Raw genomic sequence first — 230686 nt, 5'->3', positions numbered from 1 at the left:
CCTCCGCCATCGACCTGGCCCGCGCGCTGGGCCAGGGCAAGGGCGTCGGCGGCATGGCCGAGTTCGAGATCCCGGCCTCGATCACCCTCTACTCGGCGGTCGTCGACAAGACCAACGTCGACCAGTACATGTCCACCGGCTTCAAGTGATCCGTTCCGCCCGCACCCCCCACGTGCGCCACCCCGACCAGGACGAGGAGGACACCCACATGGGACAGCCGCAGCAGCAGTCAGAAGGGACCGAGGCAGGCAAGCCACCCCTGCGCGTGGGGATGGTCGGCTACGCCTTCATGGGCGCCGCCCACTCCCAGGGCTGGCGCACCGCGGGCCGCGTCTTCGACCTGCCGCTGAACCCGGTGCAGGCCGTCATCTGCGGCCGCGACGCCGCTGCCGCGCGGGCGGCGGCCGACCGGCACGGCTGGGCGTCCGTCGAGACCGACTGGCGTGCCCTCGTCGAACGGGACGACATCGACCTCGTCGACATCTGCACCCCCGGCGACAGCCACGCCGAGATCGCCCTCGCGGCGCTGGCCGCCGGCAAGCACGTCCTGTGCGAGAAGCCCCTCGCCAACACCGTCGAGGAGGCCACGTCGATGGCGCGGGCGGCCGAAGAGGCGTACGCGCGCGGCCAGGTGGCGATGGTCGGTTTCAACTACCGCCGGGTGCCGGCCACCGCCCTGGCCCGCCGGATGGTCGCCGAGGGCCGCCTCGGCGCGGTGCGGCACGTGCGCGTGACGTACCTCCAGGACTGGCTGGTCGACCCCGACTTCCCGCTGACCTGGCGGCTGCGCAAGGAGCTGGCCGGCTCGGGCGCGCTCGGCGACCTCGGCGCGCACATCATCGACCTCGCTCAGTACCTGGCGGGGGAGCGGCTGACCGGGGTGTCCGCCCTGACGGAGACCTTCGTGAAGGAACGCCCGCTGCCCGGCGGGGCCGTGAAGGGGCTCTCCGCCGTCTCGGCCGAGGGTGCCACCGGCCAGGTCACCGTCGACGACGCCGCCCTGTTCACCGGCCGCTTCCCGTCCGGCGCCCTCGCCTCCTTCGAGGCCACCCGCTACGCCACCGGCCGCAAGAACGCCCTGCGCATCGAACTCAACGGTGAGCGCGGCTCGTTGGCCTTCGACCTGGAGCGCCTCAACGAACTCGCCTACCACGACGGCACGGAACCGGGAGCCCACGCCGGCTTCCGCCGCATCCTCGTCACCGAACCCGACCACCCCTACCTGGACGCATGGTGGCCCCCGGGCCACGGCCTCGGCTACGAGCACACCTTCGTCCACCAGGCCCGCGACCTGGTCCACGCCATCGCGGAGGGCCGCCGACCCGAACCCTCCTTCGCCGACGGGCTGCAGGTGCAGCGCGTACTGGCGGCGGTGGAGGAGAGCGCCGAGAAGAACTCCGTCTACACGCCCATAGCGGTCTGAGGAGGCCGACGAGAATGCCGCGCACCTTCACGCTCTTCACCGGCCAGTGGGCCGACCTTCCGCTGGAGGAGGTCTGCCGGCTCGCCCGCGACTTCGGCTACGACGGACTCGAACTCGCCTGCTGGGGCGACCACTTCGAGGTCGACAAGGCCCTCGCGGACCCGTCCTACATCGATTCCCGCAAGGCGCTGCTCGACAAGTACGGCCTCAAGTGCTGGGCCATCTCCAACCATCTCGTCGGCCAGGCCGTCTGCGACGCCATCATCGACGAACGCCACCAGGCCATTCTGCCGGGCGAGGTGTGGGCCGACGGAGATCCGGAGGGCGTGCGCAGGCGGGCCGCCGACCGCATGAAGGACACCGCGCGCGCCGCGGCTGCCTTCGGCGTGAACACCGTCGTCGGCTTCACCGGCTCCGCGATCTGGCATCTCGTCGCCATGTTCCCGCCCGCACCCGAGTCGATGATCGAGCGCGGCTACGAGGACTTCGCGACCCGCTGGAACCCCATCCTGGACGTCTTCGACGAGGAGGGCGTGCGGTTCGCGCACGAGGTCCACCCCAGCGAGATCGCCTACGACTACTGGACGACCTGGCGGGCCCTGGAGGCCGTCGGCGGTCGCCCCGCCTTCGGCCTGAACTTCGACCCGTCGCACTTCGTGTGGCAGGACCTCGACCCGGTCGGCTTCCTCTGGGACTTCCGCGACCGCATCTACCACGTCGACTGCAAGGAGGCCCGCAAACGCCTCGACGGTCGCAACGGCCGCCTCGGCTCGCACCTTCCGTGGGGCGATCCCCGCCGTGGCTGGGACTTCGTGTCGGCCGGACACGGCGACGTCCCGTGGGAGGACGTCTTCCGCATGCTGCGCTCCATCGACTACCAGGGCCCCATCTCCGTGGAGTGGGAGGACGCCGGTATGGACCGGCTCCAGGGCGCCCCCGAGGCGCTGACCCGTCTCAAGGCGTACGACTTCGAGCCACCGTCGGCCTCCTTCGACGCGGCGTTCGGCAACTGACCTTTTCTCACCTGCTTCTGGCTTTTCTGACCTGTTCAGGGGCTCGTCGAGCCCTGCTTCGACTCTCCGGGATGACGGCGCATCCCGGCGTACGCACCCGCCCGGTACAACCGGCCCCTTTTTGGAGGCACTCGTGCACGGGAACGACCGCACCACCAGCACCGGCAGAAACGAGACCCACAGACGACGCCCGTCCTTGCGCAAGGCGGTGGCGCTGCTCAGCGGCGCACTGCTGGCGGGCGCCACGCTCACCTTCACCGCACCCCAGGCCGGCGCAGCCGTCGCCGACGAGGGGGCTGCCGCGGCTGCTGCCGAGGCCGCCGCGGCGGAGGACTTCCAGCAGGTCACCCTCGCCAAGGGCGAGCCGGAGGTCGGCGAGCCCATGTCGCTCGCCGTCCTGCCGGACCGCTCGGTCCTGCACACCTCCCGCGACGGCGAACTGCGCCTCACCGACGCGGCGGGCAACACCAAGCTCGCGGGCAAGCTCGATGTGTACACGCACGACGAGGAGGGCCTGCAAGGCATCGGCGTCGACCCCTCATTCGCCGAGAACCGCTTCATCTACCTCTACTACGCACCCCCGCTCGACACCCCGGCCGGTGACGCCCCCGAGACGGGAACGGCGGCCGACTTCGCTCCCTTCGACGGCGTCAACCGTCTCTCCCGCTTCGTCCTGAAGACCGACGGCACGCTGGATGCAGCCAGCGAGACGAAGATCCTCGACATTCCCGCCTCCCGCGGCCTGTGCTGCCATGTCGGCGGCGACATCGACTTCGACGCGGCGGGCAATCTGTATCTCTCAACGGGCGACGACACCAATCCGTTCCAGTCGGACGGCTTCACCCCGATCGACGAGCGCGCCAACCGCAACCCGGCCTTCGACGCCCAGCGTTCCTCCGGCAACACCAACGACCTGCGCGGCAAGATCCTGCGCATCAAGGTCAACGCCGACGGCTCGTACTCCATCCCCGACGGCAACCTCTTCGCGCCCGGCACCGACAAGACGCGGCCCGAGATCTACGCGATGGGCTTCCGCAACCCGTTCCGCTTCAGCGTCGACAAGGAGACCGGGATCGTCTACGTCGGCGACTACGGCCCCGACGCCGGCGCCGCCGACCCGGCCCGCGGCCCGGCCGGCCAGGTCGAGTTCGCCCGCGTCACCGGCCCCGGCAACTACGGGTGGCCGTACTGCACCGGCGACAACGACGCCTATGTCGACTACGACTTCGCGACCGGCCAGTCCGGCGCGTCCTTCGACTGCGCCGCGCCGAAGAACACCTCGCCGCACAACACCGGCCTGACCGACCTGCCCCCGGCCCAGGCCGCCTGGATCCCGTACGACGGCGCATCGGTGCCCGAGTTCGGCACCGGCTCCGAGTCCCCGATGGGCGGCCCGGTCTACCACTACGACGCCTCGCTCGACTCGCCGGTGAAGTTCCCCGAGGCCTACGACGGGAACTTCTTCGCCGGGGAGTTCGGCCGCCGCTGGATCAAGCGGATCGTGAGCGACGACGCCGGGACCGTGCAGTCGATCAACGAGGTCCCCTGGACCGGCACCCAGATCATGGACATGGCCTTCGGTCCGGACGGCGCGCTGTACGTCCTCGACTACGGCGTCTCGTGGTTCGGCGGCGACGAGCACTCCGCTCTGTACCGCATCGAGAACGCCACAGACGGCCACTCGCCCGTGGCGCAGGCCGCGGCGAGCAGGACCTCGGGGCAGGCGCCGCTGAGGGTGCAGTTCTCGTCCGAGGGCACGAGCGACCAGGACGGCGACGCCCTGACCTACAGCTGGGACTTCGGCGACGGCGGCAAGTCGACGGCGGCCAACCCGGCGTACCGCTACAAGAAGAACGGCACCTACACCGCGACCCTCACCGCCAAGGACCCCTCGGGCCGCACCGGCAGCGCGAGCGTGCAGATCGTGGTCGGCAACACCGCGCCCAAGGTGACACTGGAACTCCCGCAGGACGGGCAGCTGTTCAGCTTCGGTGACGCGATCCCGTTCAAGGTGCGGGTCAGTGACCCCGAGGACCGGACGATCGACTGCGCCAAGGTCAAGGTCACCTTCATCCTCGGCCACGACAGCCACGGCCACCCGGTGACCTCGGCGAACGGCTGCACCGGCACCATCCAGACCAGCGCCGACGGCGGGCACGACGAGGACGCCAACATCTTCGGCGTCATGGACGCCGAGTACACCGACGGCGGAGGCGGCGGTCAGGCCCCGCTCACCACGCACGACCAGAACGTCACCCAGCCGAGGCACCGGCAGGCCGAGCACTTCGGCAATGGCTCCGGCGTCTCCGTCATCACCAAGGCCACCGCGCACGGCGGCCGGACCGTCGGCAACATCAACAACGGCGACTGGATCTCCTTCACGCCGTACGCCCTGAGCAACGCCAAGAAGATCTCCGCCCGGATCTCCTCCGGCGGCGCGGGCGGCACGCTCGAGGTCCGTGCGGGGTCCTCGACGGGCACCCTGCTCGGCAAGACGACCGTGCCGGTGACCGGCGGCTGGGAGACCTTCCAGGACGTCACGGCCGACCTGTCCCGCGCACCGAGGGGCACGACCACGCTCTACCTCGTCTTCAAGGGGAGCGGCTCGGGCGCCCTGTACGACGTGGACGACTTCACCTTCACCACGGGTTGAGAGGAGGTACGGAGGATGCGCATACACCCAACTGGGCGCCTGGCAACGGCAGTCGTCGGAGCCGCCGTACTTCTCGGCTGTGTCTCGGGGCCGGCCGCATCACAGTCCTCGCGGGACTCGCGGCCCGGAGCTGAGGCCAAGAGGGTGCTGGTCTTCTCCAAGACAGCCGGCTTCCGCCACGACTCGATCCCCGACGGCATCGCCGCGGTGAAACAGCTCGGCGAGACGGGCGACTTCACGGTCGACGCGACGGAGGACGCCGCGGCCTTCACCGCCGGCAACCTGCGCCGCTACGACGCGGTCGTGTTCCTGTCGACGACCGGGGACGTCCTGAACGCCGCCCAGCAGACGGCCTTCGAGGGCTACATCCGACGCGGCGGCGGCTACGTCGGTATCCACGCGGCCGCCGACACCGAGTACGACTGGGCGTTCTACGGCGGCCTCGCCGGCGCCTACTTCCAGTCGCACCCGGCGATCCAGCCCGCGACCGTGGACGTCGAGGACCACGCCCACCCGGCGACCTCGGGTCTGGCGCAGACGTGGAACCGCACGGACGAGTGGTACAACTACCGCTCGAATCCGCGGGAGAGGGCCCATGTCCTCGCGTCCCTCGACGAGTCCTCGTACAGCGGCGGCACCATGAACGGCGACCATCCGATCGCCTGGTGCCAGAACTACCAGGGCGGCCGCGCCTTCTACACCGGGGGCGGCCATACGAAGGAGTCCTACGCCGAGCCTCAGTTCCGCGAGCACCTGCTCGGCGGAATCCGCTGGGCCGTCGGCGACGCCGAGGCCGACTGCCGCCCGGAGAACGGCTACCGCCCGCTCTTCGACGGCACACAGGCTTCGCTGGACAGCTGGCGCCAGGCCGGCCCGGGCTCCTTCACCCTGTCCGACGACGGCACGCTCACGTCGACCGGCGGCATGGGCATGCTCTGGTATGCCGCTTCGGGCTTCGGGTCGTACTCCCTGAAGCTCGACTGGAGGATGGCCGGCGACGACAACTCCGGTGTGTTCGTGGGCTTCCCGCCCTCGGACGACCCGTGGTCGGCCGTCAACAACGGCTACGAGATCCAGATCGACGCGACCGACGCCCCTGACCGCACCACCGGGGCCGTGTACGGCTTCCAGTCCGCCGACCTCGACAAGCGCGACCGTGCGCTGAACCCGCCGGGGGAGTGGAACACGTACGAGATCCGTGTGGAGGGCGAGCGCCTCCGCGTCCATCTCAACGGCGTGAAGATCAACGACTTCACCAACACCGACCCGGCCCGGAGCCTCACCGACGGACACATCGGCATCCAGAACCACGGAGCCGACGACGAGGTGTCCATCCGTGACGTCCGGATCAAGGAACTGCCCACGAAGTCCTCCGCATCCTCGGCTTCGCACGGAGCCTTGGCTTCGCAGGGCGACTGAGCGACGGCGGGCGGGGGACGCCGGACTCCCGCCCGCCGTCTTTTCCCCACCCGCCGGACCTCGCCAGGGCCGGTGGGGTCGGGTCCACATACGACGCGTTCGACAAGGAGGCCGCCATGTCCGCGTCCGTTTCCCCCTCCGACTCGCGCGTCGGCGTCTGGCTGATCGGGGCGCGCGGCTCCGTCGCCACGAGCGTCGTCGCCGGGTGCGCCGCCGTCACCGCGGGCCTGCACCCGCCGACGGGCCTGGTCACCGAGACGCCCATGTTCGCGGACAGTGGCCTGCCTCCGCTGTCGTCCCTCGTCTTCGGCGGCCACGACACGGTGGACTGCCCCCTGCCCAAACGCGCCGAGGCCCTGGCGGCAGGCGGCGTCCTGCCTCCCGGCCTCCCCACGGCCGTACGGGCCGAACTCGCCGCCACCGACCGCGAGATCAGGCCCGGCGGCCCTCTCCCCGGAGACACCCGAGGCGAGGAGCAGCTCATCGCCGCCTTCGCCTCGGACATACGGGACTTCACACGGCGATGCGAGCTCGCCCGCGCCGTCGTCGTGAACGTGGCCTCCACCGAACCCCTCCCCACCGGCACCGCCCTGCCCCCGAGTTCGCTGTACGCGGCGGCGGCCCTGCGCGCGGGCTGCCCGTACGTGAACTTCACCCCGTCGACGGGCCTGAACCACCCGGCGCTGGCCTCCCTGGCCTCGTCGACCGGCCTGCCGTACGCGGGCCGCGACGGCAAGACGGGACAGACACTGCTCCGCTCGGTCCTGGGCCCGATGTTCACCCAACGGGCACTGGCGGTCCGCGCCTGGTCCGGCACGAACCTGCTCGGCGGCGGTGACGGCGCCTCCCTGGCCGACCCGGCCGCCGCGGCGGCGAAGAACGCCGGCAAGGAGAGGGTGCTGGCGGACGTCCTGGACGAGGTGCCCGAAGGGGAGGTCCACATCGACGACGTCCCCGCGCTCGGCGACTGGAAGACCGCCTGGGACCACATCGCCTTCGACGGCTTCCTCGGCACCCGCATGATCCTCCAAACCATCTGGCAGGGCTGCGACTCCGCCCTCGCGGCACCCCTGATCCTCGACCTCGCCCGCCTGACCGCCCGCGCCCACGAGGCGGGCCTGTCCGGACCGCTCGGCGAACTGGGCTTCTACTTCAAGGATCCGGTGGGGGAGGGGCCGGGGGCACTGGGCGAGCAGTACGCGGCACTGGGGCGGTTCGCGGAGCGTCTACGGGGGGCCGGAGGTGAGCGGTTGGGTGAGTGGGGGGCCGGGGGTGAGCGGTTGGGTGTGCGGGGAGTCGGTACTGAGCCCTTGGATGTGCCGGGAGCCGGCGCTGAGCCGCTGGGCGTGCCGGGAAACGGGGCTGAGCCGCGTGGCGACGGTCCCGGCCGTCTCGGCGCGTGCGGTGGTGCCGGCCACTCCGAGGAGCAACGGTGAAGGGGCGCGGGGCCCTCCGCCTCGGCTACGGCACCAATGGCCTCGCCGACCTCCGCCTCGACGACGCCCTGGTCCTGCTCGCCGACCTCGGCTACGACGGCGTCGGCCTGACCCTCGACCACATGCACCTGGACCCACTCGCCCCGGACCTCACCGCCCGCACCCGCCGCCTCGCGCACCGCCTGGACGCACTCGGTCTGCAAGTCACCGTGGAGACAGGCGCCCGCTATGTGCTTGATCCTCGTCGCAAACACGGTCCCTCCCTCCTGGACGCCGACCCGGACGACCGTGCCCGCCGCGTCGACCTGCTGATCCGGGCCGTCCGGGTAGCGGCCGACCTCGGCGCCCACGCCGTCCACTGCTTCAGCGGCATCACACCGCCGGGAACCGACCCGGAGACCGCCTGGCACCGCCTGGCCGACACACTCACTCCCGTCCTGGACGCCGCCACCACCGCCGGCATCCCCCTCGCCGTCGAGCCCGAACCGGGCCACCTCCTCGCCACCCTCTCCGACTTCCACCGCCTCCGCCGCGCACTCGGCGACCCGGAACACCTCGGCCTGACCCTCGACATCGGCCACTGCCAGTGCCTCGAACCCCTCTCTCCCGCCGACTGCGTACGCGCCGCCGCCCCCTGGCTGCGTCACGTCCAGATCGAGGACATGTGCCGCGGCATCCATGAACACCTCCCCTTCGGCGACGGCGAGATCGACTTCCCGCCCGTGCTCGCCGCCCTCGCCGCCAGCGGCTACCAGGGCCTGACGGTCGTCGAACTGCCCCGCCACTCCCACGCGGGCCCCCACTTCGCCGAACTCTCCCTCCCGTTCCTCCGCCGCGCCGAAGCCACCGCCACCGGATCACCCGTATTCGCCCCACGCCCTGGCGATCCCTCCGCCACCCCAGAAGGGAGCACCTCATGACCCCCTCCCGCAGCACCCCGGCAACCCCGGACGCGGACACCAAGGGCAGCCCACTCCCCGAACCCGATGCGGGCACCGACTCCCGCCCGGGCGCCCACAGCCCCGCGGGTGCCGAGAGCCCCGCGGGTGCCGAGAGAAGAACGGAGGCTCGGCCCGGTGCCGGGAGCGGGGCAGGGACGGAGGCTCGGCTCGGTGCCGGGGGCCGACCGGGCACGGAGGCTCGGCCAAGCGCCGGTGACCGGGCAGGTGCCGAGAGCCGGCCGGACACCCCGGGCACCACCCTCGCCCTCACCCCGCCCGCCGAACTGCGCGGCCACCTCACCGGCTGCCTCGGTACCGCCGCCCGCGCGTGGCTCCACCGGGCCCTCGGCGAGGCCGCCGCCCATCCCGGCACTCACGGTCCCATCTCCGCCTGGGAGTTGCGCATCGCCGAGGCCGGGCGCCGCTGTGGCGCCGAGTACGCCGACGCCGCCCGCGTCCTCATCCTGCACGCGGCCCGCGCCGACGTGGACGCCGTCACCCGGGTCTACTTCCAGGGCACCGCCGCCGAACGCCGCGCCGTCCTGCACGCACTACCCCACCTCGTGCCCGGTCCGCAGGCCCTCCCGCTCGTCGAGGACGCCCTGCGCACCAACGACACCCGCCTCCTGGCCGCCGCCGTCGGCCCCTACGCCGCCCGGCACCTCGATCCCCATCAGTGGCGCCACGCCGTCCTGAAGTGCCTGTTCACCGGTGTGCCCGTCGTCGCGGTGGCCGACCTGAACCGGCGCGCCCACTCCGACGCCGAACTCGCCCGCATGCTCGGCGACTACGCCGCCGAACGCACCGCCGCGGGCCGGGCCGTGCCCGAAGACCTGTACCGCGTCCTGACCCTCACCGACCCCACGGCCACCTCACCCGCGCCGACCGCTGGGTGCGGCACCCACGGCAGCCACGGAACCGACGGCACCGACGGCAAGGAGTCCTGATGCGCCTCTTCGACCCCCACATCCACATGACGTCACGCACCACCGACGACTACGAGGCCATGCACGCCGCCGGTGTCCGCGCCGTCGTCGAGCCCTCTTTCTGGCTCGGCCAGCCCCGCACGTCTCCCGCCTCCTTCCTCGACTACTTCGACTCCCTTCTCGGCTGGGAGCCCTTCCGTGCCGCCCAGTACGGCATCGCCCACCACTGCACCCTCGCCCTCAACCCCAAGGAGGCGAACGACCCGCGCTGTGTCCCCGTCCTCGACGAACTGCCCCGGTATCTCGTGAAGGACCAGGTCGTCGCCGTCGGCGAGATCGGCTACGACTCGATGACCCCCGCCGAGGACACCGCGCTTGCCGCTCAGCTGCAGCTCGCCGCCGTACACGAACTGCCCGCGCTCGTCCACACCCCGCACCGCGACAAGCTGGCCGGCCTGCGCCGCACCCTCGACGTCGTCCGGGAGTCCGCGCTGCCCCCGGACCGCGTCCTCGTCGACCACCTCAACGAGACGACGGTCAAGGAGGCCAAGGACAGCGGCTGCTGGCTCGGCTTCTCCGTCTATCCCGACACCAAGATGGACGAGGAGCGGATGGTCGCGATCCTGCGCGCGTACGGGACCGAGCAGGTGCTGGTGAACTCCGCAGCCGACTGGGGCAGGAGCGATCCCCTGAAGACGCGCAAGGTCGCCGACCTGATGCTGGCCGAAGGCTTCGGGGAGGATGACGTCGATCTCGTGCTGTGGCGCAATCCCATCGCCTTCTACGGGCTCAGCGGTCGGCTCACCCTCGACATCGCGACCGCGACCCCGGAGGCGACCCATGAGGGCAACTCCATCCTCCGCGGCGCTCCGAAAGACCCCGAAGGACCGGCCGGCGCCCTGAGACAGTCGGACGACCTGGTGGGCGCCCCGCGGGTGTCGGACGACCTGGTGGGCGCCCCGAGGGCGTCGGACAACCCGGTCGGCGAACCAAGAAGGTGGGACGACCCGACCGCCGCCCCGGCCCCGGAGGCGTGAAGCATGCGCTTCCGACACCCCGACGGCTCCACCGTCCACCTCGCGTACTGCACCAACGTCCACCCGGCCGAAACCCTCGACGGCGTACTCGCCCAACTCCGCGACCACTGCGAACCCGTCCGCCGAGGGCTCGGCCGTGACCGCCTCGGCATCGGCCTGTGGCTCGCCAAGGACGCCGCCCACGCCCTCGTCTCGGACCCGTCCGCCCTGCGCGGCCTGCGCACCGAACTCGACCGGCGCGGCCTCGAGGTCGTCACCCTCAACGGCTTCCCGTATGAGGGATTCGGTGACGAAGAAGTCAAGTACCGCGTGTACAAGCCGGACTGGGCCGATCCCGAACGCCTCGAACACACCACCTCCCTGGCCCGCGTCCTCGCCGGTCTCCTCCCCGACGACGTCAGCCAAGGCAGCATCTCGACCCTGCCCCTCGCCTGGCGCACCCACTACGACGACCGACGCGCCGAGGCCGCCCGCACCGCCCTGGTCACGCTCGCCGAACGCCTCGACGCTCTGCGGGAGTTGACCGGCCGCGACATCCGCGTCGGACTCGAACCCGAGCCCGGCTGCATCATCGAGACCACCGCCGACGCCATCGCCCCGCTCACCGCTGTCGGGCACGACCGCATCGGCATCTGCGTCGACACCTGTCACCTCGCCACCTCCTTCGAAGATCCGCACACCGCCCTGGACGCGCTCACCGAAGCCCGCGTCCCCGTCGTCAAATCCCAGCTCTCAGCCGCCCTGCACGCCGAACACCCCCATCTCCCCGACGTCCGCGACGCCCTCGCCACCTTCGACGAACCCCGCTTCCTGCACCAGACCCGCACGCCCACCGCCGCCGGCCTGCGCGGCACCGACGACCTGGGCGAGGCCCTCAAGGGCGACGCCCTGCCCGACGCCTCCCCATGGCGCGCCCACTTCCACGTCCCGCTCCACGCGGCCCCCGCCGCGCCCCTCACCTCCACACTCTCCGTCCTCAGGGCGGCACTGACGCGGCTCGTCGGTGGCCCGCACCCGCTCACCCGGCACCTCGAGGTCGAGACGTACACCTGGCAGGCCCTCCCGACCGAACTGCGACCTCGCGCCCGCAGCCAGCTCGCCGACGGCATCGCCGCCGAACTCACCCTCGCCCGCGATCTGTTGACGGACCTCGGCCTGAAGGAGCTGCCGTGACCGAGCGACCGGACCCGGCTGCCCCGGCCTCCTCACCGCGTGGCCGCCCAGCACCCCGACCGGAGGCCACCACCCTGGGATGTCCCACCCCTCTCCTCGTCCTCGACGTCGTCGGCCTCACCCCGCGTCTCCTCGACCACATGCCCCACCTCAAGACGCTCGCCCAGTCCGGCTCCCGCGCGCCGCTCGGCACCGTCCTGCCCGCGGTCACCTGCGCCGCCCAGTCCACCTTCCTGACCGGCACCCACCCGTCGGAGCACGGCATCGTCGGCAACGGCTGGTACTTCCGCGACCTCGGCGACGTACTCCTGTGGCGCCAGCACAACGGACTGGTCGCCGGCGACAAGCTCTGGGACGCCGCCCGCCGCGCGCATCCCGGCTACACCGTCGCGAATATCTGCTGGTGGTACGCCATGGGCGCCGACACCGACATCACCGTCACCCCCCGTCCGATCTACTACTCCGACGGCCGCAAGGAACCCGACTGCTACACCCGGCCGCCCGCCCTGCACGACGAACTCACCGAGAAGCTGGGCGCCTTCCCGCTCTTCCACTTCTGGGGCCCCGGCGCGGACCTGGTCTCCAGCCGCTGGATCATCGACGCGACCCGCCACATCATCCGCACCCGGCACCCCGATCTGACGCTCTGCTACCTCCCTCATCTCGACTACGACCTGCAGCGCTTCGGCCCGGACGATCCACGCTCGCTGAAGGCGGCCGCCGACCTGGACGCTGCCATGGCCCCGCTGCTGGACGACGCTCGCGCCGAGGGCCGTACCGTCGTCGCGCTGTCCGAGTACGGGATCACTCGCGTGAACCGGCCCGTCGACATCAACCGCGCCCTGAGACGGGCAGGCCTGCTGGAGGTGCACACCCAGGACGGCATGGAGTACCTCGACCCGATGACGTCACGTGCCTTCGCGGTCGCCGACCACCAGATCGCCCATGTCTACGTGCGCCGGCCGGAAGACCTCGACGCGACCCGGACCGCCCTGGACGGACTACCCGGCATCGAGCAACTCCTCGACGACGAGGGCAAGAAGGCTCACCATCTCGACCATCCACGCTCCGGCGAGCTCGTCGCCGTCGCGGAGCCCGATGCCTGGTTCACGTACTACTACTGGCTCGACGACGCCCGCGCGCCCGACTTCGCGCGACTGGTCGAGATCCATCGCAAACCCGGCTACGACCCGGTCGAACTCTTCATGGATCCCCTCGACCCCTACATCAAGGTCAAGGCCGCGACCGCACTCGCCCGCAAGAAACTGGGCATGCGCTACCGCATGGCGGTCGTGCCCCTGGATCCGTCACCTATTCGCGGCAGCCATGGCCGCATACCTGCGAGCGACGACGACGGTCCGCTCCTCATCTGCTCCACCCCCCGCGCTCTCGGCGACCGTGTCGCGGCCACCGATGTGAAGTCACTCCTGCTCCAATTCGCCGGTCTCGGCTGACCGGTTAAGACCGGCACGCACCAGCTCGCCGGTCCCACCGACCCGTCTCTTCCGACTGGTCACCAGTGAAGCACTCACCACTGACAACGGCCTTCGATCACAGGGAGTTCCAGGCATGAGCCGCTTTTCCCAGACGGATCCCGAACTCACCCACCGCCTCACCAGACGAGGCATGCTCGGCGTGGCTGCGGGCACCACAGCTGCCGCCCTGCTGGGAGCCGCCGCAGCCCCGGCGACTGCCGCCCCCGGCACCGCGTCCACCACCGGCACGGCCCCCCGCGGCGCCGGCCGCGGCCGTCCCGTCCTGCCCCCCGGCCGGCTCGGCATCCAGCTCTACAGCCTGCGCGACAAGGTCTCCACGCTCGGCTTCGCCCCGGTCTTCGCCGAGTTGGAGAAGTACGGCTACGACGAGGTCGAGTTCGCCGGATACACCCAGGGCTCGGCCGGCCCGATCACCCTCGCCCAGCTCAAGCGGCTGGCCCGGAACCACGGCCTGAACCCGATCGGCAGCCACGTCGGCTACTACTCCAACGACCCGGGCGCCTATACCTTCGCCCAGAACCTCACCAAGGTCCTCGACGACGCCCAGGCGCTCGGCCTGAAGCACATAGGCACCGCCTCCGGCCCGTTCCGCTACGGCTCCACCGTCGACGCTTGGAAGCGCGCCGCCGAGGAGTTCAACACCTACGGCGCAGCGGCGAAGGCACGCGGCATGAAGTTCTACCAGCACAACCACTCCGAGGAGTTCTCCTTCGCCACCGACAACCCCAAGGTCCGCCTCTACGACGTGCTGCTCGCCGAGACCGACCCCGACCTGGTGTTCCTGGAGATGGACATCTTCTGGGCGTACTCGGGCCAGTTCCGCTTCTCGCAGCGCCCCGACGGCTCACCCGCGCCGTTCGAGCCCCTCGACTACGTCCTCGACCAGCCCCACCGCTACCCGCTCTTCCACGTGAAGGACGGCGTCAGCGACCCCGCGAACACCTACGGCTACCGCATGACCGACGTCGGCGACGGCGACATCGACTACCAGCGGTTCATCTCTGCCGTGACCCGGCTGCGTGGTGAGCGGTTCGCCCACCACTGGCAGGCCGAGCACGACCAGCCGACCGAGTCCTTCACCTTCGCGCGCCGCTCCAGCGAGCACCTCCACTCGCTGCGCGAGAAGTGCTGACCGATCCCACGCGTGAGGAGGCCCTCCCGGAATCCCGGGAGGGCCTCCTCACGCGTGCGTGCCGTCACCCGGCAGGTTGCGACACCGGCGTCCGCCCCGGCTGCCGCAACAGCAGGGCGATCGCCGCCGCCACCATGGAGACGGCGCCGGCCAGGGCGTACGCGCCGTTGTACCCCCAGGCCGCGACCACCATGGAGCCGAGGCCGCCGCCGAACAGACCGCTGATCAGCTTGCCGCTGTACACCAGGCCGTAGTTGGAGGCGTTGTAGTTCTCCCCGAAGTAGTCCGGAGTGAGCGCCGCGAAAAGCGGGTAGAACGCGCCGCCGCCGAAGCCGGAGAGAAACGCGAAGAACAGGAACAGCGCCTCGCTCTTGACGTCACCCGCCCAGATCACGCCGAACTGGGCCAGGCCCAGCACGACGATGACGAACACCAGGGTGGGCTTGCGCCCCCACTTGTCGGACAGCCAGCCCACGACACCGCGGCCGATGCCGTTGATGACCGCCATGACACCCATCGACGAGGCCGCCACCAGCGGGCCGAAGCCCACCTCCTTGGCGAAGTCGACCTGGAAGGAGATTCCGAAGATCGACACCCCCGCGGTCATCACGATGGAGAGCCACATCAGGGGCAGCATGCCGGTCCTGATGGCCTCCTTGGGCGTGTACTGCTTCGCCGCCGGAGGGTTCTTGGCGAGGCTCGTCGCGTTCTTCTCGGCACCGGAGTACGTCAGCGGATCGATGTCCGAGGGCCACCAGTTCTTCGGCGGATCCTTGAAGAAGAACGCGCACCCGAGGACCACGATCATGATGTAGCAGCCGATCAGGTCCAGGACACGGTGGTAGTTCGCCGTGTCGAAGCCGTAGTTGAAGATGAAGATGAACGGCAGTGATCCGTACGCGAACCCGCCGTTGACGAACCCCGTCTTCGCTCCCCGGCGTTCGGGGAACCACTTGCCGACCATGTTGATGCAGGTCGCGTAGACCAGTCCGGCGCCGATGCCCCCGACGACGCCGAAGCCCAGGATCGCGAGCCAGACATTGCTCAGGTGCGACAGGGCGAGGAAACCCAGGAAGCTGACATGAGTGAAAAGCCGCTCGCCGGAATCAAGGTGATCGACTTCACCGGGGTCCAGGCCGGTCCCGCCTGCACGCAGATGCTCGCCTGGTTCGGCGCCGACGTCCTGAAGGTGGAGCGCCCCAACGGCGGCGACGTCACCCGCAAGCAGCTGCGGGACATCGAGGACCTCGACGCGCTGTACTTCACGATGCTCAACAGCAACAAGCGCTCCCTCGCCATCAACACCAAGACCGCCGAGGGCAAGGAGGTCCTGGAGAAGCTCATCACGGAGGCCGACGTCCTGGTGGAGAACTTCGCCCCGGGCGCCCTGGACCGCATGGGCTTCTCCTGGGAGCGCCTCCAGGAGCTCAACCCGCGCCTGATCTTCGGCTCGGTCAAGGGCTTCAACGACCAGTCGTCCTGGAACGACCTCAAGGTCTACGAGAACGTCGCCCAGTGCGCGGGCGGCGCCGCCTCCACCACCGGCTTCTGGGACGGCCCGCCGACCATCTCCGGCGCGGCCATCGGTGACACCAACACCGGTATGCACCTGGCGATCGGCATCCTCACCGCGATCATCGACCGGGGCAAGACCGGCAAGGGCCAGAAGGTGTCCGTCTCCATGCAGGACGCCGTGCTCAACCTCTGCCGCGTCAAGCTGCGCGACCAGCAGCGCCTGGAGCGGGTCGGCCACCTGGAGGAGTACCCGCAGTACCCGAACGGCGAGTTCACCGACGTGGTGCCGCGCGGCGGCAACGCGGGCGGCGGCGGCCAGCCCGGCTGGGTGCTCAAGTGCAAGGGCTGGGAGACCGACCCGAACGCCTACATCTACTTCACCATCCAGGAGCAGAACTGGAAGCGCACCGCCGAGGCGATCGGACACCCCGAGTGGGCCGAGGACCCGGAGTACGCGACCGCGCGCGCCCGCCAGAACCACATCTTCGAGATCTTCGAGGAGATCGAGAAGTGGCTCGCGGACAAGACCAATTACGAGGCGGTCGACATCCTGCGTGAGTGGGAGGTGCCCTGCGCCCCGGTGATGAGCATGAAGGAGATCGCCTACGACGAGGACCTGCGCAAGAGCGGCACCGTCGTCGAGGTCGAGCAGAAGGGCCGGGGCACGTACCTGACCGTCGGCAGCCCGGTGAAGTTCTCCTCCTTCAAGCCGGAGGTCGTCGGCGCCCCGCTGTTGGGCGAGCACAGCTCCGAGGTCCTGGTCGAACTGGGCTACGACGAGGAGACCATCGGCCGGCTGAAGGAGAGCGGCGTCATCGTCTGACGAGCCGGCAACACGGAAGCGGTCGTGGCCTTCGGGCCACGACCGCTTCCGTGTGTCCGGGGACTGTCCGGCGAGTCTCAGACCGTCGCTTCGGCCCGCCGCCGCATCAGCTCCCGCTCCCGATCGCGCCGCGCGGTGACGTCCCGGATGACCGCCCCGACATACGTGCTGCCGTCGGGGGACGGCAGCAGCACCACGCTGAACTCGATGGACAGCTTGCGGCCGTCCGCCGCCAGCGCGGGAACGTTCAGCAGGTCCGCCTCGCCGTACTTGGTGGACCCCCGGTCCATGGCCTCCTGGAAACCGTCCCAGTGCCGCTTCCTGTGCCTCTCGGGGATGATGACGTCCAGACTGCGACCGTCTACCTCGCCCGCCGAGAACCCGAAGATGCGCTCCGCACCCTGGTTCCAATAGCGGATCAGTCCTTCGCTGTCGATGATCACTATGCCGTCGGGCGCCTGGGCGGCCATTCCCAGCACCACCTGGGGATTCAGATCTTCCATGTCGCCTCCGAGACGGGGCCATTGGACGCTGAACGTATACAGACTGACAGTATACAGAGAGATGGTCGATGGTATACAGGATCCAGTCAGGGGCTCTGGGTGGATTCATGTGTACTCCGGCACGACTGAGGCGGGGCCTCCGCGGCGCAGGGGGCGCTCCCCGCCGCTGGAGGCCCCGCCGTCGTGTCGCGGGGAACCCGGTCAGCCCTGGGTGGCCGCGGCCCGTAGGGCTATGCGGTCCTGTCCCGCGTACACGTTCATCATCATGCGGCGGTCCGGAGTGCGAGGAGGTCGCTGATGGCGTGGACGGTGCGGAGGGTGGGGACGTCGATGCCGGTGATGTCGGCGAGTTCGACGACGGCGGCGAGGAGGACGTCGAGTTCGAGGGGTTTGCCGCGCTCGAGGTCCTGGAGGGTGGAGGTGCGGTGGTCGCCGACGCGTTCGGCGCCGGCAAGGCGGCGTTCGATCGAGATGCCGATCTGGCAGCCCAATGCTTCGGCGACGGTGAGGGTCTCGCCCATCATGGTTTCGATGACTTTGCGGGTGCCGCCGTGGTGACACATCTGGCGCATGGTGGCGCGGGCGAGGGCGCTGATGGGGTTGAAGCTGATGTTGCCCAGGAGTTTGAGCCAGATGTCGTTGCGCAGGTCCGGCTCGACCGGGCATTTCAGGCCGCCGGCCTGCATGGCCTGGCTGAAGGCCTGACAGCGCGGTGAGATCGACCGGTCGGGTTCGCCGATGGAGAACCGGGTGCCTTCCAGGTGCCGCACCACACCCGGACCGTCCAACTCCGTCGCGGCGTAGACCACGCACCCGATGGCGCGCTGCGGGGCGAGTACCGCGCTGACCGCGCCGGCGGGGTCGACGCTCTCGACGCGGTGGCCGTCGTGTGGTCCGCCGTGCTGGTGGAAGTACCACCAGGGGATGCCGTTCTGCGCGGCGATCACTGCCGTGGTGTCGTGGAGCAGGGGTTCGATGAGCGGTCCGCACGCCGCGTACGAGTTTGCTTTGAGTCCGAGGAGGACGTAGTCGACGGGGCCGATGTCGGCCGGGTTGTCGGTGGCGTGGGCGTGGGCGGTGAAGTCGCCGCGGGGGCTGATGACTTGCACGCCGTGGCGCCTCATGGCCGCCAAATGGGGTCCACGGGCGATGAGGTGGACGTCGGCGCCTGCGCGGTGCAGGGCGGCGCCGACGTAGGCGCCGATGGCTCCGGCGCCGAGGACTGCGACTTTCACTGTGTGGCGCTCCGTTCGGTCGAGGGTGTACCGCGGAACTGTTGAAACTCTGTCGAACTCTGTCGACGAAATATTGTCTACAGGATGGAAGTGGTGGCAGCAAGGGTTGGGGGGCCGCAGCCGGGCGGCCACTCGTGCCGCGCGCGGCTCTGGGGCCTTCGCCCTTCGCGCCTGTGAGCTGCTGGTACGTACCTCCCCGCGCCCACCGCGACGAGCCCGACTCTCCTGTCCAGGGGGTGTGCGCCGTAGACTGTAGGCGAAAGCCAATTCATACTTGGCTCTCGTGTACAGCGACGGCGCTGGCGAGGAGGGGGCGTGATGTTGTCGACGACAGGACTGCCGCAGGGTGCGGTGCCCAAGCTCGAACGCCCCGGCCCACTGCGCGACCGTGTCTTTGAGGCGCTGCTCGAACTCATCATCACGCGCGCCCTGCAGCCCGGTCAGCACATGGTCGAGAGCGAACTCGCCGGCCATCTCGGCGTCTCGCGGCAGCCGGTGCGCGAGGCGCTGCAGCGGCTGAACACCGAGGGGTGGGTCGATCTGCGGCCCGCCCAGGGGGCGTTCGTGCACGAGCCCACCGAGGAGGAGGCCGACCAACTCCTCACCGTGCGCACGTTGTTGGAAGCCGAGGCCGCCCGACTCGCCGCGGCCAACGCGGGTGCCGCCGCCGTCTCCGTGCTCGAGGAGATGTGCGCGGAGGGCGAGCGCGCGGTGGCCGCCGATGACGTGGACGCCGCGGTCGCGATGAACGCCCGGCTCCACGCGAAGATCATGGAACTCGCGGGCAACGCGGTTCTCGCGGAGCTGGCCGCGCAGGTCGACCGCCGTGTCCGCTGGTACTACACACCGGTCGCCCGGCAGCGGGGCACCCAGTCCTGGATCGAGCACCGTGAGCTGATCGCGGCCATCGCGGACCGCGACGAGCAGCGCGCCACGGCGGTCATGCGGGCCCACACGGAACACACGCGGAAGATGTACCACGAGCGGGAGAAGTAGCGGCCCGGCTACTGTGCCCACGCGGCCCCCTCCCGCCCCGCAGTCGCGCTGCGACCGGGGCCGTGTGTAACCGTTCGGTTGCTCGAGGTGAGACCTCGGGACCACCCCTGCCGCCGTGCTGGGACCGCTGTCCAGGGCACGGATATGCAGGTGAAGGGCACTCCGAAATCTTGGTATTGTTGTCCATGCCGCCGCGGGGAAGACCTCCGGCAAGGCGGCAGACACCTAGTCCGGGTGGCGGAATGGCAGACGCGCTAGCTTGAGGTGCTAGTGCCCTTTATCGGGCGTGGGGGTTCAAGTCCCCCCTCGGACACAGATTACTTCCAGCAGTGCGGGCCGAGGGTTTCCTCGGCCCGCACTGCTGTTTTGTGTGCCTCTGCTTCATGGGCGACAGTGGCGTGCGGGCGGGGCGGTTCCGGGCAATTGGGTGGACAGGCGGAGATACTTCGTAAGGCGTCGTCGGAGTGTCCTGGGCGCGCTGCGTCATGGAGGCCGGGTTCGGCCGGGTAGGAGCGATGTTGATCCGTGTGCTTCTCGTCGAGGAGGCTGACCTGGTGCGCGGGGCACTCGCCGCCCTGCTCACCCGTGAGAAGGACATCGAGGTGGTCCCGGCGTCGCCGGAGCACAGCCAGACGGTCGTTCAGGCGTTGTCGTACCGGCCCGACGTGGTCGTCATCGACATCGACGGCGAGGAGGACCACGCCCTCGGTACCTCCCTGGAGCTGGCCACGCGGCTGCCGGAGTGCCGCACCCTGCTGGTGGTCGGGTCGGCGACCCCCGAGTACCTGCGGCGGGCGCTGGCGCGCCGCGTCGCGGGCCTCATCGGCCGGAACAGCCCCTGCGACACCCTGCCCCAAGGGGTCCGCAAGGTGGCGGCGGGCGAACGGTTCATCGACCCCGCACTCGCGCTGCTGGCGCTCTCCTCGGCGGAGAACCCGCTGACCGGGAGGGAGCTCGAGGTGCTGCGGCTGGCGGCGGACGGCACGCCCACGCGGGAGATCGCCGACCGGCTGTCCCTGTCGGTGGGAACGGTCCGCAATCACCTGAACGCGGTCTCCAGGAAGGCCGGCGCACGCAACCGCATCGACGCGATCCGGATCGCCCGGGAGTCGGGCTGGCTGTAGTCGGGCCGGCGGCAGGGGCGTGCCGCCTGCGGCGTTGCACCTCGGCCGTCAGCGTCGGACGTCTGTCGCCATCTGGTCCCAGTGGCCGATCAGGTCGCGGTACAGGGCACAGTCGGCCAGCAGTTGGTCGTGGGTGCCCAGGCGGCAACGCGGCCCGTCCATGACGAGGACGAGGTCGGCGCGCAGGGCGGAGCTGATCCGGTGGGCGCAGACGATCAGGGTGGACCGGCGGCAGGCGAAGGCCCTTTCGGCGACTGCCTCGGCGGCGGGGTCGAGGTGGCAGGTGGCCTCGTCCAGCAGGACCAGCGGGGCGGGCGGAAGCAGGGCGCGGACAAGGGCGATCAGCTGGCGCTCCCCGGCGGACAGCAGGGTCGGATTCACCGGAGCGTCGTAGCCGCCGAGGCGTTCGACGAGCGCGGTGGCGCCGATTGCGTGGACCGCCGCGTCGAGGTCGGGCGGGGTGGCCGCCGGGTGCAGGTAGGCGAGGTTCTCGCGCAGGGTGTCGGCGACGACGTACGCCTCCTGCGGGATCAGCACGCGGGACCGGGAGAGTCGGCCGACGTCCAGGGAGCGGACCGGGACGCCGCCCAGGTGTACCTGGCCGGCCTGCGGGTCGAGCATCCCGGCGATGAGCGCGGCGAGCGTGGACTTGCCCGCGCCACTGGGGCCGACGACCGCCAGGTGGGTGCCCGAGGGGAGGGACAGATCGAGATCCCGGACGACCGGTTCGGCGGAGGGGGCATAGCCGAAGGTGACGCCGTGCAGTTCGACACGGCCGTCTCCGGGGGCGGGGAAGGGGACGAGAGTGGGGGCGGGGCCGAGTGAGGCGTGAGCGAGTGAGGCGCTGCCTGTTCTGCCGTCGGTGGCTCGGGGCCGGGACGCAGCCGGGGTACCGGTCGCGGCTGACTCCCCGGTCGCGGCTGACCCCTCGGTCCCCGGAGCTGCCCCCGACGACGACCCCGCAGGCCCCGCCATCCCTGCCGTCCCCCCGCTCCCCCCACCTCCGGCCCCGCCGCCTCCAGGATGCGGCCGAGTGTGACCAGCAGCCACAACCCACTGCCCCCGAGTCCCTGGACGAAGCCGCGCAGAGCGGGCTGCAGGCTCTGCGCGACGTAGGTCAGCGCGCCCAGGATCGCGCCGGCCGTCACCCCGCCCCGTACCAGCCAGGGCGCGCCGGCCAGGATGAGCACGATCGGCAGCCAGCCGCCGACACCCAGCGCGGCCGTGCGCAACGCGGTGAGCCGGGCCAGGGCGCGGCCGGCGCGCGCCGCCTCGTCGATACGGGCGCCGGCTCGACGTCGTACGGTCGCCTCGGCGCCGCACGCCGTCACGTCCCGCAGTCCACCGGCCACCGTGCTCACCTGCTCGGCGATGGCCTCGTCGGCGAGGACGACCGCCCGCTGCCGGGCCGCCATCGCCCGCAGGGCCAGCAGGAAGAGAGCGAGCCCGGCCACGAGGGGCGGCACGACGAACAGCAGCAGGGCGGGATCCAGCGCGGCGAGCCCGAGCAGCACGCTCACCGTGGTGACCGCGAAGCTCTGCACGAACATCACGACCGCCCCGTACGACTCACGGGCGATCTCCACCTGTTCGGTCAGCCGTGCCACGCCCGCCGTGTCGGCGCTCTGCCCCACGTGGGCGGAGCGGCGCAGTGTGCCGGTGGTGACGAGCGTGACCAGGTCGTCGCGGAGCGGCTCGACGACCGCGGCCAGTTGGAGTGTGGACTGCCGGGTGCCCCAGGCACCGACGAGGACGGCGCAGGCCAGCAGGCCGAGCCAGCCGAAGCCCACCGCGGTGCGGTCGGCGAGGAAGCCGTCGTCGACGGCATGGGCGACCAGCCAGCCCGACAGCAGCGCGGGGACGGCCTCGACCAGCGACCAGCCGGTGAGTCGTACGTACTCCCGGCGCCGCGTGCGCAGCGTGGAGCGCAGCAGGGCCCCGGGCGCCGGGCTCACCACACGCCTCCGTCCCACACGCCTGCGTCGCGATCCGGTGCCGGTGCCGGTTTCGGATGTACGTCCCGGTGCCGAGCCGGCTCCGGGCCCGCCTCCCCGTCACCCCCCGGCTCCGGCCGGAACACCGCCCGGTACCCCTCCTCCATCCACAGTTCCCGATGCGTGCCCACCCCCCGCACCCGCCCCGCGTCGAGCCAGACCACGACCTCCGCGTCGGCCGCGGTGGAGGCGCGGTGGGTCACGACGAGTCGGGACCGGCCGGCGAGCGGCCCGGTGCCGGTCAGGGCCTGGCTGATGTGGTGCTCGGTGACGGTGTCGAGGCTGGCCGTCACGTCGTCCAGCACCAGCAGGCGGCCGGAGGGTGCGGACTGGACGAAGGCGCGTGCCAGGCCGATGCGCTGGTACTCGCCGCCGGACAGCGGCGCACCGGTGAGCCGGGTGCCGTAGCCCTCGGGCATGGTCCGGATGAAGGCGTCGGCGCGTGCCGCGGTGGCCCCGGCGCGGACCTCACCGCCCCGGGGCGTGCGGGGCCCGAATCCGATCGCGTCGGCGAAGGTCTCGCCCAGCAGCACCGGGCGTTCGAAGCCGTAGGCGACGGCGTGCCGCAGCTCCGTGCGGTCCACGTCGCGCAGCGGCACTCCGTCGAGCCGTATCTCGCCCTCGTCGGGGTCGGCCAGCCGTCCGGCCAGCGCGGCCAGCAGGGACTTGCCGGCTCCCGAGCGTCCTACGACGGCGCTCAGCGCGCCCGCCGGCAGGTCCAGGTCGATGCCGTCCAGCGCGGAGTTGCCCTCGGCGGTGCGTACCGTGACCCCGCGGAACTCCAGCCGCCCGCCGCCCCCGCGGGGCAGGCGTGCGCCGCCGTACGCGACCGTGGGCTCGCCCAGCACCTCGGCGATCCGGCCGGCGGTGGCGCGTGCGAAGGCCAGTCGGTTCACGGAGGCCACCAGCGAACTCACGCCGGTGGCCAGGACCACGTACCCGCTGGCGGCGAGCATCTGACCGGGTGTGATGCGGCCTTGGGCGAGCCCCAGGCCGGCGACGGCCAGTACGGCGATCTCCAGCAGGGGCACGATCGCCGCGTCCCGTGCGGAGACCCGGGCGACCGCGCGCCACATGCCCAGGCCGTGGCGGTGCAGTTCGGGCAGCGGCTGCAGTACCCGTTCGGTCTCGCGGGTCAAGGTCCCGGCGGCCGTGATGGTGCGGATTCCGGTGAGGGCGTCGACGAGGCGGGTGGCGATGCGGCCCTGGGTGGCGAAGTAGCGGTCGTTGAGGTCGGAGACGTCGCGGACGAAGGCGCGCACCATGAGGGCGATCAGCGGCAGTCCGGCCACGAAGGTGAGGCACAGCCAGGGGTCGATGAGGGCCAGGGCCACCACGGCCCCGACCGGGGGGACCAGGTCGGTCACTGCCCACACCATGCCTGACGGGGCACTGCCGGCCCGGGCGGTGTTGCCCACCAGACGGGCCACCAGGTCGCCGGAGGTGTGACGGCGGCCGGCCGAAGCGCCCAGGTCAAGGACATGGCCGAGCAGGGTGTGCCGCAGCCAGGCCGTGCAGCGGGCGTTGGCCACGGCTCCCGCGTAGTCGTCCGCGGCGTCGCACACCACCAGCAGGGCGACGGCGGCGGCGGACAGGGTCAGCCACAGCGTGGTGTCGCCGCGGCCGAGCACGGCGTCGACCGTGCGGCCCATGACGGCGGGCAGAACAACGTAGACGCCTGCCAGCAGCAGGGACACGGCGGCCTGGGCCCCGCCCCACACACCGCCTCGCCGGACCGTCGTCAGCAGCAGACGGTCCGCCGCGCGTCGGTCCACGGGTTGCTCCCGCCGGTCCACGGGTTGCTCCCGCCGGTCCACGGGTTGCTCCCGTCGGTCCACGGGTTGCTCCCGTCGTCGTGCGGTTGCGGCGAAAGCCGTGCGGTTCCAGCGAAAAGGGCGCGGGGACACCCGGAGTGCCCCCGCGCGTCGGTTGGACTAGCAGAGCAGCAGGCTGAGGCGGCTGCCTCCGCCGCCGCAGTACTTGCTTGCCCGGCTGCCCGGCGGACGGTGACCGGCCTCGGACTCGATGGTCAGGCCCTGCAGTTCGAGGAGCGACATGTGCGCTCACCTCCTCTCTCGCACTCGCGTGGGGACGGGTGGGTCATGAGCGGACCGCGGACCGGGTGTCAGGAACGGCAGCCCGACGGGCCGGGAGTGGAAGGCCGAGCCCAGCGCCAGCAGTACGCCCGCGGTGCCGGTGGCCAGGTCCATGGACAGCCGCAGCAACTGCTCGCCGGGAAAGGCGAGCCGGCCGTCGAGCAGACAGGCGTGACGCTCCAGATGGTGTACGTGGTCCGCGATCACGGGGTCGCGGGCGGCGGCGGTGCCGGGCGGGTGCGCGCGGCTGAGGTGGAGGATCATTCCGGCCAGGCCGTCGAAGAGACCGGGTTCGATGTAGAACGACGCGCTCGCGGCCCGGCGGATCGCGTGGGCGGCGGCCGAGAACCGCTCGTCCGCGCGGTGGGCCAGGTACTCGTCGAGGACCATGCCGATGCCCACGCTGCCGTCGGCGAGATAGGGCATGGTGCGCCACCCCTCGTTCACCTCCAACGACCCGTCCGGGCGCTCCAGGCAGCGGTTCAGGTCCTGGCGCAGCGCGGTGGCGGCCAGATCGAGCAGCACCGGGTCGCCGCTGTGCTCGTACAGACGCAGGAACAGCAGCGCGGGCCCGGACGAGCCGTACATCAGCCCCGCTCGCGGATGGGCTCCGCCGCTGGTCCCGGGCACGCTGTCGGCCGGGCCGAGGCGGTCGGCGACGGTCTGTGCCACGCGCAGGGCGGCGTCACCGCAGGCGGCGTCGCCGAGGGCGGTGGCGAAGTGCAGCAGGTTGAGCCCGATGCCGGACAGGCCGCCCTTGAGGTCCGAGGCGAGGGCCTCCCAGTGCTCGCCCAGGCACATGTCGAGGACCTTGGCGGCCTCCTCGTGGTGCCCGAGGTGTTCAAGGACGTACGCGACGCCGTGCAGGCCGTCGTAGAGGCCGAGGCGCGTTCCGGGTTCCGGGTTCAGCGCGTGCCGGATCAGCCAGTCCTCGTGGTCGGGCCGGCGTCCGGCGCCGGTCACGTCCAGCGCGTACAGCACGCCCGCCGCGCCCTGGGCCACGTCGAGGCCGCCGCCCGGGAGCAGGAACTGCTCGATGTCGCCCGGGAAGAGCCGGTCGTGGCGCTCGGGGGTGGCGGCGGCCAGGATGGCGTCGGCCATCGACGTGCGGGCGCGCAGCCAGCCGGCGTGATCGGCCTCCAGCCGGGGGCCGTCGTCCGCCCCCGCGGCCATGGCACCGTCGCCGGTGAGTGTGCGGACGGCGTCGTCGAGGAACTGCCGGGGAACAGGGAAAAGCCGGGCGGCCTCCCTGGCGAGCTGCCCGGCCTTCCCGCCGTCCAGCTCGAGGAGCCCTGTCAGTGGCAGGAAGAGGAAGATCCGCAGACAGGCCAGCGCATACCGGTCGATGTCGAAGCCGGTGGCCCCGCCGGGGGCGATGAAACCCGGGGCCGCGAGGACCTGGCGCCCCGCCTGCGCCACGTCCGACGCTCCCTCGAAGTCGATCAGCACCACCCTGCCGTCGGGGCGGACCAGCACGTTGAACGTGTGCACGTCGCCGATCACGATGCCCCGCCCATGGACCGCGGCGACCGCTTCCTCCACCTGCCGGTGGATGTCGAGGGCCCAGGACGCGTAGTCCGCGAAGGCCGCCGCGTCGGCGTCCAGGTCCGTCAGCGGATAACGTTCGACGAACACGTCGTGCAGGGCCCTTCCCTCGATGAACTCCTCGACGAGGAACCGGTGACCGCCCAGCTCGAAGTGATCGCGGACCTCGGGGACGCAGGGCAGGCCACGCAGCCGCTCCAGGGCCGTCCGCTCGCGCTCCAGCCGGGTGACGGCGTCCGCGCCGTCGGCGGTGAGCCCCGCGTGGGGCCGGGCCTCCTTGAGGACGACGCGTTCCTCGGTACGGGTGTCGACCCCGGCGTACAGCCCGCCGCCGTTGGAGAAGTGCAGCGCCTTCTCGATCCGGTAGGGCAGGTCGGCGACGGTGGTCCGTCGGCTCTCGGCGAGGTGGGGTTCGAGGAACGCGGGCAGCGGCACCCACTCCGGCACCTGGAAGGTGGGGCCACGCAGATCGGGGACCAGCCGTCCGGAGGCGTCCTCCACGGCCTGCTCCAGCACACCGTCGGCCGAGACGCAGTACCGGTCGGCGAAGGCGCCGTACCTGACGTACAGCGGACCGGCGCCCCAGCGCAGATCGCTCAGAATGTACGGCCCCTGCAGGCCGTCGAGGGCGGTGCCGAGCTCGGTGAGCACACGCTCGCACTCGGCCTCGTCCGCCGGGTAGATGGTCACGAACTTGCCGCTGGACCCGCGATGCGCGTACTTGGCGTTGGCGAGGAACAGGGTGTCCAGGCCGGGCAGGAACTTGAAGGCGATACGACGCTGGACGCAGTAGTCCCACACCGCGTCCAGGATCGTCTGCGCGTTGTCCGGACACGCCGAGGCGTGGATCTTCCAGCCCTGTGCGGGGAGTTGCGTGTCGGCGGGACGGCAGACCACCCAGTCGCCGAGTTCCTCGCGCAACCACGAGGGAGGGGGCGGGCGGAGCGTCTGGTGGAAGCGGCGGCGCGTCCGGCCGTGGGACGGCGTGTCGTAGAAGTGCGGGTGAGTGAGGCAGTACACCTCGTACCGCTTGTCCACGGTATGCCTCCCGCGGGACGGGCGAACGGCGGGGTCGGGCCCCCTCACCTGCGCCTCTGACCTCCCACGATCGCAGAACAGGGACTGGGGGACATCGATCGTCTGTCACCGGGAGCCCATGAGATTCGCACCCGGCGCCTGTACGAATCGCATGGGCGGTACGAATCGCCGGCCTGCGGAGGTGCCGATGGGCGCCGGTCTGGGGGGCGGCGGCTCTGGGGAGCCGGTGCGGTCGGTGCGACGTCGGCCGCCGCCAGATGCCAGGCCATGCTGGAGATGACCACGCCTGGGCTTCGACGCCAACCTTGGCTTCGGCCTCGGGAGTTATGTCACCGGTCACCCGCGAGTCCTGCTCAGCAAGCCGCAGCCCCTTCAACCGGCCGTGCTGGTCGCCGAGTTGCTGCGGCGCCGACAGGAAAATCGCGTGCTCAGACCTGGCCCGGCTCCCTAGACTCACCACGCAATCACGCGCCGCCCACCACCCGGCGGCGCGTCGTCGTGACGAGTCGAGGGGAGCCGGGCCGTGCGTGACCGCACCGCTGTCGTCCTCTCCCCCTGCCGGTACGTGGTGATCCTCGTGTCCTCGTCCGCCCGGTGCCCGCTGCGCGGCCGGTACCGGATGCCCGCGACGAACGCCTGAGAGCACCTGAGAGCACCTAGAGCTCCGAGAGCTCCGAGAGCGCCTGAGTTACGTCAACTCCCTTGGCGCACCTTGCCGTTCCCCGCTGTCCCGCAGTCTGACGGGGCAGCAGGTCATGCTCACGTGCGCCTGCATGTCGTCCGGGAATCGCGCTGACCCGCTTCTGTTCCGATTCCGGATCATCCGAAAGGCCAAGTGCCGTGCGCACCGATCTCACCACCCTCACCACCCTCACTGCCATCCGCAACCTCGGCATCCTCGCCCACGTCGACGCGGGGAAGACCACCGTCACCGAGCGGATCCTGTACGCCACCGGGACCACTCACAAGCGCGGCGAGGTCCACGACGGCACCACCGTCACCGACTTCGACCCCCAGGAACGTGATCGCGGGATCACCATCTTCGCGGCGGCGGTCAGCTGTGCCTGGGACGGTCACCGCATCAACCTCATCGACACCCCGGGGCACGTCGACTTCGCCGACGAGGTGGAGCGTTCGCTGCGCGTCCTCGACGGGGCGGTCGCGGTGTTCGACGCCGTGGCCGGGGTCGAACCGCAGAGCGAGTCGGTATGGCGGCAGGCCGACCGGCACGGCGTACCGAGAATCGCCTTCGTCAACAAGCTGGACCGGGCAGGGGCAGACCTCGACACGGCCGTGGCGTCGATCCGGGAACGGCTGCATCCGGCGCCGCTGGTCGTGCAGTTGCCCATCGGGGCGGAGGACGGCTTCCGCGGTGTCGTGGACCTCGTACGGATGCGCGCGCTGGTGTGGGCCGACGGCGCCGAGACGGCCGTGGAAGAGCAGGTGCCGGACGAACTGCGGGAGGAGGCGCACCGGCGTCGACGGCTCCTGGAGGAGGCGGTGGCCGAACTGCATGCCGGCGCACTGGACGAGTTCTGCGCGCGGTCGGCGCTCTCGCCGGAGACCCTCGTCACCGCCCTGCGCGACCTGACCGGCAGCGGCGACGGCGTGGTCGTGCTGTGCGGCTCGGCCTACCGCAACCGCGGGATCGAGCCGTTGCTCGACGCGGTCGTGGCGTATCTGCCGTCGCCCCTCGACGTACCGGCCGTACGCGGCCTGCGCGACGGGGTGGAGGAGGACCGGCCCGCGGACCCGTCGGCGCCGTTCGCGGCGCTGGCGTTCAAGGTGAGTGCCACCTCGACCGGCAGGCTCACCTACCTGCGCGTGTACTCGGGAACGATCGAGAAGGGAGACACGGTGTTCGACGCGGGCGCGCGGCGCGGTGAGCGGATCGGGCGGATCCTACGGGTCCAGGCCGACCGCCACGCCCAGGTGGACCGGGCGGTCGCCGGGGACATCGTGGCCGTGGTCGGCCTGAAGTCGGCTCGCCCGGGTTCCACTCTCTGCGCACCGGACGCCCCACTCGTCCTCGAACCGCCGAGCGTGGCCGACCCGGTGGTGTCCGTGGCGGTCGAAACCCGCAGGTCCACCGACACCGACCGGCTGGCCTCCGCGCTGGCCCGGCTGGCCGAGGAGGACCCGTCGCTGGTCGTGCGGACCGACGCCGAGACCGGGCAGACGGTGCTGTCCGGCATGGGCGAACTGCACCTGGAGGTCGCGGTGGAGAAGATCCGGCGGGAGGCCGGGCTGGACGTCAACGTCGGCCGCCCCCGAGTCTCCTACCGCGAGACGGTCGGCCGCGGGGTGTCCGGCTTCGTCTTCCGACACGTCAAACAGGACGGCGGGGCGGGGCAGTTCGCGCACGTGATCCTCGACGTGGAGCCGCTGGAAACGGAGGCGGGCTTCGAGTTCCGCTCGACCGTCGTCGGCGGTCGCGTGCCGCAGGAGTACGTACGCGCCGTGGAGGCCGGCTGCCGGGACGCCCTCGCCGAGGGCCCGCTCGGCGGCCACCCGGTGACCGGGCTGCGCGTCACCCTCACCGACGGCTCGACCCACGTGAAGGACTCCTCCGACACGGCCTTCCGCACGGCCGGCCGACTCGGTCTCCGGGACGCCCTGCGCACCTGCGCGATGGTCCTGCTGGAGCCGGTCGTCGAGGTCACGGTGACCGTGCCCGAGGACGCCGTCGGCACCGTCCTCGGCGACCTGGCGGCGCGCCGCGGCCGCGTGTCGGGCTCGGCCACGCGCGCGGGGTCGGTGATCGTGACGGCGACGGTGCCGCTGGCCGAACTGTTCGGCTATGCGACGCGGTTGCGGAGCCGGACGCAAGGGCGGGGGACGTTCACGGCCCGGCCGGTGGGGTATGCGACGGCGCCGGTGGCTGCCGCACCGCGGTAGCGCAGCAGGGCCCGTCCCTTCCGGGGGAAAGTGCCCTCCGCCGTCCACAAACGGCCCCTCCCCGCACGCGGGAGGGGCCGTCCCCGGCGGCAGCGTCACGGTGCCTTCGCACGGAAACCACAGCACCGCCGTCCCTCAGGACGGCCAGTCGCCCGCCTTCTGGCTGCTACTCGGCCGACGTGTCCAGTGGGCCTACGACCACCACCAGTACGCCAGCCTCAACCTCCCCCTGGGCGACCAGAGTTCTCTGCCGGTCGCTGTGAACGACCCTCTCGGCGCCCCTGATCGCCAGAGGTGAGACGGGTGTCACCACTGGTGGATATGGTGTTTCGCAGAGGACTCGCAAGTTGGGGGCAACATGGGGCTGGCAAACGAGAAGATCATCTCCCAGGTGGAGGACCTGCTGCTCGGCAGGGTGGTCATTCCCTCGATCCAGCGTGACTTCGTCTGGATGCGGCCCGACGTACGCGATCTCTTCGACTCCCTCTACCGCGGCTACCCCGTCGGTGCTCTGCTGCTGTGGAAGACCAATCTGACGGTGCCCTTCAAGACGGCTGCCGTCGTCCAGACCGCCAAGTCGGCGCATCAGCCTCTCTATCTGTTGGATGGTCAGCAACGGTTGACGTCCCTCGCGTGGGTGTACAAGCCGGAGTCCAAGGCCGACGGCCGTCACATCGACCTTCGTTTCGACGTCCGTGCGGAGGAGTTCGTCAACCCGAGCGCGGTCCAGGGCAAGGACCCGCTCCTCATCCCCGTGTCGACACTCCTTCAGGAGAACGTCCAGTTCTACCAAGTCCTTCACAAGGCCGGTGTGCCGTTCGACGATCCGGACTTCGACGCGTGGACGCAGCGACTGCAGAAGGTGAACAACATCCGGCATCACCAGATCGCCGTCATCACCTACGAGTCCGACGACTACGAGGAGGTCGCCGAACTCTTCGCAAGGCTGAACAAGGGCGGCCGGCGGCTGTCCAAGGGTGATCTCGTGTACAGCGCCATCGCCGCCCGGTGGTCGGACGGCCTTGACACCATGGATGCCTTCCACCGGGAGCTGCAGGACAGCAACTTCGCCCTGAACAGGGAAGCCGTCCTGCGTCTCATGAGCCTACTGGCGGGAACCGGTGCCCATCACATCAAGCTCATCGGGGCGGATGTGGACGAAGCGGCGCTGAAGGAAGCCTGGCAGGCCACCGAGAGGGCTCTCCGCTTCGCTGTCGACTTCCTGAAGGGTGAGTGCTCGATCCCGCGGTCGGAGGTCCTGTCGTCGCCGAACGTCACCATCGTGCCCGCCCTGCTGCTCCATCACCGGGACGGCAAACTGCGCCCGGGGGAGCACCAGTTGCTGCGCCGCTGGGTGTACACGGCCATGGCGTTCAGCCACTACTCGCTGCAGGTCGAGGGCAAACTCGACGCGGAGGCCAGGCTGATCAAGGCACGGCAGGGAGAGGACCTGTTCACGGAGCTGATCCGCCGGGCCTCCGGTACCCGGTCGGTGGACAGCGCCCTGCATCCCAGGGACCTGGAGCAGAAGTACTCCACGCATGCCTTCTTCAAGTTGCTCTACATCGCCGCGTTGCGGGGGACGGCGCGGGACTGGGCGACCAACATCGCCATCAGCGACCAGCCGATGAACAGCAGTGCCAAGATCGAGTACCACCACGTGTTCCCGCGAGCCCGAGTCCAGGGGGCGTACGCGAAGGAGGAGTGGAACAGCCTTGCCAACCTGGCCTTCGTCACCGGTCAGACCAACAAGATGATCTCCTCCAGGCTGCCCGTCGACTACATGGCGGGCATCGCGCCGGAGCGCCTCGCCGAGCAGTGGATCCCCGGTGATCCGGAGCTGCGGTCCCTGGAACGGTTCCCCGACTTCCTGGCGGCACGCAGGCGCATGCTGGCCAACGTCCTCAACGAGCTGCTGGGACTTCCCGCCTACACAGGGCAGCCCACCCACCAGGACGCCGACGAGCTCCCTGCCGACGAGGAGGTGATCGCGGAGGATCCGGCCGCACCTCAGCTCGTCGGAGCGGAACTCCAAGACCTCCGCACGGAGCAGGGCGTCGAGATCCACACGCTCTACGAAGGCCGGCGTATCAACGCCTACTACGACCCTTCGTCCCGTACCGTGACGATCCCCTCCGGCCCCGGCCGCGGCGAATACGACACTCCCAGCGGGGCGGCAGTCGCCGTAGTGCATGCCCTCAACCCGCACGTCAACCCGAATCGCAACGGCTGGTCGTTCTGGACCGTCACCACTACAGGGCAGCTCCTGCAGAGCATCCGGTAGCGGACGGAGCGCTGCCTTACACGCCTGCTTCCACCAGGAAGGAGCTTGGGGTCACCGGACCAGGAGACGTACACGCTGTCCGCGGTGCGAGCGTCCCGGAGGCACGCTGTTGGGGGCCTGGCCGACACCGTCGCCGCAATCCTCGGCTGTAGCCGCGAGGATCTGGTTCGTCTACTCGACGCGACCGGCGTCGAGTAGACCGTGCATACCTGCGGGTGCGTCAGTTCAGCAGTCCCTGAACTCCGGCGACTGATTCAACACCTGCGACCGCATCGAAGTGAACCGCGCATACGTCTCCCCACCCCGCGCCTCCGTCCGGAACGCCGCCACCCGGTGGCAGTTCTGGAAGGCCAGGGTCACGCCGAAGTGGCGCTCCAGGCTGGTGCGGATCGCGTCGCTGGCGAGGGCGCGCAGGAGTTGGCCGCGTTCCTGCTCCGACGGGGGAGGGGTCTGGTTGTCGGTGAACTCGGCTGTGCCGTCGCGCAGTTCGGTGGCGAGGGAGGCGATCAGGTCGTAGGCGTACGGCAGCGAGGTGCGGACCGTGTCCACGAAGTCCTGCTCGCGGATGTCGCCGCTTTCGGCTTCGGCGAGGAGCTTCGGGGAGACGTCGAGAGACATGAAGGTGTTGGTCCTGTCTGTGCGTTGAGGGGGCTGGGGTAAGGAGGGCGGGTGGTCAGGCCGGCGCGGCCGGCCCCGGTACGAACTCCGGGTCCACCTGCGAAGCCACGTCATGGCCCGTCCGGTCGTCCGCCCACGCCCGCGCGTTGCGCAGGTGGAACTCGACGGCGTGGCGGTGGATCGTGGGCCAGTCCTTGGGGTGGGCGTCGACCGCCTCGCGCAGGATGTTGAGGGCGTGGACGTTGTGGGACTCCAACTCGCCCTGTTCCCTGCCCTGTTCGGCCGCGCGTACCCAGGAGGAGTGGACCAGGTGGGTGAGGAGGTCGTCGCCGACCTCTTCCTTGAGAAAGAGGAGGTCGTCCTCGCCTGTCACCTTGTTGCCGATGACCGCGATGCGGATGCCGAACTCCCTGGCGTGGTCCCGGTACTGGCGGTACACCGAGACGCCCTTGCGCGTGGGCTCCGCGACCAGGAACGTCATGTCGAAGCGGGTGAACAGGCCCGACGCGAAGGCGTCCGCGCCCGCCGTCATGTCGACCACCACGTACTCGCCGGGGCCGTCGACCAGGTGGCCCAGGTAGAGCTCGACCGCGCCGAGCTTGGAGTGGTAGCAGGCCACGCCCAGGTCGCTCTCGTCGAACTCGCCCGTCACCATCACCGGCACGTCCCCCACGCGCCGGACGTGCCGCGCGTGCAGTTCGTCGTCGCCGAGCAGGGTCAGGAGGCGGGAGCCTCTGCCGGGCGGGGTGGTCTTGATCATGGCGTCGGCGGACGGGATGCGCGGGTTGGTGCCGCGCAGGAACTCCTTGATGTCCCTCAGGTGGGCGCCGAGGGGCGGGGCGTCCAGGGGGGCCTTCCCGTCGTGGCCCAGTGCCTCGGCGAGGTGCTGGTTGATGTCGCCGTCGATGGCCAGCACGGGTGCGCCGGCGCGGGCGAGGTGGCGGGAGAACAGTGCCGACAGAGTCGTCTTGCCGCTGCCGCCCTTGCCGACGAATGCGATACGCATCAGCAGCAGCCCGCTTTCACGGCCGGGGCAGCCGGGGCGGTCAGGGCAGCCTTCGTGGCCAGGGCAGCCTTCAGGGTACCCTTGTTGAAAATGGATGTCATGTGGCTAGGTTGTCGGCGGCTCGCGATCAGTGTCAAATCGCCAGACCTGTAAGGGGGTTGGGTGTGCGGCAGGGGTTGCCGTGATCAGCTCCCGTCCTTAATGCATATGATGTGCAAGTGCACGACTACAGCATCAGGGCGGCGGGCCCGGACGACCTCGACGGTGCGCGAGCCCTGATGCTCGACACCGTCTACCGCGACTTCGGCACCGGCTATGTGCCCCGCTGGCACACGGACATCATCGACCCGGCCGCCGCCTACGTCGCCCCGGCCCGCCACACCCTCCTCGTCGCGCTCGACCCGCGCGACAACGGTGTCGTGGCCACCGCCGCCCTCGACTCCCGCGGCCCGGCCCACCCGCCGAACCCGCGCCACCTCGCCGAGCGCTACCCCTGCGGCGAGACCGCCCAGCTGCGCCGCGTCTACGTCCGCCCCGAGCACCGCAGGCGCGGACTGGCCCGGCGGCTGGTCGACGAGTTGCTCGCCTTCGCGGCGGCGGACGGCGGGTACCGGTCCGTCTATCTGCACACCGACCCGAACGTGCCCGGTGCCGAGGCCTTCTGGCGCTCGCGCGGCAAGGTCGTGCACGACGAACGCGTGGATTCCGACGGCGCCTTCGGCGTCGTCCACTTCGAGATACCGATGGAGCGATAGAACGTGGGACAGAATGTGCGACAGAACGTGCGGCGCCCACTCCGCCCGCTCCTCGCCCTCGTGCTGGCCCCGGTCCTCGCGGGCTGCTTCGCCTCCGGCGGCGGCACCGACGCCGCGGGCGACGCCCAGGACGGCTCCCGCCTCCGCGTCGCCCTCGCCTTCCCGCCCGCCGAGAACCTCTCGCCGTACGGCGCCGACTCCACCATCCTCAGCCGCCTCGGCGTCACCGAGGGCCTGACCGCCCTGGACGCCAACGGTGCCGCGGCTCCCGCCCTCGCCGCCTCCTGGCAGCAGGAGAACGACCGCACCTGGCTGTTCACCCTGCGTGAGGCCACCTTCCAGGACGGTTCCGCCGTCACCCCGGCCGCGGTCGCCACCGCCCTCACCCACGCCGCGTCGGCCAAGCCCGTCCCGGCCGCCCTCTCCGGCGTCACCCTCACCGCGAAGGCCGAGGGCAGCACCGGCGTACGGATCACCACCGAGGACCCCGACCCCGTCCTGCCGCTGCGCCTGTCCAGTCCGGCCCTCGCCGTCTTCTCCGGCAAGGCGTACGGCACGGGGGACAAGGTCGACCCGGTCGGCACCGCCACCGGGCCCTTCGAACTCACCAAGGTCATGGGCGCCACCGCCGCCACCCTCGACCGCTACGACGACTACTGGGGCGGCCGCGCCCAGGCCACCGGCATCGACGTCAAGTTCGTCGCCGACGGCACCGCCCGCGCCGGCGCCCTCCGTACGAACCAGGTCGACCTCGCCGAGGCGATCCCCGTCGCCCAGGCCGCAACCCTCGACAAGGCCACCCGCGAGGCGACCGCCACGACCCGCACCACGAGCCTGCTCCTCAACACCGAGAAGGGCGCCTTCAAGGACGCCGCGCTCCGGGCCGCCGCCCGGCAGGCCGTCGACACCTCCGCGTTCGCCAAGGGTGTCTATGAGGGGTACGCCGACGCCGGCGTCGGCGTCTACGGGCCCGCCGTGACCTGGGCCGCCGGCAAGCGCACCGAGCCGGTCGGGCGTACGGCACCCGAGAAGCCCGAAAGGACTCGTATCACGCTCGCCACCTACGACAACCGGCCCGAACTCCCGGAAGTCGCCCAGGTGCTGAAGCAGCAGCTGGAGAAGGCCGGGTTCGAGGTCGCGCTGGAGGTGCGCGAGTACTCACGGCTGGAGAGCGACGCGCTGGACGGCAGGTTCGACGCCTTCGTCCTCGCCCGCAACACCCTCGTCGACACCGGCGACCCCGTCTCCGTCCTGGCCAGCGACTACACCTGCGACGGCGGCTACAACATCGCCCAGCTGTGCGACAAGGACGTCGACCGGGCCGTGGCCAAGGCCGAGGACACCGCCGACACCGCCGAGCGGCAGGACGCGGCGATGGCCGCCGAGGCCCGGATCCTCGGCACGGACGCCGTCGTACCGCTGGTCCACCAGCGCATCATCACCGGCGTCGGGACCGACGTCCGTGGCGCGCTCCTCGACCCGTACGAGCGCACCCTCGTCGACACCGGCACCCGGCGCTGACCCATGCGGCAGCGCACGGCCACGTTCCTGTGGCGGGTCGGGATCGCGGTCGCACTCGTCACCGCCATCGGCGTACTGCCCTGGCTCTCGCACACGGACCCGGCCCTCACCGTGCTCAAGGTCCGCTCGGCGGACCGCGACCCCACCCCCGAGGTGCTCGCGGACATCCGAGCCCAACTCGGCCTGGACAACGGCCCCTTCCACCTCCTCGGTGACTGGCTGGGCGGGCTGTGGCACGGGGACTCCGGCCGTTCGTGGATCTCCGGCAGCGAGGTCACGCCCGCCGTGCTCCAGGCCCTGGGTGTGTCCCTGCTGCTGATGGCGGTGGCCCTCGCGGTCGCCGCCGTCACCGCCGCGCTGATCTGCGCCCGCACCCTGTGGCTCGGCGCACACCGGCGGCTCGACGGGCGGCGCAATCAGAAGGTGTGGCGCGAAGCGCCTCGTTGGAAGGGCGGTGGCGGGCGACGGGCGGGCGGCAGCGGCTCCGCCGTCCTCGCCGCACTGCCCGAGTTCCTCACTGCCTCCGTACTCGCCACCGTCGTAGGCGTCCAACTCGGCTGGCTCCCGGCCCTCGGCTGGTACGGCCCCCAGTGGACGATCCTCCCCGCCCTCGCCCTCGGCCTCCCCGCCGGGGCCGTCCTCGGCCGCCTCCTCGACGACCTGCTGCCCGGCGCCTTCGCCGAGCCCTGGGCCCTGGCCGCCACCGCACGCGGACTTCCCGGCCGCACCGTCGCCCGCCAGGCCCTGCGCCGCTGCCTGCCCGGACTGCTGCCCAACACCGGCCTGTTCGTCGTAGGACTGACCGGCGGATCGGTCACCGTCGAGCAGATCTTCGATATCCCCGGCCTGGGCCGCACCACCCTCCAGGCCGCCCTCGCCCAGGACCTGCCCGTCCTCCAGGCCGGCACGCTCGCCCTCATCCTGCTCGCCGCGGTGGCCGCCGGACTGGCCCGCCTCCTCGCCCGCCTGCTGATCGGCCCGGCCCTGCGCGACGGCGCACTGCCGTCCCTGCACCGGCCGTCGCCGCCCGCCGGCAGGATCCTGCCGTTCGCCTACGGCGGCCTGCTGGTCGCCGTCATCGCCCTCGGCCTGCCCCGAGACCCGCTGGCCCTCGACACCGCCGAGCGACTCGCCGCCCCCTCCCCGGCGCACCCGTTCGGCACCGACGCCCTCGGCCGGGACGTGCTCGCCCGCGTCGCCCACGGCGCCCTCGACACCCTGCTGCTCGCCCTCGCGATCACCGCCGCCACCCTGCTCACCGGAGTGCTGCTCGGCCTGCTGCCCCGGCTGTCCGGCCCGCTCGTCGACACCGTCACCGCGCTGCCGCCGGTCCTCGTCGCCCTGCTCGTCACCGCGGTCGTCGGCAGCGGAACCGCCACGCCCGCGCTCGCCGTGGCCGCCGTCGCCTGGGCGCCGCTCGCCGCCCACACCTCCGCGCTGCTCCGGCAGGAACGCGCCGCCCTCCACCTGACCGCCACCCGCGCGCTGGGCGCCGGCCCCTGGTACCTCCTGCGTCACGAACTCCTCCCCGCCGTCGTACCCCCCGTCACCCGCCACGCCCTGCTCCGCCTGCCGGGCATCGCCCTCGCGCTCGCCTCCCTGGCTTTCCTCGGCCTGGGTGCCCAGCCACCCTCCCCGGAATGGGGCCTGCTCCTGGCCGAGAACCAGCCGTACGCCGAGCGCGCCCCCTGGGCGGTCCTCGCCCCCGCCGTCGTACTCGCCCTGCTGGGCGCGCTGGCGGTGACGGCGGCCGGTGGCGTGCGGTGGGGGCGGCGACGACGCCGTGAGGCCGAACCCATCCTGCCCATGCCCGAACAGCCGTCAGCCTCCAGGGAGTTGGTGAAGACCGGATGACCTCGCTACTGTCGCGCGACCTCCGCAAGACACCGGACCGCCCCCGCCTCTCCCCCCTCCTCCGCCTGCTCATCCTCACCCAACTCGCCTTCAACATCGGCTTCTTCGCCGTGCTGCCCTTCCTCTCCGAGCACCTGGGACAGGCCGTCGGCATGGCGGGCTGGCTGGTCGGGTTCGTGCTGGGGCTGCGGACCTTCAGCCAGCAGGGGCTGTTCGTGGTGGGCGGGGCGTTGGCCGACCGGTACGGCATCCGGCCGGTCGTGCTCACGGGCTGCGTGCTGCGGATCGCCGGGTTCGCGTGGCTCGGGTACGCGCGGGAGACCTGGGCGGTCATCGGTGCCGTGCTGCTGATCGGGTTCGCCGCCGCGCTGTTCTCACCCGCCGTGGAGTCCGAGGTCGCCCGGCAGGCCGTGGTGTGGGAGGAGTCGGGCGGCGGCTCCCGTACCCGCGTCCTCGCGCTGCTGACGGTGGCCGGACAGGCGGGCGCCTTCGTCGGACCATTGCTGGGCGCGCTGCTGCTGTCGGTGGACTTCCGTACGGTCTGCCTCGCCGGCGCCGGAATCTTCGTACTCGTCCTCGCCGGGCACGCGTGGCTGCTGCCGCAGCACATACCCGGGCGAGGGGGCGTCCGGTTCCGCGGCGGCATGGGGAAGCTGCTGCGCAACCGGCGCTTCCTCGCCCTGTGCTGCGCGTACGGCGCCTACCTGCTCGCCTACAACCAGCTCTACCTCGCCCTCCCCGACGAGGTGGAGCGCGTCACGGGCTCCCAGGCCGCGCTGGCCTGGCTGTTCGCCCTGTCCTCGCTGCTGGTGGTGGTCGCCCAGCTGCCGGTCACCCGCTGGGTGGGGGAGCGGCTCACCCTGCGCCGGTCCATGGTGGTCGGACTGCTGCTGATCTCAACGGGGTTCGCGGTCGTGGCCGCGGCCCGGCCCGCCGACTGGACGGGCACGGCAGGGCTATTGCCCGCGGCCGGCTTCGTCGTCCTGCTCACCCTAGGCCAGATGCTCGTCGCGCCGGTCGCCCGCGCCTGGGTCCCCGACCTCGCCGAGGAGGGCCGACTCGGCCTCTACACCGGGGCGTTGTCGTCGGTCTCGGGCCTGATCGTCCTGGTCGGCAGCTCGGCGACGGGCACGCTGCTCGACACGGGTCTGCCGGCCGCTGTGCCCTGGCTGGTACTGGCGGCCGTACCGGTCGCGGCGATCGGGTTGTTGCCGCGCCGGTAGGGTCCACGGCATGGACGTTCAGGTGGAGATCGCCAGGGAGACGAGCGCGGAACTCGTGGCCGACTTCGGTCGGCTGCTGCCACAGCTGTCCCGGACCGCCAAGCCTCTCGATCTCGCGGCGGTCGACCGGATCGTGCGGTGCGACGCGAACACCGTGCTCGTCGCACGGGCGGACGGTGAGATCGTCGGCACCCTGACCCTCGTACTGCTTCCCGTGCCCTCGGGGCTGCGCGCCCGGATCGAGGACGTGGTCGTCGACAGTGCCGCGCGCGGTCACGGAGTCGCCGGGCTGCTGCTGGACGAGGCGGTCCGACTGGCCCGGGAGGCGGGGGCGCGGACCGTCGACCTCACGTCGCGGCCGGACCGTGCCGCGGCCAACCGGCTGTACGAACGCGTGGGGTTCGAGGCGAGGGAGTCGACGGTGTACCGGATGCGGCTCGACGGCTGACTGGTCGGTGGGCCCGGGGCCTCAGGCCATGACGGGCACCGCGACAGCGCAGCGGAGCAGCCGGGTTGGCCCGCAGTCCCGTACGACGGTGAGGGGACGCGTCGGGGGGTGTCCGCCCGCAGAGTCCGGTGTCAAGAAACAGCACCTCCTGGCAGTACGCCAGCCACCGGACCGAGGACGGACACCCCCCCGACGGTCCCCGCCCCACAACGAACCCGGGCGCTACGCGCACCCCCACCACTCCCGTACAGGCCGCCGCAGGCATAGACGCGCACCCCCAACCACCCCTCGACGACTGACCGCTCAGGACGCCACCAGCTCCCGTACCTCCGCCACGGGAACCTGCTCCACCCGCGACGTCCGCCACAGCCACAGGATGTCCCGGCCGAACGACCAGACGAGCGCCGCCAGAGCTGTCGCGGCGACCGCGAACGTCGCCATGTAGGGGAGGAGCCCGGACGCGGCCAGCAGCAGGAACACGCCCTGCATGGCGGCGACCGTCTTGCGGGCCGTGCTCGGCGGGAGCGGGGCGTTCAGCCAGGGCCAGACGCGGGCGGCGGCGACGAAGCCGTAGCGCATGGCGCCGATGAAAAGGACCCACGGCCCCAGCGACATCGAGACGTACACGCTCAACACCAGGATCAGGAACGCGTCCACCTCCATGTCGAAGCGCGCGCCCAGCGCCGTCGACGTCCCGGTGCGGCGGGCCACCTTGCCGTCCACGCCGTCGAGGATCAGGGCGACCGCCGTCAGGCCCACGAACAACGTCACCGGCGGTGAACTCTCGAAGGAGTCCGCCACCAGCGCCGTGACGCCGCCCACCAGCGTCGCGCGGCCGAGGGTGACCCGGTTCGCCGGGCCGAAGGAGCGCAGCCTGGACCGGTGCAGGGCCAGCGAGAGCAGCGCCCAGGAGGCGATGGCGAAGACGAGGCCGGTCAGCCAGCCCGCCGGCCCCAGGCCGATCGCCGAACCGAGCAGGGCCAGCAACAGGATCTGCACGCCCGCTCCCACCGCGGTCTCCTGCTGGACCAGCCTTGCTTCGTACGTGTTGTTCAGGGCCACCGCACATTCCTCCGGCCGGATGACAGAGTCGATCAAGGCCGCGTACTGTGCGCGACCTGTGCACACCTCGGTACGTGAACAGCTTCCCGATCGTTCAGGAGGATCCCGATGAACCGCACCGCACGTGCGTTCTGGCTCAGCTCTCCGGGTGAAGGAGAGATCCGGGAGGTCACCCTGCCGGAACCGGGCGAGGGCGACGTCCTGGTGCGGTCGCTGTACTCCGGAGTCAGCCGGGGCACGGAGACACTCGTGTTCCGGGGCGGGGTCCCCGAGAGCCAGTACGCGGCCATGCGGGCCCCGTTCCAGGAGGGCGAGTTCCCCGCCCCCGTGAAGTACGGCTACCTGAGTGTCGGGGTGGTGGAGGAGGGACCCGACGAACTCCTCGGCCGCACCGTCTTCTGTCTGCATCCGCATCAGACCCGGTACGTCGTCCCCGCGAGCGCGGTGACCGTCGTACCGGACACCGTGCCCGCCGAACGGGCCGTCCTCGCCGGCACCGTCGAGACGGCCGTCAACGCGCTCTGGGACGCGGCGCCCCTGATCGGCGACCGGATCGCCGTGGTCGGCGGCGGCATGGTCGGCTGCTCGGTGGCCGCCCTGCTGGCCCGCTTCCCGGGCGTACGGCTCCAGTTGGTCGACGCCGACCCCGGCCGGGCGAAGGTCGCCGAGGCTCTCGGCATCGACTTCGCCACGCCCGACGACGCGCTCGGCGAGTGCGACCTGGTCGTCCACGCCAGCGCCACCGAGCAGGGCCTCGCCCGGTCCCTCGAACTGCTCACCGCCGAGGGCACGGTCCTCGAACTCAGCTGGTACGGCGACCGGCAGATCAGCCTCCCGCTCGGCGAGGCCTTCCACTCCCGGCGGCTCGTCATCCGCAGCAGCCAGGTCGGCACCGTCTCCCCGGCCCGCCGCGCCAGCCGCACCTACGCCGACCGGCTCGCCCTCGCCCTCGACCTGCTCGCCGACCCCGCCCTCGACGCGCTCGTCACCGGGGAGAGCGGGTTCGAGGAACTGCCCGAGGTCATGCCGAGGCTCACCTCCGGGGAGATCCCGGCGCTCTGTCATCGCGTCAGGTACACGGACACGCCCTGACGGACTCGTTCAATTGGGGACGACAAGAGCGCCTGACCTGAGAAAAGAGTGAGAGACGGCTGAACAACGGGAAGCGAAGAGCCGTACTACACGGCATCCCCGGCAGCGACGAGCCGGGGACTAGGCGTACCGCACCTGGAGGGTCGTCCGTTGTTCAGCATCACCGTCCGCGATCACATCATGATCGCCCACAGCTTCCGCGGCGACGTCTTCGGGCCCGCGCAGCGCCTGCACGGAGCGACGTTCCTGGTGGACGCCACGTTCCGGCGCGAGCAGCTGGACGACGACAACATCGTCGTCGACATCGGACTGGCCACGCGGGAACTGGGCGCCGTCGTCGGCGAGCTCAACTACAGGAACCTGGACCACGAACCCGACTTCGCCGGGATCAACACCTCCACCGAGTTCCTGGCCAAGGTCATCGCAGACCGGCTCGCCGAGCGGATCGAGAAGGGCGCGCTGGGCGAGGGCGCGAAGGGTCTCGCAGGGCTCACCGTCACCCTGCACGAGTCGCATGTCGCGTGGGCGAGTTACGAGCGTGCGCTGTGACCGACATGACCGTGGACCGCACCGACGTGGTGGTGGACCGCACCGATGCGGTGGTGAGCCGCACCGATGCGGTGGTGAGCCGCACCGACGCGGTGGTGAGCCGCACCGATGCGGTGGTGAGCCGCACCGACGCGGTGGTGAGCCGGACCGACGTGACCGTGAACGGTGCGCGACTCGGCTACGTGCCCATGCAGCACTCCGTTCTGAAGAATGCCGACATCATCCGCATGTCCCTGCGCTCCGTGCACTTCGTCATGCCGGGCGGTGTCGACAACCCGGCCGCGCCGAGCGGCGGCAACGCCTACGACCGGCGGGTGAGTCTGGATCTGCCCGGCTTCGGCTGGCAGGTCCACAAGCACGCGGTGGACGGGAGCTGGCCCAGCCCCGGGGCCGCGGCCCGTGCGGAACTCGCCCGCACGCTGCGGGAGTTCCCGGACGGCACGGTCGTCCTCCTCGACGGGCTGGTCGCCTGCGGCGTGCCCGAGATCATCGTCCCGGAGGCGGAGCGGCTGCGCCTCGCGGTCCTCGTCCACCTGCCGCTCGGTGACGAGACGGGGCTCGCCCCCGCCGTCGCCACGGAGCTGGACGCCCTCGAACGGACCGTGCTGCGGGCCGTCCCCGCGGTCATCGCCACCAGCGACTGGGCGGTCCGCCGCCTCGTCGCCCACCACGGCCTCGCCCCCGAGCGGGTCCATGTCGCCGCCCCCGGCGCCGACATCGCGCCCCTCGCCTCCGGCACGGACGGCATGTCCCGGCTGCTGTGCGTGGCCGCCGTGACGCCGCGCAAGGGACAGCACCGGCTGGTGGAGGCGCTGGCGGCGGTGACCGACCTGCCGTGGAGCTGTGTGTGCGTGGGCGGGCTGAACCAGGATTCCGAGTACGTGGCCGGGCTGCGGTCCCTGATAGCGCGGCACGGCCTGGAGGACCGACTGATCCTGGCGGGCCCGCAGGCCGGCGCCGAACTCGACGCCAGCTACAACGCCGCCGACCTCATGGTGCTCACCTCCTACGCCGAGACGTACGGCATGGCGGTGACCGAAGCGCTCGCACGCGGTATCCCCGTGCTCGCCACGGACGTCGGCGGACTGCCGGAGGCGGTCGGCCGGGCGCCCGACGGAGGCGTCCCCGGCATCCTCGTCCCGCCGGAGAACCCCGCCGCGATCGCCGCCGAGCTGCGCGGCTGGTTCGGCGAGGCGGACGTACGACGCCGACTGAAGGCGGCGGCCCGGGGACGCCGGGCCGCCCTGAACGGCTGGGCCGGCACGGCCCGCAGCCTGGCCGCGGTTCTGGGCCGACTGCCGAACGAACCCCGGAGGGTGGCATGAGGAAGACGGCAACGACACCGAGCGGGGGGACGATTCCGGCACAGCCGGGACCCAGGGACGCGACGGAATCCTCGTCGTCGACGGCTGCCGCCCGGGAGCCCGGTATGCAGCGCGGGATCGTTTCGGCGGAGGGTGACATGGGCGGAATGTCCGTATCGGAGGCCGCTGACGCGGACGCCGTGATTCTCGGGGCCGGGCCGAGCTTCCGGCCCGGGGAGCGCGCCACCGTACGCCTGCGGGACGCCGGTCCCGACGACCCGCCCCGCTACGCCCCCGAGTGGCTGGAGCTGCGCGAAGGCGCCGACGCCGCCGCGCGGGCGCACGACCTGCTCGATCCGCTGCGGATCCGGCTGGCCAACCTGCCGGGACGGGCCGGACTGGTCATCCACGACGTGGGCTGCGGCACCGGCTCCATGGGCCGTTGGCTCGCGCCCCACCTCGACGGTTCCCAGCACTGGGTCCTGCACGACCGCGACCCCTACCTCCTGCACTTCGCCGCCGCGGCCTCCCCGCGCTCCTCCGCCGACGGCAGCCGGGTCACGGTCGAGACGCGCCGCGGCGACGTCGGCCGTCTCACCCCGGACGCCCTCGCCGGCGCCTCGCTGGTGACCGCCTCCGCACTGCTCGACGTCCTCACCCGTGAGGAGGTCGACACCCTTGCCGCCGCGTGTGCGGGCGCGGGCTGCCCGGCGCTGCTGACGCTCTCCGTCGCCGGCCGCGTCGAACTCACCCCGTCCGACCCGCTGGACAGCGAGATCGCCGAGGCGTTCAACGCCCACCAGCGGCGCTCGGGGATGCTGGGCCCGGACGCGATCACGGCAGCGGCCGAGGCCTTCTCCGAGTACGGCGCGACCGTCCAGGTGCACCCGAGCCCCTGGCGTCTCGGCCCCGGCGAGTCGGCGCTCACCGCCCAGTGGCTGCGCGGCTGGGTCGGCGCGGCGGTCGAGCAACGCCCCGAACTCCGCGAGCGCGCCGAACGCTACCTGCGCGACCGTCTCGCCGCCTGCGAGGCGGGTGAGCTGCACGTGGTGGTCCACCACAGCGACCTTCTGGCGCTGTGCAGGCCGACGGGCGGAGCGTCATGAGCGTGGAGACGGTGGCGCAGGCGAGCGCCACCCGGCGGGGCGCCGACCCGCGAGAGCGGCGAGTGCGGACATGGGCCGTGAGCACGGTCGCCGCCCGCCGCGAGGCGCCCTCCGCCGCCCGGCTCACCGCCCAGCCCTCCGCACCCCTGGCCCCCGACCCCGTAGCCGTCTCCCCCTGCCGCATCGGCGTCATCGTCGCCGAGCCCCACTCGGAAACACCGGCCCTCGGCGCAGCGCGCCCCCGTACGACCCTGCGCACTGTCCTTTCCCGCCTCAACACCCCTGCCTTCCGTACCCACTTGGGCACGGCCGTCGGCGTCGTCATCCTCGCGGTGCTGTTCTGGCGGCTCGGTACCGGTGTCTTCCTCGACGGGCTGCGGCGGATCGACGGGCCGGCACTGGGCGCGGCGCTCGGCATCGGGCTCGTCACCACCGCGTTCAGCGCGTGGCGTTGGCAGTTGGTGGCCCGAGGCCTGCGGATCCGGCTGCCTCTCGGGCCGGCCGTCGCCGACTACTACCGCGCCCTGTTCCTCAACGCGGCCCTCCCCGGCGGCGTCCTCGGCGATGTGCACCGCGCGGTGCGGCACGGGCAGAGCGCCGGTGACATGGGGCGCGGCGTCCGCACGGTCGTCCTCGAACGGACGGCCGGTCAGGTCGTCCTCGCGGTCGCCGGCGCCGCCGTACTGCTGACCATGCCGTCGCCGGTGCTGAACGAGGCCCGGGACCTCACGCCCGTCCTGCTGTTCGCCGCGGTGGGCGCGCTCGCCGTGGTGGCCGCCGTGCGCATGAACCGTGCGCCCTCCCGCCGTGACCGGACGAACCCGACCGCGCTGCGCACGACGCTCGGCGAGGCCCGCGAGGCCCTGCTGTCCCGCCGTAACGGTCCCGGGGTCGCCGTCTCCTCCGTCGTCGTCCTCGCCGGCCACCTCGCGATGTTCGTGCTCGCCGCGAGGATCGCCGGCTCCGCCGCCTCCGTGGCCGTCCTGGTGCCGCTCGCCGTCCTCGCCCTGCTCGCCATGGGCCTGCCCCTGAACGTCGGCGGCTTCGGCCCTCGGGAGGGCGTCACCGCCTGGGCGTTCGGCGCCGCGGGGCTGGGCGCCGACACCGGGCTGGCCGTCGCCGTCGTGTACGGCGTGCTCAGCTTCGTGGCCGCACTGCCCGGCGTCCTCGTCCTTGTCGCCCGCTGGTACGCCGGCCTGCGCACGGGCTCCGGGACCGCCGCGACCGAGGCGGCCCCGGAACCCGGCCGCTATGCCCTTGCGTCTCCCGTGTCCCGTACGGAATCGTCCGCGGAGGTCAGCAGTGACACATACGCGCCGAAGGAATCCGCGAGGCTCGCCAGCAGCTGCTTCCCCTTTTCCGCGGAAGCAAGCGAAGGACGGCCTATGACACCCGAATCGGTATAGGCGGACATACCGAGGGTGAGCAGATGACGACGGTCGTCGGCCACGAAATCGGAAGTCTCATAACCGGGTCGGATCAATTCGGGATGAGTGTGCAGAAGGATGGAGGTCTCAATTTCCCCCGCGTGCATGTCGGTGAGCAGCGAGGTCTCCACTCCCGCCCGCTCCCGCGCCGCCTCCCAGTCCTCCGCGGCCGGGAACAGCGCCATCCGTTCGCCGCGCGCGGAGGACTCCTGAACGACATTGCCCAGTACGTAGTTTCCGCCGTGCCCGTTGACCAGCACCAGGGCGTCCACGCCCGACCGGCGGAGCGAAGCCGCTATGTCCCGTATCACCGCATGAAGGGTCACTGAGGAGATGCTGACGGTCCCCGGCCAGGCCGCGTGCTCGTGCGAGCAGGAGATCGTCACCGGTGGAAGGAGGTGCACGGGATACGTGGCGGCCATCCCGCGCGCGACGGCGCACGCCACGAGCGTGTCGGTCGCCAGCGGAAGGAACGGACCGTGCTGCTCGAAGCTTCCGACGGGCAGGACCGCGACCTGTCGTGAAACGCCCGCGCATCGCGTCCGTACGTCTTCGGTGGTGTCCGCCGGCACCAGCGAGTGTGCCGTCGGCCGCGTCTCCGAACCACTCATCTTTTCCCGGCCTTTCGTCTCTGCTTAGGAACTGAAGAATCATGACAGAAAAAATTGGTGTGCTCGGCAAGAAGTCCGCACAGCGGACGCAGCGTTCCGGCGTGGAACGCGTGGTGAATGCCCCCCTGCCCACCGTGTACGGGGAATTCCGGGCGATCGGTTACCTCGACCACGATCGCGGTGACGAGCAAGTGGCCCTCGTCTACGGTGAGATAGGCACGGACGACGTGCTCACCCGGCTGCACTCCGAGTGCCTGACCGGTGACGCGTTCGGCTCGCAGCACTGCGAGTGCGGCGACCAACTGGCCTCCGCGCTGCGCGCGGTCGTCGCCGAAGGGAGCGGCATCGTCGTCTACTTGCGGGGCCACGAGGGCCGGGGCATCGGTCTGCTCGCCAAGCTGCGGGCGATGGCGCTGCAGGCGGAGGGCCTGGACACCGTCGAGGCCAACCTCGCGCTCGGCCTGCCGGTGGACGCCCGCGACTACGGGGTCGCCGCCGAGATCCTGCACGACCTGGGCGTGGACAGCGTCCGCCTGATGTCGAACAACCCGCGCAAGCGCGAGGCGTTGCTGCGGCACGGCATCCAGGTGGCCGAGACGGTCCCGCTGCTGATCCCGCCGTGCGAGAACAACATCACCTACCTGCGCACCAAGCGGGAGCGCCTCGACCACCACCTGCCCCATCTGGACGCGGTCGCGCACCTGTCCTGACGAGGCGCTCCGCTGGGTTGTGCCGCGATGAGAAACTGCCGCGATGTGCCGCGGTCGTCTGCGGCTCCGTCGTGGCTGGTCGCGCCCACGCGGCGGAGCCGCATATCGATACAGCCCCGCGCCCCTTCGGGGCGCGGTAGAACCGACGCCGACCAGGAAGGTGGGCCTCTGAACACGCATGCGGGTGTCGTCGTCATCGGAGGCGGCGTGATGGGCACCAGCATCGCCTACCATCTCGCCCGCGCCGGAGTCAGAGACGTCGTTCTCGTCGGGCGGGACGAGCTGGCCTCCGGCTCCACCTCGAAGGCGGCCGGCGGGGTGCGGGCGCAGTTCTCCGACGAGGTGAACATCCAGCTGGGGGCGCGGAGTCTGGAGGCGTTCGGCCGGTTCGAGGAGGAGACCGGGTACGACATCGGGCTGCACCGGGTCGGCTATCTGTTCCTGCTCTCCACTGCGGAGGAGGTCGCCGGGTTCGAGGCGAGCGTCCGGCTGCAGAACTCCCTCGGGGTGCCGAGCCGGATGATCGACCCCGCCGAGGGGCTGCTGGCCTCCGGGTCTTGCCGGACGACGGCCACTGCACCGTTCCTTGGGGACTGAACAGGAGCGCCCGATCAGCCGCACGCCCCGAACGGTGTTGGGCGCACTGGTCGTCCGCTTTCGCATCCCGGGCGGCGACACGGATCCTGTCCGTGGTCCGAGCCAGGCGGGCGGAGTCCCTCACGACCTGGCCTGTGGAGGCGGCCAGAGGCGACGGGGAGGCCCTGAACCATCTCGCTGGTGGAGCAGGGGCCCCGCACGCTGGCGCCGCACCCGGCGTCCCAGATCGCACGGAGACGCTACCCCGAATTGGCCCTGAGGCTCGCAAGCTCAGAAGCCGACCATCACACGATCGGGTTACGCCGCCCCCGTGTGTGCCCCCGACGAACGCCCCGGCTTCGCCACCGACACCCACGACCGCTGGATCCCCCGCCTGGCCGAGGCCATGGAGCACCGTGCCCCCGCCCTGCTCGACCTGCGCCGCACGGGCGGCTGGGCGGGCCTGTACGAGGTCACCCCGGACCACAACGCGCTGATCGGCGAGGCGACTTCCGTATCCCGTTTCCTGTACGCGACCGGCTTCTCCGGCCATGGCTTTCTGCAGGGACCGGCCGTCGGCGAGGTCGTCCGCGACCTGTACCTCGGCCGCGTACCCTTCGTGGACGTCAGCCCCTTGAGCGTCGACCGGTTCGCGGCCGACGCCCCGCGCCCGGAGGCCAACCGCGTATGACCGATCTCCATCTGTGGCTGCGCCACGAGGTCCGTTCCACCGAGCGACGCACCCCGATCGTGCCGTCCGACGCCCGGCGGCTCGTCGAGAGCGGAGTGACGCTGACCGTCGAGGAGTCCCCGCAGCGGATCTTCCCCGTCGAGGAGTACGAGGCGGCCGGCTGCCGTATCGCGCCCACAGGTTCCTGGGTGTCGGCCCCGGCGGACGCCGTCGTCATCGGCCTGAAGGAACTCCCTGACGGTCCGGCCGAACTGACGCACCGGCACATCTTCTTCGGCCACGCCTACAAGCAGCAGCCGGGCGCCGAGGAGCTGCTCCGCCGGTTCGCCGCCGGCGGCGGGGTCCTGCTCGACCTGGAGTACCTGGTGGACGACGAGGGCCGCCGCCTCGCCGCCTTCGGTTTCTGGGCCGGCTATCTCGGCGCCGCCCTGGCCGTCCTCCAGCACCGGGGCAGGCTCGTCGCACCACTGACCCCCACGTCGAAGGACGAACTGGACGAGATGCTCCAACCGGCCCCCGACGACGAGGAGTTCACGGCGCTCGTGATCGGCGCACTGGGCCGCAGCGGCTGCGGAGCGTGCCTCGCGTTCCGGACCGCCGGCGTCGAGGCGACGCCCTGGGACCTCGCCGAGACCCGCGACCTGGACCGCGAGGCCCTGCTGGCGCACGACGTGATGGTGAACGCCGTCCTCGCCACCACCCCCGTCCCGCCCTTCCTCCGCGAACAGGACCTCGACGACCCCGCCCGCCGGCTGCGCACCCTGTGCGACGTCACCGTCGACGTCGGCTCACCCTTGAACGTCCTGCCCGTCTACGACCGCACCACCGAGTGGACCGAGCCCGTACGTCGCCTGCGCAAGGAGCCTCCGCTCGACCTCATCGCCATCGACAACCTGCCCTCCCTGCTGCCCCGGGAGTCCAGCTCCGACTTCTCCTCGGCGCTGCTGCTCCAGCTGCTGGAGTTCGAGGCGGGCGGGCCGTGGGGGCGCTGTCTGGACCCGTTCCACCAGGCCTGCCGTGAACTCGGCATCGCAGAAGGGGAGTCCCGCCATGTCTGACACCTCTGCCCGCGTTCCCGCGAGCGGCACCGTCCACTGGGTCGGCGCCGGACTGTCCACGGGCAGCGGTCTGGCCCGGCTCTGCGACACCGCCGACCGCGTACGGCTGTGGCATCGCACCGAGGGCCGTGCGGCGGACGCCCTGGCCCGGCTGGGACTCGCCGGACGCGCCGAGCCCCGCGCCTACACGCTCCCCGCGCTCACGGCCGAACTGGCGCCCGGCGACGTCGTCGTATCAATGCTGCCCGCGCCCGAACACGCCGGGATCCTCGCGGCCTGCATCCGGCAGCGGGCGCACTTCGCCTGCTCCAGCTATGTGTCGGACGCGGTGCTGGACCAGGCGCCCGCGGCCGCCGCGGCCGGGCTCGTCGTGCTCACCGAGGCCGGCCTCGACCCGGGCATCGACCACCTCTTCGCCCACTGCCTCGTCGGCCGCGCCCGGCAGGCCGTCGGCGACGACACGGCCGCCTCCTACAGCCTGACGTCGTACTGCGGCGGTGTCCCCGCGGTCCCGAACGACTTCAAGTACCGCTTCAGCTGGGCGCCCGCCGGTGTGCTCAACGCCCTGCGCTCACCGGCGCGTTATGTCCGCGACGGTGCCGAGACGGTCGCCGAGCGGCCGTGGGAGGCGACGCGGCGGCATGTGGTGGACGGGGAGGCGTTCGAGGTCTACCCCAACCGCGACAGCGTTCCGTTCGTCGAGCAGTACGGGCTGCCGCACACCTGGAAGCCGCGGACCTTCGTGCGCGGAACCCTGCGCCTGGAGGGCTGGCTGCGTGCCTGGGACGCCGTCTTCGAGGAGCTGAAGGCCGGCGACGACGCCCGAATCGCCGCCCTGGCGGGGGAGTTGGCGGCCAAGTACCCCACCACGGACGCCGACCGCGACCGCGTCGTCCTCGCCGTGTCGCTGGACGTGCGCGGCGGGGACGGGCGGACGTGGTCCGGCAGTTACCTCCTCGACCTGGTGGGGGAGGCGCAGGAGAGCGCGATGGCCCGCTGTGTCTCCCGGCCCCTCGCCCTCGGCGTGCGCCACATCCTGGACGGCTCCCTGTCGGCGGGCCTGAACCGCGCCGCCGGGACGGCGGCCCGCTCGGAGGAGTGGCTGCGTGAACTCGCGCTGGAAGGAGTCGAGTTCACCCTGCGCGTGGACCAGGAGGAGCTCAGCCGCCCGTGACGGCCTCGTGCACGAGCCGCTTGAGGTCCTGGAACATCGTGTGCGAGGTCTTCGGCCGCACCTGCGTCATGAACTGCACCGTCAGGTCGTGGTGCGGGTCGACCCAGAACGTGGTGGTCGCCACCCCGCTCCAGCCGTAGGCGCCGAGGACGGTCGGGGCCTTCGTCCGCGTCGGGTCGATCACCACGGAGACGCCCAGGCCGAAGCCGAGGCCGTCGTTGCCGGGCTCGTCATGGGCGGGGCGGCTGCCGAAGGCGCGCAGGTCGGCGCCGCCCGGCAGGTGGTTGGACGTCATCAGGTCCACCGTCTCGGGGGACAGCAGACGGGTGCCGTCGAGTTCGCCGCGGCGGCGCAGCAGCTCCATGAAGCGGTGGATGTCGTGCGCGGAGGCCGCCATGCCGCCGCTGCCGGACAGGAAGCGGGGGCGGCCGCGCAGCGGGAGCCCGGGGATCGGCTCGATGCCGCCGTCGTCGGTTTCGCCGTACAACTCGGAGAGCCTGTCCGCCTGTTGGTCGCTCACGCAGAACCCCGCGTCGATCATTCCGAGCGGCCCGAAGATCCGCTCGGCGAAGAACTCGTCGAGCGGCCGGCCGGACACGACCTCGATGACGCGGCCCAGGACGTTGGTGGCGACCGAGTAGTTCCACTGCGTGCCCGGCTCGAACTGCAGCGGCAGGCTCGCGTACACGTCGACCGTCCGGGCCAGGTCGGAGCCCGGCAGCACCGCCGAGTCCAGGTGGGCGTCGCGGTAGAGGGCGTCGACGGGATGCGTGTGGTAGAAGGCGAAGGTCAGGCCGGCGGTGTGGGTCATCAGGTGCCGGATGCGTATCGGCCCGTCCGCCGGGCGGGTCACGGTGTCGGCGCCGGATCCGCTGACGTACACCCGGGGCTCGGCGAAGGCGGGCAGATGGCGGTCGACCGGGTCGTCGAGCGACAGCTTGCCCTCCTCCACCAGCAGCAGCGCGGCGACCGAGGTGACCGGCTTGGTCATGGAGTAGATCCGCCACAGCGTGTCGGCCTCGACGGGCAGCCCGGCCGCCAGGTCCCGGTGGCCGTGCGTGGTGAGGTGGGCGACGCGTCCACCGCGGGCGACGGACACCAGGTAGCCGGGCAGACGCCCCTCGTCGACGTAGTGGGCGAAGTGCTGGTCGAGGCGGTCCAGCGCCTTCCCGTCCAGTCCGACCTCGCCCGGGTCGACCTCTTGTGTCAGCAGTGCCATGGCTACTCCTCCGAATGCGTACGACGAGGTGCGCTCCGGCATACCCCGCCGGACCGGCCTCGGATCTCATCGTCGCGCAGGAACACGTGTACGGTCCTTCGATTGGCCATGATCGTCGATTGCCGTCCCCGGCCGTCCCGGCAGCTTTCGGCCCAGCGCCGCACCGGCCAGGGCGACGGCGGCGAGGACGCTCAGCGGCAGCTCGGAGCCGCCGCCCGACCCCATGAGGGCGGTCGCGGCGGCCACGCCCAGCACCGGCCCGAGGTTCATCGCGGTCTGCTGCAGCCCGCCCGCCACCCCGGCCGACTCGACGGCGGCGCCTCGCGTACGACGACGTGGGTCGCCGCCACCATCACCGTGCCGAACCCGGCCCCCACCAGGGCGAACGCGGCGCACAGGGCAGGCGTGGCCGACGCGCGGGACAGGGCGAGGATGCCGAGGGCCAGGACCGCCATGGCCGCCCCGGTCGTACGGCGGGCCCCGGCCCGGCGCAGCAGCACCGCGCACGAGGGCGCCGCGAGCACCATCAGCAGGGCCAGCGGCAGGCTGACCAGGGCGCTGCGCAACGGGTCCAGGCCGAGCGTGCCCTGCAACAGGAACGTGCCGACGAACAGCGCGCCCGACAGCGCCGCCGACGCGGCCACCAGCATGCCGAGCGCCGCACCGACCGCCGCCGAGCCGATCACGTCGGGCGGCAGGAGCGGGCTCGCGGTCCGCCGCTCGTGCCGGACGAAGGCGGCGCCGGTGACCATGGCGGTCGCGGCGGTCCAGGGCCACCCCGGCAGTGCGACGAGGGCGTGCACCAGGCAGGCCAGGGTCACCGCGAGCAGGAGGGCGCCGGGTACGTCGAGCCGGGCGGGGGACATGCCGCGCGCGGGCCGTACGGCGAGGGCGAGCCCACCGAAGACGACGGCGGGTACGACATTCAGCAGGAACACGGCCCGCCAGCCCGGCCCGGCCACCAGCGCCCCGCCCAGGACCGGCCCGACAGCCGCCGCCACCCCGATCGCGGCGGTCCGTACGGCGATCGGCGCCCGCAGCCGGCCGGGCGGGAACGCGGCCCGCAGCATGCCGAGCGTGGCGGGCTGCGACAGCGCCCCGAACACGCCCTGCACGACCCGCAGTGCGACGACCCAGCCGACACCGGGCGCCAACGCGATACCGGCCGACGCGGCGCCGAAGCCGAGCATGCCGATGCCGAAGACGCGATGGTGCCCGTACCGGTCGCCGAGCCGTCCGGCGAACACCAACAGGCTCGCCACCGCGATGAGATACGCGGTGCTGGTCCACTGGACCTGAGCGAAGGAGGCGCCCAGGTCGTGCTGCAGGGCGGGCTGGGCGAGGGTCAGGACGGTGCCGTCGAGCGCGACGATCACGGCGCCGACGACGCTGCTCGCGAGGGTGAGGCGGGGGTTCACTCGCTCACCGGCCCGAGGTGTGCGTCCAGGGCCGAGCGCAGCAGGGGGGCGAAGTCATCGGCGCCCGTGGCGAGTTGGAGGCTGCCCCAGCCCCACAGCTGGGCGATGCCGTGCAGGTTGGCCCACAGCGCGCCCGCCACGAGCCGCGCGTCGACGTCGGGACGCGCCCGGCCGACCAGCTCCACCAGGCGGCCGAAGAGGGGGAGGCTGGTGTCCCGCAGGCCCAAGTGGCCGCTGGCCAGCAAGTCGTGACGGAACATCAGCTCGTACATGCCGGGGTTGCCCAGCGCGAACTCCAGGTAGACGCGCCCCAGTGCGGCCAGCTCCGCACGAGGGCTCGCCGTACCGTCACCGACGGCAGCCGCCGCCGCCGTCGCCGTCGCCCGTCGCGCCAGCTCGTCGAAGCCGCGGCGCGCGATGGCGGAGAGCAGCTCCAGGTGGGTGGGGAAGTAGCGGCGTGGGGCGCCGTGCGAGACACCGGCCCGGCGGGCGATCTCCCGCAGGGTGAGCGCCTGGGCGCCTTCCCGGGTGACGAGATCAACGCCCACGTCGACCAGTCGGGCCCGCAGACCCGTATCGGATTCCTGCACAGACACTGTCTACCATGATCGAGTAGACAGTGTCTACGAAGGGAATGCGCGGACCTCACGGCGGGTTGACCCAGGCATGACCGAGGACGCCACCCAGAACGCACTGCTCGCACTGCTCTCCGAGGGCCACGGCGGGGTGCTGGCCACCCTCAGGCGCGACGGCCGGCCGCAGCTGTCGAACGTCGGCCACGCCTACTACCCCGACGAGCGGATCATCCGCGTCTCGATCACCGACGACCGCGCCAAGACGCGCAATCTGCGCCGGGACCCCAGGGCGTCGTACCACGTCACGTCCCCCGACCGGCGGGCGTACGTCGTCGCCGAGGGCACGGCGGAGCTCTCGCCGGTCGCGAAGGACCCGTACGACGCCACGGTCGAGGAGCTCGTCCGGCTCTACCGGGACGTCCTGGGCGAGCACCCCGACTGGGAGGACTTCCGGGCGGCGATGGTCCGGGACGGGCGGCTGGTGCTGCGGTTGAAAGTGGAACGGGCGTACGGGATCCCGAAGGGGGGCAACCGGGGGTGAGCGGCTGATTGACGCACCGTCATCTTCACCTCCCGCCGTGTCCGCTGCCCGCGAGTGATCGAGTTGCCTCGCCGGGGGAATCCCGAAGAATTGCTGGGAGAGGCATCTCCCGGCGGAGCCCGAATTCGGGCGAGGAACTCCTGCGTGAGGCGAGGGAGTACCGCGATGGCAGACGGACAGCAGGCGGACCGGGCCGATGGGTTGGGTCTCGCGGACATGATCGCCGCGCTGCGCACCGAACTGGAGGATGCTCAGCGGCGCGCAGCGGCGGAGAGCCTGCGTTTCGGGATCACCGATGTCGAGGTCGAGGCCATGGTCCAGATCACCCGGAACACCGCGGGCAGGGCGGGGGTGCAGTTCTGGGTGCTCCAGGCGGGCGGCGAGCACGCGCGCGGCAATGCCACGACGCACCGGATCAAGCTGAATCTCAAGGTGCCCGGCACCACTTTCATCGCCGACAAGGCGGAAGACGCACAATGACCGGGCTGGACGCCGAGCGTTTGGTGTCGCTTTCCGCGGAGGGAAAACGGGGCTCGGGATACCTGCTGACGCCGGATCTCGTCCTCACGGCCGGTCACTGCGTCGGCTCCAAGGGGGCCGCGGTCACGGTCCGCAAATACTGTCGCCGTGAGGGCAGTTATGAACTCCCGGACGATCGGCAGACCTTTCTGGTCGCGGTCAAGGGAGACGCGGAACTCGACTGCGCGCTCCTGGAGTCCACCGTGGACGACCCGTTCCGCACGGGACAGGGCGGCCGGCGCGACGAGGTGCGGTTGGGGCGTCTCGTCGGTGAAGACGCCGTTCCGGCGCAGGCGCTGGGCTTTCCGCGGTCCGGCGTGACCGAGGCCGGAGCGAGGCGGTGGGTGAACGTGGAGGACGTCCGGGGAGCCGTCCTGCCGCTCACGGGGTCGAGACGCGAGGTGCGGCGGCTGAACTTCCAGATCCGGACGGGAGGTTCACCGGCCGTCCAGGGCTCGTCGCTGTGGAGTGGTATGTCGGGTGCGGCTCTGTTCAGCGGGGATCACCTGGTGGGCGTGATCACCGAGGACCGCGCCACGATCGAGGGACGGCTGACGGCACTGCCGGTCGACGCGATCATCGGTGACGACGGCCTCGACGAGGCGAACGCGTGTCTGCTGACGGCGAGGGGGGAGGCGGCCCCCGCGCGGGTCGCGCTCGATCCCGTCTGGGCGGGCGGCGAGAGTCTGACGCCCGCGTACAGCCCGCTGCCCCTGCGCGATCAGTGGTCCGAGGCCGACCTCCTGGAGTCCCGCCATGGCGTCGTGCCCTTCCGGGGCCGCACCGAGCAGCTGGACGCGCTGGTCGACTGGTGCGAACGCGGTGACGGACAGCGCATTCGCCTGCTCACCGGGGGCGGCACCGTCGGCAAGTCCCGACTCGCCCGTGAACTGTGCCGCACGATGGCCGGGAGGGGCTGGGTCGCCGGGGTCGTCGACCCGCTGCACGTGGCGTTCTCCAGCGTCTGCGCCCTGAAGGAGAGGCGGCTCCTCGTCGTCGACGACGCCGATGCCCACGCCGGCCAGCTGGACGCTCTCCTCGCCGAAGCGGCCGAGCACCACGGCCAGGACGCGTTGCGCGTCCTGGCCGTCGCCCAGCGGGGCGGACTGTGGTGGCAGGCGGTCAGACGCCGGTACGAATCACTGGTCGACGCGGAGGATCCCCCGCCGCTTGTGCCGCTGCGTCAAGCCGACCGCGAGGACGTCTACCGTGCGGCGGTCACCGCCTTCAGGGGCTGGTACGCGCAGAGCGACCCCACCGACGCCCCGGCACAGACCGCCTCCGGGCCCGGCGACGAGGCCGTGGCCGACGAGGAACCGCAGGACGAACCGGGCGTGCCCGGGCTCGAAGGGCCCGACTTCGGCAGCTACTTGCTCATCCTGATCCAGGCGCTGGTGGACGCACGGATCAGCATCGGCAAAGTGCCCTCGCGGGCCACCGGACCACCCTCGCGCTCACGCGCCAACGCGTTGCTGGACTACGCCATCGACGTGGAGCGACAGAGATGGCGGACGTCCGCCGAGCGACACGAACTCCCGCACGACCCCGTCCTGCTCGAACGGATCGTGGCCGTCTGCAGCCTGGCGGTGGCCGACGGCGAGACGGACGGGGAACGGGAGACCGAAGCCGCGCGCCGGCTCCGGCTCGTCCCCGACCTCGCCGACGAACCGGAATGGCTCACCCGCGCGTTCGCCCGCTGGCAGCACGCCGAGTTCACCGGCGACGGCTACCTGCGTTCGCTGCAGCCGCTTCGGCTCGCGGAGCGGCTCGGCGCCCAAGTGATCGCTACCTTCCCGGAGTTGGCCACCCAGCTGCTCGATGTCGGTGGCGGAGGACCGGGAATACCGGACGACCCGACCGACCAGGCACGCCAGATCCTGAACGTGCTCCACGTCCTGCAACTCACCGCCGGCTCCGACGCCGCCCGGCCCGACGACACCATGGCGGCCGAGAACAGCATGGCGGAACCGGCCGGGGACACCGGATGCGGCCCGTCGGCCCAACAGCGGGCCCGTGGGACGCTGGAGCGGGCGCTGCGCGACCACGCCGTCCCTGTCGTCAGGCTGGTCAAGCAGGTCGCCGTCACCGATCAGGACCGGTTCGCGAGCGCCATCGGCACATCGCTGGCCGCCGCACTGAACTCCACCCTGCACAAGGAGTCGGCGCAGGAGGTCGCCGCCGAGGTCCTGCGGGAGTTCGACGCCACCTGCGCGGACGTGCTGCTGGAACTCGCCACGGCCGTCGCGGAACACGCGGTGCAGTTCCACCGGCGCGCCGACGCACCGCCCACGCAGGACAACCGCAGGGAACTGGCCCAGGCCCTGCAACGGTGGTCCCTGTACCTGGCCAGTTCGGGCCTGCGCATCCGGGCGCACGAGGTCGCGGGGCAGGCGGTCGACACCTTCCACGCCCTGCAACAGCTCAGCCCGTCCGAGGAGCACGAGTTCTACCTCGCCGAAGCCCTCAAGGACCTGGCGGACCGGCTCGTGGACGTCGGACGGTTCGAGCACGCCGACAACTGCGCCGGGGACGCCATACGACGCCTGGAGGCGCTGTATCAGCGCGACCCCACGCGCAGGCACGCCTTCGGCCTGGTGAAGGCCCTGTGCACCCGGGCCACGGCGGCGCACCGGGTCGGCCGCCAGCGCGAGGCGCTGCAGGCGGCGAACGAGGCGTGCGACCTGATCGAGCAGTTGCCGCAGCCGGGCGAGGGCGAGGGCGAGGACGCGCACGAACCGGACGAGATCCAGAGCATGAGGGCGTTCGCGCTGCGCGGCCTCGCCTGGCAACTCGGCGCGAGCGGACACGTCGACCGGGCGGTGGCGAAGGGGATCGAGAGCGTCGAGGCGTACGAGGCTCTGCGCCAGGGGGCTCCGGGCCTGTGGAAGCGGGACATCGCCGAAGCCCTGTCCGTCCTGGGCGTCCAGCACGGCGCCAGGGGAGAGTGGGACGCCTGCGTCGCCCGGCACAGCGAAGCCGTGGACGGGCATTACAAGGCACTGGAGCGGGAGTACCGCGAGGCCGTACGGCCGCAACACGCTCTCGCGCTGGGCCGGTTGGCGCAGGCATACCTGGGCCGGGCGCGGACCCGGTCGGGCGAGAGCCGGCACGAGGACCTGCAGCGGGCGCTGGATCACGTCGAGGAGGCGTTGGACCAGTACGAGAGGATGCGCAAGGAGGACCGATGGGCCAACCGCGTCCATGAGGCATGGACGAGCTCGCTGGAAGCGGAGGTTCTGCTCGCGCTCGGCGGCACGGACCGGCAGCACCGCGGTGCGGCCGTCACGCGGCAGAGCTTCGGACGGGCCGAGGCCGCTGCCCGGCGGGCACTGTCGCTGTACGACGAGATCGACGTACGTGCCTGGAAGCTGAGGTTCGCCCGAGCGCACGCACAGGCGCTCCTCGCCAAGTCGTACGGGGGCAGGGGCCGCCCGCGGGGCAAGGTCCTGCGCGCACACGAGCAGGCCAAGCACGCGTTCGCCCGCCTCGACGCCGAGGAACCCGGGCGGGCCGAGGACGAGTTGCTCAGGATCGAGAACGCGATCGAGGGCCTCAAATCGACCGGCCCGCCGGTGCAGCCCCGCGCGCAGCCCGCCGTGAACCGGTCGGGCAATCGGCGTAGGCGGCATCAGCCCAAGCCCCGTCTCAAGGGCCGTCAAGGTGCCCATGTGCGGCGCAGACACCGGTGACACGGACGCCCCCACGCACCCGGGACCCTACTGAGGACCCGGACGGGTACCGGCTGGTGCTGTGCCGACGGGCTTGGTCCGACGACCAGCGGGCGTCGGGTTCGCGGACGCCTCCTTCGCCCAGGACTCCAGGCACATCGCGAACTCGGTCGCACGGTCGGCCCAGTTGAGGTCGGAGAGCGCCGCTTCCCAGCCCCGTACGGCCGCGCGGCGGCGCATCTGACGGTCGGCACGCAGGTGTCGTACGGCCATGGCCGCCGTGGCCGGGTCCTCGTAGGGGACGACGAGGCCACAGCCGTAGCGCTCGACCAGTTCGGCCGCCAGCGGGGTGGGTGTGGTGACGACGGGGACGCCGTGGGCCATGTACTCCACGGCCTTGGTGGGCCGTGAGTGGCGGTAGTTGGGCTGGTCCCGCAGGAGGGAGAGGCCGGCGAGGGCACCGGAGAGCAGACCGAGGGCGCGGTCGTTGGGCAGGTACCCGTGCCAGCGCAGCACGCCGTCCCGGTCGGCCTCGGTGAGCGCGCCCCGGATGTCGGGATCCGCCGCGCCGATCACCTCGACCCGGATGTCGGGCGCCAGCAGCCGTGCCGTCTCGATGAGTTCCAGCGCGCCCCGCTCCCGCGACAGGTGCCCGAGGTAGACGGCCCGGTCGTCGCCCGGCGGCTCGGGCGGCTCGGACGGCACTGTCGCGAGGTTCGCCACGACGGGATGGGTGCGGCGGAAGCGGTGCTGGTAGGCGTCCTCGGCGAGCAGCAGCCGCAGATGCCGCTCCGCCAGACGCTCGGCCGCCCATACGGCCAGCCGCAGCGGCGGCCGCAGCGGCCGGGGCAGCCAGCGCTTCATCACCAGCGCCGCCGCCGTGTCCTCGTGCACGTCCCACACGGTGACCGGAGCGCGCCCCGCGCGCCGCCAACCGCGCAGCGTGCCGGGCAGGGCCAGCAGCAGCTCGGGGTCGTGCAGCAGCACCACGTCCACCGTCGGTCCACGCTCGGCCAGCAGCGCGCGGGCCGCGCGCAGCGCCGCCCGGCGGTCCCGGCCGGCGGCCCGGGGCAGGTCCACACCCTCGACGTACGGCCGCGGTGTCACCTCCCGGGCCGCGAACGGCGCGGCGTACACGATCCGGTGGCCGCGCTGTCGCAGGGCGGCGATCTCCCGGTGCAGGATCCGCGCGTCCTCGGGGTGATGGACGACGGTGACGACGAGTATCCGCATCAGCGCACCTTTCGAAGTGGCCCCGAGATCCAGGCCGGTCACAGCACCTCGACCCCGGGCCGGAAGATCCGCCCCCGGGTGTCGAACAGCAGCCTGGCCGCGTCGCCGAGGGCCGGCAGGTCGTAGGCCGAGTGGTCCTGGAGCAGGATCGTCAGGTCGTGCTCGCGCACCGCCGCCATGACGTCGTCGACGCGCGGGACGCTCACCCCGTCCACGGACCACAGCCGCACGTTCGGGTCGTGGAAGGAGACCTCGGCCTGCCGCTCCCGCAGCAGCCGCGCCACGGGTACCGCCGGCGACTCCCGCTGGTCGGCCACGTCCGGCTTGTAGGTGACCCCGAGCAGCAGTACCCGGGAGCCGTGCAGCGGCCGGCCGGCGGTGTTGAGGAGGTCCTGGGCGCGGCGTACGACGTACTCCGGCATCCGCCGGTTGATCTCCTGGGCGAGTTCGACGAACCGGAACTCGTAGCCGAGCGAGGAACGCACCTTGTACGACAGGTAGTTGGGGTCGATGGGAATGCAGTGGCCGCCGACGCCGGGACTGGGCCGGAACGCCTGGAAGCCGAAGGGCTTGGTGCCGGCGCAGCGGATCGCGTCCCACAGGTCGACGTGCAACTCGTGGCTGATGACGGCCAGTTCGTTGACCAGGGCGATGTTGACGTGCCGGTAGGTGTTCTCCAGCAGCTTGGCCATCTCGGCCTCGCGCGTGCCCTTCGCCTGGACGACGGTGTCGACGAGCTTGCCGTAGAAGGCGACGGCGCGTGCCGCGCAGGTCGGGGTGCAGCCGCCGACCACCTTCGGCGTGGTGCGCAGCCCGTGCGCGGTGTTGCCGGGGTCGATGCGCTCCGGTGAGAAGGCGAGCGCGAAGTCGACGCCCACCCGAAGCCCCGACTCCTCCAGGAGCGGCCGTACGACCTCCTCGGTGGTCCCCGGATAGGTGGTCGACTCCAGCACCACCAGCTGTCCGGGCCGCAGCCGGCCCGCCACCGTCCGCGTGGCCGAGACGACCGCGCCGAGGTCGGGCCCGCCGTCCTTGCCGAGCGGGGTCGGCACACAGATGACGACGGTCTGGGCGCGGGCCAGACAGGCGGCGTCCGTGGACGCGCCGAAGCCGGCCGCCCGCATCCGCAGGACGTCCTCGTCGGAGACGTCGTCGACATGGGAGTGCCCGGTGTTGAGCGCCTCCACGACCCGGGTATCGCGGTCGAGGCCGACGACCCTCAGGCCGACCGACGCCGCCTCACGCGCGAGCGGCAGTCCGACGTAGCCGAGTCCGATCACGGCCAGATCGACGTGATCGGGCCGTTCTGCTTCCCCGAGCGGTTCGCTCTCTTCCCCGAGCGGTCCGGTCTGGTCCACCTGCATAGGGATTCACCCCGCATCAAGGCATCCGAGGGTGCGGTACGCGTCACGGGTTGTGGCGGCGACCCGCTTCCAGGTGCGGTCACGCGCGACCATCGCGCGGGCGGCTGCTCCCCACTCAGAACGCCGATTTCGACTGTAAAGGAGTATTTCCAGCTCATCAGCCCAGGAATGTCGTGATTCGGGCTTGATTAGCCTTCCGTTCACCTCGTGTTCGACCAGTTCTCTCAGTGCGGTGACGTCACTGGCGGCTACGGGAACACCGCTCGCCATCGCCTCGACCGGCTTGAGAGGGGTCACCAGATGGCAGACGCGCTCGTCGGTGCGGGGCACCGCGAACACGTCCAACACGGCGTGGAAATAGCGCACTTGGGCGTGCGGCACCCGGCCGGTGAACAGGGCGACCCCGTCGTCCAGGCCCAGCCGGGCGGCCAGCCGCTCCAGCCCGGCGCGCTCCGGACCGTCGCCGACGATCAGCAGCCGCAGCGGGACGCCACGCCGGATCAGCTCTTCACCCGCATGGAGCAATGTGTCGATGCCCTCGTGCGGGGTGAGACTGCCGACCGTGCCCACGACGAACTCGTCCGGCGCGATACCGAGCCGGGCCCGCACCGGCGCCCCGTCCGGCAGCGGAGTCAGGAAGTCGTCGTCCACGGCGTTGGGCGCGATCAGGACCCGCTCCTCGGGCACTCCACGGCCCACGATCTCGGCCTTCATCGCCTCGCCCAGCGTCAGCACCAGATCGGCCTCACGCATGCAGAACGTCTCCAGGGCGCGCCGCGCCCGGTACGTCTCGTCGCCCCGGCCGCGGCCCGGCGCCTGCGTCAGCCAGGTCTCCTCCAAGAAGCCCCGCACCTCGTAGACCACCGGCAGCCCGAAGGTCTCCCGCAGGGCGAGCGCCACACGCCCGTTGCCGTGGTCGGACGCGGCGTGCAGCACGGCCGGTCGCAGCCGCTCCACCAGCAGGGCGGCCAGTTCGGCGTTACGCGCCAGCGCCGCGGCCTGCCCGTACGGCAGCCGCAGCGGAAGCAGCCGGTGCTGCGGCACCCCGCCCACGCGCTGCGACGGGCGGGCGTCCAGCACCCCCTGCGTCACGGGGAAACCGATCCGCGTCACGACATGCGGGTCCAGCCCGGCCGCCGACTGGGCCTCGGCGAGCTTCTGCGTGCGCACGGTGTAGCCGGCGTGCCGGAACGGCAGCCCGTTGGTGACCAGGTGGAGCACCCGGCCCGGTACGGGGCGAAACCGACGGCCGGGGGGTGCGGGCACCCGCGCGGCGGACGGCGCCGCGACCGGCCCCGCGGTGCGGGCGCGCGCGGCGAGCCGCCGTTCGAGCGGCTGTAGTCCGCGCCGGGCGCGGCCGGGCAGCAGGCGCATCGCGAGCAGTGCGGCCCGCAGCGGATCCTGGCGCAGTTCGCCAACAGCCACCGAGGCAGCCAGACTGAGGGCGCGTGGAACATTACGTGACATATCGCCAAGGTAGGCCGCCGGGGCGGCCACGGCCCGGTAGGGGCGCCCGCAGCGCACCGCGGAGTCGGAGGTAACGGTTATGAACGGCTGCGTACTCCATGTGGTCGGTACCCGGCCCAACTTCGTCAAGGCCGCGCCGGTCGTCGCCGCCCTCGGTGCGGCGGGCTGCGACCAGGTGCTCGTGCACACCGGGCAGCACTACGACGAACGGATGTCGGACATCTTCTTCCGGCAGCTCGGCCTGCCCGAACCCGACACCGACCTCGGCGTCGGCTCCGGCAGCCACGCCCGGCAGATCGCCGACCTGCTGGTGGCCCTGGAGGCCGAACTGACCGCCCGCGCACCCGCGCTGGTCACGGTGTACGGCGACGTGAACTCGACGCTGGCCGCCGCGCTCGTCGCCGCCAGGGCGGGCGTCCCGGTGGCGCACGTCGAGGCCGGGCTGCGCAGCTTCGACATGTCGATGCCGGAGGAGGCCAACCGGCGTCTGGTCGACCAACTGGCGGCGCTGTTGTTCGTCACGAGCCCCGAGGCCGTCGGCCACCTCGCCCGCGAGGGGATCGCCGCCGAGCGGGTGCACTTCGTCGGCAACCCGATGATCGACACCCTGCTCACCCATCTGGAGCACTTCGACCCGGTGACCGCCCGTGCCGCACACCGACTGCCCGAGCGCTACGGCGTCGTCACGCTGCACCGGCCCGCCAACGTCGACGACCCGCAGGCCGCCGCGGCCGCCGCCCGCGTCCTGGCCGAGGCCGCCCGCCATCTCGACCTGGCCGTACCGCTGCACCCACGCGGCCGGGCGGCGCTGAGCGCGGCGGGCCTCGCGGACGCGCCGGGCGTGCACCTCCTCGACCCGCTCGGCTACGTCGAGTTCATGAGCCTCGTACGCGGAGCCGCCGCGGTGATCACCGACTCGGGCGGTGTACAGGAGGAGACGACCGTCCTGGGCGTGCCGTGCCTGACCCTGCGCACCACGACCGAACGCCCGGTCACGGTGACCCACGGCACCAACCGGCTTGTCACGCACGGGGAGTTGGTGCCGGCGCTGCGCAAGCTCCTGGACGGCGGGGGAGCGGCTTCCGCGGAGGGACCACCCCTGTGGGACGGCCGGGCGGGCGGCCGGATCGCCCGCGTCATCACCGCGTGGCTGGAACGCCATGGCTGATGTCACGCACACGTCCCGGGACGCCATGGCTGACGACACCCGGACGTATCGGGACACCACGCCTGGTGACACCCGGACGTACTGGGACGCCCGCCACAGCGACCTGGACGAGCTCGCCTCCGGTGGGCACACGGGGCTCGACCGTCCGGGCAACGAGATCTTCTACGCCCGGCGGCTCGGCACGCTGCTCTCCCTCATCGGCGACCTGTCCAGCCCCGCCGCCCCGCTGTTCGTACTCGACGCCGGCTGCGGCAAGGGGTACTTCGCACGCGCCCTGGCCCGCTGCGGCCATCGGGTCGACGCCTTCGACATCAGCCCGCCCGCCGTCGACCACGCCCGCGCCGAGGCGGGCGGCCCGCGTTACGCCGTCGCCGCGCTCGACGAGTGGCGCAGCCCGTGGCCGTACGACATCGTGGTCTGCGTGGACGTCCTGTTCCATGTACCGGACGACCAGGCGTGGGCGGCCGGTCTGCGCAACATGGCCTCCCTCATCCGCGTAACCGGCCGCCTGATCGTCACCGACATCGCTTCCGACATCGTCACCGATATCGCCGCCGACATCGCCATCGACGAGGCCACCGCCGAGCGCACGACCCCCGGCGCCCGCATCGTGCACCGCCCGATCGCCGCCTACCGCGCCGAACTCGAGCCGCTCGGCCTGCGGCACACCCTCTCCAGGCCGTACGGCTTCCGGGAGAACCGGGTCGGCTTCCACGTCTTCACGAGGACCCGCTGATGCGCCTGACCGACCTGCTCCATCCGCACCTCGACGGCGTCACGACAGTGGTGGACGCGACTCGCGGCGCCCTGAGCCTGCAGCCGTACCTGCACCTGCCGCCGGGCGTCGCCCTGCGCGGCGACGGCGAACAGCCCCTCGTCGAAGGGGAGTTGGTACTCCTGTCGTACGGTCCCGACATCGAGCTGCACGGAAGCGAGGACACCTGTCGCGCCGTACTGGCACGTATGCGGCCCGGTGCGCGCGGGCTGATCGTGCTCGGTCACCGCGTATCGGAGCTCCCGTACCACCGGCTTCTCGACCATCTCGTAGCCCACCGCTGTCAGGTGCTGCGCGCGGCCCCCCTCGACTACGTCCAGCTGCACGCGGGCGCGGTCATCGCGCGCACGGACGAGCTCCTGCCGCCGCACGACTTCTTCGGCCGGCCGGTCCCCGCCGACGGCCACGCCACGGCGCTGCGACTCGCCGACGAGTACGTCTTCGCCGACCTGGCCTCCCGGTCCCTGCGCGCCCGGGTGCTGGATCTGGAACGGACCGTCGAGGAGGCGGAACGCACCCGCGATGCCGCCGGACAGGACGGGCGCGCCGAGCGGCTGGCCGCCGCCGTACGGGAGAAGGAGCAGCTCGCCGCCGCGCTGCGGGCCGCCCGGGACCGGGGCGACGTGCTGCAGGCGCGCGTGGCCATGCTGGAGGGCTCGACCTCGCTGCGGGTGGGAAAGGCGCTGGTGACGGCCGCGCGCTCGCCGAAGCGGGGCGCCGCCCGGCTGCCGGGAGAGCTGTACGGCCTGTGGCGCGGGCGGCGGCGCGCGGCCGGGCCGGTGCCCGAGAACGCGCCGAAGGACCGGGCCGAGCCGGACGCACCCGTCGACGGCCGTTTCCATCTCGCCCATCGCGCCCTGACCGTGGCCCCCCGTGACCGTCTCGTCGTCGCCGGTGTCCTCACCCCCGCCACCGCCGAGGACTTCGCGGCGGACGTGGTCGTCAACCGGCTGCTGCCGCACGACGGGCGGCTGCTCGTGCAGCGCACCGACCCTGACGTGCTCGTCGTGCAGCTCAGTGCCTGCGCGGGCGACGGGCCCTGGTCGCTCACCGGCACCGGGCTCGCCCCCGACCTGGACCGCACCCTCGCCGAACTGCTGGCCGAGGCAAGGGTGTTGGGGCGGAAGGCGGTGCTGTGGCGGGACGGCCCCGCCTCCGCCGCGCCCGGGCTCGCCCGGCTCGCCTGGGACGCGGTCGTCGACGCGGACACCGGTGTACGGCTCGGCCGGCTGGACCCGGTCGCGGAGGGCCGGGAGCGGCTGCGCGAGGTGTTCCGGGCGGACAGCACACGGGTGCGGCTCTCACGGCTGGCGAGGGCGGCCGGGGGCCCGGATCCGCTGGACGAGCGGCGCGTCGCCGTGCTGGCCGCGCCCCGGGACCGTACCGACGTCGCCCGGCTGGTCGGGCAGGTGCTCGGCCAGCTGCACCGCCCGGTCGAGGTCGTCGTACCTGATCCGGCGTGGCTCGACGAACTCGCCGCCGCCTCAGTGGCCGTACGCCGGGGGGAGCCGCTGGCACCCTGGGTCGCCGACTGGACGGACCTCGCCGAGGACCGGCCGGACACCCTGCTGCTCGATCTGATGTGCGCCCAGGAGTACTCCGGCGCCGACGCGGTGGGCCACACGCCGGCCGCCGACGACTACGTCTTCGTACCGTCGCTGCGACCGCTGCTGGTACGCCGGTCGCTGCACATGTCCGGCACGGATCCCGGCAGTTGGGCCGGTCAGGGACACCGACTGTTCGCCGTGCGCGGGAAGGAGCCGTCATGAGCCGTACGCTGCGGGCGCTCGTCTACGGCGATGTGGACCTCAACCTCATCGACGGTTCCGCCGTGTGGGCGCAGTCGACGGTGCAGGCCCTGTCCCAGGCGGGCTGCGAGACCCGGCTCGTCCTCAAGGCACCCATCCGCACCGGCCGGTTGACCGATCCGCTGGCCGAGCTGCCCGGGGTCGCTCTGGTGTGTCCGCACGAGGAGCGGCTGCTCCCGGGCCTGGCCGACCGGCCCATGTCGCCGGTGCAGGCCGCACAGGTGCTCACCCGGCTCGACGAGGACGAACCCTGCGACCTGCTGGTACTGCGCGGCCGGCGGCTGGTCTCGCGGATCGTCGCCGACGGCCGGTTCGACGGGCGGATCTGGGCCTACCTCACCGACATCCCGCAGTCCGCCGCCGAGATGACCGAGACGGCCCGTGCGGAACTCGCCCGCATCGCCGAGGCCTCGCACCGACTCCTGTGCCAGACCGAGGAGTTGCGCTGCTTCCTGGAGACCTGGGTGCCCGAGGCCTGCGGCAAGTGCGTGCTCAGTCCGCCCGCCGTGCCCGAGCCCGGCTTTCCGCTGCCGGACCGGGACGGGCCCCACGATCCACTGCGCCTCGTCTACACCGGCAAGTTCGCGCCCCGCTGGAACACCCTGTCCATGACCCGGCTGCCGGAGCTGCTCGCCGAGCGAGGCGTCCCCGCCGAACTGCACACCGTCGGCGACAAGATCCATGACGACGCGTCCCACCCCTCCTTCCAGGCCGACATGGCTCGGGCGCTGGCCGGTACGCCCGGCGTCCACCACCACGGCGGACAGCCGCGCGAGGAGGCCATGCGCATCGCCGCGGACTGCGACGTGGGCCTCGGCTGGCGGGACCCGGTGCTCGACTCCAGCCTCGAACTGTCCACCAAAGTCCTGGAGTTCGGGGCGCTGGGCCTGCCCGTGGTGCTCAACCGCACACCCGCGCACGAGGCGTTGCTCGGCGTCGACTACCCGCTGTTCGTGCCCGGCCGCGCCGGACTCGACGACGCCGCCGAAGCCGTGGCGAGGGCGGTGCGCGAACCGGAGGCCCGCCGTCTCGCGGCCGACCGCTGCCGCGAGGCCGCCCGGCACCACACCCTGGACCAAGCGGCCGCCCGTTGGCGCGCTCACCTCGACCGCGCCTTCCCCGCCGCACCCGCCGAGGTGACGGACCGCGGCCGACCCCTGCGCGTGGGGGTCGCCGGGCACGACCTGAAGTTCCTCACCCGGCTCCTCGACCACTTCCGGTCGCTGCCCGGTCTGGAGGTACGGGTCGACGCCTGGCCGGCGCTGTCCCGCCACGACCCGGACGCGAGCCGTGAACTCGCCGACTGGGCGGACGTGGTGGTCGTCGAGTGGTGCGGTCCGGCCGCCGTCTGGTACAGCCGCCACAAGCGGCGCGGCAGCCGGCTCGTCGTACGGCTGCACCGCTTCGAACTGGACGCCCCGTGGCCCCGCCAGGTCGACATCGACGCCGTCGACCGGGTGGTGTGCGTCAGCCCGTACTACGCCCGCCGCACCCGCGAGCACACCGGCTGGCCCGACTCGAAGGTCGTGGTCGTCCCCAACTGGGTGGACACCCACCAGCTCGACCGCCCGAAGGCGCCGGGCGCCCACCACCGCCTCGGCATGATCGGCATCGCACCCAGCCGCAAACGCCTCGACCTCGGCCTCGACGTGCTGCAGGCGCTGCGCGCCCGGGACCGGCGCTGGCATCTGTCGGTCAAGTCCAAGCCGCCCTGGGAGTACTGGTGGATCTGGAACAAGCCCGAGGAACGTGAGCACTACGACGCCGTACTGCACCGTATGCAGACCTCGCCGCTCCTCGAAGGCGCCGTCGTCTTCGACAGCTTCGGGCCGGACGTGGCGGGCTGGCTGAGGCGGGTCGGTCATGTGCTGTCCACCAGCGACGACGAGAGCTTCCACCTCGCGCCCGCCGAGGGGATGGCCTCCGGCGCCGTACCGTCACTGCTGCCGTGGCCCGGGGCGGACGAGATCTACGACCGGCGGTGGATCCACGACAGCCCCGAGGCGATGGCGGAGGCGATCGCCGCGCTCGGGGAGGACGGCTGGCGGTCCGCCGGGGAGCTGGCCCGCACGCAGGTCCGGGAGGGCTTCTCGCTGGAGCGGGTCGCACAGGCCTGGACGGAGCTGCTCGTGTCGGAGTGAGGCCCGAGTCCCCGGAGCCGTCATGGCGTCCGGGGACTGCGGGGTTCGTGCGAGATCAGCGCGAGCTCAGCGCAGGATCAGGCCGTCACCGTCTCCGGCTGCGCGGCCTCCCGGGCCGAGCGCTCGCCGAGCTGCTCCGTCGGGATCCTGGCGGTCTCGCGAGCGGAGAGGGCGGCCACGACCGGCGGCACGCACAGGGCGGCCGTGAACAGGGCCACCGCGGCCCAGTCGTCGCCGTTCGGGCCGGCGATCTGCGCGGCGAAGGTGACCGCGAACCCGGCGACCGCGAAGCCGATCTGGGTGCCGATGGCCATGCCGGACAGGCGGACCCGGGTGGAGAACATCTCGCCGTAGAAGGACGGCCACACGCCGTTCGCGGCGCTGTAGACCACACCGAAGGTGACGATGCCCAGCAGCAGGGTCAGCGGGTAGGAGCCGGTGGAGATCGACCACAGGTAGAGGAACATCATCACCGCGCTGCCGGCCGCGCCGATCAGGAATACCGGGCGGCGGCCGATGCGGTCCGACAGAGTCGCCCACAGCGGGATCGCGGCGAGCGCGACCAGGTTGGCGAGAGCGCCCACCCACAGCATGGAGGACTTGCTCATCCCGACCGAGTCACTCGTGGCGTACGACAGCGACCACACCGTGAAGATCGTGCTGACCGAGGCGACCAGCGCACCGCCGATCACCCGCAGCACATCCGCCCAGTGCTCCCGCATCAGCACCGCGAGCGGCATCTTGACGACGCCCTCCGTGGCGGCCTGCTGCTCGAAGGCCGGGGTCTCCTCCAGCTTGCGGCGGATGACATAGCCGACGACGGCGACCGCGATGCTCATCCAGAACGGAACCCGCCAGCCCCACGACAGCAGCTGCTCCTCCGGCAGCGCGGCGACCGGGATGAAGACCAGGGTGGCCAGCAACTGCCCGCCCTGCGTGCCGCTCAGCGTGAAGCTGGTGAAGAAGCCGCGCCGGTGCGGTGGCGCGTGTTCCAAGGTCATCGAGTTGGCGCTGGCCTGCTCGCCCGCCGCCGAGATGCCCTGCAGCACCCGGCACAGCACCAGCAGGACGGGCGCCAGGGTGCCGACCTGTTCGCGGGTCGGCAGACAGCCGATGAGGAACGTCGACACGCCCATCAGGATCAGCGTGAAGACCATGATCTTCTTACGGCCCATGCGGTCGCCGAAGTGACCGAGGAACAGCGCGCCGACCGGCCGGGCGGCGTACGCCACACCGAACGTGGCCAGCGACAGCAGGGTGGCGGTCGCCGGGTCGGACTCGTCGAAGAAGACCTCGGGGAAGATCAGCGCGGCGGCGCTGCCGTAGATGAAGAAGTCGTAGTACTCGAGGGCGCTGCCGATCCAGGCGGCGGTCGCGGCTTTCTTCGGCTGCCCTGGCGGGGCCTGGGGGGCGGGGACGGACACGGCGTGCTCCTTCGAGGGGACTCCAACATAAGTGGAGTGAGCGGAAACGAGGAAAGAGGGGAAGTGCCGGATCCCGGCTAATTAACCCACTGGATAGTTAGTAGCGGTGGCTACGGATGTTGCGCCCACGTTTCCCGGCTGTCAAGGGGGTCGTGCCGGACGACTTCAGTCCGCCGCGCGCTCCGCGGTCAGGTACGCGATCACCATGTCGCCGAGCATCGCGCGGTAGTGCTCGCGCTGGGCCGGATCCACCAGGTCACGGCCGAACAGGGCGCCGAAGGTGTGCCGGTTGGAGACCCGGAAGAAGCAGAAGGAGCTGATCATCGCGTGCAGGTCGACGGCGTCGACGTCGGCCGTGAACAGGCCGGACTCCTGTCCCGACTCCAGGATCCGGCGGATCACGTCCAGCGCCGGTGAGCCGATCTTGCCGAGCTTCTCGGAGGCGGCGATGTGCTCGGCCCCGTGGATGTTCTCGATGGTGACCAGGCGGATGAAGTCGGGGTGCTGCTCGTGGTGGTCGAAGGTCAGCTCGGCCAGGCGGCGGATGGCCGCGACCGGGTCCAGGTGCTCGACGTCGAGCTGCTGCTCGGCCTCCCGGATCACGCCGTACGCGCGCTCCAGCACGGCCGTGAACAGCTGCTCCTTGCCGCCGAAGTAGTAGTAGATCATCCGCTTCGTGGTGCGGGTGCGGGCGGCGATGTCGTCGACCCGGGCGCCGGCGAAGCCGACCCGGGCGAACTCCTGCGTCGCGACGTCGAGGATCTCGGCCTGGGTGCGGGCGGCGTCACGGATCCGCCCGTTCGGTCGTGCCGGTTCGTCGACGCTGGTCATCGGGTTCCTTCGGCGAGATGCGAGCGTGCCCCCGGTGGCTTGCTCCCGTGCCGGTGATTGTAGAAGGCGCCTCGCGGCGCGTGCGGTGCCAGGCCTTCCCAAGTGCCGCGCCTCCTGCTATGACTAACTCACTAGTTCGTACATTAATGAGCCGCTCAGGAGGTTCCCCCGGTGGCCAAGGACGCCAAGGACTCGTATCTCGTCGGGCTGATCGGTTCCGGCATCGGCCCGTCGCTCAGCCCGGCGCTGCACGAGCGGGAGGCCGACCGGCAGGGTCTGCGCTATCTGTACCGGCTCATCGACATCGACGCGCTCGGCGCCGCGCCCGAGGCGGTGGGCGACCTGGTGCGGGCCGCCCGTGACCTGGGCTTCGACGGGCTCAACATCACGCACCCGTGCAAGCAGCTCGTCATCGGGCATCTGGACGCGCTGGCCCCGCAGGCCGAGGCGCTGGGCGCGGTCAACACCGTCGTGTTCGAGGACGGCCGGTCCGTCGGCCACAACACGGACGTCACCGGCTTCGCCGCCTCCTTCGCGCGCGGGCTGCCCGACGTGCCGCTGGAGCGGGTCGTGCAGCTGGGCGCCGGGGGCGCGGGCGCGGCCGTGGCGCACGCCATGCTGACGCTCGGCGCCGAGCGGGTCACCGTGGTCGACGCACTGGCCGACCGGGCCGCCGATCTCGCCGCCTCCCTGAACCGGCACTTCGGCGCCGGCCGCGCGGTCGGCGCCGCTCTCGACGCGCTCCCCGCGCTGCTGGGCCACGCCGACGGTCTCGTGCACGCCACCCCCACGGGCATGGCCGCCCACCCCGGCCTGCCCCTGCCTGCCGAGCTGCTGCACCCTGGCCTGTGGGTCGCCGAGGTCGTCTACCGTCCGCTGGAGACGGAGCTGCTGCGTACCGCCCGCGCGATCGGCTGCGCCACTCTGGACGGGGGCGGGATGGCTGTCTTCCAGGCCGTGGACGCGTTCCGCCTGTTCACCGGGCGCGAGCCCGACAGCGCGCGGATGCTCGCGGACATCGCCGAACTGGCGGGACCCGTAGGAACCCCGAGGTAGGACAGTCAAGGACAGGTAGGAAGAGGTATCGGCATGCGTACGTCCATCGCCACCGTCTCCCTCAGCGGATCCCTCACGGAGAAACTCACGGCCGCCTCCCGGGCCGGTTTCGACGGTGTGGAGATCTTCGAGAACGACCTGCTGGCCAGCCCGCTCACGCCCGAGGGGATCCGCGGCCGGTGCGCCGACCTCGGCCTCACCATCGACCTGTACCAGCCGATGCGGGACATCGAGGCCGTGCCCGCCGACGAGTTCGCCCGCAATCTGCGCCGCGCCCGGCACAAGTTCGAGCTGATGCGGCGGCTCGGCGCCGACACCGTCCTCGTCTGCTCCAGCGTCCATCCCCTGGCCGTGGACGACGACGCGCTCGCCGCCGGGCACCTGTCCCGACTCGCCGACCTGGCCCAGGACTTCGGCATCCGCGTGGCCTACGAGGCGCTCGCCTGGGGACGGCACGTCAGCACCTACGACCACGCCTGGCGCATCGTCGAGGCCGCCGGCCACCCCGCGCTCGGCACCTGCCTGGACAGCTTCCACATCCTCTCCCGCGGTTCCGATCCCAAGGGCATCGAGGACATCCCCGGCGAGAAGATCTTCTTCCTCCAACTGGCGGACGCCCCGCTGCTCGCGATGGACGTCCTGCAGTGGAGCCGCCACTACCGCTGCTTCCCCGGACAGGGCGGCTTCGACGTCGCCGGACTGGTACGCCACGTCCTGCACACGGGATACGACGGCCCCCTCTCCCTCGAGGTCTTCAACGACGTCTTCCGCCAGGCCGAGGCCGGCCCGACGGCCGTGGACGCCCACCGCTCCCTGCTGGTCCTCCAGGAGACGGTCGGCCGGGCCGCACCGCCCGCCCCCGTCGTCCCCACCGGCGTCACCTTCGCGGAACTGGTCACCCCCGACGCCGAACCGGTCTCGGCCGTACTCGGCGCCCTGGGCTTCGCCCGCACCGCACGGCACCGCAGCAAACCGGTCGACCTGTGGGAGCAGGGCGAGGCCCGCGTCCTGGTGAACACCGCCGGCTCCGCCCGCCGCGACGGCACCGGACTCGCCGCCATCGGCCTGGAGTCACCGGACCCCACCGGAGCGGCCCGCCGCGCCGAGGACCTCCTCGCCCCCGTCCTGCCCCGCCGCCGCGCCCCGCAGGACGCCCCACTGGACGCGGTCGCGGCGCCCGACGGCACCGAACTCTTCTTCTGCGCCACGGACCGTCCCGAACTGCCCAACTGGCGCGCCGACTTCACGGACATCGAGCACGAGACCGCGGCTGCGGGCGTGCACCGCATCGACCACCTCGCCCTCACCCAGCCCTGGCACCACTACGACGAGGCGACCCTCTTCCACCGCAGCGTCCTCGGCCTGCACGCCCAGGAGAGCGTCGACGTCGCCGACCCGTACGGCCTGATGCGCAGCCGCGCCGTCACCAACCCCGACGGCAGCGTCCGTATCGCCCTGAGCGTCGGCGCGGCACCGACCGACGACACCGTGCACGCCCAGCACATCGCGCTGGCCACGGACGACGTGATCGCCGCGGCCCGGCGCTACCGGGAGGCGGGCGGACGTCTGCTGCCCATCCCCGCCAACTACTACGACGACCTGGGAGCGCGGTACGAGTTCGCGGACGGCGAGCTGGAGACGTATCGCGAGCTGGGCATCCTCTACGACCGTGACCCGTACGGCGAGTTCCGGCACTGCTACACGGTGACGGTCGGCCGCGTCTTCTTCGAGCTCGTGCAGCGGGACGGCTACCGGGGCTACGGCGCCCAGAACGCGCCGGTGCGGCTTGCCGCCCAGCACGTTCTCAGGCCCAGCCGTTGAGCCGGCCTACTGGCGGTTGACGGTCCGCGTCACGCCGGCGACGACCGTCGTGGCGAGGATCCAGCCGGTGAGGACGAGGACGTACGACAGCCACTGCTGCCCGCCCTGCGGCGCGAACGCCGGTTCCTGCCCGAAGGAGATCACCGGCAGCAGCAGGTCGAGGGTGTAGAACACCGGGTTGAACTGCGGAGCCTCGTCGGCCTTCAGCGCCGGGGGTGTGTGCAGCGCGAAGGCGATGGAGCCGACGGCGAGCAGGGACAGCAGCCAGCCCAGGGCGCGCATCGGCCGGAAACCGTAGCCGACGGTGGCGTCCTGGACGTGGCCCCACAGCCGGCCGTACCAGGGCAGGGTCGTGCGGTGGTGGCGCTGCTTGGCGAGCTGGACGAGGCGGGCGGCGTGGTCGTCGCCGGTGCGGCGGTAGGCGGCCGTCAACTGCTCGTATCCGTGCGGGTCGAACGTGTCCTCGTCCCGCTCCAGCATGGGCAGCCGATGCTCGGGCGGCACGTGCGGGGTCAGGGAGACATAGGTGAGGTCGAGCAGGCGGACCTGGTCCGGGAGCATCTCCGGCTCCAGGTTGAGGTGTTCTATCTGGGAGCGGCGCAGGTTGAGCATGCCCTCGATCGGCGGACCCTTGCGCAGCCACACCTCGCCGATGACACAGCTGCTCGCCCGCATCGCGGTGCCGCCGGGGTGGGACAACCGGCTGTACAGCAGGTCGAGCCGACCGGGTATGCGGGCGCCGCGCAGGTCGATACGGCCGTGTGCGCTCAGCCGCCGGCCGAGGACGTTGGCGCCCACGTCGAGGGCCTCGGCGTTGAGGACGAAGCCGCCGGGATGACGGAGCTCGGCGTCCTCCAGCCGGAGCGAGCCGCTGACCGTGGCGCCGTTGAGGCGGATCTCCCCGCGCGTGCGCAGCCGGGACGCGCACAGGTCCTCTCCGACGGTCACCTGGTGGAGCTGGAGGACCGGACGCTCGTTTCCCTCCGGCGCGGTCACCTCCGCGCCCTCCAGATACAGCGCCCCGGCGACCTGCGCCCCACCGAGCCGCACCGGCCCGTCGAACCGGCAGCCCGTCAGCCGCAGTCCGCCGTCGACCCGGACCCGCGCGGACGCCAGACCCGGCATCCGGGACCCGGTCAGATTGAGGTACTTCAACTGGGCGCCGGAGAGGTCCGGGACGTCGTCGAACCGGCAGTGACTCAGGCGTACGACGCTGTCGACCGTCGCGTACCGCAGGTCCAGTACGCCGGTGATGCGCGCGCCCGCCACTTTGAGGGCGGCCACCTCCCCGCTCTCCACCGGGCCGTCGAGCAGCAGAGCCCTCAACACCGTGGCCCGGACGGTCCGTTGGGAACCCCAGTCGGCGCCCTCGGCCGCGCCCTCGTCCTGCGCCGCGCGGAATTCCACGGCCTCGCCCCTGGGAAAGGCCTGCCACACCCGCAGTTCGGCCGGCGTCAGATCGTTGATCTCCATCAGCCGGGACTCTGACGCCGGCCTGCCGAACCTGTCAACTCCGCCGAGGGAGTTACGGCCGGGTGTTCCACTCCGCGATCACCGGTCGCCCGTGCTCCGTCGACAGCCGGCCCACCGTGCCCGTCGCCAGCTGGAACAACCGCCCGTCCGCCGGGGTCAGCCCCAGTCGGCGGGCCGTCACGACGCGCAGGAAGTGGCCGTGCGCCACGAGGACGACGTCGCCGTCGAGCAGCGCCACCTCCACGCGGGCGAGCACCCGGTCGGCACGTGCCCCCACCTCGGCCGGCGACTCGCCGGGGTGACCGTCCGGTCCCGGCGGGACCCCGTCGGTCCACAGGTCCCAGTCGGGGCGGGAGCGGTGGATGTCGACGGTGGTGACACCCTCGTAGCCGCCGTAGTCCCACTCGCGCAGGTCCGGTTCCGGTACGGCCCCGGTCACGCCCGCCAGTTCGGCGGTGCGGGCGGCGCGGCTCAGCGGGCTGGTGAGCGCCAGGGAGAAGACCCGGCCGGCGAGGAGCGGGGCCAGGGACTTGGCCTGTTCCTCGCCGGCCCGGGTGAGGGGCAGGTCGGTCCAGCTGGTGTGCTGTCCCGATCTGCTCCACTCCGTCTCACCGTGGCGGACCAGCAGGAGATCCCCCACGGCCCGCTACTCCTTCGACTCGACGGCGTGCCCGCCGAACTGGTTGCGCAGCGCCGCGATCATCTTCATCTGCGGGGAGTCGTCCTGACGGGACGCGAACCGGGCGAAGAGCGAGGCGGTGATCGCGGGCAGCGGTACGGCGTTGTCGATGGCCGCCTCGACGGTCCACCGGCCCTCACCGGAGTCCTCCGCGTAGCCGCGCAGCTTGCCCAGGTGCTCGTCCTCGTCGAGGGCGTTCACCGCGAGGTCCAGCAGCCAGGAGCGGATGACCGTGCCCTCCTGCCAGGAGCGGAACACCTCGCGGACGTTGTCCACCGAGTCGACCTTCTCCAGCAGCTCCCAGCCCTCGGCGTAGGCCTGCATCATGGCGTACTCGATGCCGTTGTGGACCATCTTCGAGAAGTGCCCCGCGCCGACCCGGCCGGCGTGGACATAGCCGTACGGTCCCTCCGGCTTGAGTGCCTCGAAGATCGGCTTCAGGCGCTCCACGTGCCCCTTGTCGCCGCCGACCATCAGCGCGTAGCCGTTCTGCAGGCCCCATACGCCGCCGGAGACGCCCGCGTCGACGAAGCCGATGCCTTTGACGCCGAGTTCCGCGGCGTGCTTCTCGTCGTCCGTCCAGCGGGAGTTGCCGCCGTCGACCACCGTGTCGCCGGGGGAGAGCAGGTCCTTGAGCTCGTCGATGACGGTCTGGGTGGCGGTGCCGGCCGGGACCATCACCCACACCGTGCGCGGCGCGTCGAGCTGCCCGACCAGCTCTTCGAGGCTCTCGACGTCGGAGACCTCGGGGTTGCGGTCGTAGCCGATGACGGTGTGGCCGGCGCGGCGGATCCGCTCGCGCATGTTGCCGCCCATCTTGCCGAGACCGATGAGACCGAGCTGCATGTCAGTTCACTTCCTTGAGTTCGCGGTAGGCGGCCACGAGGGCGGCGGTGGAGGCGTCGAGACCGGGGACGTCCGCGCCCTCCGTCAGCGCGGGCTCGACCCGCTTGGCGAGGACCTTGCCCAGCTCCACCCCCCACTGGTCGAAGGAGTCGATGTTCCAGACGGCGCCCTGGACGAACACCTTGTGCTCGTAGAGGGCGACCAGCTGGCCGAGGACCGACGGGGTCAGCTCGGGGGCGAGGATCGTGGTGGTGGGGTGGTTGCCGAGGAAGGTGCGGTGCGGGACCTGCTCCTCGGGCACACCCTCCGCGCGCACTTCGTCAGCGGTCTTGCCGAAGGCGAGCGCCTGGCCCTGGGCGAAGAGGTTCGCCATCAACAGGTCGTGCTGCGCCTTGAGGTCGTCACTCAGCTCGGCGACCGGTCGGGCGAAGCCGATCAGGTCGGCCGGGATGAGCCGGGTGCCCTGGTGGATCAGCTGGTAGTAGGCGTGCTGCCCGTTGGTCCCGGGCGTGCCCCACACCACCGGACCGGTCTCCCAGCCCACGACATGGCCGTCGCGGTCGACCGACTTGCCGTTGGACTCCATGTCCAGCTGCTGGAGATACGCCGTGAACTTCGACAGGTAGTGCGAGTACGGCAGCACCGCATGCGACTCGGCGCCGAAGAAATTGCCGTACCAGATGCCCAACAGGCCCATGATCAGCGGGGCGTTGGTCTCGGCGGGCGCGCTCTTGAAGTGCTCGTCGACGATGCGGAAGCCGTCGAGCATCTCCCGGAATCGGTCCGGACCGATGGCGATCATCAGCGAGAGGCCGATGGCGGAGTCGTACGAATACCGCCCGCCGACCCAGTCCCAGAACTCGAACATGTTGTCCGGGTCGATGCCGAAGTCCGCCACCTTCTCGGCATTCGTCGACAGCGCGACGAAGTGCTTGGCGACCGCCTTGTCCTCGCCGCCGAGCCCGGCCAGCAGCCAGGAACGGGCCGAGGTGGCGTTGGTGATCGTCTCGATCGTGGTGAACGTCTTGGACGCGACGATGAACAGGGTCTCCGCCGGGTCCAGGTCCCGGACCGCCTCGTGGAGGTCGGCGCCGTCGACGTTGGACACGAACCGGAACGTCAACTCCCGTGCCGTGAACGGGCGAAGGGCCTCGTACGCCATGGCCGGACCGAGATCGGAGCCGCCGATGCCGATGTTGACGACGTTGCGGATACGGCGGCCCGTGTGGCCGGTCCACTCGCCGGAGCGGACGCGGTCCGCGAACGCGCTCATCTTGTCGAGCACCGCGTGCACCTCGGGCACGACGTTCTCGCCGTCGACCTCGATCACCGCGTCGGCCGCGGCGCGCAGGGCGGTGTGGAGCACCGCCCGGTCCTCGGTGACGTTGATCTTCGCGCCCCGGAACATCGCGTCCCGCAGCCCGAACACGTCGGTGGCGGCGGCCAGTTCCTGCAGCAGCGCGAGCGTCTCGTCGTTGATCAGGTGCTTGGAGTAGTCGATGCGCAGATCGCCGACGCGCACCACGTACCGCTGCGCGCGCGAGGGGTCGGCCGCGAACAGCTCACGCAGCCGCGGGCGCTGCAGCGTGTCCGCGCGGTGGTCCTCCAGGGCCACCCACTCGGGGCGCCGGGTGAGCCGGGTGGAGTCGGACAGGGGGTCAGACATGGTCGGGGGTCTCCTTGGTGGCCTCGCCCCGCAGGGCGACGGCGTACATCTCGTCCGCGTCGAGGCGCCTGAGCTCCTCGGCGATGAGTTCGGAGGTGGTGCGGACCTTCAGCGCGAGGGTGCGCGACGGCTGGTCCGGCAGGGTCAGCGTGGCCAGCGGGCCCTCGGGACGGTCGATGACGATCTCGCCGTTCTCGGTGCCGAGCCGTACGCCCGTGACGACCGGTCCGGCGGTGACGACCCGCTCGGCGGTGACGTGCAGGCGGGCCTCCAGCCAGCGGGCCAGCAGCTCGGCCGCCGGGTTGTCGGCCTCGGCCTCCACGGCTGCCGAGACGATCGGGACCCGGGCCTGGTCCAGGGCCGCGGCGAGCATCGAGCGCCACGGGGTGAGCCGGGTCCAGGCGAGGTCGGTGTCGCCGGGCGCGTAGGAGCGGGCGCGCAGCTCCAGGTCCGCCAGCGGGGTCTCGGTGGTGTACAGATCGGTGATCCGGCGCTGGGCCAGCGCGCCCAGCGGGTCCTTCGCCGGGTTGTCCGGCGCTTCCACCGGCCACCACACCACGACCGGCGCGTCCGGCAGCAGCAGCGGCAGCACCACCGAGTCGGCGTGCTCGGACACCTCGCCGTACATCCGCAGGATCACCGTCTCGCCGGTGCCGGCGTCGGCGCCCACCCGGACCTCGGCGTCCAGGTGCGAGCGGGTGCGGTCGCGCGGGGTGCGCGCGTGCCGCTTGATGACGACCAGGGTGCGCGCGGGGTGCTCGTGCGAGGCCTCCTCGGCAGCCTTGATCGAGTCGTACGCGTTCTCCTCGTCCGTGACGATCACCATCGTCAGGACCATGCCCACGGCCGGCGTGCCGATCGCGCGGCGGCCCTGCACCAGCGCCTTGTTGATCTTGCTTGCCGTGGTGTCGGTCAGGTCGATCTTCATGGCCTGCGCCAGCTCCGTCCGTCTCGTGCGAGCATCTCGTCGGCTTCCTCGGGTCCCCAGCTGCCGGACGCGTACTGCGCCGGCTTGCCGTGGGTGTCCCAGTACTCCTCGATCGGGTCGAGGATCTTCCAGGACTCTTCCACTTCCTGGTGGCGGGGGAACAAATTGGCGTCCCCGAGGAGGACGTCCAGGATGAGCCGCTCGTACGCCTCCGGGCTGGACTCGGTGAACGACTCGCCGTAGGCGAAGTCCATCGTCACGTCCCGGATCTCCATCGAGGTGCCCGGCACCTTGGAGCCGAACCGCACCGTCACGCCCTCGTCCGGCTGGACGCGGATGACGATGGCGTTCTGGCCGAGCTCCTCGGTGGCCGTGGAGTCGAAGGGGGAGTGCGGCGCCCGCTGGAAGACCACCGCGATCTCGGTGACCCGCCGCCCGAGCCGCTTGCCGGTGCGCAGATAGAACGGCACGCCCGCCCAGCGACGGTTGTCGACGTTCAGCTTGATCGCGGCGTACGTGTCGGTCTTCGACCGCGCGTCGATACCGTCCTCCTGGAGGTACCCGAAGACCTGCTCGCCGCCCTGCCAGCTCGCCGCGTACTGCCCGCGCACGGTGTGCTTGCCCAGGTCCTCCGGCAGCTTCACCGCCTTGAGCACCTTCAGCTTCTCGGTGAGCAGCGACCCGGCGTCGAAGGCGGCCGGCTCCTCCATGGCGGTCAGCGCCATCAGCTGGAGCAGGTGGTTCTGGATGACGTCACGGGCCGAGCCGATGCCGTCGTAGTAGCCCGCCCGGCCGCCGATGCCGATGTCCTCGGCCATGGTGATCTGTACGTGGTCGACATATGACCGGTTCCAGATCGGCTCGAACATCTGGTTCGCGAACCGCAGCGCCAGGATGTTCTGGACGGTCTCCTTGCCCAGGTAGTGGTCGATGCGGAAGACCTGCTCCGGGTCGAACACGTCGTGCACGATCGCGTTGAGCTCCCGGGCGCTCGCGAGGTCGCGGCCGAACGGCTTCTCGATGACCGCCCGCCGCCAGGACCCCTCGGGAGCGTCCGCCAGACCGTGCTTCTTCAGCTGCCGCACGACCTTCGGGAAGAACTTCGGCGGTACGGAGAGGTAGAAGGCGTAGTTGCCGCTCGTACCGCGCGCCGCGTCGAGCTCGTCGACCGTCTGGCGCAGCTGCTTGAACGCCTCGTCGTCGTCGAAGTCACCCGGGATGAACCGCATGCCCTCGGCGAGCTGCTGCCAGACCTCCTCGCGGAACTCCGTACGGGCGTGCTCGCGCACCGAGTCGTGCACGACCTGGGCGAAGTCCTGGTCCTCCCAGTCCCGGCGGGCGAACCCGACGAGGGAGAAGCCCGGCGGCAGCATCCCGCGGTTGGCGAGGTCGTACACGGCCGGCATCAGCTTCTTGCGGGACAGGTCGCCGGTGACGCCGAAGATGACGAGGCCGGACGGGCCCGCGATCCGGGGCAGACGGCGGTCGCGCGCATCGCGCAGGGGGTTGTCCCAGTCGGGGGTGTCAGTGGTGTCGGAGGTCATTCCGCGTCAGCTCCCTTGCTGCCGAGCGACTTCTTCACGGCGTCCAACAGGTCCTGCCACGCCACCTCGAACTTGGCGACGCCCTCGCCCTCCAAGAGGGTGACGACGTCGTCGTACGAGATCCCGAGCGCCTCTACGGCGGCCAGGTCGGCGCGGGCCTGTGCGTAGCCGCCGGTGACCGTGTCGCCGGTGATCTCGCCGTGGTCGGCGGTGGCGTTCAGGGTGGCCTCGGGCATCGTGTTGACGGTGCCCGGCGCGACCAGTTCGTCCACGTACAGGGTGGACTTGTACGCCGGGTCCTTGACGCCGGTCGAGGCCCACAGCGGGCGCTGCTTGTTGGCCTTGGCGCCGGCGAGGGCGGTCCAGCGGTCGGCGCCGCGTGTCGAATTGTCGGCAGAGCCGAACCCATCCTCGTAGGCCTCGTAGGCGAGACGGGCGTTGGCCAGCGCGGCCCTGCCCTTCAGAGCGAGGGCCTCGTCCGTGCCGATCGCCGTCAGCCGCTTGTCGATCTCGCTGTCGACGCGGGAGACGAAGAAGGAGGCCACGGAGTGGATGGCGGAGAGGTCCAGGCCCTTCGCGGCGGCCTTCTCCAGACCGGCCAGGTAGGCGTCCATCACCTCGCGGTAGCGCTCCAGGGAGAAGATCAGCGTGACGTTGACGCTGATGCCCTGGGCGATGACCTCGGTGATGGCGGGCAGGCCGGCCTTGGTCGCCGGGATCTTGATCATCACGTTGGGGCGGTCGACGAGCCAGGCCAGCTGCCTGGCCTCGGCGATGGTGGCGGCCGTGTTGTGGGCGAGGCGCGGGTCGACCTCGATGGAGACCCGGCCGTCGCGGCCGTCCGTAGCGGCGTATACGGAATGCAGAATATCGGCGGCGGCACGCACATCCGCGGTCGTCATCATGCGCACGGCCTCGTCGACCGTGACACCCCGCACCGCGAGGTCGGCGAGCTGCTCCTCGTAGCCCTCGCCGGAGCCGATGGCGGCCTGGAAGATGGACGGGTTGGTGGTGACACCGACGACGTTCCTGTTCGCGATCAGCTCGGCGAGGTTGCCCGACTCGATGCGCTTGCGCGACAAGTCGTCCAGCCAGATCGAGACGCCCTCGTCGGTCAGGCGCTTCAACGTCCCCGTGGTCGCGGTTGCTTCGGTGGTCACAGTGATCAACTTCCTTCTGGCGTTCGGATCAACCGCGGGCGGCGGCGACGGACTCGCGGGCTGCGGCGGCGACGTTCTCAGGGGTGAAGCCGTACTCGGCGAACAGCGTCTTGGCGTCGGCGGAGGCACCGAAGTGCTCCAGGGAGACGATGCGTCCGGCGTCGCCCACGAACCGGTACCAGGTGAGCCCGATACCGGCCTCGACGGCGACCCGCGCCTTCACGGCCGGCGGCAGGACGCTCTCGCGGTACTCGCGCGGCTGCTCCTCGAACCACTCCACGGACGGCATCGACACCACCCGGGTACCGATCCCCTCGGCCTCCAACCGCTCCCGCGCGGCGACGGCGAGCTGGACCTCGGAGCCGGTGGCGATGAGGATCACCTCGGGCGTCTCGCCGGAGGACTCGTGGAGGACGTAACCGCCCTTCGCCGCATCGGAGTTGACCGGGAGCGTCGGCACACCCTGCCGGGTGAGCGCGAGGCCGTGCGGGGCCGGGTCGGTGGAGTGCCGCCTGAGGATCTCGGCCCAGGCGACCGCGGTCTCGTTGGCGTCGGCGGGGCGGACGATGTTCAGGCCCGGGATGGCACGCAGCGAGGCCAGGTGCTCGACCGGCTGGTGGGTCGGGCCGTCCTCGCCGAGGCCGACGGAGTCGTGCGTCCAGACGTACGTCACCGGCAGCTGCATCAGCGCGGACATGCGGACCGCGTTGCGCATGTAGTCGGAGAACACCAGGAACGTGCCGCCGTAGACACGGGTGTTGCCGTGCAGGGCGATGCCGTTCATCGCCGCGGCCATCGAGAACTCGCGGATGCCGAAGTGGATCGTGCGGCCGTACGGGTCGGCCTCCGGCAGCGGGTTGCCCTTCGGCAGGAACGAACTCGCCTTGTCGATGGTGGTGTTGTTGGAGCCGGCCAGGTCGGCCGAGCCGCCCCACAGCTCCGGGACGACCCCGCCGAGCGCCTGGAGCACCTTGCCGGACGCGGCGCGGGTCGCGACCGACTTGCCCTCCTCGAACACCGGAAGGGCGTCCTCCCAGCCCTCGGGCAGCTGCCCGGCGACGATCCGGTCGAACAGCCGGGCCCGCTCCGCGTCGGCGCCGCGCCACTTGTCGATCCGCTTGTCCCAGGCTGCGTGCGCCTCGGCACCCCGGTCGAGGGCGCGGCGGGTGTGGGCGAGGACCTCGTCGGCGACCTCGAAGGACCGCTCGGGGTCGAAGCCGAGGACGCGCTTGGTGGCGGCGATCTCGTCGGTGCCGAGGGCGGAGCCGTGGGAGGCCTCGGTGTTCTGGGCGTTGGGGGCCGGCCAGGCGATGATCGTGCGCATCGCGATGATCGAGGGGCGCTCGGTCTCGGCCTGCGCCGCCTTGAGCGCCGCGTACAGCGCGTGGACGTCGATGTCGCCGTTGTCGGCGGGCTCGATCCGCTGCACATGCCAGCCGTACGCCTCGTAGCGCCCCAGCACGTCCTCGGAGAACGCGGTCGCGGTGTCGCCCTCGATGGAGATGTGGTTGTCGTCGTAGAGGAAGACCAGGTTGCCGAGCTTCTGGTGTCCGGCGAGGGAGGAGGCCTCGGCGGAGACGCCCTCCTGGAGGTCGCCGTCGGAGACGATCGCCCAGATGGTGTGGTCGAACGGCGACTCGCCCTGCGGGGCCTCGGGGTCGAACAGGCCGCGCTCGTAACGGGCGGCCATCGCCATGCCGACGGCGTTGGCGACGCCCTGACCCAGCGGGCCGGTCGTCGTCTCGACCCCTGCCGTGTGCCCGTACTCGGGGTGACCCGGCGTCTTCGAACCGTGCGTCCGGAAGGACTTGAGGTCGTCGAGCTCCAGCTCGTATCCGGCGAGGAACAGCTGGGTGTAGAGGGTCAGCGAGGTGTGGCCGGGGGAGAGGACGAAACGGTCACGCCCGGTCCACTCGGGGTCGGCCGGATCGTGCCGCATCACCTTCTGAAAGATCGTGTACGCGGCCGGGGCGAGGCTCATCGCGGTGCCCGGATGACCGTTCCCGACCTTTTGAACGGCATCTGCCGCCAGGAGGCGGGCCGTGTCGACGGCACGCCGGTCGAGTTCGGTCCATTCGAAGCTGTCCGGTGTCTGCGTGCTCATCTTCAAAAAGTCCTCGATCGGAGCGAAGTGGCTGGTCCAACGCCTTCAAAAGTAAAAGTCTGACTTTTACGAGGGAAGGTCGGCGTGTGTCAGGCTGTGGTGAAAGTGGGACAGCGTCGCCGGCGCAGCGCACGGCTGAGCATGGGCGGCGCGCAACTGAGGCGGCACGAGACGGACATGGTGGACACAAGGGGCGAAGGCGGCGACGGAGGGATCAGAACGTTCCCCTTCCCCGTCGAGCTGAGCGTCGGCGGCGTCGGCATGCGGATCGGCCCGATGGGCGGCACCGACCACACCTGGCACGCCGACGAGGCGCCGCTGGAGCGCGTGCACCGCATCGACTTCCACGTCGTGATGCTCTTCAGCCGCGGACCCGTGCGCCACATGATCGACTTCACGGAGTACGAGGCGGGCGCGGGCGATCTGCTGTGGATCCGCCCCGGACAGGTCCATCGTTTCTCACGGACGAGCGAGTACCGGGGGATCGTCCTCGCCATGCAGCCGGGCTTCCTGCCGCGCGCCACGGTGGAGGCCACCGGCCTCTACCGCTACGACCTCCCGCCCCTGCTCCACCCCGACGAAGGCCGGCTCACCGCTCTGCGCTCGTCCCTCGCCCAACTCCAACGCGAGTACGAGGACACGGCGACCCTCCCCCTGAGCCCGCACACCGCGGTTCTGCGCCACTCGCTGACCGCGTTCCTGCTGCGCCTGGCCCACCTCGCCGCGAGCTCGGCGAAAGCGGCGCGCGAGCAGGCCGACACGACCTTCACCCTCTTCCGGGACGCGGTGGAGCAGGGCTTCGCCACCAACCACAGCGTCAGCGCCTACGCCGACCAGCTCGGCTACTCCCGCCGGACCCTCGTCCGCGCGGTCCGCGCCGCCACGGGTCAGACGCCCAAGGGCTTCATCGACCGACGCGTGATCCTGGAGGCCAAGCGGCTCCTGGCCCACACGGACCTGCCGATCGGGCGTGTGGGTGCGGCGGTCGGCTTTCCCGACGCCGCCAACTTCTCCAAGTTCTTCCACCAGCACACGGAGATGACGCCGGCGGCGTTTCGGGCGGAGTTGCGTTAGGGCAGTGCCGGCGGAGCCGGGTGCGCCGATGCCCCGCGAGGGCGGTCGAGCTCTCGCGGGGCATCTCAACACGCCTGTCAGCGGGCGAAGTTGAACCAGTTCACGTTCACGAAGTCCGACGGCTGACCGCTGGTGAAGGTGAGATACACGTCATGCGTGCCGGTGATCCCGCTGATGTTCGCCGGGACGGTCCGCCACGACTGCCACCCACCGGTGTTGGCCACCGAGAAGCTGCCCACGGGCGCGTTGCCGCGGCTGTCCAGGCGCACCTCGACGAGCCCGCTGACGCCGCCCGCCGCACCGCTCGCCACCCGGCCCACGAACTGAGTGGCCGCCGACGAGCCGAAGTTGACGCCCTTGTACAGCGCCCAGTCGCCGTTCGCGAGGGAGCCGATGTTCTGTCCGCCGCCCGCATCCGACGTGGACTCGGTGCTCGCGCCGCCCTGGCCGTCGTACGACTCGGCCTGGATGGCGCTGTAGGCGTCACGGTTGCCCGTCGGCGGAGGTGTGGTACCGCTCCCACTGGCCGACAGCACCTGGACGTAGTCGACGACCATCGGCACGCCGGACCGCGTGTCGCCGTCCAGGCCGCCGCCGAAGGCGTCCGGGAAGGCGCCGCCCATCGCCACGTTCAGGATGATGAAGAAGCCGTGGTTGGTGGCGTTGGACCAGGTCGTCGCGTCCACCTGGCTCGCGTTGACCGAGTGGAACTGGGTGCCGTCGACGTAGAACCGGATCGTCTCGGGGCTCACCGAGCGGTCCCACTCCATGGTGTAGGTGTGGAAGGCCGACTGGCACGTCGAGCCGGGACATGCCGTGGAGTTGCCGAGGCCGGTGGTCTCGTTGCACGGGCCGCCCGGGTTGGTCCCGCAGTGCATCGTGGCCCACACGGTGTTGCGGCCCTGGACGTTCTCCATGATGTCCAGCTCGCCGACGCTCGGCCAGTTCTGGTAGTTGCCGCGGTACGGCGCGCCCAGCATCCAGAACGCCGGCCAGTAGCCCTCGGCGGCGGTGCCGGTGACGTTCGGCATCTGGATGCGGCCCTCGACGCGCAGCTTGCCGCCGGACGGGGGCTGGAAGTCGGTGCGGTTGGTCTCGATGCGGCCCGACGTCCAGCGGCCGGCGGAGTCGCGCAGCGGGGTGATGCGGAGGTTGCCGTTGCCGTCGAGCGCGACGTTGCTGGTGCTGTTCGTCATCGTCTCGACCTCGCCGGTGCCCCAGTTGGCGGGGCCGCCCGGATACGAAGTACCGGTCGCGTACTGCCAGTTGGAGGTGTTGACACCGGTGCCGGCGGTGCCGTTGAAGTCGTCGAGGAAGACCTGCGTCCAGCCCGACGGGGGCGTGGGGGCGGAGGCGTTCGCGGGCAGGGTCGCGGCCGTGGCGACCGCGGCCGCCAGACCGAGCGTGCTGAGTACGGCGATGAGCGCGCGTCGCCGTCTGGGTATGCCGGAGGTTGCACTCATGGGGGGTGCCTCCCGGTACGGAGTGATGTGCGCGGGTGTCAGATACATCTGAGAGCGCTCTCAAAGTGGGCCCAATGTGCTCTCCGCAACCGGGGCCGTCAAGAGTTAAAGCAGGGAAAGTCCTTCGGGGGCGGGGAAGTTCATGCCATGAACGGGGTATACGTGCTAAAGCGCACTCCCCGCCTTCCAGTCCGCCCACGACAGGTTCCAGCCGTTGAGTCCGTTCGACGCTTCCACGGTCTTCTCGCCCGAGTTCTGCACGATCACCACGTCCCCGAGCTTCGAGCTCTCGTAGAACTGGTAACCGGCCACGGAGCTGTCGCTCGCGCCCTTCGCGTCGTGCAGACCGATGCACCCGTGGCTGGTGTTCTCCTTGCCGAACACCGACGTGGACGCCCAGTAGTTGCCGTGGACGAACGTGCCGGACGTCGTCAGCCGCTGGGCGTGCGGGACGTCGGGGATGTCGTACTCGTCGCCGAGCCCGACCGTCGAGGACTCCATCCGCGTCTGCTCGAACCGCTCGCTGATCACCATGATCCCGGACCAGGTGGTGTGGTCGGGGTCGCCGCCGCTGACCGGGTAGGTGGCGACGGTCTCGCCGTCCCGGACGACCGTCATCCGCTTGGTGGCGAGGTCGACCGTGCTGATCTGCTCGCGGCCGATGTGGAAGGTGACGTCCTTGGACTGCGTGCCGTAGACCCCGTCCGCGCCCTCGACGTCCTTCAGCCGGAGGCTGAGCGTGATCGTCGTCCCCGCCGCCCAGTACGTCTTCGGCCGGAAGTCCAGCCGGGTGTCGCTGAACCAGTGGCCGACGACGTCCACGGCGGGCTCGGCGGTCACCGTGATCGCCTTCTGGACCGCGGCCTTGTCGGCGACGGCGTGCGTGAAGTCGATCGACACGGGCATGCCGACGCCGGAGGTGGAGCCTGCCTCGGGCGTGAAGTAGCCGACGAAGGTCTCGCCCGGGGACTTCGTGGTGAAGGTCGTGGTCGTGGCCGCCGATACCCCCGCCGCCGTGGCCGTGACGGTGTACTCGGTGCCCGAGTGCGGATGCCCGTCCGAGGTCCACTTCGTGCGGGCCTCGTCGAAGGACCCCTTCAGTGCGGAGCCGTCGTCACCGGTGACCTTCACGGACGCGAGCGTGCCGTCGGCCACGGTGATCTCGACGGGGCTGGTGAAGTCCGCCTTCTCGGTGCCGTCGGCCGGCGTGACCGTGATCGTCGGCTGCTTCGCGGAGGCCTGCGCGGACGCTGCCGACTTCGCGCCCTCGGACGCGTCCGCCGACCCGCCGCACCCGGTCAGCACCGCGGCGGGCACCACCCCGAGCACGGCGAGCACCCCGCGCCGTGACCACCTTCCCGGCTGCTGCTCCGACGGCTTCGATATGTGCGGGACGCCCACGGCACGCCTTCCTGAGATCTGTTGCGGTACGCGTGCATCGTGCAGGTTCTTCCTGGGTTGATCCTTTGAATCCCGGCAAGGCAGTCTGAGATTCCTCTGAGGACGACTCGGCACAGAGAAGGGGTCCTGACCGTATGGAGCTCGCCTTCGCCGGCCCGGTGATCGAATGGCGCGGTCCGGCGCCCTACTACTTCGTCCGGGTCCCGGACGAGGAGTCCGCCGACATCCGGGAGGTGGCCGCGATGGCCACGTACGGCTGGGGCGTGATCCCGGTCGAGGCCAGGGTCGGCGAGGTCGCCTTCGAGACGTCGCTCTTCCCCAGGGACGGCGGCTATCTGCTGCCGCTCAAGAACGCGGTACGCAAGCCGCAGGGGCTCGGGGCCGGGGACGAGGTTGCCGTGGAGATGACCGTCCGCCTCCAGGGGTGAGGGGGCGCCTAAGCCTCCCCTTCCGGCCACCACCCCAGCCCCCGCGAGATCCCCCGCGCCGCGAGCCGCACCGCCGGCACCAGCACCGGCACCTGCGCCTCGGCCTGGGGCACGACGACGGACACGGCGGCGACCACCGACCCGCCCGGGCCACGCACCGGAGCGGCCACCGACAGCGCGTCGTCGGTGACCTGGCGGCTGCTCACCGCCACCCCCGTGCGGCGTACGTCGGCCAGCACGCGGCGCAGTCGGGCGGGCTCGGTGACGGTGTACGGCGTGAAGGAGGCGAGCGGCCCGGCGCAGTACTCCTCCTGGAACCCGGGGTCACTGTGCGCGAGCAGCGCCAGCCCCACCCCGGTGGCGTGCAGCGGCCAGCGCGCTCCGACCCGGATGTGCACGCCGACCGCCGACCGTCCCGACAGCCACTCGATGTAGACGACCTCGGGCCCGTCCCGGACCGCCAGCTGCACGTTCTCGTGTGTCGCCTCGTACAGGTCCTCCAGGTACGGCAGCGCGATCTGCCGCAGCGCGAGCCCGCGCGGCGCGAGGGCCGCCACCTCCCACAGGCGCAGCCCGACGTGGTAGAGCCCGGCCTCGTCCCGCTCCAAGGCGCCCCACTCGGTGAGAGCGGCCACGAGCCGGTGCGCGGTGGTCAGGCTCAGCCCGGCCCGCCGGCTGATGTCCGTCAGCGACAGCGCCGGGTGTTCGAGGTCGAAGGCCCCGAGGACGGACAGCAGCCGGTCGGGCGCGGAGCGGGTGGTCATGGCCGGGCGTCTCCCGGATGGGCCAGGTCGTAGGGGCGGGGGTAGGTGGTGGGCCGGTAGGTCACATAACGCGCCTCGGTCGTCGAATCAGCCTGCTGGGCACGGGAGTTGAGGCTCTCCGGCGAGGCGTCCCAGCGGCCCGTGTCCAGCCGGTGCTCCAGGGTGTGCAGGGCGCCGAGCATCTCGCCCGGGGTGAAGGTGCAGTGGCCGGGGGCGTCGACGTAGGCCTGGCTGAGCAGGGCGCCGGAGCCCGCCGCGGTGGCGGCCCGCCGGTAGGCGCTCTCGGCCTGGACGGGGATCAGGGCGTCGCCGGTCGTGTGGATGTTGAGCTGGGGGTCGGCGAGCCGGCCCGAGAAGACGCTGGTGTGCCGCATCCACCCTACGGCCGCGGGGTCGGCCGAGATCCGGGGTGCACGGTTCAGGGCGGTGAGGTCGGTACGCAAGGACAGTCCCGCCTCCTTGTAGAGCTCGGTCACCTCTTTGTACAGCGGGGAGCGGGCGAGCATCGCGGTGTAGTCGACCCCGGTGTTCCAGGACATGTTGCCACCGGCCCGGCTCTCCGCCTCCTGCCGCCAGCTGAACGCGGGCCTCTGGATGAGCCCGGTGACGGCCGTGTACTGGTTGGCCTGCTGGGTCTGCCAGTCGGTCGGGCCCGGCTTGGTCTGCCTGGCGTCGTTGTAGCCCGGGATGTTGTGCAGCGCGGCGGCGAGGGCGATGCGGGCGCGGCCCTCGGGGGTCTGCTGGGCCGCGCTGGTCTTCGAGGCGAGCGTGTTCGCTGCGGCGACCGCGGCCGCCTGGTCGGCGAACCCGGTGAGCGGGATGTCCGCGCCCGGCGCGAGCAGGGTCTTCAGGGCGAAGACCGGGTCCAGGGTGCTGTTCCAGTTGGCCACCCCGCCCTGCACCAGCCCGCACATCGACAGCGATCCGTCGAAGCGGTCGGGGTGCCGCTCGGCGAGGGCCGTCGTGACGAGGCCGCCGTACGACCGGCCCCAGGCGAGCGTCCGCCCGGCCGTGCCGAACTTCTGCGTGAACAGGTCGAGGGTGGCGAGCTGGTCGGGCACGGCATCCGTCACCGCCCAGCCGTTCGTGGCGTACGAGGAGCCGATGAGTGCGTATCCCTCGGCCAGGAGTTTGTCGCGGGTGGTGGAGTCGGGGGCGTCCTCGCCGGGGCTGGGCGAGCCTGCGGGGCGGTAGCCGTGGCTGAAGAGGAGCACGGTGCCGTTCCAGTCGGCGGGTACGTCCATCAAGTACGCGGCGCCGGAAGGGAGTTTGCCCTCCAGGTGGGTGTCGGTCGCCGCCTGTGCGGGGAGCGCGGTCGCGGTGGCGGCGCACACGGCAGCCACGGTCAGTAAGGCGATACGGGTGCGGAATTTCAACGGAGCGTCCCTTCCGGGGTGGGGGTGTCGGCGGGGGAGCCGGGGGCGTCGAGCGTGTCGGTGTGCGTCTCGCGCAGCCGCCACACGGTGAGCGCGGTGATCGCCGCGCCGCCGCACAGCAGCAGGGAGACGGGCGTGCTGCTGCCGCCGGACGAGGCGAGCAGGCTGCTGGCGATCAGGGGCGAGAACCCGGCGCCGAGCAGGGTGGCCGCCTGGTAGCCGAGCGAGGCGCCGGTGTAGCGGACCCGGGTGCCGAACATCTCGCTGAGCAGCGCGCCGAGCGGGCCGTACATCGTGGACTGGGCGACGCCGTGCCCGAGGGCGAGGGCGAGGATCAGCAGGCCGGGGGAGCCGGAGTTCACCAGCGCCAGTACGGGGAAGGCGAGCGCGGCCGAGGCGACGGCGCCGGCCAGGACGACCGGGCGCCGGCCGACCCGGTCGGAGAGTGCGGACGCGGCGGGTAGGACCACCAGGGCCACACAGGAGGCGATGGTCACGGCGGTGAGCACCTGCGGACGGGTGTACCCGTGGTCGACCGCGTACGAGATCATGAATCCGGTCAGCAGCGACTGGGCGGTGAACGCGCCGATGCCGACACAGGCGGCGAGCAGCACCGGTTTCGGCCGCCGCAGCACCTCCACGACCGGCGGCCGGTCGGGCTTGGGCTGTGTCTTGGCCTGCGCGAACAGCGGGCTCTCGGCGACCTTGAGGCGCACGAACAGGCCGACGCCCAGCAGCAGGATGCTCAGCAGGAACGGCACTCGCCAGCCCCAGGCGCGGAACTCGTCGTCCGGCAGGGTGGAGACGAGCGTGACCACGCCGGCCGACAGCACCGAGCCGAGCGGGGCGCCGAGTTGGGTGAAGCTGGACCACAGGCCGCGCCGGGCGCCCTGGGTGCGTTCGGCGTGCTCGACGACCATGAGGGTCGCGCCGCCCCACTCGCCGCCGATCGCGAGGCCCTGCACCACCCGCAGGGTCACGAGGAGGACGGGCGCCCACACGCCGATCGCGTCGTAGGTGGGCAGCAGGCCGATGAGGAAGCTGCCGCAGCCCATCAGGACCATGGTCAGCAGCATCATCGACTTACGGCCGATCCGGTCGCCGAAGTGGCCGAAGACGATGCCGCCCAGCGGGCGGGCCACGTAGCCCGCGGCGAAGGTGCCGAAGGCCGCGATGGTGCCGACCGCGGGGTCGGCCCGGGGGAAGAACAGATCGCCGAAGACGAGCGCGGCGACCGTGCCGTACACGAGGAAGTCGTAGAACTCGACCGCGGTGCCGAGCAGCCCGGACAGGGCGACGCGGCGTAACTGGCGGGTGTCGGGGGACGGTTGACGGGCGGACGGAGGGGATGGCTGCACGTTGAGCTCCCTGGGGAAGGTGCCGATGCCTCGGTGAAGTTAGGCAGTCATCGTGCGGCCGTCAATAAGTTGCACAACATCAGCTCGGCCGGTCCTCCACGATCCGCAGGAGCAGACCGTGCAGGATCTCCCGTTCGGCCGGGCCCAGTGGGTCCACGAGGTCATTCGTCACCCGCCGCCCCGCCTCGTCGGTGTCCCGCAGGAAGGTGCGCCCCTCGGCGGTGAGAACGACGATCCGGCTGCGGCGGTCGTCGGGGGAGGGGCGGCGCTCGGCGAAGCCCAGCTTCTCCAGGTCGTCGACCAGGCCGACGATCGCACTCGGGTCGTAGCCGAGCCGCGCGCTCAGCTCGCGCTGGAGCGCCCCGTCGGACGTCACGAGGAAGCGCAGCACCGCGTAGTGGCGCAGGCGCAGTCCCGACTCCTGCAGGAACGTGTTGAACAACTGACCCGAGCGCAGGCCCAGGCGGTACAGCAGGTAACCCGTGTCCGCGTGCAGTCCGCGCATCCACGGTTCGTTCGCGTCGATGGGTGCCGGGTTCGTGGCGTGCTGGCGGGCGATGGCGGGCTCCCTGGTCTCGGCCCCGTGATGGCGGGGGTTTCTCTGGGCGGATTCCAGCATGACGCACCCGAAGGTCACCAACAACTATTGACGACGACAATTATTGCTCTTAACTTCGATCGCGTAGCCGCACGCCGCGTCGAGCAGCCGCGTCGAAGCAGCCGCGTCGAAGCACCCCACGTCGAAGGGACCCTCCCGTGCCCAGCATCGATCTCACCGGCAAGGCCGCCGTCGTCACCGGCAGCGGCCGGGGCCTCGGCCTCGCCTACGCCCACGCCCTGGCCGCCCACGGCGCCTCTGTGGTCGTCAACGACGTCGACGAGGCCGTGGCCGAGACGGCCGTGAAGTCCATCACCGAGGCCGGCGGCACCGCCGTCGCCGAGGTCGTCCCGGTCGGCACGACCGAGGCCGCGGAGCGGCTGGTGAACCGTGCCGTCGAGGAGTTCGGGCGGCTCGACATCCTGGTGACCAACGCGGGCATCCTGCGCGACAAGGTCCTGTGGAAGATGACCGACGACGACTTCGACGCGGTGATCACCACCCACCTCAAGGGCACCTTCACCTGCGCCCGCGCCGCCGCCGTCCGCATGCGCGAGCAGGGCGAGGGCGGCAGCCTGATCCTGGTCGGCTCCCCGGCCGGCCAGCGCGGCAACTTCGGCCAGACGAACTACGCCGCCGCCAAGGCCGGCATCGCCGCCATGGCTCGCACGTGGTCGATGGAGCTGGGCCGCGCGAACATCACCGTCAACGCCATCGTGCCGGTCGCCGCGACCGCGATGACCGAGACCATCCCCGCCTTCGCCCCGTACATCGAGGCCATGAAGAACGGCGAGCCGCTCCCGGACTTCCTCCGCAAGGGCGAGGGCTTCGGCACCCCCGAGGACTGCGCGGCCCTCGTCCCCTTCCTCGCCTCCAAGGCGGCCCGGTCGGTGACCGGCCAGTGCATCGGCATCGGCGGCGACAAGGTGGCACTCTGGTCGCATCCGCAGGAGATCGCGGCGGCCTATGCCGACAGCGGCTGGACCCCCGACACCCTGGCCGGCGTCTGGCCCACCTCGGTCGGCGCCGAGCTCCAGTCGGTCGGCATTCCGGCGCCCAAGTTCCCGGAGGCGTGATGGCCCCGTCCATGAACCCCGACGACCTCGTCGCGATCGACGTCCACACCCACGCGGAGGTGTCCTCCAAGGGCCACTCCTCCCTGGACGACGACCTGCACGACGCCTCCTCCGCCTACTTCAAGGTCGAGGGCAAACGCAAGCCGACCATCGAGGAGACCGCCGCCTACTACCGCGAGCGGAAGATGGCCGCCGTGATCTTCACGGTCGACGCCGAGTCCGCGACCGGCACACCGCCGGTCCCGAACGAGGAGGTCGCCGAGGCCGCGGCCGCCAACTCCGACGTCCTCATCCCCTTCGCCTCCATCGACCCCTTCCGGGGGAAGGCGGGCGTGCGGCAGGCCCGGCGCCTGGTCGAGGAGTACGGGGTGAAGGGCTTCAAGTTCCACCCCAGCATCCAGGGCTTCTTCCCCAACGACCGCTCGGTGGCCTACGACCTCTACGAGGTGATCGAGGAGACGGGCACCATCGCCCTGTTCCACACGGGTCAGACGGGCATCGGCGCCGGAGTCCCGGGCGGGGGCGGCATCCGCCTGAAGTACTCCAACCCCCTCCACGTGGACGACGTCGCGGCCGACTTCCCGCACCTGAAGATCATCCTGGCGCACCCGTCCTTCCCCTGGCAGGACGAGGCCCTCGCCGTCGCCACGCACAAGCCCGGCGTGCACATCGACCTGTCCGGCTGGTCGCCCAAGTACTTCCCGCCGCAGCTCGTGCAGTACGCCAACACGCTGCTGAAGGACAAGGTGCTCTTCGGCTCCGACTTCCCCGTCCTCACCCCGGACCGCTGGCTCGCCGACTTCGAGAAGCTGTCGATCAAGGACGAGGTCAAGCCGAAGATCCTCAAGGAGAACGCCGCCCGCCTGCTCGGGCTGACGAAACCGTAAGGGGCGTGACATGCGCAACGAGGGACTGGGGTCGTGGCCCGCACGCCGGGCCCGCAAGACCCCGCACCGCACCGCCCTGATCCACGGCGAGACGTCCGCCGACTATGCCGCGCTGTACGACCGCACGACCCGCCTCGCCCACGCCCTGCGCGAGCGGGGCGTACGCCGCGGCGACCGCATCGCCTACCTTGGCCCGAACCACCCCTCCTACCTGGAGACCCTGTTCGCCGCCGGCACGCTGGGCGCGGTCTTCGTCCCCCTCAACACCCGCCTCGCGGGCCCCGAGATCGCCTACCAGCTGGCCGACTCCGGCGCCAAGGCCCTCGTCTACGGTCCCTCCCATGCCGGCCTCGTCGCCGGACTGCCCGGCCACACCGACGTCCGTACATACGTCGAAGTGGGCGCCGAATACGAGGAGGCGCTGGCGGCGGCGCCCGACGAGCCCATCGACACGCCCGTCACCGCCGACGACACCTGCATCATCATGTACACCTCGGGGACGACGGGCCGCCCCAAGGGCGCGATGCTCACCCACGGCAACATCACCTGGAACGCGCTCAACGTCCTCGTCGACACCGACCTGATCGCCGACGAACGCGCCCTGGTCTCCGCCCCGTTGTTCCACACGGCGGGCCTGAACATGCTGACGCTGCCGGTCCTCCTCAAGGGCGGCACCTGCGTCCTGGTCGAGGCCTTCGACCCGAACGCGACCTTCGACCTGATCGAACGGCACCGCATCACCTTCATGTTCGGGGTGCCGACGATGTTCGAGCAGGTCGCCCGGCACCCGCGCTGGCCGGACGCGGACCTGTCCTCGCTGCGGATCCTCACCTGCGGCGGCTCCCCGGTCCCGACGCCGATGATCGCCGCGTACCAGGCGCGGGGGCTCACCTTCCTCCAGGGCTACGGCATGACGGAGGCGGCCCCGGGGACGCTGTTCCTGGACGCCGAGCACGCGGTGAGCAAGGCGGGTTCGGCGGGCGTACCGCACTTCTTCAGCGACGTACGCGTCGTGGGCCCGGACCTCGCGCCGGTGCAGGTCGGCGAGACGGGCGAGGTCGTGGTCCGCGGTCCCCATGTCATGCCCGGCTACTGGGGCCTGCCCGAGGAGACGGCCGCCTCCTTCGCCGACGGCTGGTTCCGCAGCGGGGACGCGGCCCGGGTCGACGAGGACGGGTACGTCTTCATCGTCGACCGCATCAAGGACATGATCATCAGCGGCGGCGAGAACATCTACCCCGCCGAGATCGAGGACCTGCTCCTCGCCCACCCGGACATCGTCGAGTGCGCGGTGATCGGCGTGCCGGACGACAAGTGGGGCGAGGTGCCGCGCGCGGTCGTCGTGCCCCGCGAGGGCGCCACGCCCGATCCGGACGAGATCCTCGCGTCCCTCGCCGGCCGCCTCGCCAAGTACAAGATCCCGAAATCGGTGGTGCTCGCGGACGAACTCCCGCGCACCGCCTCGGGAAAACTCCTCAAGTCCCGCGTCCGTACCCGGTACGGCAACAGTTAAGGAACCCCATGAGCATCACCGTGAACGGCCTCGACGAACTGAAGAAGCTGGCGGGCAGCGACCTCGGCACCAGCGAGTGGATCGAGATCACCCAGGAGCGCATCAACACGTTCGCCGACGCCACCGGCGACCACCAGTGGATCCACGTGGACCCGCAGAAGGCGGCCGAGGGGCCGTTCGGCGCCCCCATCGCCCACGGCTATCTCACCCTCTCCCTCTTCATCCCCCTCTTCACCGAGCTGCTGGACGTCCAGGGCGTCACCACGAAGGTCAACTACGGCCTGAACAAGGTGCGTTTCCCCTCGCCGGTCAAGGTCGGCTCGCGCATACGGCTGGTCGGCAGGCTGGCCGAGGTGGAGGAGGTGCCCGGCGGGGCGCAGATCACCGTCGACGGCACGATCGAGATCGAGGGCGGGGCGAAGCCGGCGGCGGTGCTGCAGAGCGTGTCGCGGTTCTACGCCTGAGCAACGCAAGCATCATGAGCTCGCCTCCGTGCAGGTCGTCCCGCATGGAGGCGAGCCTCTTCCGGAGGCCGCGCCGTCAGCCTGCGCGCCCTGCGAGTGTGCGAGGCGGTGCGGTCAGTACCGGGCAGGTCGATTACCCAGGGGCGTCGCGGACTCGTCGTTCTGGTGCCGCACCCCGACCAGGTCGAGCAGGCGCCCCGCGGCCTCGTCCGCCAGCGGTGTGAGCCGGGTGTGCACCGCCCGGAAGGTCTTCTCGGCTCCTTCCGCGGGCCAGTCGTCCGGCAGGTGCTCGACCGGCAGCCGCGGATCCTGGCGGATGACCCGCAGCCACTCCGCCTGGAGCCGGAGTCTCAGCGCGAGGGCGTCGTCGGCGTCCGGGAGCCGCGTCTGCCACGGTTGCCAGCGCCGTACGAACGACTCGTAGCGCGCCGCCAGTTCGGCCAGTTCCCAGGTCTCCTCGATCATCGCGCCGATGTCCATGCCGGCGTCGGCGTGCGCGCGGAACACCTTCACATGGGCGGACAGGCCCAGCTCGGCCACCAGCGACGACACGTCGACCTCGCCCGGCGCGATCCACAGGCCGCTGAACAGCGGCCCGAAGCCGCTCCAGGTCAGCTGGGAGCGCAGGTCGTGGCGCTGGCGCTGCCAGGACTCCGGGAGGGAGAAGCCGAGCAAAGTCCAGCTGCCGTCCCAGTGCCGGTTGACGGCGCCGGTCTGCCAGATGCGGTGGTCGCCGTCGCGCAGGACGGCCGCCGAACGCTCGGTCAGCCCGAAGTACATCCGGCGGCCCTCGCGCTGGCGGCGCAGCAGACCGCGGTTCACCATCCGGGTCAGCGTCGAGCGGGTCGCCTGCTCACCGACGCCCACGCGCGCGAAGACGTCGATGACACTGCCCGAGTACACACAGACGTCCCGCCCGAGCACCTGGTCGGCCAGGAACGTCAGCATGAGGGACTGGGGCCGCAGCGCCTCTTCACCGGTCACGCGGCCCACGGTACCTCTCGTACTTCCCGTCGATCAGCCCGTGACCTGCTTGTACGAGGAGACGGCCGTCGCCACCGCGCACACGCCGGGCGGGATCATCTGTGTGCGCAGGGTGCCGCTGTGCACGTCGTAGTCGACGCCCTCCGCCTCGAAGGTGCCCGCGCACACGCTGCGCTGTGGCGGCGCGAACAGGTTCTTCACCGTGCCGGTGACCGGCCGGCCGTCCACCTTGCGCGGCAGATCCACCTGGAGCAGCGGGCGGATCTCGGGGAAGAGCGTCCCCGTGGCGTCGTTCGAGGCGCACAGCAGGCGGGTGTCCGTCACGAAGTCGCAGCCCTGGATGTCGCGTACCGGCTTGTCCAGGGTGATCTGCCCGGCCTCCGCCAGCTCGCCGCCGGCCCGGGGCGTGGCCGGGTTCAGCAGGGGAGCGGGGAAGACCTGGAGTCTTCTCTGCTCCCCCCACTCGCCCGACACCAGCCACTGCCCGTCGGGTGAGACGGTGGCGAAGGAGTTGTTCGGCTTCTCGCCCGGGTTGAGCCGGTGCACGTACTCGTAGCGCTTCCCGGCCGGGGTCGTCACCGCGAACATCTTGGACGTGGCCGTGTCCGGGCCCTGGTAGGCGTCGAAGGTGTGGCCGAGTGCGATGTCCGGGTCGCCGACGTGGTTCCAGCCCTTGATCCGCAGGCCCAGGGGGATGGAGGCGAGCCCGCGGTACAGCAGTGAGCCGTCCGCGCGACTCGCCAGGCCCTGTCCGCCGCCCAGCGTGTCCGTGTAGGCGGTGCCGGTCTCGGCCCAGCGCGGATCGCCGGCGGCGGACGCCGTCCCGGCGCCCAGTGCGAGAGCCCCCAATAAGTAAACGGGAGTGAGGAGATGACGCTTCATCAGGCTCCTGTCACGTCGACGAACACGGGGTTCGAATAGAACCACGTATCCGCCCACGGGTCACCGTTTCCGGGCTCGTGCGGGATCGGCCCGTGCGGGTCGACCGACGCCCCGAGGTAGCCCGCGCCGTGGCGGTTGCCGTCGCTGCCGCGCAGGCGGACGTAGAAGGACTCGTCCCCGGCGGTCAGCGGGACGCACAGGGTGTACGTCCCCTTCCGGCCCGTCACGTCCAAGGCGCGGACGACCTTGGTGTCCGGTGCCTTCCAGGTGTCCCGGTCGGTCACCGGGCCGCGCACCGCGCCCCGGATGACGTCCACGTGCGCCAACTCGGGCACGATTCCCTGCGGGTTGGGGCGGGAGGCGGTCGTCACGGTGATGGTGAGCGTGAGCTTCTCGCCCTTGCGCACGCGCAGCCGGCCGCCCAGCGTGACACCCCGGCCGGAGTCGCAGTCCCGCTTGAGGCGCACGTCGAGGCCGTCGAGGAGATGTCCGTGGTCGAGCCAGATCCGGCCGGCGCGCAGGCCCGCCATCACCGCGCGGTAGCCGTAGCGGGTCACACCGACGTGGGTGCGGCTGAACTGGCCCGGCCAGAAGTCGCTGCCCGGCTGCGGGGTGGTGGTGTCGACCGGGTCGGGGAGCTTGCCGGTGGTGTCGAAGTTCTGCCCCGCCGGCCAGTCGCCGTTCTTCCAAGTGTCGAAGACGATGCGGTGGGCGTCGGAGTTCGTGGTGATCGAGAACAGGCTGCCTTCCGCCAGCATCGAGTCCCACAGGCCGCCGACCGTCGCGGTCGCCCAGTCGAAACCGCCGTACGTCAGGTAGGCGTCCGCCGGGTAGCCCGCCCAGGACTGGGCCGACGGCTTGTTCTCGTACTCGCCGCGGATCGAGGTCGCACCGCGCCAGCCGGGGATCGCCGCGCCCTGGGCGCCGGGTGCGCCCTCCATGCCGATCATGATCTCGGGGGCCGCGTCCCGCCAGTTGCGCATCTCGTGCGGGGAGTCGATGCCGAGGCGCATCGGGTGGTTGGCGAGGACGAGTACGTCGTCGACGTAGCCGGTGCGGCGCTGTTCGGCCAGCCACTGGATGGCCTTGACGGCGTGGGCCTCGTTGCGGGCGGTGTCCGCGTCGGCGGCGCCGCCCTTGTCGTAGCCGAGCAGCTTGCCGTCGTAGGCGCTCTCGAACCGGGTGAGCAGGTCGACCTCGTGCGCGCCGGGCGCCGCGAAGACCGTGCAGTGCTCGGCGGCCGGGATGTACCACTCCAGGCCCTGGAAGATGAGCTGGCGCGGGTTCTCGGCGCGCGCCTTGAGGATCTCCTCGTGCTCCAGCGGGGCGCCGTACTTGGCGTGCCCGAAGTTGGAGTGCTCGGTGAACACCATCCAGTCCAGGCCGTACTTGGCGCCTGCGGCGGCCAGTTGGGAGAACGTGTACTTGGCGTCGTGGCTGTAGACGGAGTGGATGTGGTGGTCGCCGACCAGGTAGGCGAGGCGGGGGTCGTCGCCGCCGAGACGCCGGTCGTCGGCGGCGAGTGCCGGGGTCGCGGAGCCGAGGGCGAACGCGGCGCCGAACAGGCCCGCGCGGCGTAGGAGTCCGCGTCTGGAGACGCCCTGGGCGTCCAGGAAGGCGGCGGCGACGGACGGGTCGGCCCAGGTGGGGAGCTGCTGCTCGGTCATGGTGGTCCCCTGAAGGTCAGTGGTTCATGAAGGACTTGACAGGCAGCGCCCGCGCGACGATCCGGACGTCGCCGAGGCGGCCGTACAGGATCTGGTCGATCTCGCCGCCGTACTCGTAGCCGCCGAGCAGCCAGGGCAGGCCGACCGAGGTGATGCCGACCGCGGATGCCCTCGGGTTGCGGACCACCGGGCAGCCCTCGACGTACATCGTGGTGTGCTCGCCGTCGTTGACGACCGCGAGGTGCCACCAGGTCTCCAGCGGGGTCTCCTGGGCCCAGTTGGTGGCGATGCCCTCCTGGTTGAGCGGGCGCATCGCCCACTGCGGCTCCCGGTCGTTCGACAGGGAGAGCGTGGCGAGCGGCTCGTCCGGGTCGTCGGCGGTCTTGCCGGCGGCGCCGCCCGTGCCCGTGCGGCCGACCAGGCCCGACCAGGCGTTGTGCGAGGGGTCCCAGTCGGCCGGGAGCCGGTAGAACGCCTCGATGGTGTAACCGTCCCCGAACGTGGCCGAGTTGAGCGGAGCCCCGTCGACCGTGCGCAGATACGCCCCCTTCAGCGGGGACTTGAAGCCCTGGAACTCCAGGCTGCCGTGACCGGGCTGGTCGGGGTGGTGGTCGGCGGACCAGCCCAGCTTGCCGCCGCCGACCGTGACGAGCGTGAGGTCGTTGCCGCGCCCGGACAGATCACGCACCGTGGTGCCCTCCACCGGCTGCTCGAACCGCCAGTACGCCACCGTGCCCGGTATCAGCATCCGCGAGGCGGGGCGTGCCGGGCGGGCGGGAACCGGATCGAAACCGGAGAAGCGGTCGGCGAAGTCGATCTCGACGCTGAACCGGTCTGTGTCACCGCTGAGTTCGATCTCCTGCCGCTCCAGCTCGTTGAGCCCCTTCGCGGCCCGGCCGAGGATCCACGGCGAGACCGTCTCCACGTCGATGACGTTCCGGTCGAGGTCGAAGCGGTACAGGCGGATCATCGCGGCGCCGCCGAAGTAGCGGTTCTGGTAGTTCGTCAGATGCAGATGTACGTCGTTTCCGGCCGCGTTCTTGCGGGTCGCCCGGCCGGCGGGCCAGTAGTGCCCGTTGAGGGTGAGGAAGATCTGGTCGTGGTCCTCGACCAGCCGGTCCCACAGCTGCTGCCCGTACGCCGACAGGGAGTCGTCCTCGACGACCAGCTCGTGGGTGGTGAGGACGACGGGGGTTTTCGGGTGCCGGGCGAGGACGTCCTTGGCCCACGCGTAGCCCTTCTCCGACAGCCGCCAGTCCAGCGCGAGCACCATCCACGCGCGGCCGGCGGCCTGGAAGAGGTGGAAGCTGTTGTAGCCGTCGGGGGAGGCACCCCCGAACGTCTTCTTCCCCTGGAACCGCTTGGGCCCGAAGGCGTCCAGATACGGCGTCGCCCCGCGCTGGTCGTCCGTCGACGACTTCACGTCGTGGTTGCCGGCGAGGACGCTGTAGCCCACGCCCCGCCGGTCCAGGAGCCGGAACGCCTCGCTGATCGCGGCGACTTCGGGCCGGCTGCCGTTCTGGGTGAGGTCGCCGAGGTGGGACAGGAAGACGATGTTCTCCTCCCGGCCGTACTCCAGCAGATAGCGCAGGGACGCCTCGACCGGCGCCTTGTCGATGCTCGGCCCGTCGAAGAGGTACTGGGTGTCGGGCATCACGGCCAGCGTGAAGCGCCGGCTGTCGGGATCGGGCCGCCAGTCGCCGGCGGGCGCGGCCTCGGCGACCGCCGGGACGGCGACCGAGGCCGTGGCGGCGGCACCGAGCAGTGCGGTGGCCCGCAGGAAACCGCGACGTCCGGCGCCGGCCTGCGCGGCCTCGCCGCCCGGGAGATGGTCATGCGAAGTACACACGTGTGCTCCGTGAAGGGTGACAGGGGAGGGGAGGCGTGGGGGAGTTCAGAGGACGCGCAGGGTCCAGCTCCAGCGATGGACACCCGGTGCGACGCGATAGGAGGGGAAGGTGTCGGGGCCGCACGACGCCGTGCCGAGGCCCCGGTGCGCCGCGTCGATGTGCACCACGCAGCCGGGGCGCGGCACGAGTTCGTCGTGGTGCGTGGCGGCGGTCAGGTCCTCGGCGCGGTAGCGGGTGACGGAGACCTGGCGCGGCTCGTCCAGCACCACCGCGAGGCCGGTGGCGTCCGGCGCGGACAGCGTGAACCGCCGTACGCCGTGCCGGCCACCGCTCTCCTGCGGGCGTAGGTAGGGGGTGAACAGCTCGTCGACGGCGACGGAGTGGTGACCGACGGGCGCGCCCGCGCTACGGTCGGGATACGACTCCCACGGCCCCTGCCCGAACCACTCCAGCAGGTCGAGCCCCGCGCCCGTCTCGAAGACCGTGCCGACCCGCGCCACGTCGTCGAACGCCTCCGGCAGCTCGGCCTCCTCCTCGACGCGGACCCCGCCCTCGACGGGCGTGAGCACCTGCCGGTGCCGTACGACACCGGTCGTCCCCGCGTACTCGGCCTGCACCGCCACCCGTCCGGCGTCCTGGCGCACCGACACGACCTTGCGCACCAGTGCGTCGAGCCCCCAGTTCCGCCAGCGCTGCGCCATGCCGCCGAGCTCGTCGTTGTCAGTGGGTGCACGCCACAGTGAGAGCGTGGGGGCCACCGTCAGCAGCGGGTGGACGAGGAGCCCCTCGCCGTCCACCTCGATCTGCCGGGCCACGGCAGCGACATCGACCGCAGCAGGCCCGCGCAGCCGCACCTGCGGCACGCACACCTCCGTGCCCCGCGGAGCCCACGGCAAGTCCAGCGCCGTCGTCACCCGCAGCGTCAGCCACGCCTCGCCGCCGTCCTCGGGCAGCGCGAACGGCAGCGGTACCGCCGCCGTCTCACCCGGGCACAGCTCGGGCAGCTCGGCCGGTGCGGTCACTGTGCGACCGTCCGCCAGAGACAGCTCCCATACGGCGGCCAGCCAGTCGAAGCCGCGGAAGTGCTGGTGGTTGGTCAGGACGACGCCCTCGTGCCGGAAGCACTCGATACGCACCGGCGCCGCGATCTCCCGGTGCTCGTACAGCGCGGGCTTCGGCGTGCGGTCGGGAAACACCACGCCGTCCGCGATGAACGCCCCGTCGTGGATCGTCTCGCCGAAGTCACCGCCGTACGCCCAGCGGTACCCGGGCGCGGCGACACCGTTGTCATGGAGCCCGGCGCCCCCACGCCCGGCCGGTCTTCCGTCGCTCACACGTTGCAGAATCCCGTGGTCCCAGAACTCCCAGATGAACCCGCCCTGAAGACCTGGGGTGGCCTCGATGGCAGCCCAGTGGTCGGCCAGCGTGCCGTTGCTGTTGCCCATGGCGTGCGAGTACTCGCACTGGATGAGCGGCTTGGTCTGCTCACCGGAGAGCGCGTGGGCGACGCAGTCCTCCAGCGGCGCGTACATCGGGCAGGCGATGTCGGAGGCGAGGCCCGGGTCCGCCCAGCCGAGTCTGGCCGCTCCCTCGTACTGGAGCGGCCGGGTCGGGTCGTGCCGGCGCACCCAGCCCGCCGCCGCGTCGTGATTGGCGCCGTAGTCGGACTCGTTGCCCAGCGACCAGATGATGACCGACGGGTGGTTCTTGTCGCGCAGCACCATCCGCGAGACCCGGTCCACGAAGGCGTTCAGATAGCGCGGGTCGTCGGCGATCTCGTGGGCGTGGTCGTGGGACTCGATGTCCGCCTCGTCGACCACGTAGAAGCCGAGCTCGTCGGCGAGGTCGTAGAGCGTGGGGTCGTTCGGGTAGTGGGCGGTGCGGATGGCGTTGAAGCCGAACCGCTTGAGCAGGACGAGATCGGCGCGCATGTCGTCGTACGACACCGTCCGCCCGGTCAGGGGGTGGAAGTCGTGCCGGTTCACGCCCCGGATGAACACCCGCTCGCCGTTGACGAGCAGGTCCCGGCCGACGATCTCGACGTCCCGGAAGCCGATCCGGTGGTGGGAGGTGTCGGCGACCGTGCCGTCTGCGCGGTGCAGCCGGACGGTCAGGCCGTACAGCTCGGGCGTCTCCGCGTTCCAGGTGCGCACCTCGGGGACGGTGGTCAGCATCCGTGCCTCGCCGAGGAAGTCGGAGACGCGCTCGTCGTCGGCGTTCGCGCGGTCGAACTCGGCGTCCTGCGCCAGGAGTTGACCGTCCAGATCGCCGGTGACGTACCACCCGTCGGGCAGCGCACCGCCCGCGTCCCGGACCTGGCAGTCGACCCGCAGCTCACCGCTGTACGCCGCCCGTACGGTCACGTCCGCGAGGTACAGCGGATCCGTCGCGTACAGCAGCACCGAGCGGGTGATGCCGCCGTGCCACCACTGGTCCTGGTCCTCGATGTGCGAGGCGTCGGACCACTTGACGACGGTGAGCCGTACGGTCGCGGGCGAGCCGGGGCGGACGACCCCAGTCAGATCGAACTCGGCGGCCAGATGTGAGTCCTTGGAGATGCCGACGGGCCGCCCGTCCACATGCACCAGCAGTACGCTCTCGGCGGCCCCGACCTGGAGCACGATCCGGCGTCCGGCCCACTCGGCGGGGACGTCGACCTCGCGCTCGTACACCCCCGTCGGGTTGTCGGCGGGAGACTGTGGAGGGAATTCTGTATACGGCATACGGACGTTCGTGTACTGCGGAAGGTCGTCCGTGTCCTGCATGGTCCAGACGCCGGGGACGTGCGCAGTGGACCAGGGACCGCCGACCGGCGCGTCCGGAGCGGACAGCAGCTGGAAGCGCCAGTCGCCGTCCAGGGGGAGTGCTCCGGGGCGCCGGTCGACGGCGTTCATGGGGAGCCGCCCCCAGGAGGTCACCTCGGGTGCCTTCCAGGGGCGCAGGGCGATCAAGGGGTCGAGGGGTGCGTCGGTCATGACCATTCCGAAGTCGGTGCGGTGGGCCGGGGCAGGGGGTGGCCTTGCAGGCCCCAGGCAGGGTCGACGGGGATGCCGAGACGGTCCAGGACGGTGGGGGCGATGTCGATGAGGCGGGGCGTGTCGAGCCGGGTGCTCTCGGGCACGCCGGGCCCGGCGAGGATGACGAAGACTTCCCGCTCGGCACGCGTGTCGCCGCCGTGGCCGCCGGTGTCGAGGTGACCGTGGTCCGTGGTGACCAGCACGGTCCAGTGCTCGTCGATGCGCCGGGGGTCACGGCGCCGTTCTTCCATCGCCTCCAACAGCCGCCCGAGGTGGGTGTCCTGGGCACGGAGAGCGTCGTCGTAGGCGGGGGAGAGGGGGCCCGTGGCGTGGCCGGCCTCGTCGGTGGCGCCGAAGTACACGAACACGGCGTCCGGGTCGCCCTTGGTGAGCCAGCGTGTGACGGTGCGGGCGACGCGGCGGTCGGCGGTCTCGTAGCCGCGGGACTCGCCGTTGTAGCGCACGCGCCGGCCGATGGCGCGGCCGAGGGTGCCGCGGCGGATCAGTTGCGGCCAGGACACCGCGGCCGCGGTGCGCAGGCCGGGCCGGGCGGTGACGGCACGCGTCAGGAAGTCGGGGTAGCGGGCATAGTCGGCGCCGGTGAAGTCGTTGCCGGTCACCCCGTGGCGGTCGGGCCACACTCCGGTCAGCACGCTCGACCAGCCGGGGCCGGAGTCGGTGTAGGCCATGCTGGTGGACGGCCCGCCGTCGGCCTGGCCGTCCGCCTCGCCGTACGGCAGCAGGCTGGTGCCGTGGGCGCCCGAGGCCATCAGTCCGTGCAGCACGGGTGCCGTGGACGGCGAACGGATCAGCCGGTCGAAGCGCAACCCGTCCATACCCACCACGAGCACCTTGCCGCGCCGCGGCCGTTCCCCGCCGGCGACCTCCACCACTGTGCACCTCCTTCTCGACACCGGTTCAGCTGCCCTGTACCGCACCTTCGGTGGCGCCCGCGATGAACCCGCGCGCGAAGATGCTGAAGACGATGACCAGGGGCAGGGCTGCCATCAGCACACCGGCCATGACCATGCTGTAGTCGGTGTTGTGGCCGAGGTTGAGCTGGGCAAGCTCCACCTGGAGCGTGACGTGGTCGGGGTTGGTGAGCACGATGAGCGGCCAGACGTAGTCGTTCCAGGCGTTGACGAAGGCGTAGATGGCGAGGAAGGACAGCGCGGGCTTGATCATCGGCAGGGCGACGTTCCAGTACTGACGGAAGAACCCGGCGCCGTCGATGCGTGCCGCGTCGAGCAGTTCGTCGGGAACACCGTTCTCGATGTACTGGCGCAGCCAGAAGATGCCGAAGGCGTTGGAGAGGGCGGGCCAGACCAGCGCCTTGAGCATGCCGACCCAGCCGAGCTCGGACATCAGGATGAACTGCGGCAGGACGGCCAGCTGGAGCGGCAGCATCATGAACACCAGCAGCGTGCCGAAGAGCACCTTGCGCCCGGGGAAGTCGAACTTGGCGAAGGCGAAGGCCGCCAGGGAGTCGATGAACAGCACCAGGACCGTGGTGACGCTCGCGACGATGATCGTGTTGAGCATCGACCCGAAGAAGTCGATGGTGTTGAGGACGTTCCGGATGTTCTCCAGCAGATGCGAGCCGAACGTCAGCTTCGGCGGGCTCTGGTAGATGTCCTTGGTGGTGTTGGTCGCCATCACGATCGTCCACAGGAACGGGAAGACCGAGATCAGGACGGCCAGGGCGAGGAGGATGTGCGCAGTCAGGCCCTTGGGGCGCCGTAGCCGCCGCTTCGCGCCCGTGGCCGGCGATGTGGTGGCGGCTGTCGTCATGACTTCCTCCCTCGTTGCACGATGCGCCAGTTGATGACGACGAGCACGATGATCAGTACGAAGAAGGCCCACACGATGGCCGCGCCATAGCCGTAGTCGTTGTCGAGGAAGGCCGACTGGTAGAAGTACAGCAGCGTGGTCAGGCCCGCCTGGCCGGGACCACCGAGGTTCGCGTTGGCGGCGTTGCTGGCGAAGAGCACCTGGGGTTCGCTGAAGCTCTGCAGACCGTTGATCGTCGAGATGACGACGGTGAACAGGATGATCGGCCGCATGATCGGAATGGTGATCTGGAAGAAGGTGCGGATGGGTCCGGCGCCGTCCATCTTGGCCGCTTCATAGATCGACTGCGGGATGGCCTGGAGGCCGGCCAGATAGATGATCATGTTGTAGCCGGTCCACATCCAGGTCATGAGCGCGGCGATCACGACCTTGATCAGCCAAGGATTGCTCAGCCACGGGACGGGCTCGATGCCGACCGTGCCCAGGATCGCGTTGACCAGACCGAAGTTGTTGCTGAACACCGCGCCGAAGAAGATCGCCACGGCGACGATCGACGTGACGTTCGGTACGTAGAGCGCGATGCGGTAGAAGCCCTTGAAGCGGCGCACCGAGTGCAGCAGCGTCGCCAGCACCAGGGCGCCGAACAGCGTGGGCACGGTCGACAGCACCCAGATCGCCAGGGTGTTGCGGATCGACAGCCAGAAGACCGGGTCGTTCCAGAGGAACTCGTACTGCTGCAGACCCACGAACTGCTTGGTGCCCAGGCCGTCGTAGCGCTGGAAGGACAGATACAGCGAATAGAAGACGGGGACGAAGGAGAACGCGGCGAAGATCAGGTAGAAGGGCGAGATCGCCAGGTACTGCCGCCAGTACGACAGCACTCCGCGACGCCTGGGCCGAACGGCGCCCGCGGGCGGGGTGCGCCGCGGGCGGAAACGGGCCGGGCCCGGCCCGCCACGGCGCTCGCGCACCGTGGCGGGGCCGGTGACCGGAGGGGACGACACCTTAGTTCACCCCCTGTCGCCGGGCGATCTGCTTGGCCTGGCCGACCGCGTCGTTCCAGGCGTCGTCGGGCTTCTTGCCCTTGGCCTCGATGCTGCTCAGCTCGGCCATGAAGGGCGCCATGACGGCGGAGTCGGCGGGTGCCTCGTAGCTCACCGGGATGGCCTCGGCGGCCGGGCCGAAGACCTCGATGATCTTCTGTCCGCCGAAGAAGGCGTCGGGGCCCGTCATGGCCTCCATCGAGTACGTCGCCGGAGAGGCGGGGAAGATGGTGGCGTCGGTGTAGCTCTTGGCGTTGTTGTCCGGGCTGAGGATCCAGCTGATGATCTTGAACGCCTCTTCGGGGTTCCGGCACTGCGAGGGCAGGGCGAGATAGGAGCCGCCCTGGTTCGCCGGTCCGGCCGGGGTTGCGCAGACCCGCCACTTGCCCTTGGTGCCGGGGGCCGCCGACTCGATGTCCAGCGCGTGCCAGGCGGCGCCGAGTTCGGTGGCCAGGTTCTTGCCGATGGCGGCGTTCCAGGTCTGGTCGTTGATCTTGGCGTCGATGCCGAGCGTGTAGGGGCGGATCGCTGTTTCCCACGCGGCGCGGATGTGGTCCTGGTCGCCGATGAAGTGGTTGTCCTCGTCGATGAACCGCTTGGTGCCCTGGCCGACCGCGATATTGAACACGGAGCTGATGTTGTTGATCAGGAAGGTGCCGGGCTGCGCCTTCTTCAGCTCGGAGCCGAGGGCGAAGTAGTCGTCCCAGGTCTTGGCCTCGGCTGCGACCTTGTCGGGGTCGGTGGGCAGCCCGGCCTTGTCGAACAGGTCCGCGCGGTAGAAGAGCGCGGTGGGACCGATGTCGATCGGGAACCCGATCTGCTTGCCGTCCTTGGTCTGGGCGAGCTTGGTCTTCCACTCCAGGTACTGGGACGAGATCTTCTTGAAGCCCAGGTCGTTCAGGTCGAGGAAGCGGTCGGCGTTGGGCAGGAAGGAGGCGATGTCCTCGCCCTTGATGCCGGTGATGTCGGGCACGGAGGAGCCGCCCGCCGCGAGGGTGGTGGTGAGCTTCTGCTTGAAGTCGCCGCCGATGGAGGCGGCGGTCAGCTTGACCTGGCTGCCGAAGTGCGTCTTGGCCTCGGCGACCACCTTGTCGCTGAGGGCGCCACCCCAGTACCACAGGGTGAGGTCCTTGCCGTTCTTGGTGCCGGTCGATTCCGAGCCGCTGCCGCAGGCGGCGGTCAGGCCGGAGGCGGCCGCGGTGAGCACGGCGGCCTGGAGGAAGCCTCTACGAGAAAGGTCCACGGGTCACTCCTGTTGTTCCTGTACGACGTGGAGAGGGGGTGTGAGGGTCAGTGCCGCCGGTCGGAGGCGCGTGGGCCCACCGGCGTGGGACCGGCCGGCGGGGTGACGGGGGCGTGGCGCACGGGCGGGCCGACGTCGGCCGGGATGCGGTGCGCGAGGAAGCCGTACGCGCGTCGCAGGTCGGGGTCCTTCGCCGACCGCCACCAGTGGTCGACGCCGTACCAGCCGGGGGCCGCCAGCGCCCCGCCGTGGTGCCGTACGGACAGGCCGGCGGCGAGCACGGCGAACCGCAGCCGTTCCTCCAGCGGCCAGCCGCCCAGCGAGGCCGCGACGAAACTCGCCCCGAACACGTCGCCGGCGCCCGTCGCGTCGAGGAGGTCGACGTCCAGGGCCGGGACCTCCGCGTACTCGCCGGTGATCTGGTCGACGGCCACGGCCCCGTCGCCGCCCCGCGTCACCACGGCCACCGGCACCAGCTCGCTGAGCGTGCCGAGGGCCGCGACCGCGCTGTCGGTGCGGGTGTAGGCCATCGCCTCGGTCTCGTTGGGGAGGAAGGCGTGGCACAGGGAGAGCTGGTCGAGCAGGTCGGTCGACCACTGCTGGGTGGGGTCCCAGCCGACGTCGGCGTAGATCCGCGTGCCGTTCGCGGCGGCCTTGGCCAGCCACTCGCGGGATTCGGCCTCGATGTGCACGAGGGCCGTGCGCGCCTCGGGCGGGTCGCCCATCAGCGCGTCCTGCGAGTACGGGGGCTCCTGGCCGTGGGTGACGAGGGCCCGGTCGTGGCCGTAGGCGAGGGAGACGGTGACCGGGGTGGGCCAGCCGTCCGCCGTGCGCGACAGCGAGAGGTCGATGTCCTCCTGGTCGCACAGGATGTCCCGGCACCACTCGCCGTACAGGTCGTCGCCGAACACCGTGGCCAGCGAGGTCCTGAGGCCGAAGCGGGCGGCGGCCACCGCCAGGTTGGCGATGCCGCCCGGGCCGCAGCCCATGCCGCCCGTCCAGATCTCCTCGCCCGGGGTCGGCGGCTTCCCGAGCCCCGTGAGGACGAGGTCGTAGAAGAGCAGCCCGGTCAGCAGCACATCGGGCCGGTCGTCGTCCACGGATCGCGTCCTCTCGTTCGGGACTCCCGCTGGGGAGAGCTCGTCAAAACTCTTCATTTCGGTGACCGGAATCGTGCGCTGCTCAGAGAGATTGGTCAATACCCGAGCAGAAATGAGCATGGCGATGATTGAAGATGACGAGTAGTGTTCGCATCGTGCTGGCAGAACGACGACACCAACTCATCCTGCGGGCCCTGCGCTCCGGTGGCCCCGCGGCCGTGACCGATCTCTCCGAGCAACTGGGTGTGAGCCCCGCCACGATCCGGCGTGACCTGGTCAAACTCGAGGAGGACGGCCTCCTTACGCGGGTGCACGGCGGCGCGGTCGTGGAGGAGGGCGATCAGCCCTTCGCCGAGGTCGCCGAGATGCGCGTGGCCGAGAAGGACGCCATAGCCGCGCGCGCCGCCTCGATGATCGAAGATGGTCAGTCGGTGCTGCTCGACATCGGCACGACCGCCTTCCGGCTGGCCCGCCAGCTGCACGGCCGCCGCCTCACGGTGATCACCAGCAATCTGGTGGTCTACGAGGAGCTCGCCGATGACGAGGGCATCGAGCTGGTGGTGCTCGGCGGCATGCTCCGCCGCGAGTACCGCTCCCTGGTCGGCTTCCTCACCGAGGACAACCTGCGCCAGCTGCATGCCGACTGGCTGTTCCTGGGGACCAGCGGGGTGCGGCCGGGCGGGCAGGTGATGGACACGACGGTCGTCGAGGTGCCGGTCAAGCGGGCCATGATCAAGGCCGGTGAGAAGGTCGTGCTGCTCGCCGACGCGGCGAAGTTCCCCGGCACGGGTATGGCGAGGGTGTGCGGTCCGGACGACCTGGACGTGGTGGTGACGAACGCGCCGGTCGATGCGGTGACGCGGGCCTCCTTGCAGGAGGCCGGCGTCGAGGTCGTCGTGGCGGGAATGGTGCAGACGTGAGCCCTCCCGCGGCTGACGCGAGGCAACTTCTGGCCCAGGACGCCCCACCGCTCAGCGAACAGCGAGGTCTCACGCCCTCGACACCAGCCGGGTCGGAACCAGCCCGGGGTCTTGAAGCAAGGTCAAGGAGGTGGCGCGTGCTCAGTTCTCACCACGCGTTGCGCGCCGCCTGCCCGATGGGAGGAACCCGGTGAAACTGACGATTCTGGGCGGCGGAGGATTCCGCGTACCGCTCGTGTACGGGGCGCTCCTGACGGACCGCGCCGAAGGCCGGGTCACCCAGGTCGTGCTGCACGACCTGGACGCGCAGCGGCTCTCCGCGGTGACCCGCGTGCTCGCCGAGCAGGCGGCCGGGGTGCCGGACGCGCCCGAGGTGACCGCCACGACCGACCTGGACGAGGCCCTGCGCGGCGCCGACTTCGTCTTCTCGGCGATCCGCGTCGGCGGCCTGGAGGGCAGGGCGAACGACGAGCGGGTCGCGCTCGCCGAGGGCGTCCTGGGCCAGGAGACGGTCGGCGCGGGCGGCATCGCCTACGGCCTGCGGACCGTGCCCGTCGCCATCGACATCGCCCAGCGCGTGGCCCGCCTCGCGCCGGACGCCTGGGTCATCAACTTCACCAACCCTGCGGGCCTGGTCACCGAGGCCATGTCCCGCCACCTCGGCGACCGCGTCATCGGCATCTGCGACTCGCCGGTCGGCCTCGGCCGCCGTATCGCCCGCGTGCTCGGCGTGAAGAACCCGGGCGAGGCATGGATCGACTACGTCGGCCTCAACCACCTCGGCTGGGTGCGCGGCCTGCGCGTCGCCGGCCGCGACGAACTCCCCCGCCTGCTCGCCGACCCCGACCTGCTGGGCTCCTTCGAGGAGGGCAAGCTCTTCGGCGTCGACTGGCTCCGGTCGCTGGGCGCGATCCCGAACGAGTACCTGCACTACTACTACTTCAACCGGGAAGCGGTCCGCGCCTACCAGCAGGCCGACAAGACCCGCGGCGCCTTCCTCGCCGACCAGCAGGCGCACTTCTACCGGGAGGTCGAGCGGTCGGACGCCTCCGCCCTGGAGATCTGGGACCGCACCCGCGCCGAGCGCGAGGCCACCTACATGTCCGAGAACCGGGAGACGGCCGGCGCCGGCGAGCGCGACGCCGACGACCTCTCCGGCGGCTACGAGAAAGTGGCGCTCGCGCTGATGCGAGCCATCGCCCGCGACGAGCGCACGACCCTGATCCTCAATGTCCGCAACCAAGGCACGCTCTCGGTGCTCGACTCCGAGGCCGTCATCGAGGTGCCCTGCCTGGTCGACGCCAACGGTGCCCACCCGGTCGCCGTCGCCCCCCTGCCCGATCACGCCACCGGCCTCGTCTGCTCGGTCAAGGCGGTCGAGCGGGAGGTGCTGGCCGCCGCCGAGTCCGGTTCGCGCACGACGGCGGTGAAGGCGTTCGCGCTGCACCCGCTGGTCGACTCGGTCAACGTCGCCCGCAGGCTGGTCGAGGGGTACGCCGGGGTGCATCCCGGCCTCGCGTACCTTAGGTAGCGCTCGCCCGGAAAGCGCTTCCGTCCCCCGCTTCCCCCTCCGTTCTCTCCCTCCCTGGAGACCTCTCATGCACGACGAACGCCGCCGGATCGAGGAACGCGTCGAGCGCGTCCACAACCAGCGCATCAGGCCCGCGATCTACTCGGCCACCGTCCCCCTCGAGGTCGAGGCCTGGCAGGCGCCGGGAGAGCCCGTCTCCTTCGAGGAGGCCGCGGCCGCCCGGTACCAACCCTTCGCGATGGACACCCCGTGGGGTCCGCCCTGGGGCACGACCTGGTTCCGTATGCGCGGGCGCGTCCCCGCCGAGTGGGCCGGACGGCGCGTCGAGGCGGTCATCGACCTCGGCTTCGTGGGCGACTGGCCCGGCAACCAGGCCGAGGCCCTGGTCCACCTGCCCGATGGCCGGCCCCTGAAGGCGGTCAACCCGCTCAACCAGTACGTGCCGATCGGCAACCCGGTCTCGGGCGGCGAGGAGATCGACTACCTGGTCGAGGCCGCCTCCAACCCGGACATCCTGGCCGACAACTTCTCGAGGACGACCCGGCTCGGCGACGTCCTCACGGCAGGCGACAAGCCGCTGTACACCTTCCAGCGCGCCGACATCGCCGTCCTGGACGAGGAGGTCTGGCACCTCGACCTGGACATCCAGGTGCTGCGCGAGCTCATGGTCCACCTCGGCGAGCACGAGCCGCGCCGCCACGAGATCATGCACGCCCTGGACCGGGCCATGGACGCCCTGGACCTCGACGACATCTCGGGCAGCGCCGCCGCAGTCCGCGAGGTGCTCGCCCCGGCGCTCGCCAGGCCGGCCCACGCCAGCGCGCACACGGTCTCCGGTGTCGGCCACGCCCACATCGACTCGGCGTGGCTGTGGCCGATCCGGGAGACGAAGCGCAAGACGTCCCGCACCTTCTCCAACGTCACGTCCCTGGCCGACGAGTACGACGACTTCATCTTCGCCTGCTCGCAGGCCCAGCAGTACGAGTGGGTCCGCGACAACTACCCGCACGTGTGGGCCCGTATCCAGGAGTCGGTGAAGAAGGGCCAGTGGGCGCCGGTCGGCGGCATGTGGGTCGAGGCCGACGGCAACCTGCCCGGCGGCGAGGCGATCGCCCGCCAGCTCATCCACGGCAAGCGGTTCTTCATCGAGCACTTCGGCGTCGAGACCAAGGGCGTCTGGCTGCCGGACTCCTTCGGCTACACCGCCGCCTACCCGCAGCTCGCCAAGCTCGCCGGCAACGAGTGGTTCCTGACCCAGAAGATCTCCTGGAACCAGACGAACAAGTTCCCCCACCACACCTTCTGGTGGGAGGGCATCGACGGCACCCGCATCTTCACCCACTTCCCGCCGGTCGACACCTACAACGCCCGCTTCAGCGGCGAGGAGATGGACCGCGCGGTCCGCAACTACTCCGAGAAGGGCGGCGGCACGCGCTCCCTCGCGCCGTTCGGCTGGGGCGACGGCGGTGGCGGCCCCACCCGCGAGATCATGGAACGGGCGCGCCGCCTCGCCGACCTGGAGGGTTCTCCGAAGGTCGTCGTCGAGCACCCCGACGACTTCTTCGCCAAGGCCCGCGAGGAGTACCCGGACGCCCCCGTGTGGGTCGGTGAGCTCTACCTGGAGCTGCACCGCGCCACCTACACCTCGCAGGCCCGCACCAAGCAGGGCAACCGGCGCAGCGAACACCGGCTCCGCGAGGCCGAGTTGTGGGCCACGACGGCGGCGCTGCACGCGCCGGGGTACGTGTACCCGTACGAGAAGCTGGACCGGCTCTGGAAGACCGTCCTGCTGCACCAGTTCCACGACATCCTGCCGGGGTCCTCGATCGCCTGGGTGCACCGCGAGGCGGAGGCCGAATACGCCCGCGTGGCCGAGGAGTTGGAGGCGCTGACCGCCGAGGCCGTGGCCGCGCTGGGCGCCGGCGGCACGCGGGTGTTCAACACCAGCCCCTTCGACCGGGCCGAGGTCGTCCGCACCTCCGAGGGCGCACCGGCCTACGTCGAGGTGCCCGCGAGCGGCAGCGCGCCGCTGACCGACGCCCAGCCCGCACAGTCGGTGAAGGTGGCGGGCCGGGTCCTCGACAACGGCCTGGTGCGGGTCGAGGTGGCGCAGGACGGCACCCTGTCCTCCGTGTTCGATCTGCGGGCGAACCGCGAGGTGCTCGCCGACAAGGGCAACCTCCTGCGCCTGCACACCGACCTCCCGAACTACTGGGACGCCTGGGACATCGACAAGCACTACAAGAACCGCTATACGGATCTGCTGGACGCCGACGCGGTGGCCGTCGTCGAAGAGGACCCCCTGCGCGGCGCGATCCGCGTCACGCGTTCCTTCGGCAAGGGCTCGCAGGTCACCCAGACGATCACCCTGCGCGCCGGCAGCCCCCGCATCGACTTCGAGACCGAGATCGACTGGCACGAGGCCGAGAAGATCCTCAAGGCCGGTTTCCCGGTGGACATCCGTGCCCCGCACTCCTCCGCCGAGATCCAGTTCGGCCACATCCAGCGGCCCACCCACACCAACACCAGCTGGGAGGCGGCCCGCTTCGAGGTCTCCGGCCACCGCTGGGTGCACATCGCCGAGCCCGGCTACGGCGTCGCGGTCATCAACGACTCGACGTACGGCCACGACGTCTCCCGCACGGTCCGCGAGGACGGCGGTACGACGACCCGGGTCAGCCTCAGCCTGGTCCGCGCCCCGCGCATCCCGGACCCCGAGGCCGACCAGGGCAGGCACCGCTTCACCTACTCCCTGCTCCCCGGCGCGAGCATCGAGGACGCCGTCGCCGAGGGCTACTCCCTCAACCTCCCCCTGCGGGTGGCGGATGCGGCGGGCGCGCCCGAACCGGTCGTCTCCGTGGACGGCGACGGCGTGACCGTCGAGGCGGTCAAGCTGGCCGACGACCGCTCCGGTGACGTCGTCGTACGCCTCTACGAGTCCGGCGGCGGCCGTGCGACCGGCGTCCTGCGTACCGGCTTCCCGCTGGCGGGCGCCCAGGTGACCGACCTGCTGGAGCGCCCGCTTCAGGACGCGGACGTCACCGGTGACGGCGGCGTCGCGGTCGCCCTGCGCCCCTTCCAGGTCCTCACGCTCCGCCTGCGCCGCGCGGAAGGGAGCTGAGCGCGGGTGCCCATACAACCCTGGTTCACCGACGCCAAGTTGGGGATCTTCATCCACTGGGGCATCTACGCCGTCGACGGCGTCCAGGAGTCCTGGTCGTTCTACGACGACATCGTCCCGTACGACGAGTACATGTCCCAGTTCGACCGCTTCACGGCGTCCCGTTACGACCCGCGCGAGTGGGCGAGGCTCTTCGCGCGGGCCGGCGCCCGGTACGCCGTCCTGACCAGCCGCCACCACGACGGCGTGGCCCTGTGGGACACCGCCCACGGCGACCTGAACGTGGGCCGCGACCTGATCGGCGGCTACGCGGACGCCCTGCGCGAGCAGGGCCTCAAGGTCGGCCTCTACTACTCGCACTCGGACTGGAGTCATCCCGACTACGCCTCCACGCGCAAGCCGGGCCGTCCGCCGGAGCTGGAGGACAACCGGTACTCCGAAGTCGCGGCGGAATTCGAGGACCTGGACGCCTGGGAACGGTTCATCGCCTACCGGGACGGCCAGATCCGCGAGCTCGCCTCCCGCTACCGGCCGGACCTGATGTGGTTCGACGGCGAGTGGGACCGCAGCGAGGAGCAGTGGCGCATTCCCGAACTCGCCGCGCTCATCCGGTCGTACGTACCGCATGTCGTCTTCAACGCCCGCATGCTCAGCGAGGGCGACTACGCGACGCCCGAACAGGGCGCCCCGGTCGTCCCGCCCGAGGGCCCCTGGGAGCTGTGCCTGACGATCAACGACTCCTGGGGCCACCAGCACCACGACCACAACCACAAGTCCGTCGACCAGCTGATCCGCTACTTCGCGGAGACGATCGGCGGCGGGGGCAACCTGCTGCTCAGCGTCGGACCGCGCGAGGACGGCACGATCCCGGCGGAGCAGGTCGAACGCCTGGAGGGGCTCGGCGACTGGATCGCCAAGCACGCGGAGGCGGTGTACGGCACCGAACGCGGCCTCCCGCCCGGTCACCACTACGGCCCGAGCACCCTCTCCAAGGACCGCCGCACCCTGTACCTGATCCTCTTCGACGCCCCGCGCGCCGAGATCAACGTACGTGGGCTGCTCGGTGCGGTACGCCGGGTCACGGTCCTCGGCAGCGGCACGGAACTGGCCCACCGGGTCACCGGCGGCCTGCACGAAACGCCGGGCGTGCTCTGGATCGAACCGCCCACCGGGGCGGACCTCGACCCGCACGCCACGGTGCTCGCCGTAGAACTGGACGGGGAGCTGGAGCTGTACCGGGGTTCGGGCCGCTTCTGACTCCGGACCCCGAGAAGCACCTTCGGGCCGGCCGGCCGCCGCCCCCGTGACAGCGCCGGCCGACCCGAAGCCCCCGTGCTTCCCCCGTTGTGGTGCGATCCCCCGTGGTTCCCCGTGTTCCCCCGTTGCCTTTCACTCTTATGAGCGCGCTGTCCGCGCCCTGATACACCCTCCCGGAAAAAAGTTTCCCGGGGGGGTGCCCCTATGGGTTTCGTCAAGCTGATGGGGCGGGTTGGGGGTCGTAGAAGGTGCCGTCGCGGAGCATCGCGAAGAGCACGTCGGCTCGTCGTCTCGCGAGGCAGAGGAGGGCTTGGGTGTGGTGTTTTCCCTGGCTGATCTTCTTGTCGTAGTAGGTCCGGGAGGCCGGGTCGGCCAGAGCCGCGAACGCGGACAGGAAGAAGGCCCGTTTGAGCTGCTTGTTTCCGCGGCGGGATGGTTGTTCGCCGCGGATCGAGGAGCCAGAACTGCGGGTTGTGGGGGCGAGGCCGGCGTAGGCGGCGAGGTGGGCGGCGGTCGGGAACGAACGGCCGTCGCCGACGTCGATGAGGATGCGGGCTCCGGTCCTGACGCCGATCCCCGGCATGGACGTCAGGACCTTGGAAAGAGGGTGGTTCTCCAGCAGTTCCTCGATCCGGGTGGCCAAGAGTTTCCGCTGGTCAAGCACCGCTCGGAGCGAGTTGGCGAGGCTGGGGACGATCAGAGCGGCCGCGTCGGTGCCCGGGACGACGACGGTCTGTTCGTCCAGTGCGGTGAAGATGTCCTCGACGAGCCGCTCGGCCATCCGCGGTGCCTTCGGGCGTATCAACGCAATGAGCCGTCGGCGTCCGGCTTTGCGGATCTGGGCCGGGGAGCCGAACTGGTCGAGGAGCTTGAGCACGGCCGGGTGTTGGACGCGTGGGCCCAGGATCCGTTCCAGCGACGGGTGGATCTGGGTGAGCAGGCCCCGCAGGCGGTTGCTGATGCGGGTTGCTTCGCCGGCCAGGTCGTCGTCGAAGCCGACGATCATCTCCAGCTCGGCGATGGTCTCGTCCTCGAGGTCGACCGAGCGGAGCGTGTGAGGCATGACGCGGGCCGCGTCTGCGATGACGAACGCGTCGCGGGCATCTGTCTTGGCCTCGCCGGGATAGAGGTCGGCGATCCGCCGCATCGTCAGGCCGGGCAGATAGGCGACCGGGCAGCCCATGTCCCGGGCCACCGCCAGCGGCAGAGCCCCGATCGAGGCCGGCTGGTCGACCACCACGAGCACGGTCCCGTGCTTGGCCTGCAGTTTGCCGAACACTTCGCGGAGCTTCGGCTCGCTGTTGGGCAGCCGCTTGTCGAAGGCCTTCTTCCCGGCCGGGGTGACGGCGGTGGCGTGGTGTTCGCCCTTGCCGACGTCCAGGCCGAGGAAAGCGCCGATGTCACTGACGTCGATCACGTGCGTCCTTCGGTCGTCCTCGCCCGGCCGTCCCACGGCACCGATCGCCACATCCACATTACGAAGAGCCTCCCGACCTGCGAAGAAGCCGGTGGTCATGCCCCTAATCAGCGGTCTGTCGATGCCTCCGGAGCCGGTGACACCACCCCCCAAGACATGCGATCGACAGGGGGAGAAAGTCATGCCAACTCCGAAGGCCGGGCGCCCCATTGCGGGGCTACCAAAAAGGTAATGGGGGGGGCCAGCCGCTGTCGGAACGTACCTATACCTGCACGGCGTGCGGAGCCGTCTCCCCGAGGGACAAGAACTCCGCGCGTGTGATGCTCGTCGGGGCTGGTCTCAACCCGGCTGGTGTCGAGGGCGTAAGACCTGACGGGGCGCTGCTCCGTCAGGCGGCCTGAGCCAGGAATCCCCTCCCCTCGGGGAGGGGAGGACTCAAGGTGTTGCCGTACATGTCGGCGACTTGGCCTGCTCGATGAGCCAGTTGACCCAGTAGTTCGGGCATGACGCCGAGATTGGTCCATACGGGCCGATAACGCTAGAGCGGCAGCACCTGAGCCGCCCCACTCTCCACCGAGTCGACCGATGTCGGAGCGGGCATCGCCGGCAGCAACGGCTCTTCGACCTCGGCCCGCTGCTGCGGAATGGACACCGGCCGCAGCGGCCGCGGCCCCGAGACCACCGTGTAGTCCTGCCCCAGGAACGGCGGAGCCACCACCCCCGGATCCTCCCCGAGCGCCAACTGCACAGCCAGCCAAGGGACGTTGACCCCGCACAGCGACAGCTGATGCAACCCGCCCGCAGGCCGCGTGTTCACATCCATCAGCACCGGCGTCTCCCCGAACATCCGGAACTGGATGTTGGACAGATAGTGCAGCCCGAACCCCTCCGCGATCAGCCGCGCCGGCTCCAGCCACTGCTCCTGCAGTGTGAACCCGCGACGACGACCGTTCTTGACCCGGCCGATCGCCAGCCGGACCCGGTTGTCGGGGCCGGTGAGGCAGTCCACCGACACCTCGGGCTGCTCCAGCCGGGGCATGACCAGCCAGTCGACCGGCTCGTCGGCCCGCCGCAGCGCGTCCAGCACAAGATCCAGCTGCACATACGGAGTCGGGAACCCGCTGAGGTGCGTGAGCGAGAAGGGGGCGCGCGTGATGACACGGAAGCCCACCCCGCCCGCACCGGACGCCGGCTTGAAGCAGGCCCTGTAGCCTCCCGCCTCCAACTCCTCGACGGCGGCGACGAGTTCGTCGGCGGTACGCACTCGCCACCACGGCGGTACCGGCACCCCGATCGCCTGTACGGCCTCGTACGCGATCACCTTGTCCTGGAAGACCGCCACCGCCTCCGGCGGCGGCGCCAGCAGCGCCGTACCGGCCGCCTCGAACTCCGCGCGGTGCGCCACGATCGCCGACTGGTGCAGCCGCGGCACGAAGACGTCGATGCCACGGCGCCGGCACTGGTCGAGCGCGTACTCGACATACGCGGCCGGGGACAGGCCCTCCGGCTCCAGATCGGCGGTGTCGGCGGCGGCCAGCACGGGTGAGTCGGCGTCCCCGTGCGTCGCGTGGATCTCGACGGCCCGATCGCTGGGATTTCTCCGCAGCTGATCCATGAAGAACACGTTCTCCGCGTACGTGCGGTTGAGCCAGACGCGTACGCGAGAGACCATGCAGGGCCGTCCTTTCGGGTTCGCGGGCAGGGCAAAGCAGGCCCGTGCCCGGGCAGGGTGGTTGGAGGGACACCAAACCGCCCCGTGCGAAGGGACGTTCATGGCGGTGGTGTTGGGGCGATCATACGGCTATCAAAGGGTGCCGCGTGCAACGTACGTGTTACGGAATTGCGGATCATTCCTGACCGCCCCGGCCGCCCACCCCGACACCGCCCTGTCGGACCGCCGACGAGATCCCGCCTTGTACCGGCGCGGCACTCTGTGTTCTCGTGGTGTCATTCGTGTGATCGAAAGGGGCGAGGGTGACGTCGACGGCCGGCGGTGCCGGACAGCTGCTGGCCATTAGTGACCTGCACATCGGCTACGAGGAGAACCGCGCCCTCGTCGAGAAGATGCGCCCCGACTCGGACGACGACTGGCTGCTCGTCGCCGGTGACGTGGCGGAGACCGTGGCCGACATCCGCTGGGCCCTCGAGACACTCGCCGGCCGCTTCCGCAAGGTCGTCTGGGCGCCGGGCAACCACGAGCTGTGGACCCACCCGAAGGACTCCGTCACCCTGCGCGGCGCCGCCCGCTACCAGCACCTGGTCGACATGTGCCGGGAACTCGGCGTGACCACCCCCGAGGACCCCTACCCCGTCTGGGACGGCCCCGGCGGCCCGGTGGCCGTGGCGCCGCTGTTCCTGCTGTACGACTACTCCTTCCTGCCCTCCGGCTGCACCACCAAGGAGGAGGGGCTGAAGTACGCGCACGGGACCGGGATCGTGTGCAACGACGAGTACCTGCTGCACCCCGACCCGTACCCGTCCCGCGAGGCCTGGTGCGAGGCCCGGGTCGCCGAGACCGAGCACCGGCTCGCCGCACTGCCCGACGACCTGCCCACCGTCCTCGTCAACCACTACCCGCTGGACCGGCACCCGACGGACGTTCTGTGGTACCCCGAGTTCGCCATGTGGTGCGGCACCCGGCTGACCGCCGACTGGCACCGCAGGTTCCGCGTCGAAACCATGGTCTACGGCCACCTCCACATCCCGCGGACCACCTGGCACGAGGGCGTCCGCTTCGAGGAGGTGTCGGTCGGATACCCCCGCGAGTGGCGCAAGCGACCGGATCCGCCGGGACGGCTGCGCCGGATTCTGCCCAGGGAGGACGGGGACCGTTGATCGAGGAACTGCTGCCGGACACGGTCGTCACCGTCGAGGCGTACGGCGACGAGGAGCCCCCGAACACGGCCCTGTACCCCGAGGAGGAGGCGGTCGTCGCCAAGGCGGTCGGCAAGCGCCGCCGGGAGTTCGCCGTCGTACGCTCCTGTGCGCGCCGCGCCATGGAGAAGCTCGGCGTGCCGCCGCAGCCGATCCTGCCCGGTGACCGCGGCGCCCCGGGCTGGCCGGCCGGGCTGGCCGGCAGCATGACCCACTGCGACGGCTACGGCGCCGCCGCGCTGGTCCGCGCCGCCGACCTGGCCTCCCTCGGCATCGACGCCGAGCCCCACCAGACGCTCCCGGAGGGCGTCCTTGCGGCCGTAGCCCTGCCCGCCGAGGCGGACCGGCTGCGCCGCCTGACCGGTGACGACCCCGGCATCCACTGGGACCGGCTCCTGTTCAGCGCCAAGGAGTCCGTCTACAAGGCATGGTTCCCCCTCACCGGGAAGTGGCTGGACTTCACCGAGGCCGACATCGACGTCTTCGCCGACCCCGGCGACCGGCACAGCGGCGGCTTCCGGGCCCGGCTCCTGGTGCCGGGCCCGGTGGTGGGCGACCGCCGGATCGACCTCTTCGAGGGCCGGTGGACGGTCCAACGGGGGCTGGTGGCGACCGCGGTGAGCGTGCCGCACACCTGAGCCCCGACCCGCTAGGGCTCCGCGGGGCACCAACTCTGCAGCAGCCGGAAGAACTCCTCCTCGTTGCCGCTCAGTCCCGCGTCCGCCAGCGCCTGTTCCGCCTCGGCGAGGACGGAGGGCGGGACGACGGGTGGTCGGCGGGAGCCGGGGGGACCGTCGAACGCGGCTCGTACGGTGTGCAACAGCCGCAGATAGGCCTGGACGGCGGTGCGCTCGCGGTCGGTCAGTACGGCGGTGGGCATCGGTCGGCTCTCCCCAAGTCGGCGTCGTCGCGTCACGCCCCGCATAGGAGGGCGCATCACCAGCTTGCCGTCCACCACTGACAATCGGGTCCGCCCACGCTTCGGTTCGCCCGCTTAGCGGAGGCGAGACGGCGCTCGGCGCGCCTACCGGATGGCCGGCGAGGGTCAGCGGGGGAGTGGCGCGGACCGGAGCCGCGAGAACCGGCGCGAGCTGCTGCGGGCGGGTCAGCCGGACACGGCCCGTGCGCGCCGTGGAACGGGACCTGCGGGCGGCGAACGAGCGCAGCGCGACCTGACCCGGGGCGTTGTCCCTGGCCCGACGTGCCCTTGATCAGCCCTGTGGCCCGAGGTAACCCAGTGACGCCTCGATCCGCCCCGCCAGGTGGTCCCGCTGCCCTCGTACCGACGAAACCGCCAGCCACGGACGGCACTTGCTGGCCAGCAGCAGGCCGAAGGTCTCGGCCTCCTTCTCCTCGGCCTGGTCGAAGTGGCTGCGGGCGGCGACCTTCAGGACCGTCGATCGCAGGTCGGCGTCGTCGCTGAGGAGCCGGGCCGCCACGGTGGCGCCCTCGATGCTGTGGCTGCGGTGGCCGGCCTTCATATGCCACAGCTCGTGGCCGAGGATCACCAACTGATGCTCGGGAGCGGTGCGTTCCTCGATCACGACGAGGTCCTGGTGGGCCATGTCGAGCCACAGCCCGCTTGCCGTGCCGGGCGGGAAGGCGGCCGTACGGAAGTGGACGGGCCGGCCGCGGCGTCTGCTCATCGCGTCGCACAGGGCGCCGTACAGCTTCTCGGGCGCCGCGGGCGCGGGAAGCGTCAGCTCCGCGACCAACTCGCCGCACAGGCGGCGCATTTCCTTACCGATGCCCACAGTTCTCCCGTTCTCCCCCGGTTTTTCCCCTCCGGATCACGACTCGGGCCGCTTGACGCTTTCCAAGAGCATGTCCAGCCACTCCGCGACCTTGTCGCGGTGCTGGTCGGTGGGCAGTTGGGCGGCCCGCCAGGCGATGCCGCGCACGCCGTGGTCCTGCAGGAGCTTCTCCAGCGGATCCTCGGCGGCCTGGGCCGCCTCGCGCTCCGCGAGCTTCTGCAGCAGGTCCTGCTCGGTGCGCTGGAGGGCGCTCGCGAGCGCCTCGGGGTCCTCGGCCGTGAGGAATCCGGCGTGCACGCGGAAGAAGCGCTGGATGGCGTCGCAGTGCTCCATGGTGGGGCGCCGGTCGCCGTTGATGAGAGCGCCCGCCTGCTGTCGCGACATGCCCGCGCCGTCGGCGATCTCCTGCTGGGTGTACTTGCGGCCGTTCGGCTTGACGCGGGTGCGGCGCAGGAGGTCCAGTCGCTGCAGGAACCGGGACTGTACGTCCGGCTCGCCCGCCGGGCGGCCGCTCAGCAGGGCCTTGACCACGGGCTCCGGGACGCCGGAGGCGACGGACAGGCGGGCGGTGTCGAAGACCTCCGCGTGCGGCACGCCGAGCCGGTCGGCGAGCGCGGTGACACGAGCGACGACGGCCGGCAGTACGGCCGTCGGCGTGGCGCCCGAACCCTCGAAGCCATCCGTCACCGACAGAACTCCTACGTCTCTCACAGGCTTCTCACAAACGGTTGCCGTGAACTCGACGGACATTACCGGGTGGTTCGAACTCACATCCAGGTCTCGCCACAACTGTGGCCAATTTCAGCCGTCAACAGGCACGAAATGCCACGATAGTTGACACGCCTCGGACCGGGGCAGCAGGATCAAGGCGCCGCGTGAAGGCCGCATAGGCAAGAGGGGTGACCTCCCGATGGCATATCAGGCAGGTGGGCAGCGGTCCGTACCGCGGCCCGCCCCCGAGAGTCCCGAGGCCCAGGCGTATCTACGGGATTACGCCACCCTCCTGGAGGCCGTGCCCTTCCCGTCCGTCATCCTCGACCACCGCTGGGACGTCGTTCTGGCGAACACCGCTTTCGCGTCACTTTTCCAAGGCGTGGGCCCCCATCCCACGGCCATGCCGGACGACAACTTCCTCCGGTTCGTGCTCTTCCACCCGGACGCGAGCACGGTCCTCGGTGAGCACGAGTCCAGCTGGTGCCTGCCGATGCTGGCCCACTTCGCGGCCGCCGTGGAACGGCACGGCCACGACCACGGCCTGCAGGCCATCCGCCGGGACATCGCCCAGGACCCGATCATGGAGGCGGCCTACCGGCAGGGCCTGCCGCACTGGATCCGCGCGGTCGGCGAGCGGGCCGTCGCCCAGGACGGCGCCGTACGTCCGTTGGTGCACCCCGATCCGCGCTGGGGCGCCACCGAATGCCGGGTCGTCGACGAGACGCCCAGGAGCCTTCAGGAGATGGGCTACACCCGGCTGACGTTCGTGTTGCGCGAGGTACGCCGCGACCGGCCCCGGGCGCGCGGGGCACGCCGCACCGCGGCTCACCTGCGCGTGGTGCCGGCCCCCGAGGACTGAACGGGGCACCGTCGGCGTTCAGGTCGCCGACGGCGCCCCGTCAGGGGGTCTCCGATTTCAGGGGGCGTCCGATTGTTGTGAGAAGGCTGCGCGGGACTGTTCTCTCCCAGTGTGGTGTGTGACATAGTACTGACGTGACCGAGCGACTGACCTGCGACGTCGTGGTCGTCGGAGCCGGGATGGTGGGCGCGGCCTGCGCCCTGTACGCGGCTCGGGCGGGCCTCGATGTCATCCTCGTCGACCGCGGCCCCGTGGCCGGCGGCACGACCGGGGCCGGCGAGGGCAACATCCTCGTCTCCGACAAGGAACCGGGCCCGGAACTCGACCTCGCGCTGCTGTCCGGCCGCCTGTGGGGCGAACTGGCGCAGGAGTTCGGGGCGGCCGTCGAGTACGAGGCGAAGGGCGGTGTCGTCGTGGCCTCGTCCCCGGCCGGGCTCGCGGCGCTGGAGCGGTTCGCCGACGGGCAGCGCGCCGCGGGGGTCGTCGCGGAACCGGTCGCGGGTGACGCGCTGTACGACCTCGAACCCCACCTCGCCCCCGGCCTGCCCGGTGCCCTCCACTACCCCCAGGACCGCCAGGTCATGCCCGCCCTGGCCGCCGCCCACCTCACCCGCGCCTCGGGCGCCCGCCTGCGCACCGGCCGGACGGTGACGGATGTCCTGCGCGCGCCGGACGGTGCGGTGCGCGGGGTCCGTACGGACCAGGGCGACATCCACGCCCCGGCGATCGTCAACGCGGCCGGCACCTGGGGCGGAGAGCTCGCCGCGCTGGCCGGTGTCCGCCTCCCCGTCCTTCCGCGGCGCGGCTTCGTCCTCGTCACCGAGCCGCTGCCGCGCCTGGTCCGCCACAAGGTGTACGCCGCCGACTATGTGGCCGACGTGGCCAGCGACTCGGCGGCGTTGCAGACCTCACCGGTCGTCGAGGGCACTGCGGCGGGGCCGATCCTGATCGGGGCGAGCCGCGAGCGGGTCGGCTTCGACCGGACCTTCTCCCTGCCCGTCGTACGGGCGCTCGCGGCGGGCGCCACCCGGCTGTTCCCGTGCCTGTCGGACGTGCATGCGATGCGCGCCTACCTGGGCTTCCGCCCGTATCTGCCGGACCACCTCCCCGCCATCGGCCCCGACTCCCGCGTCCCCGGGCTCCACCACGCCTGCGGTCACGAGGGCGCCGGCATCGGACTCGCCACCGGCACGGGTCACTTGATCGCACAGGCACTGACCGCGACGGCCCCCGATCTGGACCTGACGCCGTTCCGCCCCGACCGCTTCGCCGCCGAGGAGGCCGTATGAGAACCCCTCTGGAGCTTGCCGACGCCCACCCGGGCCCGGCCTTCACGGTCACCCTGGACGGCCGCGAGATCGAGGCACTGCCCGGCCAGACGGTCGCCGCCGCGCTCTGGGCGGCCGGTGTCACCTCGTGGCGCAGCACTCGGGGCGAGGGCCGACCGCGCGGTGTCTTCTGCGGCATCGGCGTCTGCTTCGACTGTCTCGTGACCGTCAACGACCGCCCGAACCAGCGTGCTTGCCTGGTGCCATTGCACCCGGGCGATGCCATCCGGACGCAGCAGGGGACGGGGCACGATGGCTGACCTCGTGGTGATCGGCGCGGGTCCCGCGGGTCTCGCCGCGGCACTGGCGGCCGCCGCACAGGGCGTGACGGTCGCGATCGTCGACTCGGCGACGGAAGCGGGCGGGCAGTTCTACCGCCGGCCCGCGTCCGGTCTCCGCGCACAGCGGCCGGGGGCCCTGCACCACCAGTGGCGGACCTGGGAACGGCTGAGGGACGGTCTGGCCGGGAGCGACGTCCAGTTGCTGACGGACCATCATGTCTGGTCCGTGGAACGGGAGTCCGGCGGTTTCACCGTGCACGCCCTGCTCGGCCCCGAGCAGCGGGAGCCGGTCGCCGTGCACGCCGACGCCGTACTCCTCGCCACCGGCGGCTACGAGCGCGTGCTGCCCTTCCCCGGCTGGACCCTTCCCGGTGTCGTCACCGCCGGTGGTGCGCAGGCGATGCTCAAGGGCGGGCTCGTGGTGCCGGGGCGCAGGGCGGTCGTCGCCGGGACCGGGCCGTTGCTGCTGCCCGTGGCGACCGGGCTCGCGGCGGCCGGCGTCGAGATCGCGGCGCTCGTCGAAGCGGCAGGCCCCAAGGACCTCGTCCGGCACGGCTGGGCCCTGGCCGGCAAGCTTCCCGAAGGCGCCGGATACGCGGCCCGCCTCCTGCGCCACCGCGTCCGCATCCTCTCCCGCCACACGGTCGTACGCGCCCACGGCGACGAGCGGCTCACCGGCGTCACCGTCGCCGCGCTCGGCACCGACGGGCGCGTCCGCCCCGGCACCGAGCGGCACTTGCCGTGCGACACCCTCGCCGTCGGACACGGGATGCTCCCGCACACCGACCTCGCCGAGACCCTCGGCTGCCGCCTGGACGGCCTCACGGTCGCCGTCGACGACGAGCAGCGCACGGACGTGCCCGGCGTATGGGCGGCCGGCGAGTCCACCGGCATCGGCGGCGCGGCCCTCGCCCTGGCGGAAGGGCACATCGCCGGACGTTCGGTCGCCGCGCGCCTGAAGGGCACCGAACCCGACCCCGCGCAGTGGGCGGCGGCCGCCAAGTCCCGTATGAAACTGCGGAAGTCGGCCGCCGCCCTCGACGCCGCGTACCCGGCGCCCGCGCACTGGAGCGACCAGGTCACCGACGACACCCTCGTCTGCCGTTGCGAGGAGGTCACCGCCGGGGCCGTCCGCGAGGCCGTGGACGAGCTCGGCGCGGGCGACGTGCGCACCGTGAAGCTGCTGACCCGGGCCGGAATGGGCTGGTGCCAGGGACGTGTGTGCGGGCCCGCGGTCGCCGGACTCGCCGGATGTGAACTCGCCCCGTCCCGGCAGCCGTTCGCGCGACCCGTACCGCTCGGTGTGCTCGCCCGGCAACACGACATCGCCACTCGGAGAGGAACCTCATGACCGACCACCGCCCCTGGCGCGGCGTCCTCGTCGCCACCGCGCTCCCGCTCGACGACGACCTTCGCGTCGACTACGACCAGTACGCCGAGCACTGCGCCTGGCTCGTCGAGAACGGCTGTGACGGCGTCGTACCGAACGGCTCCCTCGGCGAGTACCAGGTCCTCACCCCCGAGGAGCGGGCGAAGGCCGTGGAGACCGCCGTCGCCGCGATCGGCGGCTCGCGGGTGATGCCCGGAGTGGCCGCCTACGGCTCGGCCGAGTCCCGCCGCTGGGCCGAGCAGGCGCGCGACGCGGGCTGCGAGTCCGTGATGCTGCTGCCACCCAACGCCTACCGCGCCGACGAGCGCTCGGTGCTGTTGCACTACGCGGAAGTCGCCGAGGTGGGCATCCCGGTCGTGGCGTACAACAACCCCATCGACACCAAGGTCGACCTCGTCCCCGAACTGCTCGCCGAGTTGCACCGCGAGGGGTACATCCACGCGGTGAAGGAGTTCTCCGGCGATGTCCGCCGCGCCTACCAGCTAGCCGAACTCGCCCCGGAACTCGACCTGTTGATCGGTGCCGACGACGTCCTGCTGGAGCTCGCGATCGCCGGCGCCAAGGGCTGGGTCGCCGGCTACCCGAACGCGCTGCCGAAGGCCTGCGTCGAGCTGTACCACGCGGCCGTCGGCGGCGACCTGGGCACCGCCAAGAAGCTCTACGAACAGCTGCACCCGCTGCTGCGCTGGGACTCCAAGGTCGAGTTCGTGCAGGCGATCAAGCTGTCCATGGACATCGTCGGCCGCCACGGGGGACGCTGTCGTCCACCACGGGTGCCCCTGCTGCCCGAGCAGGAGGCCGCGATCCGCGCCGCCACCGAGAAGGCCGTCGCCGAAGGGCTCGCCGAACCGCACTCGCGCTGACCGCAAAGGAGGCTGGACCGTGCGCAGCAAACTCGTCCTGCACGCCGTCGACTCGCACACCGAGGGCATGCCCACCCGCGTCGTCACCGGCGGCATCGGCACGATCCCGGGCGCGACCATGAACGAGCGGCGGCTGTACTTCCGAGAGCACCGCGACCACATCAAGCAGCTCCTGATGAACGAGCCGCGCGGCCACTCGGCGATGAGCGGCGCGATCCTCCAGCCGCCCACCCGCCCCGACTGCGACTGGGGCGTGATCTACATCGAGGTCTCCGGCTATCTGCCGATGTGCGGGCACGGCACGATCGGCGTGGCGACCGTGCTGGTCGAGACCGGCATGGTCGAGGTCGTCGAGCCGGTCACCACGATCCGGCTCGACACCCCCGCGGGCCTGGTCGTCGCCGAGGTCGCGGTGGAGGACGGGGCCGCGACGGCGGTCACTCTCCAGAACGTGCCGTCCTTCTCCGTCGCCCTCGATCGCAAGATCTCACTGGCCGACGGGCGCACGGTGACATACGACATGGCATACGGCGGCAACTTCTACGCCATCCTGCCGCTGGACCAGTTCGGGCTGCCCTTCGACCGTTCCCGCAAGGACGACATCCTCGAGGCGGGACTCTCCCTCATGGCGGCGATCAACGCCGAGGAGGAGCCCGTGCACCCCGAGGACCCGTCCATCCGCGGCTGCCACCACGTCCACCTGATCGCCCCCGGCGCCACCGCCCGCCACTCCCGGCACGCCATGGCGATCCACCCCGGCTGGTTCGACCGCTCGCCCTGCGGCACCGGCACCAGCGCGCGGATGGCGCAGTTGCACGCCCGCGGTGAACTGCCCCTGCACACCGAGTTCGTGAACGAGTCCTTCATCGGCACGCGGTTCACCGGCCGCCTCCTCGGCACCACCGAGGTCGCGGGACGGCCGGCCGTCCTGCCCAGCTTCACCGGCCGCGCGTGGATCACCGGCACCGCGCAGTACCTGCTCGATCCGTCGGACCCGTTCCCGGCCGGGTTCGTGCTCTGAACACCGAGGATCGGTGCGCTGAACGTCGAGGATAATGAGGCGCGTAACGCGTGACATTGCACAGCTAGGAGACCCATGGCCGCCCAGCGCACCGGTGCCTCGTCCACCGCAGCCGCCCCGGCGCTGCCCACCCTGGGCGGCAAGAAGAGCAGCTACCGGGAGCGGGTCGCCGACGCCCTGCGGGCCGCGCTGATCGCCGGGGAGCTGCTCCCCGGCGAGGTGTACTCAGCGCCGGCGCTCGCCGCCCGCTTCGGCGTCTCGGCGACACCGGTGCGCGAGGCCATGCTGGACCTGGTCAAGGAGGGCCTGGTCGACACCGTCCCCAACAAGGGCTTCCGGGTCACCGCTGTCTCCGAGAAGCAGCTCGACGAGTACAAGCACATCCGCGCGCTCATCGAGATCCCCACGGTGGTGGAGCTGGCCAGGGCCGCCGACAAGGTCTCCCTGGAGGCGCTGCGCCCCGCCGCCCGGGAGATCGTCCAGGCGGCCGTCTCCGGCGACCTCATCGCGTACGTCGAGGCCGACACCCGCTTCCACCTCGGCCTGCTCGCCCTCGCCGGCAACGCCCACCTCGTCGAGGTCGTCGGCGACCTCCGCAAGCGCTCCCGCCTCTACGGCCTCACCGCACTCGTCGAGGCGGGCCGCCTGCTGGCCTCCGCCGAGGAGCACCTCGAACTCCTCGACGCGCTGATCGCCCGCGACGAGCAGGCCGTACACGAGGTCATGACCCGCCACCTCGGCCACGTCCGGAGCCTGTGGGCCGGGGGTAAGGGCAGCGCCCCGTAAGGGGCGCGGGGCGGTATCGATATGCGGCTCCGCCGCGTGGGCGCGACAAGCCCCCACGACCCGCAGCCTCCAGACGGCCTACTGGACCGAGCTCTTGGGACCCCGCGGCTCTGGACCCCGCTTCGCCGCCTGGATCTGCTCGTACACATGGGTCCGAAGCTCGGCGAAGCGCGGATCCACCCGCGTGTGCAACTGGTCGCGCTCCGCGGGCAGATCGACCTTCAGCTGCTTCCGGACGACGGTGGGGGAGGCGGACAGCACGATGACCCGTTCGCCGAGATAGACCGCCTCGTCGATGTCATGGGTGACGAACAGGATCGTGATGCCACGCTCCCGCCACAGCCCCCGGACCAGGTCCTCCAGATCGGCCCGGGTCTGCGCGTCCACGGCCGCGAACGGCTCGTCCATCAGCAGTACACGGGGCTCGTACGCCAGCGCCCGGGCGATGGCGACCCGCTGCTGCATGCCGCCCGACAGCTGCCACGGATACGCCCCGGCAGCGTCCGCCAGCCCCACCGACTCCAGCGCGTCGCGGACCAGTTCGCGGCGTCGCGTCTTGCTCAAGTCCTTCTGCTTCAAAGGCAGTTCGACGTTCTCGCCGACCCGCATCCAGGGGAACAGGCTGCGCCCGTACTCCTGGAAGACGAACGCCATCCCGGGCGGCGGGCCGCTCACCTTCCGCCCCTCCAGCAGGACTTCACCGCTGGTCGGCGCGAGCAGACCGCCCATGCACTTCAGCAGCGTCGTCTTGCCGCAGCCCGACGGGCCGACGAGACAGACCAGTTCGCCCGCGTCGACGGTGAAGGTGAGGTCGCGCACCGCCTCCACACGGCGTCCGGAACCCTCGTAGACCTTCTTCAGGCCGCGTACGTCGAGCATGGACCGCCCCTTCACGATGTTCACTCAGGACCGCCGGGTGGTCGCGCGCAGACCGTGGTACCAGCCGAGCACCCGGCGCTCGACCAGTTGGAAGACGACGGAGAGCAGGAAGCCGAGCAGACCGAGGACGAGGATCCCGGTCCACATGTCGGGGATCGCGAAGCTGCGCTGGAACTGGACGACGGTGAAGCCGATGCCGTTGTCGGCGGCGAACATCTCGCTGATGACCATGAGGATGATGCCGATGGACAGCGCCTGGCGCAGCCCGGCGAAGATCTGCGGGCTCGCCGAGCGCAGCACCAGATGGCGCAGGCGGGCCATCCCCGTGACGCCGTAGGAGCGGGCCGTCTCCAGCATCACCGAGTCGACCGCGCGCACGCCCTCCACGGTGTTGAGCAGGATGGGCCAGACGCAGCCGCTCGCGATCACGACGATCTTCATGGTGTCGCCGATGCCCGCGAACAGCATGATGACCGGGACCAGCACGGGCGGCGGCACGGCCCGCAGGAACTCCAGGACCGGCTCGCACACCGCGCGCACCCCGCGGTAGGAGCCGATGACCGTGCCGAGCGCCACGCCGACCACGGCGGCCGTCGCATAGCCGCCCAGGAGTCGCAGAAGGCTCGGCACGACATCCGTGCGCAGCCGGTCGGCCGTCCACACGTCCGGGAAGGTGTCGAGGATCGTCCGCAGCGGCGGCCAGAAGGGATCCTTGCTCCCGTCCGTCGCCGCCCACCACACGGCGACCAGCACCACGGGCAGCGCGACGACGAAGAACACGCGCGTCAGCAAGCGCCCGATCACACCGCCACCTCCCCGCGCACCGACTGGTGCCAGGCCAGCGCCCGCCGCTCCACCGTACGCGCGCCGACGTTGATGAGCAGCCCCAAAAGCCCCGCGACGACGATGAGCGCGTACATCTCCGGCACCGCCTGCGAGGTCTGCGCCACCGCGATTCTCTGGCCCAACCCCGGTGCGCCGATGACGAGTTCGGCGGTGATCGCGAGGATCAGCGCCACCGCGGCGGCGAGCCGCACCCCGGTCATGACGTACGGCAGGGCGGTCGGCCACAGCACATGGCGGACGCGCGCCCAGGTGCCGAGGCCGTAACTGCGCGCCGTCTCCTCGGCGACCGGGTCGATGTCCTGGACGCCGTACAGGGTCTGGATCAGCACCTGCCAGAAGGAGGCGTACACCACCAGCAGGAGCACCGACTTCAGTTCGGTGCCGTAGAGCAGCACCGCCAGCGGGATCAGCGCCACCGACGGGATCGGGCGCAGGAACTCGATGGTGGAGGCCGTCGCCTCGCGCAGGTACGGCACGACGGAGACGACCACGCCCGCGACGACTCCGGCGCAGACCGCGATGGCCAGGCCCAGCGCCCAGCCGGTGAGCGTGTCGCCGAGCGCGCTCCAGAAGGCAAAGTCGCCGGCCTCGTCCGCGAGGGCTTCGGCGATACGGCTCGTCGGCGGGAAGTACGCCTCGTCGACCAGGCCGAGTCGCGGCACCGCCTCGCCCAGGGCGAGGACGGCGGCGAGCCCGGCGGCGCCGAGTGCGAAGTTCCCGCCCCTCATGCGTTCATGCCCCTCATACGTCCCCGTCCCTCACGGCAGCAGCGCGTCCAGGTCGGGCGTCTTCTTGAACAGGCCGTCCTCCGCGCCGAGCTTCATGAGGGCCTCGATGGAGGAGCGGTTCGGCTCGCTCGGCCACTTCGGCAGGATCACCTGGTCCAGCACCGACGCCGGGATCTTGGTGTACGTCGTGACGATCTGCCGGGCCTCGTCCGGGTGGGCCTCGGCGTACGCGAGGGACTCGGCGGTGGCCTCCTGGAACTTCTTGACCACGTCCGGGTGTTGCTGCGCGTACTGCGTCGAGGTGAAGTACATCGCGACGGTGACTTCCGGCGCGACGTCGACCAAAGGCGAGGCGATCTCCCGGCCGCCCTGGCTCCGGATGGTGGCGGTCGCCGGCTCGACCACGCACGCCGCGTCGATCTGGCCGTTGTCGAGGGCGGCGGGCATCTGGTCGAAGGGCATCTCGACGAGGTCCACCTTGTCCGGGTCGCCGCCCGCCTTGCGCACGGCCTGGCGGACCGCGGTCTCGTTGATGTTCTTCAGGGTGTTGATGGCGACCTTCTTGCCCTCCAACTGCTTCGGCGACTTGATGGTGCTGTCCTTCTTGACCATCAGGCCGTTGAAGTCCTTGCCCTCCACGCCGGTCGAGGCGATGCCGTTGGCGACGGCCTTCACGGGGACGCCGTTGGTCTGGGCGACCATCAGGGACGTCACATTGCTGAAGCCGAACTGGAACTGCCCGCTGGCCACGCCGGGCACGATCGCCGCACCGCCCTGAGCGGTGGTGAACTCCAGCTTGAGGCCGTGCTTTTCGAAGAACCCCTTCTTCTGGCCGAGATACAGCGGCGCGACATCCACGATCGGGATGAGTCCGAGCTTGACGGTGGTGACACCGCCGGAGGACGCGCCCGCGTCCGACGGACCGTCGTCGGACGAGCCGCAGGCCGTCGCGACGAGCAGCAGGGCGCCGGCGGTGAGACCGGCCGACAGACGACGCATGGCTCCTCCTGTAACAGACAACGGTGCAGCGGGGTTCCGACAGGTTGTGCGCAAGGCGCACAGTAGTGCGCGGAGATGCCCTGCGGGAAGGTAGAAGTCTCAACAGAACCAAGGTCATTGGGCTCGCCGACAACATTGTTGACACTATTGGAGGTGGCGATGCTTCCGGGAGACCGCGCACCACACTTCGTGAGGTCCTTCGAGCGCGGCCTCGCCGTGATCCGCTCCTTCGACGCCGAGCACCCCGCCCGCACGCTCAGCGAGGTCGCCCACACCTGCGACCTGACCCGCGCCGCCGCCCGCCGACTGCTGCTGACCCTCGCCGACCTCGGCTACGTCCACCAGGACGGACGGCTCTTCCGCCTCACCCCGCGCGTGCTGGAACTCGGCTACTCCTACCTCGCCGGCTACACGCTGCCCCAGATCGCCGAGCCGCATCTGGAGCAACTCGTCACGCGGGTAGGGGAGTCGTCGTCGCTGTGCGTCCTCGACGGCGACGACATCGTGTACGTGGCGCGGGTCCCGACCCGGCGCATCATGACGGCGTCCCTCACGGTCGGTACCCGCTTCCCGGCGTATGTGACGTCGGTGGGCCGGGTGCTCCTCGCCCATCTGCCGGAGGAGGAGGCCGAACTCCGGCTGACGCACGCGGAGTTGAAGCCCCTGACCACTCGCACGATCACCGCGCCGGACACCCTGCGGGCGGAACTGCGGCGCGTGAGGCGGCAGGGGTACGCCATCGTCGACCAGGAGTTGGAGGAGGGGCTGAGGTCGGTCGCCGCCCCGGTACGGGAACGGGACGGCGCGGTGGTGGCCGGCGTGAACATCGCGGTGCCCGCCGGCCGCACCTCGGTGGACTCGATCCGACAGGACCTGCTGCCGCATCTGCTCGCGGCGGTGGCCCGCATCGAGGCCGACCTGAGGATCACAGGTCCAGCACGAGCCGCTTCCCACGGCACCGGGACACACAGATCATCATCGTCTCGCCGCTCTCCTGCTCCTCCTGCGTGAGCACGGAGTCCCGGTGCTCCGGGGTGCCGTCGAGGACGTCGGTCTCGCAGGTCCCACAGGTGCCCTCGGTGCAGGAGAACAGCACCTCGACACCGGCGGCGCGCACGGCGTCGAGCACCGAGACGTCCGGGGACACGGTGACCGTCCTGCCGCTCTGCGCCAGCTCGACCTCGAACTCCGTGTTCTCGCCGTCCTCCTGTTCCTTCGGTGCGAACCGCTCCACGTGCAGCAGCCCGGCCGGGCACCGCGCCTCCACCGCGTCGAGCAGGGGACCGGGCCCGCAGCAGTAGACGAGGGCGTCCGCGGGGACGTCGTCGAGCACCGGGGCGAGGTCCAGAAGGCCGGTCTCGTCCTGGGGGGCGACGGTGACGCGGTCGCCGTAACGACTCAACTCCTCGGTGAACGCCATGGACCGGCGGGTCCGTCCGCCGTACAGCAGGGTCCACTCCGCCCCCTCGGCCTCCGCCGCCGCCAGCATCGGCAGGATCGGCGTGATGCCGATGCCGCCGGCGATGAAGCGGTAGCGGGGCGCGGTCCGCAGGGCGAAGTGGTTGCGCGGTCCGCGCACCCGGACCTTGTCGCCCTGCCCCAACTGCTCGTGCACATGGGCCGATCCGCCCCGCCCGTCCGGCTCCCGGAGCACGGCGATCCGCCAGGCGTCCCGGTCCGCCGGATCGCCGCACAGCGAGTACTGCCGCTCCAGCTCCGGACCGAGCACGACATCGATGTGGGCGCCCGGCTCCCACGCCGGGAGTTCCTCGCCCAGTGGGTGGCGCAGGGTGAGGGCGAGCACGCCGTCGGCGGCGAACTCCTTGCGGTCGACGACCAGTTCGGCTTCCCACACGGTCATGAGCTGTTTCCTTGCGGCTCGCGGACCGGCGACTGCTCGCCCTGCGGCTGGTGTCCCTGGGGGTGGGCGAGCATCCACTCCCACATCTCGATCGGGTCCTGCGAGGTGTGCTCGCGCCCGCAGTGACAGGTGCCGTGCAGGACGTCGGTGCCCGGCAGCCAGTCGATGCGGTAGATCTCCCCGGTGGGGCTGCCGCTCACAGGACCTTCTCCACGGGCTTGTCGCCCTCCTCGACCAGCCGGGCGAGGATGCGGCGGGCGGCCAGGCCGCCGGTGTCGATGTTGATGCTCAGCTCCTGGTAGCCGGTGCGCTCGGTGCCGAGGGTCCGCTGCAGCAGGTTGAGGGCGGTGACGTCCTGCATGACGACGGTGTGGTTGTTGCCGCGCAGGAACTCGGTGACCTCGGCGTCGTCCGTCGCCCAGTCCCGGGAGACCGCCCAGAAGTCGTACACCTTGCCGTCGCCGGACGGCGTGATGGCGTACGTGATCTCGGTGTGGAAGCCGTTCGGGTCGCTGCCGTCCGCCTCGGGCAGCACGCCCACCGGGGCGATACGGCTGTGCAGCAGGTACAGGCAGGGGGCGTGGTACTCGATGTCCTGCCAGCGGGTGATGCGGCCCTCGATGCCGGTGGACTTGGCGTAGAACGGCGGACACTCGGCGTCGTCCATGTGCCGGCTGACCCGGACGATGCCGGCGCCCTCGTCGACCTCGGTGGTGATCGGCGTCTCGGCGACCTCGGGGGTGCCGATGTAGCCGCCGTGGAGGTACGTCTCGTGGGAGAGGTCGAGGAGGTTGTCGACGAGGAGGCCGTAGTCGCAGTCGATGGGCTCCATGCCGCGCACGGTGACCCAGCCGGGGGAGTCGAGGTGCCTGGCCCGCGGAATGCTCTGCGGGTCGGCGAGCGCGGGGTCACCGATCCACACCCAGATCAGGGAGTCCTGCTCGACGACGGGGTACGAGGCCACGCGCGCCGTCCGCGGGATGCGTTTCTGCCCCGGCACGTACACGCACGCACCGGTCGTGTCGTACGTGAACCCGTGGTACCCGCACACGATCCGGTCGCCGTCGAGGCGGGTCGGCGCCTCGGACAGCGGGTAGCGGCGGTGCACACAGCGGTCGTGCAGGACGACCGGCGTCCCGTCCTCCTCCGTGCGGTAGAGGACGAGGGTCTCACCGAGGATCGTCCGACCGAGCAGCTCGCGCCCGACCTCATGGCTGTAGGCGGCGACGTACCACTGATTCTTGGCGAAGGCGGTCATGTGCGGCATCGTTGCGGCTCCCGTCTTGGTGTCGTGGCGACATCGTCGGGAAGGGCTTCACAGGCGCGCAATACGGCTTCCGTCTCGCGGAAGGATCCTGGAGAACTTCCTGTTCAGGAGGGTGCGGCAGGGGCCTTGCCGGGCGCGTCGACGGGCACGGGTGAACGACGTGTCCAGCACGCCGTGGATGTCGGGCGGCAAGGCACTCTTGAAGCGCTCTTGAAGCGCCTTAAGTCCTGGTGCCATCAGTTCGGTTTCACGGATGCGTGATGCCGATTCCGTACGCCGGCGCGACGGCACGAACAAGCGCCCCCGGCTGGAGGACGTGGCCGCGCGGGTCGGAGTGTCCACCGCGTCCGTGTCCCTTGGCCCGTTCCACGCCGAACTGGTCGAGCATCTGCACACGGCCGCCGAAGAGGTCGGCTACGACCGCGTTCTGAGCACCCAGACCCCACCCGAGACGAGCACACCGCCGTCGAGACGCCGCTGGTCTTCCGCAGCGAGGCCCTGATCCTGCTGGGCCCGACCGCCCCCGCCGACACACTCGCCGCCCTCGACCGCAAGGCCCCCGTCATCGTCGTCGGCCGCCGGATCGCCGACGGCGAGCTGGATGTCGTCCGTACCGCCGACGACGAAGGGGTCGGCCAGATCGTCGACCACATGGTGGGCCTCGGCCACCGCGCGATCGCGTACGTCGACGGCGGCAAGGGTGCGATCGCCACGGACCGGCGCCGCGGGTACCGCACCGCCATGCGCCGGCACGGCCTGGACGCGCACATCAGGGTCCTGCGCGGAAGAGGCCGGCGAACGCGCCGCCCGCCGGCTCCTCGGCTCCGGCGACCTCCCCACGGCCGTCGTCGCCTACAGCGACCAGTGCGCCATCGGCGTCCTCACCGCCCTCGCGCGCGCCGGAGTCGTCGTCCCCGACGAGGTGTCCGTGGCCGGCCACGACGACGACACGCTCTCCCGCCTGAGCTGCTGGCCGACTCTGGAGATGTCGGCAGATGTTGGCAGTGTCTGCAGACTTGACGGGTGCTCCGGTGCTGCCGATGCGCCAGTGGCTCAGCGTTCCAGCGGCTTGTGGGCGGTCTCGGGGAGCCGTAGATACACGAGGGACGAGCCGAGGCAGAGGGCGGCGACGTACCAGGGGAAGAGGTCCGCGTGGCCGAGTTCCTTGAACAGCGTGCCGATGTACGGCGCCGTCCCGCCGAACATGGCGACCGTCAGCGAGTACGGGAACCCGATGCCCGCCGCCCGCACCCGGGGCGGGAACACCTCGGCGTTCACGGCCGCGCTGATCGACGTGAACCCGGTCAGCAGCACCATGCCCGCGCACTGCACGAGCAGCAGCACCGCGAAGGAGTCGTGCAGGGCGTGCAGCAGGGGCACGGTGAGGAGGGTGAAGCCCAGGCCGAAGAAGAGCAGGAGGGGGCGGCGGCCGAAGCGGTCGGAGAGGAGGCCGCCCAGAGGCTGGAGCAGACCGAAGAAGGCCAGCGAGATCGTGCCCGCGAGCAGCGCGTCCGACTTCTCGATGCCCGCGTTGAGTTCGGCGTACGTCGGCAGATACGACGTCCACGTGTAGTACGCGATCGTGCCGCCCGCCGTGATGCCGCAGATCAGCAGGGACTGGCGGGGATGGCGGCGCAGCGCCTCCAACAGGCCGGGGCGCGGCGCCTGTTGCTGCTCGGCGCTCCTCGTCTCCTGCGCGCCCTGGCGGATCCAGAAGCCGACCAGGCTGAGTACGGCGCCGAGCACGAACGGCACCCGCCAGCCCCAGCCGTTCATCTGCCCGTCGCTCAACGTGTCCACCAGCAGCGTCGCGATACCGGACGCCACGAGCTGCCCGGCGGTCGTCGACACGTACTGGAAGCTGGAGAACAGCCCGCGCCGGCCCGGCCCCGCCGACTCGACCAGGAACGTCGTCGACGCCGCGAACTCGCCGCCCACCGACAGGCCTTGGAGCAGGCGGGCCAGGACCAGGATCACCGGAGCGAGGACGCCGGTCGCCTCGTAGGTCGGGGTGAGACCGACCAGCAGGCTGCTGCCGCCCATGAGGAGGATGGTGACCGTGAGCGCGGAGCGCCGCCCTCGCCGGTCCGCTATCGCGCCCATGAGCAGTCCGCCCACCGGGCGCATGAAGAAGCCCACCGCGAAGACCGCGAACGTCGACAGCAGCGGCACCAGGGAGTTGTCCGCGCTCCTCGGGAAGACCTCGGCCGCGATGTAGGTGGCGAGGAAGGTGTAGGCGTACCAGTCGTACCACTCCACGGCGTTGCCGACCGAGGCGGCGAGGAGCTGGCGTACGGGCCGTTTCGTCGGCGGGGAATCCGTGCGCGTCGTGTCTGTCATGATCGCGACCATCCCCGCACTCCGGTCCCGGCACACCTGGCGTACCGACGACTTTCACACGAGCGCCACCGGACCCTTCCCTGACGTTTGGTGCTCCTGGAACACTCCTTCCGCGCGGCTTCCGTCACCAGCCGGCCGGTCAAATCACCCCCTATGGGAAGAGGTCCCTCACTCATGCCCGAAGTCAATCGCCGCAGATTCCTTCAACTCGCGGGCGCGACCACGGCGTTCACGGCTCTGTCGAGCAGTATCCAGCGGGCCGCCGCAATCCCGGCGAACCACCGCACGGGGTCGATCGAGGACGTCGAGCACATCGTCGTCCTGATGCAGGAGAACCGTTCCTTCGACCACTACTTCGGCAAGCTGCGCGGCGTCCGCGGCTTCGGTGACCCGCGCCCGGTGGCGCACGGCGACGGCAAGTCGATCTGGCACCAGTCGAACGGCAGCAAGGACATCCTGCCGTTCCACCCGGACGCCGACGACCTCGGCATGCAGTTCCTGGAGGGCCTGCCGCACGGCTGGACCGACGGCCAGCAGGCCTACAACGGGGGCAAGTACGACCAGTGGATCCCCGCCAAGGGCACCACGACCATGGCGTACCTGACCCGTGAGGACATCCCCTTCCACTACGCCCTCGCCGACGCCTTCACCGTCTGCGACGCCTACCACTGCTCGTTCATCGGCTCCACCGACCCGAACCGCTACTACATGTGGACGGGCTACACGGGCAACGACGGCACCGGCGGCGGCCCGGTCCTCGGCAACGACGAGCTCGGCTACGGCTGGACCACCTACCCCGAGCGCCTGGAGCAGGCGGGCGTCTCCTGGAAGATCTACCAGGACATCGGCGACGGCCTGGACGCGGCCGGCTCCTGGGGCTGGATCGAGGACGCCTACCGCGGCAACTACGGCGACAACTCGCTGCTGTACTTCAACAAGTACCGCGAGGCCAAGCCCGGCGACCCCTGGTACGACAAGGCCCGCACCGGCACCGACGCCAAGAACGGCGACGGCTACTTCGACCGGCTGAAGGCCGACGTCAAGGCCGGCAAGCTGCCGCAGATCTCCTGGATCGCCGCCCCCGAGGCCTTCTCCGAGCACTCCAACTGGCCCTCCAACTACGGCGCCTGGTACATCGCCCAGGTCCTGGACGCCCTCACCGCCAACCCGGAGGTCTGGTCGAAGACGGCCCTGTTCATCACGTACGACGAGAACGACGGCTTCTTCGACCACGTGGTCCCGCCGCTCCCGCCGAAGGACGCCTCCCGGGGCAAGTCCACGGTCGACGTCTCCCTCGACCTCTACCCGGGCGACAGCAAGCGTCCGGCGGGCCCCTACGGCCTCGGCCCCCGGGTGCCGATGCTGGTCGTCTCGCCGTGGAGCAAGGGCGGTTACGTCTGCTCCGAGACTCTCGACCACACCTCGATCCTCCAGTTCATGGAGCGCCGGTTCGGCGTCAAGGAGACGAACATCTCCCCGTGGCGCCGGGCCATCTGCGGCGACCTGACCTCGGCCTTCGACTTCTCCCGCAAGGACAGCCGCCCGGCCGCGCTGCCGGAGACCGACGAGTACGAGCCGCAGGACCGCGAGCGTCACCCCGACTACAAGCCGACACCGCCCGCCGACCCGGACATGCCCGGACAGGAACGCGGCCTGCGCCCCTCCCGCCCGCTCAAGTACGCCCCGTACGTGGACGGTTCCGTCGACGCGGCGGCCGGCAGGTTCACGCTGGCCTTCGCCTCGGGCGCCAAGGCCGGGGCCGTCTTCCACGTGACGTCCGGCAACCGCGCCGACGGCCCCTGGACGTACACCACCGAGGCCGGCAAGACCATCGCCGACACCTGGAACTCGGCGTACTCGAACGGCTCGTACGACCTGACCGTGCACGGCCCGGCCGGCTTCGTGCGCTACTTCAAGGGCTCGAACAACGCCGCCGGTCCCGAGGTCACCGCCCGGCACACCGGCGACGATGTCGAGCTGACCTTCACCAACAAGGGCACCGCCGCGGTGCGGCTGAAGGTCGCCAACGGGTACGGCGGTCGCCCCACGACGGTGACGGTGCGGCCCGGCGCCACGGTGCGGCGCACCGTCGACCTGGCGGTGAGCCGGCGCTGGTACGACCTGACCGTCACCTCCGACGCCGACCCGGCGTTCCTGCGGCGGTTCGCCGGGCACGTGGAGAACGGGCGGCCGGGTGTGAGCGATCCGGCGATCATCACCGAGTAACGGCCGCGACGGACGGATCGCTCGGATCAGAGCGGTGTGAGGTGCCCCGGCCGCGGTTGCCGGGGCATCAACGCCGGTTCCTGCGCCGCCGACTCGGGCTTCAGAGCCAGTACGGCTGCCACGGGATGCTCGTCGTCGGTCTCGTGGGAGTGCGCGACATCCGGGTCGGAGGTGGGGAGGGCGGGTTCGGGTGTCGCTCGGGTGAGCAGCACCACGCCCCAGGACGCCAGCCCCGCCCCGGCCAGCGCCAGCAGGATGCCGGCCGCGCCGCCCTGCAACCGCTCGCCGAGCAGGACGAGCCCGATCACCGCGGCGGCCAGCGGGTTCGCCAGCGTCACCACCGCGAGCGGGGCGCCGAGGCCACCCCGGTAGGCGGTCTGCGACAGCAGCAGCCCGCTCGCCGCGAGGGCCGCGACCAGCAGGGCCACCCCGGCCACCTGGAGGCTGAGCAGCGGCGCGGAGTGGTCGGTCAAGGCCACCGTCACGGTCTGCGTCAGCGCCGAGGCCACGCCGGAGGCGAAGCCGGACGCGGCCGCGTGCCGCAGCCCCGGCCGGGCGTCCGGCCGCGACAGCATGCCGATCAGCGTCACCGTCACCGCCGCCACCGCCAGCGCCTCGGAGGTGCTCAGCACCTCGTCGGGCGCGTGCCCCGACGCCGTGACGAGGATCGCGGCCAGGCCGACGAGCGTCAGCGCCGTACCCCGCCACTCGACCGCGCTGACCCGCCGCCCCGCTATGCGCGCGCCCAGCGGCACCGCGGCCACCAGGGTGAGCGCGCCGAGCGGCTGGACGACGGTCAGCGGACCGTACTTGAGGGCCACCACGTGCAGCAGCGCGCCGGAGCCGTTGAGCAGGACCGACCCCCACCAGGCGCCGGAGCGCAGCAGCCGCAGCGTTCCCGGTCCGGGGGCACGGGAGGCCAGTCGCTCCTGGGTGACGGCCGCGGAGGCGTAGGCGGCGGCGGAGAACAGGGACAGGACGACGGCGAGAAGGGTGGCGTTCATCGGCCCGCTCCCACGAGTGCGGCTTCCTCGTCCCGGGCCGCCGGGACGAGCTTGTCGGCGCCGCGTCCGGCCGTAGTCGTTGTGCGCTGCGGCAGGGGGATCACCGCGAGCGCGACACCGAGCATGGCCGTCGCCACGATCGCGTCGAGCCAGTAGTGGTTGGCCGTGCCCACGATGACCAGCAGGGTCGCCAGGGGGTGCAGCAGCCACAGCCACCGCCACCGCGAGCGGGTCGCCACGATCAGGCCGATCGCCACCATCAGCGCCCAGCCGAAGTGCAGCGACGGCATCGCCGCGAACTGGTTGGAGAGGTGGTCGGTCTCGGGCGAGCCGTACACGGAGGGGCCGTAGACCTGCCCGGTGTCGATCAGACCGGTCGCGGCGAGCATGCGCGGCGGGGCGAGCGGGAACGTCAGATGCACCACCAGGGCGGCGGCGGTGACCGCGGCGAGGACGCGGCGGGCCCAGACGTAGTCCGCGGGGCGCCGCAGGTAGAGCCAGATCAGGAAGGCCGCGGTGGCCGGGAAGTGGACGGTCGCGTAGTAGGTGTTCGCGAGGTGTACGAGCGTGTCACCGTGCAGCAGCAGGTGCTGCACCGAGCCCTCGCCGGGCAGACGGACGGCTCGCTCCAGGTCCCACACCCGGTCCGCGTTGCGCAAGGCCTCGGCGGTGTGGCCCGTGGCGAGCTGCCGGCCGAACTTGTAGACGAGGAAGAGCCCTACGACGAGCAGGAGCTCCCGGACGAGCGGAGGCCGGGCTGTCGCGTCGGTCTTCGCCCGAGCGGGCTCGGTGTGGCCATTCATTCCCCCGGCCCTTTCGCTGACGGTGGGTGGTGCTGGGTGGTGCAACTCATCGATACGTCGACGTACCGAAACGCCCATGTACCGATACGACACTGTACCGATACGCGAGCGTTCCGGTACAGTGGTGTTTCGATAGACGTACGACACACTGGAAGCACGGCCTCCCGCCCACGGCGAGGCCGCCGCACAGAGTGAGGAGAAGAGTCCGATGACGTCGCAGGCCGCGGACGGACCGGAGACGGTCGCCGCCTCGCGCCGCTCCAAGATCACGCCCGAGCGTGAGCAGGAGTTCTTCGACGCCGTGCTCGAACAGATCCGCGCGTGCGGCTACGACTCCGTCACCATGGAGGGCGTCGCCGCCAGCACGCGCTGCAGCAAGTCCACGCTCTACCGGCAGTGGAAGACGAAGCCGCAGTTCGTGGCGGCCGCCCTGCGCGCCAGCCGGCGGACCCGCTTCGACGGCATCGACACCGGCACGCTCGCGGGCGACCTGTGCGAGGCCGCCCGGGCCGCCGGCGCGTGGTCGGGCAAGGACACCCGGCTCTTCCAGGCGCTCGGCCATGCCGTCATGCAGGACCCGGAACTCCAGCGGGCCCTGCGCGAGGCGCTCATCGACCCCGAGCTCGACGCACTGCGGGAGATCCTGCGGCGCGGGGTCGAGCGGGGGGAGGTCGCCGCCGACCATCCGGCGCTGGAGTACATCCCGGCGCAGATCTTCGGCGTGCTACGGGCACGTCCCGTCCTGGAGGGCGAGGACGCCGACCCCGAGTACATCGTCCGGTTCGTGCGGGCCGCCGTACTGCCGGCGCTCGGTCTGACCTGAGACTCAGGCCGCCGTCCACGGGATGACTGGACGGTGACCTGTTCCGCGCCGCACCGTGGGGACGGGGGCGGCGCGCACCCCCCGGCCGGGTGGGGTTCCCCTTGAGCGGAGGGGCGCCCCACCCGGCCGCTTCGTGTCCGAGAACAGCAGCGGCTCAGATGTCCTGGCCGTTGCCGCCGCCGGTGGACACCTTGATGCCCTTGGTGATCTCGTCGACGACCGCCTGTTCCCCGGCGTCGACGCCGATGCGGACCACGACGATCTGCTGCTCACTGACGGGCGAGGGGAAGGCGAGCGACTGGACATAGCCGTCGGCGCCCTTGCTCGTAACCGCCTTCCAGCGGACCAGATAGCCCTTCTGCCCGGCCACGGTCACCGCCTTGGAGGCCAGCACCTCGTGCGAGGTGATCTCCCCGTATCCCTTGCCGTACGACTCCTCGGCGTTCGCCGCGATGTCCGCCTTGGCGACCTCCTCGGCTGTGTCGCCCTTGGTGCGGAGCGCGAGCGCGGGCGCCGAGTAGGCGCCGCCCTTCATGCAGGTCTGGGAGGTGTCGGAGGGGCACTTGTAGGTCTCGTTCGACGCCACCTGCGCGCCCCAGTTGATCTGCTGGCCGTACCAGCCGTCCGGGATGGCGATGCTGATCCCGTTGACCGGGTCGGTCACCGAACCGCTCTCCACCCTCGGCGCCTCGGACTGGTCGGGAGAGGGAGACTGCCCGTCGGAACCGCCGTTGCCGCCCCCGGAACCGCCGTTGCCGCCGCCGGAGTCCCCGAAGGGCCCGCCCTGACCGCCACCGGGCCCGCCCTGGCCGCCCTGCCCGCCGGGGCCCTGCTGCTGGGAGTTGGCGGTGCCGCTGCCCGAGCCGTCGTCCGCGGTCAGCGCGTACACGCCGACGCCTATGCTCGCGAGGACCACCGCCGCCACTCCCACGGCTATGCCGGTGCGCAGGCCGCGCCGCCCGCCCGACTGCGGTTGGCCGGGATAACCCGGATGTACCGGATAGGTCGGATGGTCCCCTTCGGCCGACAATTGCTTCGGAGGAGCCCATACGTCGGCTACGTCGGCCGATCCCGCGGGCCGGACCTGGTCCGTCCATGCCTTGCCGTCCCACCAGCGCTCGGTGGGCGGACCGTCACTTTTCTGGCCCGGGTCGGGATACCAGCCGGGAGGAGTCACCTGCGTCATGGGTCCACCGTATGAGGCCTCGGTGAAAGTCGGATGAGAGGATCCGCCCCGAGTCACTCCAGGACGAGCCGAACGGGCCGCTCCCGAGCGAGTCCCCGCGAGGTTGGCCGGCACTGTGCGCAGGGGCGGCCGCTCGGCCGCCCGCTCCTCCCGGAACGCCGGCGGCTCCGCCGAGCAGCCCCAGCGCCACGGTGAACGACTGCCGCGACCCGTACAGCCCGCGCCGCCCGGGTGGCGAACTCGGTCGTCACCGACACCGCCCCACCGAACTCCCCACCCGCCGACAGCCCTTGAAGCTCCGCCAGAAACGTCAGCAGCCACGGGGCGAGGGCCCCGACCGTGGTGTACGTCGGCAGCACCGGCCGTCGGCAGTCAGGGGTAAGTTGCCTACGCCCCGTCAGGGGTGTCGTGGCAGGGCCTGCCTGAGGGGCGGCACCTACGGCGGGCTCGGTGACATCCGTGGCCTGTTGACGGTTTCGGCGTCCGTGAACGCAGGTCGCGGGCCGTGTGCGTCGCCCGCCCGCACCCGCCGTCACCCGTCGCGGCAACAGGTGCCCCGAGCGGCCTCCGCTCAGGCAGCCGGAAAGCTACGCTCGACGTCGGTAGGTCGTTCGGGCGACTCGGGGAGGTAGCGGGATGACGGAGGTACGGCCCACCCCGGCCGCCTCGGCTTCCCTGTGGGAGCGCGACGAGGAACTCGCCGCCGTCGAGCGGGCGCTCGACACCCTGTGCGCCGACCAGTCCTCCTCGGGCAGCCTCCTGGTACTCCGGGGCGAGGCCGGACTCGGCAAGACCGCACTGCTGGCGCGGACGCGCCGCAGCGCCGAGGCCCGCGGCTGCACGGTGTGGTCCGCCCGCGGCAGCGAGACCCTGAGCTCCGTTCCCTTCAACGTCGTACGGCAGTTGCTCCAGCCCGCCCTGCTGTCGCTGATGCCGGAAGAGGCGCGCGAGTACCTCGGCGACTGGTACGACATCGCCGGACCCGCCCTCGGCATCACGGACCCCGGCGAGCGCCAGGCCGACCCGCAGGGCGTGTGCGACGGTCTGGTGGCCGCCGTGCGCAGGCTGGCCCGGCGCGACTGGCCGCTCGTGCTGCTGATCGACGACGCCCACTGGGCCGACCAGGAGACCCTGCGCTGGCTCGCCGCGTTCGCCGAGCGCCTCGGCGAACAGAACGTCATGGTCGTGGTCGCCCGCCGCCCTGGTGAGGTCAGCGGCGACAGCGCCCGCCACCTCGACGCGATCGCCGCCGCGGGCTGCTCCGTCGCCAACCTGAGCGCCCTCACCCCGGACGCGACCGCCGGCCTCACCCGCGCCACCCTGGGCCCGTACGCCGACGACCCGTTCTGCCGCGAGGTCTGGGCCGTCACCGGCGGCAACCCGTACGAGACCGTCGAACTCCTCGCCAAGGTGCAGGACAGCGAGTTCGAGCCGACCGAGTCCGCGGCCGCCGAACTGCGCGCCCTCAACCGCGCGGCGCGCGGCGGCGGCCTCGTCACCAGGCTCGAGGGCCTCGGCGTCGAGGCCACCCGGTTCGCCTGGGCGGCCGTGATCCTCGGCACCGAGATCACCGTGGACCTCGTGGCGGAGCTGGCCCAGATGAGCACCGAGGACGCCGGGCGGTGCGCCGAACTGCTGCGCACCGCCCGCATCCTCACCGTGCCCGACCCCGCCAACCCGCAGGCCGACGACGGCGACCTGCAGTTCGTCCACCCACTGATCGCCACCGCCGTCTACAACTCCATCCCCGACGCCCTGCGCACCGCCATGCACGGCATCGCCGCCCGCGTCGTCACCGACAACGGACGCGGAGCCGCGGTCGCCGCCCGCCACCTCCTGGAGGTCCACCCGGACAACGACGAGGAACTCGTCGAGCAGCTGCGCGAGGCGGCCCGTGAACACCTCGCCGTCGGCGCCCCCGACGCGGCCCGCCGCTGCCTGGAGCGCGCCCTGCTGGAACCGCCCGTACCCGACGTCCACGCGCGCGTGTTGTACGAACTCGGCTGCGCCACCCTGCTCACCGCCCCCGCCACCACCGTCGACCACCTCCAGACCGCGCTCGCCCTGCCCGGCCTGGACGGCGGGGAGCGCGTCGACGCCGTCTGCCGCCTCTCCCAAGCGCTGCTGCACAACGACCAGTTGGAGGAGGCGGTCCGCACCGTCGAGGCGGAGGCCGCCCGGCACCGGGTCGGCCCCGCCAGAATGCGGCTGCAGGCCGTGCAGTACATGTGGGAGAGCCTCCACGCGGGTGAGGCGACATCGCCCAACCTCCGGGAGCGACTCGCCGAACTCGCCCGTGCCTGCACCGGCCGCGACAACTCCGAGCGCGCCCTGCTCATGCTGCGCGGCTTCGACGCCATGGCCCGCGGCGAGAACGCCGAGGAGGTCGTCGAGGTGTGCGACCGCGCGCTCGTCAACGGCCGCCTCGCACCGGGACTCGGCTGGACCGACACCGAGTGGGGCCCCGAGATCATCATGATGCTGGCCAACGCGTACGCCTACACGGACCGGCTCGACCGGGCCGAGGCCCTGTACATGGACGCCCTGCACACCTGGCAGTCGGCCGGCTGGCGCGGCGGTCACCTCGCCCTCGGCCACGCCTATGTCGGACTCGGCCACCGCAGGCGCGGCCGGCTGCGCGAGGCCGAGGCGTCGCTGCGTCAGTCGCTGGAGTTCGCCGAGCGCGTCGGCCGACGGCTGCCCCTGCACTGGTCCGCCACCTGCAACCTCGTCGACACGCTGCTCGCCCGCGGCCATGTCGACGAGGCCTGGGAGATCGCCGAGCAGTACGGCTTCGCCCCGCCGTACCCGTCCACCATCGTGCTGCCGGACCCACGCTCGGTCCGCGGCCGCCTGCTCCTCGCGGTCGGCCGCACCCAGGAGGGCATCAACGAACTGGAGGAGGCGGGGAAGGCGGCAGCCGTCCGCGGCCACCACAACCCGGTGCTGGCCCCCTGGGCCGTCGACCTGGCCCGTGCCCTCGCGAGCGTGGACCCGGCACGCGCCGCCCGGCTCGCCACCGACGCCCGCCGGCACGCCGAGCGCTTCGGCACCGACACCGCGATCGGCGAGGCCCTGCGGTGCGCCGCCGCGTTGGAGACCGGGCAGCGTGCGGTGCGTCTCGCCGAGCAGGCGGTTGCTTGTCTGGAGGCCTCGCCCTGCCAGTACGAACATGCGGCCGCTCGTGTGGAGTACGGCATTGCGGCGCGCTCTTCGGCCGAGCTCCAGCGGGGGCTGACGCTGGCGAAGTCGTGCGGTGCGGACGGGCTGGTGGCGCAGGCGGAGGCGGCGCTGGCGCTCCGCTAGGGAAGCCGTGATGGAAGTGCCGCGTCAGAGCTTGAGCAGCTGATCAGTGACTGTTGCCAGCCGTGCCCGTACCTCCGGGTCGTACGTGCCCTCGTGTGCCCGCGCAGGCGACGTCCCGTCGAAGTAGCCGCCCGTACCGAGGTCCCGCGTAGCCAGGGCCAGCACGCCCGCCGCTCCGTCGGCGACCGTGTTCCAGGGGGTGACGCCCGCCTCGCGGACCATGGCGGTGTCCATGTAGGTCGCCGGGTGCAGGACGTTCACCGAGATGCCGGTGCCGGCCAGCTCCGCGGCGAGGGTGAACGTATGGGCGGCGAGGGCGAACTTGCTGCGGCAGTACGCCGAGACACCGCTGTAGCCGCGGGTCAGCTCGGGGTCGTCGAAGTCGAGCGGCTCCTGGCCCGCCGAGCCGACGTTCACGATCCGCGCGGGCGCGTTCGCGCGCAGCACGGGCAGCAGGGCGCGGGTCAGGGCGACCGGCGCCAAGTAGTTCACGGCCAGGCGGAGTTCGTGTCCGTCGGCGCTCAGTTCCCGCCCGGCGCCGCGTGGTCCGCTGCCCACGCCCGCGTTGTTGACGAGCACGTCGAGCTCGGGACGCGCGTCGGCGACATGCGCGCCCAGCTGCCGCACCTGGTCCAGGGAGGCAAGGTCCGCGACGAATCCCTCGGCGTCGCCCTCGGCCCGCAGCTCCTCGACGAGCTTCTCCGTACGGCCGGCGTCGCGCCCGTGCGCCAGCACGACGTGCCCGGCACGGACCAGCTCGAAGGCGAGGTGGCGGCCGAGCCCGGAGGTGGCGCCGGTGATCAGAACGGTCGACATGCCTCCACCGTAGGCACGCGGTGGAGGCATGTGCGAGGTGCTGCTGAGGCTACGACCACCAGGGTCACCCTCAGCCGCCGGGCTCCTCCTCCGCCAGCACCCGCTGGGCCGCCGCGAACGCCGAGTTCGCCGCCGGAACCCCGCAGTACACGGCCGTCTGCAGCAGTACGGCCCCGATCTCCTCCGGCGTCAGCCCGTTGCGCCGGGCCGCCCGCACATGCATGGCCAGCTCGTCGTAGTGGCCGTGCGCGACCAGCGCCGTCAGGGTGATCATGCTGCGCTCGCGTCGGGTGAGCGTCGGGTCGGTCCAGATCTCGCCCCAGGCGTAGCGCGAGATGAAGTCCTGGAAGCGCGCGGTGAACGCGGTCTGCCGGGCCTGTGCCCGGTCGACATGGGCGTCGCCGAGCACCTCGCGCCGCACCTCCATGCCCCGCTTGGCGCCCCCGGCCGCTCCGTCGAAGTGCGCCCGCAGTGCCGTCAGCACAGCCTCCGGACACTGGGCCGGCGCCAGGTGCGAGGCCCCCGGGATCTCGACGAGCGCGGCACCGGGCACGGCGTCGGCGATCTCCCGCAGGTGCGCGGGCGGGGTCGCCGGATCGTCCCGCCCGGCGATCAGCAGCGAGGGCGCGGTGATGGACGGCAGCTCGTCCCGCAGATCGAACGCGGCCAGCGCGTCACAGCAGGCGGCGTATGCGTCCGGATCGGCGTTTTGATGGTCGGCGACCAGCTCCGGCACGGTGAACCCGGGTGTGAACCAGCGCGCGTTCGCGCTCTTCGCCAACCCGGCCAGGCCTTCCCGCCGTACCAGCGCGGCCCGCTCCTCCCACGGCTTCGAACCGTTGAAGTGCGCCGACGAACAGATCACGGCCAGCGAGGAGACCCGCTGCGGATGGTGCACGGCGAGGTGCAGCCCCACCGCACCGCCCAGCGACACCCCCGCGTACGCGAACCGTTCGACGCCGATCGAGTCGGCGAGCGCGAGAACCAGGTCGGCGAGGTCACCCACCGTCGCGCCCGCCCCGATCAGATCGGCCGCCGAGCCGCCGTGCCCCGGCAGATCCCAGCGGACCACCCGATGGGTGATCGACAGCTCGGGCGCGACCTTGTCCCACAGGGCGTACGAGGTGCCGAGCGAGGGGCCGAGCAGCAACGGGGGTGCGGAAGTGGGCCCTTCGGCGCGGTGGTTGAGGACTTGGTTCGTCAACGTCGCTCCAGAGCACGGTCGGTGAGGGCTCCGGCGGAGCCGGTGTAACGGGCGGGGTCGGTGAGCTCGTCGAGGTCCACGTCCTTCAACTCCGGCTCCTCGGCGAGCAGTTCGGCCAAGGACCGCCCCTCGGAGTACGCGCGCTTCGCGAGCTCCGTCAGCAGCGCCTTGGCGCGGGCCCGGCCCAGGAGCGGCGCCAGCTCGGCGGACAACCGCTCGGAGACCACCAACCCGTGGGTGAGGTCGAGGTGTTCCCGCATGGCCTCCGCGTTCACCCGCAGCCCTTCGACCAGTTCGGCGGCGTCGTGGGCCGCGCCGCCGACCAGCCGGAGCAGGTCCCTGAGCGGCTCCCACTCGGCGTGCCAGGCCCCGGCCGGCCGCTCGTCCTCGGCGACCATCGAGCCGTACAACGTGGCCGCGAGCTGCGGCGCTCGCCGGGCGGCGGCCGCGACCAGCGTGGACCGTACCGGGTTGGCCTTGTGCGGCATGGCCGACGAACCGCCCCCGCTGCCCTCCGCCAGCTCGGCGATCTCGGTACGGGCGAGGGTGAGGACATCGGTGGCGATCTTGCCGAGTGCCCCGGCCGTGAAGGCGAGGCAGCCGGCGAGATCGGCGATCGGTGTGCGCAGGGTGTGCCAGGGCAGGAGCGGCGCGTCGAGGCCGAGCTCCCGGGCGAAGGCCGTCGTGAGGACGACGGTGTTCTGGGCGCCGTACGCCGTGAAAGCCGCCAACGTCCCAGCGGCACCGCCGAGTTGGGCAGGGAGGTCGTCTCGTACCTCGATGAGCCGGTCCCGCGCGTCCAGCACCAGCGAGCGCCACCCGGCCGCCTTCAGCCCGAACGTCGTCGGCACGGCATGTTGGGTCAGCGTCCGTCCCGGCAGCGCGGTGTCCCGGTGCTCGGAGGCCAGCCGGGCCAGTGCCAGCTGGACGCGGTGGAGGTCCGCCAGCATGAGGTCGAGCGTGCGGGTCGCCACCAGCATCGTCGCCGTGTCCAGGATGTCCTGGCTGGTCGCGCCCCGGTGCACGTACGGGCCGTGCTCCTCGCCCACCGCTTCGGTGAGGTCGGCGACCAGGGGGATGACGGGGTTGCCACCGCCACGCGCACGCTCGGCGAGGGACCGTACGTCGAAGCGGTCCGCGTGGGCCGCATCGGTCACCGCGTCGGCCGCCCCGTCCGGGGCGAGACCCAGACGGGCCTGAACCCGGGTCAGTGCGGCCTCCGCGTCCAGCAGCGCCTGGAGGTAGGCGCCGTCGGTGGTCGCGGAGGCGGCGGGGGAGCGGGCCCACCCGGGGGCGAGCAGGCCGGCGTCGGAATCGGCAGAAGTCACTGGAACTCCAGGAAGACCGTCTCGCCCTCGCCCTGAAGGCGGATGTCGAAACGGTAGGTGCCGTTGCCCTGCTCCTCGGCGATCAGCGTGCCGCGTCGCGCCGGATCCACCCGGGAGAGCAGTGGATCCGCGGCGAGCGCCGCCTCGTCGCCCGGCAGGTAGATCCGGGTGAACAGATGCACCAGCAGCCCGCGCGCGAAGACGCACACGCTGATGTACGGCGCGCTCTGCCCGCGCGCCCCGGGCCGCAGCGTCCGCGCGCTCCAGTGGCCGCCCGCGTCCGTCTGGATCCGGCCCCAGCCGGTGAACTCCACGCCGTTGCGGCCCAGGAAGCCACCGCTCGCCGGGTCGCGCCGCATCGAGCCGTCGACCCGCGACAGGTTGCCGTCCGGGTCGGGGCCCCACAGCTCCACGAACGCGTCCGGCAGCGGGTTGCCCTCGCCGTCGTGGACGTACCCCTGGAGCGCGATCGTGTCGGGGTGGCCGACCGGGGCGATGTCGCCGCCGCCGGGGAAGGGCAGGGCATGGCCGTAGAAGGGCCCGACCGTGTGCGACGGGGTCGGGAGCACCGTCTCCGGACGGCTCGTGTCGATCTTCGTCATGGCAGGTCAGCGCCCTTCTTCGAGCCAGGTGGCGTTCGGCCCGTCGAGCACGATGTCCCAGTGGTAGCCCATCGAGAACTCCGGCACCGACAGGCTGTGGTCGTAGGTGGCGACCAGCCGCTGGCGGGCCGCGTCGTCCGTCACCGACTGGATGATCGGGTCGTACGGGAACAGCGGGTCGCTCGGGAAGTACATCTGCGTCACGAGCCGCTGGGTGAACGCCGTACCGAAGAGCGAGAAGTGGATGTGCGCCGGCCGCCAGGCGTTGACGTGCTGGCGCCACGGGTACGGGCCCGGCTGGATGGTGGTGAACTCGTAGCAGCCGCTGTCGTCCGTCAGCGTGCGGCCGACGCCCGTGAAGTTCGGGTCCAGCGGGGCGTCGTGCTGCTCGCGCTGGTGGGCGTAGCGGCCGGCCGAGTTCGCCTGCCAGATCTCGATCAGCTGGCCGCGGATCGGACGCCCGGCACGGTCCAGCAGCCGGCCGGAGACCGTGATGCGCTCACCGATCGGCTCGCCGTTGTGGTGCTTGGTGAGGTCGTTGTCGATCTCGGTGATGTCCCGCTCACCGAAGGCGGGGGAGGACAGCTCCACCAGCTCCGGGTCCTTGGTGACGTCGATCGCGACGGGCGGCTGCTTGGGGTGACGCAGGACCGAGGAGCGGTACGGCGTGTAGTCGCGCCGCGGGTGGTGCTCGACGGGGGCACCGTCGGCGACCCGCTTCTCGTACGCGGCGTGCTCGGCCGCGATCTCCTGGTCGATGTCGTGCTGCGTGAGAGTCATGGGGATTCCTCGGGGGTTCTTAGCGCTCCAGGACGAGGGCGAGGCCCTGGCCGACGCCGATGCAGAGGGTGGCGACGCCGGTTCCGCCGCCCTTGCGGGCGAGTTGGTGGGCGACGGTGCCGGCGAGGCGGGCACCGGAGGCGCCCAGGGGGTGGCCGAGGGCGATGGCGCCGCCCTGCGGGTTGAGGATCCGCGGGTCGAACTCGGGCCATTCGGCGACGCAGCCCAGGACCTGGGCGGCGAAGGCCTCGTTGAGTTCGAGGACGTCCAGGTCGGCGAAGGTCCGGCCGGCCTTGGCGAGGGCGCGGTTGACGGCCTCGACGGGGGCGAGGCCGAAGTAGTGCGGGTCGAGGGCGTGCACGCCGGTGGCACTGATCCGGGCGAGGGGTTCGCGGCCGGTGGCCTTCAGGCCCTCCTCGTCGACCAGCAGCAGGGCGGCGGCGCCGTCGTTGAGGGGGGAGGCGTTGCCCGCCGTGACGGTCCCCTCCAAGGTGCGGAAAGAGGGCTTGAGCTTGGCCATCGCCGCCAGGGAGACATCCGCGCGGACGGACTCGTCGGCGGCGAAGAGGACCGGGTCGCCCTTGCGCTGCGGGATCGGGACGGCGGCGAGTTCGGCGTCGAACAGGCCCGCCTGCTGGGCGCGGGCGGCCTTCTGGTGCGAGGCGAGCGCGAACTCGTCCTGCTGCTCCCGGCTGATCTTGTGCTTCTCCGCGATGAGTTCCGCGCTCTCGCCGAGCGGGACGGTCCACTGCGGTTCCATCCTCGGGTTGACCATCCGCCAGCCCAGGGTGGTGGAGTACAGCTCGGCGTGCCCGGCCGGGAACGCCCGGTCCGACTTGGGCAGCACATACGGCGCCCGCGTCATCGACTCGACCCCGCCGGCCACGGCGATGGAGGCGTCCCCGACCGCGATGGCGCGGGCCGCCTGGACGACCGCTTCGAGGCCGGAGGCGCACAGGCGGTTGACGGTCACGCCGGGCACGGAGGTGGGGAGCCCGGCGAGGAGGGCGGCCATGCGGCCGACGTTGCGGTTCTCCTCGCCGGCGCCGTTGGCGTTGCCGAAGTAGACGTCCTCGATCCGGGACGGATCCAACTCCGGGCTCCGGGCGAGGAGTTCACGGATGGCGTGGGCGCCGAGGTCGTCCGGGCGGACGGAGGTGAGGGCGCCGTTGTAGCGGCCGATCGGGGTGCGGACCGCGTCGACGATGTACACCGGGTTCACAGCAGGCCCTCCGCGATCGTCAGCTTGGCGTCGGTCTTGGCGACGATCTCGTCGACGGCCACGCCGGGCGCCGTCTCGACGAGCAGCAGCCCGTCCTGCGTCACGTCGAGCACGCCGAGGTCGGTGATGATCCGGTTCACGCAGGCCTTGCCGGTGAGCGGCAGCGCGCACTCGGTGAGGATCTTCGGGCTGCCGTCCTTGGCGGTATGGGTCATCACCACGATGACCGTGCGGGCCCCGTGGACCAGGTCCATCGCCCCGCCGATCCCGGTGATCATCTTGCCGGGGATGGCCCAGTTCGCCAGATCACCGGTCTGAGACACCTGCATCGCGCCCAGCACGGCGACATCGATGTGCCCGCCCCGGATCATCGAGAACGACAGCGCCGAGTCGAAGAAGGACGCCCCCGGCAGCACCGTGACGGTCTCCTTGCCCGCGTTGATCAGATCGGGGTCGACCTGGTCGTCGGTGGGGTAGGGGCCGGTGCCGAGGATGCCGTTCTCGGACTCCAGGATCACCTCCACGCCCTCGGGCAGATAGTTCGGGATCAGCGTGGGCAGCCCGATGCCGAGGTTGACGTACTGCCCGTCCTGAAGCTCGTGTGCGGCCCGCGTGGCCATCTCTTCCCGCGTCCACGCCATGACTAGCCCACCGTCCCTTGTGCCCCGGGCGCGGAAATCGTGCGCCGTTCGATCTGCTTGTCGGCCGCCTGCTCCGGGGTGAGCGCGATGACCCGCTGCACGAAGATGCCCGGCAGATGCACCGCGTCCGGGTCGAGCTCGCCGGGCTCGACGAGTTCCTCCACCTCGGCGATCGTCACCCGCCCCGCCATGGCGGCGAGGGGGTTGAAGTTCCGGGTGGACTTGTTGAACACCAGGTTCCCGTGCCGGTCGCCCTTCGCCGCCCGCACGAGCGCGAAGTCGGTACGGATGCCCCGCTCCAGCACGTACTCGACGCCGTCGAACTCCCGCACCTCCTTCGGCGGCGAGGCGAGCGCGACGCCGCCCTGGCCGTCGTAGCGCCAAGGGAGCCCGCCGTCCGCGACCTGGGTACCCACCCCGGCCGGCGTGAAGAACGCGGGGATCCCGGCGCCGCCCGCCCGCAGCCGCTCGGCGAGCGTGCCCTGCGGGATCATCTCCACCTCCAGCTCACCGGCCAGGTACTGGCGGGCGAACTCCTTGTTGGCGCCGATGTAGGAGCCGGTCACGCGGGCGATCCGCCCGGCCGCGAGCAGGATCGCGAGGCCGGAGTCCATCGCCCCGCAGTTGTTGGAGACCACCGACAGTGAGCCGGTGCCCTTCTCGTACAGGGCCTGGATGAGCACGTTCGGCACACCACTCAGCCCGAAACCGCCCACCGCGAGCGAAGCGCCCTCGGGCACATCGGCCACTGCCTCAGCGGCGGTGGCGACCACCTTGTCCATCCGTAAGCCCCATCTCTCCAATTACTCAGGGCACTGAGTATTTCAGCGAGGTTTCCCTCACGCTGCCACTGGAGCGGCCGGGCGTCAAGACCTTGGGATTGACGCAGGTCACGTGAAGGTGGGGGAGGGAGACAGGGGTAGGTGGGTGCGGTTATCGTTCAGTACACCAACGAATTCGACCTCGGGAGCGCACATGGCCGCGGTGGACCTCACCACCCACCCCGGGCACCTCGCCCGGCGGCTCCAGCAGGCGCACTACCTGCTGTGGAACACGATGGTCTCCGAGGAGATCACCTCCCCGCAGTTCGCCGTCCTCAACGCGCTCGTCGCCGAGCCGGGCCTGGACCAGCGCACGGTGGGGGAGCGGGTGGGGCTCGACCGGTCCACGATCGCCGAGGTGATCAGCCGGCTCGGTCGCCGCGGGCTGCTCGACAAGGTCCGCGACCCCCAGGACGGCCGTCGCTCCCTGCTGCGCCTGACGGACGACGGGCTGCGCACGCACAAGAAGCTGACCGTCCGTACGGCCCGGATGAACCAGGTCTTCCTGGCCCCGCTCTCCGCCGAGGAACAGACGCTGTTCTTCGACCTGATCCGCCGGGTCGCGGACGCGGCCGAGGGGCTCCGCAACCCGGCGGAACCCCTCGTCGCGCAACGCTGACGGAACGCTCAGGACGCCTTCGCGAACACCACCCACACCTGGCCGTGCTGGAAGTTCATCGGCTTGCCGTCGTCGGTCGTGAACGTGGTGCCGTCCGTGGCCTGCGGGCGCTTCCAGTTGACGTGGTGGACGTGCCCGTCGCGCAGCACCGCCGCCCTCCCGGCGCCCACGGTCTCGGTGTACGGCGTGTAGTTGCCGGCCGAGTCGTGGAAGTCGGACCTGCGTACCTTCACGTACTGCACGACGACCGTGCCGGCCGCCACCCGCTCCCCGTCCGTCGTCCTGGCGGCCTTGCCGTCCATGGCGACCAGCCAGCGGTCCTGGCTGCTGGACCAGGTGAAGGTGAACCGGGCCGCCGGGAAGCGCACCGTCCGCGAGGTCTCGGGGATGCCGCCCGCGGGGGCGGCGCCGAAGCGGAAGCCGGTCGTCAGGACGGAGGTGCCCGGGGCGGAGGACATCAGCCGGCCGGGCCGCAGATAGAGGTTGTGCGGCGAAGACCTGTCCGTGCCGCGGAAGTACGCGTGGGTCGCCTTTTCGGGCGGCTCCGCCCGCAGGGGTGCCTTGTCGATCAGCGGCAGAAGCTTGCTCTGCGCACCGGAGAAGGCGAGCGTCGGCCGGTTGAACTGGCCCAGTAGCTCCAGATCGCTCTCGCGTGCGCTGCGCACCGGCCCGATGACCTCCGGCAGTTTCTGCGCGTACACCGCCAGCAGGCGGCTCAATCCGGCCTCGACCTGTTCGACGTACACGATGTCCGCGGCGTTCAGGCCCGTATGGGGCCGCGCGGCGCGGACGTTGTCGATCTTCACGGCGAGCACCGAGGCGCCGTTCACGCGGCTCTCGCTCGTCCCCGGCGACGGCGGACGCTCCCGGCCGCGGCCGTCGTCGCGCGGGCCGTCGGGCGTCGTGCAGCCGACCGCCAGGGAAGCGGTCAGCGCGGCGGCCAGCAGCCCCGCCATGGTCGTGGCGCGTCTCGCGCGCGCCCCTCGTCGCCTGCCCACCGTCGTCATCCGCAGCCACCCGCCCTGTCCGCCCAGTACGTCCAGTCCGTGTAGTCAGATTGTGCACTTATCCGTTCATAGGAGGCCATACCTGTCAGTCCATACGAGGTCATACCTGACCGGTTCCGGCAGCCCGGTCGGCCAGTTGGGAGTGTCGCCGGTCCGTCCGAGCGGTTCGGCGCGGGAGCGCAGGGGTACCCGGGCGGCCACCGCACGAGCGGACGCGCACACGTGACGGAGGGAGCGCGGGGCGATGAGGGCAGTGACCTGGCAGGGCAAGCGGGACGTGCGCGTGGAGAACGTGCCCGATCCGACGATCCAGGAGCCGACGGACGCGGTCATCCGCATCACGTCCACCGGGCTGTGCGGCTCCGACCTGCACTTGTACGAGGTGCTGACGCCGTTCATGACACCGGGGGACATCCTCGGTCACGAGCCGATGGGCATCGTCGAGGAGGTCGGCGCCGGGGTGCCGGACCTGCAGGCCGGCGACCGGGTCGTGGTGCCCTTCCAGATCGCCTGCGGCAACTGCTGGATGTGCCTGACCGGGCTGCCGACCCAGTGCGAGACCACCCAGGTCACCGGCGAGGGCATGGGCGCCGCCCTGTTCGGCTACACCCGCCTGTACGGCGCCGTGCCGGGTGCTCAGGCCGAGTATCTGCGCGTCCCCCAGGCGCAGTTCGGCCCGATCAAGATCCCGGAAGGGCCGCCCGACGACCGGTTCGTCTATCTCTCCGACGTCCTGCCCACCGCCTGGCAGGCGGTCCGCTACGCCGAGATCCCCGAGGGCGGCAGCATCGCCGTACTCGGCCTCGGCCCCATCGGCGACATGGCCTGCCGGGTCGCCCGGGTGCAGGGCGCCGGGCGGGTGTTCGGCGTGGACCTGGTCCCCGAGCGGCTGCGGCGGGCACGTGAGCGAGGTGTCGAGACGTACGACCTCAGGAGCTTCGACGACGAGAAGGAACTCGTCGCCGCCATCCGCGACCAGACCGACGGCCGCGGCCCCGACGCCGTCATCGACGCGGTCGGCACCGAGGCACACGGCAGCGCCGCCGCGCGGCTGGCCCAGCAGGCCTCGGCGATGCTGCCGCGCAAGCTGAGCGGTCCGTTCGCCGAACGCTTCAGCGTCGACCGGCTCGCCGCCCTCTACACCGCCATCGACCTGGTGCGGCGCGGCGGCACGATCTCCCTGTCCGGCGTGTACGGCGGCATGGCGGACCCGATACCGCTGCTCACCCTGTTCGACAAGCAGATCCAGATCCGCATGGGGCAGGCCAATGTGCGCCGCTGGAGCGACGACATCCTGCCGTATCTGACGGACGAGGACCCCCTCGGCGTCGACGACTTCGCCACCCACCGCGTGCCGCTGAGCGACGCCCCGCACGCGTACGAGATGTTCCAGCGCAAGCAGGAAGGCGCGGTCAAGGTGCTGATGAAGCCCTGACTCCTGACTCCCGTTCGGCTTCACGTCAGGCCGGTGGCGCGAAGATCTCCGCGAGGTCGTAGCGGACCGGCTCCTCCAACTGGGCGTAGGTGCAGCTCTCGGGGGTGCGGTCCGGCCGCCAGCGGCGGAAGCGGGCCGTGTGCCGGAAGCGCGCCCCGTTCTCCATGTGGTCGTACGCCACCTCGGCCACCCACTCCGGTCTGAGCGGCACCCAGGACAGGTCCTTCTTGCCCGACCAGCGGCTCGGCGCGCCCGGCAGCCGGGCCGACTCGTGGGCCGCCTCGTCGGCCCAGGCCCCCCAGGGGTGGCCGGCGACATCGTCCATGCGCAGCGGCTCCAGCTCCTCGATCAGTTCGGCGCGCCGCTTCATGGGGAACGCCGCCGACACGCCCACGTGCTGGAGGGCGCCCCGGTCGTCGTAGAGCCCGAGCAGCAAGGAGCCCACGACCGGCCCGCTCTTGTGGAGGCGGTACCCCGCGACGACGACGTCCGCGGTCCGCTCGTGCTTGATCTTGAACATGGCCCGCTCGTCCTGGAGATAGCGCAGGGTGAGCGGCTTGGCGATGACACCGTCCAGTCCGGCACCCTCGTACTGCTCGAACCACCCCTGGGCCGTCTCGATGTCGGTCGTCGCCGGCGCCACGTGCACCGGCGCCGTCACCCCGGACAGCGCCATGGTGAGCATCGCCCGCCGGTCCGCCAGCGGTACCTCCAGCAGCGACTCGTCCGCCAGCGCCAACAGGTCGAAGGCCACGAACGACGACGGGGTGCGCTCGGCCAGCGTCCGCACCCGGGAGTCGGCCGGGTGGATGCGCTCGGTGAGCGCGTCGAAGTCCAGCCGCCCCTCCCGCGCGATCACGATCTCCCCGTCCAGCACGCACCGCTCGGGCAGCCGCTCCTTCAGCCCCGCCACCAGCTCGGGAAAGTACCTGGTCAATGGCTTGCCCGTACGGCTGCCCAGCTCGACCTCGTCCCGGTCGCGGAACACGATCGCCCGGAACCCGTCCCACTTCGCCTCGTACTGCATGCCCGGCGGGATCTTCGCCACCGACTTGGCGAGCATCGGCTTCACGGGCGGCATCACCGGCAGGTCCATGCTCCGATTCTGCGCGCATACAGCCGCTGACGCCCGGTGTGCGAGGTGTGCCCGGTCCGCCTACCGTGGCTCGCATGGGCGAAGCGGTGGAACTGGAAGCGGGCGGCCGGACCGTTCGCCTGTCCAACCCGGGCAAGGTCTTCTTTCCCGAGCGCGGCTTCACCAAGCTGGACCTCGCCCGCTACTACATCGCCGTCGGCCCCGGCATCCTGCGTGCCTTGCGCGACCGCCCCACCACCCTGGAGCGCTACCCGGACGGCGTCACCGGCGAGTGGTTCTTCCAGAAGCGGGCACCGAAGAACATGCCGGACTGGATCCCCACCGCCCACATCACCTTCCCCAGCGGCCGCAGCGCCGACGAGATGTGCCCCACCGAGGAGGCCGCCGTCCTGTGGGCCGCCCAGTACGGCACGCTCACCTTCCACCCCTGGCCGGTCCGCCGCGACGACGTGGACAGCCCCGACGAACTCCGCATCGACCTGGACCCCCAGCCCGGCACCGACTACGACGACGCCGTCCGCGCCGCCCACGAACTGCGCGCGGTCCTGGACGAGTTCGGCGGCCTGCGTGGTTGGCCCAAGACTTCCGGCGGCCGCGGCCTGCACGTCTTCGTGCCCATCGAGCCGCGCTGGACCTTCACCCAGGTCCGGCGCGCCGCCATCGCCGTCGGCCGGGAGATGGAACGCCGGATGCCCGAGCAGGTGACCATCAAGTGGTGGAAGGAGGAACGGGGCGAGCGCATCTTCATCGACTACAACCAGACGGCACGCGACCGCACGATCGCCTCCGCCTATTCCGTACGGCCACGCCCGCACGCCCCGGTCTCCGCCCCCCTGCGCTGGGAGGAGGTCGGCGAGGCCCGTCCCCAGGACTTCGACATCGCCACCATGCCCGCGCGCTTCGCCGAACTCGGCGACGTGCACGCGGACATGGACGACCACCGCTTCTCGCTGGACGCGCTGCTGGAGCTGGCCAACCAGGACGAGCGCGACCACGGACTCGGCGATCTGCCGTACCCACCCGAGTATCCGAAGATGCCGGGGGAGCCCAAGCGGGTACAGCCGAGCCGGGCCAAGAAGGCGGCGCCTGCCGAGGAGACGCCGCCGGAACCTACAGTTCCTTGATCCTGATGTCCCGGTACGAGACCACATCCGTCGTGCCGTGCACCTGGAGCCCGATGTACCCGGAGGTGAACCGTCGCCCGTCCGTGCCCGGGTCGTCCGAGCGGGGCGGGACGAAGTCCTGGCCGCCGGTGTTGTCGAACTCGTTGATCAGCACGCCGTTGCGGTAGACCGAGTAGTGCTGGTCGACGACGCGGATCTCGTAGTCGTTCCAGGTTCCCTTCTGGGTGACGCCGGCACCGGCGAGGCCCACGCGGTCGAAGCCGTAGACCGAGCCCGTCTTGTACATGTCGCCGTCGGGCCGGTCGAGCACCTGCACCTCGTGCCCGTACTTGATGGCGACCCACTCGGGCCGTGACTCCTCGGGGTGGTCGTGGACCCACGGGAAGCGGACGAACACGCCGGAGTTGGCGTTGCCGGTGCCCGGGGCGTCGTCACGCCACTGGAGCCGGAGCGAGAAGTCGCCGTACTTGCGCTGCGGGAACCACAGCATGCCAAGGCCGGGCTTGGTGGTCCCACTGGTGATCGTCCCGTCACCGTTCGGCGCGAACGAACCGCCGCCCACCTGCTGCCACTTGGCGAACGACTCCGCGCTGCCGTCGAGGATCGTGCGGTAGCCCTCGGTCTGTCCGGGCTCGCCGATCCCGGACTGACGGGCGGCCTCGCGGATGGCGTTGTACTCGCGCTGGTCGACGACCCCTTCCTTCAGGAGCTTGTCGAGGACGGTCGTCACATGCTTGAGGAACAGCGCGTGGGACGTCCACTCCTTCTCGTCCTCGATCAACTCGTTGATCCGGCACCGGTTGTTGGTGAGCCTGTTCGGGACACCCGAGTCGACGGTGCCGACGATCACCGTCAACCGCTCGTCGAACTCTGGGCAGTTGGGCGCCGGCACCTGACTGGACACCACGGTGAAGGTCACCGTGCGGGCCGCGGAGGTGTTGCCCGCCTTGTCCGTCGCCCGGTAGGCGAGGGTGTGGGTGCCGGCGCGGTCGACGACCACGGGGGCGGCGTACGCGAGGTACGGCCCGCCGTCGATCGAGTACTCGATCCGGTCGACACCCGAGCCGTGGTGCTCGTCGGTCGCCGTGACGGTCACCTCGGCGTTGCCGATGTACGCCCCGTCGGAGTTCTTCGTGCCCTCGACGCTCACGCCGGTCACCGGCGGGGTCGTGTCCGGCTGGGGCGCCGCCACGACCGTGAACCGCACGTTCTTCTCGGCCGCGACGTTCCCCGCCTTGTCGGTGGCCCGGTAGCGCACCGTGTGGCTGCCGACCTCGTGCACCATCACGGGCGCGGTGTACGGCTGCCAGGCGCCGGAGCCGATCGCGTACTCGATGGTGTTCACGCCGGAACCGGTGTCCGAGGCGGAGACGGTGACGGTCGCCATGTCGACGTACGTGCCGTCGGCGTTCTGCTCACCGCTGACCGTCGCCGAAGTCTCCGGCGCGGTCGTGTCGTCGCTCGGCGGTGGCACCACCGTGAACGCGACGTCCTTCTCCGCAGAGACGTTCCCCGCCTTGTCGAAGGCGCGGTAGCGGATCGTGTGGTCGCCGACCTGATCGACGACGACCGGCGTGGTGTACGGCTGCCAGGCGCCCGTGTCACCGACCGCGTACTCGACGCGGTCGACGCCGGAGCCGCCCGCCTCGTCGGTGGCGTGGATCGCCACGCTCGCCGAACCGACGTACTGCCCCTGCCCGTTCTGCGTCCCGCTGACGTGGGCCGACGCCTCGGGCGCCGTCGTGTCCCCGCCGCTGCCCTCGGTCACCACGAGGATGCCCTGCATCTGCCCGTGGCCGGGGATCGTGCAGTAGTAGCGGTAGCGGCCCGGGGTGAGCGTGACCTCGGCGGTGTGGCGGCCGCCCTGGGCGTCGTTCGGGTTGGCGAGGATGTTCAGCTGGACGTCGTTGTTGAACTCCGGGTCGGAGGTGTCGAACGTCAACGTGTGCGGCATCCCGGTGGTGTTTCCGGTCGCCGTGCTGTTCTCGAAGACGATCGTCGTCCGGCCGGCGACGGCCGTCGCGGGTGCCGTCGTGTACTTGGTGATGTCGTCGCCGGCCGTCCAGGTGAGGACCTGTTCGGCGGCCGCTTGCGGCTGGGGCTGGGGCCGTGGCTGTCCGGTCGCGGGCAACGCCTGCAGTCCGAGCACCACGAGCAGTGCGGCCAACAGGGCGGCCCACATTCTTCGTTGTCGTGTCACTGCGTCCCCCTCGCCAGCTGGTCGGCGGCCGCAGTCGGTGCGCCGCCCGTGTAAGTGACCCGCCACAGCGCGGACTTGGCGTCCGAGGTGAAGAAGCCGCGGCCGTAGTCGAGGACGTACAGCGCGCCGTCCGGCCCGAACTTCCAGTCCATGAGGTTCTTGATGCCGTCGTTGCCGATCGGCACGATCTTCTTCAGCGACTCCGAGTGGACCGGCAGACCGCCGTCACCGTGGGTCTTCGGGTCGGTGATCACCGCGTTGCGCGGCTGGTCGGCGTCGTAGAAGTCGCCGACGAACCACTTGCCGTCCCAGTACGCCGGCCACTTGACGTCACTGGTCGCCGAGACGGCGTCGTACCGGTAGACCGGCCCGTTCATCGCGGCCTGCCCGCCACCCTTGAGCCACGGCAGCAGATAGGTGGACTCCTCCTGCTTGTACGACGGCACGCCGTTCGCGTCGCGCGGGAAGTCCGGGGCGCCGCCCTGGGGCGAGTACCAGATGTTGTTGCCGGTGACCGGCGGGAGGTTGACGAGGCCGTCGTTGTTCGGTGACTCGTTCTTCGGGTGGTCGCAGTCGTACCAGCCCAGCGGCTTGGTCGGGTCGGGCAGATTGCGGTCGCGGTAGGGCTGCTTGTTGCCCATGCAGTACGGCCAACCCCGGTTGCCCGCCTGGGTGATGACGGCGAAGGTGTCGTACTTCGCCGGGCCCCACGTGGTGGAGGGTGCCGAGGCGTCCGGGCCGACCCAGCCCGCGTACAGGATGTCCGTCGTCTTGTCGACGAAGATGCGTGCGGGGTTCCTGACGCCCATCACATAGATCTCGCCGCGTGTCTTGCCGCCGCCCTCGTCGGTCTCCCGGCCGGTGAAGAGGTTGCCCTCCGGCAGCGTGTACGTGCCGTCCGGCTCCGGGTGGATGCGCAGGATCTTGCCGTTGAGGTTGTTGGTGTTGCCGGCGGTGCGGCGCGCGTCGGCGAAGGACACGCCCTTGTGGTTCGGCTCGGGGTTGTTGCCCGAGTAACCGTCGCTGAAGCGGCTGGAGTTGTTGTCGCCGGTCGCGATGTACAGGTTGCCCTTGGAGTCCCAGGCCATCCCGCCGCCCGCGTGACAGCAACTGTGGATCTGCACCGGCCACTTGAGCAGTACCTTCTCGCTGCCCAGGTCAAGCTTGCTGGTGGCGAGGTCCAGCGTGAAGCGGGAGACGCGCCGCTCTGCCATCCGCGTGTCGCGGTTGATCCGCGCGTGCGGGGTGTAGTGCAGGTACACCCAGCCGTTCTCCTCGAAGCGCGGGTCGAGTTCGATGCCGAGGAGCCCCTCCTCGACCTTGATCAGCTCATCACCGCCGCCCTTGTTGCCGAAGACGGTCAACGCGCCTGCCAGGGTGACCTTCTTGGTCCTCGGGTCGTAGACATGGATCTCGCCCTTGCCCTTGCCGATGTCCGGGTTGTTCCAGTCGGTGATCACCGGCTGGGAGGAGTCGGCACCGCCCCGACCGATGTAGAGCACGCGGCCGTCGGGCGCGGTGACCAGGCCGTGCGGCTCGCCGATCTGGTCGTTCTGGCCGGGCTGGTTGGGCTGGGTGAGGCGCTCGGCCTTGTAGTTGCCGGTGATCGTCGCCGTGCAGTCGGCCTGCACCAGCCGGGCGGTCCAGAGCAGGGCGCCGCGCAGATGCGTACGGAAGTCGCTCTCGTCGTACGACGACACCGTGCCGCCCATGCCGGTGTAGAAGGAGCGGCCGCCGTCGTAGTCGCGGCACCAACTGACCGGATGATCCCAGCCGTTGGCGGTCGACGACCCCGGCTGGTATGTCGACTCCCGTACACGGGCGACTGTATGCACATTGCCCGACGGGTTCTTCGCCCAGTTCAGCCACTTGTCCGGCCGTTTCCACTGCACCGGAAGCTCCTTGGTGGCCGGATGCCGCCGGTCACCGACCTCGACGACGGCCCGCTGAACGTTCGCCGGGCCGCCGGCCGCCGGGCGGGCGCCGACGAGGCCGGTGAACCACTCCGAGTACGGCTCGGCACGGGCCGCGTCATGGATGCCGACGAAACCGCCGCCCGCCTCCATGTAGGCCTCCAGCCCCGCCTCCTGCTCGGGGTCGAGGACATCGCCGCCGCCGGTGAGGAACACGATCGCGTTGAAACGGCCCAGCCTGGTCCCATCGGTGAAGACCGAGGCGTCCTTCGTGGCCTCGACCTTGAAGCGCCGGTCGGCCGGGCCCGACAGGCCGATCTTCTCGATCGCCTCGATACCGGCGTTCACCAGCGGCGACTCGTCGCCCGCGGCCGCGGAGCCGTGGAAGATGAGCACCCTTACGTTCGCGCCGCCCGGTGGCGACTTGACGGACATCGTTGTCGGGGGTGGTTCCGGGACCGGGCGCGCATCGGCCGCCGGAGCCGACATCAGCCCGGCGGCGACGATCCCGGTGGTCACAGTGGCCACCCAGGTCTGTCTTCTCGTGCTCAACCCTCGTAAGTGCATGGGCACCTCCACGGTCACAGCAACAGCGACAAGGAAGCTAGACCCCTTTGAACGACTCGCCAATACCTATGGCCGTACTGGGACCAACTTTGTCCTGAGTGTGGATAAACGAGGGAGTGGCCGGTACCGTCTCACCGGTTCATCCCGGCAATTTCCGTACCGCCGTAGGGAGTTCGGCATGAACGAAGGCAGCTTCGACAGACGCGGCTTCGACAGGCGTGCCTTCGACAGGCGCGCCTTCAACAGACGCGTGTTGCTGGGCGGCGCGACCGTCGCGACATCGTTGTCCCTGGCGTCGGTGCCCGAGGCCGTGAGTGCCGACACACCGCCGCGGACCGCCCCGGCCGGCGGCGAGGTCAGGCACTTCAAGCTGTACGCCGAGAAACTCGCCGACGGGCAGATGGGGTACGGCCTGGAGAAGGGCAAGCCGACGATCCCCGGCCCGCTGATCGAGCTCAACGAGGGCGACACCCTGCACGTCGAGTTCGAGAACACGATGGACGTGCCGGTGAGCCTGCACGTCCACGGCCTCGACTACGAAATCACCAGCGACGGCACGAAGTTGAACAAGAGCGACGTCGAGCCCGGCGGCTCCCGCACCTACACCTGGCGCACCCACGCCCCCGGCCGCCGGGGGGACGGCACCTGGCGCGCGGGCAGCGCCGGCTACTGGCACTACCACGACCACGTCGTCGGCACGGAACACGGCACGGGCGGCATCCGCAAGGGCCTGTACGGTCCGGTGATCGTCCGCAGGAAAGGCGACATCCTCCCCGACGCGACCCACACGATCGTCTTCAACGACATGCTCATCAACAACAAGCCCGCGCACAGCGGCCCGAACTTCGAGGCGACGGTGGGCGATCGCGTCGAGTTCGCGGTGATCACGCACGGCGAGTACTACCACACCTTCCACCTGCACGGTCATCGCTGGGCCGACAACCGCACGGGCATGCTCACCGGTCCGGACGACCCCAGCCAGGTCATCGACAACAAGATCGTGGGCCCCGCGGACTCGTTCGGGTTCCAGGTGATCGCGGGGGAAGGGGTCGGAGCGGGCGCGTGGATGTACCACTGCCATGTGCAGAGCCACTCCGACATGGGGATGGTGGGGTTGTTCCTGGTGAAGAAGGCGGACGGGACGATTCCCGGGTACGAGCCGCACGAGCACGGAAATCAGTCGGCCGAGCATGAGCACTGACCGATCATGGGCCGGTGACCCTTCTTCTGACGCGCAGTGACCTGGAAGCCGTACTGGAGCCGGAGCCCTGCCTGGCCGCGCTGAGGGAGGGCTTCCGGGATGCGGACGCCGCTCTCGTCGCGGGGCGGCGGGTACGGGCCGACCTGCCGTTTCCCGGTACGGCGACGGCGCTGCTCCCCGGAGTGCTGCCGGGCATCGAGGCGTACACAGTGAAGGTGAACGCCAAGTTCACGCACGCCCGGCCCGCCCTGCGCGGGGTGATCTGCCTGCACAGCGGCGAAGACGGCGAGTTGCTCGCCCTACTGGACTCGGCGACGATCACCGCGTGGCGTACGGGCCTGGCGGCGGCCCTGGGAACCCACCTTCTCGCCGGTCCCGGCGACGTGCTGGGTGTCATCGGCGCGGGGGCGCAGGCGGAGCTCATGGTGCGGGGGCTCCGCGCGCTGCGGAGTTACGGCGATCTGGCCGTCCACGACACGGACGGCGACCGTTGCGCCGACTTCGCCGCACGCCACGGCGGCCGGCCGGTGGGCTCGGCGCGGGAGGCCGCCGCGGTGGCTGACACCGTACTGCTGGCCACCTGGTCACGGTCACCGCTGCTGTCCCTGGCCGAGACCAGGGAAGGGCAGCACTTCACGAGCCTGGGCGCCGACGAGCCCGGAAAGCAGGAACTGGCGGCCGACCTGCTTCAGGCGGCGCTGCTCGTCGTCGACGACCGCGAACTCGCCTCCGTCATGGGCGCGTTGGCGGCGGCCCGCCTGCCCGCGGAAGCCGCCGACACCACCCTCGGCGCCGTACTGCGCGGCGAACACCCGGGCCGTACGAGTACCGCGGGCCGATCCGTCTACGCTCCCGTCGGCCTGCCCTGGCAGGACCTGGCGCTGACGTGGATGGCATATCGGGCGGCGGAGCGGCAGGGGGTCGGGCAGCGGGTCGATCTGCTGAGCTGACTCGCGCTCAGCGCGCTCGACCCGCACGGGACGCGGGCGCGGCACCCTCGGCGGCTCCCGCGCTGCTGGAACCGATGAGGCCCAGGGCCGCGCCGACGGAGAACAGCAGCCACCACCTGCGGGACATGCCGGCCCGGCGCAGCCCTCGTACAACTGGCTCTCTCCTGGGAGTGGTCCGCATCGCATCTCCTGTTCCGGGGCCGTGCCGCCCTGTACCCCGGGCGGCCATCAGCAGCAGCCTCGGTCGCCGTCGAGGGAGCTGCCAGGCAAGATCGGCCAAATGGATCACCCGGTCGTACGGCGGTCCGCACCGCTCTCCGCATTGCCGACGCACGCGGTTCCCACGGAGCGGAGAGCGCTCTCACACCCGTCCCCCGCCAGGACTATCCTGATCCGCAACCCCAGCCGAGGAGCCGCGCAGTGACCGAAACCGCCCCACGCCCCACCCTGGAGGCCGTGGCCGCACGGGCCGGGGTCTCGCGGGCCACCGTGTCCCGGGTGGTCAACGGCGGGGACGGCGTGCGCGAGCCCCTCGTGCGGCGGGTCCGCGAGGCGGTGGAGGAACTCGGGTACGTGCCCAACCAGGCCGCCCGCAGCCTGGTGACCCGGCGGCACGACGCCGTCGCCGTCGTCGTCGCCGAACCGGAGACCCGCGTCTTCGCCGACCCCTTCTTCGCCCTGCAACTCCGCGGAATCAGCAAGGAGTTGACGGCCCACGACAACCAGCTCGTACTGCTCCTCACCGAGGGCCGCGACGACCACGCCCGTGTCGGCCGCTACCTCGCCGGCGGGCATGTCGACGGAGCGCTCGTCTTCTCACTGCACCTCGACGACCCGCTGCCCGGTCTGATCCAGCACGCCGGAGTCCCCACCGTGTTCGGCGGACGGCCCGACTGGAGCGGCGACCGGCGAGGCGTGGTCTACGTCGACAGCGACAACCGTGGCGGCGCCCGCGACGCCGTGCGCCACCTCGCCGGCCTCGGCCGCACGCGCATCGCGCACATCACCGGCGCCCTCGACCAGACGTCGGCGGTGGACCGGCTCGACGGCTACCGGGACGTCATGGTCGACGCCGATCCGCGGCTCATCGTCGAGGGCGACTTCACGCCGGCCGGCGGTGAGCGGGCGATGCGTGAGCTTCTCGAACGCTGCCCGGACCTGGACGCCGTGTTCGCCGCCAACGATCTCACCGCCGCCGGGGCTCTGCGGGTGTTGCGCGAGTCGGGGCGGCGGGTGCCGGAGGACGTCGCGGTGGTCGGGTTCGACGACATGCTGCCGGTCGCGGAACAGACCGAGCCCGCGCTCACGACGGTCCGTCAGGACATAGAGGAGATGGGCCGGTTGATGGCCCGGCTGTTGCTCCGCGGGCTCGACCGGCGCGCCACCGAGCAGGGCGTCGGTGCCGCGCCCTCCAGCGTGGTGCTGCCGACCACGCTGGTGCGGCGCGCGTCCGCGTAGGTCGTCCGACGGGAGCTCGCGTCCCTCCGGCTTGCGTCCCGCTCCTTTTCAGCCCTGCGGCGACTTCAGCCCTGCGGCGACTTCAGCTCTGAGGCGGCGCGCTCTTGATCACCGCGAAGCGTGCCCCGTACGGGTCGGTGAGCTTGGCGATACGGCCGACGTCCGGCAGGTCCGTGGCCGGCATACGGACCGTGCCGCCCAGCTCCTGCGCCTTGGCGACCGTGGCGTCCGTGTCCGTGACCTCGAAGTACGGCAGCCAGTACGCCGCGCCCTGCGCCTCCGCCGGATCGTCGGCCTTGTCGACGACCCCGCCGAACATGGCGTCCTCACCCTCCCCGGCAGGGCTGAACGTCGTGTAGGTGCCGCCGTAGAAGTCGAGGGCGAAGGTCTCCAGGCCGAGCGTCGCGTTGTAGAAGCCCGCCGCGGCCGGTACGTCCGTGGTGTACAGCTCCAGCCAGCACAGCGAGCCGGGCTCCCGGACGACGTCGAGGCCCTTGTTGGTACCGGGCTGCCAGAGGCCGAAGTGCACGCCCGCCTTGTCGGCGAGGATGGCCATACGGCCCAGGTCCATCACGTCCATCGGCTGTATCAGCACCGAGCCGTGCGCCTGCTCGGCCGCCTTCGCCGTGGCGTCCACGTCCGGTGCCTGGAAGTACACCGTCCAGGAGGGCGGCCCCTGCTCCTCGGTGGTCTGCATACCGCCGGCCGTGGTCCTGCCGCCGAGCTGGAAGAGGCCGTAACCGCCGGTCTCGGGCCCGCCCGGCTGGAACCGCCAGCCGAACAGGCCGCCGTAGAAGGAAGCGGCGCCCTCGATGTCGGGTGTGCCGAGGTCGATCCAGTTCGGCGCGCCGGTGACATAACGGGTGGTGAGCATCATCGCCCTCCTCGGAAGGGTCCCGTCGTCCGTTGTGTGTCCCTTGTGCTGTCTGCTGTGCTGTCTGCTCTGCCGAGTCTTGCACCGGCCACTGACAATCGCTGCCGGAGCGCGACAGCCGACTGCGGTAACCGCCGCGGTCACCGTGGGTGACCAGCGAGGACCTCCATGTCTTTCACCTGTTTGCGCGCGCCGCCGTGCGCCGCAGCGCGCGCAGGGGGAGCATCGAGTCGGCCGGCGGCCCTGCGGCGCGGCGTTGATCCCGCGTTGATCGAACGTTTTTCGCCGACCGGCACGATCCTGCGTATGCACATCGACACGATCACAACGATCACCTCGCCCGACCTGGACTGGCAGCAGGAGGCGTTGTGCGCGCAGACCGGGGCGGACTTCTTCTTCCCCGAGCCGGGCAGCTCCGTACGGGAGGCAAAGCGGATCTGCGGCCTGTGCCCGATCCGCTCCGCGTGCCTGGAGTACGCGCTCGACAACGACGAACGCTTCGGCGTCTGGGGCGGCCTGTCGGAGAAGGAACGCCTGGAGCTCAGGCGCACGTCACGCTGAACCGCTACGCCCTGGCCCGCGACCGCACCTCGCCGAACCGGCACGGGTACACGAACCGCACGCCCTGAGGCGCCTGCGTGATACCCACTGTCACCGCCCGCTCGGCCGGAGCGGCCCTGGCCAGGACCCCTGACGCACGGGGCCCGGACCGGAAGCCTCGCGCCCCTTACCGGCGCCGTGTGCCTCCGGCGGTCGACCCCGATCTTCGCCCCGCAAGTCCGGGGGCGTGCGCTGGATTCTTGCGCCCCCAGACCTCGGCCCTGGGCCCTGGGCCCTCGGCCTGGAGTGTGGCTTGCCCTGCTGTGCCTGGGCGTGCAGCCCCGGGCCTGCGGCGTGCAGGCGGCGGTCCCTGCCTGGCCTGGGCCTGGAGCCTTGGGCCCGCGGCCCGTGGTCCCGCCCCATGGCCGGGAGTGTGGCCGGCCCTTCTGGCCCTGGGCGTATAGCCCCGGCTCACGGCCTGGAGTGTGGCTGGTCCTGCCTGGGCCTCGGTGTGTAGCTCCGGGCCTGCGGCGTGCAGGTGGCCGGCCCTGCCTGGGGCCCGCGGCCTGTGTCCCGCCCCTCGGCCGGGAGTGTGGCCGGACCCTTCTGGCCCTCAGCGTGTAGCCCCCGGCTCGCGGTCTGCTGGCCCTGCCTGGCCCTCGGCGTGTAGCCCCGGCCTACGTGTCCTGCGGGTGGCTGGCCCTGCCTGGCCCTGGCCCTGGGCCGGAGCCTTGGGGCCTGCGGCCCGTATCCCCGCCCTTCGGCCTGGAGCTTGGCCGGCCCTGCCTGGGCTTGGAGCCTTGGGTCCGCGGCCCGTGTTTCCGTCCCTCGGCCTGGAGTGTGGGTAGCCCTGCTGGCCCTGGCGCGTAGCCCCTGCCTCGCGGCCGGCAGCGCGGCTGGCCCCCTGCCTGGCCCTCGGCGAGTAGCCCGGGCCTGCGGCCTGCGGGTGGCTGGCCCTGCCTGGCCCTGGCCCTGGCCCTGGGCCGGAGCCTTGGGGCCTGCGGCCCGTATCCCCGCCCTTCGGCCTGGAGCTTGGCCGGCCCTGCCTGGGCTTGGAGCCTTGGGCCCGCGGCCCGTGTTTCCGTCCCTCGGCCTGGAGTGTGGGTAGCCCTGCTGGCCCTGGCGCGTAGCCCCTGCCTCGCGGCCGGCAGCGCGGCTGGCCCTGCCTGGCCCTCGGCGAGTAGCCCGGGCCTGCGGCCTGCAGGTGGCCGGCCCTGCCTGGCCCTGGAGCCCTGGGGGGCCGCGGCCCGGATCCTCCGCCCGGAGGTCCTGACCTCAGCCTCGCCCCGAGCTCCCGCCGCTCAGCCCCCGCCCGAGCTCCCGACCCTCAGCCGCTCAGCTCTGCCCCTCAGCCCGCAGCCCGAGTCGCCATCCGGGCCTTTCGGGCTGCCAGCTTCTCGTCGAACTTCAGGGCCTCCGCGTCCAGGCCGCCCATGAACAGGCCCAGCTCCTCCTGGGCCTTCTGGCCCTCCGGGCCGAGGCCGTCGATCTCCATGATCTTCAGGAAGCGGAGGACGGGCTGGAGGACGTCGTCGTGGTGGATGCGCAGGTTGTAGACCTCGCCGATGGCCATCTGCGCGGCGGCGCGCTCGAAGCCGGGGATGCCGTGGCCGGGCATGCGGAAGTTGACGAGCACGTCCCGCACCGCCTGCATCGTGAGGTCGGGGGCGAGTTCGAACGCGGCCTTCAGCAGGTTCCGGTAGAAGACCATGTGCAGGTTCTCGTCGGTCGCGATGCGCGCCAGCATGCGGTCACAGATCGGGTCACCGGACTGGTGGCCGGTGTTGCGGTGCGAGACGCGCGTCGCGAGCTCCTGGAAGGCGACGTAGGCGATGGAGTGCAGCATCGAGTGCCGGTTGTCCGACTCGAAGCCCTCGCTCATGTGGGACATGCGGAACTGCTCCAGCTTGTCCGGGTCAACCGCGCGCGAGGTGAGCAGATAGTCGCGCATCACGATGCCGTGCCGCCCCTCCTCCGCCGTCCAGCGGTGCACCCACGTGCCCCAGGCGCCGTCACGGCCGAAGAGCGAGGCGATCTCGTGGTGGTAGCTGGGGAGGTTGTCCTCGGTGAGGAGGTTGACGACGAGGGCGATGCGGCCGATCTCGGTGACCTTGGACTGCTCCTTGTCCCAGGCCTCCCCGTCCTCGAAGAGGCCGGGGAAGTTGCGGCCGTCCGTCCACGGCACGTACTCGTGCGGCATCCAGTCCTTGGCGACCTGCAGATGGCGGTTGAGTTCCTTCTCGACCACTTCCTCCAACGCGTACAGCAGGCGGGCGTCGGTCCAGACGGCGGGGCTGCCAAGGTGAGGGGAAGCGATCGTCACGGGAACTCCAGGGGGACGCACAACATGGGGCATGGGACCGGCGAGCGGTTGCCGGAACCTACGGGATCGTAGGCTACGAACCCGTAGGTTACGAAGCCGTAGGTTAAGAGTGATGTAAAGAGTGCTGATCAGCCACTGTGTCGCCGTGATTTCACGGGGATGCGCAAAGCCCCAGGACCCGCAGGTCCCGGGGCTGAGAGCGCGATCAGTCAGTCGGTCAGGCGTACAGTTCCCGCATTCGCACCGAGAGGCATGTCACACATCCTTCGAGCTTCTCGAACTCGCTGATGTCCACCGGAACGGGCTCGTGACCGAGGTCGGCGAGCAGCTCCGCCGTCTTCGGCGCGCTCGCGGCCATGAGCAGCTTGCCGCCGCCGAGCAGCACCACATGCGCCCCGGACTCCTCGGGCACCGGAAGGAAGCGCGGGAACAGCGACGGCACGTCCAGCTGCGGGATGCGCCCGAGAATCGTTCCGTCGGGCAGCGCCGTGATCGCCGACTTCAGGTGCAGCACCTTGCTCACCGGTACGGCTACGACCCGCGCCCCCAGCGGTTCGAAGGCGGCCCGCAGCTGCTGGACGCCGACCGCGTTGGTACGGCCGCCGCGGCCGACGTAGATCGTGTCGCCGACCTTCAGCACGTCGCCGCCGTCCAGCGTGCCCGGCTCCCAGATCCAGTTCACGGAGCAGCCCAGCGAGGCCACGGCCTCCTCGACGCCGATGGTCTCCGGGCGCCGGGACTCGGCGCCGGGCCGGGTGATCAGCGCGACGTTGCGGTACATGACGACCGTGTCTTCGACGAACACCGCGTCGGGGCAGTCGTCGGCCGGGTCGACCTCGATCGTCTCCCAGCCGTGCGTACGCAGGGCCTCCGTATACGCCTCCCACTGCTCGACCGCGAGGTCGACGTCGACCTTCTCGCGCTCGATGTGTGTCACCAGCCCTTCGGCGAGGCGCGGGCTGGGGCGGCGGACGAGGGCCTTCTTGCTGGGCACGAGGGATCTCCGGGTCGGTGGCAGGTGTCGGCGCCATGCTGCATGGGGCACCGACCCGCCATCATGCAGGTGCTACCCGCCCGTACAAAACCCTCCGGGTCAGGCTGTGGCCCTCCTGAGATGCTCCGCGGTGAAGGAGCCGGGGGCGTCGAGGAGCTGTCGTGGGGCTCCTTCGAAGATCACCCTGCCCCCGTCCCTGCCCCCGTCCGGCCCCAGGTCGATGATCCGGTCGGCGTGGGCCACCACGTCCAGGTTGTGCTCGACGACCACCGCCACCAGGCCGTCGCACTCGGGGCACATCCCGGAGGGGTCGTTGAAGGAGTAGGCGGTCGCCGGTCCGGCGCTCGGCGTGCCGTGCCGGGGCCACTCCCGCCCCACGGTCGTTGCGCACGAACCACGTGAAGGTCTCGTTCAGCCGGTGCTGCGACTCGACCGCGATCGTGTCGAAGACGATCGACGACTTCCCTGATCCCGAAAGGCCGGTGAACACGGTCAGCCGGCCTTTCGGGATGCGGAGGGAGACGTCTTTGAGATTGTTCTCCCGGGCTCCCGTGATGGTGATGAATCCGTGCGCGAATCCGTGCGCGAATCCGTGCGTGAAATCGGCCACGAAGCCGAAGCTAGGCGAGATACCCGACAGCCTCTGGCGTGATTTCTTTCAGCTCTCCGTCCTCCACCATCAGCCAGCGCGTGATGCCGATCGACTCCAGGAACGGCAGGTCGTGACTGGCCACGATCAGCGCCCCCTCGTACGACTCCAGGGCCGTGGTGAGCTGCCGTACGCTCGCCATGTCCAGGTTGTTCGTCGGCTCGTCCAGCATCAGCAGCTGCGGTGCGGGCTCGGCCAGCATCAGCGCGGCCAGCGCGGCCCGGAAGCGCTCACCGCCGGACAGCGTCGCCGCCTTCTGGTCGGCGCGGGCTCCCCGGAACAGGAAGCGGGCAAGGCGTGCCCGGACCCGGTTGTTGGTGGCGCCCGGCGCGAACCGGGCCACGTTCTCGGCGACCGACAGCTCGCCGTCGAGCACGTCGAGCCGCTGCGGCAGGAGGCGGAGCGGAACATGTGCCGTCGCCGCACCCGACACCGGTTCCAGCTCCCCGGCGATCGTCCGCAGCAGCGTCGTCTTGCCCGCGCCGTTGCGCCCGATCAGCGCGATCCGCTCAGGGCCACGCAGATCGAAGCCGCCGTTCACGCGCGCGCCGTACGCCAACTCCAGGTCCAGGAGCGTGAGGACGGTCCGCCCCGGCGGTACGGCCGTGTACGGCAGGTCGACGCGGATCTCGTCGTCGTCCCGTACGGCGTCCACCGCCTCGTCGAGCCGCTCCTTGGCCTCGGCGAGCTTCTCCTCGTGCATGACGCGGTGCTTGCCGGCGGACTCCTGTGCCGCCCGCTTGCGCGCCCCCATGACGATCTTCGGCTCCCGCTTCTGGTCCCACATCTTCTGCCCGTACCGCTTGCGCCGGGCCAACTTGACCTGGGCGTCGACCAGTTCACGCTTCTGCTTCTTCAGGTCGGCCTCGGCGACCCGCACCATCCGCTCGGCCGCCTCCTGCTCGGTGGCGAGGGCCTCCTCGTACGCCGAGTAGTTGCCGCCGTACCAGGTGACCTCCCCGGAGCGCAGATCGGCGATCTGGTCGACGAGGTCCAGGAGTTCGCGGTCGTGGCTGACCACCACCATCACCCCCGGCCAGGCGGCGACGGCCGCGTACAGCCGCCTGCGTGCGTACAGGTCGAGGTTGTTGGTGGGCTCGTCGAGCAGCAGGACGTCCGGGCGGCGCAGCAGCAGCGCGGCCAGCCGCAGCAGCACCGACTCGCCGCCCGACACCTCGCCGATCGTGCGGTCCAACTCGACGTGGCCGAGCCCGAGTTCGCCGAGCGTGGCAAGAGCGCGCTCCTCCACGTCCCAGTCGTCGCCGACGGTCTCGAAGTGCTCCTCGGCCACGTCACCGGCCTCGATGGCGTGCAGCGCGGCTCGCCGGTCCGCGATGCCGAGGGCCTCGTCGACCTTCAGGCCGGTGTCGAGGGTGACGTTCTGCGGGAGGTAGCCGACCTCGCCGGCGACGCGCACGGCGCCGTCGACCGGGGTGAGCTCACCGGCGATGAGCTTCAACAGGGTTGATTTCCCTGACCCGTTGACGCCGACGAGTCCGGTCCTGCCGGGGCCGAACGCGACGTCGAGGCCCTCGAAGACGGGGGTGCCGTCGGGCCAGGTGAAGGAGAGGGACGTACAGGTGAGGGAAGTAGACATACGGGCCTCCGCGGATGCTCGAAGCGATCAAGGGCAAACGCGTATCGAGACACCGGCGACCGACGGGGAGGCCTCAGAGGGTTCGGGGCCATGAGAAAAGCCCTGCTCCGGAGGACGGCTCGAACGCCGAGGTCGCACGCAGCGCAAACACACCTCAGGTGTGGCGCGGTGTCTCAGGACCTCAGACGAGCAACGTCCTTCTCCAATCGACGGCAACAGGACCGTTGTAGACGGTAGGAGGGGGGCGAGGGCCTGTCAACGGAATTAAAGCGAGCCCGGGCATGCTCGACTTCTCAACGCCGGTCGGCGTCCTTCAGCCCGTCCGGCGTTTGAAGACGAGGCCGTGCAGGCCGACGGGGGTCCAGGGGGCGGCTTCGCCCCCTGGCGGGGTGGAAGGGGCTCCGCCCCTTCAGGGATGGGACGGGTAGGGGCGGCGGGGGCGAGGAAACCGCCTCAGCAGGCGTCCCGCATGAGTTCCGCCAGATCACGGTCCAGGTCGAGCTGAAGGTGCTCCAGCCCGAGCGGCACCAGCTCGCTCGTCGACTGCAGAAAGCGCTGCACCTCGCCCGTGCGGATGTGCACGACGGCCGTGCCCTCGGGCGCGTGGAACTCCAGGACCGTACGGTCGAACCCGTACGGCCGCACCCGCACGTCGCCGTGGCCCTCGGGCCGCTCCAGCCCGGCCACGAGCAGCTCGCGGCTGAAGGTCCAGCAGACCTCCACGCCCTCCAGGGTGGCCGGGGCCGGGAAGGTCATGCGGACGGCGAACGGGTCGCGCCGGTCGTAGTGCAGGGTCGCGGGAATGCTCGGCATCCGCGGCGCGGCGGCGACGAGACGGGCCTCAACGGGCTGCTCGATTACGGTGGACAACGCCATGCTCCCTTGTGACAGCTGGACGAACTTCCGGGCGGACGAGACCGGGCACTGGTAGAGACGACGGAATCAGCCAATCCGTGCACCCCGGATTCGAGTGACCTCTGTCACCGCCGTCATGCATGGGAGTGGCTCGTTCGTCCTCCGTGCCGGGAAAGTCACATGTGGTCCCCGGGGTCATCTGGACGATGCCGGGGTGGTCGGCTAGCTTCGCCCGCCATGAGGCGTTCGGGGAGCACGCGACGGTCGGGGCGTACGTTTCGGACAGTGGCCGCGGGGGTGGCGTGCGGGGCGGCGCTGGCCGCGCTGACCGCCGTACCCGCGCAGGCGGACCAGCCGGAGCGGCGGGCACCGCACTGGGAACTCAAGGACAGTGGCACGCCCGAGGTGCGCTTCCGCGGGCTGTCCGCGGCCAGCCGGAACACCGCCTGGCTGGCCGGAACCCAGGGCACCGTCCTGCGCACCACCGACGGCGGCGCGACCTGGCGGAACGTCTCGCCACCCGGCGCCGCCGAGCTGCAGTTCCGGGACGTCGAGGCGTTCGACGCGCGGCGCGCCGTGGTGCTGGCCATCGGAGAGGGCGAGGCGTCCCGCGTGTACCGCACGCAGGACGGCGGCGCGACCTGGACCGAGTCCTTCCGCAACACCGACGCGCGGGCCTTCTACGACTGCATGACCTTCTTCGACCACCGCCACGGCCTGGCGATGAGCGACCCGGTGGACGGAAGGTTCCGCATCCTGTCGACCGGCGACGGCGGCCGCTCCTGGAAGGTGCTGCCCGGCGACGGGATGCCCGCCGCGCTGGAGGGCGAGGCCGGCTTCGCGGCGAGCGGGCAGTGCCTGGTCACCTCCGGGCGGAAGGACGTCTGGCTGGCCACCGGCGGGGCCGCACGCGCGCGTGTGCTGCACTCCGCCGACCGGGGGCTGACCTGGACGGCCGCCGACACACCGGTCCCGGCGGGCGACCCGGCCCGCGGCGTCTTCGCGCTCGCCTTCCGCGACCGTACGCACGGCCTCGCGGTCGGCGGCGACTACCGCCCCGACCAGGCCTCCCCGCAAGCTGCCGCCCGTACCGGCGACGGGGGCGCCACCTGGCAGCCCGCCGCGATGCCGGTGAACGCCTACCGCTCCGGCGTCACCTGGCTCCCGCACAGCCGTACCGCCGCCCTCGCGGTCGGCCCCGCCGGCACCGACCTGACGACCGACGGCGGGCGCACCTGGCGGACCGTCGACACGGGCTCGTACGACACCGTGGACTGCACACCGGACCGGGGCTGCTGGGCCGCGGGCGAGAAGGGCAGGGTCGCGCGGTGGGAGAGCTGACGCCGGAATGTGGGTACTCGGTCGCCGACTGCGAGAGGAGTGACTCATATGCCAGCCGGTTCGAGCTCGAAGCGGGAACGCCAGTACGAGCACATCAAGAAGAGCGCCGAGGACCGGGGCGAGAGCACCTCGCGCGCCAAGGAGATCGCGGCGCGAACGGTGAACAAGGAGCGCGCACGGTCCGGCGACTCCAAGACCGCCAGCCGTACGTCCACCCAGGACATGTCCTCGGGCAAGCGGGGCGGCCAGCGGTCGGGCAAGGGCTCCCAGGGGCCCACCTACGACCAGCTGTATGAGGAGGCCAAGAAGCGCAACATCCACGGGCGTTCGGACATGAACAAGGGCCAGCTCAAGCAGGCGCTGGGCAAATGAGGCTCAGCCGGGCGTCTCGCGGTGGCGCGCGAGCTCCGGGGCCGTCTTCGTGGCGGCGAACTCGGTGATGCGATACGCGCAGACGCCCGCGCCGACGAACGGGTCCGTCGCGGCGATCGCCTCGATCCGCGCCCGGTCCTCCGCGACAGCGAGGATCACCCCGCCGTCGCGGGGGTTCTTGCGCCCGGACGCGAGGAACGTCCCCTTCTCGTACTGCTCGTCGAGCCACGCCACATGGGCCTCCAGCACGGCGTCGACGGCATCGAGCGGGGCGGTGTAGGTCAGCTCGAGTACGAACATGATCACGAGCGTACCCCCGAGCCCGCCGCGGCCGTCCCGGGCCCCGTACCCTCGTCCCCACCATGACGACCGTACGCATTCCAGCGGGCTGGCCCGCGACCGAGGAAGAGGCCCGCGCCGTCCAGGACGAACTGCGCGCGCGGGTGGTGCTCGACGCGCCGGGGCCGCCGCCCGGAGCCGGGCACGTGACCGGGGTCGACGTGGCCTACGACGACGAGCGGGACGTGGTCGCCGCGGCCGCGGTCGTCCTGGACGCGGCGACCCTCGACGTCGTCGCCGAGGCCACGGCCGTCGGCCGGATCTCCTTCCCCTACGTCCCCGGCCTGCTCGCCTTCCGCGAGATCCCCACGGTGCTGGCCGCCCTGGAGGCTCTGCCCTGCACGCCCGGCCTCGTCGTCTGCGACGGCTACGGTCGCGCCCACCCCCGCCGCTTCGGCCTCGCCAGCCACCTCGGCGTCCTGACCGGCCTGCCGACGATCGGCGTGGCCAAGAACCCCTTCACCTTCACCTACGACGACCCCGCCCCCGAACGCGGATCGTCCGCGCCGCTCATGGCGGGCGACGAGGAGGTTGGCCGCGCCCTGCGCACCCGGGGCGCCGTCAAGCCGGTCTTCGTCTCCGTCGGCCACCGGGTGAGCCTCGACAACGCCTGCGCGCACGCGCTCGCGCTGGCCCCCGAGTACCGACTTCCGGAGACGACGCGCCGCGCGGACTCGTTGTGCCGCCGGGCGCTGAAGGAGGCGACCGGTCCCGGACCGGAACTCGCCGCCCGAGCGGCTGCGGACCCGACCCGGACGTGAGGGCGGCCCCTCTTCTAGCGTCGGCCCCTGCCCCGTGGCCTGGGCAGGGCGCGTGCTCGCGGCCGCGGAGGAGGGCCTGGGCCGTACCCCGGAGATCGACGCCGCGGTGGAACTGGCGGGCGACCGCGATCGTCGGAGTCGGGGCAGCGAGGTGTTCGGGCTGGTCCGCGGGCGGGGGATTGAGGCCGGGGAGCACCCGACGGAGCAGCAGCGGCTGTTGGTCCGCCTCGCGGAGCTGGTCGGCGAAGTCGCCCACAACGAGGCAGTGCCACCGCCCTTCTACGACCATCACGCGGGCTGGCAGATCGGCCCCATCGCCGTTCGGCTCGCCCACGCGGCGCCCGATCCCGCCGTGCGGGACCGGATCGCGGCGGCGTTGGGGGACTGGCCGGCGCCCGATCAGGCCGACTGAGTACCTCGGCTGAGTACCTCTACGGATGTCGCCCCCGGCGGTGATCGGCAGGCTGTGACGCATGACGACGCACCGCGCCACGAAGCCCCTTGCCGACCCGAACCGTCCCGTCGAGCGTGCCGTGACGGCCGCGCTGGTTCTCGCCGTGGTGGCGGGGCTCGCCTGGATCGGCGGGATGATCTTCACTGTGGCGGGGTGGACCCAGTAGGACGGTTCGGCGTAGGACCGGTTCGGCCCGGGGCCGCTTCGGCGTAGTGCCGGTTCAGCGGGTCGCGGCCACCCGGAAGGTGATCCCCGCCCCGCGCAGCCGCTGGATCAGCGTGTCCCCCATCGCGACCGCCGTCGTGACCTGGCCGGCGGTGGGCGGCAGGTCATCGAAGGCGAGGGACAGGGCCGACTCGGCGAACATCTTCGCCGTCTCGTCGTACCCGGGGTCGCCGCCCGCCACCTCGGTGAAGACCCGTCGGCCACCGCCCTCGCCGACGAAGCGGACCGAGAACCAACTCCTCGCGCGCTTCTCGGGGCTCGGACCCTCGCCGGGCTTCAGCCGGTCGGACAACCAGCGCCGGGCGGGCGGCAGTTGGGCGGCCGTGACGAGCGCTCCCATCGCGGCGACCCCGCCGACGGCGATGGGCAGATGCCGTACGGCGGCGTAGTGGCGGTAGCGGAAGTCGGGGCCGTAGCGTTCGAGGGCCCGCGCGGATCGCTTGACGATCTGCGGGTCGATCGTCGGCAGCGGCACCGCCCACGCACCCACCTCCTTGGCGAACCGGGGCGCACCCGTCGGCGCCAGTGCCCGGCGCCCCATCAGCCGCGGCTCGTGGCGGGCGCGGTCGCGTGCGGCGGTCAGCATCTGGCGTCCGCGCGAGAACTGGTTGAGCGCCGACGCGAACGTGCCGCCCGAGAAGGTGGCGTCGGCCGTCACGAACCCGTCCACCGCCAGGGGCACGCCCTCCGGCAGCTGCTGGACGGTGAAGTACGCGCCCAGGTCGTGCGGGATCGAGTCGAAACCACAGGCGTGCACCAGCCTCGCGCCCGTCTCACGCGCGCGTGCGTCGTGCCGGACGTAGGTCCGGTCCACGAACTCCGGCTCACCCGACAGGTCGAGGTAGTCGGCGCCGACGTCCGCGCAGGCGGCGACGAGATCCTCGCCGTACGTCACATAGGGACCCACCGTCGTGGCCACCACGCGCGCGTGCTCGGCGAGACGGCGCATCGAGGCCGGATCGGCGACGTCCGCCTCCAGCACCCCGACCCCCGAGCCGCCGGGCAGCCGCTCGCGCAGCCTCTCCAGCTTCTCCTTGCTGCGGCCGGCGATCGCCCAGCGCAGCCCCTCGGGCGCGTGCGCGGCGAGGTACTCCGCGGTGAGTGCCCCGACGAAGCCCGTGGCCCCGAAGAGCACGATGTCGTACGGACGATCCGTCCTGTTCAGCCTGGTCATGACACCCCTCGGTCTCGCAGCACGCGCCGTTGTCGGTGGCCGAGGCTAGCGTGAGGAGTGCGGAGCCCGACGACGAGGCCGGGAGGTATGTGGTGGCCGTGCCCAGGAATGCCCTGAAGAAGTGGGAGAAAGTGCGCGAGTTCGCCCTCGGCATGCCGGGCGCCGCCGAGGAGTACCCCTGGGGCGAGACGGTCGCGAAGGTCAACAAGAAGGTGTTCGTCTTCCTGGGCGTCGACGACGGCAGCTATCCGCTGGGCATCACGGTGAAGCTCAAGGACGAGTCGGCCCACGCCCTGACGTGCCCGGGCGCCGAGCCCGCCGGGTACGGCCTGGGCAAGTCGGGCTGGGTGAGCATCCCGCTGGAACAGAAGGGCGCCCCGGCGGCGGAGCTGCTGTGCGACTGGGTGGAGGAGAGCTACCGCACGATCGCGCCGAAGCGGCTGATAGCCGAGCTGGACGGGCGCTGATGGCGCCGGGGCGGGTTCGCGGCCGGGCTTCCGGCGGGTAACTTCCTAAGCGCTTGCTCTTGTGTCCGTGGATGCATCTTCTTAGCATCGCTGGTGTTACAGCAGTTGTGTCACATATCTGGGGGCTGGATGGCAACGACGCCAGGACAGGGCCCGCTCACCGGCGTGCGCGTGGTCGAGCTGGCCGGCATCGGGCCCGGCCCGTTCGCCGCCATGCTCCTCGCCGACCTGGGCGCCGACGTGGTCCGCGTGGACCGGCCCGGCGGCACGGGACTCGCCATCGAAACCGCGTACGACATCACCAACCGCAACAAGCGCTCGGTGATCGTCGACCTGAAGTCCCCCGACGGTCCCGCCCGCGTCCTCGACCTCGCCGCCCGCGCCGACATCCTCATCGAGGGCTACCGCCCCGGCGTCGCCGAGCGCCTCGGCGTCGGCCCCGAGGCCTGCCACGCCCGCAACCCGGCGCTCGTCTACGGCCGTATGACCGGCTGGGGCCAGGAGGGACCGCTCGCCCACCGCGCCGGCCACGACATCGCGTACATCGCGCTCACCGGCACCCTCGGCATGATCGGCAGCCCCGACGAGCCGCCGGCCGTCCCCGCCAACCTGGTCGGCGACTACGCGGGCGGCTCCCTCTACCTCGTCGTCGGCGTCCTCGCCGCCCTCCATCACGCGCGCGCGACCGGCACCGGCCAGGTCGTCGACGCCGCCATCGTCGACGGCACCTCCCACCTCGCCGCGATGATCCACGGCATGCTCGCCGCCGGCGGCTGGCAGGACCGGCGCGGCGCCAACCTCCTGGACGGCGGCTGCCCGTACTACGGCACCTATGAGACGGCCGACGGCAATTACATGGCGGTCGGGGCCCTGGAACCCCAGTTCTACGACGAGTTCCTGGAGCTGCTCGGCGTCACGGACTTCGCCTCCGCCCGCAAGGACCGGGCCCGCTGGGGCGAGCTGCGCGAGGCGGTCGCGGCTCGCTTCAAGTCCCGTACGAGAGACGAGTGGACGGCCGTCTTCGAGGGCTCCGACGCCTGCGTGGCCCCCGTCCTGTCCCTGCGCGAGGCCCCGCACCACCCGCACCTCGCCGCCCGCGGCACCTTCACCGACCACGGCGGCATCACCCAGCCCGCGCCCGCACCGCGCTTCTCGGCGACCCCGACCGCCGTACGGACCGGCCCCGCGCAACCGGGCGCCGACACGGCGGAGGTCGCGCGTGAATGGGGCGTACCCGAGCTGATGAAGGGCCTCGAAGTGGAGGACACCGACATGAAGGGCCTCGAATGAAGCGGCAGATCTTCGCTCCCGAGCACGACGCGTTCCGCGAGACCGTGCGCGCGTTCCTGGCCAAAGAGGTGCTGCCGTACTACGAGCAATGGGAGAAGGACGGCATCGTCTCCCGGGACGCCTGGCGCGCCGCAGGCAAGCAGGGCCTGCTCGGGCTCGCCGTGCCCGAGGAGTTCGGGGGCGGCGGCACGCCCGACTTCCGCTACAGCGCCGTACTCGCCGAGGAGTTCACGCGCGCGGGCGCGCCCGGCCTCGCCCTCGGCCTGCACAACGACATCATCGGCCCGTACCTCACCTCGCTCGCCACCGACGAGCAGAAGCGGCGCTGGCTGCCCGGCTTCTGCGACGGCTCGCTGATCACGGCCATCGCCATGACCGAGCCCGGCGCCGGCTCCGACCTCCAGGGCATCCGCACCCACGCCGAGGACCGCGGCGACCACTGGGTGCTGAACGGCTCCAAGACGTTCATCTCCAACGGCATCCTCGCCGACCTGGTCATCGTCGTCGCGAAGACGACCCCCGAGGGCGGCGCGCACGGCCTGTCGCTGCTCGTCGTCGAGCGCGGCACGGCCGGCTTCGAACGCGGCCGCAACCTCGACAAGATCGGCCAGAAGGCGCAGGACACGGCCGAGCTGTTCTTCCACGACGTACGCGTGGCCAAGGAGAACCTCCTCGGCGAACTCAACGGCGCCTTCGTCCATCTGATGACGAACCTCGCCCAGGAGCGCCTGAGCATCGCGGTCTCCGCGATCGCCGCCGCCGAGCACCTGCTGGAGATCACCACCGACTACGTCAAGGAGCGCGAGGCCTTCGGCCGGCCGCTCGCCACCAAGCAGCACGTCCGGTTCGAGATAGCCGAGATGGCCACCGAGTGCGCCGTCACGCGCGCGTTCCTCGACCGCTGCATAGCGGACCACGACAGCGGCACGCTCGACGCCGTGCACGCCTCCATGGCCAAGTGGTGGGCGACCGAGCTGCAGAAGCGGGTCGCGGACCGCTGCCTCCAACTGCATGGCGGCTACGGCTATATGAGCGAATTCCCGGTCGCCCGGGCCTTCACCGACGGCCGCATCCAGACCATCTACGGCGGGACGACCGAGATCATGAAGGAGATCATCGGCCGTTCCCTGCTCGGCTGAGACCGCACTGCCCGACCAAGGCTCCATCGCTTGGCTGACTCTCACCCTCGAAAGGCTTACCAGTGAGCACCGAAGCGTACGTGTACGACGCGATCCGCACCCCGCGCGGCCGCGGCAAGGCGAACGGCGCCCTGCACGGCACCAAGCCGATCGACCTGGTCGTCGGCCTCATCCACGAGCTCCGCGACCGCTTCCCCAGCCTGGACCCGGCCGCGATCGACGACATCGTGCTGGGTGTCGTCGGACCGGTCGGCGACCAGGGCTCCGACATCGCCCGCATCGCCGCGATCGCCGCCGGACTGCCGGACACCGTCGCGGGCGTACAGGAGAACCGCTTCTGCGCGTCGGGCCTGGAGGCCGTGAACATGGCCGCCGCCAAGGTCCGTTCGGGCTTCGAGGACCTGGTCCTCGCGGGCGGCGTGGAGTCCATGTCCCGGGTGCCGATGGCCTCGGACGGCGGCGCCTGGTTCAACGACCCGATGACCAACCTCGCCGTCAACTTCGTGCCCCAGGGCATCGGCGCCGACCTGATCGCCACCATCGAGGGCTTCTCGCGCCGCGACGTCGACGAGTACGCGGCCCTCTCCCAGGAGCGGGCGGCGACGGCCTGGAAGGAGGGCCGCTTCGACCGCTCCGTCGTCCCGGTCAAGGACCGCAGCGGCCTCGTCGTCCTCGACCACGACGAGCACCTGCGCCCGGGCACCACCGCCGACTCCCTCGCCAAGCTGAAGCCCTCCTTCGCCGACATCGGTGACCTCGGCGGCTTCGACGCCGTGGCGCTGCAGAAGTACCACTGGGTCGAGAAGATCGACCACGTCCACCACGCGGGCAACTCCTCCGGCATCGTCGACGGCGCCTCGCTGGTCGCCATCGGCACCAAGGAGGTCGGCGAGCGCTACGGCCTCACGCCGCGCGCGCGGATCGTCTCCGCCGCCGTCTCCGGCTCCGAGCCCACCATCATGCTCACCGGCCCCGCGCCCGCCACCCGCAAGGCCCTCGCCAAGGCCGGACTGACCATCGACGACATCGACCTCGTCGAGATCAACGAGGCCTTCGCCGCCGTCGTGCTGCGCTTCGTGAAGGACATGGGCCTCTCGCTGGACAAGGTCAACGTCAACGGCGGCGCGATCGCCCTCGGTCACCCGCTCGGCGCGACCGGCGCGATGATCCTCGGCTCGCTCGTCGACGAACTGGAGCGCCAGGACAAGCGGTACGGCCTCGCGACCCTCTGTGTCGGCGGCGGCATGGGCATCGCCACCATCGTCGAGCGCGTCTGATCCCCGGCGCGATCAGCGGTACACCAACAGACTTCAACGGAGACCCTGTCATGACACAGAGCACCACCATCCGCTGGGAACAGGACCGCGCCGGCGTCGTCACCCTCGTCCTCGACGACCCCCACCAGTCCGCGAACACCATGAACCAGGCGTTCCGCGACTCCCTCGCCGTGATCACCGACCGCCTGGAGGCCGAGAAGGACACCATCCGCGGTGTCATCATCACCTCCGCCAAGAAGACCTTCTTCGCCGGCGGCGACCTGCGCGACCTGATCCGGGTCACCCCCGAGACCGCGCGGGAACTGTTCGACGGCGGCATGGAGATCAAGCGCCACCTGCGCCGTATCGAGACCCTGGGCAAGCCGGTCGTCGCCGCGATGAACGGCGCGGCCCTGGGCGGCGGCTACGAGATCGCCCTCGCCTGCCACCACCGCATCGCCCTCGACGCGCCCGGCTCCAAGATCGGCTGCCCCGAGGTCACCCTCGGCCTGCTGCCGGGCGGAGGCGGCGTCGTACGCACCGTCCGTCTCCTCGGCATCGCCGACGCGCTCCTGAAGGTCCTCCTCCAGGGCACCCAGTACAACCCGCAGCGCGCCCTGCAGAACGGCCTGATCGACGACGTGGCCGCCACCCAGGAGGAACTGCTCGCCAAGGCCCGCGCCTTCATCGAGGCCCACCCCGAATCGCAGCAGCCCTGGGACAAGCCGGGCTACCGGATCCCCGGCGGCACACCCGCCAACCCCAAGTTCGCGGCGAACCTGCCCGCCTTCCCGGCCAGCCTGCGCAAGCAGACGAACGGCGCCCCCTACCCGGCCCCGCGCAACATCCTCGCGGCCGCTGTCGAGGGCTCGCAGGTCGACTTCGAGACGGCACAGGTCATCGAGGCGCGCTACTTCGTGGAGCTGGCGGCGGGCCAGACCTCCAAGAACATGATCCAGGCGTTCTTCTTCGACCTCCAGGCCGTCAACTCCGGCGCCAACCGTCCCCAGGGCATCGAGCCGCGCAAGGTCCGCAAGGTCGCCGTCCTGGGCGCCGGGATGATGGGCGCGGGCATCGCCTACTCGTGCGCCCGCGCGGGCATCGAGGTGGTCCTCAAGGACGTGTCGCTCGAAGCCGCGGTCAAGGGCAAGGGCTACTCGGAGAAGTTGTGCGCGAAGGCGGTCTCCAGGGGCCGTACGACGCAGGAGAAGGCCGACGCGCTGCTGGCGCGCATCACGCCGACGGCCGACCCCCAGGGCGTGGCCGGCTGTGACGCGGTCATCGAGGCGGTCTTCGAGAACCCGGAGCTCAAGCACAAGGTGTTCCAGGAGATCCAGGACATCGTCGCGCCGGACGCGCTGCTGTGCTCCAACACCTCGACCCTGCCCATCACGGCGCTCGCCGAGGGCGTCGAGCGCCAGACGGACTTCATCGGCCTCCACTTCTTCTCCCCGGTCGACAAGATGCCGCTCGTCGAGATCATCAAGGGCGAGCGCACGGGGGAGGAGGCGCTGGCCCGCGCCTTCGACCTGGTCCGCCAGATCAACAAGACGCCCATCGTCGTCAACGACTCCCGCGGCTTCTTCACCTCCCGCGTCATCGGCCACTTCATCAACGAGGGCGTCGCGATGGTCGGCGAGGGCATCGAGCCCGCGTCGGTCGAACAGGCGGCGGCCCAGGCGGGCTACCCCGCCAAGGTCCTCTCCCTGATGGACGAACTGACGCTCACGCTGCCGCGCAAGATCCGGGGCGAGTCCAAGCGGGCCGTGGAGGAGGCGGGCGGCACCTGGACGTCCCACCCCGCCGAGGCCGTCATCGACCGCATGGTCGACGAGTTCGGCCGCACGGGGCGCAGCGGGGGTGCCGGCTTCTACGACTACGACGCGGACGGCAAGCGGACGGCTCTGTGGCCGGGCCTGCGCGAGCACTTCACGCGCGAGGGCGCGCAGATCCCCTTCCGGGACATGCAGGAACGCATGCTGTTCTCCGAGGCGCTCGACACGGTCAGGCTCCTGGAAGAGGGCGTCCTGACGTCGGTCGCCGACGCCAACATCGGCTCCGTCTTCGGCATCGGCTTCCCCGGCTGGACGGGTGGCGTGCTGCAGTACATCAACGGCTACGAGGGCGGCCTACCCGGCTTCGTGGCACGCGCGCGTGAGCTGGCGGAGCGGTACGGGGACCGGTTCACGCCGCCGGCGTTGCTGGTGGAGAAGGCGGGGAAGGGGGAGGGGTTCGGGGACGGGTGACGCCGGGGGTGGGGGTGGGTTTCGCCCCCGCCGCCCCTACCCGTCCCATCCCTGGGGGCCTGCGGCCCCCAGACCCCCGCTTCGGCCCTGAACGGGCCTCGTCCTCAAACGCCGGACGGGCTGAGTACGTCAGCCCCTCCGGCGTTTGAGGAGCGGGGGTCCAGGGGGCAGAGCCCCCTGGGAACGGGGTCGAAGGGGCGGAGCCCCTGGGGACGGGACGGGTAGGGGCGGCGGGGGCGAGGAACCGCCCGGCGCTCACCCCCGCGTACCGCTGAGCGACACGCCCTCTTGCCCCCACCCCACCGCCCCCCGACACTGACCGGCGACCCCCTCCAGGCCCCGCCCCCCCCGAGGAGCCCCATGGGAACCCGCCCCGCCCTCGCCCTCCTGGACATCCTGCGCGGCGAGGGCGTGGACCGCGTCTTCGGCAACCCGGGCACCACCGAACTGCCGTTCCTCGCCGCCCTGTCGGAGACCGACGATGCCCCCGAATACGTCCTCGGCGTCCACGAGGGCGCCGTGGTCTCCATGGCCGACGGCTACGCCCGCGGCACCGGCCGCCCCGCCTTCGTAAGCCTGCACATAGCGGCCGGCCTGGCCAACGGCCTGATCGGCCTGCTCAACGCCCGCCGCTCCCGCACCCCCCTCGTGGTGACGGCCGGCCAGCAGGACCGCCGCCACCTCCAGCAGGACCCGATGCTCTCGGGCGACCTGACGGGCCTCGCGGCCCCCGCGGTGAAGGCGACCTTCGACGTCCAGCACGCCCGCGACCTCCCACTCGCCCTGCGCCGCGCCTTCGCGCTCGCCGTACGGCCGCCCGCAGGGCCGGTGTTCCTCTCCGTCCCGATGGACCTCCTCGCCGAGGACACCGAGATCGAGGTCCCGGCCCGTACCCCCACACCCGCACCGGGACCGGCCCCGGGCCTGGAACGCGCCGCGCTCCTGCTCGGCGACGCCACCCGCCCGGCGATCGTCGCGGGCGACGGCGTGGGCCGCGAGGACGCCCTCGGCGCGCTCATACGCACCGCGGAGGCCTGCGGCGCCACCGTCCACCACCAGCCGATGGCCGACTACCTGAACTTCCCGACCACGCACCCCCTCCACGCCGGGATGCTGCCCCCGCGCCACGACGCCATCCGCACCGCGCTCGCCGCGTACGACACCGTACTGATCGCCGGCGCGCACGCCTTCACTCCGCACCACTACACCCCCGGCCCCGCCCTGCCGCCCGGCCTGACCGTCGTACAACTCGACTCCGACCCGGACGAGATCGGCCGCAACTTCCCCGCCGACACCGGACTCGTCGGCGCCCTCGCCCCCTCCCTGCACCGCCTCGCCGAACTGCTCCGTGACCGCGTCCCCGGCCACACCGCCAAGTCCCGCATCCTGCGGGCGGGCGAACGGCACGCCGCCGACCGCGACCGTGCCGAGTCCGCGGCCCGCGCCGCCTACTCCCGGGCCCCGCTCGCCCCCTGGGCCGCCGCCCACGCCGTGGCCCGGGGCCTGCCGCCCGACGCCGTGGTCGTCGAAGAGGCCATCACCGTCGGCCTGTTGTTACGCCGCCTGGTACGCCTGGACCGCCCCGGCAGCTACACCCACACCGTCGGCGGCGGCCTCGGCTGGGGCATCGGTGCCGCCGTGGGCCGCGCGCTCGCCGAACCCGGCCGGCCCGTGGTCGCCGTCCTGGGCGACGGCTGCACACTGTTCGGCCTGCAGGGCCTGTGGAGCGCCGCCCGGCAGTCCGCCCCCGTCCTGTTCGTGGTGATGAGCAACGGCGCCTACCGCACCGTCCAGGACACCTACCAGTCGATGGGCGGCCAGGGCGTCTGCCCGGGCACCGAGCTGGGGCAACTCGACTTCACCCAGGCCGCGGGCTTCTTCGGCGTCGACGCGGTACGGGCGCAGAGCGCGACCCATCTGCGCGAACTGGTCGCCGGTGCGGGGAGGTTGACCCGGCCGCTCCTGGTCGACGTGCCGCTGCGATCGTGACGGCGACTCACACGCAAACCGCGCCGGAGACGCACGCACGCCGCCGACTCACAGCGACCCGCACCGGCTGATCGGCGAACTGGTCCGGCTCGGCCTGGTCGAGCGCACGAGAACGTGCACCTGGCCGTCCCGGACGGCACCGACACCCTGTCCTCGCCCTCGCCCTGATCCGGGCCCGCGGCTACGGCGTCAACCTGGAGGAGGCCGAGGTCGGCGTCCCGGCCGTGACCAGGGGTTTCAAGGATCGTCCAAGGTCTGCGCAAAGCAGCGTCCCTAGCTTCATGGACGCAAGGTTCGTGGATGAATCCGAGAAGCTCGACCGGGAGGCAGGGACGTATGCGTACGAAGCTCATCATGCGATCACTCGGAGTGGTCGCCGCCGGGGCCGCACTGACCGTCGGAGTTTCCGCGGGAACCGCCAACGCGGCTTCGAGCTGGAACCTCCAGTACACGCAGGGCGACCTCGTGGGTGCTCACGCTTGGGGCACCGTCAGCCTCTCCGGCGGTCGGTACTACGTCAAGGTGAACATCCGCGACACGAAGGCCGACTCGCACGGTGCGCGCGTGTACCTGCGTGCCACGTACCAGGACGGGTGGGGCGGCGACAGGACCGAGTACCTCTCCGCCTCGGGGTCGGGCGCGGAGAACAGCTACACATGGAACTTCGACGACACCGTGTCATGGTTCGAGGCCAAGGAGTGCCTCACGGAACGGGGCAGCGACTGGGACTGCGCCGACTACAGCAAGATCTATGGAAGCCCGTGATCGCGGACGTGTGACGGTGTGAACCTGTGCGGGTCCGCTCCGGAGGCGGAGTGGACCCGTCGGCGCACCGCCACCGCCGAGCGCACGGTCGGCGCGTACGGCGGCTTCGAGTACGTCCGTGACCGGCAGGCCTTCCTGACCGGGCAGACCCTCGACGTGTCAGGCGGATCCGCGTTCCTCCGCCATGCCGGCCAGCCACTCCCTCAGCTCCTCCCTGAGCGATCGCTGAAAGGTCGTCAACAGAGCCTGCACCACCAGCGGTTGCATGTGCGCGGAGAGGGACTTCACGTCCTGCGCCGCGCGTTCGGACACCTCGCCGCGGAAGAGCCGCGACAGTTCGTGCGCGGCGGCGCGTGAGTGCTCGATGAGGACCTTGCGCGCGGCGAGTATCGCTTCCTGCGACAGGGGCACGTCCAGCAGCCCGACCGCCAGCCGCAGCAGCCCGAGGTCGACGCGGTAGGAGCCGGAGCCGGAGCCGGAGTCGGAGCCGTCCGCTTCCCCGCCCCCGCCCCCGGCCTCGACCACTCCCATCGCGACCAGCCGCTCCACGTCGTCGTCGCCGAGCGCCCGCCCCGCCCGCCGCTCCAACTCCGCCCGTGTCACCGTCTCCACGGCCTCCGGCGCCCAGGACGCCACCACGGCCCGGTGAACGGCGAGGTCATGGGCGTCCAGATCGGGTGGCAGCTGCTGCAGATACCGTTCGATGGCCGCCAGCGTCATGCCCTGCTGCTGCAACTCCTCGATGAGCGCCAGCCGGGCCAGATGCTCGTGCCCGTACCGTCCCACTCTGCGCGGACCGATCACCGGGGGCGGCAGCAGCCCCTTGGTGCCGTAGAACCGCACCGTGCGGACCGTCACACCCGCCCGCGCGGCCAGTTCGTCGATCGTGAGGGTCGGTCCCTCGGTGGTGTCGGTCGTCATATGCAGCAGTATCGCTGTCTCACCAGCGCTGTGACACCTCCCGCGACCCACCTCACGACGACGCGGGACCGCCGTGTGAGAAGTAACGCTCTGTGACATACGCCACCGCGTGAGCCGCGCCCCCTGGGGGAAGGTGACCCCTTGGTCTGCGCCTTTAGCGAGGGCGCAGGCCATACGTACGTCCGGACACCCGAGCGTGACCCGCTCGAGCGCACCAGAGAGTGGTACCCCCGTGAGCAAGGACGCCGTGAACACGGCAGTGGCCGCACCCCGTACCGACGCGGCCTCGATGCCCGCGGACGCGGGCGACGCCGGTTACAGCAAGGACCTCAAGGCCCGCCACGTCAACATGATCGCCATCGGCGGGGCCATCGGCACCGGCCTCTTCCTCGGCGCCGGCGGTCGCCTCCACAACGCGGGCCCGGCGCTGGCGATCGCCTACCTGATCTGTGGCATCTTCGCCTTCTTCGTCGTCCGCGCCCTCGGCGAGCTCGTGCTCTACCGCCCCTCGTCCGGCTCCTTCGTGTCGTACGCGCGCGAGTTCCTCGGCGAGAAGGGCGCCTATGTCGCCGGCTGGATGTACTTCCTGAACTGGTCGACGACCGGCATCGCCGACATCACCGCGATCGCGCTCTACACGCACTACTGGAGCATGTTCACCGACATCCCGCAGTGGGTGCTGGCCCTGGCCGCCCTCGCGGTGGTCCTGGCCGTGAACCTGATCTCGGTGAAGATCTTCGGCGAGATGGAGTTCTGGTTCGCGATCATCAAGGTCGCCACGCTGGTCGCCTTCATGTTTGTCGGCATCTTCCTGCTGGCCACCCAGCACAAGGTCGGCGGCCAGACCCCCGGCCTGGACGTGATCACCGACAACGGCGGCGTCTTCCCGCACGGCCTGATGCCCGTCGTCCTGGTCATGCAGGGCGTGATCTTCGCGTACGCCGCGCTGGAGCTGGTCGGCGTCGCCGCGGGCGAGACCGCCGAGCCGGAGAAGGTCGTCCCGCGCGCGGTGAACTCGATCATGTGGCGCGTCGGCCTGTTCTACGTCGGCTCGGTCGTCCTCCTCGCCCTGCTCCTCCCCGGCTCGGTCTACTCGGCCGACGAGAGCCCCTTCGTCACGGTCCTGTCGAAGATCGGCGTCGAGGGCGCGGGCGACGTGATGAACCTGGTGGTCCTGACGGCGGCGATGTCCTCCCTCAACTCCGGCCTGTACTCCACCGGCCGCATCCTGCGCTCGATGGCGATGGCGGGTTCGGCGCCCAGGTTCACGGCCCGCATGAACCGCAGCCAGGTCCCCTACGGCGGCATCCTGCTCACCTGCGCGGTGTGCGTCCTCGGCGTCGGCCTGAACTACCTCATGCCCAGCCAGGCCTTCGAGATCGTGCTGAACGTCGCCTCCCTCGGCATCATCTCGACCTGGGTGATCATCATGGTCTGCCACCTGGTCTTCGTCCGCCGCGCCAAGGCGGGCCTGGTCACCCGGCCGAGCTTCCGCCTCCCCGGCAGCCCGGTCACCGAGATCGTCACGATCACCTTCCTGCTGTCCGTGCTCGCCCTGATGTGGAACGACCCCGAGGTCGGCCGTAAGACCCTCCTCCTCATCCCCGTCATCGCGCTGATGCTGATCGGCGGCTGGTTCGCGATCCGCCGCCGGGTGGCGAAGGCGGGGGACCGGGAGCTGGCCGACCTCACGAAGTAGGAAGTAATCGGAGGCTGTTGTCAGTGGCGGGCTCTACGGTGGAGTCATGTCGGAGATCACGTATGTCCGGGGTGACGCCACCGTTCCGTCGGTGAAGGGCGTCAAGGTGATCGCCCATGTCTGCAACGACATCGGGGGATGGGGAAAGGGCTTCGTCCTGGCCGTGTCACGCCGCTGGCCACAGCCGGAGGCGGCCTACCGGGCTTGGCACCGCGACCGCGCGTCGAACGACTTCGGGCTGGGTGCCGCCCAGTTCGTGCAGGTCGGGCCGTATGTATGGGTGGCGAACCTGGTCGGGCAACGGGGGATACGCACGGGCAGCAAGGGCGTTCCGGTCCGGTACGAGGCGATCGACGCGGCGCTGGGAAGGCTGGCCGAGAAGGCCACGGAGCTTGGCGCGTCGGTTCACATGCCCCGGACAGGGTGCGGGTTGGCCGGCGGCAAGTGGTCCCGCGTCGAGCCGCTGATCATCGAGCGGCTGGTGCGACAGGGGATCGCCGTCACCGTCTACGACCATGGGGAGGGCGCGAGTTGAGCCGCGACATCGACGTGCTCGTGTTGGGCGGTGCAGGCGTGGACACCATCGTGTACGTCCCCGAGCTGCCCCTCCCGTACGCCGACAGCTACATGATCGACAGCGGGATCCGTACCCGCGCCGGTCAGACCGGGGATTTCGTGGCCGCCGCCCTGAGCGGCCTGGGCCTGCGCACCCACCACCTCGACTTCCTCGGCGACGACCCCGAGGGCGACCTCGTCCGAGCCCTGCACCGCGAGCACGGCATCGCCCTCACCGCGATCCCGCAGCCGGCCGGCACCAAGCGCGCCGTCAACCTGGTCGGGCCGGACGGACGGCGGCTGTCCCTGTACGACACCAGCAGGGCACACGCGGACGACCGGTTCCCCGAAGACACGCTGCGGACCCTCGCCGCCGCCGGCCGTCACGCGCATGTGTCGATCACCCACCCGTGCGCCGAGGCCCTGCCCGTCCTCCGCGAGGCCGGCGTCACACTCTCCACCGACCTCCACAACTGGGACGGGGAGAACCCGTACCACGAGCCGTTCGCGTACACGGCCGACGTGGTGTTCCTCTCCGCGACCGCCCTGACCGACCCGGAGCGGACCATGCGCCGCATCGCCGAGCGGGGAAGAGCCGAGGTGGTCGTCGCCACCGCCGGAGCGGAGGGCGCGTACCTCCTGACCGACGGCGTGCTCACGCACGTTCCCACGGTGGCCCCGCCGGCGCCGGTGGTCGACTCCAACGGCGCCGGCGACGCCTTCGCGGCCGCCTACCTCTACGGCATGCTGTCCGGCGAGCCACCGCACCGATGCGCTGTGTACGGCGCGGTGGCCGGCGCCCACGCCTGCACGGTGCCGTCGACGCACACGGACGCGATAGGCCGGGACGAACTCCTCGAGCGTGCGGCCTCGTTCGAGGCCCTCCAGGGCCCGTAGACCCTCCAGGCCCTGTAGGTCCCCCACGCCAGGTAGGCCCCCAGGCCCCTAGTCCGTCAGTGCTCGCCCTCATGCCCGTGGTCGTGCACGCCGTTCGTAGCCGCGATCTTCTTCCAGGACTTCGGCTGCACCGGGTCCGTGGCCGACCGGGCGATGGACGCACTGTGCGCCGCCGGAGCGCCCGGCTTCGACGGCTGGAACAGCCACGTGTCGAAGAGCGCCGCCAGCGGCTTCCCCGACACCTCCTCGGCGTACCGCTGGAAGTCGGCCACCGAGGCGTTGCCGTAGGCGTACTTCTGCGGCCAGCCCTTGAGAATGGCGAAGAACGCCTCGTCCCCGATCTCGTTGCGCAGCGCCTGCAGGGTCAGCGCGCCCCGGTCGTAGACCGCGATGTGGAACTGGTTCTCCGGCCCGGGGTCACCGGGCTTGACCGCCCAGAACGGATCGTCGGCCGGATGCGAGGCGTACACGTAGTCGGCGATCTCTTGCGCCGTCCCCTCACCCTCGTGCTCCGACCACAGCCACTGCGCGTACCGCGCGAAGCCCTCGTTGACCCAGATGTCCTTCCAGTCCTTGACCGACACGTCGTCGCCGTACCACTGGTGGGCCAGCTCATGCACGACCACGGAGACGTTCGACCCGCTCGCGAACTGGCGGGGACTGTAGAAGGGCCGGGTCTGGGTCTCCAGGGCGTACCCGACGGAGGGGGTGTTGGGTACGTACCCGCCGAGCGCGTTGTAGGGATAGGGCCCGAAGTACTCGGTCAGCCAGTCGGCGATCTCCCCGGTCCGCTCGATGCTCGCCCGCGCCGCACCGGCGGTGTCGCCGAGGTCCTTGCTGTAGGCGTTGATGACCGGAATCCCACTCTCGGACGTGCCGGTCGTGACGTCGAACCTGCCGGCCGCGAACGTGGCGAGGTAGGTGGCCTGCGGCTTGTTGGAGCGCCAGTTGTAGCGGGTCCAGCCGGCCCGCGAACTCGTCGACTGCAACGTGCCGTTGGAGATGAACTGGGTGCTGTCCGGCACCTGCACCGACACGTCGAAGGTCGCCTTGTCGCGCGGGTGGTCATTGCTGGGGAACCACCACCAGGCGCCCTCGGGCTCGCCCGCGGCGACCCCGCCGTCCGCAGTGCGCAGCCACGCGTTGAAGCCGTACGCCTCCTTCCACGACGGCACCCCGCGGTAGCGCACGACCACGGTGACGGCCGTGCCCTTGGCCAGCGGTTTCGCCGGCGTGATCTCCAACTCGTGCTCGCCCGACGTCGCGAACGACGCCTTCGCGCCGTTGACCCGGACCTCGCTGACGTCCAGCAGAAAGTCCAGATTGAAGCGGGACAGATCCTGCGTGGTCTTCGCCAGCAGGGTCGCCGTACCCGCCAACTCGTCCGTGGCCGGCTGGTACTTCAGCCGGAGGTCGTAGTGGGAGACGTCGTATCCGCCATTGCCGTACGCCGGGTAGTAGGGGTCGCCGATGCCCGGAGCGCCGGGGGAGTGGCTCGCGGCCGACGCCGGGATCGCCAGCATCAAAGAGGCGGCTGCGAGTGCGCCCGGCGCCATGATTCTGCGGTGCACGAAAGCTCCAAGTCGTAGGGGCCCGAAGTCTGTCCGGAGCCTATTCACCACCTGTGTCCCCGGTGTGTCCATGACCACTGCTGTCACACAATCGCCATTCGGCCGACATGAGCCGACCCGCCCCAGGGACGTTTATCGGCCACAAGGGACCTCATGGGTCATCAGTCCCCCTCTTCTGCACGGGAGTTGACCGATGTACCGTCCGCGCATGCCGATACGCACGCGCTTCACGATCTGGAGACCGCTCGCGACGGTGGCCACCGCTGCCCTGATGGCCACGTTCCTGACCCCCGCGACGGCGCACGCCGCCCCGCGGGAGAGCAGACCCGTCTACTCGTACGAGAACGCCATCCGCGAGGCCGTATGGGTGGACACCGGACTCGACCACGACCGCGACGGAAAGACCGACCGGGTCGCCGTCGACATCGTCCGGCCCCAAGAGGCGGCCCAGCAGGGCCGCAAGATACCCGTCATCATGGACGCCAGCCCGTACTACTCGTGCTGCGGGCGAGGCAACGAGGGCCAGAAGAAGACGTACGACGCGAACGGCGACGTCGTCCAGATGCCGCTGTTCTACGACAACTACTTCGTGCCCCGCGGCTACGCCTTCGTCGGCGTCGACCTCGCCGGCACCAACCGCTCCGACGGCTGCGTGGACGTCGGCGGCCGCTCCGACGTCCTCTCCGCGAAGGCCGTCGTCGACTGGCTGAACGGCCGCGCGAAGGCGTACACGACCCGCACCGGCACCACCAAGGCCAAAGCGACGTGGACCAACGGCCGCACCGGAATGATCGGCAAGAGCTGGGACGGCACCATAGCCAACGGCGTCGCCGCCACCGGCGTCGAGGGCCTGAGGACCATCGTCCCGATCAGCGCCATCTCCTCCTGGTACGATTACTACTTCCAGCAGGGCGCCCCGCTGTACGACTCCGGCCCCGACTGGCTCTCCGACGACGTCGACAGCCCCGACGCGCGTGCCAAGTGCGGCGCCGTCCAGCAGATGCTCGTCGACGGGGCCCCGCGCACCGGCGACTGGACGCCCCTGTGGACCGAGCGCGACTACGTGAAGGACGCGCGCAAGGTCAGGGCGAGCGTCTTCCTGATCCACGGCATGCAGGACCTCAACGTCCGCATGAAGCACGTCGGCCAGTGGTGGGACGCCCTGGCGAAGAACGGCGTCGAGCGCAAGATCTGGCTCTCCCAGACCGGCCACGTCGACCCCTTCGACTTCCGCCGTGCCGCATGGGTGGAGACCCTGCACCGCTGGTTCGACCACGAACTCCTCGGCTACGACAACGGCATCGACCGTGAACCGATGGCCGACATCGAGCGCCACCCCGACCAGTGGGTCACCTCCAAGGCCTGGCCGCCGCGCGGCACCGACACCACCACCCTGCGCCCCGCCAAGGGCACCCAGGCCGGCGTCGGCACCCTCGGCCTGCGCAAGGGCAACGGCACCGAGACCTTCACCGACGACCCGCAGCACAGCGAGACCGACTGGGCCGCGCACATCGACCGGTCCACCCCCGACAAGGCGGGCTTCGTGACCAAGCCGCTCACCCGCGACCTGCGCCTGTCCGGCTCCTCCGAGGTCACCGTCACCGCGACCCCGACCACCTCGACGGCCCACCTCTCCGCCGTCCTGGTCGACCTCGGCCCCGACACCGTCCGCGACTACGCGACGAGCGGCGAGGGCATCACCACGCTCACCGACCGCACCTGCTGGGGCGTCAGCACCACCGGCGACAGCGCCTGCTTCAAGGAGACCGCGGCCAAGACCGCCGACGTCGACTACACGGTCGTCAGCCGCGGCTGGGCCGACCTGGGGAACTACGCCTCGGACATGAAGGGCGTACCGCTGACGCCGGGCAAGCCTTACACCATCACTCTCGACCTGGCGGCCACCGACCACGTGGTCCCGGCGGGCCACCGCCTCGCCCTGATCATCGCCGGTACGGACAAGGACCTGATCGATCCTCCGTCGACCACGCCAACCCTCACGCTCGACCTCTCCCGTACGAAAGCCCGCGTCCCGCTGGTCGGCGGCGCCCCCGCGTTCGCACGCGCCACCACGGGCTCCGTATCCGCAGCCCCCGAGACCGCGCCCCTCGACGGCGTGACCACCGCACCCCGCAGCATCCACCGCATCCCGGAGGGAGGCCAGTGACCCGCATCCGAACCGTCACCGTCGTCGCGGCGGCCCTCGCCGCATCCCTCGTCGCCGCACCGGCCCACGCCGCCGACACCCCGCCCCGCACCGGCTTCGAACAGTCGAACGGCGCCAGATGGACCGGGGAATCCGAGGAGCAGGCCTTCCTCGCGGCCGTCGACAAGGCGAGCGACCGGGTCTCCATCGCCCGCATCGGTACGACGAAACAGGGCCGCCCGCTCCAACTGGTCCGCATCGGCACCAGCCCCACCCCGAACAAGGTGCTGCTCATCTGCAGCCAGCACGGCGACGAACCCTCCGGCCGCGAGGCCTGTCTGTCCACCGTCCGCGACCTGGCGTACGCGAAGGACCGGCAGACCCGGCGCTTCCTGGAGCGCACCACCCTGCTGGTCGTGCCCACCGCCAACCCCGACGGCCGGGTCGCCGACACCCGCGGCAACAGCGACGGCGTGGACATCAACCGCGACCACATCGCCCTGCAGACCGCCGAGGGCCGCGCCGTGGCCGCGGTCATCCGCGACCAGCGCCCCGACGTCGTCTACGACCTGCACGAGTATGGCGCCACACCCCCGTACTACGACAAGGACCTGTTCGACCTGTGGCCCCGCAACCTCAACACGGACACCCACGTCCACGACGAGGCACAGGCCCTGTCCCAGTCGTACGTGCGCCCCGCCGCGACGGGCGCCGGTTACTCGACCGGCACGTACGGCATCTGGACCGACCCGGTCACGGGCGAACCGATCCGGCAGGTCGCCGGTGACGGCCAGGAACGCATCCTGCGGAACATGTCCGGCATCAAGCACTCGGTGGGCCTGCTCATCGAGAGCCGCGTCGACCCGCTCACCGACGAGGAGAAGGCCGACGAGGCGCTGAACAACCGGCGCCGGGTGAGCTCCCAACTCTCGGCGCTGGACGGCCTGTTCGAGTTCACCGACGCTCGCCGTGGCCGGATCGAGGCGGCGACCGGGACGGCCCGGCTCGCCGGCTACGCCGACACCGGCCCCGCCTACCTCGGCGGCGCCGACAACGACCCGCCCGAGCCCGCCGAGGTGATCCAGGACCCGCCCTGCGGATACCGGCTCACCACCGACCAGTACACGCAGGTGAAGGACGAACTGGCCCTGCACGGAGTGAAGACCCGCGGTACCTACGTCCCGCTCCGCCAATCCCTGCGCGCCCTCGTCCCGCTGCTCCTCGACGAGCGCGCCCCCTATCACCTCACGGCAGGTGAGCCCGACACCGACTGCTGAAACGGTCGAGATCGACGGGATCTGTGGTAGGTCCTGGGAGACGACGTGGAACCGGCGTATCCACCGTTCACCGGGGAAGGTGCCGCAGATGACTGAGGATCTCAAGAAGAGAGGTGGCCGGGAGGGTCCTACGGACGTTTCCGGCCACCCGAGCACGGACCGAGTGGTGTTCGGCGTCACCGCGGCCATCACCGTGGCCTTCGTGATCTGGGGCTGGGCGGCCACGGACTCGCTGGAGAGCGTGTCCACGAAGATGCTGAACGGCCTGATCCACAACGGCGGCTGGGCCTTCATACTCGCCGCCTCGTGTTTCGTGGTCTTCGCGCTGTGGCTCGCGATCAGCCGCTACGGCCGTATCCACCTCGGCGCCGAGGGCGAGGAACCCGAGTTCAAGACGGTGTCCTGGGTGGCGATGATGTTCAGCGCCGGCATGGGCATCGGCCTGATGTTCTACGGCGTGAGCGAGCCGCTCTCGCACTACTCGGCCCCGCCTCCGGGCACGAACCCCGCCAACTCCGGCGAACGCATGGAGACGGCGATGGCCACCACCCTCTTCCACTGGACGCTGCACCCCTGGGCGATCTACGCGGTGGTCGGACTCGGCATCGCCTACAGCACCTTCCGCAAGCGGCGGCGCCAGACCATCAGCGCGGTCTTCACCCCGTTGATCGGGGAGAAGCACGCGAACGGCGTCGGGGGACGGGTGATCGACATCCTCGCGATCATCGCCACCGTCTTCGGCTCCGCGGCCTCACTGGGCCTGGGCGCGCTCCAGATCGGCTCCGGCTTCCAGGAACTGGACTGGATGGACGACGTCAGCACCGGCCTGCTCGTCTCGATCATCGCCGTGCTGACCCTGGCCTTCGTGCTCTCGGCCGTCTCCGGCATCGAGCGGGGCATCCAGTGGCTGTCCAACACCAACATGGTGCTGGCCCTGATCCTCGCGGTCTTCGTGTTCATCGCGGGCCCCACGATCATCGTGCTCGACCTGCTGCCCACGTCGATCTTCGCCTACCTCGGCGACCTGCCCCAGCTCGCCGGCCGCACCGAGGCCAGCGGCGGCGAGGGCGTCGCGGACTGGCTCGGCAGCTGGACCGTCTTCTACTGGGCCTGGTGGATCTCCTGGACGCCCTTCGTCGGCATGTTCATCGCCCGGATCAGCCGCGGCCGCACCATCCGGCAGTTCGTCGGCGGCGTCATCCTCGTGCCCAGCACCGTCAGCCTCGTCTGGTTCGCGGTCTTCGGCGGTACGGCGATGAAGCTGAAAGAAGGCGGCGCGCTCGGCGGCGAGGAGACTCCCGAGGGTCAACTCTTCGGCGTCCTCCAGGAGTTCCCCATCGCCACCGTCACCAGCCTGCTCGTGATGATCCTGGTCGGCATCTTCTTCGTCTCGGGAGCCGACGCCGCGTCCATCGTCATGGGCACGCTCTCCCAGAAGGGCGCCCTCGAACCCGGCCGCTTCGTCGTCGTTTTCTGGGGCGTGGTCACCGGAGCCGTCGCCGCCATCATGCTGCTCGTCGGCAGCGGCCAGGGCGACGCGCTCACCGGCCTGCAGAACCTCACGATCCTGGCCGCCGCGCCCTTCGTCCTCGTGATGATCGGCATGTGCGTCGCCCTCATGCGCGATCTGCGCCGGGACCCGGTCATCGTGCGCGGCGAGATGGGCTCCGAGGCCGTCGAGCTCGCGGTGATCGAGGGCCACAAGAGGTACGACGGCGACTTCGAGATCAGGGTCGGCCCGGGCGCCGGCACGGACACCGAGGGCGACCCCCTGGGTCACGACCACGGCTGAACGGTGCGCACTCAGGAGGAGGCGAGCCCGGCCGCCTCCTCCGCACACCCCCACGCCACGGTCACACCCGCCCCGCCATGCCCGTAGTTGTGCACCAACACCCGCCCGCCCGGCAGTGCTTCACGCTCCAGCCGTACGGCGTCCCGTACCGGCCGCAGCCCCACCCGGTGCGCCAGCACCCGCGCCCCCGCGATCTCCGGCCGCAGCACCGCACACCGCCGTACGATCGCCTCGGCCACTCCCGGATCCGGCTCCGGTGACCAGTCGTCCTCGACCGCGGTACCGCCCAGGAGCAGCCGCCCGGGCTGCGGGAAGAAGTACGCCATCTCCCCGTCGGCGTCGGTCGAGGTCAGCCAGGTGCGGATGCCGGGGTTCTCCACGACGACCAACTGCCCGCGCACGGGGCGCACGGACGCGTCGGGCACCAGCTCGCGGGCGCCGAGTCCCGTGCAGTTGACCACGACCGGCGCCTCGACCTCCGCGAAGCCGGACACCGACCGCGTCTCGATCGCGCCGCCCGTCTTCAGGAACCGGTCCCGCAGCCACGGCAGAAACGTCGCCATGTCGATCACCGGCAGCCGCGCCCACAGCCCCGAACCGGCGTACTCCTCGGCCGTCGTCGCGCGCAGCCCCGGCAGCCGGGCCGTGGCCCACGCGTCCGCCTCGTCCAGGCTCGCCTCGCCCAGCACCCCTTCGACCATGCGTACGCCGGTCGGCTCGCTCCCCGCCGCCAGCTCCTCGTACACATCCAGGGAGCGCAGGGCCCACGCCCGCGCGAGCGCGCACGGCTCGATCCGGTACGGCCACCAAAGCGCCCCCGCAACCGCCGAGGTGGTCGCCTCGACGGGATCCCGCGTCCAGACACGCACGCGTGCGCCCCGTTCGGCCAGAACGAGGGCCGTGGTCAGCCCGATGACACCGCCGCCGACCACCACGACATCGTCCACCTGTTCGCTCCCCATGCCGGGACGTTAGCGGAATATGTCATGCCGCGCTCATATCGGTCCTTCCGTGGGGATACTCACAGCATGTCTGCCGAGTACGCGACCTTCGGCCTGGCACCGGCGATGCGTGCCGGTGGAGTCCTCGCCAACGGTGACTACCAGGTGCACCGGGACTTCGTGGACTTCATCGTCGACGGACGCCCGCTGCTGTTCCAGCTCTCCGACCTCGACGCCGTCTCCCCGCTCGCCTCCGACGTCCCGCCCGCCATCTTCACCGCCCAGGTCCGCAGCCTGCTCCTGGAGGCGGACGCCCCGCTTCCCGGCGGCCGGTACGTCATCTACGGCTGCCCGGACTGCGAGGACCTCGCCTGCGGCGCCGTCACCGCGCTCATCGACCAGGACGGCGACGACTACATCTGGCGGGACTTCGCCTGGCAGACCGACGAACACCCCGACCTGGAGCTCAACGGCTACCACGGCATCGGGCCCTTCCGCTTCCACGGCACCGAGTACCGCGCGGCGCTCGGCTCCCTGCTCGACGGCGACTCCGAGGCGCCCGCCGCCCGCCGCCGGGTGCTCCTCATCGGCGCCCGCGTCGCCCTCCTGGCCAAGCTCGCCGCCGCCCTGCGCACCATCGGCATCGGCGCCGACATCACCCACGACGTGGGCGGCGTCCCCGCCGACGAACTGCGAGCCTACGGCGCCGTCGCCTTCGGCCGGGCGATCGGTGCGGAGCAGCGCGCCGCCGTACGCCGCGTTTTCGCGGACGCGGGAGTCGACGTGGCGTACGTCGACGGCCTCGCGCCGATCGTGCCGCTGCTGGTCGCGCAGATCGAACACGCCCTGGACCGCAGTCCGGCCGAACAGCGCCGCCTGACCCGCCTGGTGGCCGCCGACGGCGAGGCGGGCGTCGAGGTCACCTCACCCTGCCGGGTCCGCCTCACCACGTACCGGCTCGACCGCCTGTACCGCACCCACACCCACGAGGTCTTCGACGGCATCCTGGAACCGGGCCGCCATCGCATCACGCTGGACGCGAAGGCGGTGAAGGGGGAGTCGTTCGTGGTGGCTCGGACGTCGGGGAGTGTGCTGGTGCAGGCGGTTGCGCGGTAGCGCTCCGCTGGGTGCCGCGATGAGGTGGGTGCCGCTTTATGCCGTCGGTCGTCTGCGGGGCCGTTGTGGCTGGTCGCGCCCACGCGGCGGAGCCGCATATGGATACAGCCCCGCGCCCCTTTGGGGCGCTGCCCCCCGGCGATCCTGCGCGCCGGAAACCCCGACGCGTCCCGTGTGCCCCTGCCACTAGGATCACCCCCTGTGACTGCCACCCTCGTTGCCAAGAACCTCGCCGCAGGCCACGGCGACCGTGCTCTGTTCAGTGGGCTCGACCTCGTCGTGGCGCCCGGAGATGTGATCGGCCTGGTCGGGGCCAACGGCGCGGGCAAGTCCACGCTGCTGCGCCTGCTCGCCGGGCTGATGGCGCCGGAGGAGGGTGAGCTGCGGCTGTCCCCGCCGACCGCGACCGTCGGTCACCTCCCGCAGGAACCGGAGCGACGGCCGGGCGAGACCGTACGGGAGTTCCTGGCCCGGCGTACCGGGGTCGCCGAGGCCCAGCGGGCGATGGACGAGGCCACGCAGGCCCTGGTCGACGAAGCGCCCGGCGCCGACGACGCGTACGCGACGAGCCTGGAGCGATGGCTGGGACTGGGCGGCGCCGACCTCGACGAGCGGGCCGAGGAGGTCGCCGACTCGCTGGGCCTGGCCGTGGACCTGGACCAGCCCATGACGTCCCTGTCGGGCGGCCAGGCGGCGCGCGCCGGACTGGCCTCGCTGCTGCTGTCGCGCTACGACGTCTTCCTCCTCGACGAGCCGACGAACGACCTCGACCTCGACGGCCTGGAGCGCCTGGAACGCTTCGTCGGCGGCCTGCGCGCCGGGACGGTGGTCGTCAGCCACGACCGCGAGTTCCTCACCCGCACGGTCACCAAGGTCCTCGAACTCGACCTCGCCCAGCGGCAGATCAACCTCTACGGCGGCGGCTACGAGGCCTATCTGGAGGAGCGCGAGGTGGCCCGTCGGCATGCCCGCGACGACTATGACGAGTACGCCGACAAGCGCGCCGCCCTGCAGGACCGGGCACAGATGCAGCGCTCCTGGATGGACAAGGGCGTCAAGAACGCCCGCCGCAAGGCGAGCAACGACAACGACAAGATCGGCCGCAAGTTCCGCAGCGAGGCCAGCGAGAAGCAGGCCGCCAAGGCCCGCCAGACCCAGCGCATGATCGAGCGCCTGGACGTCGTCGAGGAGCCACGCAAGGAGTGGGATCTGCGCATGGAGATCGCCTCGGCCCCGCGCTCGGGCGCCGTGGTCGCGACCCTGCGGGACGCCGAGGTACGACGCGGCGACTTCACCCTCGGCCCGGTGTCCCTGCAGATCGACTGGGCCGACCGGGTGGCGGTCACCGGCGCCAACGGCGCGGGCAAATCGACGCTGCTGGGCGCCCTGCTGGGCCGCGTCCCCCTGACCGCGGGACAGGCGACGCTCGGCTCGGGCGTCCTGATCGGCGAGGTCGACCAGGCCCGCAAGCTCTTCCACGGCGAGGAGTCCCTGCTGGACGCCTTCTGCGCCGCGGTCCCGGACACGGAACCGGCGGAAGTCCGCACCCTCCTGGCCAAGTTCGGTCTGAAGGCGGACCACGTCCTGCGCTCGGCAGCCACCCTCTCCCCGGGCGAACGCACCCGCGCCGCCCTCGCCCTCCTCCAGGGCAAGGGCGTCAACCTCCTGGTCCTGGACGAGCCCACGAACCACCTCGACCTGCCGGCCATCGAGCAACTGGAATCCGCCCTGGACGCCTACGAGGGCACACTGCTCCTGGTCACCCACGACCGGCGCATGCTCGACGCGGTCCACGTCACCCGCCGCCTCGAGGTCGCCGACGGCAAGGTGACCGAACGCTAGGGCGTGTGCGTCAGCCCCTGCCCTCGGTCAGCGCAGCAGCGCGCAGACGAAGTTCTCCTGCACGGCGCGCAGTCGTTGCAGAAGGGCGGGCTTCAGGGCCTGGTTGATCTGGGTGGTGACGGAGAAGGTCAGCGACCGGCGCCCGTCCGGCGTGGCGGCGATCAGCTGCGTGTAGCCGAGGGTGTTGCCGGTGTGCCCGAGCACCACCCCACAGCGGGTCGTGTACCGGAAAATGGCGAGTCCCGCGTCGTTGCGCCCCGGCCCGGCGGGCTCGGACGCCGCCCCCGGGATCCAGCGCCGCTGCTCCCGTACGACAGCGCGGCCGTACAGCCGGCCGCCGGCGTAGCCGCGGATGAAGCGGGTCATGTCGACGGGCGTCGACACGATGCCGCCCGACGCCCAGACAGCGGACATGCTCAGAACCTCGCTGACGTCCTCCGGAGGCGAGGGCGGGCTCACGTCGTAGCCGTGCAGATAGGGCCGCGGCATCCGGTAGCCCTGCGGCAGGCTGGTGTCGCGCAGGCCCAGCGGCCGGTACACCAGCTCGTCCAGCAGCCGCTCGTACCGGACGCCGGTCGCCGCCTCCGCCATCAGGGCGACGGCGATGTTGTCGGAGTTGGAGTACTGGTACCGGGAGCCGGGCCGGAAGAGCAGAGGCCGGTCGGCGACGTAGTCGAGCAGCCTGCGCGAGTCGAAGCGGTGCCGGGGATCCGCGCTGAGGGTGGCCAGGAACGCCGGGGCCTGCGCGAAGTCGGGCAGGCCGCTGGTGTGGTTCAGCAGCTGGCGCAGCGTCACGGAGCCCCAGGCCCGCGGCAGACGGGGCAACCGCTTGCGCAGGGTGTCGTCCAGGCGCAGGTAGCGACGGTCGACGAGGGACAGCGCCACCGCGCCGCTGAACGCCTTGGCCGCACTGGCGATCCGCATGTGGTCGTACGGGTCGGGCCTCCGGCCGGTCTCCAGGTCCGCGACGCCGGCCCGGACGACCCGGCCGCGCCTGCCGTCGTGGAGGACAGCGATGACGCCGGGCGGGCCGCCCGGCGCGCGGACCAGCTCCTCCAGCTGCCGCTGGAGGGCGTGGTCGGGGTGCGGTCCGGGCCGTGCGGCGGCTTCCGCGCCCGCCGGGGACAACAGCGCCAGACAGGCGGCGAAGACGGAGACCGCCCCAATACGGGGCCCGAACGGGGTACGGCGGCGGGGCGGGGTGGGCATCGGCACTCCTGAGCGGCGGCGGACATGGGGATCGGGCGTCCAGCTTCGCCCGCCCGGATCCGGGCAGCCGCTCGTGCTACTGCACATGGCCCAACAGGCCGCGCTCTGCCGCTTGCCCGAGCCGCGCGGCCCTGCCCTGCCCGGGCCGGGTAGTCGACGACGAGACCGTCGTCGTCGAACCCGGTGTCGCTGCTGAAGTCGCCGGAGACGAAACGACTCCGGCCGTGGCCCGGTACGGCCCCGGAAGCACGACCCCCGGAGCCGTACCGACCGCTCGGCCGCGGGCCCGCAGGCCGTCGCCCTAGGCCCTGTCGTCAAATTCCCGCCTGCCCGGCGGCGTCTGGCACGCACTCCCCCCACTCTCGACTTCGCTCGAGCGGGGGGACCCCCATGCCGCGTTGCCGAACCGCCCACGTGGCTCCTCCCCCACGCGTGAACCGAGCTTCGCCCGGCTTGCGCGGGGGCACCCCCATCGAGGGCGCTCCGGCGCCTTGCGATCGCACGCTCCCCCACGCTCGAACCGGCTTCGCCCGGCTCGCGCGGGGGCACCCCCATCGCCGCCGCCGGGCCCGCCCTTCGGGCGGACGACGGGAATTTGACGACAGGGCCTAGGAGCCAACCGGCCCGGACCCTCCGTGTCGTACCGGAGAGTCCGGGCCCGCGTGTCGACTCAGCGCTTGCCCCGCTTCGGGTCGACCAGACCCGCGCGGCGCAGCGCGTCGGCCATCGCGCTGTTGGCCGGGGGAGGGGCCTGGCGCGAGCCACCGCCGCCACCGCCGCCGCGCCCCTGTCGCTGCTGAGGCGGCCGCCCGCCCCGCTGCCGGCGCTCGCCGCCGCCCCCGCCCTGCTGCTGCCCCTGCGGGGTCGCCTCGTCGTCGAGCCGCAGCGTCAGGGAGATCCGCTTGCGCGGGATGTCGACGTCGATGACCTTCACCTTGACGATGTCACCGGGCTTCACCACGTCCCGGGGGTCCTTGACGAACGTCTTCGACAGCGCGGAGACGTGCGCCAGACCGTCCTGGTGGACACCGATGTCGATGAACGCCCCGAAGGCCGCCACGTTCGTCACGACGCCCTCCAGAACCATCCCGGACGACAGGTCGGAGATCTTCTCGACGCCCTCCTTGAAGGTGGCCGTCTTGAAGGCGGGCCGCGGGTCGCGCCCGGGCTTCTCCAGCTCCTTGAGGATGTCCGACACGGTGGGCAGACCGAACGTCTCGTCCACGAAGTCGGTCGGCTTCAGCGACCGCAGCACGCCCGTGTTGCCGATGAGCGAGGCCACCTCCTGGCCGGAGGTCTTCACCATGCGCCGGACGACCGGGTACGCCTCGGGGTGCACGCTGGAGGCGTCCAGCGGGTCGTCGCCGCCGCGGATGCGCAGGAAGCCCGCGCACTGCTCGTACGCCTTCGGGCCGAGCCGCGCCACGCCCTTCAGCTGGGTGCGCGACTTGAAGGGGCCGTTCGCGTCCCGGTGCGCCACGATGTTCTCCGCCAGCCCGGAGGTGATGCCGGAGACCCGGGCGAGCAGGGGTGCCGACGCCGTGTTGACGTCCACGCCCACGCCGTTCACACAGTCCTCCACCACCGCGCCCAGCGAGCGCGACAGCTTCACCTCGGACAGGTCGTGCTGGTACTGGCCGACGCCGATCGACTTCGGGTCGATCTTCACCAGCTCGGCCAGCGGGTCCTGCAGACGGCGGGCGATCGACACCGCGCCGCGCAGCGACACGTCCATGTCGGGCAGCTCCTGCGAGGCGAACGCCGAGGCCGAGTACACCGAGGCGCCCGCCTCGGACACCATCACCTTGGTGAGCTTCAACTCGGGGTGCTTGGTGATGAGTTCACCGGCGAGCTTGTCGGTCTCCACGGGACGCCGTGCCGTTGCCGATCGCGACCAGCTCGACCGCGTGCTCCTTCGCCAGCCGCGCCAGCTTGGCGATCGCCTCGTCCCACTTGTTCGCCGGGACGTGCGGGTGGATGACGTCCGTCGCGACGACCTTGCCGGTCGCGTCGACCACCGCGACCTTCACGCCCGTACGGAAGCCCGGGTCCAGGCCCAGCGTCGCGCGCGTGCCGGCCGGTGCGGCGAGCAGCAGGTCGCGGAGGTTGGCCGCGAAGACGCCCACCGCCTCGTCCTCGGCGGCCGTGCGCAGGCGCAGCCGCAGGTCGATGCCGAGATGGACGAGGATCCGGGTCCGCCAGGCCCAGCGGACCGTGTCCTTCAGCCACTTGTCGGCGGGACGGCCGCGGTCGGCGATCCCGAACTTGGCGGCGACGATCCCCTCGTACGACGAGGGACCGTCCGTAGGCTCCTCCGGTTCCAGGACGAGGTCGAGGACCTCCTCCTTCTCGCCGCGCAGCATCGCCAGGATGCGGTGCGAGGGCAGCTCGGTGAACGGCTCGGCGAAGTCGAAGTAGTCGGCGAACTTCGCGCCCGCCTCCTCCTTGCCGTCGCGCACCTTGGCCGCCAGCCGCCCGCGCACCCACATGCGCTCACGCAGCTCGCCGATCAGGTCGGCGTCCTCCGAGAACCGCTCGGTGAGGATCGCCCGGGCCCCGTCGAGCGCGGCCTGCGGATCGGCCACCCCCTTGTCGGCGTCGACGAAGGCGGCGGCAGCGGCCGGCGGGTCGACGCTCGGGTCACTGAGCAGCCCCTCGGCGAGCGGCTCCAGCCCGGCCTCGCGGGCGATCTGAGCCTTGGTCCTGCGCTTGGGTTTGAACGGCAGATAGATGTCCTCGAGCCGCGCCTTGGTCTCGGCGCCGCGGATCCGGTCCTCCAGCTCCTCGGTCAGCTTGCCCTGCTCGCGCACCGAGTCGAGGATCGCCGTCCGCCGCTCCTCCAGCTCCCGCAGATAGCGCAGCCGCTCCTCGATCGTGCGCAGCTGCGCATCGTCGAGCATTTCGGTCGCTTCCTTGCGGTAGCGGGCGATGAAGGGCACCGTAGAACCGCCGTCGAGCAGCTCCACGGCAGCCTTCACCTGCCGCTCTCGTACGCCGAGCTCCGCGGCGATCCTGCCTTCGATGGACCCTACGAGGGGTGTCGTCACGATCCCGTCCCGCCTTCTGACTGAGGTTGCGCGGCAATTGTGGCAGGTGGCACCGACAACCGGGGATCAGGGCGGCAACCCGGCCCGTCGTGGCGGGGCGAGAATCAGGCCCTGCGGCTTCGCGTACTGCTCGAGGCGCCGCCGAAGAGCCGGGCCAGGGCACGGAACGGCAGCGTCACGACGGTGGCGATCGCACCGCCGATCTGCCGCAACACGTCTGCGATTGCACGGAACACTTGTTTCCCCTTTCCTCTCCGGCCACTACGGCCGGCTGGGGGCCGGGTACCGCGACTCGGGCCCGCCATGCAGCGCGGGCCCGATCAAGGAGTTCCGTCAAGGAGTCCCGTCCGTGGCTCTGCCCGCCGGCAGGCCTCAGCCCCTGCCGAGCAGATCCGCCGGAAACGCCCCCGCCGCCACCGCGGCCCGCACGAACCCCGCACCGAGCTCCGTCAGCCGTGCGACCCCCTCCGCGCCGAGGTGCTCGTACGGCGCCCGGTCCAGGCGGTCCGTCTCGGCCTCGATCTCCGCACGCAGGGTGACGCCCTCCGGGGTGAGCTCGCCCGAGTCCGCCAGCAGACCCCGCTCGCGCAGTCGGCCACAGGCCGCGTCCCAGTCCTCCTGGGTCCAGCCACGGGTGGAGAAGACCCACTTCGGCGACATGCCCTTGCCGGTCGCGGTGTGGGTCACCACCGCCTCCAGCCCGTCGAGGCCCACGGACATCAGTACGGCGAGATGCCCGTCACCGCGGTGCTCGCGCAGCAGCGTGGTGGCGTGGAAGTACGCCAGGTGCGGCTCCTCGGGGACCGGCAGATCCGCGTGCGCCGAGTACAGCGGCCGTGCACTGCGCGAACAGGCCTCGGTCGCCCGGAGCGCGAGCCGCGCGGCCTCCGCCATCTCCGCGGACGCCACCGCCTCATCGCCGAGCAGCCGCCGCAGCAGGGCGTCGACCGCACGCGCGCGTGCCGCCAGCACGTCCTCGGGGGAGGCGATCGCCCAGACCGCGGGTACGTGCCGGGCGACCAGCTCGTGCTTGTAGTTGTAGAACGTCGCCGTCACCGCGCCCGCGCCGACCGGACCCAGCGCGGCGGCCCGTACCGCGAAGTTGACGGCCCTGGGATGCGTGATGCCGAGTGCGGCCAGTTCCTTGCCCAGCTCGGGAGCGAAGTACGAGGTCGCGTGCAGGGAGTTGAGCACGTTGTGGCAGCGGCGACCGGCGCGGGGTTCGAGGGCGGCAGTAGTCATGGCCGGAGGTTACCAACCGCTTGGTACGTCCGCTGCCCGGGTGCGTGGAGCATGGCAGAAAAGGTGGGAAGTACGTCATTGCGGCCGTTCTCAGGGTGTCGAAGAATCGAGCACATGGCGCAGCGAACCGTTCTCCTCGTCCTGTTCGACGGTGTGCAGAGCCTCGATGTCACCGGCCCGCTGGAGGTCTTCGCGGGGGCCGAGCAGCACACCCCGGGCACGTACCGCATCCGTACGGCCTCGCTGGACGGCACTCCCGTGCGCACCTCCAGCGGCCTGACCGTCGTACCGGACGAATCGCTCGCGGACAGCGAGGAGCCGCACACCCTGATCGTCCCGGGCGGCCAGGGCACCCGGAGGCCGGACACCCGGCTCACCGACTGGCTGCGCGAGCACGGGCCGCGGGCAGAGCGGCTGGTCTCGGTGTGCACCGGCGCGATCCGGCTCGCCCAGGCGGGCCTCCTGGACGGCCGCCGCGTCACCACCCACTGGGCGTACTGCGACAAGCTCGCCCGCGACCACCCGGCGGTCGAGGTCGACCCCGACCCGATCTATGTGCGGGACGGACACGTCTCGACGTCCGCCGGTGTCACCTCGGGCATCGACCTCGCCCTCGCCCTGGTGGAGGAGGACCTCGGCCGGCACGCGGCCCTCGCCATCGCCCGGCACCTGGTCGTCTTCCTCCGGCGGCCCGGGAACCAGGCCCAGTTCAGCGCTCAACTCGCCGCCCAGACCGCCCGGCGCGAACCACTGCGCGAGGTCCAGCAGTGGATCACCGAGCATCCAGGCGCGGACCTGTCGGTGGAGGCGCTGGCCGCCCGCGCCCGCCTCTCGCCCCGCCACTTCGCCCGCGCCTTCCAGACCGAGACCGGCATGACCCCGGGCCGCTACGTCGACCGGGTCCGCCTCGAACACGCCCGCCGGCTCCTGGAGGACACCGCCGACGGCATCGAGGAGATCTCCCGCACCAGCGGCTACGGCACCCCGGAGGCGATGCGCCGCGCCTTCGTCAGGACCCTCGGCGCGGCCCCCTCCGAGTACCGCCGCCGCTTCCATCCGACCCCTACGCACTGAAGGGCCCACCATGCAGTTCGCGATCGTCCTCTACGACCGTTTCACCGCCCTCGACGCCGTCGGGCCGTACGAGACCCTCGGCCGGCTGCCGGACTCCGAGCTCGTCTTCGTCGCCGAGGAGCGCGGCCCCGTCCGCAGCGACAGCGGGAATCTCGCGCTGATCGCCGACAAGACCCTGGCCGAGGTGCCGAACCCCGACGTCGTGGTCGTCCCCGGCGGCCCCGGGCAGACCCGCAGATGGAGAACAAGGCCCTCCTCGACTGGATCCGCGCCGCCGACGCCACCAGCACCTGGACGACGTCCGTGTGCACCGGCTCCCTGCTGCTCGCCGCCGCGGGCCTCCTCGAAGGGCGCCGTGCGACCTCGCACTGGCTGGCCCTCGACGAACTGCGGAAGTTCGGCGCCGAACCGACGGGGGAGCGGGTGGTGACCGACGGCAAGTACGTCACCGCGGCCGGCGTCTCCTCCGGCATCGACATGGGGCTCGCCCTGGTCGGCCACATCGCGGGGGACTTCGTCGCCCAGGCCGTACAGCTGGGGATCGAGTACGACCCGCAGCCGCCCTACGACGCCGGGGCCCCGCACAAGGCGCCCGCGGACATCGTAGAGATGCTCCGCTCGATGAGCCGGTTCATCCTCGGCCAGGAACCGACCACGTGAACCGCGGCTGACGGCGCTCCAGGAACGCGGTGACCCCCTCTGCGGCGTCGCCGCTGCCGCGCGCCTGCTCGCCCCAGTGCGCGTCCCGGTCCGCGCGCCCGTCCGCGAACTCCTTCGCCGCGGCCTGCGTCAGCTGCGAGCGCGACGCCAGGACCCGGGTGAACTCCACGACCCGCTTGCCGAGTTCGCCCTCCGGCAGCACCTCGTCCACCAGCCCCGTGCGCAGCGCCCGCTCCGCGTCGATCAACTCGCCCGAGAACAACAGGTACTTGGTGGTCGCCGGACCCACCAGCGACACCAACCGCCGTGTGGAGGACGCCGGATACACGATCCCGAGCTTCGCCGGCGTCACCCCGAACAGCGACCCCTCCTCGGCGAACCGCAGATCACACGCGGCCGCCAGCTGCGAACCGCCACCCACACAGTGCCCCCGGACTGCGGCCAGCGTCGGCTTCGGGAAGGCGGCCAGCGCCTCCTCGGCGGCCACCGCCAGTCCCTGCGCCTCCTGAGGGGACCCCTGGAGCGTCGAGATGTCGGCGCCCGCGCAGAACGTCCCGCCCTCACCGGTCAGCACCAGCGCCCGTACGGCCGGATCGGCGGCCAGCGTGCCGAGCAGCGGCGGCAGCGCCCGCCACATCGCGGCCGTCATCGCGTTGCGCTTGGCCGGATGGTGGATGACGACGGTGGCCACCGAGTCGGCGACGCTGTGCAGCAGCTGGGGCTCCATGGCCCGGATGCTATCCGCCCGCACCGAACGGCCGATCAAGAAGGGTGCCCGCCAAACCCGTACAACCCGAATAGTTCGCCAAGTCGGCACGAGCGGGACAGGAGCGGTCCCACATCTGACGGTGTCATACGCCAACGATCAGAAACGCTCGATACCTGCTGACTTGTGTTCAGTTCTACGGTCCGGACCTGCGCGTTACCAACACTCGACGTGTGGTGACAATCGAGCGCGAGGGTGGCGACCGGACGATGGAGAACCACGGGCGCGGGTCCGGCCCACGCCCAGCAGGCGGCGCGGACGAGCCCCTCGGTCAGCGGCCGCCGAATCCCCTGCCGTACGAGGGTGTGTGGCGGTTCACCGCTCCCGCCGTCGACGCCTCGGTCCCGCAGGCGCGGCACGCCGTACGGGACCTGCTGTACCGCCAGGGCGTGCCGGTTTCGGACGACCTGGTTCAGGGAGTGTTGCTGATCGTTTCGGAGCTGGTCACGAACGCCGTACGGCACGCGGCGCTGCTGTCGCCGATGCTCGCCGTGGAGGTCGCCGTCGGTGCCGAGTGGCTGCGGGTGTCCGTCGAGGACAACCACCCCTACCGTCCGACCGCGCTGGAGGCGGACCACGGCCGGACCGGCGGCCGCGGGCTGCTCCTGGTGCGCGAGGTCACGCGGGAGGCGGGCGGCGTGTGCGACGTCGAGCACACGGCGAGCGGCGGCAAGGTGATCTGGGCCGCCGTCCCGCTCAAACCCGTACGCGTGCCCTAGTTCCCGTAGTTCCCGTCACCAGTCGGCCGACGGGCCCGTCAGCTCTCTGATCGCCGGGCGGGCCGCGTCGAGCACCGTCATGAACCAGGACGAGAAAGGGTCCTTCGCATGGCGCTCCGCCAGCTCGGCGGAGGTCACGAAGGCGGTATCGCCGACCTCCTCCGCATCCGGCCGCAGCGGGGACTGCACCAGACCGACGAAGAGGTGGTTGTACTCCTGCTCCACCAGGCCCGAGTCCGGGTCCGGGTGGTTGTAGCGGACCGTGCCCGCCTCCGCGAGCAGCGACGGGGAGACGCCGAGCTCCTCGTACGTCCGCCGGGCCGCGGCTGCGAAGGGTGCCTCGCCGGGGTAGGGGTGGCCGCAGCAGGTGTTGGACCACACACCGGGGGAGTGGTACTTGCCGAGCGCCCGCTGCTGGAGCAGCAGTCGGCCGCGCTCGTCGAAGAGGAACACGGAGAAGGCGCGGTGCAGTTGCCCCGGCGGCTGATGGGCGGCGAGCTTCTCCGCGGTGCCGATCGTCACACCGTTCTCGTCGACCAGTTCCAGCAAAATCGCGTCTGCGGCGCCGTTCGACGGACTGTGCGTCGCGGTCGCAGGTGTGATCGGCATACCCATCCTTCGCATCGGTCTTGCGCCCCAAGTGTGCCGTACGAAACCGGCACTCCCGGAAGTTGATCGTGCCCGGCGCGGCGGCCCCGGAACCGTCTGCGGGGACGCTGTGGGCATGAGGACGCGACCGACCACCGGATCGCTGCATTCCGTCCGTACTGGCGTTTTGTCGGACCGTGCGTTTGTTTCAGTGGCAGAGCCGGGCCTCGTGCTCCGCGTGCCCGACCGGCTCCAGCTGGAAGGTGCAGTGCTCCACGTCGAAGTGGTCGCCGAGGCAGCCCTGGAGCTCGTGCAGCATCTTCTCGTGGCCGATCGCGTTCAGGACGTCGGAGCGCACCACCACATGAGCCGACAGCACCGGCATGCCGGACGTGATCGTCCAGGCGTGCAGGTCGTGGACGTCCTCGACGCCGTCCAGGGCGAGTATGTGGGCCCGCACCTGCGCCATGTCGACATCCTTGGGGGCCGCCTCCAGCAGGACGTCGAGGGTCTCGCGCAGCAGCTTGAAGGTGCGCGGCACGATCATCAGGCCGATGACCAGCGAGGCGATCGGGTCGGCGGCCTGCCAGCCGGTGGCCAGGATCACCACCGCCGAGATCAGCACCGCCAGCGAGCCCAGCGCGTCCGCGGCCACCTCCAGGAAGGCGCCGCGCACGTTCAGGCTCTCCTTCTGGCCCCGCATCAGCAGCGACAGCGAGATCATGTTCGCGACCAGGCCGATCGCACCGAACACGATCATCAGGCCGCCCTCGGTGTCCGCGGGCGTGAAGAACCGCTGGATCGCCTCGTACAGCACGTAGCCGCCGACACCGAGGAGCAGCAGGCAGTTGGCGAGGGCGGCGAGGATCTCCGCGCGGGCGTAGCCGAAGGTGCGCTTGTCGCTCGGCGGGCGGTTCGCGAAGTGGATGGCGAGCAGGGCCATGCCGAGGCCCAGCGCGTCGGTCGCCATGTGCGCCGCGTCCGCGATCAGGGCCAGCGAGTCCGCGAGCACACCGCCGACGATCTCGACCACCATGACGCCGAGCGTGATCGACAGCGCGACGCGAAGCCTTCCGCGATAGGCGGCCGCCGCCGTGCCGGTCGTGGGCGCGTGCGAGTGCGCGTGCCCGTGATCGTGCCCAGCCCCCATGAGAAAGCCGCCCTTCTGTGGTCCGTCCGACGATCGGAACTTCCGTCCGGGATCACAGTGAACTACGGGCGGGGGGTATCGGGCAACGCGGCACTGAACACCGTTGTCATGTGCCCTGACCTGCGGAAACGATCCGCAGGTCAGGGCCCTGCATGATCAGCCGCGCGACGGGCCGCCGTGGTGCAGGAGCCACCCCTGCCACGCCGACTCGACCATCTCGCGTATCCCGCGCCGAGCCGTCCAGCCGAGCTCCTCGGCGGCCAGCGCGGCCGAGGCGACCGCGCGCGGCGCGTCCCCGGGACGCCGGGCCTCTACGACGGCGGGGCGCGGGTCGCCGGTGACCTCCCCGATGACGGTGATCAGCTCGCGCACGGAGACGCCCTCGCCGCGGCCGATGTTGACCGTCAGATCGCCGCTCGCGTCCGCCGCGGTGAGCCGCCGGGCCGCCGCCAGGTGCGCCTCGGCGAGGTCGGCGACATGGATGTAGTCGCGGACGCAGGTGCCGTCGGGCGTCGGATAGTCGTCGCCGAAGATCCGCGGGGCCTCGTCGCGGATGAGCCGGTCGAAGACCATGGGGACGATGTTGAAGACGCCCGTGTCCGCCAGCTCGGGCGAGGCGGCGCCCGCGACGTTGAAGTAGCGCAGGCACACGGTGGCGATTCCGTGCGCCCGGCCCGTCGCCCGCACCAGCCACTCACCGGCGAGCTTGGTCTCGCCGTACGGGTTCACCGGCGCGCACGCGGTGTCCTCCGTGATGAGATCCACATCAGGGTTGCCGTAGACGGCGGCGGACGACGAGAAGACGAACCGTTTCACCCCCGCCTCGGCGACCGCCTCCAGGAGCGTGGCGAGACCGCCCACGTTCTCCCGGTAGTAGCGCGTCGGCTGCGCCACGGACTCGCCGACCTGCTTGCGCGCGGCGAGATGCACCACACCCGTCACCGCATGCTCGGCCAGCACCCGCTTCAGCAGGGCACCGTCGAGCGAAGAGCCCTCGACGAGCGCGACGTCCGACGGCAGCCGCGCGGGAAACCCGGCCGAGAGGTCGTCCAGTACGAGGACGTGCTCCCCTGCGTCGGTCATGGCCCGCGCCACATGTGCTCCGATGTAGCCGGCTCCGCCTGTGATCAGCCATGTCATGGTCGCCCACCCTATGTGGAGGAACAGGCGAGGCACACAATGTCCTCGATGCCCCGGTCTGTGAGCACGAGTTTGTGGGCGGCCCCCGCAATCCCCGATGATGATCGCGGCAGGGCTCTGGGCGAACCACGTCGATCGCTTCGCCAAACGGCCGGTGAACGCAGGCTTCCCATCATCCGATAGCCTCTGCCGACACGCCGCCCGGCCGGGCCCTGTCGTCAAGGGGACCCGCCAACGGGCGCCGCCACCCACGTACATGACCGGCGCGGAGACGCCGGCACCCAGGGAGTGAGTTTCGGTTGTCGACCGCCATCCTCACCGGTCAGCCGGTCCCCGGATCGTCGATCGAGGGCGATCTGCGGTCCCTCGGCTACGACGTCCGGGTCGCCGCCGACCCGGCCGACGCCGAGACGCTCCTCGCCCAGGTGCCCGGTGACCAGCGGGTCGCCGTCGTCGACGCCCGCTTCGTCGGCCACCTGCACGCGCTGCGCCTCGGCCTGACCGACCCCCGCTTCCCGCTCGCCGCGATCCCGGGCGCCGTCACGGCCCAGCCCGCCGGCCGCCAGGCCCTGACCCGCGCCATGGCCCGGGAGAACTCCGCGGGCGGCGGTACGGCGGTGGCCGTCGACAGCCTCGCCGACCGCATCGTCACCGCCCTCGACGACGAAGGCACCGACGTCCACCGCCCCGAGCTCGGCAGCCTGGTCGCCGCCGTCCCGGCCGACCCGCAGGCCCGCAACGAGGCACGGCAGGCCGTAGCGAACGTCGATGACGAGGCCGTACGCCTGAAGTCGGCCGTGAAGTCCCGCGACGGCTTCTTCACGACCTATTGCATCAGCCCGTACTCCCGCTACATCGCCCGCTGGTGCGCCCGCCGGGGCCTGACCCCCAACCAGGTCACCACCGCCTCCCTGATCACCGCGCTCATCGCGGCGGGCTGCGCGGCCACCGGCACCCGGGGCGGGTTCATCGCGGCCGGCCTCCTGCTGATCTTCTCGTTCGTGCTGGACTGCACCGACGGACAGCTCGCCCGCTACTCGCTTCAGTACTCCACGCTCGGCGCCTGGCTGGACGCCACCTTCGACCGGGCCAAGGAGTACGCCTACTACGCCGGCCTCGCGCTGGGAGCCGCACGGGGCGGCGACGACGTCTGGGCACTCGCCCTGGGCGCCATGGTCCTGCAGACCTGCCGGCACGTCGTCGACTTCTCCTTCAACGAGGCCAACCACGACGCCACCGCCAACACCAGCCCTACGGCCGCCCTCTCCGACAAGCTGGACAGCGTCGGCTGGACGGTGTGGGTACGCCGGATGATCGTCCTGCCGATCGGCGAGCGCTGGGCGATGATCGCGGTGCTCACGGCGGTCACCACTCCCCGTATCACCTTCTACGCACTGCTCATCGGGTGCGCGTTCGCGGCGACGTACACGACGGCGGGCCGCGTGCTGCGGTCGTTGACCCGTAAGGCCCAGCGCACCGACCGGGCGGCGCGGGCGCTGGCGGACCTGGCCGACAGTGGGCCGCTCGCCGAGGGTCTGGCCTCCGGCATGCGGCGGCTACCCGCCCGCGGCCCGCTCGGCTCCCGCGCGCTCGTGGCGCTGGAGGGAGCCATCCCACTGATGGTCGCGCTGGCCCTCACCGACTACGGCAGTGCGCTCCCCGTGGCCCTGGCCGCCCTGTACGTCCTCGCCTCCGCCGCAGCCGTCGCCCACCCCCTCAAGGGGGCCCTCGACTGGCTCGCCCCGCCGTTCTTCCGCGCCGCCGAATACGGCACCGTCCTGGTGCTGGCGGCCAAAGCGGACGTGAACGGAGCCCTTCCTGCGGCTTTCGGCCTGGTGGCGGCCGTCGCCTACCATCACTACGACACGGTGTACCGCATCCGCGGCAACGCCGGAGCGCCCCCGGCCTGGCTGGTGCGCGCCATCGGGGGGCACGAAGGACGGACGCTGCTCGTCACCGTCCTCGCCGCGGTGCTCTCCGCCTCGCAGTTCACGGTCGCGCTCACGGCCCTCGCCGTGGTCGTGGCCCTGGTGGTGCTCGTCGAGAGCATCCGCTTCTGGGTGTCCTCCGGGGCGCCCGCCGTACACGATGAAGGAGAACCCGCATGATCGGCCTCGTGCTGGCGGCCGGCGCCGGACGGCGTCTGCGCCCCTACACCGACAGCCTTCCCAAGGCTCTGGTGCCGGTGGGGCCTGCGGGCATAGAGGGCGAACCCACGGTTCTGGATCTGACCCTCGGCAACTTCGCCGAGATCGGTCTGACCGAGGTCGCGATCATCGTCGGCTACCGCAAGGAGGCCGTGTACGAGCGCAAGGAAGCCCTTGAGCAGAAGTACGGCCTGAAGCTCACCCTCATCGACAACGACAAGGCCGAGGAGTGGAACAACGCCTACTCCCTGTGGTGCGGCCGTGACGCCCTCAAGGACGGCGTGATCCTCGCCAACGGCGACACCGTCCACCCGGTCTCCGTCGAGAAGACGCTGCTCGCCGCCCGCGGCGACGGCAAGAAGATCATCCTCGCCCTGGACACGGTGAAGCACCTGGCCGACGAGGAGATGAAGGTCGTCGTCGACCCCGAGAAGGGCATGACGAAGATCACCAAGCTGATGGACCCCGCCGAGGCCACCGGCGAGTACATCGGCGTCACCCTCATCGAGGGCGACGCCGCCCCCGAGCTGGCCGACGCCCTGAAGACCGTGTGGGAGACCGACCCGCAGCAGTTCTACGAGCACGGCTACCAGGAGCTCGTGAACCGCGGCTTCCGCATCGACGTGGCGCCGATCGGCGACGTCAAGTGGGTGGAGATCGACAATCACGACGATCTCGCCCGCGGACGGGAGATCGCGTGCCAGTACTGACCCGGCTCATTCCCTCGCCGGTCGTCGTGGACATCCGCCCGGGTGCCCTCGACGACCTGGCCGGTGTGCTCGCCGACGAGCGCATCTCGCACTCCGGCAAGCTGGCCGTCGCCGTCAGCAACGGCTCCGGCGCCCGGCTCAAGGAGCGGCTCGCTCCGGCGCTGCCCGGCGCCAGCTGGTACGAGGTCGGCGGCGGCACCCTCGACGACGCGGTCCGGCTGGCCGGCGACATAAAGGCCGGCCACTACGACGCGGTCGTCGGGCTCGGCGGCGGCAAGATCATCGACTGCGCCAAGTTCGCCGCGGCCCGCGTCGGCCTGTCCCTGGTCGCCGTACCGACGAACCTCGCGCACGACGGCCTGTGCTCGCCGGTCGCCACCCTCGACAACGACGCGGGCCGCGGCTCCTACGGCGTGCCGACCCCGATCGCGGTCGTCATCGACCTGGACGTCATCCGCGACGCCCCGGCGCGTTTCGTGCGTGCGGGCATCGGCGACGCGATCTCCAACATCTCCGCGATCGCGGACTGGGAGCTCGCCAACCGCGTCAAGGGCGAGAAGATCGACGGCCTGGCCGCCGCGATCGCCCGCCAGGCCGGCGAGGCGGTCCTGCGGCACCCCGGCGGCATAGGGGACACCGACTTCCTGCAGGTGCTGGCCGAAGCGCTGGTCCTCAGCGGTATCGCCATGTCGGTGTCGGGCGACTCCCGCCCGTCCTCCGGCGCGTGCCACGAGATCAACCACGCCTTCGACCTGCTGTTCCCCAAGCGCGCCGCCGCCCACGGCGAGCAGTGCGGACTGGGCGCGGCCTTCGCGATGTACCTGCGCGGGGCACACGAGGAGTCGGCCTACATGGCCGAGGTGCTGCGGCGGCACGGGCTGCCGGTGCTTCCGGAGGAGATCGGCTTCACGGACGACGAGTTCGTCCGCGTCGTGGAGTTCGCTCCCCAGACCCGGCCCGGCCGCTACACGATCCTCGAACACCTCGACCTGACCACCGACCAGATCAAGGACATCTACGCCGACTATGTCAAGGCCATCGGTAGCTGAACTCCGCCCCGTCGTTCACCCCGCGGGGGTGAAGGACCGGCGCAGCGGTGAGCACTGGATGGGACGCCTCTACATGCGTGAGGTGTCCCTGCGGGTCGACCGCTACCTGGTGAACACCAGGGTCACGCCCAACCAGCTCACGTACCTGATGACCGTCTGTGGTGTCCTCGCGGCCCCGGCACTCCTGGTGCCGGGGATCCCGGGGGCGGTGCTCGGCGTGGTCATGGTCCAGCTGTACCTGCTGCTGGACTGCGTCGACGGCGAGATCGCACGCTGGAGGAAGCAGTACTCGCTCGGCGGGGTCTACCTGGACCGCGTCGGCGCCTACCTGACCGACGCGGCGGTGCTGGTCGGCTTCGGCCTGCGCGCCGCCGACCTGTGGGGCAGCGGCCGTATCGACTGGCTGTGGGCGTTCCTCGGCACGCTGGCCGCGCTCGGCGCGATCCTGATCAAGGCGGAGACCGACCTCGTCGGTGTCGCCCGGCACCAGAACGGCCTGCCGCCGGTCAAGGAGGCCGCCTCCGAGATGCGCTCCTCCGGCATGGCGCTGGCCCGCAGGGCCGCCGCCGCCCTCAAGTTCCACCGCCTGGTCCTCGGTATCGAGGCGTCCCTGCTGATCCTGGTGCTGGCGATCGTGGACCAGGCCCGCGGTGACCTGTTCTTCTCCCGGCTCGGCGTCGCGGTGCTGGCCGGCATCGCGCTGCTGCAGACCCTGCTGCACCTCGTGTCCATCCTCGCTTCGAGCAGGCTGAAGTGAGCGGCATGAAGGTCGGCGCGGTGATCATCACCATGGGCAACCGCCCCGACGAGCTCCGTGCCCTGCTCGACTCGGTCGCCAAGCAGGACGGCGACGCGGTCCAGGTCGTCGTGGTCGGCAACGGCTCCCCGGTGCCCGACGTCCCCGAAGGCGTCCGCACGATCGAGCTGCCCGAGAACCTCGGCATCCCCGGCGGCCGCAACATCGGTATCGAGGCCTTCGGCCCCAGCGGGCGCGATGTCGACGTACTGCTGTTCCTCGACGACGACGGCCTCCTCGCCCACCACGACACCGCGGAGCTGTGCCGCGAGGCCTTCGAGGCCGATCCGAAGCTCGGCATCATCAGCTTCCGCATCGCCGACCCGGACACCGGCGAGACCCAGCGCCGCCACGTCCCCCGGCTGCGCGCCTCCGACCCGATGCGCTCCTCCCGGGTCACCACCTTCCTCGGCGGCGCCAACGCCGTGCGGACCCAGGTCCTCGCCGAGGTCGGCGGGCTGCCGGACGAGTTCTTCTACGCCCATGAGGAAACCGACCTGGCATGGCGGGCCCTCGACGCGGGCTGGATGATCGACTACCGGTCCGACATGGTGCTGTACCACCCGACGACCGCGCCCTCCCGGCACGCGGTCTACCACCGCATGGTCGCCCGCAACCGCGTCTGGCTCGCCCGCCGCAACCTCCCCGCCCCCCTCGTCCCGGTCTATCTGGGCGTCTGGATGCTGCTCACGCTCCTGCGCCGCCCCTCCCGCCCCGCCCTGAAGGCATGGTTCGGCGGATTCAGGGAAGGCTGGACCACCCCGTGCGGTCCCCGCAGGCCCATGAAGTGGCGTACGGTGTGGCGGCTGACTCGACTGGGCCGACCTCCTGTCATCTGACAAGCTCGGTCCTGAGAGCAACCGGGCCACACCCGGGCCCCAGGTTCATGCCAAGCCCGCACAGGCTGCGCATCTCGAAGACGAAAGTTTCCACTGGTGAGTGAGACAACGCACGACGGCGGAGTCGCGGTGAGCGCGCCTCCGTCGCCCGACGAGGACCTCACGGCGGCACAGCTCGCCGCCAAGTACGGGCTGTCCGTGAGCGGCGCCCGCCCCTCGCTGTTCGAGTACGTCCGCCAGCTCTGGGACCGGCGGCACTTCATCCTCGCGTTCTCGCGGGCGAAGCTGACCGCCCAGTACAGCCAGGCGAAGCTCGGCCAGCTGTGGCAGGTGGCCACGCCCCTGCTGAACGCGGCGGTGTACTTCTTCATCTTCGGCCTCATCCTCAAGGCCGACCGCGGCATGAACCGCGAGGTGTACATCCCGTTCCTCGTCACCGGCGTGTTCGTGTTCACCTTCACCCAGAGCTCGGTGATGGCGGGCGTACGCGCGATCTCCGGCAACCTCGGCCTGGTCCGCGCCCTGCACTTCCCGCGCGCCTCGCTGCCGATCTCCTTCGCGTTGCAGCAGCTCCAGCAGTTGCTGTTCTCGATGATCGTGCTGTTCGTGGTGGCGGTCGGCTTCGGCAGCTACCCGCGCCTGTCCTGGCTGCTCATCGTGCCGGTGCTGGCGCTGCAGTTCCTCTTCAACACCGGCCTCGCGATGATCATGGCCCGCGCGGGCGCGAAGACCCCGGACCTGGCCCAGCTCATGCCTTTCGTGATGCGTACCTGGATGTACGCGTCCGGCGTGATGTTCTCCATCCCGATCATGCTTGAGGACCGCCCGGACTGGATCGCGACCGTCCTGCAGTGGAACCCGGCCGCGATCTACATGGACCTGATGCGCTTCGCCCTCATCGACGGCTACGACTACTCGAACCTGCCCACCAACGCCTGGGCGGCCGCGCTCGGCTGGGCCGTGCTGTTCGCCGTCGGCGGCTTCGTCTACTTCTGGAAGGCGGAAGAGAGGTACGGCCGTGGCTGAGCAGAAGACGGATGCCCGCATCCCCACCGTCATCGCAGACGAGCTGCACATCGTCTACCGCGTCAACGGCGCCAAGACCGGCAAGGGCAGCGCCACCGCCGCCCTCAGCCGCATCCTCAAGAGGGGCTCCGACGACGCGGAGCGGGGTGTGCGCAAGGTGCACGCCGTCCGCGGCGTCTCCTTCGTCGCCTACCGCGGCGAGGCCATCGGCCTCATCGGCTCCAACGGCTCCGGCAAGTCCACCCTGCTGCGCGCCATCGCCGGCCTGCTCCCGCCCGAGAAGGGCAAGGTCTACACCGACGGCCAGCCCTCCCTGCTCGGCGTGAACGCGGCCCTGATGAACGACCTGACCGGCGAGCGCAACGTCATATTGGGCGGGCTCGCCATGGGCATGTCCCGCGAGCAGATCAAGGAGCGCTACCAGGAGATCGTCGACTTCTCGGGCATCAACGAGAAGGGCGACTTCATCACCCTGCCGATGCGCACCTACTCCTCCGGCATGGCGGCCCGGCTCCGCTTCTCCATCGCCGCCGCCAAGGACCACGACGTCCTCATGATCGACGAGGCGCTGGCCACCGGCGACCGCAAGTTCCAGAAGCGCTCCGAGGAACGCATCCGCGAGCTGCGCAAGGAAGCCGGCACCGTGTTTCTGGTCAGCCACAACAACAAGTCGATCCGCGACACCTGCAACCGCGTTCTGTGGCTGGAACGCGGCGAGCTGCGGATGGACGGTCCGACGGACGAGGTCCTCAAGGAGTACGAGAAGTTCACGGGCAAGTAGTCCACCCGGACATGGGCCGTGCGGCCCAGAACGCTTCGCAGGGCCCCGCCGGAACTGCCCCGGCGGGGCCCGCGTCCGCAAAGGAAACGTCAACTCCGGCTGGCCATAGGAATCTTGACGCCAATCGGTGCGTTGTTGTGATGCGCAGGACACCCCCACAGGTCGCGCCCCGTTGTACAACGTAAGCTGTACCGGTACCGAAACGCGGCAAGTAGGGCGATAACGCGCGACACCCCTCTCTCCGGGCTGCGGCGCGGACGGCCGGGCGGCGTGTCCGAAATAGTGTGCATTGGGTCTGCGGTGTAGAACGGGAGATGTGACGGCAATGGCTACGGAAACTCCCCAGCTCCACGCAGCATGTGCCGTCCCCGCGCCGGGCAGTCCGCGGTGACGGGACCAAGCGCGCGCCCCGGCGATCCGGAGCGCGGCACGCTCGACAAGGCCGCCGCGGAGAACTTCCCCGTGGCGCCGTTCTTCCTGCCCAGGGCCTGGCGCACCGACCTCATGGCCGTCTACGGCTTCGCCCGCCTGGTCGACGACATCGGCGACGGCGATCTCGCTCCCGGCGGCGCCGACGCCCGTCTGCTCGGCGTGTCGCCCGCGGACGCCGAGGACCGCCTGGTCCTCCTCGACGCCTTCGAGGCCGACCTTCGCCGTGTCTTCGACAGCACCCCGCGCCACCCCTTGCTGCGCCGTCTGCAGCCGACCGTCCGCCGCCGCTCTCTGACCCCCGAGCCCTTCCTCGGCCTGATCGCCGCCAACCGCCAGGATCAGCTCGTCGGGCGGTACGAGACCTACGACGATCTCCTTGCCTACTGCGAACTGTCCGCCAACCCGGTCGGCCGTCTCGTCCTCGCCGTCACCGGCACCGAGACCCCCGAGCGGATCCGCCGCTCCGACGCGGTGTGTACGGCGCTGCAGATCGTCGAGCACCTCCAGGACGTCGCCGAGGACCTCGGCCGTGACCGGATCTATCTGCCGGCGGACGACATGAAGCGCTTTCACGTCGAGGAAACCGATCTCGCGGTAAAAACAGCAGGCGCATCGGTGCGCGCACTGGTTGCATACGAAGCCGAACGTGCCCAGAACCTCCTGAATGAAGGCACCCCCCTGGTGGGTAGCGTCCACGGCAGGCTCAAGCTGCTGCTGGCGGGTTTCGTGGCGGGGGGAAGGGCGGCGATCCGTGCGATCGCCGCCGCGGAATACGACGTACTTCCCGGCCCGCCCAAGGCCAGCAAGCTCCAGCTGCTGCGCGAGGTGGGCGTGACTCTGCGAGGAGAGGGGTGATCCGGACCGTGGAGTCTGCACCACACGCGTCCGCACCGGTACTCGCCGCCTACAGCTACTGCGAGGCCGTCACCGGACAGCAGGCCCGTAACTTCGCCTACGGCATCAGGCTGCTGCCCACGCCCAAGCGCCGCGCGATGTCGGCGCTGTACGCGTTCTCGCGCCGCGTCGACGACATCGGCGACGGCGCGCTGGCCGCCGAGGTCAAGATCGCCAGGCTCGAGGACACCCGCAAGCTGCTGACCCGGATCCATGACCGGTCGGTCGACGAGGACGACATCGACCCCGTCGCCGTCGCCCTCACGCATGCCGCCGACACCTTCCCGATCCCGCTCGGCGGTCTGGACGAGCTCATCGACGGCGTCCTGATGGATGTGCGCGGCGAGACCTACGAGACCTGGGACGACCTGAAGGTCTACTGCCGCTGTGTCGCGGGCGCCATCGGCCGCCTCTCGCTCGGCGTGTTCGGCACGGAGCCGGGGGTGCGTGGCGCCGAGCGCGCGTCGGAGTACGCCGACACGCTCGGGCTCGCCCTGCAACTCACCAACATCCTGCGCGACATCCGCGAGGACGCCGAAGGGGGGCGCACCTATCTGCCCTCCGACGACCTCGCCAAATTCGGCTGCTCGAACGGCTTCAGCGGGTCGACACCACCGGAGGGTTCCGACTTCGCGGGCCTTGTGCACTTCGAAGTGCGTCGGGCCCGCGCCCTTTTCGCCGAGGGCTACCGGCTGCTCCCCATGCTGGACCGGCGCAGCGGCGCCTGTGTCGCCGCCATGGCCGGCATCTACCGCCGCCTCCTCGACCGTATCGAGCGCGACCCGGAGGCCGTGCTGCGCGGCCGGGTCTCCCTGCCCGGACGCGAGAAGGCGTACGTCGCGGTGCGCGGCCTGAGCGGTCTGGACGCCCGGCATGTGACCCGTCGTACCGTCAGGAGGCGTGCCTGATGGACATTCCGGTCCAAGGTGATGCCCCCGGCGAAAAGTGGCGGGCAACCCTCCGCTGCCGGGCGGCGTCCCTGACTGAGACGACCGGCCGTGCACCGTTCGAGCACCGGCACGGCGGTCGCGCAGGGGAGGGTGCACGATGACCGACGGTATGGAATCCGAAGGGTCGCTCGCGGACATCCCGGGACGCCCCGCGAGGGACGCCGTGGTGGTCGGCGGCGGGCTCGCCGGCGTCACCGCCGCGCTCGCGCTCGCCGACGCCGGAGTACGGGTCACCCTGATCGAGGGCAGGCCCAGGCTCGGTGGCCTGGCCTTCTCCTTCCAGCGCGGCGAACTGGTCGTCGACAACGGACAGCACGTGTATCTGCGCTGCTGCAACGCCTACCGCTGGTTCCTCGACCGCATCGAGGGGACGGCCCTGGCGCCGTTGCAGGATCGTCTCGACGTGCCCGTCGTCGACATCGCGCGGCCCGAGGGGCGGCGGCTCGGCAGGCTGCGGCGCGACGCGCTGCCCGTACCCCTGCACCTGGGCCGGAGCCTGGCGACGTACCCGCATCTGTCGCTCGCCGATCGCGCCAAGGTCGGACGTGCCGCGCTCGCGCTCAAGGGGCTCGACCTCGCCGATCCGACCCTGGACACGCAGGACTTCGGCAGCTGGCTGACCGCGCACGGTCAGTCGGCGCGTGCCGTCGAAGCCCTGTGGGACCTGGTCGGGGTCGCCACCCTCAACGCGGTCGCGGGCGACGCCTCGCTGGGGCTCGCCGCGATGGTGTTCAAGACCGGTCTGCTCTCCGACCCGGGCGCGGCCGACATCGGCTGGGCGCGCGTCCCGCTGGGCGAACTGCATGACCGGCTGGCCCGCAAGGCGCTCGACTCCGCGGGCGTGCGTACCGAGGTCCGTACACGCGTCACCTCCATCTCCACTGACGAAAACGGGCGTTGGAGCGTTCAGGTTCCCGGCGAGACGCTCCGGGCGGACGCGGTCGTGCTCGCCGTGGCGCAACGCGAGGCGTACGACCTGCTGCCCGACGGTGCCCTCGACGCGCCGGAACAGCTGCTGGAGATCGGCACCGCGCCGATCCTCAACGTGCATGTCGTGTACGACCGGCAGGTGCTCAGCAGGCCGTTCTTCGCGGCCCTCGGTACCCCCGTGCAGTGGGTGTTCGACCGGACCGCGGCCTCCGGGCTGCGGGACGGGCAGTACCTCGCCCTGTCCCAGTCGGCCGCGCAGGACGAGATCGACGAGCCGGTCGCCGCACTGCGCGAGCGGTATCTGCCCGAGCTGGAGCGGCTGTTGCCCAGGGCACGCGGTGCGCGGGTGCAGGACTTCTTCGTGACCCGGGAGCGCACGGCGACGTTCGCTCCCACCCCCGGCGTCGGGCGGCTGCGGCCCGGCGCCCGTACCAAAGTCCCCGGCCTCTACCTGGCCGGAGCGTGGACCGCCACAGGGTGGCCCGCGACCATGGAGAGTGCGGTCCGCAGTGGCGTGAGTGCGGCCGGCGCCGCGCTGAGCGCCCTGGGCCGGCCCCGCCCCAGCCACCTCTTCGACGTCGAGGAGGCGGCGTGATGCTGAACCAGCGCCCGGCGGCAGGCCCCCGCACCCCCGGTACCGCAACAAGAGGAGAGACCGTGCCCACTGTGCCCCCGGCCGAGAAGGCCGCTCGAGAGACCGCGGTGGACGTGACCGCGCTCCTGGAGCGCGGGAGGACCCTGGCCACACCGGTACTGAGGGCGGCGACCGACCGCCTGGCCCCTCCCATGGACACCGTTTCCGCCTACCACTTCGGCTGGATCGACGCCGACGGCAAGCCCACGGCCGGCGACGGCGGCAAGGCCGTACGCCCCGCCCTCGCGGTGCTCTCCGCCGAGGTCACCGGCGCCGCACCCGAGGTCGGCATCCCCGGCGCCGTCGCCGTCGAACTCGTCCACAACTTCTCCCTGCTGCACGACGACCTGATGGACGGCGACGAACAGCGCCGCCACCGCGACACCGTCTGGAAGGTGCACGGCCCCGCCCAGGCCATCCTCGTCGGCGACGCCCTGTTCGCCCTCGCCAACGAGGTCCTGCTGGAGCTCGGCACCGTCGAGGCCGGCCGCGCCACCCGCCGCCTGACCACCGCCACCCGCGCCCTCATCGACGGCCAGGCGCAGGACATCTCCTACGAGCACCGCGACCGCGTCAGCGTCGAGGAGTGCCTGGAGATGGAGGGCAACAAGACCGGCGCCCTGCTCGCCTGCGCCAGCTCCATCGGCGCGGTCCTCGGCGGCGCGGACGACCGCACCGCCGACACCCTGGAGAAGTACGGCTACCACCTGGGCCTCGCCTTCCAGGCCGTCGACGACCTCCTCGGCATCTGGGGCGACCCGGTCTCCACCGGCAAGCAGACCTGGAGCGACCTGCGTCAGCGCAAGAAGTCCCTGCCGGTCGTGGCCGCGCTCGCGGCGGGCGGGTCCGCCTCCGAGCGGCTCGGCGAGATCCTCGCCGCCGACGCCAAGAGCAGCGACTTCGAGAACTTCTCCGAGGAGGAGTTCGCGGCCCGCGCCGCCCTCATCGAGGAGGCGGGCGGCCGCGAGTGGACCGCCGAAGAGGCGCGCCGCCAGCACACCGTCGCCGTCGAGGCCCTCGACGCCGTCGACATGCCCGAGCGGGTGCGGGCGCAGTTCACGGCGCTCGCCGACTTCGTCGTCGTACGAAAGAGATGATCACCACCTGGCGAAAAGAGATGATCAGTAACGGTCGAATAGCCCTCGCGTAGTCGCCGACCGGTGCGGCGTGAACCAGCGCACCGGCCGACGGCGGACCCACAGCAGACGCACTACCAGGAGCACTGCACGAAGGGGA

At 71.2% G+C, this 230686-nt stretch carries 189 protein-coding genes, 1 tRNA gene and 12 pseudogenes (1 of these 202 running past the window's edge); 110 read left to right on the top strand and 92 right to left on the bottom strand.

The features are described from left to right. The 12 genes from QQM39_RS05380 to QQM39_RS05325 all read left to right on the top strand — a co-directional run. Nucleotides 1-149 carry the 3' end of a substrate-binding domain-containing protein gene (locus QQM39_RS05380; RefSeq protein ID WP_301995474.1) on the top strand. Its footprint begins 901 nt before the window's first position, so the window shows 149 of its 1050 coding nt (coding positions 902-1050); its start codon lies beyond the left edge, outside the window; it ends in the stop codon at nucleotides 147-149. Between the two features lie 59 nt (nucleotides 150-208). Next, nucleotides 209-1423, top strand: a complete 1215-nt coding sequence (locus QQM39_RS05375) for a Gfo/Idh/MocA family protein (RefSeq protein ID WP_302003490.1) — start codon at nucleotides 209-211, stop codon at nucleotides 1421-1423. Nucleotides 1424-1437: 14 nt separating this feature from the next. Beyond that, complete coding sequence (locus tag QQM39_RS05370) at nucleotides 1438-2436, top strand: sugar phosphate isomerase/epimerase (protein ID WP_301995473.1); 999 nt, start codon at nucleotides 1438-1440, stop codon at nucleotides 2434-2436. A gap of 133 nt (nucleotides 2437-2569) precedes the next feature. Further along, nucleotides 2570-5089: a PQQ-dependent sugar dehydrogenase gene (locus QQM39_RS05365; protein WP_301995472.1), complete on the top strand. Its 2520-nt coding sequence runs from the start codon at nucleotides 2570-2572 to the stop codon at nucleotides 5087-5089. A 15-nt stretch (nucleotides 5090-5104) separates the two neighbouring features. Next, entirely contained in the window at nucleotides 5105-6508 is a 1404-nt protein-coding gene (locus tag QQM39_RS05360; protein ID WP_301995471.1) for a ThuA domain-containing protein, read from the top strand. A 116-nt stretch (nucleotides 6509-6624) separates the two neighbouring features. Then, a complete protein-coding gene (locus QQM39_RS05355) occupies nucleotides 6625-7944 on the top strand; it encodes an inositol-3-phosphate synthase (RefSeq protein ID WP_301995470.1) in 1320 nt (439 codons plus the stop codon). Beyond that, nucleotides 7941-8864, top strand: coding sequence for a sugar phosphate isomerase/epimerase (locus QQM39_RS05350; protein WP_301995469.1), 924 nt, complete (start codon nucleotides 7941-7943; stop codon nucleotides 8862-8864). The genes QQM39_RS05355 and QQM39_RS05350 overlap by 4 nt, the downstream gene beginning before the upstream one ends. Continuing rightward, nucleotides 8861-9832: an EboA domain-containing protein gene (locus QQM39_RS05345; RefSeq protein ID WP_301995468.1), complete on the top strand. Its 972-nt coding sequence runs from the start codon at nucleotides 8861-8863 to the stop codon at nucleotides 9830-9832. The genes QQM39_RS05350 and QQM39_RS05345 overlap by 4 nt, the downstream gene beginning before the upstream one ends. Next, nucleotides 9832-10848, top strand: coding sequence for a TatD family hydrolase (locus tag QQM39_RS05340; protein WP_301995467.1), 1017 nt, complete (start codon nucleotides 9832-9834; stop codon nucleotides 10846-10848). Before QQM39_RS05345 ends, QQM39_RS05340 begins: the two co-directional genes overlap by 1 nt. Before the next feature lie 3 nt (nucleotides 10849-10851). Further along, on the top strand, nucleotides 10852-12021 hold the full coding sequence (eboE, locus tag QQM39_RS05335; RefSeq protein ID WP_301995466.1) for a metabolite traffic protein EboE: 1170 nt from the start codon (nucleotides 10852-10854) through the stop codon (nucleotides 12019-12021). 74 nt (nucleotides 12022-12095) lie between these two features. Then, on the top strand, nucleotides 12096-13475 hold the full coding sequence (locus tag QQM39_RS05330) for a nucleotide pyrophosphatase/phosphodiesterase family protein (protein ID WP_302003489.1): 1380 nt from the start codon (nucleotides 12096-12098) through the stop codon (nucleotides 13473-13475). 115 nt (nucleotides 13476-13590) lie between these two features. After that, nucleotides 13591-14649, top strand: coding sequence for a sugar phosphate isomerase/epimerase (locus tag QQM39_RS05325; protein ID WP_301995465.1), 1059 nt, complete (start codon nucleotides 13591-13593; stop codon nucleotides 14647-14649). A gap of 64 nt (nucleotides 14650-14713) precedes the next feature. On the opposite strand, the pseudogene QQM39_RS05320 reads toward QQM39_RS05325, so the two are convergent. Beyond that, nucleotides 14714-15721, bottom strand: a pseudogene (locus QQM39_RS05320) (OFA family MFS transporter); the annotation flags it as partial. Between the two features lie 9 nt (nucleotides 15722-15730). Here QQM39_RS05320 and frc point away from each other — a divergent pair. Continuing rightward, nucleotides 15731-16987, top strand: coding sequence for a formyl-CoA transferase (frc, locus tag QQM39_RS05315; protein WP_301995464.1), 1257 nt, complete (start codon nucleotides 15731-15733; stop codon nucleotides 16985-16987). Between the two features lie 77 nt (nucleotides 16988-17064). Here the strand turns inward: frc and QQM39_RS05310 are convergent, their stop codons facing one another. Next, on the bottom strand, nucleotides 17065-17490 hold the full coding sequence (locus QQM39_RS05310) for a PAS domain S-box protein (protein WP_301995463.1): 426 nt from the start codon (nucleotides 17488-17490) through the stop codon (nucleotides 17065-17067). A gap of 263 nt (nucleotides 17491-17753) precedes the next feature. Further along, complete coding sequence (locus QQM39_RS05305; protein ID WP_301995462.1) at nucleotides 17754-18725, bottom strand: 2-dehydropantoate 2-reductase; 972 nt, start codon at nucleotides 18723-18725, stop codon at nucleotides 17754-17756. Nucleotides 18726-19043: 318 nt separating this feature from the next. Between QQM39_RS05305 and QQM39_RS05300 the strand changes: the two genes are divergently transcribed. From QQM39_RS05300 to QQM39_RS05290, 3 genes are all read left to right on the top strand, one after another. Further along, on the top strand, nucleotides 19044-19721 hold the full coding sequence (locus QQM39_RS05300) for a GntR family transcriptional regulator (RefSeq protein WP_301995461.1): 678 nt from the start codon (nucleotides 19044-19046) through the stop codon (nucleotides 19719-19721). Between the two features lie 228 nt (nucleotides 19722-19949). Beyond that, nucleotides 19950-20034: transfer RNA gene (locus QQM39_RS05295), tRNA-Leu, on the top strand. Between the two features lie 205 nt (nucleotides 20035-20239). Beyond that, on the top strand, nucleotides 20240-20845 hold the full coding sequence (locus QQM39_RS05290) for a response regulator transcription factor (protein WP_302003488.1): 606 nt from the start codon (nucleotides 20240-20242) through the stop codon (nucleotides 20843-20845). A 48-nt stretch (nucleotides 20846-20893) separates the two neighbouring features. On the opposite strand, the gene QQM39_RS46065 is transcribed toward QQM39_RS05290, so the two are convergent. The 4 genes from QQM39_RS46065 to lanKC all read right to left on the bottom strand — a co-directional run bounded on the left by QQM39_RS46065 (nucleotide 20894) and on the right by lanKC (nucleotide 27518). Next, nucleotides 20894-21820, bottom strand: coding sequence for an ATP-binding cassette domain-containing protein (locus tag QQM39_RS46065; protein WP_367668907.1), 927 nt, complete (start codon nucleotides 21818-21820; stop codon nucleotides 20894-20896). Nucleotides 21821-22796: 976 nt separating this feature from the next. Beyond that, entirely contained in the window at nucleotides 22797-24614 is a 1818-nt protein-coding gene (locus QQM39_RS05280; RefSeq protein WP_301995460.1) for an ABC transporter ATP-binding protein, read from the bottom strand. 159 nt (nucleotides 24615-24773) lie between these two features. Then, a complete protein-coding gene (locus QQM39_RS05275; protein ID WP_301995459.1) occupies nucleotides 24774-24896 on the bottom strand; it encodes a SapB/AmfS family lanthipeptide in 123 nt (40 codons plus the stop codon). A gap of 6 nt (nucleotides 24897-24902) precedes the next feature. After that, a complete protein-coding gene (gene lanKC / locus QQM39_RS05270; protein ID WP_301995458.1) occupies nucleotides 24903-27518 on the bottom strand; it encodes a class III lanthionine synthetase LanKC in 2616 nt (871 codons plus the stop codon). An 840-nt stretch (nucleotides 27519-28358) separates the two neighbouring features. Here lanKC and fusA point away from each other — a divergent pair. Together fusA and QQM39_RS05260 are read left to right on the top strand one after the other, a co-directional pair. Beyond that, entirely contained in the window at nucleotides 28359-30416 is a 2058-nt protein-coding gene (gene fusA, locus QQM39_RS05265; protein WP_301995457.1) for an elongation factor G, read from the top strand. Between the two features lie 358 nt (nucleotides 30417-30774). After that, a complete protein-coding gene (locus tag QQM39_RS05260; RefSeq protein ID WP_301995456.1) occupies nucleotides 30775-32700 on the top strand; it encodes a DUF262 domain-containing protein in 1926 nt (641 codons plus the stop codon). A gap of 225 nt (nucleotides 32701-32925) precedes the next feature. Here the strand turns inward: QQM39_RS05260 and QQM39_RS05255 are convergent, their stop codons facing one another. Both QQM39_RS05255 and QQM39_RS05250 read right to left on the bottom strand, forming a co-directional pair. Next, nucleotides 32926-33318 (bottom strand): SCO5389 family protein, encoded by a 393-nt coding sequence (locus QQM39_RS05255; protein ID WP_301995455.1) that lies wholly within the window; start codon nucleotides 33316-33318, stop codon nucleotides 32926-32928. A 55-nt stretch (nucleotides 33319-33373) separates the two neighbouring features. Further along, nucleotides 33374-34324 carry an ATP-binding protein gene (locus QQM39_RS05250; protein ID WP_301995454.1) on the bottom strand — a complete coding sequence of 317 codons (951 nt, stop codon included), beginning with the start codon at nucleotides 34322-34324 and terminating at the stop codon, nucleotides 33374-33376. Between the two features lie 218 nt (nucleotides 34325-34542). Between QQM39_RS05250 and QQM39_RS05245 the strand changes: the two genes are divergently transcribed. The 5 genes from QQM39_RS05245 to QQM39_RS05225 are packed head-to-tail and all read left to right on the top strand — an operon-like array spanning nucleotide 34543 to nucleotide 40125. Beyond that, the gene (locus QQM39_RS05245; RefSeq protein WP_301995453.1) at nucleotides 34543-35079 is read left to right on the top strand and encodes a GNAT family N-acetyltransferase; all 537 of its coding nucleotides are present in this window, start codon (nucleotides 34543-34545) and stop codon (nucleotides 35077-35079) included. A 3-nt stretch (nucleotides 35080-35082) separates the two neighbouring features. Beyond that, nucleotides 35083-36600: an ABC transporter substrate-binding protein gene (locus tag QQM39_RS05240; RefSeq protein WP_301995452.1), complete on the top strand. Its 1518-nt coding sequence runs from the start codon at nucleotides 35083-35085 to the stop codon at nucleotides 36598-36600. Between the two features lie 3 nt (nucleotides 36601-36603). After that, nucleotides 36604-38454, top strand: coding sequence for an ABC transporter permease subunit (locus QQM39_RS05235; protein ID WP_301995451.1), 1851 nt, complete (start codon nucleotides 36604-36606; stop codon nucleotides 38452-38454). Further along, nucleotides 38451-39677: an MFS transporter gene (locus tag QQM39_RS05230; protein ID WP_301995450.1), complete on the top strand. Its 1227-nt coding sequence runs from the start codon at nucleotides 38451-38453 to the stop codon at nucleotides 39675-39677. Before QQM39_RS05235 ends, QQM39_RS05230 begins: the two co-directional genes overlap by 4 nt. A 10-nt stretch (nucleotides 39678-39687) precedes the next feature. After that, a complete protein-coding gene (locus QQM39_RS05225; RefSeq protein WP_301995449.1) occupies nucleotides 39688-40125 on the top strand; it encodes a GNAT family N-acetyltransferase in 438 nt (145 codons plus the stop codon). Between the two features lie 303 nt (nucleotides 40126-40428). Here the strand turns inward: QQM39_RS05225 and QQM39_RS05220 are convergent, their stop codons facing one another. Further along, nucleotides 40429-41187 carry a CDP-alcohol phosphatidyltransferase family protein gene (locus QQM39_RS05220; protein WP_301995448.1) on the bottom strand — a complete coding sequence of 253 codons (759 nt, stop codon included), beginning with the start codon at nucleotides 41185-41187 and terminating at the stop codon, nucleotides 40429-40431. A gap of 108 nt (nucleotides 41188-41295) precedes the next feature. On the opposite strand from QQM39_RS05220, the gene QQM39_RS05215 reads away from it, so the two are divergent. From QQM39_RS05215 to QQM39_RS05195, 5 genes and pseudogenes are all read left to right on the top strand, one after another. Next, nucleotides 41296-42279, top strand: a complete 984-nt coding sequence (locus tag QQM39_RS05215; RefSeq protein WP_301995447.1) for a zinc-binding alcohol dehydrogenase — start codon at nucleotides 41296-41298, stop codon at nucleotides 42277-42279. A 150-nt stretch (nucleotides 42280-42429) separates the two neighbouring features. Then, nucleotides 42430-42828, top strand: coding sequence for a 6-carboxytetrahydropterin synthase (locus QQM39_RS05210; RefSeq protein ID WP_301995446.1), 399 nt, complete (start codon nucleotides 42430-42432; stop codon nucleotides 42826-42828). 188 nt (nucleotides 42829-43016) lie between these two features. Continuing rightward, nucleotides 43017-44153, top strand: a complete 1137-nt coding sequence (locus QQM39_RS05205; RefSeq protein ID WP_302003486.1) for a glycosyltransferase family 4 protein — start codon at nucleotides 43017-43019, stop codon at nucleotides 44151-44153. 146 nt (nucleotides 44154-44299) lie between these two features. Further along, nucleotides 44300-45238 carry a hypothetical protein gene (locus QQM39_RS05200; protein ID WP_301995445.1) on the top strand — a complete coding sequence of 313 codons (939 nt, stop codon included), beginning with the start codon at nucleotides 44300-44302 and terminating at the stop codon, nucleotides 45236-45238. After that, a pseudogene (locus QQM39_RS05195) lies at nucleotides 45235-46341 on the top strand (lysylphosphatidylglycerol synthase transmembrane domain-containing protein); the annotation flags it as partial. The gene QQM39_RS05200 and the pseudogene QQM39_RS05195, both read left to right, overlap by 4 nt. Nucleotides 46342-46487: 146 nt before the next feature. Here QQM39_RS05195 and QQM39_RS05190 read toward each other — a convergent pair. Beyond that, nucleotides 46488-47276, bottom strand: coding sequence for a creatininase family protein (locus QQM39_RS05190; RefSeq protein WP_367668906.1), 789 nt, complete (start codon nucleotides 47274-47276; stop codon nucleotides 46488-46490). A gap of 41 nt (nucleotides 47277-47317) precedes the next feature. Here QQM39_RS05190 and ribA point away from each other — a divergent pair, with 41 nt between their 5' ends. The 5 genes and pseudogenes from ribA (at nucleotide 47318) to QQM39_RS05165 (ending at nucleotide 51485) form a co-directional block, all read left to right on the top strand. Further along, the gene (gene ribA, locus QQM39_RS05185; protein WP_301995443.1) at nucleotides 47318-47986 is read left to right on the top strand and encodes a GTP cyclohydrolase II; all 669 of its coding nucleotides are present in this window, start codon (nucleotides 47318-47320) and stop codon (nucleotides 47984-47986) included. 168 nt (nucleotides 47987-48154) lie between these two features. Then, a pseudogene (locus tag QQM39_RS05180) lies at nucleotides 48155-48567 on the top strand (NAD(P)/FAD-dependent oxidoreductase); the annotation flags it as partial. 335 nt (nucleotides 48568-48902) lie between these two features. After that, a pseudogene (locus QQM39_RS05175) lies at nucleotides 48903-49253 on the top strand (NAD(P)/FAD-dependent oxidoreductase); the annotation flags it as partial. Beyond that, nucleotides 49250-50311 (top strand): saccharopine dehydrogenase, encoded by a 1062-nt coding sequence (locus QQM39_RS05170; protein ID WP_301995442.1) that lies wholly within the window; start codon nucleotides 49250-49252, stop codon nucleotides 50309-50311. The pseudogene QQM39_RS05175 and the gene QQM39_RS05170, both read left to right, overlap by 4 nt. Continuing rightward, entirely contained in the window at nucleotides 50304-51485 is a 1182-nt protein-coding gene (locus QQM39_RS05165; protein WP_301995441.1) for a saccharopine dehydrogenase family protein, read from the top strand. The genes QQM39_RS05170 and QQM39_RS05165 overlap by 8 nt, the downstream gene beginning before the upstream one ends. Here the strand turns inward: QQM39_RS05165 and QQM39_RS05160 are convergent. The 3 genes and pseudogenes from QQM39_RS05160 to QQM39_RS05150 form a co-directional block, all read right to left on the bottom strand. After that, nucleotides 51472-52704 carry a serine hydrolase gene (locus QQM39_RS05160; protein WP_301995440.1) on the bottom strand — a complete coding sequence of 411 codons (1233 nt, stop codon included), beginning with the start codon at nucleotides 52702-52704 and terminating at the stop codon, nucleotides 51472-51474. The two genes, QQM39_RS05165 and QQM39_RS05160, sit on opposite strands and share 14 nt — an antisense overlap. A 66-nt stretch (nucleotides 52705-52770) precedes the next feature. After that, a pseudogene (locus tag QQM39_RS05155) lies at nucleotides 52771-54122 on the bottom strand (MFS transporter). Continuing rightward, nucleotides 54119-54718 (bottom strand): TetR/AcrR family transcriptional regulator, encoded by a 600-nt coding sequence (locus tag QQM39_RS05150; RefSeq protein WP_301995439.1) that lies wholly within the window; start codon nucleotides 54716-54718, stop codon nucleotides 54119-54121. Before QQM39_RS05150 ends, QQM39_RS05155 begins: the two are co-directional and overlap by 4 nt. Before the next feature lie 70 nt (nucleotides 54719-54788). Between QQM39_RS05150 and QQM39_RS05145 the strand changes: the two genes are divergently transcribed. From QQM39_RS05145 to QQM39_RS05135, 3 genes are all read left to right on the top strand, one after another. Next, on the top strand, nucleotides 54789-55238 hold the full coding sequence (locus QQM39_RS05145) for a PPOX class F420-dependent oxidoreductase (protein ID WP_301995438.1): 450 nt from the start codon (nucleotides 54789-54791) through the stop codon (nucleotides 55236-55238). A gap of 165 nt (nucleotides 55239-55403) precedes the next feature. Beyond that, nucleotides 55404-55718: a trypco2 family protein gene (locus QQM39_RS05140; protein ID WP_301995437.1), complete on the top strand. Its 315-nt coding sequence runs from the start codon at nucleotides 55404-55406 to the stop codon at nucleotides 55716-55718. After that, nucleotides 55715-59446 carry a trypsin-like peptidase domain-containing protein gene (locus QQM39_RS05135; protein ID WP_301995436.1) on the top strand — a complete coding sequence of 1244 codons (3732 nt, stop codon included), beginning with the start codon at nucleotides 55715-55717 and terminating at the stop codon, nucleotides 59444-59446. The genes QQM39_RS05140 and QQM39_RS05135 overlap by 4 nt, the downstream gene beginning before the upstream one ends. Before the next feature lie 27 nt (nucleotides 59447-59473). On the opposite strand, the gene QQM39_RS05130 is transcribed toward QQM39_RS05135, so the two are convergent. From QQM39_RS05130 to QQM39_RS05120, 3 genes are read right to left on the bottom strand one after another with little or no spacing between them, the layout of a single operon-like run. After that, nucleotides 59474-60658, bottom strand: a complete 1185-nt coding sequence (locus tag QQM39_RS05130) for a glycosyltransferase (RefSeq protein ID WP_301995435.1) — start codon at nucleotides 60656-60658, stop codon at nucleotides 59474-59476. Between the two features lie 38 nt (nucleotides 60659-60696). Continuing rightward, nucleotides 60697-62022 carry a nucleotide sugar dehydrogenase gene (locus tag QQM39_RS05125; RefSeq protein ID WP_301995434.1) on the bottom strand — a complete coding sequence of 442 codons (1326 nt, stop codon included), beginning with the start codon at nucleotides 62020-62022 and terminating at the stop codon, nucleotides 60697-60699. A 6-nt stretch (nucleotides 62023-62028) separates the two neighbouring features. Further along, nucleotides 62029-63489 (bottom strand): glycosyltransferase family 4 protein, encoded by a 1461-nt coding sequence (locus QQM39_RS05120; protein WP_301995433.1) that lies wholly within the window; start codon nucleotides 63487-63489, stop codon nucleotides 62029-62031. A gap of 79 nt (nucleotides 63490-63568) precedes the next feature. Here QQM39_RS05120 and wecB point away from each other — a divergent pair, with 79 nt between their 5' ends. From wecB to QQM39_RS05100, 4 genes are read left to right on the top strand one after another with little or no spacing between them, the layout of a single operon-like run. Then, nucleotides 63569-64657, top strand: coding sequence for a non-hydrolyzing UDP-N-acetylglucosamine 2-epimerase (gene wecB / locus QQM39_RS05115; protein ID WP_301995432.1), 1089 nt, complete (start codon nucleotides 63569-63571; stop codon nucleotides 64655-64657). Next, complete coding sequence (locus QQM39_RS05110) at nucleotides 64650-65393, top strand: methyltransferase domain-containing protein (RefSeq protein WP_301995431.1); 744 nt, start codon at nucleotides 64650-64652, stop codon at nucleotides 65391-65393. Before wecB ends, QQM39_RS05110 begins: the two co-directional genes overlap by 8 nt. Continuing rightward, entirely contained in the window at nucleotides 65393-67201 is a 1809-nt protein-coding gene (locus QQM39_RS05105; protein ID WP_301995430.1) for a hypothetical protein, read from the top strand. Before QQM39_RS05110 ends, QQM39_RS05105 begins: the two co-directional genes overlap by 1 nt. Next, entirely contained in the window at nucleotides 67198-69381 is a 2184-nt protein-coding gene (locus tag QQM39_RS05100) for a glycosyltransferase (RefSeq protein WP_301995429.1), read from the top strand. The genes QQM39_RS05105 and QQM39_RS05100 overlap by 4 nt, the downstream gene beginning before the upstream one ends. Before the next feature lie 77 nt (nucleotides 69382-69458). On the opposite strand, the gene QQM39_RS05095 is transcribed toward QQM39_RS05100, so the two are convergent. Continuing rightward, nucleotides 69459-70805, bottom strand: a complete 1347-nt coding sequence (locus tag QQM39_RS05095; protein ID WP_301995428.1) for an MFS transporter — start codon at nucleotides 70803-70805, stop codon at nucleotides 69459-69461. A gap of 165 nt (nucleotides 70806-70970) precedes the next feature. After that, nucleotides 70971-71636, bottom strand: a complete 666-nt coding sequence (locus QQM39_RS05090; protein WP_301995427.1) for a TetR/AcrR family transcriptional regulator — start codon at nucleotides 71634-71636, stop codon at nucleotides 70971-70973. Nucleotides 71637-71807: 171 nt separating this feature from the next. On the opposite strand from QQM39_RS05090, the gene QQM39_RS05085 reads away from it, so the two are divergent. Next, a complete protein-coding gene (locus tag QQM39_RS05085; RefSeq protein ID WP_301995426.1) occupies nucleotides 71808-72692 on the top strand; it encodes a shikimate dehydrogenase in 885 nt (294 codons plus the stop codon). A gap of 33 nt (nucleotides 72693-72725) precedes the next feature. Then, entirely contained in the window at nucleotides 72726-74513 is a 1788-nt protein-coding gene (locus tag QQM39_RS05080) for a bifunctional sugar phosphate isomerase/epimerase/4-hydroxyphenylpyruvate dioxygenase family protein (protein WP_301995425.1), read from the top strand. A 6-nt stretch (nucleotides 74514-74519) separates the two neighbouring features. Here the strand turns inward: QQM39_RS05080 and QQM39_RS05075 are convergent, their stop codons facing one another. Genes QQM39_RS05075 through tkt form a run of 8 tightly spaced genes read right to left on the bottom strand, consistent with a single transcriptional unit; the run spans nucleotide 74520 to nucleotide 84913 of the window. Next, nucleotides 74520-75986, bottom strand: a complete 1467-nt coding sequence (locus QQM39_RS05075) for a membrane-associated oxidoreductase (RefSeq protein WP_301995424.1) — start codon at nucleotides 75984-75986, stop codon at nucleotides 74520-74522. A 52-nt stretch (nucleotides 75987-76038) separates the two neighbouring features. Further along, nucleotides 76039-76626 carry a histidine phosphatase family protein gene (locus QQM39_RS05070; RefSeq protein WP_301995423.1) on the bottom strand — a complete coding sequence of 196 codons (588 nt, stop codon included), beginning with the start codon at nucleotides 76624-76626 and terminating at the stop codon, nucleotides 76039-76041. Between the two features lie 6 nt (nucleotides 76627-76632). Next, nucleotides 76633-77511, bottom strand: a complete 879-nt coding sequence (gnd, locus tag QQM39_RS05065; RefSeq protein ID WP_301995422.1) for a phosphogluconate dehydrogenase (NAD(+)-dependent, decarboxylating) — start codon at nucleotides 77509-77511, stop codon at nucleotides 76633-76635. Nucleotide 77512: 1 nt separating this feature from the next. After that, complete coding sequence (gene pgi, locus QQM39_RS05060) at nucleotides 77513-79165, bottom strand: glucose-6-phosphate isomerase (protein WP_302003485.1); 1653 nt, start codon at nucleotides 79163-79165, stop codon at nucleotides 77513-77515. 4 nt (nucleotides 79166-79169) lie between these two features. Next, nucleotides 79170-80105 carry a glucose-6-phosphate dehydrogenase assembly protein OpcA gene (opcA, locus tag QQM39_RS05055; protein WP_301995421.1) on the bottom strand — a complete coding sequence of 312 codons (936 nt, stop codon included), beginning with the start codon at nucleotides 80103-80105 and terminating at the stop codon, nucleotides 79170-79172. Beyond that, on the bottom strand, nucleotides 80102-81649 hold the full coding sequence (gene zwf / locus QQM39_RS05050) for a glucose-6-phosphate dehydrogenase (RefSeq protein ID WP_301995419.1): 1548 nt from the start codon (nucleotides 81647-81649) through the stop codon (nucleotides 80102-80104). Before zwf ends, opcA begins: the two co-directional genes overlap by 4 nt. Next, nucleotides 81646-82818, bottom strand: a complete 1173-nt coding sequence (gene tal, locus QQM39_RS05045; protein WP_301995418.1) for a transaldolase — start codon at nucleotides 82816-82818, stop codon at nucleotides 81646-81648. The genes zwf and tal overlap by 4 nt, the downstream gene beginning before the upstream one ends. Nucleotides 82819-82837: 19 nt before the next feature. Next, the gene (tkt, locus tag QQM39_RS05040) at nucleotides 82838-84913 is read right to left on the bottom strand and encodes a transketolase (RefSeq protein ID WP_301995417.1); all 2076 of its coding nucleotides are present in this window, start codon (nucleotides 84911-84913) and stop codon (nucleotides 82838-82840) included. A 177-nt stretch (nucleotides 84914-85090) separates the two neighbouring features. Between tkt and QQM39_RS05035 the strand changes: the two genes are divergently transcribed. Continuing rightward, a complete protein-coding gene (locus QQM39_RS05035) occupies nucleotides 85091-85987 on the top strand; it encodes an AraC family transcriptional regulator (RefSeq protein ID WP_301995416.1) in 897 nt (298 codons plus the stop codon). Between the two features lie 77 nt (nucleotides 85988-86064). Here QQM39_RS05035 and QQM39_RS05030 read toward each other — a convergent pair whose 3' ends face one another. Beyond that, on the bottom strand, nucleotides 86065-87450 hold the full coding sequence (locus tag QQM39_RS05030) for a glycoside hydrolase family 16 protein (RefSeq protein ID WP_301995415.1): 1386 nt from the start codon (nucleotides 87448-87450) through the stop codon (nucleotides 86065-86067). Nucleotides 87451-87615: 165 nt separating this feature from the next. After that, nucleotides 87616-88851: an Ig-like domain-containing protein gene (locus tag QQM39_RS05025; protein ID WP_301995414.1), complete on the bottom strand. Its 1236-nt coding sequence runs from the start codon at nucleotides 88849-88851 to the stop codon at nucleotides 87616-87618. A gap of 134 nt (nucleotides 88852-88985) precedes the next feature. Between QQM39_RS05025 and QQM39_RS05020 the strand changes: the two genes are divergently transcribed. Beyond that, nucleotides 88986-89279 (top strand): DUF1905 domain-containing protein, encoded by a 294-nt coding sequence (locus tag QQM39_RS05020; protein WP_301995413.1) that lies wholly within the window; start codon nucleotides 88986-88988, stop codon nucleotides 89277-89279. An 8-nt stretch (nucleotides 89280-89287) separates the two neighbouring features. Here the strand turns inward: QQM39_RS05020 and QQM39_RS05015 are convergent, their stop codons facing one another. From QQM39_RS05015 to QQM39_RS05000, 4 genes are all read right to left on the bottom strand, one after another. Continuing rightward, complete coding sequence (locus tag QQM39_RS05015) at nucleotides 89288-90043, bottom strand: IclR family transcriptional regulator (RefSeq protein WP_301995412.1); 756 nt, start codon at nucleotides 90041-90043, stop codon at nucleotides 89288-89290. Next, nucleotides 90040-91419, bottom strand: a complete 1380-nt coding sequence (locus QQM39_RS05010) for a S9 family peptidase (RefSeq protein ID WP_301995411.1) — start codon at nucleotides 91417-91419, stop codon at nucleotides 90040-90042. Before QQM39_RS05010 ends, QQM39_RS05015 begins: the two co-directional genes overlap by 4 nt. Next, the gene (locus tag QQM39_RS05005) at nucleotides 91416-92777 is read right to left on the bottom strand and encodes an MFS transporter (RefSeq protein ID WP_301995410.1); all 1362 of its coding nucleotides are present in this window, start codon (nucleotides 92775-92777) and stop codon (nucleotides 91416-91418) included. The genes QQM39_RS05010 and QQM39_RS05005 overlap by 4 nt, the downstream gene beginning before the upstream one ends. A gap of 79 nt (nucleotides 92778-92856) precedes the next feature. Next, on the bottom strand, nucleotides 92857-93396 hold the full coding sequence (locus QQM39_RS05000) for a MarR family winged helix-turn-helix transcriptional regulator (protein WP_301995409.1): 540 nt from the start codon (nucleotides 93394-93396) through the stop codon (nucleotides 92857-92859). A gap of 137 nt (nucleotides 93397-93533) precedes the next feature. Between QQM39_RS05000 and QQM39_RS04995 the strand changes: the two genes are divergently transcribed. Genes QQM39_RS04995 through QQM39_RS04980 form a run of 4 tightly spaced genes read left to right on the top strand, consistent with a single transcriptional unit; the run spans nucleotide 93534 to nucleotide 97315 of the window. Next, nucleotides 93534-94451 carry an SDR family NAD(P)-dependent oxidoreductase gene (locus QQM39_RS04995; RefSeq protein ID WP_301995408.1) on the top strand — a complete coding sequence of 306 codons (918 nt, stop codon included), beginning with the start codon at nucleotides 93534-93536 and terminating at the stop codon, nucleotides 94449-94451. A gap of 11 nt (nucleotides 94452-94462) precedes the next feature. After that, the gene (locus tag QQM39_RS04990; protein ID WP_302003484.1) at nucleotides 94463-95338 is read left to right on the top strand and encodes an amidohydrolase family protein; all 876 of its coding nucleotides are present in this window, start codon (nucleotides 94463-94465) and stop codon (nucleotides 95336-95338) included. A gap of 10 nt (nucleotides 95339-95348) precedes the next feature. Beyond that, complete coding sequence (menE, locus tag QQM39_RS04985; protein WP_301995407.1) at nucleotides 95349-96851, top strand: o-succinylbenzoate--CoA ligase; 1503 nt, start codon at nucleotides 95349-95351, stop codon at nucleotides 96849-96851. Nucleotides 96852-96859: 8 nt separating this feature from the next. Next, nucleotides 96860-97315, top strand: coding sequence for a MaoC family dehydratase (locus QQM39_RS04980; protein ID WP_301995406.1), 456 nt, complete (start codon nucleotides 96860-96862; stop codon nucleotides 97313-97315). Between the two features lie 114 nt (nucleotides 97316-97429). On the opposite strand, the gene QQM39_RS04975 is transcribed toward QQM39_RS04980, so the two are convergent. The 10 genes from QQM39_RS04975 to QQM39_RS04930 all read right to left on the bottom strand — a co-directional run bounded on the left by QQM39_RS04975 (nucleotide 97430) and on the right by QQM39_RS04930 (nucleotide 110892). Next, nucleotides 97430-98299 (bottom strand): PaaX family transcriptional regulator C-terminal domain-containing protein, encoded by an 870-nt coding sequence (locus QQM39_RS04975; RefSeq protein WP_301995405.1) that lies wholly within the window; start codon nucleotides 98297-98299, stop codon nucleotides 97430-97432. A 33-nt stretch (nucleotides 98300-98332) separates the two neighbouring features. Beyond that, on the bottom strand, nucleotides 98333-99181 hold the full coding sequence (locus tag QQM39_RS04970; RefSeq protein ID WP_301995404.1) for a hypothetical protein: 849 nt from the start codon (nucleotides 99179-99181) through the stop codon (nucleotides 98333-98335). Continuing rightward, nucleotides 99181-100848 carry a PHP domain-containing protein gene (locus tag QQM39_RS04965; protein ID WP_301995403.1) on the bottom strand — a complete coding sequence of 556 codons (1668 nt, stop codon included), beginning with the start codon at nucleotides 100846-100848 and terminating at the stop codon, nucleotides 99181-99183. The genes QQM39_RS04970 and QQM39_RS04965 overlap by 1 nt, the downstream gene beginning before the upstream one ends. A gap of 16 nt (nucleotides 100849-100864) precedes the next feature. Then, nucleotides 100865-102697 carry a LamG-like jellyroll fold domain-containing protein gene (locus QQM39_RS04960; RefSeq protein WP_301995402.1) on the bottom strand — a complete coding sequence of 611 codons (1833 nt, stop codon included), beginning with the start codon at nucleotides 102695-102697 and terminating at the stop codon, nucleotides 100865-100867. Between the two features lie 45 nt (nucleotides 102698-102742). Further along, on the bottom strand, nucleotides 102743-105673 hold the full coding sequence (locus QQM39_RS04955; protein WP_301995401.1) for a glycoside hydrolase family 2 TIM barrel-domain containing protein: 2931 nt from the start codon (nucleotides 105671-105673) through the stop codon (nucleotides 102743-102745). Beyond that, a complete protein-coding gene (locus tag QQM39_RS04950) occupies nucleotides 105670-106605 on the bottom strand; it encodes an alkaline phosphatase family protein (RefSeq protein WP_302003483.1) in 936 nt (311 codons plus the stop codon). The genes QQM39_RS04955 and QQM39_RS04950 overlap by 4 nt, the downstream gene beginning before the upstream one ends. 28 nt (nucleotides 106606-106633) lie before the next feature. Next, the gene (locus QQM39_RS04945) at nucleotides 106634-107506 is read right to left on the bottom strand and encodes a carbohydrate ABC transporter permease (RefSeq protein ID WP_301995400.1); all 873 of its coding nucleotides are present in this window, start codon (nucleotides 107504-107506) and stop codon (nucleotides 106634-106636) included. Then, complete coding sequence (locus QQM39_RS04940; protein WP_302003482.1) at nucleotides 107503-108387, bottom strand: carbohydrate ABC transporter permease; 885 nt, start codon at nucleotides 108385-108387, stop codon at nucleotides 107503-107505. Before QQM39_RS04940 ends, QQM39_RS04945 begins: the two co-directional genes overlap by 4 nt. 124 nt (nucleotides 108388-108511) lie before the next feature. Beyond that, nucleotides 108512-109792 carry an ABC transporter substrate-binding protein gene (locus tag QQM39_RS04935; protein ID WP_301995399.1) on the bottom strand — a complete coding sequence of 427 codons (1281 nt, stop codon included), beginning with the start codon at nucleotides 109790-109792 and terminating at the stop codon, nucleotides 108512-108514. A gap of 47 nt (nucleotides 109793-109839) precedes the next feature. Beyond that, on the bottom strand, nucleotides 109840-110892 hold the full coding sequence (locus tag QQM39_RS04930; protein WP_301995398.1) for a carbohydrate kinase family protein: 1053 nt from the start codon (nucleotides 110890-110892) through the stop codon (nucleotides 109840-109842). Nucleotides 110893-111047: 155 nt separating this feature from the next. Here QQM39_RS04930 and QQM39_RS04925 point away from each other — a divergent pair, with 155 nt between their 5' ends. From QQM39_RS04925 to QQM39_RS04910, 4 genes are all read left to right on the top strand, one after another. Continuing rightward, nucleotides 111048-111812, top strand: coding sequence for a DeoR/GlpR family DNA-binding transcription regulator (locus QQM39_RS04925; RefSeq protein WP_301995397.1), 765 nt, complete (start codon nucleotides 111048-111050; stop codon nucleotides 111810-111812). A 190-nt stretch (nucleotides 111813-112002) separates the two neighbouring features. Then, nucleotides 112003-113343 (top strand): 6-phospho-beta-glucosidase, encoded by a 1341-nt coding sequence (locus QQM39_RS04920; protein WP_301995396.1) that lies wholly within the window; start codon nucleotides 112003-112005, stop codon nucleotides 113341-113343. Between the two features lie 67 nt (nucleotides 113344-113410). Continuing rightward, nucleotides 113411-116464, top strand: coding sequence for a glycoside hydrolase family 38 C-terminal domain-containing protein (locus tag QQM39_RS04915; protein WP_301995395.1), 3054 nt, complete (start codon nucleotides 113411-113413; stop codon nucleotides 116462-116464). 6 nt (nucleotides 116465-116470) lie between these two features. After that, entirely contained in the window at nucleotides 116471-117721 is a 1251-nt protein-coding gene (locus QQM39_RS04910) for an alpha-L-fucosidase (protein WP_301995394.1), read from the top strand. A gap of 214 nt (nucleotides 117722-117935) precedes the next feature. Here QQM39_RS04910 and QQM39_RS04905 read toward each other — a convergent pair whose 3' ends face one another. Further along, entirely contained in the window at nucleotides 117936-119138 is a 1203-nt protein-coding gene (locus tag QQM39_RS04905; RefSeq protein ID WP_302003481.1) for an IS110 family transposase, read from the bottom strand. 245 nt (nucleotides 119139-119383) lie between these two features. Here QQM39_RS04905 and QQM39_RS04900 point away from each other — a divergent pair. Continuing rightward, nucleotides 119384-119539, top strand: a pseudogene (locus tag QQM39_RS04900) (RNA-guided endonuclease TnpB family protein); the annotation flags it as partial. 137 nt (nucleotides 119540-119676) lie between these two features. Here QQM39_RS04900 and QQM39_RS04895 read toward each other — a convergent pair. Further along, the gene (locus QQM39_RS04895; RefSeq protein WP_301995393.1) at nucleotides 119677-120810 is read right to left on the bottom strand and encodes an ATP-grasp domain-containing protein; all 1134 of its coding nucleotides are present in this window, start codon (nucleotides 120808-120810) and stop codon (nucleotides 119677-119679) included. A 302-nt stretch (nucleotides 120811-121112) separates the two neighbouring features. On the opposite strand from QQM39_RS04895, the gene QQM39_RS04890 reads away from it, so the two are divergent. Together QQM39_RS04890 and QQM39_RS04885 are read left to right on the top strand one after the other, a co-directional pair. Continuing rightward, complete coding sequence (locus tag QQM39_RS04890) at nucleotides 121113-121973, top strand: metallophosphoesterase (protein WP_301995392.1); 861 nt, start codon at nucleotides 121113-121115, stop codon at nucleotides 121971-121973. After that, nucleotides 121970-122650 (top strand): 4'-phosphopantetheinyl transferase, encoded by a 681-nt coding sequence (locus QQM39_RS04885; RefSeq protein ID WP_301995391.1) that lies wholly within the window; start codon nucleotides 121970-121972, stop codon nucleotides 122648-122650. Before QQM39_RS04890 ends, QQM39_RS04885 begins: the two co-directional genes overlap by 4 nt. Nucleotides 122651-122661: 11 nt before the next feature. Here the strand turns inward: QQM39_RS04885 and QQM39_RS04880 are convergent, their stop codons facing one another. From QQM39_RS04880 to QQM39_RS04870, 3 genes are all read right to left on the bottom strand, one after another. Further along, entirely contained in the window at nucleotides 122662-122892 is a 231-nt protein-coding gene (locus QQM39_RS04880; RefSeq protein ID WP_062698425.1) for a hypothetical protein, read from the bottom strand. A gap of 331 nt (nucleotides 122893-123223) precedes the next feature. Beyond that, entirely contained in the window at nucleotides 123224-123748 is a 525-nt protein-coding gene (locus QQM39_RS04875) for a toxin-antitoxin system, toxin component (protein WP_302003480.1), read from the bottom strand. Nucleotides 123749-123802: 54 nt separating this feature from the next. Next, nucleotides 123803-124453, bottom strand: a complete 651-nt coding sequence (locus QQM39_RS04870; RefSeq protein WP_301995390.1) for a helix-turn-helix transcriptional regulator — start codon at nucleotides 124451-124453, stop codon at nucleotides 123803-123805. A gap of 223 nt (nucleotides 124454-124676) precedes the next feature. Here QQM39_RS04870 and QQM39_RS04865 point away from each other — a divergent pair, with 223 nt between their 5' ends. The 7 genes from QQM39_RS04865 to QQM39_RS04835 all read left to right on the top strand — a co-directional run bounded on the left by QQM39_RS04865 (nucleotide 124677) and on the right by QQM39_RS04835 (nucleotide 131008). Further along, nucleotides 124677-125339, top strand: coding sequence for a hypothetical protein (locus QQM39_RS04865; RefSeq protein ID WP_301995389.1), 663 nt, complete (start codon nucleotides 124677-124679; stop codon nucleotides 125337-125339). A gap of 134 nt (nucleotides 125340-125473) precedes the next feature. Continuing rightward, nucleotides 125474-126628: an FAD-binding oxidoreductase gene (locus QQM39_RS04860; RefSeq protein WP_301995388.1), complete on the top strand. Its 1155-nt coding sequence runs from the start codon at nucleotides 125474-125476 to the stop codon at nucleotides 126626-126628. After that, entirely contained in the window at nucleotides 126625-126927 is a 303-nt protein-coding gene (locus QQM39_RS04855) for a (2Fe-2S)-binding protein (protein WP_301995387.1), read from the top strand. Before QQM39_RS04860 ends, QQM39_RS04855 begins: the two co-directional genes overlap by 4 nt. After that, on the top strand, nucleotides 126920-128299 hold the full coding sequence (locus QQM39_RS04850; RefSeq protein ID WP_301995386.1) for an NAD(P)/FAD-dependent oxidoreductase: 1380 nt from the start codon (nucleotides 126920-126922) through the stop codon (nucleotides 128297-128299). Before QQM39_RS04855 ends, QQM39_RS04850 begins: the two co-directional genes overlap by 8 nt. After that, a complete protein-coding gene (locus tag QQM39_RS04845; RefSeq protein ID WP_301995385.1) occupies nucleotides 128296-129201 on the top strand; it encodes a dihydrodipicolinate synthase family protein in 906 nt (301 codons plus the stop codon). The genes QQM39_RS04850 and QQM39_RS04845 overlap by 4 nt, the downstream gene beginning before the upstream one ends. A 19-nt stretch (nucleotides 129202-129220) precedes the next feature. Then, on the top strand, nucleotides 129221-130222 hold the full coding sequence (locus QQM39_RS04840; RefSeq protein WP_301995384.1) for a proline racemase family protein: 1002 nt from the start codon (nucleotides 129221-129223) through the stop codon (nucleotides 130220-130222). A 75-nt stretch (nucleotides 130223-130297) separates the two neighbouring features. Continuing rightward, nucleotides 130298-131008 (top strand): GntR family transcriptional regulator, encoded by a 711-nt coding sequence (locus QQM39_RS04835; protein ID WP_301995383.1) that lies wholly within the window; start codon nucleotides 130298-130300, stop codon nucleotides 131006-131008. Nucleotides 131009-131086: 78 nt separating this feature from the next. Here the strand turns inward: QQM39_RS04835 and QQM39_RS04830 are convergent, their stop codons facing one another. From QQM39_RS04830 to QQM39_RS04815, 4 genes are read right to left on the bottom strand one after another with little or no spacing between them, the layout of a single operon-like run. Then, on the bottom strand, nucleotides 131087-131887 hold the full coding sequence (locus tag QQM39_RS04830) for an ABC transporter ATP-binding protein (RefSeq protein WP_301995382.1): 801 nt from the start codon (nucleotides 131885-131887) through the stop codon (nucleotides 131087-131089). A 24-nt stretch (nucleotides 131888-131911) separates the two neighbouring features. Next, a complete protein-coding gene (locus QQM39_RS04825; protein WP_302003479.1) occupies nucleotides 131912-132688 on the bottom strand; it encodes an ABC transporter permease in 777 nt (258 codons plus the stop codon). Further along, nucleotides 132688-133461, bottom strand: a complete 774-nt coding sequence (locus QQM39_RS04820; RefSeq protein WP_301995381.1) for an ABC transporter permease — start codon at nucleotides 133459-133461, stop codon at nucleotides 132688-132690. Before QQM39_RS04820 ends, QQM39_RS04825 begins: the two co-directional genes overlap by 1 nt. Before the next feature lie 30 nt (nucleotides 133462-133491). Further along, nucleotides 133492-134460, bottom strand: a complete 969-nt coding sequence (locus tag QQM39_RS04815) for an ABC transporter substrate-binding protein (RefSeq protein WP_301995380.1) — start codon at nucleotides 134458-134460, stop codon at nucleotides 133492-133494. Nucleotides 134461-134619: 159 nt separating this feature from the next. Between QQM39_RS04815 and QQM39_RS04810 the strand changes: the two genes are divergently transcribed. After that, entirely contained in the window at nucleotides 134620-135471 is an 852-nt protein-coding gene (locus QQM39_RS04810) for an IclR family transcriptional regulator C-terminal domain-containing protein (protein ID WP_302003478.1), read from the top strand. Here the strand turns inward: QQM39_RS04810 and QQM39_RS04805 are convergent. From QQM39_RS04805 to QQM39_RS04795, 3 genes are read right to left on the bottom strand one after another with little or no spacing between them, the layout of a single operon-like run. After that, nucleotides 135386-136321, bottom strand: coding sequence for a PDR/VanB family oxidoreductase (locus QQM39_RS04805; protein ID WP_301995379.1), 936 nt, complete (start codon nucleotides 136319-136321; stop codon nucleotides 135386-135388). The genes QQM39_RS04810 and QQM39_RS04805 overlap by 86 nt on opposite strands. Then, entirely contained in the window at nucleotides 136318-136521 is a 204-nt protein-coding gene (locus QQM39_RS04800; RefSeq protein ID WP_301995378.1) for a hypothetical protein, read from the bottom strand. Before QQM39_RS04800 ends, QQM39_RS04805 begins: the two co-directional genes overlap by 4 nt. Then, nucleotides 136518-137588 (bottom strand): aromatic ring-hydroxylating dioxygenase subunit alpha, encoded by a 1071-nt coding sequence (locus tag QQM39_RS04795; protein ID WP_301995377.1) that lies wholly within the window; start codon nucleotides 137586-137588, stop codon nucleotides 136518-136520. Before QQM39_RS04795 ends, QQM39_RS04800 begins: the two co-directional genes overlap by 4 nt. Nucleotides 137589-138065: 477 nt before the next feature. Here QQM39_RS04795 and QQM39_RS46060 point away from each other — a divergent pair. Together QQM39_RS46060 and QQM39_RS46055 are read left to right on the top strand one after the other, a co-directional pair. Next, nucleotides 138066-138308, top strand: a pseudogene (locus QQM39_RS46060) (LacI family transcriptional regulator); the annotation flags it as partial. Then, nucleotides 138190-138504: pseudogene (locus QQM39_RS46055) on the top strand (substrate-binding domain-containing protein); the annotation flags it as partial. The pseudogenes QQM39_RS46060 and QQM39_RS46055, both read left to right, overlap by 119 nt. A 137-nt stretch (nucleotides 138505-138641) precedes the next feature. Here the strand turns inward: QQM39_RS46055 and QQM39_RS04785 are convergent. Beyond that, complete coding sequence (locus QQM39_RS04785; RefSeq protein ID WP_301995376.1) at nucleotides 138642-139940, bottom strand: MFS transporter; 1299 nt, start codon at nucleotides 139938-139940, stop codon at nucleotides 138642-138644. A 162-nt stretch (nucleotides 139941-140102) separates the two neighbouring features. On the opposite strand from QQM39_RS04785, the gene QQM39_RS04780 reads away from it, so the two are divergent. Further along, nucleotides 140103-142154: a phosphocholine-specific phospholipase C gene (locus tag QQM39_RS04780; RefSeq protein WP_301995375.1), complete on the top strand. Its 2052-nt coding sequence runs from the start codon at nucleotides 140103-140105 to the stop codon at nucleotides 142152-142154. Nucleotides 142155-142180: 26 nt separating this feature from the next. Here QQM39_RS04780 and QQM39_RS04775 read toward each other — a convergent pair whose 3' ends face one another. Together QQM39_RS04775 and QQM39_RS04770 are read right to left on the bottom strand one after the other, a co-directional pair. Next, a complete protein-coding gene (locus QQM39_RS04775; protein WP_301995374.1) occupies nucleotides 142181-143158 on the bottom strand; it encodes a DMT family transporter in 978 nt (325 codons plus the stop codon). After that, nucleotides 143155-143961 (bottom strand): phosphatase PAP2 family protein, encoded by an 807-nt coding sequence (locus QQM39_RS04770; RefSeq protein WP_301995373.1) that lies wholly within the window; start codon nucleotides 143959-143961, stop codon nucleotides 143155-143157. Before QQM39_RS04770 ends, QQM39_RS04775 begins: the two co-directional genes overlap by 4 nt. A 208-nt stretch (nucleotides 143962-144169) precedes the next feature. Between QQM39_RS04770 and QQM39_RS04765 the strand changes: the two genes are divergently transcribed. Then, nucleotides 144170-144784, top strand: coding sequence for a TetR/AcrR family transcriptional regulator (locus tag QQM39_RS04765; protein ID WP_301995372.1), 615 nt, complete (start codon nucleotides 144170-144172; stop codon nucleotides 144782-144784). Between the two features lie 154 nt (nucleotides 144785-144938). Here QQM39_RS04765 and QQM39_RS04760 read toward each other — a convergent pair whose 3' ends face one another. Both QQM39_RS04760 and QQM39_RS04755 read right to left on the bottom strand, forming a co-directional pair. After that, entirely contained in the window at nucleotides 144939-145970 is a 1032-nt protein-coding gene (locus QQM39_RS04760; RefSeq protein ID WP_301995371.1) for a DUF2510 domain-containing protein, read from the bottom strand. Nucleotides 145971-146133: 163 nt separating this feature from the next. Beyond that, nucleotides 146134-146329: pseudogene (locus QQM39_RS04755) on the bottom strand (metabolite-proton symporter); the annotation flags it as partial. 277 nt (nucleotides 146330-146606) lie between these two features. Between QQM39_RS04755 and QQM39_RS04750 the strand changes: the two are divergent. Continuing rightward, entirely contained in the window at nucleotides 146607-149276 is a 2670-nt protein-coding gene (locus QQM39_RS04750) for an AAA family ATPase (RefSeq protein ID WP_301995370.1), read from the top strand. A gap of 24 nt (nucleotides 149277-149300) precedes the next feature. On the opposite strand, the gene QQM39_RS04745 is transcribed toward QQM39_RS04750, so the two are convergent. The 8 genes from QQM39_RS04745 to QQM39_RS04710 all read right to left on the bottom strand — a co-directional run bounded on the left by QQM39_RS04745 (nucleotide 149301) and on the right by QQM39_RS04710 (nucleotide 156651). Continuing rightward, nucleotides 149301-150092: an SDR family NAD(P)-dependent oxidoreductase gene (locus QQM39_RS04745; protein WP_301995369.1), complete on the bottom strand. Its 792-nt coding sequence runs from the start codon at nucleotides 150090-150092 to the stop codon at nucleotides 149301-149303. Between the two features lie 70 nt (nucleotides 150093-150162). Next, complete coding sequence (pcaD, locus tag QQM39_RS04740) at nucleotides 150163-151296, bottom strand: 3-oxoadipate enol-lactonase (protein ID WP_301995368.1); 1134 nt, start codon at nucleotides 151294-151296, stop codon at nucleotides 150163-150165. After that, entirely contained in the window at nucleotides 151293-152624 is a 1332-nt protein-coding gene (pcaB, locus tag QQM39_RS04735) for a 3-carboxy-cis,cis-muconate cycloisomerase (protein ID WP_301995367.1), read from the bottom strand. Before pcaB ends, pcaD begins: the two co-directional genes overlap by 4 nt. Beyond that, nucleotides 152621-153226 carry a protocatechuate 3,4-dioxygenase subunit alpha gene (gene pcaG / locus QQM39_RS04730; RefSeq protein ID WP_301995366.1) on the bottom strand — a complete coding sequence of 202 codons (606 nt, stop codon included), beginning with the start codon at nucleotides 153224-153226 and terminating at the stop codon, nucleotides 152621-152623. The genes pcaB and pcaG overlap by 4 nt, the downstream gene beginning before the upstream one ends. 6 nt (nucleotides 153227-153232) lie before the next feature. Continuing rightward, the gene (pcaH, locus tag QQM39_RS04725) at nucleotides 153233-154006 is read right to left on the bottom strand and encodes a protocatechuate 3,4-dioxygenase subunit beta (protein WP_301995365.1); all 774 of its coding nucleotides are present in this window, start codon (nucleotides 154004-154006) and stop codon (nucleotides 153233-153235) included. A gap of 19 nt (nucleotides 154007-154025) precedes the next feature. Continuing rightward, nucleotides 154026-155228, bottom strand: coding sequence for a thiolase family protein (locus QQM39_RS04720; RefSeq protein ID WP_301995364.1), 1203 nt, complete (start codon nucleotides 155226-155228; stop codon nucleotides 154026-154028). Beyond that, a complete protein-coding gene (locus QQM39_RS04715; protein WP_301995363.1) occupies nucleotides 155225-155869 on the bottom strand; it encodes a CoA transferase subunit B in 645 nt (214 codons plus the stop codon). The genes QQM39_RS04720 and QQM39_RS04715 overlap by 4 nt, the downstream gene beginning before the upstream one ends. A gap of 2 nt (nucleotides 155870-155871) precedes the next feature. Beyond that, a complete protein-coding gene (locus QQM39_RS04710; RefSeq protein ID WP_301995362.1) occupies nucleotides 155872-156651 on the bottom strand; it encodes a CoA transferase subunit A in 780 nt (259 codons plus the stop codon). Between the two features lie 193 nt (nucleotides 156652-156844). On the opposite strand from QQM39_RS04710, the gene QQM39_RS04705 reads away from it, so the two are divergent. Further along, nucleotides 156845-157309 carry a MarR family winged helix-turn-helix transcriptional regulator gene (locus tag QQM39_RS04705; RefSeq protein WP_301995361.1) on the top strand — a complete coding sequence of 155 codons (465 nt, stop codon included), beginning with the start codon at nucleotides 156845-156847 and terminating at the stop codon, nucleotides 157307-157309. Nucleotides 157310-157317: 8 nt separating this feature from the next. Here QQM39_RS04705 and QQM39_RS04700 read toward each other — a convergent pair whose 3' ends face one another. Continuing rightward, nucleotides 157318-158316 carry a DUF3048 domain-containing protein gene (locus QQM39_RS04700; RefSeq protein ID WP_301995360.1) on the bottom strand — a complete coding sequence of 333 codons (999 nt, stop codon included), beginning with the start codon at nucleotides 158314-158316 and terminating at the stop codon, nucleotides 157318-157320. Nucleotides 158317-158560: 244 nt separating this feature from the next. Between QQM39_RS04700 and QQM39_RS04695 the strand changes: the two genes are divergently transcribed. Then, complete coding sequence (locus tag QQM39_RS04695; protein WP_301995359.1) at nucleotides 158561-159751, top strand: zinc-dependent alcohol dehydrogenase; 1191 nt, start codon at nucleotides 158561-158563, stop codon at nucleotides 159749-159751. A gap of 25 nt (nucleotides 159752-159776) precedes the next feature. On the opposite strand, the gene QQM39_RS04690 is transcribed toward QQM39_RS04695, so the two are convergent. Continuing rightward, complete coding sequence (locus QQM39_RS04690) at nucleotides 159777-160847, bottom strand: ATP-dependent DNA ligase (RefSeq protein WP_301995358.1); 1071 nt, start codon at nucleotides 160845-160847, stop codon at nucleotides 159777-159779. 74 nt (nucleotides 160848-160921) lie between these two features. On the opposite strand from QQM39_RS04690, the gene ligD reads away from it, so the two are divergent. Continuing rightward, nucleotides 160922-161971, top strand: a complete 1050-nt coding sequence (ligD, locus tag QQM39_RS04685) for a non-homologous end-joining DNA ligase (protein ID WP_301995356.1) — start codon at nucleotides 160922-160924, stop codon at nucleotides 161969-161971. Here ligD and QQM39_RS04680 read toward each other — a convergent pair. Together QQM39_RS04680 and QQM39_RS04675 are read right to left on the bottom strand one after the other, a co-directional pair. Further along, on the bottom strand, nucleotides 161958-164153 hold the full coding sequence (locus QQM39_RS04680) for a family 16 glycoside hydrolase (RefSeq protein ID WP_302003477.1): 2196 nt from the start codon (nucleotides 164151-164153) through the stop codon (nucleotides 161958-161960). The genes ligD and QQM39_RS04680 overlap by 14 nt on opposite strands. A 14-nt stretch (nucleotides 164154-164167) precedes the next feature. Beyond that, entirely contained in the window at nucleotides 164168-166651 is a 2484-nt protein-coding gene (locus tag QQM39_RS04675) for a ThuA domain-containing protein (RefSeq protein ID WP_301995355.1), read from the bottom strand. Nucleotides 166652-166829: 178 nt separating this feature from the next. Here QQM39_RS04675 and QQM39_RS04670 point away from each other — a divergent pair, with 178 nt between their 5' ends. Next, nucleotides 166830-167852 carry a multicopper oxidase domain-containing protein gene (locus QQM39_RS04670; RefSeq protein ID WP_301995354.1) on the top strand — a complete coding sequence of 341 codons (1023 nt, stop codon included), beginning with the start codon at nucleotides 166830-166832 and terminating at the stop codon, nucleotides 167850-167852. 14 nt (nucleotides 167853-167866) lie between these two features. After that, complete coding sequence (locus QQM39_RS04665) at nucleotides 167867-168802, top strand: ornithine cyclodeaminase family protein (protein ID WP_301995353.1); 936 nt, start codon at nucleotides 167867-167869, stop codon at nucleotides 168800-168802. Nucleotides 168803-168809: 7 nt separating this feature from the next. Here the strand turns inward: QQM39_RS04665 and QQM39_RS04660 are convergent, their stop codons facing one another. Continuing rightward, nucleotides 168810-168983, bottom strand: coding sequence for a hypothetical protein (locus QQM39_RS04660; protein WP_301995352.1), 174 nt, complete (start codon nucleotides 168981-168983; stop codon nucleotides 168810-168812). A 239-nt stretch (nucleotides 168984-169222) separates the two neighbouring features. Here QQM39_RS04660 and QQM39_RS04655 point away from each other — a divergent pair, with 239 nt between their 5' ends. Beyond that, on the top strand, nucleotides 169223-170260 hold the full coding sequence (locus tag QQM39_RS04655; RefSeq protein WP_301995351.1) for a LacI family DNA-binding transcriptional regulator: 1038 nt from the start codon (nucleotides 169223-169225) through the stop codon (nucleotides 170258-170260). Nucleotides 170261-170342: 82 nt separating this feature from the next. Here the strand turns inward: QQM39_RS04655 and QQM39_RS04650 are convergent, their stop codons facing one another. Next, nucleotides 170343-171134, bottom strand: a complete 792-nt coding sequence (locus QQM39_RS04650) for a VOC family protein (protein WP_302003476.1) — start codon at nucleotides 171132-171134, stop codon at nucleotides 170343-170345. A 306-nt stretch (nucleotides 171135-171440) separates the two neighbouring features. On the opposite strand from QQM39_RS04650, the gene QQM39_RS04645 reads away from it, so the two are divergent. Continuing rightward, nucleotides 171441-171695: a WhiB family transcriptional regulator gene (locus tag QQM39_RS04645; protein WP_301995350.1), complete on the top strand. Its 255-nt coding sequence runs from the start codon at nucleotides 171441-171443 to the stop codon at nucleotides 171693-171695. A 1327-nt stretch (nucleotides 171696-173022) separates the two neighbouring features. On the opposite strand, the gene QQM39_RS04640 is transcribed toward QQM39_RS04645, so the two are convergent. The 5 genes and pseudogenes from QQM39_RS04640 to QQM39_RS04620 all read right to left on the bottom strand — a co-directional run bounded on the left by QQM39_RS04640 (nucleotide 173023) and on the right by QQM39_RS04620 (nucleotide 178107). Next, nucleotides 173023-173997, bottom strand: coding sequence for an acyl-ACP desaturase (locus QQM39_RS04640; RefSeq protein ID WP_301995349.1), 975 nt, complete (start codon nucleotides 173995-173997; stop codon nucleotides 173023-173025). 217 nt (nucleotides 173998-174214) lie between these two features. Next, a complete protein-coding gene (gene ddaH, locus QQM39_RS04635; protein ID WP_301995348.1) occupies nucleotides 174215-174991 on the bottom strand; it encodes a dimethylargininase in 777 nt (258 codons plus the stop codon). Nucleotides 174992-175267: 276 nt separating this feature from the next. Then, nucleotides 175268-175601, bottom strand: a pseudogene (locus QQM39_RS04630) (excinuclease ABC subunit UvrA); the annotation flags it as partial. Nucleotides 175602-175611: 10 nt separating this feature from the next. Then, nucleotides 175612-177237, bottom strand: coding sequence for an ABC-F family ATP-binding cassette domain-containing protein (locus QQM39_RS04625; protein ID WP_301995347.1), 1626 nt, complete (start codon nucleotides 177235-177237; stop codon nucleotides 175612-175614). A gap of 453 nt (nucleotides 177238-177690) precedes the next feature. Beyond that, on the bottom strand, nucleotides 177691-178107 hold the full coding sequence (locus QQM39_RS04620) for an SsgA family sporulation/cell division regulator (RefSeq protein WP_301995346.1): 417 nt from the start codon (nucleotides 178105-178107) through the stop codon (nucleotides 177691-177693). A gap of 222 nt (nucleotides 178108-178329) precedes the next feature. Here QQM39_RS04620 and QQM39_RS04615 point away from each other — a divergent pair, with 222 nt between their 5' ends. Then, nucleotides 178330-179433 (top strand): oxidoreductase, encoded by a 1104-nt coding sequence (locus tag QQM39_RS04615; RefSeq protein WP_301995345.1) that lies wholly within the window; start codon nucleotides 178330-178332, stop codon nucleotides 179431-179433. 48 nt (nucleotides 179434-179481) lie between these two features. Further along, nucleotides 179482-179805, top strand: coding sequence for a plasmid stabilization protein (locus QQM39_RS04610; RefSeq protein ID WP_301995344.1), 324 nt, complete (start codon nucleotides 179482-179484; stop codon nucleotides 179803-179805). A 3-nt stretch (nucleotides 179806-179808) separates the two neighbouring features. On the opposite strand, the gene QQM39_RS04605 is transcribed toward QQM39_RS04610, so the two are convergent. Further along, complete coding sequence (locus tag QQM39_RS04605) at nucleotides 179809-180105, bottom strand: YciI family protein (RefSeq protein WP_301995343.1); 297 nt, start codon at nucleotides 180103-180105, stop codon at nucleotides 179809-179811. 62 nt (nucleotides 180106-180167) lie between these two features. On the opposite strand from QQM39_RS04605, the gene QQM39_RS04600 reads away from it, so the two are divergent. The 3 genes from QQM39_RS04600 to mmpA all read left to right on the top strand — a co-directional run bounded on the left by QQM39_RS04600 (nucleotide 180168) and on the right by mmpA (nucleotide 181525). Then, nucleotides 180168-180905: an endonuclease V gene (locus tag QQM39_RS04600; protein WP_301995342.1), complete on the top strand. Its 738-nt coding sequence runs from the start codon at nucleotides 180168-180170 to the stop codon at nucleotides 180903-180905. Nucleotides 180906-180939: 34 nt separating this feature from the next. Then, nucleotides 180940-181317, top strand: coding sequence for a hypothetical protein (locus QQM39_RS04595; RefSeq protein ID WP_301995341.1), 378 nt, complete (start codon nucleotides 180940-180942; stop codon nucleotides 181315-181317). 61 nt (nucleotides 181318-181378) lie between these two features. Continuing rightward, complete coding sequence (gene mmpA, locus QQM39_RS04590) at nucleotides 181379-181525, top strand: morphogenic membrane protein MmpA (protein WP_301995340.1); 147 nt, start codon at nucleotides 181379-181381, stop codon at nucleotides 181523-181525. Nucleotides 181526-181579: 54 nt separating this feature from the next. Here the strand turns inward: mmpA and QQM39_RS04585 are convergent, their stop codons facing one another. Then, nucleotides 181580-182758 (bottom strand): trans-acting enoyl reductase family protein, encoded by a 1179-nt coding sequence (locus QQM39_RS04585; RefSeq protein ID WP_301995339.1) that lies wholly within the window; start codon nucleotides 182756-182758, stop codon nucleotides 181580-181582. Nucleotides 182759-182850: 92 nt separating this feature from the next. Between QQM39_RS04585 and QQM39_RS04580 the strand changes: the two genes are divergently transcribed. The 7 genes from QQM39_RS04580 (at nucleotide 182851) to QQM39_RS04550 (ending at nucleotide 191910) form a co-directional block, all read left to right on the top strand. After that, nucleotides 182851-183225, top strand: a complete 375-nt coding sequence (locus QQM39_RS04580) for an MmcQ/YjbR family DNA-binding protein (RefSeq protein WP_302003475.1) — start codon at nucleotides 182851-182853, stop codon at nucleotides 183223-183225. A 129-nt stretch (nucleotides 183226-183354) separates the two neighbouring features. Beyond that, the gene (locus QQM39_RS04575; protein WP_301995338.1) at nucleotides 183355-184515 is read left to right on the top strand and encodes a CaiB/BaiF CoA-transferase family protein; all 1161 of its coding nucleotides are present in this window, start codon (nucleotides 183355-183357) and stop codon (nucleotides 184513-184515) included. Further along, nucleotides 184512-185654, top strand: a complete 1143-nt coding sequence (locus tag QQM39_RS04570) for an acyl-CoA dehydrogenase family protein (RefSeq protein WP_301995337.1) — start codon at nucleotides 184512-184514, stop codon at nucleotides 185652-185654. The genes QQM39_RS04575 and QQM39_RS04570 overlap by 4 nt, the downstream gene beginning before the upstream one ends. A 62-nt stretch (nucleotides 185655-185716) precedes the next feature. Next, nucleotides 185717-186931, top strand: a complete 1215-nt coding sequence (locus QQM39_RS04565; RefSeq protein WP_301995336.1) for an acetyl-CoA C-acetyltransferase — start codon at nucleotides 185717-185719, stop codon at nucleotides 186929-186931. A gap of 50 nt (nucleotides 186932-186981) precedes the next feature. Further along, nucleotides 186982-189156 carry a 3-hydroxyacyl-CoA dehydrogenase NAD-binding domain-containing protein gene (locus QQM39_RS04560; RefSeq protein WP_301995335.1) on the top strand — a complete coding sequence of 725 codons (2175 nt, stop codon included), beginning with the start codon at nucleotides 186982-186984 and terminating at the stop codon, nucleotides 189154-189156. A gap of 360 nt (nucleotides 189157-189516) precedes the next feature. Continuing rightward, nucleotides 189517-191145 carry a thiamine pyrophosphate-binding protein gene (locus tag QQM39_RS04555; protein WP_301995334.1) on the top strand — a complete coding sequence of 543 codons (1629 nt, stop codon included), beginning with the start codon at nucleotides 189517-189519 and terminating at the stop codon, nucleotides 191143-191145. 354 nt (nucleotides 191146-191499) lie between these two features. Beyond that, nucleotides 191500-191910, top strand: a complete 411-nt coding sequence (locus QQM39_RS04550) for a hypothetical protein (RefSeq protein ID WP_301995333.1) — start codon at nucleotides 191500-191502, stop codon at nucleotides 191908-191910. A 159-nt stretch (nucleotides 191911-192069) separates the two neighbouring features. On the opposite strand, the gene QQM39_RS04545 is transcribed toward QQM39_RS04550, so the two are convergent. After that, complete coding sequence (locus QQM39_RS04545; protein ID WP_301995332.1) at nucleotides 192070-192831, bottom strand: MerR family transcriptional regulator; 762 nt, start codon at nucleotides 192829-192831, stop codon at nucleotides 192070-192072. Between the two features lie 232 nt (nucleotides 192832-193063). On the opposite strand from QQM39_RS04545, the gene QQM39_RS04540 reads away from it, so the two are divergent. From QQM39_RS04540 to QQM39_RS04530, 3 genes are read left to right on the top strand one after another with little or no spacing between them, the layout of a single operon-like run. Continuing rightward, nucleotides 193064-194530: an amino acid permease gene (locus QQM39_RS04540; protein WP_301995331.1), complete on the top strand. Its 1467-nt coding sequence runs from the start codon at nucleotides 193064-193066 to the stop codon at nucleotides 194528-194530. A 46-nt stretch (nucleotides 194531-194576) separates the two neighbouring features. Further along, nucleotides 194577-195065 (top strand): macro domain-containing protein, encoded by a 489-nt coding sequence (locus tag QQM39_RS04535; RefSeq protein ID WP_301995330.1) that lies wholly within the window; start codon nucleotides 194577-194579, stop codon nucleotides 195063-195065. Beyond that, complete coding sequence (locus QQM39_RS04530) at nucleotides 195062-195982, top strand: adenosine kinase (RefSeq protein WP_301995329.1); 921 nt, start codon at nucleotides 195062-195064, stop codon at nucleotides 195980-195982. Before QQM39_RS04535 ends, QQM39_RS04530 begins: the two co-directional genes overlap by 4 nt. A 56-nt stretch (nucleotides 195983-196038) precedes the next feature. On the opposite strand, the gene QQM39_RS04525 is transcribed toward QQM39_RS04530, so the two are convergent. Further along, nucleotides 196039-197553, bottom strand: coding sequence for a M1 family metallopeptidase (locus tag QQM39_RS04525; protein WP_301995328.1), 1515 nt, complete (start codon nucleotides 197551-197553; stop codon nucleotides 196039-196041). A gap of 208 nt (nucleotides 197554-197761) precedes the next feature. Here QQM39_RS04525 and QQM39_RS04520 point away from each other — a divergent pair, with 208 nt between their 5' ends. The 3 genes from QQM39_RS04520 (at nucleotide 197762) to QQM39_RS04510 (ending at nucleotide 202768) form a co-directional block, all read left to right on the top strand. Continuing rightward, entirely contained in the window at nucleotides 197762-199720 is a 1959-nt protein-coding gene (locus QQM39_RS04520) for a Xaa-Pro dipeptidyl-peptidase (RefSeq protein WP_301995327.1), read from the top strand. Then, nucleotides 199717-200976 (top strand): M14 family metallocarboxypeptidase, encoded by a 1260-nt coding sequence (locus tag QQM39_RS04515; protein WP_301995326.1) that lies wholly within the window; start codon nucleotides 199717-199719, stop codon nucleotides 200974-200976. Before QQM39_RS04520 ends, QQM39_RS04515 begins: the two co-directional genes overlap by 4 nt. Before the next feature lie 88 nt (nucleotides 200977-201064). Continuing rightward, on the top strand, nucleotides 201065-202768 hold the full coding sequence (locus tag QQM39_RS04510; RefSeq protein WP_301995325.1) for a BCCT family transporter: 1704 nt from the start codon (nucleotides 201065-201067) through the stop codon (nucleotides 202766-202768). 11 nt (nucleotides 202769-202779) lie between these two features. Here the strand turns inward: QQM39_RS04510 and QQM39_RS04505 are convergent, their stop codons facing one another. Next, nucleotides 202780-203730, bottom strand: coding sequence for an FAD-dependent oxidoreductase (locus tag QQM39_RS04505; RefSeq protein ID WP_301995324.1), 951 nt, complete (start codon nucleotides 203728-203730; stop codon nucleotides 202780-202782). A 66-nt stretch (nucleotides 203731-203796) separates the two neighbouring features. Between QQM39_RS04505 and QQM39_RS04500 the strand changes: the two genes are divergently transcribed. Beyond that, nucleotides 203797-204825 (top strand): oxidoreductase, encoded by a 1029-nt coding sequence (locus QQM39_RS04500; RefSeq protein WP_301995323.1) that lies wholly within the window; start codon nucleotides 203797-203799, stop codon nucleotides 204823-204825. A gap of 201 nt (nucleotides 204826-205026) precedes the next feature. Then, nucleotides 205027-206667 (top strand): ABC-F family ATP-binding cassette domain-containing protein, encoded by a 1641-nt coding sequence (locus QQM39_RS04495; RefSeq protein WP_301995322.1) that lies wholly within the window; start codon nucleotides 205027-205029, stop codon nucleotides 206665-206667. Nucleotides 206668-206694: 27 nt separating this feature from the next. Here the strand turns inward: QQM39_RS04495 and QQM39_RS04490 are convergent, their stop codons facing one another. The 4 genes and pseudogenes from QQM39_RS04490 to QQM39_RS04475 all read right to left on the bottom strand — a co-directional run bounded on the left by QQM39_RS04490 (nucleotide 206695) and on the right by QQM39_RS04475 (nucleotide 212165). Continuing rightward, nucleotides 206695-207876, bottom strand: a complete 1182-nt coding sequence (locus tag QQM39_RS04490; protein ID WP_301995321.1) for a serine hydrolase — start codon at nucleotides 207874-207876, stop codon at nucleotides 206695-206697. A 670-nt stretch (nucleotides 207877-208546) separates the two neighbouring features. Beyond that, nucleotides 208547-210923, bottom strand: a pseudogene (locus QQM39_RS04485) (Tex family protein). Nucleotides 210924-211027: 104 nt separating this feature from the next. Next, complete coding sequence (locus QQM39_RS04480) at nucleotides 211028-211159, bottom strand: LPFR motif small protein (RefSeq protein ID WP_252100478.1); 132 nt, start codon at nucleotides 211157-211159, stop codon at nucleotides 211028-211030. Between the two features lie 136 nt (nucleotides 211160-211295). After that, nucleotides 211296-212165, bottom strand: coding sequence for a hypothetical protein (locus QQM39_RS04475; protein WP_301995319.1), 870 nt, complete (start codon nucleotides 212163-212165; stop codon nucleotides 211296-211298). A 114-nt stretch (nucleotides 212166-212279) separates the two neighbouring features. Here QQM39_RS04475 and QQM39_RS04470 point away from each other — a divergent pair, with 114 nt between their 5' ends. Then, nucleotides 212280-213239 (top strand): GlxA family transcriptional regulator, encoded by a 960-nt coding sequence (locus tag QQM39_RS04470; RefSeq protein WP_301995318.1) that lies wholly within the window; start codon nucleotides 212280-212282, stop codon nucleotides 213237-213239. A 10-nt stretch (nucleotides 213240-213249) separates the two neighbouring features. Beyond that, nucleotides 213250-213899 (top strand): annotated as a pseudogene (locus QQM39_RS04465) (DJ-1/PfpI family protein). Here the strand turns inward: QQM39_RS04465 and QQM39_RS04460 are convergent. Further along, nucleotides 213871-214626, bottom strand: a complete 756-nt coding sequence (locus QQM39_RS04460; RefSeq protein ID WP_301995316.1) for an enoyl-CoA hydratase/isomerase family protein — start codon at nucleotides 214624-214626, stop codon at nucleotides 213871-213873. The pseudogene QQM39_RS04465 and the gene QQM39_RS04460 overlap by 29 nt on opposite strands. Before the next feature lie 248 nt (nucleotides 214627-214874). Here QQM39_RS04460 and QQM39_RS04455 point away from each other — a divergent pair, with 248 nt between their 5' ends. Continuing rightward, nucleotides 214875-215384, top strand: a complete 510-nt coding sequence (locus tag QQM39_RS04455) for an ATP-binding protein (protein WP_302003474.1) — start codon at nucleotides 214875-214877, stop codon at nucleotides 215382-215384. A 15-nt stretch (nucleotides 215385-215399) separates the two neighbouring features. Here QQM39_RS04455 and idi read toward each other — a convergent pair whose 3' ends face one another. The 3 genes from idi to galE form a co-directional block, all read right to left on the bottom strand. Further along, nucleotides 215400-215993, bottom strand: coding sequence for an isopentenyl-diphosphate Delta-isomerase (idi, locus tag QQM39_RS04450; protein WP_301995315.1), 594 nt, complete (start codon nucleotides 215991-215993; stop codon nucleotides 215400-215402). Between the two features lie 187 nt (nucleotides 215994-216180). Continuing rightward, entirely contained in the window at nucleotides 216181-217122 is a 942-nt protein-coding gene (locus tag QQM39_RS04445) for a cation diffusion facilitator family transporter (protein ID WP_301995314.1), read from the bottom strand. A 156-nt stretch (nucleotides 217123-217278) separates the two neighbouring features. Then, nucleotides 217279-218262, bottom strand: coding sequence for a UDP-glucose 4-epimerase GalE (gene galE, locus QQM39_RS04440; protein ID WP_301995313.1), 984 nt, complete (start codon nucleotides 218260-218262; stop codon nucleotides 217279-217281). Nucleotides 218263-218561: 299 nt separating this feature from the next. Here galE and QQM39_RS04435 point away from each other — a divergent pair, with 299 nt between their 5' ends. The 12 genes from QQM39_RS04435 (at nucleotide 218562) to QQM39_RS04380 (ending at nucleotide 230547) form a co-directional block, all read left to right on the top strand. After that, nucleotides 218562-220370, top strand: a complete 1809-nt coding sequence (locus tag QQM39_RS04435) for a DUF5941 domain-containing protein (protein WP_301995312.1) — start codon at nucleotides 218562-218564, stop codon at nucleotides 220368-220370. Further along, entirely contained in the window at nucleotides 220367-221119 is a 753-nt protein-coding gene (locus QQM39_RS04430; protein WP_301995311.1) for a phosphocholine cytidylyltransferase family protein, read from the top strand. The genes QQM39_RS04435 and QQM39_RS04430 overlap by 4 nt, the downstream gene beginning before the upstream one ends. Beyond that, complete coding sequence (locus QQM39_RS04425) at nucleotides 221107-222168, top strand: iron-containing alcohol dehydrogenase family protein (protein ID WP_301995310.1); 1062 nt, start codon at nucleotides 221107-221109, stop codon at nucleotides 222166-222168. The genes QQM39_RS04430 and QQM39_RS04425 overlap by 13 nt, the downstream gene beginning before the upstream one ends. Then, nucleotides 222146-222925, top strand: a complete 780-nt coding sequence (locus tag QQM39_RS04420) for a CDP-alcohol phosphatidyltransferase family protein (protein WP_301995308.1) — start codon at nucleotides 222146-222148, stop codon at nucleotides 222923-222925. Before QQM39_RS04425 ends, QQM39_RS04420 begins: the two co-directional genes overlap by 23 nt. A 5-nt stretch (nucleotides 222926-222930) precedes the next feature. After that, nucleotides 222931-223803 (top strand): glycosyltransferase family 2 protein, encoded by an 873-nt coding sequence (locus QQM39_RS04415; protein ID WP_302003473.1) that lies wholly within the window; start codon nucleotides 222931-222933, stop codon nucleotides 223801-223803. Nucleotides 223804-223899: 96 nt separating this feature from the next. Then, nucleotides 223900-224829, top strand: a complete 930-nt coding sequence (locus QQM39_RS04410) for an ABC transporter permease (protein ID WP_301995307.1) — start codon at nucleotides 223900-223902, stop codon at nucleotides 224827-224829. Then, entirely contained in the window at nucleotides 224822-225610 is a 789-nt protein-coding gene (locus QQM39_RS04405) for an ABC transporter ATP-binding protein (protein WP_301995305.1), read from the top strand. The genes QQM39_RS04410 and QQM39_RS04405 overlap by 8 nt, the downstream gene beginning before the upstream one ends. A gap of 387 nt (nucleotides 225611-225997) precedes the next feature. Further along, nucleotides 225998-226897 (top strand): squalene synthase HpnC, encoded by a 900-nt coding sequence (hpnC, locus tag QQM39_RS04400; protein ID WP_301995304.1) that lies wholly within the window; start codon nucleotides 225998-226000, stop codon nucleotides 226895-226897. Beyond that, the gene (gene hpnD, locus QQM39_RS04395) at nucleotides 226894-227844 is read left to right on the top strand and encodes a presqualene diphosphate synthase HpnD (protein WP_301995303.1); all 951 of its coding nucleotides are present in this window, start codon (nucleotides 226894-226896) and stop codon (nucleotides 227842-227844) included. Before hpnC ends, hpnD begins: the two co-directional genes overlap by 4 nt. Further along, nucleotides 227844-227987 (top strand): DUF6380 family protein, encoded by a 144-nt coding sequence (locus QQM39_RS04390; protein WP_301995302.1) that lies wholly within the window; start codon nucleotides 227844-227846, stop codon nucleotides 227985-227987. The genes hpnD and QQM39_RS04390 overlap by 1 nt, the downstream gene beginning before the upstream one ends. Before the next feature lie 8 nt (nucleotides 227988-227995). Continuing rightward, nucleotides 227996-229411 carry a hydroxysqualene dehydroxylase HpnE gene (hpnE, locus tag QQM39_RS04385; protein ID WP_302003472.1) on the top strand — a complete coding sequence of 472 codons (1416 nt, stop codon included), beginning with the start codon at nucleotides 227996-227998 and terminating at the stop codon, nucleotides 229409-229411. Beyond that, nucleotides 229411-230547, top strand: a complete 1137-nt coding sequence (locus QQM39_RS04380; RefSeq protein WP_301995300.1) for a polyprenyl synthetase family protein — start codon at nucleotides 229411-229413, stop codon at nucleotides 230545-230547. The genes hpnE and QQM39_RS04380 overlap by 1 nt, the downstream gene beginning before the upstream one ends. Nucleotides 230548-230686: the final 139 nt, after the last annotated feature.

The organism is Streptomyces sp. DT2A-34, assembly GCF_030499515.1.
Lineage (GTDB): Bacteria > Actinomycetota > Actinomycetes > Streptomycetales > Streptomycetaceae > Streptomyces.
Note: the sequence above shows the minus strand (reverse complement) of the source record. Positions and strands in the feature narration are given on the sequence as shown.

What these genes read in the sequence shown, in the direction of transcription:
- QQM39_RS05225 (WP_301995449.1), top strand. Translation starts at nt 39,688, where the DNA reads ATGGACGTTCAGGTGGAGATCGCCAGGGAGACGAGCGCGGAACTCGTG.
- QQM39_RS04585 (WP_301995339.1), bottom strand. Translation starts at nt 182,758, where the DNA reads ATGACCAGGCTGAACAGGACGGATCGTCCGTACGACATCGTGCTCTTC.
- QQM39_RS04420 (WP_301995308.1), top strand. Translation starts at nt 222,146, where the DNA reads ATGTCAAGGCCATCGGTAGCTGAACTCCGCCCCGTCGTTCACCCCGCG.
- eboE (WP_301995466.1), top strand. Translation starts at nt 10,852, where the DNA reads ATGCGCTTCCGACACCCCGACGGCTCCACCGTCCACCTCGCGTACTGC.
- QQM39_RS04650 (WP_302003476.1), bottom strand. Translation starts at nt 171,134, where the DNA reads ATGCTCACCACCCGTTATGTCACCGGCGCGCCGAACTGGATCGACCTC.
- QQM39_RS04845 (WP_301995385.1), top strand. Translation starts at nt 128,296, where the DNA reads ATGACCGACCACCGCCCCTGGCGCGGCGTCCTCGTCGCCACCGCGCTC.
- QQM39_RS04470 (WP_301995318.1), top strand. Translation starts at nt 212,280, where the DNA reads ATGGCGCAGCGAACCGTTCTCCTCGTCCTGTTCGACGGTGTGCAGAGC.
- QQM39_RS04700 (WP_301995360.1), bottom strand. Translation starts at nt 158,316, where the DNA reads ATGACGACGGTGGGCAGGCGACGAGGGGCGCGCGCGAGACGCGCCACG.
- wecB (WP_301995432.1), top strand. Translation starts at nt 63,569, where the DNA reads ATGAACGGCTGCGTACTCCATGTGGTCGGTACCCGGCCCAACTTCGTC.
- QQM39_RS04625 (WP_301995347.1), bottom strand. Translation starts at nt 177,237, where the DNA reads ATGTCTACTTCCCTCACCTGTACGTCCCTCTCCTTCACCTGGCCCGAC.
- QQM39_RS05370 (WP_301995473.1), top strand. Translation starts at nt 1,438, where the DNA reads ATGCCGCGCACCTTCACGCTCTTCACCGGCCAGTGGGCCGACCTTCCG.
- QQM39_RS05205 (WP_302003486.1), top strand. Translation starts at nt 43,017, where the DNA reads ATGCAGCACTCCGTTCTGAAGAATGCCGACATCATCCGCATGTCCCTG.
- QQM39_RS04785 (WP_301995376.1), bottom strand. Translation starts at nt 139,940, where the DNA reads ATGGTCGCGATCATGACAGACACGACGCGCACGGATTCCCCGCCGACG.
- QQM39_RS04645 (WP_301995350.1), top strand. Translation starts at nt 171,441, where the DNA reads ATGCACATCGACACGATCACAACGATCACCTCGCCCGACCTGGACTGG.
- QQM39_RS04895 (WP_301995393.1), bottom strand. Translation starts at nt 120,810, where the DNA reads ATGGTCTCTCGCGTACGCGTCTGGCTCAACCGCACGTACGCGGAGAAC.
- QQM39_RS04380 (WP_301995300.1), top strand. Translation starts at nt 229,411, where the DNA reads ATGCTGAACCAGCGCCCGGCGGCAGGCCCCCGCACCCCCGGTACCGCA.
- QQM39_RS04670 (WP_301995354.1), top strand. Translation starts at nt 166,830, where the DNA reads ATGAACGAAGGCAGCTTCGACAGACGCGGCTTCGACAGGCGTGCCTTC.
- QQM39_RS04705 (WP_301995361.1), top strand. Translation starts at nt 156,845, where the DNA reads ATGGCCGCGGTGGACCTCACCACCCACCCCGGGCACCTCGCCCGGCGG.
- QQM39_RS04955 (WP_301995401.1), bottom strand. Translation starts at nt 105,673, where the DNA reads ATGACCGACGCACCCCTCGACCCCTTGATCGCCCTGCGCCCCTGGAAG.
- QQM39_RS04570 (WP_301995337.1), top strand. Translation starts at nt 184,512, where the DNA reads ATGAAGCGGCAGATCTTCGCTCCCGAGCACGACGCGTTCCGCGAGACC.
- QQM39_RS05120 (WP_301995433.1), bottom strand. Translation starts at nt 63,489, where the DNA reads ATGTCACGTAATGTTCCACGCGCCCTCAGTCTGGCTGCCTCGGTGGCT.
- tkt (WP_301995417.1), bottom strand. Translation starts at nt 84,913, where the DNA reads ATGAGCACGCAGACACCGGACAGCTTCGAATGGACCGAACTCGACCGG.
- QQM39_RS05080 (WP_301995425.1), top strand. Translation starts at nt 72,726, where the DNA reads ATGCGTACGTCCATCGCCACCGTCTCCCTCAGCGGATCCCTCACGGAG.
- QQM39_RS04830 (WP_301995382.1), bottom strand. Translation starts at nt 131,887, where the DNA reads ATGCTCGACGTACGCGGCCTGAAGAAGGTCTACGAGGGTTCCGGACGC.
- QQM39_RS04745 (WP_301995369.1), bottom strand. Translation starts at nt 150,092, where the DNA reads ATGTCGACCGTTCTGATCACCGGCGCCACCTCCGGGCTCGGCCGCCAC.
- QQM39_RS04615 (WP_301995345.1), top strand. Translation starts at nt 178,330, where the DNA reads ATGAGGCGTTCGGGGAGCACGCGACGGTCGGGGCGTACGTTTCGGACA.
- QQM39_RS04575 (WP_301995338.1), top strand. Translation starts at nt 183,355, where the DNA reads ATGGCAACGACGCCAGGACAGGGCCCGCTCACCGGCGTGCGCGTGGTC.
- QQM39_RS05250 (WP_301995454.1), bottom strand. Translation starts at nt 34,324, where the DNA reads ATGCGTATCGCATTCGTCGGCAAGGGCGGCAGCGGCAAGACGACTCTG.
- QQM39_RS04795 (WP_301995377.1), bottom strand. Translation starts at nt 137,588, where the DNA reads ATGCCGCACATGACCGCCTTCGCCAAGAATCAGTGGTACGTCGCCGCC.
- idi (WP_301995315.1), bottom strand. Translation starts at nt 215,993, where the DNA reads ATGCCGATCACACCTGCGACCGCGACGCACAGTCCGTCGAACGGCGCC.
- QQM39_RS05140 (WP_301995437.1), top strand. Translation starts at nt 55,404, where the DNA reads ATGGCAGACGGACAGCAGGCGGACCGGGCCGATGGGTTGGGTCTCGCG.
- QQM39_RS05310 (WP_301995463.1), bottom strand. Translation starts at nt 17,490, where the DNA reads ATGGAAGATCTGAATCCCCAGGTGGTGCTGGGAATGGCCGCCCAGGCG.
- QQM39_RS05235 (WP_301995451.1), top strand. Translation starts at nt 36,604, where the DNA reads ATGCGGCAGCGCACGGCCACGTTCCTGTGGCGGGTCGGGATCGCGGTC.
- QQM39_RS05160 (WP_301995440.1), bottom strand. Translation starts at nt 52,704, where the DNA reads ATGGCACTGCTGACACAAGAGGTCGACCCGGGCGAGGTCGGACTGGAC.
- QQM39_RS04990 (WP_302003484.1), top strand. Translation starts at nt 94,463, where the DNA reads ATGAACCCCGACGACCTCGTCGCGATCGACGTCCACACCCACGCGGAG.
- QQM39_RS04545 (WP_301995332.1), bottom strand. Translation starts at nt 192,831, where the DNA reads ATGACGACCGACACCACCGAGGGACCGACCCTCACGATCGACGAACTG.
- QQM39_RS05300 (WP_301995461.1), top strand. Translation starts at nt 19,044, where the DNA reads ATGTTGTCGACGACAGGACTGCCGCAGGGTGCGGTGCCCAAGCTCGAA.
- QQM39_RS04520 (WP_301995327.1), top strand. Translation starts at nt 197,762, where the DNA reads ATGCCGATACGCACGCGCTTCACGATCTGGAGACCGCTCGCGACGGTG.
- QQM39_RS04710 (WP_301995362.1), bottom strand. Translation starts at nt 156,651, where the DNA reads ATGGACAAGGTGGTCGCCACCGCCGCTGAGGCAGTGGCCGATGTGCCC.
- QQM39_RS05190 (WP_367668906.1), bottom strand. Translation starts at nt 47,276, where the DNA reads ATGAGTGGTTCGGAGACGCGGCCGACGGCACACTCGCTGGTGCCGGCG.
- QQM39_RS04810 (WP_302003478.1), top strand. Translation starts at nt 134,620, where the DNA reads ATGCTTCCGGGAGACCGCGCACCACACTTCGTGAGGTCCTTCGAGCGC.
- QQM39_RS04510 (WP_301995325.1), top strand. Translation starts at nt 201,065, where the DNA reads ATGACTGAGGATCTCAAGAAGAGAGGTGGCCGGGAGGGTCCTACGGAC.
- QQM39_RS05020 (WP_301995413.1), top strand. Translation starts at nt 88,986, where the DNA reads ATGGAGCTCGCCTTCGCCGGCCCGGTGATCGAATGGCGCGGTCCGGCG.
- pcaH (WP_301995365.1), bottom strand. Translation starts at nt 154,006, where the DNA reads ATGACTCTCACGCAGCACGACATCGACCAGGAGATCGCGGCCGAGCAC.
- QQM39_RS05360 (WP_301995471.1), top strand. Translation starts at nt 5,105, where the DNA reads ATGCGCATACACCCAACTGGGCGCCTGGCAACGGCAGTCGTCGGAGCC.
- ribA (WP_301995443.1), top strand. Translation starts at nt 47,318, where the DNA reads ATGACAGAAAAAATTGGTGTGCTCGGCAAGAAGTCCGCACAGCGGACG.
- QQM39_RS05090 (WP_301995427.1), bottom strand. Translation starts at nt 71,636, where the DNA reads ATGACCAGCGTCGACGAACCGGCACGACCGAACGGGCGGATCCGTGAC.
- QQM39_RS05215 (WP_301995447.1), top strand. Translation starts at nt 41,296, where the DNA reads ATGAACCGCACCGCACGTGCGTTCTGGCTCAGCTCTCCGGGTGAAGGA.
- QQM39_RS04675 (WP_301995355.1), bottom strand. Translation starts at nt 166,651, where the DNA reads ATGCACTTACGAGGGTTGAGCACGAGAAGACAGACCTGGGTGGCCACT.
- QQM39_RS04680 (WP_302003477.1), bottom strand. Translation starts at nt 164,153, where the DNA reads ATGTGGGCCGCCCTGTTGGCCGCACTGCTCGTGGTGCTCGGACTGCAG.
- QQM39_RS04875 (WP_302003480.1), bottom strand. Translation starts at nt 123,748, where the DNA reads ATGCGCCGCCTGTGCGGCGAGTTGGTCGCGGAGCTGACGCTTCCCGCG.
- gnd (WP_301995422.1), bottom strand. Translation starts at nt 77,511, where the DNA reads ATGCAGCTCGGTCTCATCGGTCTCGGCAAGATGGGCGGCAACATGCGC.
- QQM39_RS04835 (WP_301995383.1), top strand. Translation starts at nt 130,298, where the DNA reads ATGGCCGCCCAGCGCACCGGTGCCTCGTCCACCGCAGCCGCCCCGGCG.
- QQM39_RS05170 (WP_301995442.1), top strand. Translation starts at nt 49,250, where the DNA reads ATGACCGATCTCCATCTGTGGCTGCGCCACGAGGTCCGTTCCACCGAG.
- QQM39_RS05000 (WP_301995409.1), bottom strand. Translation starts at nt 93,396, where the DNA reads ATGCTGGAATCCGCCCAGAGAAACCCCCGCCATCACGGGGCCGAGACC.
- QQM39_RS04695 (WP_301995359.1), top strand. Translation starts at nt 158,561, where the DNA reads ATGAGGGCAGTGACCTGGCAGGGCAAGCGGGACGTGCGCGTGGAGAAC.
- QQM39_RS05135 (WP_301995436.1), top strand. Translation starts at nt 55,715, where the DNA reads ATGACCGGGCTGGACGCCGAGCGTTTGGTGTCGCTTTCCGCGGAGGGA.
- QQM39_RS04965 (WP_301995403.1), bottom strand. Translation starts at nt 100,848, where the DNA reads ATGACCGAGCAGCAGCTCCCCACCTGGGCCGACCCGTCCGTCGCCGCC.
- QQM39_RS04815 (WP_301995380.1), bottom strand. Translation starts at nt 134,460, where the DNA reads ATGCGTCGTCTGTCGGCCGGTCTCACCGCCGGCGCCCTGCTGCTCGTC.
- QQM39_RS05200 (WP_301995445.1), top strand. Translation starts at nt 44,300, where the DNA reads ATGTCCGTATCGGAGGCCGCTGACGCGGACGCCGTGATTCTCGGGGCC.
- QQM39_RS04460 (WP_301995316.1), bottom strand. Translation starts at nt 214,626, where the DNA reads ATGGAGCCCCAGCTGCTGCACAGCGTCGCCGACTCGGTGGCCACCGTC.
- QQM39_RS04715 (WP_301995363.1), bottom strand. Translation starts at nt 155,869, where the DNA reads ATGGCGTGGACGCGGGAAGAGATGGCCACGCGGGCCGCACACGAGCTT.
- QQM39_RS04560 (WP_301995335.1), top strand. Translation starts at nt 186,982, where the DNA reads ATGACACAGAGCACCACCATCCGCTGGGAACAGGACCGCGCCGGCGTC.
- QQM39_RS04475 (WP_301995319.1), bottom strand. Translation starts at nt 212,165, where the DNA reads ATGACTACTGCCGCCCTCGAACCCCGCGCCGGTCGCCGCTGCCACAAC.
- QQM39_RS05015 (WP_301995412.1), bottom strand. Translation starts at nt 90,043, where the DNA reads ATGACCACCCGCTCCGCGCCCGACCGGCTGCTGTCCGTCCTCGGGGCC.
- QQM39_RS05375 (WP_302003490.1), top strand. Translation starts at nt 209, where the DNA reads ATGGGACAGCCGCAGCAGCAGTCAGAAGGGACCGAGGCAGGCAAGCCA.
- QQM39_RS05230 (WP_301995450.1), top strand. Translation starts at nt 38,451, where the DNA reads ATGACCTCGCTACTGTCGCGCGACCTCCGCAAGACACCGGACCGCCCC.
- QQM39_RS04430 (WP_301995311.1), top strand. Translation starts at nt 220,367, where the DNA reads ATGATCGGCCTCGTGCTGGCGGCCGGCGCCGGACGGCGTCTGCGCCCC.
- QQM39_RS05145 (WP_301995438.1), top strand. Translation starts at nt 54,789, where the DNA reads ATGACCGAGGACGCCACCCAGAACGCACTGCTCGCACTGCTCTCCGAG.
- menE (WP_301995407.1), top strand. Translation starts at nt 95,349, where the DNA reads ATGCGCAACGAGGGACTGGGGTCGTGGCCCGCACGCCGGGCCCGCAAG.
- QQM39_RS04880 (WP_062698425.1), bottom strand. Translation starts at nt 122,892, where the DNA reads ATGCCCACCGCCGTACTGACCGACCGCGAGCGCACCGCCGTCCAGGCC.
- QQM39_RS04855 (WP_301995387.1), top strand. Translation starts at nt 126,625, where the DNA reads ATGAGAACCCCTCTGGAGCTTGCCGACGCCCACCCGGGCCCGGCCTTC.
- QQM39_RS05165 (WP_301995441.1), top strand. Translation starts at nt 50,304, where the DNA reads ATGTCTGACACCTCTGCCCGCGTTCCCGCGAGCGGCACCGTCCACTGG.
- QQM39_RS05075 (WP_301995424.1), bottom strand. Translation starts at nt 75,986, where the DNA reads ATGGAGATCAACGATCTGACGCCGGCCGAACTGCGGGTGTGGCAGGCC.
- QQM39_RS04505 (WP_301995324.1), bottom strand. Translation starts at nt 203,730, where the DNA reads ATGGGGAGCGAACAGGTGGACGATGTCGTGGTGGTCGGCGGCGGTGTC.
- QQM39_RS04945 (WP_301995400.1), bottom strand. Translation starts at nt 107,506, where the DNA reads ATGACGACAGCCGCCACCACATCGCCGGCCACGGGCGCGAAGCGGCGG.
- QQM39_RS04610 (WP_301995344.1), top strand. Translation starts at nt 179,482, where the DNA reads ATGCCAGCCGGTTCGAGCTCGAAGCGGGAACGCCAGTACGAGCACATC.
- QQM39_RS05340 (WP_301995467.1), top strand. Translation starts at nt 9,832, where the DNA reads ATGCGCCTCTTCGACCCCCACATCCACATGACGTCACGCACCACCGAC.
- QQM39_RS04415 (WP_302003473.1), top strand. Translation starts at nt 222,931, where the DNA reads ATGAAGGTCGGCGCGGTGATCATCACCATGGGCAACCGCCCCGACGAG.
- QQM39_RS04455 (WP_302003474.1), top strand. Translation starts at nt 214,875, where the DNA reads ATGGAGAACCACGGGCGCGGGTCCGGCCCACGCCCAGCAGGCGGCGCG.
- ligD (WP_301995356.1), top strand. Translation starts at nt 160,922, where the DNA reads ATGGGCGAAGCGGTGGAACTGGAAGCGGGCGGCCGGACCGTTCGCCTG.
- QQM39_RS04690 (WP_301995358.1), bottom strand. Translation starts at nt 160,847, where the DNA reads ATGGACCTGCCGGTGATGCCGCCCGTGAAGCCGATGCTCGCCAAGTCG.
- QQM39_RS04500 (WP_301995323.1), top strand. Translation starts at nt 203,797, where the DNA reads ATGTCTGCCGAGTACGCGACCTTCGGCCTGGCACCGGCGATGCGTGCC.
- QQM39_RS04770 (WP_301995373.1), bottom strand. Translation starts at nt 143,961, where the DNA reads ATGAATGGCCACACCGAGCCCGCTCGGGCGAAGACCGACGCGACAGCC.
- opcA (WP_301995421.1), bottom strand. Translation starts at nt 80,105, where the DNA reads ATGAAGATCGACCTGACCGACACCACGGCAAGCAAGATCAACAAGGCG.
- QQM39_RS05110 (WP_301995431.1), top strand. Translation starts at nt 64,650, where the DNA reads ATGGCTGATGTCACGCACACGTCCCGGGACGCCATGGCTGACGACACC.
- QQM39_RS05035 (WP_301995416.1), top strand. Translation starts at nt 85,091, where the DNA reads ATGGTGGACACAAGGGGCGAAGGCGGCGACGGAGGGATCAGAACGTTC.
- QQM39_RS05125 (WP_301995434.1), bottom strand. Translation starts at nt 62,022, where the DNA reads ATGCAGGTGGACCAGACCGGACCGCTCGGGGAAGAGAGCGAACCGCTC.
- QQM39_RS04820 (WP_301995381.1), bottom strand. Translation starts at nt 133,461, where the DNA reads ATGAGGGGCGGGAACTTCGCACTCGGCGCCGCCGGGCTCGCCGCCGTC.
- QQM39_RS04865 (WP_301995389.1), top strand. Translation starts at nt 124,677, where the DNA reads ATGGCATATCAGGCAGGTGGGCAGCGGTCCGTACCGCGGCCCGCCCCC.
- QQM39_RS04915 (WP_301995395.1), top strand. Translation starts at nt 113,411, where the DNA reads ATGCACGACGAACGCCGCCGGATCGAGGAACGCGTCGAGCGCGTCCAC.
- QQM39_RS05130 (WP_301995435.1), bottom strand. Translation starts at nt 60,658, where the DNA reads ATGCGGATACTCGTCGTCACCGTCGTCCATCACCCCGAGGACGCGCGG.
- QQM39_RS04760 (WP_301995371.1), bottom strand. Translation starts at nt 145,970, where the DNA reads ATGACGCAGGTGACTCCTCCCGGCTGGTATCCCGACCCGGGCCAGAAA.
- QQM39_RS04555 (WP_301995334.1), top strand. Translation starts at nt 189,517, where the DNA reads ATGGGAACCCGCCCCGCCCTCGCCCTCCTGGACATCCTGCGCGGCGAG.
- QQM39_RS46065 (WP_367668907.1), bottom strand. Translation starts at nt 21,820, where the DNA reads ATGGCGGGGCCTGCGGGGTCGTCGTCGGGGGCAGCTCCGGGGACCGAG.
- QQM39_RS04550 (WP_301995333.1), top strand. Translation starts at nt 191,500, where the DNA reads ATGCGATCACTCGGAGTGGTCGCCGCCGGGGCCGCACTGACCGTCGGA.
- QQM39_RS04600 (WP_301995342.1), top strand. Translation starts at nt 180,168, where the DNA reads ATGACGACCGTACGCATTCCAGCGGGCTGGCCCGCGACCGAGGAAGAG.
- QQM39_RS04765 (WP_301995372.1), top strand. Translation starts at nt 144,170, where the DNA reads ATGACGTCGCAGGCCGCGGACGGACCGGAGACGGTCGCCGCCTCGCGC.
- QQM39_RS04490 (WP_301995321.1), bottom strand. Translation starts at nt 207,876, where the DNA reads ATGCCCACCCCGCCCCGCCGCCGTACCCCGTTCGGGCCCCGTATTGGG.
- QQM39_RS05355 (WP_301995470.1), top strand. Translation starts at nt 6,625, where the DNA reads ATGTCCGCGTCCGTTTCCCCCTCCGACTCGCGCGTCGGCGTCTGGCTG.
- QQM39_RS05255 (WP_301995455.1), bottom strand. Translation starts at nt 33,318, where the DNA reads ATGTCTCTCGACGTCTCCCCGAAGCTCCTCGCCGAAGCCGAAAGCGGC.
- QQM39_RS04980 (WP_301995406.1), top strand. Translation starts at nt 96,860, where the DNA reads ATGAGCATCACCGTGAACGGCCTCGACGAACTGAAGAAGCTGGCGGGC.
- QQM39_RS04445 (WP_301995314.1), bottom strand. Translation starts at nt 217,122, where the DNA reads ATGGGGGCTGGGCACGATCACGGGCACGCGCACTCGCACGCGCCCACG.
- QQM39_RS05325 (WP_301995465.1), top strand. Translation starts at nt 13,591, where the DNA reads ATGAGCCGCTTTTCCCAGACGGATCCCGAACTCACCCACCGCCTCACC.
- QQM39_RS04850 (WP_301995386.1), top strand. Translation starts at nt 126,920, where the DNA reads ATGGCTGACCTCGTGGTGATCGGCGCGGGTCCCGCGGGTCTCGCCGCG.
- pcaG (WP_301995366.1), bottom strand. Translation starts at nt 153,226, where the DNA reads ATGACGAAGATCGACACGAGCCGTCCGGAGACGGTGCTCCCGACCCCG.
- zwf (WP_301995419.1), bottom strand. Translation starts at nt 81,649, where the DNA reads ATGACCTCCGACACCACTGACACCCCCGACTGGGACAACCCCCTGCGC.
- QQM39_RS04780 (WP_301995375.1), top strand. Translation starts at nt 140,103, where the DNA reads ATGCCCGAAGTCAATCGCCGCAGATTCCTTCAACTCGCGGGCGCGACC.
- QQM39_RS05105 (WP_301995430.1), top strand. Translation starts at nt 65,393, where the DNA reads ATGCGCCTGACCGACCTGCTCCATCCGCACCTCGACGGCGTCACGACA.
- QQM39_RS04390 (WP_301995302.1), top strand. Translation starts at nt 227,844, where the DNA reads ATGGACATTCCGGTCCAAGGTGATGCCCCCGGCGAAAAGTGGCGGGCA.
- QQM39_RS04660 (WP_301995352.1), bottom strand. Translation starts at nt 168,983, where the DNA reads ATGCGGACCACTCCCAGGAGAGAGCCAGTTGTACGAGGGCTGCGCCGG.
- QQM39_RS04970 (WP_301995404.1), bottom strand. Translation starts at nt 99,181, where the DNA reads ATGAAGCGTCATCTCCTCACTCCCGTTTACTTATTGGGGGCTCTCGCA.
- QQM39_RS04750 (WP_301995370.1), top strand. Translation starts at nt 146,607, where the DNA reads ATGACGGAGGTACGGCCCACCCCGGCCGCCTCGGCTTCCCTGTGGGAG.
- mmpA (WP_301995340.1), top strand. Translation starts at nt 181,379, where the DNA reads ATGACGACGCACCGCGCCACGAAGCCCCTTGCCGACCCGAACCGTCCC.
- QQM39_RS04775 (WP_301995374.1), bottom strand. Translation starts at nt 143,158, where the DNA reads ATGAACGCCACCCTTCTCGCCGTCGTCCTGTCCCTGTTCTCCGCCGCC.
- QQM39_RS05030 (WP_301995415.1), bottom strand. Translation starts at nt 87,450, where the DNA reads ATGAGTGCAACCTCCGGCATACCCAGACGGCGACGCGCGCTCATCGCC.
- QQM39_RS04805 (WP_301995379.1), bottom strand. Translation starts at nt 136,321, where the DNA reads ATGACCGTGTGGGAAGCCGAACTGGTCGTCGACCGCAAGGAGTTCGCC.
- hpnE (WP_302003472.1), top strand. Translation starts at nt 227,996, where the DNA reads ATGGAATCCGAAGGGTCGCTCGCGGACATCCCGGGACGCCCCGCGAGG.
- galE (WP_301995313.1), bottom strand. Translation starts at nt 218,262, where the DNA reads ATGACATGGCTGATCACAGGCGGAGCCGGCTACATCGGAGCACATGTG.
- frc (WP_301995464.1), top strand. Translation starts at nt 15,731, where the DNA reads ATGAGTGAAAAGCCGCTCGCCGGAATCAAGGTGATCGACTTCACCGGG.
- QQM39_RS05100 (WP_301995429.1), top strand. Translation starts at nt 67,198, where the DNA reads ATGAGCCGTACGCTGCGGGCGCTCGTCTACGGCGATGTGGACCTCAAC.
- QQM39_RS04535 (WP_301995330.1), top strand. Translation starts at nt 194,577, where the DNA reads ATGTCGGAGATCACGTATGTCCGGGGTGACGCCACCGTTCCGTCGGTG.
- QQM39_RS05260 (WP_301995456.1), top strand. Translation starts at nt 30,775, where the DNA reads ATGGGGCTGGCAAACGAGAAGATCATCTCCCAGGTGGAGGACCTGCTG.
- QQM39_RS05345 (WP_301995468.1), top strand. Translation starts at nt 8,861, where the DNA reads ATGACCCCCTCCCGCAGCACCCCGGCAACCCCGGACGCGGACACCAAG.
- QQM39_RS05275 (WP_301995459.1), bottom strand. Translation starts at nt 24,896, where the DNA reads ATGTCGCTCCTCGAACTGCAGGGCCTGACCATCGAGTCCGAGGCCGGT.
- QQM39_RS04605 (WP_301995343.1), bottom strand. Translation starts at nt 180,105, where the DNA reads ATGTTCGTACTCGAGCTGACCTACACCGCCCCGCTCGATGCCGTCGAC.